This window comes from Jejubacter calystegiae (assembly GCF_005671395.1).
GTDB classification, from domain to species: Bacteria; Pseudomonadota; Gammaproteobacteria; order Enterobacterales; family Enterobacteriaceae; genus Jejubacter; species Jejubacter calystegiae.
The window spans coordinates 2,864,088-3,090,131 of the sequence record NZ_CP040428.1; the positions used below are offsets into that span (position 1 = coordinate 2,864,088).

Sequence of the window (226,044 nt, forward strand, 5' to 3'; positions counted from 1 at the left end):
ATCATAGCGGAAGCATCCGGCATCACGTGTAGCAGGTGAATCCTGCCATCCTGTTGCGCCAGAAATTCGGCGTGGCGAATGGCCTTATCTGATAAATCCATTTCAAAGACATCAACTGGCATCAGGATCGTCTGGTACATAAAGCAACCTCCATTTAATGATAAGATTTTCCTTAATAAAACACGGGTTTTTAGGTTTTTAGTGGGGCAGTAATAAGAAGTGTGACGCAGGCTGGAGTGGGAGAGTGGAAACTGTGAAGGTTTTCACAGGTCGTTAAACAGAAAGAGGATGCCAGGCATCCTCCAGAACGCGGTTCAGCGATGATACTCCCCGGCGGACTCGGGCTGGTATTGCAGCTCCAGCACTTCCAGATGGGTTTCGATGCCGCCCGGCAGCGCCCAGCGAATATGGTCTCCAACCCGCAGCCCAAGCAGTGCGGCACCCACCGGCGCCAGTACCGAAAGCTGGCTGGCGGTATCGGTCAGGTTAGCCGGATAGACCAGGGTACGCAGGTGCTCTTCACCGCTGTTCAGATTGCGGAATTTCACCCGGCTATTCATGGTAACGACATCGGCCGGTATCTCCTCCGGCTTACACATTTGCGCGCGATCGAGTTCGGCATTGAGCGCTTCGGCGACCGGGAGTTCGGCGAACGCGGGCTGTTCCAGCAGCCGATCAATACGTTCCGCGTCGAGTTCGTTAATGATAATTGCAGGTCGGGACATCACAGACTCCATGTTAATCATCCGGCCCTTTGCCGGATATGAGAGACCCCAAAAGAAAACCCTCACCATCGGAGTGATGAGGGTTGACCTGATGATAATAGCGGTGCCCGTTGTGCGAGTACAGTGAACTGCTTCACACTCGGTGCTGTAGGGCTACAGAATCATGCTGCCCAGCGCTGCCAGCAGGAAGGCAATGCTGCCCAGCAGGGTTTCCATAACGGTCCAGGTTTTAAGAGTGGTCTTCTCGTCCATTTCCAGGAAGCGGCCAACCAACCAGAAGCCGGAGTCGTTCACGTGGGAAAGTACGGTAGCACCGCCCGCGATAGCGATAACGATAAAGCACAGATCGAACTCGCTCAGGCCGGTAGCGCTTTGCACCATTGGCGCCACCAGGGCCGCGGTGGTGGTCAGTGCGACCGTCGCAGAGCCCTGCGCCACGCGCAGTGCGGTAGAGATAACAAAGGCCGCCAGAATCACCGGCATGCCGGTATCGGAAAGCACGCCAGCCAGTGCGTCGCCAATGCCGCTGGCGCGCAGTACGCCGCCAAACATACCGCCAGCGCCGGTGACCAGAATGATGCCGCAGATGGGACCAAGGGCGCCGTCACACACTTTTTCAAGATGCTGGCGGCTGTGATCGCGGCTGAAAACCAGCAGGGCGAAGAAGGTGGTGATTAGCAGCGCTACCGGGGTTTTGCCCAGCATACGCAGGAAGTTGACCAGGGTGCTGTCGGCATCGACCCAGCCCAGAACGATGGCGGTACTCAGACCGGTATCGAGGAAAATCAGAACCAGCGGCAGCAGCAGGATCGCCATCACGGTGCCGAAAGAGGGCGGTCGATGGTTAGGATCTGCTTCTACTTCGCCCAGGAAGGAAGTGGGAAGCTTGATGTCGAACTTTTTACCGGCGTACAGGCCATACAGGTAGGCGCCGAGATACCAGGTGGGGATGGCAATCACCAGGCCAACCAGCACCAGCAGACCGATGTTAGCGCCCAGCAGTTCGGAAGCGGCAACCGGGCCCGGATGCGGCGGCACCAGGGCGTGCATTACCGCAAAGGCCCCCGCAGCAGGAAGTGCATATTTCAGGGTGGAGCCGCCAAACTGTTTGGCGACGCTGAAGATAATCGGCAGCATCACGACCAGACCGGCGTCGAAGAAGATCGGGAAGCCGAACATTAGCGAGGCGACGCCCAGCGCCAGCGGCGCACGGTGAGAGCCGAATTTATTGATGAGGGTGTCCGCCAGCACTTTCGCGCCGCCGGAGATTTCAAGCATGCGTCCTATCATCGCGCCCAGACCCACCAGCAATGCAACGCCTGCCAGGGTGCTGCCAAAACCGCTTAGCAGCGTGGGGACGATCTTATCGAATGGGACTTTGGTGACCAGCGCAACGATGATACTGACCAGCGTCAGTGCCAGGAAGGCGTGCACCTTAAAGCGCATAATCAGCACCAGCAGCAGGGCAACCGCGCCAGCGGCAATGCCCAACAGCGTTCCGGCACCATAAGCGTATGTCATTTCCGTCATTGTCTGGTTCCTCTACTTATCAATCCAGGGAAGAGGGCGAGCCGCTCTTTCTGATACCGGTAACATGATACTGGTAACATTCACCAGGCTGTTATAGGAATTGACCACGTTATTTACATTTTGAGATGAGGTTCAAACATTGGAAACAAACTCCCCATCCGGGGGATTGACTCAGCGTAGTTACCAGGGAGCCGTTACGTAAAGGTACAGAAGGGAAAAAACGGGATGGCGTGCGTGCTAATTGATTGAATTTCATGATATACATCACAAAAAAATGTTTGTTCAATGCGCGATTTTCTAAAAAATGAGGTTCGTATCATTATCTGTGGTTTCCGGCAGCGTTGCTGCCGGGGGAAATGAAGGGCTGTGGTTTACTGGCGACGAGCCAGCGGCTGTAACAGCTCACATAATATGGCGCTACGCTGTCGGGGCGTTAGCCATAGCCAGGCCGGAAAACGCCGGGGGAGCGGCTGACGAAGAAACATCGTCTGCATTTCCTGGAGCCATGAGTCGGTTTTGCTCATATTCCATTCCTCTTGCTGGTTTACTTAGCCAGAGTGTGGCGTGGTAAACACGGAACAAAAACGGATGGAATGCTTTTTATTCTTCAGGTTTTATAGGGCCCTGACCCGGCTATGACTCAGAAACCGACGGCATCCAGACGGAAGGTTTTTGCGCAGTTACCCGGATGCGCTCCCGGAGCAAAGCTCTGTGAGCTCAGGGCCTGGTTGATGGCTTCCGCCTTCAGGCCGATCTGCATTTCGGTCAGATAAGCCGGATTTCCGTGACAGGTCAGCTTCACCGCTTTCACGCTCTCTTTACCCCAGCTACGCGCCAGCGCTTCGTTAAATGCCTTGCGGCTGACGATCTTTCCGTAATGACCGGCCAGGAAACGTCCGAAGGCGCTGTCGCGCACCTCCTGATTCAGGCGCACCATGGTGCCGAAATAAGCATTGGGATTAAATCCAAAGCAGGCGCCGTGCTTGGCGAATTCATAGCGTTCCAGACAGGAACTGCCGCCAGCGCCGGGCATCACTTCGCCCAGCTTCTGCGCCATGGTGTCGCTCAGGTCAACCCCTGGGGCGGCGCATTTCCGTGAAGCGCGAGCTTCTGGCATATTGGGAATCGGGCGGGTGGCGCAACCGTAACGCATCCAGCGCCGCTCATCCACGCCGCGTGCCGCGATGGAACGCGGCAGACCGGGCCATAGCCCATGTACCGTCAGCATCTGTGCGCCGTTTTCCGGGGAGTCCTGCTCCCGGCATTCGGCGGGAAGTTTGCGATTGCGTTCATGCATGCTCTGACAAAAGCCGCTCTGCCAGGAGAGCGCCAGCACGTAGCGGTCGAAGTCGTCATACTGCGTTGCCTTCAATGGTTCGGCATGGGCATAACCGCTGGCAAGCGTGCCAGTCAGCAGCGCGTAAGCTATCCAGTTTTTCATGTGATTTCCGATGGTTCGCGTTATATCCGCGTTATTTAACCACAAAAAGGGGACCCGCAGGTCCCCTTCGCGTGTGAGTGTGCCCGCGTCAGCTGGCAGGCATCAATACTTCAGTGGCGATAATCACTACCAGCAGGCCGACCAGTACTGGCACCGAGGTGCGTTTAACCACTTCGAACGGCGAGATCTTCGCCATGCCTGCTACCGCGACGACCACGCCGGAAACCGGAGAGATGGTCCGCCCGAGGTTAGAGGCCTGCAGCATCGGAATCACCAGGTACCCCGGATTCACGCCCGACTGAGCGGCCAGTTTAGGGATCAGCTCTGCGAAAGCATAAAAAGGGGCATTACCGGAACCCGTGGTCATCGCCGCCAGCATGGTCAGAATCACCAGTACCAGCATCAGGACGATACTGGCGGAACCAAAGGAGGTTGCGATAGAGATCAGGCTCTGGATAAAACCGATGGCGCTTAGCCCCTGGGCAAAGACCCCGGCGGCGACCAGCAGCATGACCACGGTCGCGAAAGCGTCCGCCATACCGCGCCAGGCAACCTCCAGCCCTTCAAATACGCTGCGGGTATTAAAGCTGCGCAGGAATTCGATGATGGCCGTTAGCAGAATACACATCACCAGCAGCGTAATAATATGCAGCTGCGGGCCCCATTTCCCGTCGAAAATCAGTACCGCAATGACCGGGGAGAAGGGTAGGATGGCGTAAAAAGCAGGAACTTTGGTCTGGATTTCGCTGACGTCCAACATTTCGGTGTTGATATGCTCTTTTTTATCCAGCCAGCGCTGCCAGAAATAGTGTGCGATGCCCATGCAGACAATGGCGGCGATGGAGATCGGCAGAGTGGTTTTAAAGGCGAAATCGACCAGCGGCATATCGGCAACCCTGGCGGCCAGAACTACATCGCCAGAGGTGGGGGACAGAATAATCGCTGCCGGTGAGGCGCAGATAGCGGCGGCTGCGCCGCGGCTGATGCCGACGTTGACCATGACCGGAAACAGGGTTGCCATCAGTAGCACCCCCAGCCCGGTGGCGGAGGAGACCGCCAGTGACATCAGGCAGGCAAGGAAGTAAGCCACCACCATCAGCAGATGGGGCGAGTTGATGTACTGTAACGGGCGGGAAGCCAGCTTTACCACCATATCGTTAGCGCCGATATGAGTCATATAGGCCGCAAAACCGCACAGCATCATGATCATCATACCGAGATCGCCACCGCGGCTCATCAGCAGGACTTTGACATATTCCAGAATATCCGTGGCGCTGTAGCCGGTGCTTTGGGTACCGGCAGGCAGAACCGGATGGCCCATAATGGCGCTGGCGATTAGCAGTATCAGGCCACCGAGCAGCAATACGCCAGTGGCGGAATAACCTTTTATGATGTACCAGGCCACGCCGATAATAACCGCGGCTCCAAATAACAGCTCAAATATCGTTAACATAATTTTCCCAGCGGGCCGGTATTAATCCGGCGTGACATATTAGCGGTGAAAACAAATACCTATGGCAGGCGCTGAGACAAGCTTCAGGCCTGATAGTCAATGTTCTGGGGCTGAATGACGCACGCACACGGCGAGCGCAAGTCTAAAGATAGCCATTTTGACGGTAGCTGGGGGAAATACAAAATAAATTCCTGGCATTTTTCACACAGAGTGAGCCAACGCAATAACTGGCGGAGAGAATGTAAAAAAACTGTGAGTTATTGCTTAATAATCAGTCAGTTTGTGGGTAAAGAAAAGCCAGGTGATGCCAGGCTTATAGTCGCCTGAGCCATCCGGGGAAGGCGATTCTGTTTATGAAGTGAATGAATATCGCCTGTTTTTCTGAGCATTTCCCCAGAGATTATTAGGATATGTCCTGAGTAGCGGGTCTTTTCATAGACGCTATGGCGGCCTGGCAAATAAAATAATGGATAGCCCTGGTGACAGGCATTTAGCTTTCATTCAGCTAGACTTGCTTATCATGTCACCGATCTCTGAATGTGGTAGATGAAAACGTGAAATCATTACGCAACTATTTTATTTTTTTTATTGCGGCAGTGGGCCCATTATTCATTAGCGCAACGGCACTGGCACAGGACGGCGGCAAAGGGTGGTTTGACACCTTTACCGATAATGTCTCCCAGACCTGGCATGAGCCTGAGCACTATGACCTCTATATTCCTGCCATTACCTGGCACGCGCGTTTTGCTTACGACAAGGACAAGACCGATGAGTACAACGAACGTCCGTGGGGGGCAGGGATCGGGCAATCCCGCTGGGATGAAAAAGGCAACTGGCACGGTCTTTACGTCATGGCCTTTAAGGATTCCTATAATAAATGGGAGCCGATCGCCGGTTACGGCTGGGAAGCCACCTGGCGTCCGCTGGCGGACGATAACTTCCACCTTGGGCTCGGCTATACGGCGGGCGTAACGGCGCGCGATAACTGGAAGTACATTCCTATTCCGCTGGTATTGCCGCTGGCGTCCATCGGTTATGGTCCTGCGACTTTCCAGATGACCTACATTCCTGGCACCTATAACAACGGTAACGTCTACTTCGCCTGGTTCCGCTTTCAGTTTTGAGTAAAAACGAGGTAATGGCAGTGAGGGGGTTACCTCGTTTAAAAACAAGCAATAAGGGTGGCTGTACTAAAAAGTTAGCGACTTTTATCACTTTTTATCAAAGTTCGACTGGACAAAAGCCACCACAATTGATGTACTGGTACCCGACACGGTATTTGTGTCGTTTTTTCATGTAAAGGTAATTTTGATGTCTAAGATTAAAGGTAACGTTAAGTGGTTTAATGAATCCAAAGGATTCGGTTTCATTACTCCGGAAGATGGCAGCAAAGACGTGTTTGTACACTTCTCCGCTATCCAGAGCAACGGTTTCAAAACTCTGGCTGAAGGTCAGCGCGTAGAGTTCGAAATCACTGACGGTGCCAAAGGCCCTTCTGCCGCTAACGTAATCGCTCTGTAAGTTAGCAGTCAGACAGAATTGTAAAACCCGCCCTAAAGGCGGGTTTTTTTTATGCCTTTTTGCTACCAGCTAATCAGATAGCCGTAAAGAAACCAGCATACAATGGCAATACTGGCACCCACGGCAACCAGGCCGTTTAGCCGCGCTTTCATCGCTGTATTCCCTCAGGCATGGGATGAAGCGGCAGAAAACAGCCAGAAGGCAATGGCCGTCATCAGAAAAGAGCCCAGTAGATTAACCAGCACGTTCAGGGCTGCCCAACCCAGACGCCCTTCCTGTAGCAGAAATACCACTTCGGACGAAAAGGTTGAAAAAGTGGTCAGACCGCCACAAAAGCCGGTTGTAATCAGCAGCTTCCACATGGGATCGATCTGGGTCATACGGCTGAACCAGGCCAGCCCTGCACCAATAATAAAAGCTCCCACCAGGTTGGCTGTCAGGGTACCGACAGGAATGGCGCTATGCACCGGATTCAACCGCATGCTCAGCATCCAGCGCAGCAGGCTGCCGATTCCCCCGCCGATAAATACGGCTAATGACATCTGTAACACACACACTTCCCGTAAATATGACTAAAGTAGTGAGAGTGTAGCGCCGTCAGGGGGCTAACGGGAAGTTTGCAATACAAAAACCGGGGGAGCGATGAAGGTAGCGGTTGGTCAATTTGCGGTAACACCAGACGTTGAAGCGAATCTGGCGGCCTGCTGTGGCTGGATGGCGCAGGCTGATGCACAGCAGGTGGATCTTCTGGTGTTGCCAGAGGCGGTACTGGCCCGTAGCGACAGCGATAGCAGTCTGGCGGTAAAGGCGGCGCAGCCGCTGGAAGGGCCCTTTGTTAGCGGGCTACTGGCGGCAGGGCGGGGCTCATCGCTGACTACGGTACTGACCCTGCATGTGCCGACCGGGAACGGGCGTGCCGCGAATACGCTGGTGGCGCTGCGTAACGGTGAGATTGTGGCAAGCTACCAGAAACTCCATCTTTACGATGCCTTTAAGATACAGGAATCTCTGCAGGTGGATGCCGGTCATAGCGTGGCGCCGCTCATTGAGGTGGCGGGCATGAAGGTGGGACTGCTGACCTGCTACGATTTACGCTTTCCCGAACTGGCGATGAGTCTGGCGCTGGCCGGAGCACAGGTGCTGGCGCTACCGGCGGCCTGGGTGCGCGGTGGCCATAAAGAGCGTCACTGGGAACTTTTGCTGGCTGCACGAGCGCTGGATACCACCTGTTATGTGGCGGCGGCAGATGAGTGTGGTGCCCGCAATATTGGGCTGAGTCGGGTCGTGGACCCGTTAGGGGTGACGCTGGCAGGTCTTGGCGAGCAGCCGGGCATGGTGTGCGCCAGCCTGAGCCAGGAACGGCTGGCGGAAGTGCGTGCCAGCCTGCCGGTCCTGGCTAACCGCCGCTTTGCTGCCCCCCGGTTGGTATAATTTTCGTCGTCTGGCTTGATTCACCCTGTTACAGATTGCTATTGTGTCGCGGCGAATAATGACCGTTAATAACCTCAGGTTTTTTTCGGTTAGTTTTGAATTAAGAAGGTAACTATGGGCGAGATTAGCATTACCAAGCTGCTGGTGGTCGGTGTACTGATCGTATTACTGTTTGGTACTAAGAAGTTACGCACCCTGGGCGGCGATCTCGGAGCGGCCATTAAGGGATTTAAGAAGGCCATGAATGACGATGAGAAGCCCGCTGCGAACAACGAAGCGTCGGCAGAGCGACTCTCTCATAAAGAGTAATTTCCGGGTCTTATACCGATAAAAAAACCGGCCATGCGGGCCGGTTTTTTATTATCAGGCAAAAAAGGTGTAACTAAAGGTTACAGCCGTTATTTCACCTCTTCGCCTTTGGCCTGCAGGTCGGCGTGATAAGAAGAGCGCACGAAGGGGCCACAGGCCGCGTGGGTGAAGCCCATGGCCAGCGCTTCCGCTTTCATCTCTTCAAATTCGTCCGGGCTGACGTAGCGCTGCACCGGTAAGTGGTGGCGGCTCGGCTGCAGATACTGGCCCAGAGTCAGCATGGTGACCCCATGACTGCGCAGGTCGCGCATGACCTGGATAATCTCTTCGTTGGTTTCCCCCAGCCCGACCATCAGACCAGACTTGGTTGGCAGCTCCGGATGTGCCTCTTTAAAGCGCTCCAGCAGGCGCAGTGACCACGAGTAGTCGGCGCCCGGGCGAACCTGACGGTACAGACGCGGCACGTTCTCCAGGTTGTGGTTGAAGACGTCCGGCGGGGTGGCGTTCAGAATATCCAGCGCCCGATCCATACGACCGCGGAAGTCAGGAACCAGGGTTTCGATCTTGATGCTGGGGGTCTTTTCGCGGATGGCGCTGATGCAGTCGGCGAAGTGCTGGGCACCGCCGTCGCGCAGATCGTCGCGATCCACCGAAGTGATGACCACATAGCGCAGCCCCATATCTGAAATGGTCTGAGCCAGTTTACGGGGTTCGTCGGCTTCGGGCGCGACCGGACGGCCATGGGCGACGTCACAGAATGGGCAGCGGCGGGTACAGATAGCCCCCAGGATCATAAAGGTGGCCGTACCGTGGTTGAAACACTCCGCCAGATTAGGGCATGAGGCTTCTTCACAGACGGAGTGCAGGCCGTTTTTGCGCATCGCCGCTTTAATACCCTGGATACGGGAGGAGTCGGCAGGCAGGCGGATCTTCATCCATTCCGGCTTTCTCAGCAGCTCCTGACGCTCGGTTGCTACGGTTTTCACCGGAATCAGGGCCATTTTATCGGCGTCGCGGTATTTGACTCCGCGCTCCATCACAATGGGTTTACTCATAGCGTGCGTATTCCAGTCCAGCAGTGGGTGATGGGACAAAAAGCTTCAAATTCAAGATGTAGACGTATTTATCAACTATTTTTGAATTTGTTTACCGGAGTATATCATTTATGAAACCTGGAAAGCAGTCGTGCCCCGCCGGAAAGCGCCAAAAAGATGTAAAAAATTTGTTATTTTGTGCGTTCTGACGGCGCCGGAATTAGTTCGCTAACCAGCGGTGCGGCGCGTTATCCAGTAGCTTCATCATATTCTCTACCAGCCGCGGCGCCAGTTGCAATGGGGTGGCATCAGGCACCCATTGTGAAACCTGCGTCATCTCCATACCCGCATAGCCGCAGGGATTGATGCGTTGGAAAGGGGAGAGATCCATAGCGACATTGAGCGCCAGGCCGTGGAATGAACAGCCCTTGCGGATACGCAGACCCAGCGAGCAGATTTTACGCTGTTCCACATAGACCCCTGGCGCATCAGGACGGGCGTAGGCCTCAATACCCAGCTCAGCCAGAGTGATCACCACCGTCTGTTCCAGCACGGTGACCAGCTCGCGGACGCCCAGCTTGCGGCGCCGCAGGTTTAGCAGCACATAGACTACCTGTTGACCCGGTCCGTGATAGGTGACCTGACCGCCACGGTCGCTCTGTACCACCGGGATATCGCCGGGCGCCAGAATATGCTCGGCCTTACCTGCCTGGCCCTGCGTAAAGACCGGGGGATGTTCAACCAGCCAGATCTCGTCCGGATTCTGTTCGTCGCGGGTATCGGTGAATTCGTGCATCGCCTGAGAAACGGGTTCCCAGGGCTGTAGCCCAAGCTGGCGTATCAGTATGGTATCGGTATCTTGAGACAAAACAGCGTCTCCGGCTGATCAACGGTGCAGGGAGTATATCACAGCGGGAAAGCGGGGGAGGATGACCCGGCCCGGAGGAGCCGGGAAGCAGAATTACAGTACCATGCGAACGATTTCGATGTTGCCCAGCTCTTCGTACAGGGTCTCTACCTGATCGATATGCGTTGCGGTAATGGTGATGGAGACCGAGTGATAATTCCCTTTCGAACTGGGTTTTACCTGCGGGGTATAGTCGCCCGGGGCGTGGCGTTGCACCACCTCTACCACCTGATCAACCAGCTCCGGTTTCGCCAGACCCATCACTTTGTAGGTGAAAGGGCAGGGGAATTCAAGTAGCTCGTTCAGTTTGGTTTTCATGGTTGCTCCAGCATAACAAAAGAATCACTCCCGCCAGGGGCGGGAGTGGTTGATACAGATAATATGGGGCCGTTCGCGGCAATATCAAGGGGCCGACGTTTAGCCGAACCAGCGATGGAACATCAGCTTAATATAGTCGATGATGCGGCTGAAGAAGTTGCCTTCGTCGATCTCTTTCAGCACCACCAGCGGGCGTTGCTCAATGGTTTTACCGTCCAGCTGGAAGTTGATGGTACCTACCACCTGGTTTTTATGCAGCGGAGCATTCAGCTCACCGCTGTTAAGCACATAGCTGGCCTTCAGATCTTTCATACGGCCGCGCGGAATGGTGAGATAGACATCTTTATCCACCCCGAGGGAGGCGCGATCGCTGTTACCGAACCAGGCGGGTTCAGAGGCGAACTCTTTACCGGCGCGCAGCGGGTTCACGGTTTCGAAGAAGCGGAAGCCCCAGGTCAGCAGCTTCTTGCTTTCGGACTCGCGTCCCTTAAAGGTACGACCGCCCATGACGGCTGAGATCAGGCGCATCTGGCCTTCGGTAGCGGAAGCGACCAGGTTGTAGCCTGCCTTGCTGGTGTGGCCTGTTTTGATGCCATCGACGTTGAGGTTTTTGTCCCACAGCAGGCCATTGCGGTTCATCTGGCGAATGCCGTTAAAGGTGAACTCTTTCTCTTTGTAGATGGAGTACTCATTAGGGACGTCACGAATCAGCGCCTGGCCTATTTTCGCCATATCGCGGGCCGAGCTGTACTGACCCTCAGCGTCCAGACCGTGCACGGTTTCAAAGTGGGTATTCTTCAGACCCAGCGCGCCCGCATAGTTATTCATCAGACTGACAAAGGCGTCCTGGCTACCGGCCACATAATCGGCCATCGCGACGCAGGCGTCGTTACCGGACTGCAGGTTGATACCGCGAATCAGCTGGGAAACCGGCACTTCCATCCCCGGTTTCAGGAACATCAGCGAAGAGCCCTTAAATACCGGATTGCCGGTGGCCCAGGCGTCTTTGCCAATGGTGACCTGATCGGACTCTTTAAATTTACCGGCCTTCATGGCCTGACCGATAACATAGCTGGTCATCATTTTGGTCAGACTGGCGGGATCCCGGCGGGCGTCGGCGTTGTGCTCGGCCAGAACTTTACCGGAATTGTAATCAATCAGGACCCAGGATTCGGCATCGATCTGCGGCGCCCCCGGAATCATGGTCTTGATATTGATATCTTCGGCCTGAGCAGCGGAAATGGTGGTCAGCGCAACGGTGGCGGCAATCGCCAGGCGCCGGGTAAAGCGAGTCGATAGAGATCTGGTCATGGTCTGAACTGGCAACATCCGTGATGGAATGAAAAAGTGGTTTACTATAACAAATGCCCTGGGGAGAGACACCCGACTTTGCGCAGGATTTATTACCGGTGTTTACATAAATTGACGCAAAATCGGATATCTGATGCCGTTACTGGGCGCTGGTCACAAAACTCTGGGGCTGTCCGGCGCTCAGCAGGCGCTGCTGAATCTCTACCGCTTCGCCACGGGTGGCGAATGGTCCTAACTGAATGCGCCATACTGGACCGTTCTGGGCCACGCGCCCCGGTACCGAATACTGCTGGCTGAGCTGCTGCTGCCACTGATTAGCGCGTGCGCCGTCGCTGACAGCCCCGACCTGGACCACATAGCTTCCGCTGGTTGAAGATGCGCCCTGGATTGAACCCGGCGCAGTTACCGGCGCGTTATGTTCCCCGGTGGCGGTCTGATAGTCGGGAGTGGCGGGCTGCTGTGCGCCCTGAGCGGCAGGTTGCGCAGTGTCTGGCTGCTGCTGGTCGACACCTGCAGGTTGAGCCATATTTTGCTGCTGCGGGGCCTGTCCGTTCACTTCGTTCTGCTGAGCGGCTGGCTGCGCGCCGCCGCCATTGCCGCTCAGGTCCGGACGGGCCGGCAGGGCATAGGTCTGGCGAGCGATAGTGGTACAGGCCGTACCCGGGCCGGAGAGCGTCCCGTCCTGGGCCACAATAATAGGATCGACGCGAACTTTGGTGTTGTTCGAGGTGTTCAGGCGGTCCGCCGCGGCCTGGGACAGCGTGATAATCCGCTCGTTGCTGTACGGGCCGCGATCGTTAATACGTACCACAATCATCCGCCCGTTAGCGAGGTTAGTGATACGCGCGTAGCCCGGAACTGGCAGCGTCGGATGCGCTGCGGTCAGCTGTCCCGTGTCCCAGGTTTCGCCGGTGGCGGTCGTACGGGCGCCGCTGTTATCAATGGCTGCAAGGCCGGTCTGACTGAACTGGGAAGGATCCTGAACGATACGGTACTGCTTACCGTCGCGTTGATAATCCTGATTCGCCGTTGGGCTTAGCGCTTCCGGGCGCGGATCCGCGCCGGTAATTTCAACATTCGGTCCGTTGCACACCGCCGGTTGAGGGGCGGTATTGGCCTGCTGGCTGTTGTTGTTATCGGTGCTACATGCTGCCAGTAATCCTGCGGCAACGCAGACTCCAATCCACTGTTTACGCATCCTCATACCCCTTACACACTCTTCGATAGCATTTTTCTGTGAGTATGGATCGACATAATAATGCCGAATCCAGCCATCAGGACGATCAGGGCCGACCCTCCGTAACTGACCAGCGGTAACGGCACCCCAACGACGGGTAAGATACCACTCACCATCCCGATATTCACAAAGACGTAGACAAATAAAATCAGCATCAGCCCCCCGGCGATGACCCGGCCAAAGGTGGTCTGCGCGTGGGCGGCAATCCACAGCCCGCGCATAATCAACAGCAGATAGAGTGTGAGCAGAATCAGCACGCCGACCATGCCCAGCTCTTCGGCCAGCACCGCGAAGATAAAGTCGGTGTGGCGTTCGGGCAGGAATTCCAGCTGCGACTGGGTACCATGCATCCACCCTTTACCGCGCAGGCCGCCGGAGCCGATGGCAATCTTGGACTGAATAATATGATAGCCCGCCCCCAGCGGATCGCTTTCTGGATCGAGTAGCATCATCACGCGCTGTCGCTGGTAGTCGTGCATCAGGAAGAACCAGAGTATCGGGATAAAAGCCGCCAGCAGCAGGATAGCAATACCGATCAGTCGCCAGCTTAGCCCGGCCAGGAACAGCACGAACAGGCCAGAAGAGGCCACCAGAATGGAGGTACCCAGGTCAGGCTGAGCCGCCACCAGCAGGGTCGGCATAAAGATCAGCACCAGGGCGATACCGGTATTTTTCAGCGATGGCGGGCAGACATCGCGGTTGATAAAGCGCGCCACCATCAAGGGGACGGCAATCTTGGCCAGTTCCGAGGGCTGAAAGCGTATGATACCCAGGTCCAGCCAGCGCTGAGCCCCTTTAGAGATAGCACCAAAGGCGTCCACCGCCACCAGCAGGATGATAGTGATGATATAAAACCATGGCGCCCAGCCTTCGTAGACGCGCGGCGGCACCTGGGCCATCACGATCATTACGGTCAGGCCGATAAGAATCTGACCGATTTTGCGTTCGGTCATGCCGGGATCCTGGCCGCTGGCGCTCCAGATAATCAGGGCGCTGTAGAACAGCAGGGCCAGCACCGTCAGCAAAAAGGTGGGGTCGATATGGATTTTGTCCCACAGCGACCGCTTATTGGGGTTATCGGTCATGTTAGTGATCCTCCGCCGCCGTGACCGCCGGGTTTGCCACGGGCAGGTCGGTGTTGTTGTCCCCCAACATGATATGGTCGAGGATTTGTCGCATGATAGTACCCACCGCCGGACCGGCGCCGCCGTTTTCCAGAATCATGGCCACGGCCACCCGAGGTTTATCGTAGGGGGCGAAGGCGGTCATCAGCTTATGGTCGCGCAGTCGTTCGGCTATTTTGTGGGCGTTATAGGTTTCATTTGCCTTCAGGCCAAAGACCTGGGCAGTACCTGATTTGGCGGCTATTTTATAAGGCGCGCTCTGGAAATATTTGTGCGCGGTTCCGTTCGGGCGGTTAGCCACGCCGTACATACCGTCTTTGGCTATCTCCCAGAAACCGGAATGAATATCGCCCACCGGCGGCTCGTGCGGCTGCTGCCAGGGTTCCTTACGACCGTTGATCGTTGTGGACATCAGGAAGTGGGGCACTTTCACGATACCGTCGTTAATCAGGATCATCAGCGCTTTGTTCATCTGTACGGGCGTGGCGGTCCAGTAGCCCTGGCCGATACCTACGGGAATGGTGTCTCCCTGATACCAGGGCTTCTTGTAGCGCTTCATTTTCCATTCTCGGGTCGGCATATTGCCGGTACGTTCTTCTTTGATGTCGATACCGGTCGAGTGGCCGTAGCCAAATCGACTCATCCAGGAGGAGAGTCTGTCGATCCCCATATCATAGGCGACCTGGTAGAAGTAAGTATCCGCTGACTCCTCCAGGGCCTTGGTGACATTCAGATGGCCGTGGCCCCATTTTTTCCAGTCACGATAGCGTTTTTCCGAGCCAGGCAGTTGCCACCAGCCTGGGTCGAACAGGCTGGTATGACGTGTAATGACCCCAGCGCTGAGCGCCGAAACGGCGACATAGGGTTTTACCGTCGAGGCCGGCGGGTAGATCCCCTGGGTGGCACGGTTCACCAGTGGCGTGTTCTGATCCTGTAACAGCCCGGAATACTCTTTGCTGGAAATCCCGTTGACGAACATATTGGCGTCGTAGCTGGGGGTAGAAATCAGCGCCAGAATACCGCCACTGCGCGGGTCGGTAACCACTACCGCCGCGCGGCTTCCTGCCAGAAGCGTTTCGATATACTGCTGGAGTTTAAGGTCGATAGTGAGCTGAATATCGTGACCGGCCAGCGGCGGGACTTCTTTAAGCTGGCGAATCACCCGACCGCGGTTGTTAACTTCAACCTCTTCGTAGCCGGTCTGACCGTGCAGTACATCTTCGTAGGAACGCTCAATACCCAGCTTGCCGATATCATGGGTGTTGGCGTAATTAGCAAGCTTGCCCTCTTTTTCAAGGCGGGCCACGTCCCGGTCATTAATTTTCGACACATAGCCGATAACGTGGGTGAGCGCTGAACCATAAGGATAGTAGCGTCGCTTATAGCCTTTAACCTCAACGCCGGGGAAACGATACTGATTGACCGAAAAACGCGCCACCTGAACTTCGTCCAGGTTGATCTTCAGCGGTATTGAAGTGAAACGGTGTGAACGCAGACGTTCTTTCTTAAATGCAGCAATATCTTCATCAGTCAGATCGACGATGGGACGCAGGGCGTCCAGCGTCGCCTGCACATTGTCTACTTTTTCCGGCATCATCTCCAGTTGGTAGATGGTGCGGTTTACCGCCAGCGGAATGCCGTTACGGTCATAAATCACGCCGCGGGTGGGGGGAATGGGGACCAGCTTGATTCGGTTCTCGTTGGAGCGAGTCTGATAGACGTTAAAGCCACGGATCTGCAGATTATAGAGGTTGGCGATAAGGACGCCGGTCAGCAGCAGAATACCCAAAAAGGCGATAAGCGCCCGGCGCACGAAAAGCGCGGACTCGGCCGAGTAGTCACGAAAAGAGTTCTTCTGTAATTTCATCCGCTGCGTAATCTGCCTGGTAAACCTTTACTCTCGGTGATAGGGGTGGTTGGCGGTAATGCTCCACGCGCGATACAGGCTCTCGGCCACCAGTACCCGCACCAGAGGGTGGGGTAGGGTCAGGGGCGAGAGCGACCAGCTTTGTTCCGCTGCGGCCTTGCAGGCCGGGGCCAGACCTTCGGGGCCGCCGATCAGCAGGCTGACGTCGCGGCCATCCTGTTTCCAGCGTTCCAGTTCCCGGGCAAGTTTCGGCGTATCCCATGGCTTACCGGGAATATCGAGCGTGACGATACGATTCCCCTTACCGATGCTTTCGAGCATCAGTTCGCCTTCTTTATCCAGAATACGACGAATATCCGCGTTCTTTCCGCGCTTACCCGCCGGGATCTCCAGCAGCTCAAACGGTAAATCTTTAGGAAAGCGGCGCAGATATTCGTTAAAACCGGTTTGTACCCAATCGGGCATTTTGGTGCCAACGGCGACCAGTTGTAACTTCACTCGTCAGCTCCAGAGCTTTTCAAGCTCGTACAGGCGGCGGCTCTCTTCCTGCATAACGTGGACGATCACATCGCCCAGGTCGACCACCACCCAGTCAGCGGCATTTTCACCTTCAACGCCAAGCGGCATCAGTCCGGCTTCGCGAGAGGCCTGAACGACGTGATCGGCAATGGAGACCACGTGACGGTTGGAAGTACCGGTACAGATGATCATGCAGTCGGTGATACTGGATTTTCCCTGGACATCCAGAGCAATAATATCCTGGCCTTTAAGATCGTCGATTTTGTCGATAACAAAATCCTGAAGTACTTTACCCTGCAAGTTTTTCCCCTTGAGTCAGCCGCAATCAACCCCGTCGTTTATCGTGCGCCGGGCGCGACGAATGCCTGCGTGGGCTATCATCCCATCGGCAGCGGGTGATTGCATCGCCATTTTTGTAAAACAATATCAAAGACGCCGCGATGGGCGCAGTATGGCTGCGGAGAATAACAGCCTGAGAGGCGGTGTCAATGGCCCCAGGCCGTTAGCGGTAGAGTCCCGCCTGGTTGATGTAGTCCAGCACCGGTGCGGGGATAAACGTTTCGCAGTCGCGACGCGCGGCCAGGTGCTGGCGAATCTCGGTGGCGGAGATGTCCCATAGCGGCGTATCGGCCATAAAAATGCGGCCTGCGGGAAGCTGGTGCAGTTCGTCGACACTGTGGGTCAGATGGCGGTTAAGCCAGGACTGGTGGTCGGCGTTCGGCATCTCCGGCGCATAGCCCGGGCGGCGGCACACCAGCAGATGGCACAGGTTCATCAGTGATTCATAACGATGCCAGCCGGGGAGCCCGAGCAGGGAATCCTGACCGATAATAAAGGCCAGCGGCCGCTGAGGGCCCAGTTCGTCTCTTAATGCTTCCAGCGTTTCCACGGTCCAGGACGGCGTTGTGCGCTGTAGCTCGCGTTCATCAAGCCGGAACAGCGGGCGGTTGCGGATGGCGAGTTGCACCATATCGCGGCGTTGAGCGCTGCTTGCCTCGGGCTGAGGACGATGGGGCGGCACATTATTGGGCATAATGATGACCTGCTTTAGCCCGACTATCCCGGCAAGCGCCTCTACCGGTCGCAGATGACCGTAGTGGATAGGGTCGAAAGTACCGCCATATACCGCATACAAATCAGTCATGGATAAAAAGATCCGGCAACCGGTTATGACAAAGCAGCAGGGAAAGGCTTTCCAGCTCGGCCCATACGGACTGACCGAAATCCTGTTTGATGGTGAGCTCTATCTGGTTCAGCAGACGTACGGCCTGCCACAGCTGTTCCGCGCTGAGGCGATTAAGCGCCTCGCTAATCAGCGGCCGACGATTCTGCCAGACCCGCTGTTGATCGAATAGCGTACGCAGCGGGGTTTGGGCTGACTGACGTTTCAGGTTGACCAGTTGCAGCAGTTCGCGCTGTATCGAGCGCACCAGAATTACCGGCTCGATCGCCTCCAGTCGTAGCTGCTGCAAAATATGCAGCGCCCGGGTGCTTTTTCCCGCCAGCAGGGCATCCACCCAGTGAAAGGGGGTAAAGTGGGCGGCATCGTTGACGGCCTGTTCTATACGGGGAAGCGTCAGTTTTCCGTCCGGCCACAGCAGCGACAGGCGCTCCAACGCCTGATTCAGCGCCAGCAGGTTGCCTTCATAGCAGTAACACAGTAACTGGATAGCCGCTTCATCAGGGCTAAGATTCATCTGCCGGGCCCGGCTGGCGACCCAGCGCGGTAGCTGGGCCTGTTCTGGGGTCTGGCAGTTGACCTGCACTGCGTTTTTGCTCAGGGCGTTATACCAGGCGGCATTTTCCTGAGCGCGGGTCAGGCGGTTGCCGCGCACAATCAGCAGCAAATCGTCATGTAACAGCCCTGTCAGCTTTTCCAGATGTCCGGCGATGGCGGCATTGGGGCCGTTGTCCGGAAGCTGTAACAGCAGGGTCTGGCGGCTGGCGAACAGGCTCAGTTCCTGACTTAGCGCAAATAGCGCCTGCCAGTCGGTAGAGGCATCGATTGCCACGCTGTGATGTTCGGTAAAGTCATGCTCCACGGCGACATGGCGCACCGCGTCCTGACTCTCCTGAAGCAGTAAGGGGTCGTTTCCCAGTAGCAGATAAGCCGCGCGCAGCCCTTCGTTGAGCTGCGCGCGGAGCTGTTCCGGCCAGAGTTTTAACATCAGTTACCGGCAGGAATCAGGGTGCTGGAGACGCGTTCGCCGTTGCTGCTGTTCTCTGTGGCGTCAGCGGCTTCATCGGGTTTGGCAGTCTCCTGGGCCTCTTCGGTTCGTTGTACGTCGGCGACGTGTACCGAAACCAGCTTACGTACCAGCTGTTCCGCGGCACGATCGTACATCTCTTTGATAATCATCTCTTGTTCGGCATCCTTGGCCAGTGCGGCCTGCGGGTTGTCGAAGAAGGAGCGATAGACCTTGGTACTGATCGGGTAGATATCGTGACCCGGGATCAGCACGTGGGCACTTACCGTCATAATCATCTGGTATTCCGCGGTACGCCCGTCCTGGAAGACGGATGCGGTATCCTGACCGATGCTGGCGCCGCCCAGTCGCAGCGACGGGACATCCTGACGCAGCGGGTCCTTATCAACGATCTCAACGCCGTTCAGGCGCAACTGGTTGCGCACCGCACGGGTCAGCGGTCCGTATGGATCGCTGGAATCGAGGATCAGGGTGTGTAGCTGATGCGGCACCTGGGTGGTGCTGCGCAGATGAAAACCACACCCGGCGGTGACCAGCACCGCCAGACTGACTAACAGAGTGAACAGATAGCGCACGCTTCCTCCTGCTGTGCTTAGCCAACCACCAGGTTCAGCAATTTGCCCGGTATGTAAATGACTTTGCGAATGGTGACGCCGGTAAGATACTTGGCCACCAGATGCTCCTGCCCCGCACGTTCACGCACCTGATCTTCGGTGGCGTCTGCCGGAACGGTAATTTTACCGCGAACTTTGCCGTTAACCTGCACCACGACCAGGCGAGTGTCTTCGACCATCGCTTTCTCATCAGCCTGCGGCCAGGGAGCGTTGTCGATATCGCCTTCGCCGCCAAGCTGTTGCCACAGAGTGAAGCAGACATGTGGGGTGAACGGATAGAGCATCCGCACCACGGCGATCAGCGCTTCGTGCATCAGTGCGCGATCCTGATCTTCTTGCTGCGGCGCTTTTGCCAGTTTGTTCATCAGCTCCATAATCGCTGCAATAGCGGTATTGAAGGTCTGACGGCGGCCGATATCGTCGGTCACTTTGGCGATGGTTTTGTGCAGATCGCGGCGCAGCGCCTTCTGATCTTCGTTCAGGGTTTCGACGTTAAGCGCCGGAGCAGCGCCTTTCTGCGCGTGCTCCCAGGCCAGTTTCCAGACGCGCTTCAGGAAGCGGTTAGCCCCTTCAACGCCGGATTCCTGCCATTCGAGGGTCATTTCCGCCGGGGCCGCGAACATCATAAACAGGCGCACGGTATCTGCGCCGTAGCGCTCTACCATGACCTGCGGGTCGATGCCGTTGTTCTTGGACTTGGACATCTTGCTCATACCGGCGTAGACCAGTTCATGGCCTTCAGCATCGGTGGCTTTAACAATACGCCCTTTTTCGTCGCGCTCGACAATGGCATCAACCGGCGAAACCCAGATACGCTCGCCGTTGTTGCCGGTGTACCAGAAGGCGTCTGCCAGCACCATGCCCTGACACAGCAGCTGTTTCGCAGGTTCGTTAGAGTTCACCATGCCTGCATCGCGCATCAGCTTGTGGAAGAAGCGGAAGTAGAGCAAGTGCATAATGGCGTGTTCGATACCGCCGACATAGATGTCGACCGGCAGCCAGTAGTTGGCGGCCTCGGAGTCCAGCATACCTTTGTCGTACTGCGGGCAGGTATAGCGCGCATAGTACCAGGAGGACTCCATAAAGGTGTCGAAGGTATCTGTTTCACGCAGCGCAGGCTGACCCTCAACGGTGGTCTTCGCCCAGTTGGGATCGGCTTTGATGGGGCTGGTGATGCCGTCCATGACCACATCTTCCGGCAGTACAACCGGCAGTTGTTCGTCCGGCGTCGGCATAACGGTGCCATCTTCCAGAGTGACCATTGGGATCGGCGCACCCCAGTAACGCTGGCGCGAAACGCCCCAGTCGCGCAGGCGGTAATTAACCTTACGCTCGCCCACGCCTTTCGCGGCCAGGGCATCGGCAATGGCGTTAAACCCGGCTTCGAAGGAGAGACCGTCAAACTCGCCTGAGTTGAACAGCACCCCTTTCTCGGTCATCGCCGCGGCGCTCAGATCCGGCGCGTTGCCATCCTTATCGAGAATCACCGCTTTGATTGGCAGGTTATATTTGGTGGCGAATTCCCAGTCGCGCTGATCGTGGCCGGGAACCGCCATTACGGCGCCGGTGCCGTATTCCATCAGCACGAAGTTGGCAACCCACACCGGGACTGACTCACCGGTCAGCGGGTGGATGGCGTTAAAGCCAGTGGCGACGCCTTTCTTCTCCATGGTCGCCATTTCGGCTTCCGCCACTTTGGTGTTGCGGCATTCGTCGATAAAGGCGTTCAGATCCGGGTTGTTCAGCGCAGCCTGGGCCGCCAGCGGATGGCCCGCAGCTACCGCCAGGTAAGTGGCGCCCATAAAGGTGTCGGGGCGCGTGGTATAGACCGTCAGTTTCTGGTCGCTGTTCTCTACGTCAAAGGTGATCTCCACCCCTTCGGAACGACCGATCCAGTTGCGCTGCATGGTTTTAACGGTGTCCGGCCAGTGATCCAGCGTGTCCAGGTCGTTGAGCAGCTCTTCGGCGTAGTCGGTGATTTTAATGAACCACTGAGGAATCTCTTTGCGCTCGACTTTGGTGTCGCAGCGCCAGCAGCAGCCGTCGATGACCTGCTCGTTGGCCAGAACGGTTTGATCGTTCGGGCACCAGTTCACTGCGGAGGTTTTCTTGTACACCAGCCCTTTTTTATAGAGTTCGGTGAAGAATTTCTGCTCCCAGCGATAATATTCCGGCTTACAGGTCGCCAGTTCGCGGCTCCAGTCATAGCCAAAGCCCAGCATTTTCAGCTGGTTCTTCATGTAATCGATGTTGTCGTAGGTCCAGGGGGCCGGCGCGGTATTGTTTTTGACCGCGGCGCCTTCGGCAGGCAGACCAAATGCGTCCCAGCCAATAGGCTGCAGGACATTTTTGCCCAACATACGCTGATAGCGGGCGATAACGTCACCGATGGTGTAGTTACGGACATGGCCCATATGTAGTCGACCAGAAGGATAGGGAAGCATCGACAGGCAGTAATACTTCTCTTTGCTCTCGTCTTCTTTTACTTCAAAGGTGCGCTTCTCTTGCCAGAGGCGCTGGACATTTGACTCTATCTCTTCCGGGCGATATTGCTCTTGCATGGCAGCCTGTAATCCTGTGATGAATACACCGCTACATAAGGTAGCGTTAACTAAAGTTTTTGGGCAGGCGATAGCATAGCCTATCGCAAAGCGCTACAACAGTACTTAAGCGCCAGACGGCGGCAAATCCCGCAGTTCTCCGCTCCCTTACCGTAATTTACACGACCCGTGGTCTGGATAACACAGCACGGCGGAATTAGCGTCTATTATCAGGCAGTAGCTATAGTTAAGCGTAAGGGGCCGGGATGCCTGCGGCTCCATGATGTTACCGATTTTCGGAGGGAATGCGATGAACAAGGTGGCTCAGTACTACCGTGAACTGCTCTCCACGCTCAGCGAACGACTGCGTAACGGCGAGAGGGATATCGATGCGTTGGTTAGGGATGCGCATAAAAAAATTACCGAAGCGGGGGAACTGACCCGTAACGAAATCGATGAGATAACGCGTGCGGTACGCCGCGATCTGGAAGAGTTTGCCCTGAGCTATCAGGAGAGCCAGCAGGAAGAAGAGGAAAGCGTCTTCGCCCGGGTGATTAAAGAGAGCCTGTGGCAGGAGCTGGCGGATATCACCGATAAAACTCAACTGGAGTGGCGCGAAGTGTTTAAGGATCTGAGCCACCACGGCGTGTATCACAGCGGAGAGGTGGTCGGGTTAGGAAATCTGGTGTGCGAGAAATGCCATCACCGGCTGGCGTTTTATACACCGGAGGTGCTGCCGGTATGTCCGAAGTGCGGCCATAACCAGTTCCAGCGCCAGCCGTTTGAGCCGTAAGCGTGTTTCAGACGTAAAAAAGCCGACGGGTGAGGTCGGCTTTTTTAGCCCATCAGTGCAGAATCTTATCCAGAAAATCCCGGGCGCGTGGTGATTTGGGATTATCGAAGAAGGCATCCTTCGGCGCGTCTTCCACGATCTTTCCTTCATCCATAAAGATGACCCGATTCGCCACCTTACGGGCGAAGCCCATTTCGTGAGTGACCACCATCATGGTCATGCCTTCCTGGGCCAGCTCGACCATGACATCCAGCACTTCGTTGATCATCTCCGGATCCAGCGCCGATGTTGGTTCGTCGAACAGCATAGCGACAGGATCCATACACAGCGCCCGGGCGATAGCCACACGCTGCTGCTGGCCGCCGGAAAGCTGGGCCGGATATTTACTGGCATGCGCGGTGAGTCCTACCCGTTCCAGCAATTTTTCGCCTTTCTGGCGGGCTTCCGCTTTACCGCGTTTCAGGACTTTGACCTGGGCCAGGGTCAGGTTTTCAATAATGGTCAGATGGGGAAACAGCTCGAAATGCTGAAACACCATGCCCACATGCGCGCGCAACTGCGCCAGATTGGTGCGCTTGCTGTTGACCTGGGTGCCGTTAACCTCAATCTCGCCTTTCTGTACCGGTTCCAGGCCGTTGACGGTCTTAATCAGCGTGGATTTTCCGGAGCCGGAGGGGCCGCAGACCACCACCACCTCGCCCTTTTGAACGATCGTGGAGCAGTCGGTCAGAACCTGAAAGTGGCCATACCATTTAGAAACATTTTTCAGGGAAATCATGAAACGGTCCTTTTTTTCAGCCAGCTGACCAGCAGCGAGGCGCTAAGGCTAATAATAAAGTAGACACCGCCGGCGAACAGAATCATCTCCACCTGAGTACCGTCGCGTTCGCCGATGGTGGTGGCGGTGCGGAAGAAGTCCGCCAGGCTCAGGACATAAACCAGCGAGGTATCCTGGAACAGAACGATGCCCTGGGTCAGCAGCAGCGGCACCATGGCCCGAAAGGCCTGAGGCAGAATGATCAGTTGCATCGACTGCCAGTGAGTCATACCCAGCGCCAGCGCGGCATGGGACTGGCCGCGAGAGACGCTCTGGATCCCGGCGCGAATAATCTCCGAATAGTAGGCGGCTTCGAACAGAGAAAAGGCCACCATGGCGGAGATCAGTCGGATATCGGTCTGCGGAGAGAGCCCCAACACCCGCTGCAGGAAGCCGGGGACGATCAGATAGAACCAGAGCAGCACCATCACCAGCGGAATCGAACGGAAGACGTTAACGTAGCTACTGGCAAACCAGCTCAGGGGTTTAAAACTCGACAGACGCATGACCGCCAGCAGGGTGCCCCAGATGATACCGACAATAATGGCTATCACGGTGATCTTCAGAGTGATGACCATCCCGTTGAGCAGCCATGGCAGGGAGGGGCCAATAGAGCTCCAGTCAAATTCATACATGGCTTATTTCCCTCCCATATTGCCAGGCAAGCGCACTTTGCGCTCCAGCAGATGCATCACCAGCATAATCACGGCGTTGATCAGCACATAGGCAAGGGTGATGGCGGTAAACGACTCCCAGGCGTGGGCCGAATAGTCCAGCAGCTTACCGGCCTGAGACGCCATATCGGCCAGACCAATGGTCGAGGCGATAGCGGAATTTTTCACCAGGTTCATCATTTCCGAGGTCATGGGCGGAACAATGACCCGGTAGGCGTTGGGCAGAAGAACGTGGCGGTAGGCCTGGGGCAGCGTGAGCCCCATGGCCAGCGCGGCGTTTTTTTGTCCCCGAGGCAGGGACTGGATTGCGGCACGCACCTGTTCGCAGACGCGGGCGGCGGTAAACAGCCCCAGGCAGAGTACTGAGGAGATAAAAAACTGCTTGTCGGGATCTAGATCGGCCTTAAACCACATCCCGAGGTCCGGCGGCAGCAGTTCCGGCACCACCAGATACCAGGTAAAAAACTGTACGATAAGCGGGACGTTACGGAACAGTTCTACATAGCAGGTGCCGATGCCCGACAGCAGTCGGCTGGGCAGAGTACGTAGAATGCCGAAGAAAGATCCGACCAGGAAGGCGATAATCCACGAACAAATCGAAAGGGCCACGGTGACCTGGAAACCGCTCCAGATCCAGCCCAGATAGGTGGTGTTGCCGAACGGGGCGGACTGTAGAAAGATCCCCCAGTTCCAGTCTATAGACATAGTTAACTCCGAAGAAAGGGGGCAGCAGCGCTACCCCTAAGATTGATGAGAAGCCTGTTGTTTTCTCCCCGCCCGGGGAACGTCCGGGCGGGGCCTGTCTGTCCGGCTTCTGTCCTCGTCAATCATTGGGCGACGCAGCGCCGCCCTTATTATTCCCGCGATGCATGGGTTTTTTTAATCGAGAGCCTTGTCGTTGGGTGATTTAAACAGGGCCTGCATATCTTCGGAGAGATCGAAGTTCAGGTTAAGATTCTTGGGAGGAATAGGGTTTTTAAACCATTTGTCGAACCATTTCGCGGCCTCACCGGAAGTCTGTGCCTGAGCGATGGTATCGTCAACCAGCTGTTTAAATTCGGGATCTTCTTTACGCATCATGCAGCCGTAAGCTTCTTTTGACTGCGGGGTGCCGACAATTTCCCAGCTATCTGGTTTTTTGGCTTTCGCCCGCTCTCCGGCCAGTAGCGCGTCATCCATCATAAAGGCGTAAGCACGACCGCTTTCCAGCGTGCGGAAGGAGTCGCCGTGGTCTTTGGCGCTGATAATGCGCATATCCATCTTTTTGTCGTCGTTCAGCTTGTGTAACAGCACTTCCGAAGTGGTTCCCGATGTCACGACCACGCTTTTATCTTTCAGGTCGGCAAAATCTTTAATATCGCTGCCTTTTTTGGTTAATAACCGGGTGCCGACGATAAAGATGGTATCCGAGAAGGCGGCCTGCTTCTGGCGCTCCAGATTATTGGTCGTGGAGCCGCATTCGAAATCGTAGGTGCCGTTTTGCAGCAGCGGTATCCGGTTCTGAGAGGTAATGGGAATCAGTTTGACCTGCAGGTCTGGCTTATTCAGCTTCTTTTTAATCGCTTCCACAATGGCGTTGGAGTAGTCCTGAGAGTAACCCACCACCTTTTGCTGGCCGTCGTAGTAAGAGAAGGGAACGGAGGATTCCCGATGTCCCACCACGATAACGCCGTTCTTGTCGATTTTCGCCAGAGTGGCGCTTTCCGGGGCGGCCTGAGCCACCGAGGTTAACCCGGCACCCATTCCCACGATTATCATTGCTGCGGTCAGCTTACGTAATTGCATATCAACTCCTTTATCGGCTCGCCGGAATACTCGTTGTAAAGCATTGGCGTGAATACCAGTCGGTTGTGTGCTGTTTTTTTGGTTTTGTTGTGCGTGCTGCAAAATCAGGCGATTACTTTCTCGCCACTGCTTGTCAGTCTGGCCTAATGTAAAAAATTTGCTATCAAATCGTTTGGATTTTGCGAGATGCGCCGCACCATTCCGGGGCGATAAACCTGGGGTTGCACACGACAGGTGCCTGTGGCGGTGCAACAGAACATCAGGCGCATCAGTCCAGGAGGATGCCCGGGCCAGACAACGTTATCTGTTGCAACTGCTGTGCCAGAAGTGATGGATTCCCCCTCCGGGCGGAGGGGGAAAGGGATTAGCGGTGTTTACGAGCCAGAACGCAGGCCAGAGCGCCAGCTAACAGCGTCAGGATCCAGACCGGCCAGCCGCCGAAGCGGGCGTAAGGTGTAATGCCGCGGGTCGGAGTCACCTGAGTGGTCAGCACCTTGCGGGTAAACTGCGGGATCATTGACTGCACGTCGCCGTTGGGGGCAATCACCGCGGTAATTCCGTTATTGGTGCTGCGCAGCAGCGGGCGCGCCAGTTCCAGCGCGCGCATCCGCGCCATCTGGAAGTGCTGCCAGGGGCCGATGGAATGGCCAAACCAGGCATCGTTCGAAATGGTCAGCAGATAGTCGGTATCCGGGCGGAAGTTATCCCGGACCTGCTGGCCCAGAATGATTTCGTAGCAGATGGCCGCCGTCAGTTTCATGCCATGGGCGCTAAGCTGCGGCTGGTGGTAAGGGCCGCGGCTGAATGAAGACATCGGCAGGTCGAAGAAGGGAGCCAGCGGGCGCAGAATCGACTCCAGCGGAACGAATTCGCCAAAAGGAACAAGGTGGTTCTTGTTATAGCGATTGGTGCTGTCGTAACGGTAGGGGTTGTCGGCCCCCATGGTGATGATGGTGTTGTAGGTGTCGTAGCGATTCTGGCTGTTAAGCCGGGCATCGACGATACCGGTAATCAGCGAACTGTCATGCTGGCGCAGCAGGCCGTCCAGCTCTTTCAGGAAGCGCTGCTGGTTAATTTCCAGATCGGGCACTGCCGATTCGGGCCAGATTATCAACTGCGATTTACCCAGATGCGGACGGGTCTGTTCGAGGTAAATACGCAGGGTGTTCAGCAACTGATCTTCATTCCACTTCATGGACTGCGGAATATTGCCCTGCACCAGGCTTACGGTCAGGCGGCGATCGTTTTGCGGCTGATCCCACTGGATGTAACGCAGCGGCCAGGGCAGCGCCAGTAACAGCAGGGCTATTAACGCCGGACGCCACTGGCGCTGCGCGATGGCGTAAGCAACCAGGCCGGCAATGGCCATTAGCAGGAAGTTAATGGCTTCTACGCCCAGTATTGGGGCAACGCCTTTTAGCGGCCCGTCTATCTGGCTGTAGCCGAATTGCAGCCACGGGAAGCCGGTTAGCACCCAGCCGCGCAGGAATTCGGTGACCTGCCAGAGAGCCGGTGCGGCGATGGCCACGCGCCACCAGCTGATCTTTGGCCACAGGCGATTCAGTAACCCGGCGAACAGGCCGGTATAAAGCGAGAGATATGCCGCCAGCAGAACCACCAGCAGAACGTTAATCGGCCCGGGCATGCCGCCGAACTGCGCGATGCTAACGTAGACCCAGTTAATACCGGTGCCGAACAGCCCCAGCCCCCAGCAAAAGCCGATGGCGGCGCTCTGTAGCGGGCGGCGATTAAAGGTGAGCCCCTGAAGTGCCGCCAGAGAGAGCAGGGCGGCGGGCCAGAAATCATAAGGAGAAAAGGCCAGCGTGCCGCTGGCCCCGAAAATCAGCGCCAGCAGCAGGCGTATGCGCTGGCGTTGCAACAGTGAGCTTAGCTCCATGCGATTACTCTTCTACTTTCGGCTCGGGGGAATCGTCCGGGATCCTGACGTGTACCTGAATAATCCGGCGGCTGTCCGCCATGGCGACTTTAAACTGATAACCATCAATTTCAATGGTTTCGCCACGGGCCGGAAGATGGCCAAAGGCCTGCATCACCAGACCGCCAATGGTATCGACCTCTTCATCGCTGAAGTGCGTACCGAAGGTTTCGTTAAAGTCTTCAATCGGCGCCAGGGCGCGTACCGTCCAGGTGTGGCGGCTGAGCTGACGGAAATCGATATCCTCTTCCTCGTCATACTCGTCTTCGATCTCGCCGACGATCAGCTCCAGAATGTCTTCAATGGTTACCAGGCCGGAAACACCGCCAAATTCATCGATAACGATGGCCATATGATAGCGCTGCTGGCGAAACTCCTTGAGCATGCGGTCAACCCGCTTGCTTTCCGGCACGACCACCGCCGGACGCAACACTTTCTCCATGCTAAATGGCTCGGCGTCGCTGCGCATAAAGGGCAGCAGATCCTTAGCCATCAGTATCCCTTCAATGTGATCCTTATCTTCGCTGATCACCGGGAAGCGGGAGTGGGCGGATTCGATAATGACATCGAGGCATTCGTCCAGGCTCTGGTTACGCTTCAGGGTAATCATCTGTGAACGGGGAATCATGATGTCGCGGACCCGCTGGTCGGCGATATCCATCACCCCTTCGAGCATATCGCGAGTATCCTGGTCGATAAGCTCATTCTGTTCGGAATCACGGATTAGCGTGAGTAATTCATCGCGGTTTTTGGGCTCGCCGTGGAACAGCTGGCTCAGAATCAGAGAGAAGAAGCCCTTTTTACCGGATGTGTCACTACTGTGTGAATTGTCGTCGCTCATGGCGTATGGATTGGTTTCTCGTGTTGGTTAATGAGTTGCCGCATCGGTGACGCGGCATCATGGGTATCGCTATTCTTTCTCGGAAATGTACGGATCGCCGTAGCCGAGGGCAAGCATTATCTCTGTCTCCAGAGACTCCATCTCTTCGGCTTCATCATCTTCGATATGGTCGTAACCCAGCAGGTGCAGGCTACCGTGCACCACCATATGGGCCCAGTGGGCCTCCTGGGTCACCGTCTGCTCCTGTGCTTCGCGTTCGACAACCTGGCGACAAATAACCAGATCGCCCAGCAGCGGCAGCTCAATGCCGGGCGGCGCCTCGAAGGGGAATGAGAGCACGTTGGTCGATTTATCCTTACCGCGGTACGTCAGATTCAGCTCGTGGCTTTCCGCTTCGTCTACCAGCCTGACCGTAACTTCGGCTTCCGCCTGGGCGGGCAGGATGGCGGCATCAAGCCAGCGCTGGATCTGTTCTTCCGTGGGCAGTCCGGCGGTATCCTCACAGGCGATCTGGAGATCGAGAATGACCTGACTCATGAATTCTCCTGGGGACCGTGGGCTTCCTGAGCTTCGCGTTTGCGCTCGGCAGCGAGGGCGGCTTTACGCTTTTGTTCGGCTTCGTCCCAGGCCTCATAGGCATTGACGATACGGGCAACCACCGGGTGGCGAACCACATCTTCGCTGTGGAGGAAGTTGAAGCTTAACTCGTTGACGTCCGACAGTACCTCAACGGCATGGCGCAGGCCCGATTTGGCGTTACGCGGCAGGTCTATCTGGGTGACGTCACCGGTAATGACAGCTTTAGAGTTAAAGCCGATGCGGGTCAGGAACATTTTCATCTGTTCGATGGTGGTGTTCTGGCTCTCGTCAAGGATGATAAAGGCATCGTTCAGCGTACGTCCGCGCATATAGGCGAGGGGAGCAACTTCAATCACGTTACGCTCGATAAGCTTTTCGACCTTCTCGAAGCCCAGCATTTCAAACAGGGCGTCGTACAGCGGGCGCAGATAAGGGTCCACCTTCTGGCTTAGATCGCCAGGCAGGAAGCCCAACTTTTCGCCTGCTTCTACCGCCGGGCGGGTCAGCAAAATACGACGGATCTCCTGGCGCTCCAGAGCATCCACTGCGGCTGCAACCGCCAGATAGGTTTTACCTGTACCGGCCGGGCCGATACCGAAGGTAATGTCATGATCCAGAATATTGGCGATGTACTGCGCCTGGTTAGGGGTTCGCGGTTTAATCACGCCGCGTTTGGTCTTGATATTAACCGCCTTACCGTACTCCGGCACGCTTTCTGCGGCCTGTTCAAGTACCCGGAATTCTTTAATCGCAAGATGGATCTGTTCCGGATCGATATCCTGAATCTGGCCGCGCATGGGGGCCGTATCTACGTACAGATGGCGCAGAATGTCGGCGGCGGCATTGACGCACAGGGCGCGTCCGGTCAGTTTGAAGTGACTGTCGCGGCGGTTGATCTCAATGCCCAGCCGACGCTCCAGCTGTTTAATATTGTCATCAAAGGGGCCACACAGGCTCAGCAGACGGGCGTTGTCCGCCGGCTCCAGCGTGATTTCACGTGTTTCGATATTCAAGATTTTCCTCTTACGGAGCACAGGGCCGGTTAGGGTAAATAAATGCCTGACGTCAGGCTATACCGGAATTATTCACGGCGTAAACCCATGGCGCAAGCACCGAAAATGATATTTGGGTGACGGCTTCAGAATGCAAGGGGTGGTAGTGAGAATGCTGCCGAAGCGTGCAATAGCGCTCCGGCAGCGAAGGGGATTATGGCTGGTAAGTACCCACGCCGAGTTCATCCTCTTTACGGGTACGGGCAATTACCGATTCCGGCGACTCGACCACTCGCAGTCCCATCTCCTCTTCGGTACGTACTACTTTACCGCGCAGGGAGTTAGGGAAGACATCGGTGATTTCCACGTCGACGAATTTGCCGATCATATCCGGGCTGCCTTCAAAGTTAACCACGCGGTTATTTTCGGTGCGTCCTGACAGCTCCATGATGTTCTTGCGGGAAGTCCCCTCCACCAGAATACGCTGTACTGTGCCGAGCATACGGCGACTCCAGGCCATGGCCTGCTGGTTAATACGCTCCTGCAGAATATAGAGACGCTGTTTTTTCTCTTCTTCCGGTACGTCATCCACCATATCGGCGGCCGGTGTGCCCGGACGGGCAGAGAAGATAAAGCTAAAGCTCATGTCGAAGTTGACGTCGGCAATCAGCTTCATGGTCTGTTCGAAGTCCTGGTCGGTTTCGCCCGGGAAACCGACGATAAAGTCGGAACTGATCTGAATATCCGGTCGCGCGGCGCGCAGCTTGCGGATAATCGCCTTATATTCCAGCGCGGTGTGGGTACGGCCCATCATGTTCAGCACCCGGTCAGCGCCGCTCTGCACCGGCAGATGCAGGAAGCTCACCAGCTCCGGCGTGTCGCGGTACACCTCGATAATGTCATCGGTGAACTCAATCGGGTGGCTGGTGGTAAAGCGGATGCGATCGATACCGTCGATGGCCGCCACCAGGCGCAGCAGTTCGGCGAAGGAACATACGCCATCGTCGAACGTGGGGCCCCGGTATGCGTTCACGTTCTGGCCGAGCAGGTTCACTTCACGTACGCCCTGAGCCGCCAACTGGGCAATTTCGAACAGGATGTCGTCGCACGGGCGGCTGACTTCTTCGCCACGGGTATAAGGCACCACGCAGTAGGTGCAGTACTTGTTGCAGCCTTCCATAATGGAAACGAAGGCGGTCGGCCCTTCGGCGCGCGGCTCCGGCAGGCGGTCGAATTTCTCGATCTCCGGGAAGCTAACATCTACCACCGGGCTACGATCGCCGGCAACCCGGTTGATCATTTCCGGCAGGCGGTGCAGCGTCTGCGGCCCGAAGATAATGTCCACATAGTGGGCGCGACCGCGAATGTGCTCACCTTCCTGTGAGGCCACGCAGCCGCCGACGCCGATAATCAGCTCGGGATTCTTTTCCTTTAATGTTTTCCAGCGACCTAACTGATGGAAAACCTTCTCCTGTGCTTTTTCGCGGATCGAACAGGTATTCAGCAGCAGAACATCCGCCTCTTCCGCCACGTCGGTTAACGTAAAGCCGTGGGTGGAGTTCAGCAGGGAGGCCATCTTAGATGAATCGTACTCGTTCATCTGACAGCCCCAGGTTTTGATATGCAGTTTTTTTGTCATTGGCTTGCCATATTGCTTCAGTTAATGCCGGAAATGCAGGGCGCGTATTGTAATGCTTTGACGCCTTCGTGACCAGTGGAGCGAGCCTGCCGCGCGCCACCCAAAAATCAGGTAGACTTGAGGGATTCGTGGTTTAAGGATATATGACGATGACAATTCAACCAACTGAAGTCGCCGTTGTTGGCGGAGGCATGGTGGGCGCCGCGGTTGCGCTGGGCCTGGCGCAGCGCGGATTTTCCGTCACGCTGATCGAGCATGAAGCGCCAGCGCCATTTGAGGCAGGCAGTGCGCCCGATGTGCGGATTTCGGCGATTAGCTGCGCTTCGGTGCGGTTGCTGAAATCGCTGGGCGTCTGGCGTGCGGTACAGGCGATGCGTTGTCACCCCTGGCGGCGGCTGGAAACCTGGGAGTGGGAGAGCGCCCATGTGACCTTTGATGCCGCGGAGCTGAAGCTGTCGGAACTGGGCTATATGGTGGAAAACCGGGTGTTGCAGCTGGCGCTGTGGCAGGCGTTGCAGGTCCATTCCGGGGTACAGATTATCTGCCCCGGGCGGCTGAGCAGTATGACGCGCGAGCAGGGCCAGACCCGACTTTGCTTTGATGACGGTCAGCAGATGACCGCACAACTGGTGATAGGTGCCGACGGCGCCCATTCCCGGGTTCGGGAATGGAGCGGTATTGGCGTACAGGGTTGGCAGTATCCCCAGTCCTGTATGCTGATTACCGCCCGTTGCGAGCAGGCGCCGGGGGATTGCACCTGGCAGCATTTTACCCCCAATGGCCCGCACGCTTTCCTGCCGTTGTTTGATGACTGGGCATCGCTGGTGTGGTACGACTCACCGTCACAGATTCGCCAGTTGCAGGCGATGACGATGCCGCAGCTTGCCCTGGAGATCCATCAGGCTTTCCCGTCCCGGCTCGGCGAAGTGACGCCGCAGGCCAGCGGTAGCTTCCCGCTGGTGCGCCGCCATGCGCTCCGATACGTTCAACCTGGCGTGGCGCTGGTAGGGGATGCGGCCCATACCATTCATCCGCTGGCAGGGCAGGGGGTAAACCTGGGCTATCGCGATGCTGAAGCCTTGCTGGAGGTGCTGGGCAATGCCCGCGAGCGCGGCGAGGCGTGGAGCGACTACGATGTGCTAAAACGCTACCAGAACCGCAGGCGTCTGGATAACCTGGCGATGCAGAGCGGTATGGATCTGTTCTACGCCGGATTCAGCAACAATCTTGGGCCGCTACGCGTCATACGTAATCTGGGATTGATGGCGGCGGATCGCGCCGGAGCGGCTAAGCGGCAGGCGCTGAAATACGCCCTGGGTCTGTAAAACGAGAAAACCCGCGCTGGCGGGTTTTTGGGTTATGGGAATTGCAGATATGAAAAAGCCCGCTTGCGCGGGCTTCTCATTTTATTGGCTGGGGTGCAGGGATTCGAACCCCGGAATGCTGGAATCAGAATCCAGTGCCTTACCGCTTGGCGACACCCCAATAGTGTCTTTGCTTAACTGATTGTTGGTGCCTGATGCTGAACTCAGATCCACTGCTTACAGCCTGGCGACACCCCAATAGTGTCTTTCTAAAATTTGGCTGGGGTACGAGGATTCGAACCTCGGAATGCTGGAATCAGAATCCAGTGCCTTACCGCTTGGCGATACCCCAATAGTCTTTTCTGTTACCGCGCGCTGCGATTAAATCTGCCGGGCGGTACTCTAAAAATATGGTGGCTACGACGGGATTCGAACCTGTGACCCCATCATTATGAGTGATGTGCTCTAACCAACTGAGCTACGTAGCCATAGATTTTAGCGCAGACCAACTTAAAAGAAAGTTGGCTGGGGTGCAGGGATTCGAACCCCGGAATGCTGGAATCAGAATCCAGTGCCTTACCGCTTGGCGACACCCCAATAGTGTCTTGTCTTCAGATAACCGCAAAACAACTGCGTTTATCATAAAAAATGGCTGGGGTACCTGGATTCGAACCAGGGAATGCCGGTATCAAAAACCGGTGCCTTACCGCTTGGCGATACCCCACCTGACAACGCCACGAAAATAAATGGTGCGGGAGGCGAGACTTGAACTCGCACACCTTGCGGCGCCAGAACCTAAATCTGGTGCGTCTACCAATTTCGCCACTCCCGCAAAATTATGGTGGCTACGACGGGATTCGAACCTGTGACCCCATCATTATGAGTGATGTGCTCTAACCAACTGAGCTACGTAGCCATCTTTTCGCGTTACCTTATCGGCGTTGCGGGGCGCATTATGCGTATTGGGCCCCGTAGCGTCAACACCTTTTTTGTCGAAAAGTGGCTCTGGCGTTCCGTTTGACTGGCTTATGAACAGCTTGCTTTAATAATCGGCAAAAACAGGCTATTTCTCCACTTATCCCGATGATGTTAAGGGTAATCTGCCCGTAAAAGGCGGTCAAAAAAGCGGGCGCTGGTGGCCCGCTTTTTGCAGTTTTACTTCAGGCGATTACTTGTAGGCGTCCTGATGAACCCCTACGGCACGGCCAGAAGGATCGTTCATCGACTTAAAGGTTTCGTCCCACTCAATGGCTTTGGCCGAAGAGCAGGCCACCGAGGGGCCTCCAGGCACGCATTCGGCGGCGCTGGGCAGCGGGAACAGCTCTTCGAAGATCTCCCGGTACAGATAGCCTTCTTTAGAGCCAGGCGTGTTATACGGGAAGCGGAAGTGGGCGGTCTCCATCTGCTGATCGGTAATCTGCTGAGCCGCCACCTCTTTCAGGCTGTCGATCCAGCTGTAGCCCACGCCGTCTGAGAACTGCTCTTTCTGGCGCCATGCGACGCTCGCCGGCAGGTAGGATTCGAAGCATTCACGCAGAATATGCTTTTCCATTTTGCCGTTGCCGCACATTTTATCGCGAGGGTTAAGGCGCATCGCCACATCCAGGAACTTCTTGTCCAGGAAAGGTACGCGTGCCTCAACGCCCCAGGCGGACATCGCCTTGTTGGCGCGGGCGCAGTCGAACATATGCAGCGCCAGCAGTTTACGCACTGTCTCTTCGTGGAATTCACGCTCGTTCGGCGCCTTGTGGAAGTAAAGGTAACCGCCAAACACTTCGTCGGAACCCTCTCCGGACAGTACCATTTTAATGCCCATCGCTTTGATCTTACGCGACATCAGATACATCGGGGTAGAGGCGCGAATGGTGGTCACATCGTAAGTTTCGATGTGGTAGATAACATCACGGATCGCATCCAGCCCTTCCTGCACCGTAAAGTGGATTTCGTGGTGTACGGTGCCCAGGTGGTTAGCGACCTCCTGAGCGGCTTTCAGATCCGGAGAGCCTTCCAGGCCAACTGCGAAGGAGTGAAGCTGGGGCCACCAGGCTTCGCTGCGCTCCTGATCTTCCACCCGGCGTGCGGCGAACTTCTTGGTGACGGCGGAAATAATTGAGGAGTCGAGACCGCCGGAAAGCAGCACGCCGTAGGGGACATCCGACATCAGGTGGCTTTTCACCGCCTCTTCCAGCGCCTGACGAAGGGCGTTCTTATCGGTTGCGTTGTCTTTAACCGCGTCGAACTCGAACCAGTCGCGCTGGTAGTAGCGGCGGATCTCGCCGTCTTTGCTCCACAGATAGCTGCCCGCCGGGAACTCTTTAATCGTGCGGCACACCGGTACCAGCGCTTTCATTTCAGAAGCGACATACAGGTTACCGTGTTCATCATGCCCCATATAAAGAGGGATGATGCCGATATGGTCGCGGCCAATCAGATAGGCGTCCTGCTCGCTGTCATACAGGGCAAAGGCGAACATTCCCTGTAGATCGTCAAGAAATGCCGGACCTTTTTCCTGATACAGGGCAAGAATGACTTCGCAGTCAGAGCCAGTCTGGAATGCGTAGCGATCGCCGTATTCGGCGCGCAGGGCCTGGTGGTTGTAGATTTCACCGTTAACCGCCAGCGCATGGGTTTGATTTTCGTTATATAAAGGCTGGGCACCGGCGTTAACGTCGACAATGGAGAGGCGTTCATGGGCGAGAATAGCGCGGTCACTGGCATAAACGCCGGACCAGTCGGGGCCACGATGGCGCATCAGGCGCGACATCTCCAGCGCCTTTTTACGCAGCTCACCCGCGTCAGTTTTAATATCCAGAATACCAAAAATCGAACACATAACCTTCTCCGTCACAGATGCTGTTGTGCTAAAGCGAGCAGCGGTTGCGTTGTTTTATTACCGCTGTTACTGCCTGTCATGGTAAGGACAATGCCCCAGAATACGGTGTCCTGGCAAGCGAATTACCGGTCAGATATTGAAAAAATCAATGGTCCTTGCCGAATAGTAAAAAATGGCTATCTTTTACACGCGATTATTAACGAATCGGCAATTTTTATGCTTTTTTATTGAATGGAAGGACGCGCCGGTTAAGGCGCGTTGCCGATCAGATAACGTCGATCTCTGCGACGGAGGGGTAAATCCAGGTGGGGCGGAACGGCATATCGTCAATATCGTTCAACGCTGAAACGCCGGACAGCACCAGAATGGTCTGCAACCCCGCCTGAAAACCGGCAAGAATGTCGGTGCGCAGATTGTCACCGACGATCACCGTATCTTCGGAGTGGGCCTGCATTTTGTTCAGGGCGGCGCGGATAATCCACGGACTGGGTTTACCGACATAAAAAGGTTTACGCCCGGAGATCTTCTCAATACCAGCGCACAGCGCGCCGCAGGCCGGCACCATACCGTGGCCGTGGGTATCCGGGTTGGTAGCGATAAAGCGCGCGCCGTTCGCTACAAACCAGGCCGCCTTATGCATCATATCCCAGTTGTAGGAGCGGGTTTCGCCGACGATAACGAAGTCGGGGTTGATATCAGTAATGGTAAAACCCGCTTTATACAGCTCGTGAATCAAAGCGCCTTCGCCCACCACATAGGCCTTTTTCCCCTCCTGGCGGCGCAGGAAATCTGCGGTGGCCATGGCGGAGGTATAGAACAGGCTATCCGGCACATCAACGCCCGCAGAGGCAAAACGGTTAGCGAGATCCTGACCGGTCTGGGACGGATAGTTAGTGAGCAGCACCACCGGAATCTCTTTTTCCAGCAGTCCGGACAGAAACTGCGCGGCGCCTGGAACGGCGACGTTATCGTGCATCAGCACGCCGTCGATATCGCAAATTACATTTTTTATCGTCATAGTCAGTCGGATGATTTACGGAAGATGGCCTGGGCCTGAATCGCTATGGTAACCAGCGGCGGCGTTATCCGGAAGTAAAATCCCGCGCCGCCGTCATGGTCCGGGGTTACTCTTCCAGCAGTCGCTGCAGGAGTGCTCCGTTAAGCATAGCGCGCTTTACCAGAGCGAAGGCGCCGATGGCTGAACGGTCATCAAGATGGGAGCGGACGACCGGCAGATTGCGGCGAAAGGCTTCCAGCACCTGAGTATTGACGCAGCGGTCAATGGCAGGCAGCAGGATTTTCTCCGCCTCCATCACTTCGCCGGCGATCACGACCTTTTGGGGATTAAACAGATTAATGGCAATGGCGATAGCCTTGCCCAGATGGCGTCCAACCTGCTCCAGCACCTCGCTGGCCAGCGGGTCGCCGCGGTTGGCGGCCCGGCAAATATCCTGGATTCGGCAGTTGTCCGGGTCCAGTCGGCTCTGGTAGCCCTGGGAAAGCAACTGCCGTACCCGTTGCTCGATGGCTGCGTTAGCGGCAATGGTTTCCAGGCAGCCGAAGTTGCCACAGTGGCAGCGTTCGCCCAGCGGATCGACCTGAATATGGCCAATTTCACCGACATTGCCGTTGCGGCCAATAAAGATCTGTCCGCCGGAAAGAATACCGGCCCCGGTACCGCGATGGACGCGCACCAGAATAGAGTCTTCGCAGTCCCGGGTGGCGCCGAAGTAGTGCTCCGCCAGCGCCAGGCTGCGAATGTCATGCCCCACGAAGCAGGCAAAGCCGAAGCGCTGTTCCAGTTTTTCCACCAACGGCCAGTCATCGACCTCGATATGGGGCATATAGCGCACCACGCCGCTTTCAGGATCCACCAGGCCAGGCAGAATCACAGAGATCGCAATCAGTTCGCGAATCTTGCGCTGACAGTGGCTAATAAAATCTTCAATAGCCGCCAGCAGGGCGATTTCAAGCGCATCCTGACGTCGTTCCGGCAGTGGATAATGACGTTCTTCCAGCGCCCTGGCGCTGAGATCGAAAAGCGTCAGGGTTGCGTCGTAACGGCCAAGACGCACGCCGATGGCTTGAAAGCCGCGGGTCTCGGTAACGATGGAGATAGCCCGGCGTCCGCCGGTGGATGCCTGCTGATCGACCTCTTTAATTAAACCGCGCTCGATCAGCTGGCGGGTGATTTTGGTGACGCTGGCGGGGGCAAGCTGGCTTAGCTCGGCGATCTGGATGCGCGATATCGGCCCCTGTTGATCGATCAGACGGTAAACCGCCGCTCCGTTAAGCTGTTTGACCAGATCAACATTACCTATTTGCGCTTGTCCGCCAGTCGTCATACCCGTTTATCCGATTGAGACCTCGTCTCCGTTAACGATGGTCTTGATAATTTTAAAGTCGCGGCTGAACGCGGTCAGGTTTGCTACCTTGCCCGCTTCCAGTGTGCCCAGACGGTCCGCCACGCCCATGGCCCTGGCGGGGTAGAGCGTTGCCATACGCAGGGCTTCATCCAGCGCGATGTTGACATGCTCCACCAGATTACGCACCCCTTCGATCATAGTCAGCGCCGAGCCGCTCAGGGTTCCGTTCTCATCCACGCACAGTTCATTCCGGTAGTATATTGTTTTACCAGCAAAAATGAACTGGTCAATATCGGAACCTGCCGCTGCGGTGGCATCGGTCACCAGGCACAGCTTTTCGCCTTTCAGTTTTTTCGCGGTGCGAACGTTGGCGTAACTGACGTGCAGCCCGTCAGCGATAACCCCGCAGTACAGATCCGGATCGTCGAAAATAGCGCCGGTCAGGCCCGGTTCGCGACCGGTAATATAAGGCATGGCGTTATACAGGTGAGTTGCGAAGCTGATGCCCGCGCGGAAGCCGCGCTTCGCTTCCTGCCAGGTGGCGTTAGAGTGGCCAGCGGAAACGCGGATACCGGCATCCACCAGTTGGCGAATCACGGCCGGATCGACCTCTTCCGGGGCGAGGGTGATTTTGGTAATGACGTCGGCATTCTGGCACAGGAAGTTCACCAGGCTGGGATCCGGCTTGCGAATATACTCAGGGTTGTGGGTCCCTTTCTTCACCAGACTCAACCACGGACCTTCCAGATGCAGCCCCAACGCCTGGTTCTGATGCTTGTCGAGGTATTCACGCATCACGTTAACCGCATGCATCATTAACTCATCGCTGGAGGTGATAAGCGTCGGCAGGAAGCTGGTACAGCCGGAGCGCTCGTTGGCCTTCTGCATGATTTCCAGGGTTTCCACGCTTACCGCGTCGGCGGTGTCGTTAAACATGACGCCGCCGCAGCCGTTTAGCTGAACGTCAATAAATCCCGGGGCGATAATGGCACCACCCATATTGCGCGTGGCGATATCCTGCGGCAGCTCTGCCTGCGGACAGATGCGGTCAATGAAACCGTCCGCGATGATAATCGCATGGTCGTCCAGAACGTCGTGACCGGTAAAGATACGGCCATGGGTTAGTGCATACATAGTTACCCCCGGAATAGATATGACTTAAAGACCTTTAATACTTTCAGCTTCCAGCTCGTTGAAGTACTTCAGCGTTTTGACCTTCAGCTCCATGGTAGAAGGCTCGTCGCAGACGATAACCGCTTTCGGATGCAATTGCAGGCAGCTGATGGTCCACATATGGTTTACGTTGCCTTCGACTGCAGCCTGCAGCGCTTGCGCCTTGACGTGGCCCAGCACCAGGATCATCACCTCTTCAGCGTCCAGTAGGGTACCTACGCCAACGGTCAGAGCGTATTTCGGAACCTGATTGACATCGCCGCCAAAGAAGCGGGAGTTGGCGACCCGGGTATCATGGGTCAGAGTTTTGATACGGGTGCGGGAAGCCAGCGAAGAGGCCGGTTCGTTAAAGGCGATATGGCCGTCGTTACCCACGCCGCCCATAAACAGATGGATTTTGCCGTAGGCACGGATTTTCTCTTCGTAATTGCGGCACTCTTCATCAACGTCTGGCGCATTACCGTCCAGCAGGTTGATATTTTCCGCCGGGATATCGACGTGGTCAAAGAAATTACGGTGCATGAAGCTATGGTAGCTTTCCGGATGCTCTTTCGGCAGGCCGACGTACTCGTCCATATTGAAGGTAACGACGTGTTTGAAGCTAACTTCACCTGCGTTATAAAGTTCCACCAGCGCCTTGTAGGCTTCCAGCGGCGTGCCGCCAGTCGGCAGACCCAGAACGAAAGGGCGGTCTGCGGTAGGCTTAAAGGCGTTAATACGGTTTACAATATGGCGGGCTGCCCATTTACCGACCTGTTGAGCCGTTGTCAGGGGAATCAGTCTCATCATTCACCTCTATAAAAGTTAAGTTAAACGTGCTGGCCGGATTGCCGCTTATACTGAAGTAAAGATTAACCCAGATTTGCCGCACGGCGGCATTTATCCGTCCTGATATTTTTCATAATAAAATAAGTTTTATAAGATAGCCATAGAGATGCCAGGCAAGATACGAAATTTGGTGATTGAATTCACAAAAAGCAGGGTTTTAATTTGCGAAGCGAATTAATTTTCCACACACTCTGCTGTGATATGACATTTGCCGTATGGATTAGCCCGTAGCCCGGGCCGATCGCACTATAAAAAGAGTTACGAGGCTTCACTCGGGGTCTTCTAGGGGGAATAAAGTGAGTATTCTAGGCTACTTACAGCGCGTAGGGCGCGCTTTGATGGTGCCGGTGGCCACGCTGCCCGCCGCCGCCATCCTTATGGGTGTCGGTTACTGGATCGATCCGGTCGGCTGGGGGGGCGATAATGCGCTCGCTGCCTTCTTTATCAAGTCCGGTGCCGCCATTATAGATAACATGTCTGTGCTGTTCGCCATCGGTGTTGCATACGGCATGTCCAAAGATAAAGACGGTGCAGCGGCGCTGACCGGCTTTGTCGGTTTTCTGGTTTTGACCACGCTCTGTTCACCTGCCGCGGTCTCCATGATCCAGAGCATCCCGGAAGCGGAAGTTCCTGCCGCCTTCGCGAAAATTAATAACCAGTTCGTGGGTATCCTGGTGGGTATCATCTCGGCTGAGCTGTATAACCGCTTCAGCGGCGTGGAGTTGCCGAAAGCGCTGTCGTTCTTTAGCGGTCGCCGTTTGGTGCCGATTCTGACCTCCTTCGTGATGATTGCTGTCGCCTTCGTACTGATGTACGTCTGGCCGGTGATCTTTGGCGGCCTGGTGGAGTTCGGCGAATATATCCAGAAAATGGGTTCCATTGGCGCCGGGGTTTACGCTTTCTTTAACCGTCTGCTGATCCCGGTAGGCCTGCACCATGCGCTGAACTCGGTATTCTGGTTCGATGTCGCGGGTATCAACGATATTCCTAACTTCCTGGGCGGCGCTCAGTCTATCGAGGCGGGTAAAGCGGTTGTGGGTATCACCGGTCGCTATCAGGCGGGCTTCTTCCCGATCATGATGTTCGGTCTGCCTGGTGCGGCGCTGGCGATTTACCAGTGCGCACGCCCCGAAAACAAAGCGAAGGTGATGGGTATCATGATGGCGGGGGCGTTCGCCGCCTTCTTCACCGGTATCACCGAGCCGCTGGAGTTCTCCTTCATGTTCGTTGCGCCGGTACTGTACGTGATTCACGCCGCACTGACCGGTATCTCTGTTTTCATCGCCGCCAGCATGCACTGGATTGCCGGTTTCGGTTTCAGCGCCGGTCTGGTGGATATGGTGCTCTCTTCGCGTAACCCGCTGGCCACGCAGTGGTACATGCTGATTCCGCAGGGCCTGGTGTTCTTCGTTATTTACTATCTGGTGTTCCGCTTCACCATCACCAAATTTAACCTGATGACGCCGGGGCGCGAGCTGGCCGTGGCCGGTAGCGAAGCCGATGGTCAGGACACCAATGTCAGCGGCGGTGAGAAGCAGGACGTCGCCGAACTGGCTCGTCAGTACATCGCAGCGGTAGGGGGTTCCGATAACCTGACCGGTATCGATGCCTGTATCACTCGCCTGCGTTTGTCGGTGAAAGATTCTGCGGTGGTGGATGACGCACTGGCTAAGCGCCTTGGCGCCAGCGGCGTGATTCGCCTGAACAAGACCAGCGTACAGATCATCGTTGGCTTTGTAGCTGAGAAGATCGCCAACGCCATGAAGACCACGGGACCGGTTGCAGCCTCACAGTCTGACGCAGCTCAGTCGGCGCCTGCCGCACAGGCCAGGCCTCAGGCGGTGCGCAACGACCTGCCGACGCTGTTGACCCTGGTGGCGCCGGTTAGCGGCGAACTGGTGGCGCTGGACGAGGTGCCGGACGAAGCCTTCGCCAGCAAAGCGGTAGGCGACGGCGTAGCGATTAAGCCCAGCGATAAGACGGTCGTGGCTCCGGCGGCAGGCACCGTGGTGAAAATCTTTAATACCAACCACGCTTTCTGCCTGGAGACCGATGACGGCGCTGAGATTGTGGTGCACATGGGTATCGATACCGTGGCGCTGGCAGGTAAAGGCTTTAAGCGTCTGGTAGAAGAGGGGGCCTCTGTTGCTGCCGGTCAGCCGGTGCTGGAGATGGATCTCGACTTCCTGAACGCCAATGCGCGCTCGATGATTAGCCCGGTGGTCTGCAGCAACATCGACGACTACAGCGGTCTGGTGGTGAAAGCGACCGGTACTCTGGTGGCTGGCGAAACCCCGCTGTACGAGATTAAAGCGAAGAAATAACGTCTGTCGGACGATATCTCTGAGAGCGGCCGGGTGAGAACCCGGCCGTTTTTTTATTCCCGCGCCAAAGCTGTGCGAATTTCTGTAACTAAGGGTTGTGTCCGGCGACGGCTTGTAAGATCATTCCACGTTAACCGAGTTAAAAACGCTTTGAGGTATTAAGAGATGAGTGAGGCTGAAGCCCGCCCAACTAACTTTATTCGCCAGATTATTGATGAGGATCTGGCCAGCGGCAAACACACCACCATTTGCACGCGTTTCCCTCCTGAGCCGAACGGCTATCTGCATATCGGCCATGCGAAATCCATCTGCCTGAACTTCGGCATCGCTCAGGATTACCAGGGCACCTGCAATCTGCGCTTCGACGACACTAACCCGGTTAAAGAAGATATCGAGTATGTGGACTCCATTAAGCAGGATGTCGAGTGGCTGGGCTTTCACTGGGCGGGTGACGTGCGTTACTCCTCTGACTATTTCGACCAGCTGTACCACTACGCCATCGAACTGATCAACAAAGGCCTGGCTTTCGTTGATGAACTGACGCCGGAGCAGATTCGTGAATACCGCGGCACTCTGACCGAGCCGGGCAAGAACAGCCCGTATCGCGATCGCAGCGTGGAAGAGAACCTGGCGCTGTTTGAAAAGATGCGTGCCGGTGAATTCGCCGAGGGCACCGCCTGCCTGCGTGCGAAGATCGATATGGCATCGCCGTTTATGGTGATGCGCGATCCGGTGCTGTACCGCATTAAATTTGCCGATCATCACCAGACCGGCAATAAGTGGTGCATCTACCCGATGTATGATTTCACCCACTGCATTTCCGATGCGCTGGAAGGGATCACCCATTCGCTGTGTACCCTGGAATTCCAGGATAACCGCCGCCTGTATGACTGGGTGCTGGACAATATCACCATTCCGGCTCATCCGCGTCAGTACGAGTTTTCGCGCCTGAATCTGGAATACGCCATTATGTCCAAGCGTAAACTCAATCTGCTGGTGACCGAGAAGATAGTGGAAGGCTGGAACGATCCGCGTATGCCGACCATTTCCGGTCTGCGTCGCCGTGGCTACACTGCGGCCTCTATCCGCGAATTCTGCAAACGTATCGGCGTGACCAAGCAGGACAACACCGTTGAGATGGCGTCGCTGGAAGCCTGCATTCGCGAAGATCTGAATGAGAATGCGCCGCGTGCGATGGCGGTTATCGATCCGGTTAAGCTTATCATCACCAACTACCCGCAGGGGCAGAGCGAGATGGTGACCATGCCGAATCATCCGAACCGTCCGGAGATGGGTAACCGCGAGGTGCCTTTCAGCGGTGAAATCTGGATCGATCGCGCTGACTTCCGTGAAGAAGCGAACAAGCAGTATAAGCGTCTGGTGCTGGGCAAAGAGGTACGTCTGCGTAACGCCTATGTGATCAAAGCCGAAGAGGTGGAAAAAGACGCCGATGGCAATATCACCGCGATTCGCTGTAGCTACGATGCTGATACCCTGAGCAAAGATCCGGCCGATGGCCGCAAGGTGAAAGGGGTGATTCACTGGGTCAGCGCTGCTCACGCATTGCCCATTGAAATCCGCCTCTATGACCGTCTGTTCAGCGTGGCGAACCCGGGCTCGGCGGAAGATTTCCTTTCTACCGTTAACCCAGAATCGCTGGTGGTGAAGCAGGGCTACGGAGAGCAGAGCCTGAAGGCGGCACAGCCGGAAAACGCGTACCAGTTCGAACGTGAAGGCTACTTCTGTCTTGATGGGCTGACCAGCAGCGCCGATAAGCCGGTATTTAACCGCACCGTTGGACTGCGTGATACCTGGGCGAAAATGGGCGGCTAATATTGCGCGCCTGAATCGCCATAAGTAAAACCCCGGCCTCTGCGCCGGGGTTTTATTCTCTATACAAAAAACCGGAGAGCGATCTCCGGTTTTTTTTGGCTGTGGCGTAGACTCGCTTACTTCTTGCTGGCCTCATGGGCGCCATCGTCTTCCCGACAGTCTCCTTCAGCGCAGTGGCCGTACAGGTAGAGGCTGTGGTTGGTCAGGCGGATATTGTGCCGGGTGGCGATCTCGCGCTGACGAGTTTCAATAGAATCATCGCTGAATTCAATCACCTTGCCGCAATCCAGGCAGATAAGGTGATCGTGATGATGCTGCTGCGTCAGCTCAAAAACAGACTTTCCGCCTTCGAAGTTGTGACGGGTGACAATGCCTGCATCGTCGAACTGGTTCAGCACGCGGTAAACCGTGGCCAGACCAATCTCTTCACCCATATCGATCAGTCGCTTGTACAAGTCTTCCGCACTGACATGGTGATTTTCAGGCTCCTGTAACACTTCCAGGATTTTTAACCGGGGAAGCGTGACTTTCAGGCCGGCCTTCTTTAATGCGGTATTGTTGTCAGTCATGCGGAATATGTCCTGTTGCTTAATGACTTAGCTCCTCTGGAGCACTGCATAGAATTCATGAAAAAGATGAATGCGTCTCATTATAGAACCGTGAAGGGTAAATGAAAACCGCGTTCAACCTGCAAAAATGTGAATAAAAAAGTGGGAAAAATTATGCCAGATACGGCACCGATGCCCAATTTACCGGGCTTATTGTACAACTTAGTGGGGCAAAGTTAAGGAAATGTATCAATTATTACTATCGGTTATATCTATTAATGCGGCGCAGATCGCGCCGCAACAACTTATCATCAGGCGTTGATGATTTCATCAAGATGCAGCTCTTCAGAGATCTGCTTAACCCATTTCTCAACGCGCTCGTTGGTCAGCTCCGGCTGACGGTCTTCATCAATAGCCAGACCCAGGAAGTGGTCATCATCGGCCAGCCCTTTCGACGCTTCGAAGTGGTAACTTTCGGTCGGCCAGTGACCCACGATGGTGGCGCCGTTCGGTTCGATAATATCGCGAATGGTACCCAGCGCGTCGCAGAAGTATTCCGCATAGTCTTCCTGATCGCCGCAGCCAAACAGCGCAACCAGCTTACCGTTGAAGTCTACCTCTTCCAGCGTGGGGAAGAAGTCGTCCCAGTCACACTGTGCTTCACCGTAGTACCAGGTCGGGATACCAAGCAGCAGAATATCGAAGCCTTCCAGGTCTTCTTTGCTGCTTTTAGCAATATCATGCACCTCAGCAACTTCTTTACCGAGCTGTTTCTGAATCATTTTTGCGATATTTTCGGTATTGCCGGTGTCGCTGCCGAAAAAAATGCCTACGATTGCCATGAGTAAAGTAACCTCTTGAATCTAAAAAAGTATGGTGGCTGCGTAATGCCCACGGATAGGGCAATCATAGCAGAAGCCCTTCGAGTGCGGAAACCGCTATTCGCCGCAGGGTGCACAGTATGCAACATACCTGACGGCGTAAGGGGCGGTCTTAGCCCCGGAGCTGGGCGAGCTGGCTCAGCAGAATCTCTTCGATAAGCTCGCTGCGGCTGATGTTACGCGCATCGGCGAGCTCATTGAGCGCATCCACCGCCTCGGCATTGAGTTTGAGCTCAACGCGCTTCAGGCCGCGGACTTTGTCACGTTTGAGCTGATTGCGCTTGTTGATGCGCAGTTGCTCGTCACGCGACAGCGGATTGGTTTTGGGTCGACCCGGGCGGCGCTCGTTCGCAAAGAGATCGAGCGTCGTGCGGTCCGTTTGTTCTTTTGCCATGATTTGCTGCTGCTGGACAGGGAAAAGGCTACGGGAGCGGATTTTTACAGCGCGCCATCATACATTAGTGCCATCCGGTGCGCCAACGCCTGGAGCGTATCTGGCGACCGGACGATGGGTTTTTAATCAGAAGTAAGGAAGCGATCAATGGCCCGCAGTACCGCCTGGGGTTTTTCCGCGTGGACCCAGTGTCCGGCACCGGCGATGACGTGCGCGCGGGCCTGGGGGAACTGTGCGGCAATCTCCGCCTGTGAGGAAGCCTGAATATAAGGTGAATCGCCGCCGCGGATAAACAGCGCCGGGTGCGGCCAGGGGGGCGTGGGCTCCCAACCGGTGATATTGTCGTACTGATCCCAGAGCACCGGCACATTGAAGCGCCACTCGCCGCTGGCGAAGGATTTCAGCAGGAACTGGATAATGCCTTCTTCCTCGATGTGTTCGCGCATTATCGCCGCGGCATCGTGGCGGCGGGTAACGCCACTGTCGGTCACTGCGCGCACAGCGGCGAAGATGGCATCATGGCGGCGCACCGGGTAGGCCACCGGTGCAATATCAATCATCACCAGTTGTTCGATGCGCTCCGGAGCCAGGGCGCTCAGCGCCATCGACACTTTACCGCCCATGGAGTGGCCGATCAGCGTCACTTTATCAAGCTGACAGTCGTCCAGAGTATCCAGCACGTCCTGCGCCATTTCCCTGTACGTCATGCTATCGCTTCGCGGGGAGAGACCGTGATTGCGCAGATCGAGCTGCAGCACCGTGCGATCTTGCACCAGAGAGCGTCCCAGCACCCCAAGATTGTCCAGGCTGCCGAACAGGCCGTGAATCAGGACGACGGGCGCATGGTCGTCCCTGGATTGTGCAGTTTGCAGGCGGGTATTGAGTTTCATCGCAAAGTTCTTTTTTTGAGTTCGTCTGGTTAGGGTATCATGTTCGGCATTCTGCCGTGCGGTGGCAATTTCCGGTTAATTCCGACTTTTGCCGCTATCCTGGTTTGACGCTATCCGCTGTTGAGATTTGTCTTTATAATCCCAACGACTTGTATTCAGAAAGATATTGCACTGGATTAAGATGAAAACGATTGAAGTTGATGACGAGCTGTATCGCTATATTGCCAGCCACACCCTGCACATTGGCGAGAGCGCGTCCGACATTTTGCGGCGTATGTTGAAAGTTTCCGCCGCCCTGCCTGCACAGACCACTTCAGCAAAACCCCAGGCGCCTGTGGCCAGCGTCAGCGCGGAGCCGAAACCGATGGTGAAAGGCACCCGCGAGCGCGTACGCGCGGTGCGTGAACTGCTGCTCTCTGATGAGTATGCCGAGCAGAAGAAGGCCGTTAATCGTTTTATGCTGGTACTCTCCACGCTCTATTCTCTGGATGCCGCCGCCTTTGTCGAAGCGACAGAATCCCTGCACGGTCGCACCCGTGTTTACTTCGCGACTGATGAGCGCACCCTGCTTAAGAGCGGCAACCAGACCAAGCCGAAAGCGGTTCCCGGCACGCCGTACTGGGTGATTACCAATACCAATACAGGCCGCAAATGCAGCATGATTGAACATATTATGCAGAGCATGCAGTTCCCCGCGGAGCTGATCGAGAAAGTTTGCGGCACCATCTAACTCTGATGTCAGAAGGATCAGGACAATGGCTAACCATGAACGCGCAGGGCAACCTGCACAGCAGAGCGATCTGATTAATGTCGCGCAGTTGACGGCGCAGTACTACGTGCTGAAGCCGGAAACGGGCAATCCTGAACATGCGGTTAAATTTGGCACTTCCGGCCACCGCGGCAGCGCTGCCCGTCACAGTTTCAACGAGCCGCACATTCTGGCCATTGCCCAGGCGATAGCGGAAAACCGTGCCGCTAACGGCATTACCGGCCCCTGCTATGTGGGCAAAGATACTCATGCGCTCTCTGAACCGGCGTTTATCTCGGTTCTGGAAGTGCTGAGCGCCAACGGCGTCGAGGTCATTGTTCAGCAGGATAACGGCTTTACGCCGACGCCTGCGGTGTCTAACGCCATTCTGGAGCACAATAAGAAGGCGGGCTCTCAGGCGGACGGCATTGTGATCACGCCGTCTCACAACCCGCCGGAAGATGGCGGTATCAAGTATAATCCGCCCAACGGCGGCCCGGCCGATACCAACGTCACGAAGGTTATCGAAGATCGCGCCAACCAGCTTCTGGCTGAAGGGTTAAAGTCCGTGAAGCGCCAGTCTCTTGACCAGGCCTGGGCCAGCGGTCAGGTGCGCGAGCTGGATCTGGTACAGCCGTTTATCGAAGGTCTGGCGACCATCGTAGATATGGATGCCATCCGTAAAGCAGGCCTGAAGCTGGGCGTCGATCCTCTGGGCGGCTCTGGTATTGAATACTGGAAGCGCATCGCCGAACACTATCAACTTGATCTCACCATCGTGAACGATCAGGTGGATCAGACCTTCCGCTTTATGCACCTTGATAAAGACGGCGCTATCCGTATGGACTGCTCTTCGGAGTGCGCCATGGCGGGGCTGCTGGCGCTTCGCGATAAGTTCGACCTGGCTTTCGCCAACGATCCCGACTATGACCGTCACGGCATTGTCACGCCGGTCGGCCTGATGAATCCTAACCACTATCTGGCCGTGGCCATCAACTACCTGTTCCGCCACCGTCCGCAGTGGGGCAACGAAGTGGCCGTTGGTAAGACGCTGGTTTCCTCGGCGATGATCGACCGGGTGGTCGACGACCTGGGTCGCAAGCTGGTGGAAGTGCCAGTCGGTTTTAAGTGGTTCGTGGACGGTCTGCACGACGGCAGTTTCGGCTTTGGTGGTGAAGAGAGCGCCGGGGCATCGTTCCTGCGCTTCGATGGCACGCCGTGGTCCACCGATAAAGACGGTATCATCATGTGTCTGCTGGCGGCGGAAATTACCGCCGTCACCGGTAAAAACCCGCAGCAGCACTATGACGAACTGGCGGCTCGCTTCGGCGCCCCGAGCTATAACCGTATACAGGCTTCGGCCACCTCAGCACAGAAAGCGGCGCTGTCGAAGTTGTCTCCGGAAATGGTGAGCGCCAGTACCCTGGCGGGTGACCCTATTACCGCGCGTTTAACCGCGGCGCCGGGTAACGGAGCCTCCATCGGTGGTCTGAAAGTGATGACCGATAACGGCTGGTTTGCCGCTCGCCCGTCCGGTACCGAGGATGCCTACAAGATTTACTGTGAAAGCTTCCAGGGCGCGGAGCATCGTCAGCAGATTGAAAAAGAGGCTGTAGAGATCGTCAGCCAGGTGCTGAAAGACGCTAAATAATCGCTGTCTGTCTCACAAAAAATCCATCTGCCTGGCAGGTGGATTTTTTTTGTCCGCAAATCGCTCAAAAGGTACCGTCAGTTCCATCCCGGAGTGGTATTTTCTGGGGCCAGGAATAATCCCAAGGCGTTTTCTCAAGGAGAGATAAGATGCTGAACTTACGTAGCCCCGCCCCCCAACGTATTGTGGTGCTTGGTGGGGGAACCGCTGGCTGGTTCGCGGCCATTGCCCTGCGCAGGCTGTTTAGCCCGAAGGTGGACATTCAGGTCATTGAATCCTCTTCGATCGGCATTGTCGGCGTGGGGGAAGGCGGATTACTTAATTTCATCAACGCCCTGCAACGCTACCAGATTGATATCGATGAGTTCGTTCGCGAAACCGGTGCTGCATGGAAGTGGGGATTCAGCTATGAAGGCTGGCGAACCGGCGGCGAAGACGACCGCTTTTATCACCTGTTCGCCTCCCAGGAGACGCCGGTTTCACGCTGGAGCGAGCGCGGTTTCTATCCCTGCCTTTCGGCCATGATCGGTCAGAACATCCCGCTGGAAAGCTATCTGGCGGCCAGCCCGCTGATTAAAGCCAATACGCCCCAGGACCAGGCTAGTGCGCTACTGAAAGCCAACGGTGGGGATATTGTTCCTTCCTTCCACTTCGACAGCTACAAACTGGCGACCTACCTGAAAAAGGTGGCGCTGTCGCGTGGGGTGATGCATCTGGATACGGTGGTGGAAGAGGTGGTTTTCGACCAGCAGGGCCATGCCCGTATGCTGCGCTGCGCCGATAATCGCACTATCGACGTTGATTTCCTGATCGACGCCAGCGGCCTGTCGCGCAAGGTGTTGGGCAAGAGCATGGGCGGCAAGTGGCACTCGTTCAGCGACTACCTGCTGATGGATTCCGCCATTCCCTTTTATATGCCGCATCCCCATGAAAACCCGATGCTGGTGACCCGGGCTATCACCATGGATGCAGGCTGGATGTGGCAGATCCCGCTGATCGACAGGGTGGGGGCTGGCTATGTCTTTAGCAGCAAGCATATCTCCGAACAGCAGGCAATTGCCGAGATCGAACAGCGGCTGGGCTATGCCATCACGCCCCATAAAACTCTGCGTTTCGATCCCGGCTGCTTTGAAGAGGTGTGGGTCGGCAACGTCATGGCATTGGGTCTGTCCAGCGGTTTTGTCGAGCCGCTGGAAGCCACTTCTATTGGTCAGATGCTGGAGCAGTTGTACAGCTTTGAGCGGGTACTGGTGCACAGCCAGGGGATTATTTCTGATAAAACGATCCGCGAATTTAACCAGGCTAACTTCCAGTCCTGGCTGGGGATTCGCGACTTCCTGCGGATGCACTACGACAACACCCGTCGCGACACGCCGCTGTGGCAGGCGGTATCTGAGTCGCCTTATCCGGAAAGCTATCGCGCGCTGCGTGAGTGCTGGCAGGAGCGCACGCCGCGCCTGCTGGATGTGGAAAGCTACGCCATCAACGGCTGGCGCGGTATTTTCCACGCCATCAACTGGATGTTTGTGGCGGCGCCGCTGGGGGTGGTGCCGTCACGGGCAGGACAGATGGATCTGCTGGCGCTACCGGCAGAAAAACGTCAGCAGGCGCTGAATTTTGCCGCCGAACGGCATCAGGAGATAAACCGGTAACCGATACCGGTTTCGGTCAGCAGATGGCGCGGGCGCGCCGGGTCCTGCTCCAGCTTCTGGCGCAGGTGCCCCATATAGATGCGCAGATAGTGGCTGTGTTCCACGGCGTTAGGGCCCCACACCTGATTAAGCAACTGGCGCTGGGTGAGTACCTTGCCTTCGTTATTCAGCAATGTCGCCAGCAGCCGGAATTCGATGGGGGTCAGGTGAATCTCCGCATCGCCGCGGGTGATACGCCTGGCAGCCAGATCGACGCGGATATCGGCAAACTGCCAGACCGGTGCGGGCTGCTCGCCACCGCAGCGGCGTAGCGCCACCCGCAGGCGCGCCTGAAGCTCGCCAATGCCGAAGGGCTTGCACAGATAGTCGTCGGCCCCGGCGTCCAGCGCCGCGATCTTGTCCTGCTCGTCGCTGCGCGCCGACAGTACAATAATGGGCATGGCGCTCCACTGGCGGACTTCGCGAATAAAATCGACTCCGTCGCCGTCCGGCAGGCCGAGGTCCAGAATCACCAATTCCGGCTTACGGGTAGCGGCCTCGATCAGACCGCGCTGCAGCGTCTCTGCTTCATGAACCCGTATCCCTTCATCTTCCAGCGCGCTGCGCAGAAAGCGGCGAATGGCTTTTTCATCTTCCACAACCAGCAGATTAATCACAGTGCCTCACTCAGTTCATCCAGCGTCGGCGCGGGCTCCTGGGGCAACTCTAAGTGAAAACTGGCGCCTCCCTGAGGGCGGTTTTCCGCATAGATGGTGCCGTCATGGACGCTGACAATCGCCTGGCAGATAGCCAGGCCCAGCCCCACGCCAGGAATGGCCGACTCTTTGGTTCCTCTGGCGAATTTATCAAAAATCGCCTGTTCCTGCCCGTGGGGAATCCCGGGCCCGTTGTCCCGGACCTCCAGCGTCAGGGTATCCGGATGACGGGTGGCGTGAATACCGATCTGCGCATCGGGGCCTGCGTATTTGGTCGCATTTTCCAGCAGGTTAATCAGTACCCGTTCGAACAGCGGGCCATCCACGTGGATCAAACTGAGGGGGTCTGCCAGTTCGACATCGATATGCCGACAGCCAATAGCCAGTTGCGACATCTGCAGCGCGCTACCCACCACCTCTTCCAGAGTCAGCCATTCTCTCTTCAGATTAAAGCCGCCGGACTGAATACGCGCCATATCCAGCAGATTATTGACCAGACGGGTGGTGTTCAGCACCTGCTGACGAATTTCGCTGGCCTGAGGGGCATGTTTTGAGCCTTCGCTGGCCAGGTCCAGGGTCAGAATTTCCGCCTGGCCGAACAGCACGGTCAGCGGCGTACGCAGATCGTGGGAAAGCGCGGCCAGCAGCGAATTGCGGACCTGTTCACGTTCGGAAGCCAGTCGCGCCTGGGCTTCTCTGGCGCTCAATGCCAGACGCTCCAGCGCGTTAGTCACCAACAGCGTGAAGGTTTCCAGCAGCCGCTGCTGTTCCGGAATCATCAACTGGCGCGGGCTGGCGGGTTCGATGATAAGCACGCCCAGGCTGATGCCTGCCGCCCGTAGAGGCAGAATCTGGTAGGGAACGCCGGGAAGCGTGTCGGTCCCGGCACCGGCCGGTTGCCCCTTTTCGAAACTCCAGCGGGCGATGGCTTCGTCCCAGTGGCTAATGCCATCACCGCCGTGGCGCGGCTGGAGTCGCCCCTGATCATCCGGGGTGAGTAACTGGCTACGGGCGGCAAAGCTGCTGCTGAGAAAATGGGCGCTGGTGGCGGCGATCTCTCCCGGGGTACGGGTCATCGCCAGCGCTTTGGAAATCTCATACAGATGGCGGGTACGCTGCTCGCGGTAGCGGGCCACCCGAGCCTGGTAGCGCACGCCCGCGGTCAGATTACCAATCACCAGCCCCACGCTTAGCATGACCGCAAAGGTTAACAGGTACTGAACGTCGGAGACCGCCAGCGTTCCCTGAGGGGCGATAAAAAAGAGATCGAAACTCAGAACGTTGATAAAGGTGGCCAGCACCGAAGGCCAGCGTCCGTAAAACAGCGCTACCACCACCACACCCAGCAGATAGAGCATGACCAGGTTTGCGGCATCGAAACCGGCAAGCCAGTGGCTGGCGACCAGGGTAATCAACGCGCACAGGGCAACGGCCACCAGACAGCCGCGGAGCTGTGCCCGCCATTTTTCCGCAAAGCCGCGCGGATCCGGCGAGCGGGGGAGAGCGGCTCGGGGGGACTCTTCCAGCGCCACCACCACCAGGTCGAGATCCGGTGCGCGCATAGCCAAACGATCGGCAAAGCTACGCCGCAGCCAGGCGGGGCGGCGGTGAGCGTTGCGGCGGCCAATCAGGATCTTGCCCAGATTATGCTGACGGGCATAGCGTACTACCGCTTTTTCCTCTTCCGGATCGGAAAGGGTCGCGGTTTCCGCGCCCAGCTCCTGGGCCAGGCGCAATGCCCGCAGAATGGCGCGTCGCTGGTGTTCCGGCAGGCGATGCAGATGTGGCGTCTCGACATAGACCGCGTGCCAGGCGCTGCCGAGTTTGGCTGCCAGGCGTGCGGCGGTGCGCACCAGCTTTTCATTGCCGTCGCTGCTGCCGATACACAGCAGAATGGCGTCGCGGGTGTGCCACACCTTCTCCTGGCCCTGACGGTCGCGCCAGGCGCGCATCTGTTCATCTACCCGGTCAGCGGTACGGCGCAGCGCCAGCTCGCGCAGGGCGATCAGGTTCCCCTTACGGAAGAAGTTTTCAATGGCCCGTTCGGCCTGATCGGCGATATAAACCTTGCCTTCCCGCAGGCGCTGGCGCAGATCGTCCGGCGGCAGATCCACCAGGACCACCTCGTCGGCACCGTCGAAGATCGGATCCGGCACGGTCTCCCGTACCCGGATGCTGGTAACGCCGCTGACCACGTCATTCAGGCTTTCCAGGTGCTGTACGTTAACGGTGGTAAATACATCGATCCCGGCTTCGAGCAGCTCTTCCACATCCTGCCAGCGTCGGGGATGACGCGAGCCGGGAGCGTTACTGTGGGCCAGTTCATCCATCAGAATCAGGGCCGGAGCCCGGGCCAGCGCGGCGTCGAGATCGAACTCCCACAGGGTGCGATCCCGATGGTGAATGCGCCTGGGGGGCAAAACCGGTAGCCCTTCCACCAGGGCGGCGGTCTCTTTACGGCCGTGGGTTTCCACTACCCCCACCAGAATATCCAGCCCTTCGTCGCGAAGGCGGCGGGCTGCCTGAAGCATCGACCAGGTTTTGCCCACCCCGGCGCAGGCGCCAAAGAAGATTTTCAGCCGACCGCGACGCCCGGGCTGCGCCTGTTGCAGCAGCCTGTCGGGATCGGGGCGTCCGGGTTCCTCTGTCATTACTTACTCCTGAGTGCGTCCAGCGCCAGATTAAGCTTCAGTATATTGACCACCGGCAGACCGGGGAAGCCGGGAAGCGGTGTTTCGGTGTTCGCCGCCACCAGACGGCTGAGTTGCTCAGCCTTCAGGCCACGTTCTCTGGCGACGCGCGGAATCTGCCACGCTACGGCGGCGGGGCTCAGCTGTCCGTCCAGGCCACTCCCGGACGCGGTGAGCAGTTCCACCGGCACCTGACGGCTGGACTCCGGGTTAGCGGCCCGTAGCGCCGCGATGCGTTCTGCAAACTGTTTATCCAGTTCGGGATTCCCCGGCGCCAGATTGCTGCCGCCTGAAGCCATGGGATCGCTGCTGCCCGCAGAGGGGCGCCCCTGAAAGTAGCGGGCCTGATGGAATGGCTGACCGATAAGCGCTGAACCGCGCACCTCGCCATCCCGGGTTATCAGCGATCCGCCCGCCTGGGCGGGAAACCACCACTGACCGAGCAGCGTGGTCGCCAGCGGATAGAGCCCGCCGGTTACGATGGTCAGTAACAGCAGTGTCATTATAGCGGGACGTAAAATAGCCATGTGAGAGTCCTCTTAAAGCAGGGGGGTGAGCAGCAGGTCGATAAGCTTGATACCGATAAAGGGCGCGATCAGTCCGCCCAGACCGTAGAGCCAAAGATTGCGGCGCAGCATGGCCGCGGCGCTCAGCGGCCGGTAGCTCACCCCCTTCAACGCCAGCGGGATCAGAAAGATGATGATCAACGCATTGAAGATCACCGCGCTCAGGATCGCCGAGGCGGGGGAGTGCAGGTGCATCACATTCAGGGCGCTCAGTTGCGGATAAGTGACGGTAAAGGCCGCCGGGATGATGGCGAAATATTTTGCCACGTCATTGGCGATACTAAAGGTGGTCAGGGATCCCCGGGTCATCAGCATCTGTTTGCCGATATGCACCACCTCGATAAGCTTGGTGGGGTTCGAGTCAAGATCCACCATATTACCGGCCTCTTTGGCCGCCTGGGTGCCGGAGTTCATTGCCACGGCCACATCGGCCTGGGCCAGCGCGGGGGCATCGTTGGTACCGTCTCCGGTCATGGCGACCAGTCGACCTTCGGCCTGATACTGGCGAATCAGCGCCAGTTTCGCTTCCGGCGTGGCTTCGGCCAGGAAGTCATCGACACCGGCTTCAGCTGCGATGGCGGCGGCAGTCAGGCTGTTATCACCGGTGATCATCACGGTTTTGATGCCCATCTGCCTCAGCCGGGCGAAGCGCTCTTTAATACCGCCCTTGACGATATCTTTCAGGGCAATCACCCCCAGAACCTGGTTGCCTTCGGCCACCAGCAGCGGCGTACTGCCCAGACGCGCCACCTGTTCAACCAGGCTGTCCACAGCTCCCGGAAACTGGCCGCCGTTGGCTTCAATATGGCGGCGAATCGCATCCACCGAGCCTTTACGAATCAGGCGATTGTGCAGGTTGATGCCGCTCATACGGGTGCTGGCGGTAAAGGGCACGAAGGTGGCCTGCAGGCTCTGCAGGTCGCGCTCGCGCAGATTGAAGCGCTGTTTGGCCAGCACCACAATGCTGCGCCCTTCCGGCGTTTCGTCCGCCAGCGAGGCAAGCTGGGCGGCATCGGCCAGGACCCGCTCTTCCACGCCAGGCGCTGGCAGAAATTCGCTGGCCTGGCGGTTACCCAGGGTGATGGTGCCGGTTTTATCCAATAGCAGCACATCGACATCCCCGGCGGCTTCTACTGCACGGCCGCTGGTGGCGATGACATTGGCGCCCAGCATCCGGCTCATCCCGGCAACCCCAATGGCCGACAGCAGGCCGCCAATAGTGGTGGGGATCAGGCAAACCAGCAGCGCCACCAGCACGGTAACGCTGACCGCGGTGCCGCCATAGAGTGAGAAGGGCCACAGAGTGGCGGTCGCCAGCAGGAAAATAATGGTCAGCGCCACCAGCAGAATGGTGAGTGCGATTTCGTTAGGGGTTTTACGACGCTGGGCGCCTTCCACCATGGCGATCATCCGGTCGAGAAAGGTTTCGCCCGGATTAACGCTACACTGAATCACCAGCCAGTCCGACAGAATGCGGGTTCCGCCGGTGACCGAGGCGAAATCGCCGCCGGATTCGCGGATCACCGGTGCCGATTCGCCGGTAATGGCGCTTTCATCCACCGAGGCGCCACCGGCTATCGCTTCGCCATCGCAGGGAATGATATCTCCGGCTTCCACCAGTACCACATCGCCCTTACGCAGATCGGCCGAGGGGATATGATCGATAGCGGCATCGCGCCGGGGCGCCTGTAGCCGTTTTGCAAAGGCGGTTTTTTTTACGCCGCGCAGGGCGCTGGCCTGAGCTTTACTGCGTCCTTCCGCCAGCGCTTCGGCCATATTGGCGAACAGCACGGTAAACCACAGCCACAGGCTGATAGCGCCGGTGAAGATCGCATCGCCGGGCAGGCGTCCGGCTGCCATGGCGACGGCCAGTAGGGTGGTCAGCAGACTTCCCACCCAGACCACAAACATCACCGGGTTGCGCCACTGCAGGGCCGGATTCAGTTTAACCAGGGCCTCTTTGATGGCCTGGCGGGTTAGCGCCGGTTCCAGCAGCGCCAGTTGTTTACGACTCATAGCTGTTTCTCCGGAAGGTCGTGCAGTAGAGCAAGATGTTCAGCCACTGGCCCAAGGGCGAGGGCGGGAATAAAGGTCAGGGCGCCTACCAGCAGGACAGTGCCGATAAGCAAGCCAATAAACAGGGGGCCGTGAGTGGGCAGGGTCCCCGGTGAGGCAGGCTGAGCCTGCTTGCGGGCCAGCGAGCCCGCAATTGCCAGCACCGGCGCGATAACGGCGAAGCGCCCCAGCAGCATGCAGAGCGCCAGCAGCAGGTTCCAGAACGGCGTATTGGCGCTCAAACCCGCGAAGGCGCTACCGTTATTGTTTGAGGCCGAAGACAGGGCGTAGAGCACTTCGCTGAAGCCGTGAGGGCCGGGATTCAGCATGGCGCTGCGACCGGCATCGGTCATCATGGCCAGGGCGCTGCCCGCCAGCACCAGGGCCGGGGTGACCAGAATTGCCAGCGCAGTCATTTTCATCTCCGGGACATCGATTTTCTTGCCCAGATATTCCGGGGTGCGGCCAATCATTAATCCGGCGATAAAAACCGCCAGCAGCACAAACAGCAGCATACCGTACAGGCCAGAACCGACGCCGCCGAACACCACTTCACCAATCTGCATCAGCCACATGGGGATCATGCCGCCCAGGGCGGTAAAGGAGTCGTGCATGGCGTTGACCGCACCGCAGGAGGCGGCGGTAGTGACGGTGGCGAACAGGCTGCTGGCCAGGATGCCGAAGCGACTCTCTTTGCCTTCCATATTCAGGCTACTGTCGGCGCCCAGCGCCAGCAGATGCGGGTTACCCTGAACTTCGCTCCACATCACCAGAGCGGCGCACAGTGCGAAGATAAGTGTCATCGCCCACAGCAACGTGCGCCCCTGGCGGCGATCGTTGCACTGTTCGCCAAAGGCGAAACAGAGCGCGGCGGGTATCAGGAAAATGGCCAGCATCTGAATGGCGTTGGTCAGCGCCGTGGGGTTCTCGAAAGGATGGGCCGAGTTGGCGTTAAAGAAGCCGCCGCCGTTGGTGCCCAGCATTTTAATGGCTTCCTGAGAGGCGACGGGCCCCATCGGCAGCATCTGTTTCAGGCCTTCCAGGGTGGTTATGGGCTGCGAAGCGGAAAAATTTTGCGGGACGCCCTGTTGAATAAAGACCAGCGCAATGATCAGCGCGATGGGCAACAGGACCCACAGCGTCACGCGAACCAGATCGCGCCAGGCGTTGCCAGGCGCACTGGCGTTACGTCGGGTCAGTCCACGAATGAGCGCGAAAGCCACCGCGATGCCGGTCGCAGCCGACAGGAAGTTCTGTACCGCAAGGCCCGCCATCTGGCTAAAGGCGCTCAGGCTGATTTCCCCCGCATAGGCTTGCCAGTTGGTATTGGTGACAAAACTGACGGCGGTGTTCAGGGCCAGATCCCAGCTCAGACCCGCCAGATGCTGCGGATTCAGGGGCAGCGAGCCCTGAGCGAGCAGGATGGCGAACAGCAGTCCCAGCCCGAGTCCGTTAAACAGCAGGAGCGCCAGCAGGTAACGGCGCCAGTCCATTTCGCGGTCAGTATCGCCCAGTAGCCGCCAGAGTGGGCGCTCAATGGCTCCCAGTACCGGCAGCGGCTCCCCGTCAATCAGCCGGGCCAGCAGCAGGCCCAATGGTCGTGCCAGAGCGAACAGCACCACCAGAAAGCCAACTATCAGTAACAATCCGGAGGCGGCCATCAGAATGCCTCCGCGTTAATCAGGGCGTAAAACAGGTAGCCCAGCAGTAACAGAACCAGCATCACGCCGGCAATAACACCCAGACTCATCTTCCACCTCCCGTGGCTTTTTATGGTGTGCCGTGAGAGTAGGAGTTACGCCGCAAAGAAGGTGCAAAAATCGGGGCGGGGCGTGTAAAAAAACTATAAAAACAGGCGGGTGCGGATTTACTTATATTTAGTATTATTTTAACTATTCTGTAACTAAATTACCGTTTTGAGCGGCATAAGCGGCAAAACAGCACGATTATCTGGTCGGATGAGTAGTAAATTTTCAGCCGGCGCGGTATTATTTTCCTCAGTTACCATTTCGTTTTTATACGGGCGCTCCGCCCGGCCAGCTAATTGAGGAGGGAAAATGGCGCTGTATAAACGTTATCCCGTGTGGAAAATTCTGTTGCGACGTACCCTGGCGGTGCTTGTTGGATTGCTGGCGCTGCCTGCAATGCTGTTGTGGAAAGATCGCGCCCGCTTCTATAGCTGGCTGCATCGCTACTGGTCGAAGACCAGCGACAAGCCGGTATGGATGGAGCAGGCGGAACTGGCTGCCCACGATTTTTATTAATCATTAACGTCAGCCGGTGGCGGTATGGGCGTACGGGTTTTATCATCAATGTGTTTCTTATGTTGAGCTTAACCGCCGCGGTAGCGGCAACTCACGCCACGGGCGACCGGTTGCTTTGCGTAACGCGCTGGCCAGCGCAGGTGCCACAACGGCGGTAGAGACCTCGCCACATCCCTGAGGCGGGCGATCGCTTTCCAGAATAACCACCTCAATCTCCGGCATTTCGTGTAGTTGCAGCAGTCCGTAATCATCAAAATTGCTTTCTACCACGCCGCCCTGTTCAAAGTGCAGATGGCTGTACCAGGCGCCGGTCAGCGCAAAGCCGATTCCCCCCTCAATATTGCAGCGGATCAGGTTGGGATTAATGACTTTTCCGCAGTCGATACCGCACACCGCTCGCGTGACCTGGTAGTCGCTGCCGTTAACCGCAATTTCCAGCGCCAGTGCCACATAGCTGACGAAAGCCTCGTCGCGCGCCACCCAGATATTAACCGCCAGACCGCGATAGTGGTTGTCCGGCAGCGGCGTCGACCAGTTAGCTGCGTCTGCCGTGGCTTTCAGGACGCGTTGCATCTCTGGCGCCTCATGCAACAGGTTGTAGCGATACTGATATTCATCAATGCCCGCTTTATCACTCAGTTCGCTGATAAAACTTTCCAGGCAGAACAGGCTGGCGACACTGCCAACGCCGCGCAAAAAACTCAGTGAGATGGGCTGTGGTACCAGGGTATTTTCCACCCGCAGCTCGGGAATGGAGTAGCGAGTGTTGTACAGGCACTCCACCATGGTTTCATCCCAGCCGCCGAGCTCTTCCACCCGGTGCTGATGCAGCTGGGCGAACAGGCCGTGCCCCACGCAGTGGGCGCGTAGCGCCTGGGGGTAGCCATCCGGCTTCAGGACCGCCTGGTAGTGAGCCAGTTCGCCGGGGCGGTAATAGCCGTGGCGAATATCGATAGCCCGGGGATAGATCACCTTTACCGGTTTTCCGGTCGCCTTCGAGGCCGTCGCTGCATGCATCACGGCATCGGGCAGATATTTCCGTCCGTAGCTGCCGCCGAGTAGGGTATTATTCAGCGTGACATCTTCCGGTTTCAGACCAAACATTTTTGCCAGCACGATACGCGTCAGATCCTGTCCCTGAAACGGCCCCCATACCGTGATCCGATCCGATTCAACCAGGCAGGTACCGTTACAGGGCTCCAGGGTGGCATGGGTGACATATTCGGTTTGATAGCGCGCCTCGTGGTAGCATGCGCTCGCTCTGGCCGCAGCAATAGCGCCAGGCGCATCGCCGCGGTCAGTGGCGATAATCGGTTGATTACGGTTCAGCGCCCGCTGGTTATCCTCATTCAGGGTCTGGCTGGAAAAGTTGTCTTTTTCGCTGTAGATCCACGCCACATCCAGCTTTTCTGCCGCTTTTTTCGCCTGCCAGAAGCTTTTCGCCACCACCAGTACGGTGTTGGGGGAGAGGTCCGGATCCCGTTTTACCATATTCATGGTCGACCAGTGACGGCTGATTATCAGATCCACCACGCCGGGCATGGCGCGAATCTCAGTTTCGTTGCGCAGGGCGCCTACTTTGCCGTTGAGCGAAGGGCCCATCCAGGGCACGGCTGTTAGCATCTCCGGGAGCGCGATGTCGATACCGAAGAGTGCCGATCCGTCCACTTTTTCTGGCGTATCGACTCGGGAAAGGGCGGTACCGATCATACCGGTCTGCTGCTCTTCACTGCGGTTTTTCAAATGAGGTCGGGGATTTAGCGTCAGTTCCCGGGTCAGTGGAATCAGTTGCCCGTAAGTGACCCGACGCCGGTGCGCGTCGTCCAGCACCTCAGCCTTATGGGTACGCAGCGTGGCGGCATCGACCTGCCAGTAACGCGCCGCAGCGCGAATAAACAGATCGCGAGCCTGGGCGCCAGCCAGTCGGGTACGCTCCCAGAACTGGGTCATAGAGGTTGATGCGGCGACAAACTGCTGAGGAAAAGGCTCTCCGCCGGAAGATTGCCGGTAGGCGTCACGGCCGGTGACGAAGCGGACGCTAACCTGCTCCCAGTCGGCATCCATTTCAGCGGCGACCACGCTGGCAAGACCGGTATAGATGCCCTGGCCGACCTCACACTGAGAGACGCCGATAACGACCTGATTATCGGGGCTAACCCAGATCCAGTCGTTGATTTCGTTCAGTTCAGGCGGCGTGGCAGCCTGAGAAACCACGGCGGCCCGGGCGCCGATGCCAATGGGCAGCAGTAGCGACAGGGTACCGGCGGCGCCGTATTTCAGCAGTTCGCGACGGGTAAGGGCCATCTTATACCTCCGGTTCCTGAGTCAGACGCTTAACCGCAGCGCGAATGCGGTGATAGGTGGCACAGCGGCACAGGTTGCTAATCTGGCGGATGAGCTGCTGTTCTGTTGGTCGCGGTTTCTGGGCCAGAGCGGCGCTGACGGCCATAATCATGCCAGACTGGCAGTAACCGCACTGCGGAACGTCTTCGTCAATCCACGCCTGCTGCACCGGATGACGGCGTTCCGCCCCCAGTCCTTCGATGGTGACCACGTGGCAGCCTTCCACCAGGCGTAACGGATAGCAGCACGATCGTACCGCCTTGCCATCTACCTGCACGGTACAGGCTCCGCAGGCGCCAATACCGCAGCCGAACTTGCTGCCGGTAAGCCGGAAATGTTCCCGAATCACCCATAACAGCGGTGTATCGGTTTCACCCTGGAAGTTAACGGCGTTTCCATTCAGAATAAATTTCATGCTGACCTCACTGATGATCCCTGGCCCGTTGTGTTCTGCGCCACAGCCATCCGCCGGTAATCAGGATGACCAGTACGACGATGCCCCCTGTCAGCCAGGGGAGCGCACGCAGCAGCAGCGGTTTTTCTCCGCCTTCACGCTGTTGGGCAACAAAGGCGGCGCTGACCGGTTGCGCCTGGTCGCCCTGGCCGAAGCGGGTGCGGACGTAGTTGGTTAAATCGGCGATCTGCTGGTCATTCAGCTTGTGACCAAAAGCAGGCATAACGCTTTCCGCCTGACCGTTCTGGCGTCGGGTGCCTTCCAGAATGGTCATCACCAGATTATCCGGTCGGTTGGCGCCGCTGGTGGTGTTATGGCGCAGCGTCGGGAAGCGACCCTCCATGGATCCTGCACCGTCATCGCGGTGGCAGATGGCGCAGGCGCTCCTCCACAGCGTTTCACCAGCCCGGCTGCTTGCGCTAAGGGGGGCATCGGCGTTACCGGCGTAGCGCCAGGCGGCTTGCCGGTCCCGGGCATCGTGTTGGGCCGGGATCAGGCGCAGATAGCTCACCATCGCCCGCAGGTCGTCGTCATTAAGCCAGCGCAGGCTGTAGCTGACGGCTTCCGCCATTCCTCCGGAGGCGCTGCCTTTGCCGGGGGCGTGGCCGTGGCGCAGGTAGTTCATAAGTTCGTCGTCGCGCCAGTCGCCGATGCCGCTGATGGGGTCCGCCGTGATATTGGGCGCGTGCCAGCCGGCCACGCTGGCGCCGGAGAAGCGATGGTCGCTGACTTCACCCTGTAGCGCGTCACGCGGTGAATGACAGGCGGAGCAGTGGCCCAGCACTTCGACCAGGTAATAGCCGCGCTTTTGTTCTGGCGTGACGACAGGGGCGATGGGGACAGGGACTTTCAGGTAGCGCTGATTCCATATCCACATCACGCCACGCCAGTTGAAGGGAAAGTCCAGCCGGGTTTCGGGGGCAGAGTGCTCTATCGGCGCAACGCCGTAACGAAAGTAGATCCACAGCGCATGGAGGTCGGATTCAGACATCCCGCTATAAGCGCTGTATGGCATGGCGGGCCAGAGCAGGGCGCCGTCCCGACGGCGGCCTTCGGTGAGCGCCTGACGGAATTCAGCTTCGCTCCATGCGCCAATGCCGTAGCGTATGGAAGGCGTGATATTGGTAGAGAAGATGGCGCCCATCGGTGTTGCTATCGCCAGCCCGCCGCTGTATGGGGCTGCGCCGGGTTCACTGCCCCGGTGGCATCCGGCACAGTCGGCGGCTTTTGCCAGGTATTCGCCGTGTATCAGCGCTTGCTTATCTTCACGGGAAAGCTCTGCCCGGACAGATAGCGTGACGGCGAGCAGGAGCAGGCAGGTCAGCAACTTAGCCTTTCTTCTCATCGCTGGTCTCCGCAGTACGGAACTCCTCGGGTACGGCCTGGCCGTAGATAAGCGTCAGTGCATTGCCTTTGATGGCGCCGAGCACCCGATAGAAGGTGTCGAGATCGTCCGCCGGAATCTCTGCCAGCAGCTGCTGGCGTACGCGTTCGGCTTCCCTGTCGAGTCGGGCCAGAACAGCGCGGCCGTCTGATGTCAAACAGACGCCTTTTTCCCGGCGATCCTTGCCGCCGCTACTGCGAACGATCAGCTGATTCTGTTCCAGAAACTTCAGAGCCCGGGAGATGGTGGAGACTTCGCTATTCAGATGACCGACGATGGCTTTCAAATTGCAGCCGTCGCCCAGTTCTTCAATGGCACTCAGCGCCAGCCAGTGCGGTCGGTTGATATGGGTAAAGGGGAGTGCACGCTCAATGGCGGTACGCCACAGGCGGGTGGTGACATCCAGATGAATCCCCAGCGGGAAGGCCCTTGCCTGCTGCTGCTTTGCCATAACGCCTCTCATCGACTTAATAATTTGTTTGCACATGCAAACAAATTTATCGACGCCGGACAAGATAAAGGTTGCGATTTTGTGAACGTAATGGCAAAAGCGGGTTAACGAAAGGCCTGCCATGGGCTGGCTACACTTAACGGTATCCTCACCTGGGAGAAGGGATGGATCACATCATGTTAATCGGCGTGGATGACGAGTCATATGACGTTCGGCTACCCGGGCTGCATTTTATTTGCCTGAGCCCGGATCGGTTACAGCAACAGGCAGACTCCCTGTGCGGTTTTATCAGCGCCAGCACAGCGGAGGCAGAGCAGATCGCTGCTCAGATTCCCTGGCTTCCGGCGGTAGCCCAGACGGCGGTGGGGGAGCACTTTTGCCGACGAGTGCTGGCGTTATCAGAGCTGAATCAACTGCGCGCCGCCGGGATTAGCAGCGGCGCATTGACCGTATTCCACAGTCGCTACAAGTTATTATTACTGGCGCATTCCCAGCCGCTGTATCGTGAAATCGGCCCCTTTGTGGCCGGATTCAGCCGCTGGCGCGATCCACAGGCGTTTTTTGTGGAGTATCGCAAGCGACTCATGGCGCTACTGGCCCAACCTGCGAGCCGGGGCGATCACACCAATGCCCTGATGCATATGCAGGGCTATTTTAGGGGAAAGTTAGACGCGACGCAGCGTCAGGCGCTGACGCAACAGATTCTGGATTATCGGGAAGGGAGAAGCTCGCTTGCCGAGCCTGTGGCGCTCATTCAACAGTATCTGGCGCTTTCCCCGGATGAGTATCTGGCGCAGCAGCGTTATCTGCAGCCGCTGCCCCCGGCGCTGGCTCAGTTGAGTGGAGGGCGGCCATGACGACCCGGCTGGTCTGGTTTCGCCGCGACTTGCGTATTCACGATCATCCGGCGCTAAAGGCGGCCTGCCGCGGGGATGGCGCACGCGTTATTGCGCTCTATCTTGCGACGCCGCAACAGTGGGAGCAGCATTCCATGGCACCACGCCAGGCCTGGTTTATCCGCCAGCATGTCGCGGCGTTAGGGCGTTCACTGGCGGAACTCGGTATTCCGCTCCAGGTTGCCGTGGTGCCGGACTACCGCGCCAGCGTTGACTGGATTGATGCGTTCTGTCAGCGGCACCGGGTGACGGAGCTGTTCTATCACTACCAGTACGAACTGGATGAGCGACGGCGTGATGCGGCACTGGAGCGGGCGCTGGATGGCAAAGTGACGTGTCAGGGTTTTGATGACGGCGTACTGCTGGCGCCTGGCAGCGTCACCACCGGGAGCGGTACGTCATATCAGGTCTTTACCCCATTTAGTCGGGCGGTGATTCGTCGTCTGAGCCAGGCGCTGCCCGAATGCGTGGCGCCGCCATCGGCCTGCGGTACGCCGTTGAGGGCGCCGGATATCCCGGATTTTGACTATCCCGAACAGACGGTATCGGAGGCGGACTTTCCCGTTGGAGAGGTGGCTGCACAGGCGCGGCTGGCGGCGTTTTGCCATCAGACTGCGGCAGAATATGATGCGCAGCGCGACTTTCCGGCGCGACCGGGCACCAGTCGTCTTTCGCCCTGGCTTGCCGTGGGGGCGCTGTCGCCACGTCAGTGTCTGGTGCAGCTCCTTGAAAACCACCCCGATGCGCTGACAGGGGGCCCGGGCGCCGTCTGGCTCAAAGAACTCATCTGGCGGGATTTTTATCGCCAGGTGATGGTGGCGCGCCCGGAGATGAGTCGCTACCAGCCGCTGATTCCCTGGACGGCGGCGATTGACTGGCGTGACGATCCGCAGGGATTCCAGGCCTGGTGTGAAGGGAGAACCGGCTTTCCGATTGTGGATGCCGCGATGCGCCAGCTCAACGCCACAGGCTGGATGCATAACCGCCTGCGTATGATTGCGGCAAGTTTTCTGATAAAGGATTTGCGTATCGACTGGCGCCAGGGAGAACGCTATTTTATGTCTCAGTTGATCGACGGCGACCTGGCCTCTAATAATGGCGGATGGCAGTGGGCGGCCTCTACGGGATGCGATGCTCAGCCGTGGTTTCGTATTTTTAATCCTACGACCCAGGGGCAGAAGTTTGATCGCGGCGGCGCATTTGTTCGCCACTGGCTACCGGCGCTCGACGCCGTGCCCGGCAGCGCGCTGCATGCGCCCTGGGAATGGGCGGATAAGCAAGGAATGGTACTGGATTATCCCCGCCCGCTCGTTGATCATAAGCAGGCGCGCGAGACGACCCTCGCTGCGTATCAGGCAGCCCGCAACAAGGAGTCATCACGATGAAAAATTTTGAACTGGAAACGCTGATTAATGAGAAGCTGAACAGCGCTGCCTTCAGCGACTATGCGCCGAATGGTCTGCAGGTCGAAGGGCGCGACGAGGTGAAAAAAGTGATCACCGGCGTTACCGCCAGCCAGGCGTTGCTTGATGAAGCCGTGCGCCAGCAGGCGGACGCGGTGATCGTACACCACGGCTACTTCTGGAAAAATGAAAACCCGGTGATTCGCGGCATGAAGCGTAACCGGCTGAAAACCCTGCTGGCTAACGATATCAACCTTTATGGCTGGCACCTGCCGCTGGACGCACACCCGGAGCTGGGTAACAACGTGCAGCTTGCGGCGCTGTTGGGCATTGAGGTGAAAGGTGAAATCGAACCTCTGGTGCCGTGGGGGGAGCTGAATATGACCGTTCCCGGGCTGGAGCTGGCCTCCTGGCTGGAAGCCAGACTTGGCCGTAAGCCGCTGTGGTGCGGTGATACCGGGCCGGAAAAAATTCAGCGCGTGGCCTGGTGCACCGGCGGCGGTCAGGGCTTTATTGATGCCGCTGCCCGCTTTGGTGTGGATGCGTTTATTACCGGCGAAGTATCCGAACAGACCATCCATTCTGCCCGTGAACAGGGGCTGCACTTCTATGCGGCTGGCCACCACGCCACCGAACGCGGCGGCGTGCGAGCGCTGGGTGACTGGCTGTCGGCCAATACCGACCTCGACGTGACTTTCGTCGATATTCCTAACCCTGCCTGAGTTCTGCAAGAGAGGGAAATGTGCAAAGAGCGCGCTGTTATCTGTTAGGGGAGTGTGCAGCGGTTCTGGAACTGGAGCCGCCGGTCTCCCTGGAAAGTCAAAAGCGAATCTGGGGCCTGGCGCAGCGCCTGGCGACGATGCCGGAGGTGACTGAAGCCATCCCTGGCATGAATAACATCACCGTTATCCTGCGCGATCCCCAGACTATGGTGCTGGATGCTCTCGAACGTTTACAGCGCTGGTGGGAAGAGAGCGAAGCGCTGGAGCCCACGCCGAATCGAATAGAGATTCCGGTTATCTATGGCGGCGAATTTGGGCCGGATCTCCCCTGGGTCGCCAGCCAGGCAGGCCTGACGGAGTCTCAGACCGTGGAGATGCACGCCTCGGTGGATTATGTGGTCTGGTTTCTGGGCTTTCAGCCAGGGTTCCCCTATCTGGGGGGGCTGTCGGAGGCGCTGGCGGTACCGCGTCGGGCCGACCCCCGACTGGAGGTGCCCGCCGGTTCAGTAGGCATTGGCGGCGGCCATACCGGTATCTATCCACTGGCAACGCCGGGGGGCTGGCAGCTGATTGGCCGGACCTCCCTGAGGCTGTTTGATCCTAAGCGCGAGTCGCCAGCGCTGCTGAGCCCTGGTGACTACGTGCGCTTTGTGCCACAGAAGGAGGGCGTGTGCTAAAGATTATTCGTGCCGGGATGCAGACCACGGTGCAGGATACCGGGCGTTTCGGTTACCGGCTGGCCGGGGTTAGCCGCAGCGGAGCGCTGGATACGCCATCGCTGATTATCGCCAATGCGCTGGTGGGCAATTCCCGTGATGCAGCTGGTCTGGAGGTCACGCTCGGCAATTGCGTGATTGAGTTTCGCGGCGCCGGCTGGTTTGCGTTAACCGGCGCTGACTGCGACGCCGTACTGGATGGCCACCCGGTCTGGACCGGTTGGCGGCTGCCGTACCATAACGGCCAGCGTCTGGAGCTGAAATTGCCGCGCCATGGCATGCGTAGCTATCTGGCGGTGGCGGGGGGGCTGAAAGTGCCCGAGGTGATGGGGTCGCACAGTACCGATCTGAAAGGAGGCTTCGGTGGTTTTAAGGGGCGCCAGCTGGCGGATGGCGATGCGATTGCCATTGGCGATGCGCGCCATGAATTCCATGACTCTGCCGGGGTAAAGCAACTGCTGTGGGGCAACCGAATTCGGGCGCTGCCTGGGCCTGAGTACCATGAGTTCAGCGAACAGTCCCGTGATGATTTCTGGCGTCTGCCCTGGCATTTGAGCCCACAGAGCAACCGCATGGGCTATCGCCTCCAGGGACAGGTACTGGCGCGAACCGAACAGCGGGAGCTGCTATCGCACGGATTGCTACCTGGCGTGATCCAGGTTCCGCATAATGGGCAACCGATCGTACTGATGAACGACGCTCAGACCACGGGGGGCTATCCGCGTATCGCTGCGATCATTGAAGCCGATCTGTACCACCTGGCGCAGATCCGTCTGGGGGAACCCATCCATTTTGTACAGTGTACGCTGGAAGAGGCGCTGAAAGCGCGCCATGACCAGCGGCTTTATCTGGATCAACTCGCATGGCGCCTGCAGCAGGAGGCAGACGCGCAGTAGCGGGGCAGGGAGTTTGTTATGCCTGAAGGGCCGGAGATCCGTCGTGCGGCGGATAGGCTGGAACATGCCGTTCTTGGCGAACCGCTGACGGAAGTCTGGTTCGCCTTTCCTCACCTTAAGCCGTTTGAATCTGTTCTGACCGGTCAGCGCATCGAGCGTATCGAAACGCGCGGTAAGGCGATGCTGACCCATTTTTCCAACCTACTGACGCTCTATTCGCACAACCAGCTCTATGGCGTCTGGCGGGTAGCCGAAGCGGGAGCTCTCCCGCAGGAGAGTAAACGCAGTCTGCGGGTACGGTTGGCAACGAGCAGACGGGCAATACTGCTGTACAGCGCTTCGGATATCGAGATCCTCGATGAGGCGGGGCTGGCGCGTCACCCGTTCTTATTACGGGTCGGGCCGGACGTGCTGGATATGACGTTGACCCTGGAGCAGGTGAAGGCCAGGCTGCTGTCAAAGCCGTTTTGCCGCCGTCAGTTGAGCGGGCTGCTGCTGGATCAGGCGTTTCTGGCTGGTCTGGGAAACTATCTGCGGGTCGAGATTCTGTGGCAGGTGCGGCTGGCTCCGCAGCACCGCCCGGTCGATCTCACGGATAGCCAGTTGACCGAACTGGCTCAGGCCTGTCTGGCGATACCGCGCCTGTCGTACCAGACCCGGGGACGGGAGGATGAAAATCGACACCACGGCGCCACCTTCCGGTTTCGGGTGTTTCACCGCGACGGTGAGCCCTGTGAACGCTGCGGCAACCTGATTGAGCGCGGAATGCTCTCATCGCGGCCTTTTTACTGGTGTCCACACTGTCAGCGCTGAACGTCAGCCATAAAAAAACGCCGGGGGCGCTTTTCTACTGTATTTGATAGCGTACCGGCTTCCTGAGCTTTTTGATAAGACCGCTCTCTGTTGCCCGTTTTAACCAGTCATTGATCTGCGATTTATGCAGCCCGGTGTGTTCCACCAGATAATCAACCGTTACAGGGGTTGCGGCAAGCCGGTACAGTTCGGTTATGAACAACTGGTAGAAATCAATCTGCTGCGATAATGGCTTCTCGTCGGTCTGTTCATGGCGGCTTTCCGCCATCCCGCCAGCGAAGATTTCAGGCTGTTCGTGCAGGGAAAAGAGATCGACCTGTCTTTCTTCTTTCTTACCGGTTGGGGTATTTTCGAACAGGCTGGACAGCATCAGACGCTGGATATCTGATTCACACCAGTGACCTCCCTGAGCAACAAGCTCTGTATTGGCGGTAGTATCATCAGAGGTGGGTTTTACCCATAAGGGGACCCAGCCTTTTTTCAGATTCTCTTGCGCGCCGTTTAGCGTGCCCCCTTTTTTACCGGCGTGAATCACCAAAGAACTGTCCGCCAGGCAGTAGATATATTTATTGCGAGCCATGGCGTTACCGGCATTAAATCCATCTTCGGGATAAAAAGGCGATATCAGAACCAGATTGCCGCTCATCAACCCGTTGCGCCATTTCACACTGGTCGCTGCTTTTAACAGGCCGTCGGACAGCACCCCAACCACAATCCCCCCCTGATGCATCGCCCCCGACATTGCCGATTCATCAACGCCGCGGGCCCCCCCTGACACGATAGCGGTATCTTCGGCTGCGGCTTTGGTGCCCACTAGTTCGGCAAAAGAGAGATCGGCAATACTGGCATTTCGGGAACCGATCACCGCCAGCCCTCCGGCGTTTAACAGAGCCTTATTGCCACATCCAAACAGTACCGGCGGCGAGTCTGTTTTGAGCCGCTGTTTTAAGCGCCCGGGATATTCAGGATCGGAACGGGTGACAATCCAAAGACCGGCCCTTTGCCATTTTTCTACAGCCAGTGCCAGGCTGTGTCCCCGGCTCAATAATCGCAATATTCGATCCGCACCGATCCGGGGATCGTGCCAACTGGTGAGCAATGCTTTTGGTTCAGAGAGCAGTAAATCGGCGGGCGTCGTCGACTTTTCTTTCAACCACAAGGCAAACCGGCCCCACTCGGTATTCGAAAGCGGGCGGGTATCTTCACTACCTGACGTAGAAAAATAGCTGGTCAGTAGTAATGTCGCCTGGGCTGTGGGGGATAAATTCATGCGTTTTTCACCGAAAATGAGCAAGGGCAGTGGGATACACAACGCCGCTGCCTGCCTGTTGCAATAACGCTGAGATAACGACGAGCGTCCAGCCGGAATCGATAATATCATCGATCAGTAAAACAGGTGTTTCAGGTAAGTTCTGGCTAACCGCAAAGGCGCCATCCAGATTTCTGCATTGATGGAAGCGATTTTGCTGGTTTTTCTGCGGCTGATTGTCTTTGATTTTGCTGATAGCATCAACAAAAGGGAGTCCTAAACGGGCGGCCAGTCGCCGGGCAAAATCAGGTACCAGGTCCGGATACTGACGTGATGGTACGCAGCACACCCACTGTGGGGCGGGATTGGGCAGCCAGCGCTGTTGGATCATTTCAGCCATCGCTTCTACCAGCTCCTCACCAAAGTATCTGGCGCGTTTATGCTGTGCGACGATTCGCCCCCAGCCGGCATCCCCCCAGCGGGATAATACCCTGCCTTCCTGAGCCCGTAATGATTGCGGTAAGTTACCTTTAAAACCATATTCCACAAAGGCTCCGGCAGCAACCTGGGCTTTGGGCTCTATGACCATTTCAGCACGCTTTAAAAATGTGCCAGCCTGATGAACCAGGTTGGATTCAATAGACTGATTGATAACGGGTTTCCCCATACAGCTTGAACATTTTCCGCAAGGCGTTGGATTCGGGTCGTCCAGGGCATGGCGTAGAAAGGCCATTTTGCAGTTCGCATCGGTCAGGTAGTTTTGCACTTCCGCCCACTCCACAGCCCGTTGCTGGATGAGATGCCTGATACGGGCATGATCCATTTGATAATGTACCGGCGTCCTTACCCAGCGACGGTGGTCCTTGAGAACGGGGGCAGGGTTCTCTACGCTTAACAGCTTCAGCACCTTTTCGATCTGACTAAAACTCAGGTTAGTTTGTGCTTCAATTTCGCGGAGGGTCAGTCCGTCACTCTCTTCCAGTGCATGAAGAATATCATTCACCTGCTCCTGTGATGGAAACGCAGACTCTCTGAAAAACTCATGGATATCCCGATCTTCCACACCCGACATCAAAATACCGATCGCACGATCGATACCTCGCCCCGCACGTCCCACCTGTTGGTAGTATGCGATGATAGAGCCGGGCGCCTGGTAGTGAATGACAAAACTTAAGTCCGGTTTGTCATAGCCCATGCCCAAAGCCGTGGTTGCGACTAAAACCTTTATCTGATTGTTGAGCAGCAACCCTTCAAGATGCTGGCGATAAATACTGCTATTTTCGAAGCCTGCGGCCTCAATGCTGCCATGATAGGCACGGGCATTAATCCCCCGACTATTTAACCAGTCAGCAACCTGCTCCGTATCACGGACCGTTAATGTGTAGACAATACCTGTCCCGGGGAGAGCCGGAATCACCTGGGCCAGCCATGCCAGACGTGATGCCTGATCGGGAAGTATCAGTGTCTGTAGTGCAAGGCTTTCGCGAGACAGCGAGCCCCGTTGGATAGCGATATCACCGAGTTGCGTTTTGATATCATCCAGCACTCTGTTGTTGGCGGTCGCCGTTGTCCCGAGCACTGGAGTCCCCGGTGGCATCTGGCGCAGGATGCTGACAATTCGCCGGTAATCAGGGCGGAAATCATGTCCCCAGTCGGAAATGCAGTGGGCTTCGTCGATGACCATCAGCGCGATGCGGTCAGCGATAGGGTGTAATACCGTTTCAATAAAGGTGTCGTTCGCCAGACGTTCAGGGGAAATCAGCAGACAGTCGATTTGATTATCCCGCATACGTTGGGTTACGGCCTGCCAGTCTGCGGTATTCGCGGAGTTCATCGTCTCCGCTACAATGCCCAGACGGGCCGCGGATTCGATCTGGTTGCGCATTAGCGCCAGTAGGGGAGAGATAATAATCGTGGGGCCGAGTCCCCTGTCACGAAAGATTTTGGTACTAATAAAATACACCGAACTTTTCCCCCAGCCGGTGCGTTGCACCACCAATAGCTTGTGATTCCGGTTGACTAAGGCATCGATCGCCTCCCACTGACCATCACGAAATTGGGCATTTGGGTCTGCCAGTGCGGTCTGAAGTAGTTGCTGCGCCTGATTTTTGTCCATGATCGCTCCCTGATATACCGATGCGTTCGCACTCCTGTTGCACATATGGGTTATCTAAAAACGGTGGTTTAGCAGCAGGCACCTTCGCTTAAAAAGGAATAACCCGCAATATGTCATGGCGTCGAGATGTCTGTTTTGCGAACCGGATCGAGGGTGTCTGGATGTGGGGATATCGGGGTTAATAAAAACGGAGAGGCCCTTCGGCGCTCTCCATTAATTTCTGGTGTCCGGACGTCAGATTATCGCTTGATGTCGGATTTAAAGTCGCGGCTCTGGTAGCCGGTGTACAGCTGGCGAGGACGAGCGATTTTGATGCCGTCGTCGTGCATCTCGCTCCAGTGCGCGATCCAGCCGATGGTACGTGCCATGGCGAAGATAACGGTGAACATGGAAGAAGGGATGCCCATCGCCTTCAGGATGATACCGGAGTAGAAGTCGACGTTGGGGTACAGCTTACGCTCGATGAAGTAGGGGTCGTTCAGCGCAATGTGCTCCAGCTCCATGGCGACTTCCAGCAGGTCGTCCTTCATGCCCAGTTCGTTGAGCACTTCGTGGCAGGTTTCACGCATCACGGTGGCGCGTGGGTCGTAGTTTTTATATACCCGGTGACCAAAGCCCATCAGACGGAAGGAGTCGTTTTTGTCCTTGGCGCGGCGTACGAATTCCGGAATGTGCTCTTTGGAGTTGATCTCTTCCAGCATCTTCAGACAGGCTTCGTTGGCGCCGCCGTGCGCCGGTCCCCACAGCGAGGCGATACCCGCCGCGATACAGGCAAAGGGGTTCGCGCCGGAAGAGCCTGCGGTACGCACCGTCGAGGTCGAGGCGTTCTGCTCGTGATCCGCATGCAGGATCAGGATCCTGTCCATGGCGCGCTCCAGTACCGGATTCACCTTGTACTCTTCACAGGGAGTGGAGAACATCATGTGGAGGAAGTTGCCGGCGTAGGAGAGGTCATTACGGGGATAAACAAAGGGTTGGCCGATGGAGTACTTGTAACACATCGCGGCCATGGTCGGCATTTTAGATAGTAGTCGGAACGCGGCGATTTCACGATGGCGCGGAATATTTACGTCCATGGCATCGTGATAGAAGGCCGCCAGCGCTCCGGTGACGCCGCACATCACCGCCATTGGGTGAGAGTCACGGCGGAAGCCGTGGAACAGACGGGTGATCTGCTCGTGAATCATAGTGTGACGGGTGACGATGGTTTTAAACTCGTCATACTCTGCCTGGGTCGGTTTTTCGCCGTAAAGCAGGATGTAGCACACTTCCAGGTAGTTGGATTCGGTCGCCAGTTGGTCGATCGGGTAGCCGCGATGCAGAAGAATGCCTTCATCGCCGTCGATAAAAGTGATTTTGGATTCGCAGGATGCGGTGGAGGTAAAGCCGGGATCAAAAGTGAATACACCTTTGGAACCAATGGTACGGACGTCAATAACATCCTGACCGAGCGTGCCTTGTAGCACGTCCAGCTCAACAGCTTCACCATTATAGGTGAGGGTAGCTTTCTTATCAGCCATTTGCGGTCTCCTTAGCGCCTTATTTTGACAGAACTGCCGGCGTCTGATTTCGGTTTCATACAGCTATTTTACATGTTGCCAGTTTGTTGTGTGGTGCGCAGCTCTGTATCGGTGGAGGAAACCAGGGGACAGAGCACCAGGAGGCTAGCGGGCAACCATAGGGTACAGATGAAACTACAATAAATCAGTGTGTTAGCAATTCATATACTTAATACCTGGTACCACTAATACCGGGCCAGATGACTTCGGTCAATAGCGAACACTGTTACATAACTTGTATGCGTGTGAAAGAGTGGCTCCATAACTTTTACGAATTATACGGCCTTTCTCACACATGGATGTAACAATATTGTTTAATATTTGTCAAATTAGATGATGTGAATTTAAGTTATTGTTAAAATCGTGATGCAGATCACTGTTCGGGGCAAAACGTGCCAAAGATTATGTGTGTTAATTGTAATGATAATGTGAACGGCCTATACTGCCGCCAGGTCTCCGGAACACTCTGCTATCCCGAGCCACCCAGCGTAGTAACCCGTCGATTTAACATCTGGACGCAGTTGTTTTGCATGACGCAGAGTTATAGAAAATGAGCGCTGTCTGACCCGCCTGCAGAAATCCGGAGGATAGGAAACAATAAGAACAGCATGTGGGCAAAACCGTGAAAAAACAAAGACCTGTTAATCTGGATCTGACTACGATCCGGTTTCCCGTAACGGCTATAGCCTCCATCCTCCACCGCGTTTCCGGCGTGATCACCTTTGTGGCCGTCGGTATCCTGCTCTGGTTGTTGGGGTTGTCGCTATCCTCGCCCGAAGGCTTCCTGGTTGCCTCCTCAATCATGGATAGCTTCATCGTCAAGTTCATTATGTGGGGCATCCTCACCGCACTGGCTTACCACGTTGTCGTTGGTATCCGCCACATGCTGATGGATTTTGGCTGGCTGGAAGAGACCCTGGAAGCGGGCGTTAGCTCCGCGCGAGTCTCCTTCATCATCACCGTCGTGCTTTCAATTCTTGCAGGAGTCCTCGTATGGTAAGCAACGCTTCCGCATTGGGTCGCAATGGGGTACATGACTTTTTGCTGGTACGTGCTACCGCCATCGTAATCGCCCTTTACATCATCTACATGATCGGTTTCTTCGCCACCAGCGGTGAGCTGACCTGGGAATCCTGGACCGCCTTCTTCGGCAGCGGATTCACCAAAGTCTTTACTCTTCTGGCGCTGTTCTCGGTATTGATCCATGCCTGGATTGGCATGTGGCAGGTACTGACCGACTACGTTAAACCCGTGGCACTGCGTCTGGTGCTGCAGCTGGCCATCGTTGTGGCGCTGCTGGTTTACGTCATTTATGGATTCGTTGTGGTGTGGGGTGTGTGATGAAATTGCCAGTCAGAGAGTTTGATGCTGTTGTTATTGGCGCAGGCGGCGCAGGTATGCGCGCGGCGCTACAGATTTCGCAAAGCGGGCAGACCTGCGCCCTGCTGTCGAAAGTGTTTCCTACCCGTTCCCATACTGTTTCCGCCCAGGGGGGCATCACCGTCGCCCTTGGTAACTCCCATGAAGATAACTGGGAGTGGCACATGTACGACACGGTAAAAGGCTCCGACTATATCGGTGACCAGGACGCCATTGAATATATGTGTAAGACCGGCCCGGAAGCGATTCTGGAGCTCGAACATATGGGACTGCCGTTTTCACGCCTGGATGATGGACGCATCTACCAGCGCCCGTTCGGCGGCCAGTCGAAAGACTTCGGCGGTGAGCAGGCGGCCCGTACCGCGGCGGCCGCTGACCGTACCGGCCATGCGTTGCTGCATACCCTGTATCAGCAGAACCTGAAGAATCACACCACCATCTTCTCCGAATGGTATGCCCTGGATCTGGTCAAGAACCAGGACGGTGCTGTCGTAGGCTGTACCGCTCTGTGCCTGGAAACCGGCGAAGTGGTTTACTTTAAAGCCCGCGCCACCGTACTGGCTACCGGCGGCGCAGGTCGTATCTATCAGTCCACCACCAACGCGCATATCAATACGGGCGACGGCGTGGGCATGGCTATCCGCGCCGGGGTACCGGTTCAGGATATGGAAATGTGGCAGTTCCACCCAACGGGCATTGCCGGCGCCGGTGTTCTGGTGACCGAAGGCTGCCGCGGCGAAGGCGGCTACCTGCTGAACAAGCACGGCGAACGCTTTATGGAGCGTTACGCACCCAATGCGAAAGACCTGGCGGGTCGTGACGTGGTGGCGCGCTCCATCATGATCGAAATCCGCGAAGGTCGCGGCTGCGATGGTCCGTGGGGCCCGCACGCCAAACTGAAACTCGACCACCTGGGTAAAGAGGTTCTTGAATCCCGCCTGCCGGGTATCCTGGAGCTGTCCCGTACCTTCGCCCACGTTGACCCTGTTAAAGAGCCGATTCCGGTTATCCCAACCTGCCACTACATGATGGGCGGTATTCCGACCAAAGTCACCGGCCAGGCGTTGACGGTGAACGAGAAGGGCGAAGACGTGGTGATTCCTGGTCTGTTCGCCGTAGGTGAAATTGCCTGCGTATCGGTCCACGGTGCTAACCGCCTGGGCGGTAACTCGCTGCTTGACCTGGTGGTCTTCGGTCGTGCTGCGGGCGTGCATCTGCACGAATCCATTGAAGAGCAGGGCGCCCTGCGCGACGCCAGCGACTCCGACGTGGAAGGTTCGCTGGAACGTCTTAACCGCTGGAACAGCACCCGCAGCGGTGAGGATCCGGTTCAGATCCGTAAGGCGCTGCAGGCCTGCATGCAGCATAACTTCTCGGTGTTCCGCGAAGGGGATGCGATGGCTAAAGGGCTGGCCGAGCTTAAAGAGATTCGCGAGCGTCTGAAAAATGCCCGTCTGGATGATACCTCCAGCGAATTTAACACCCAGCGCATGGAGTGCCTGGAGCTGGATAACCTGATGGAAACGGCTTACGCCACCGCACATTCGGCCAACTTCCGTACCGAGAGCCGCGGCGCCCATAGCCGCTTCGACTATCCGGATCGCGATGATGAAAACTGGCTGTGTCACTCCTTGTACCAGCCGCAGAATGAGACCATGACGCGCCGTAAGGTCAACATGGAACCCAAACTGCGTCCGGCATTCCCGCCGAAAATACGTACCTATTAATCGCGGAGGCAAGGTGATGAAACTCGAATTTTCTATCTATCGTTACAACCCGGACGTTGACGATGCGCCGCGTATGCAGGAGTTCACTCTTGAGGCGGAAGAAGGGCGCGACATGATGCTGCTGGATGCGCTAATTCAGCTGAAAGAGAAGGATCCGACCCTGTCATTCCGTCGTTCCTGCCGTGAAGGGGTCTGCGGCTCCGATGGCGTGAACATGAATGGTAAGAATGGTCTGGCCTGTATCACGCCAATTTCGGCGCTGGGCAATGGAAAACAGAAAATTGTGATCCGACCGCTACCTGGATTGCCGGTTATTCGGGATCTGGTGGTAGACATGGGGCAGTTCTACGCTCAATATGAGAAGATTAAGCCTTACTTGTTGAATAATGGAACAAATCCACCTGCCAGAGAGCATTTACAGAGCCCCGATCAGCGTGAAAAACTGGATGGGTTGTATGAGTGCATTTTGTGCGCCTGCTGCTCGACCTCCTGTCCGTCTTTCTGGTGGAATCCGGACAAATTTATCGGCCCGGCAGGCCTGTTGGCCGCGTATCGCTTCCTGATCGACAGCCGCGATACGGAAACCGATAACCGTCTGGAAGGACTGAGCGATGCTTTCAGCGTATTCCGCTGTCACAGCATTATGAACTGCGTCAGCGTATGTCCTAAGGGACTGAACCCGACGCGTGCCATTGGCCATATTAAGTCCATGTTGTTACAGCGCAGCGCTTGACGGTTTCTACCGGGGGCTAGTGCCCCCGGTAGTTCAGGAAGCCTTTAAAAACTGCCACGTAGACAGTTTTTAAAGGTTCCTTCGCGAGCCAGGTTTCAAGCTCGCAGAGAGGGATCGCGGGTCACGCGTGTGAGAGCGCGCGTAGTAGTTATCCACGGCGAAATAAGCAAAATATTGCTTAAGGGATCACGATGCAGAAAGGCGCGATGAAGCCCTGGCTGGACTCCTCCTGGCTGGCGGGCGCAAATCAGTCCTACATAGAGCAACTCTATGAAGACTACTTAACCGATCCTGACTCAGTGGACGTCGCATGGCGTACCATGTTCCAGCAGCTTCCCGGCAGCGGAACCAAACCGGATCAATTTCATTCAAAAACACGTGATTATTTCCGTCGTCTGGCGAAGGATGCCTCACGTTATACCTCCTCCACCTCGATTACCGATCCCGATACCGGCGCCAGGCAGGTCAAGGTTCTCCAGCTGATCAACGCATACCGTTTCCGCGGCCATCAGCAGGCGAACCTTGACCCGCTCGGCCTGTGGAAACAGGACAAGGTGCCGGATCTGGACCCCGCTTTCCACAACCTCACGGACGCCGATTTCCAGGAAAGCTTTAACGTAGGCTCCTTTGCCATCGGCAAAGAGACCATGAAGCTTGGCGATCTGATAGAAGCCCTGCAGCAGACCTACTGCGGCTCTATCGGCGCTGAGTATATGCATATCACCAACACCGAAGAGAAGCGCTGGATTCAGCAGCGTATCGAGTCGGTGGTCGGGCAGCCGAACTTTAGCGAAGAAGAGAAGAAACTTTTCCTGAGCGAACTGACTGCCGCCGAAGGCCTTGAGCGCTACCTCGGCGCCAAATTCCCGGGAGCCAAGCGCTTCTCGCTGGAAGGGGGCGATGCCCTGGTGCCGATGCTGAAGGATATGATTCGTCACGCAGGCAAGAGCGGCACCCGTGAAGTGGTGCTGGGCATGGCGCACCGCGGTCGTCTGAACGTGCTGGTCAACGTGCTGGGTAAAAAGCCCCAGGATCTGTTCGATGAGTTTGCCGGCAAGCATAAAGAGCATCTCGGCACCGGTGACGTGAAGTACCATATGGGCTTCTCTTCCGACGTCGAGACCGAAGGCGGCCTGGTTCACCTGGCGCTGGCCTTTAACCCCTCGCACCTGGAGATCGTCAGCCCGGTGGTGATTGGTTCGGTTCGTGCGCGTCTGGATCGTCTGGACCAGCCTGGCATCAATCAGGTACTGCCGATCACCATCCACGGCGACGCGGCCGTGACCGGTCAGGGCGTGGTTCAGGAGACCCTGAACATGTCCAAGGCTCGCGGTTATGAAGTGGGCGGCACGGTACGCATTGTGATTAACAACCAGGTGGGCTTTACCACCTCGAATCCTGAAGATGCGCGCTCCACCCCGTACTGCACCGACATCGGTAAGATGGTTCAGGCGCCGATTTTCCACGTCAATGCTGACGATCCGGAAGCGGTCGCCTTCGTGACGCGTCTGGCGCTGGATTTCCGTAACACCTTTAAGCGTGACGTCTTTATCGATCTGGTCTGCTATCGCCGCCACGGCCATAACGAAGCCGATGAGCCGAGCGCGACTCAGCCGCTGATGTATCAAAAGATCAAAAAGCACCCGACGCCGCGTAAGATCTACGCCGATCGTCTGGAGCAGCAGAAGATCGCCACCCTGGAAGATGCCACCGAAATGGTCAACGTTTACCGCGATAAGCTGGATGCTGGCGAATGCGTGGTGGACGAGTGGCGTCCGATGAATATGCACTCCTTCACCTGGTCCCCGTATCTGAACCATGAGTGGGACGAAAACTACCCGAGCAAAGTAGAGATGAAGCGTTTGCAGGAGCTGGCTAAGCGCATCAGCAGCGTGCCGGACACCATCGCGATGCAGTCGCGGGTAGCGAAAATCTACAACGACCGTCAGTCCATGGCCAACGGCGATAAGCCGTTCGACTGGGGCGCCGCGGAAAACCTGGCCTACGCCACCCTGGTGGATGAAGGCATTCCGGTACGTATCTCCGGTGAAGATTCCGGTCGCGGGACCTTCTTCCACCGTCATGCGGTCATTCACAATCAGACTAACGGCTCCACCTGGACCCCGCTGGCCCACGTTCACAACGGCCAGGGTGACTTCAAAGTGTGGGATTCGGTGCTGTCGGAAGAGGCGGTTCTGGCCTTTGAATATGGCTATGCCACCGCAGAGCCCCGCACCCTGACTATCTGGGAAGCCCAGTTCGGCGACTTCGCCAACGGCGCCCAGGTGGTGATCGACCAGTTCATCAGCTCCGGCGAGCAGAAATGGGGCCGGATGTGTGGCCTGGTGATGCTGCTGCCTCACGGCTATGAAGGTCAGGGGCCGGAACACTCCTCCGCTCGCCTGGAGCGCTATCTGCAGCTCTGCGCCGAGCAGAACATGCAGGTCTGCGTGCCTTCCACTCCGGCTCAGGTCTACCACATGCTGCGTCGTCAGGCGCTGCGCGGTATGCGCCGCCCGCTGGTGGTGATGTCGCCCAAGTCTCTGCTGCGTCATCCGCTGGCGATTTCGAGCCTGGATGAGCTGGCCAACGGCACCTTCCAGCCGGCTATCGGTGAAATTGACGAGCTGGATCCGAAGGCCGTTAAGCGCGTTGTCTTCTGTTCCGGGAAGGTCTATTACGACCTGCTGGAACAGCGCCGCAAGAACGATCAGAAAGATGTTGCCATCGTGCGCATCGAACAGCTCTATCCGTTCCCGCACCAGGTGGTGCAGGAAGTACTGAAGCCGTTCGCCCACGTACGCGATTTTGTCTGGTGTCAGGAAGAGCCGCTTAACCAGGGCGCCTGGTACTGTAGCCAACACCACTTCCGTGAAGCGATTCCGTCACAGGCCACGCTGCGTTATGCAGGTCGCCCCGCATCGGCATCGCCTGCGGTTGGATATATGTCAGTTCACCAGAAACAACAACAGGATCTGGTCAACGACGCGCTGAACGTCGATTAATTCAAAGGATAAATAATGAGTAGCGTAGATATTCTTGTTCCCGATCTTCCTGAGTCTGTTGCCGACGCCACCGTGGCGACCTGGCACAAGCAGCCGGGGGACAGCGTCCAGCGTGATGAAGTGCTGGTAGAAATTGAAACCGACAAAGTCGTGCTGGAAGTGCCTGCCGTTTCCGACGGGGTGCTGGAAGCCATCCTGGAAGAAGAGGGGGCGACCGTCACCTCTCGTCAGGCGCTGGGACGCCTGCGTGAAGGCGACAGCGGCGGTAAAGAGAGCAACGCCAAAGCGGACACCAAAGAGTCCACCCCGGCTCAGCGTCACTCTGCCTCTCTGGAAGAGCAGAGCAACGATGCGCTCAGCCCGGCGGTTCGCCGTCTGCTGTCGGAGCACAGCCTGGATGCCGCAGCCATTAAAGGGAGCGGTGTTGGCGGTCGTCTGACCAAAGAAGATGTCGAGAAGCACCTGGCCCAGCAGTCCGGCGGCAGCAAAGCGGCCGCAGAACAGCCGGCCGCACAGCCGCAGCTGGGTAACCGCTCCGAGAAGCGCGTGCCGATGACTCGCCTGCGTAAGCGCGTGGCCGAACGTCTGCTGGAAGCCAAAAACTCCACCGCGATGCTGACCACCTTCAACGAAGTGAACATGAAGCCGATCATGACCCTGCGTAAGCAGTACGGCGAAGTCTTCGAGAAGCGTCACGGCGTGCGTCTGGGCTTTATGTCCTTCTATATTAAGGCAGTAGTGGAAGCGCTGAAGCGTTACCCGGAAGTGAATGCTTCCATCGACGGCGAAGACGTGGTTTACCACAACTACTTTGACGTCAGCATCGCTGTTTCCACTCCGCGTGGTCTGGTGACGCCGGTGCTGAAAGATGTCGATCTGCTGGGCATGGCCGATATCGAAAAACGCATTAAAGAGCTGGCGGTGAAAGGGCGTGACGGCAAGCTGACCGTGGACGAACTGACCGGTGGTAACTTCACCATCACCAATGGTGGGGTATTCGGCTCCCTGATGTCCACGCCGATCATCAACCCGCCTCAGAGCGCGATTCTGGGCATGCATGCCATTAAAGAACGCCCGATGGCGGTCAACGGCCAGGTCGAAATCCTGCCGATGATGTATCTGGCGCTCTCCTACGATCACCGTCAGATCGATGGCCGTGAATCCGTAGGCTTCCTGGTCGCAATTAAAGAGATGCTGGAAGATCCGACGCGTCTGCTGCTGGACGTATAAGGGCAAGACGCCCGCCGTAACAGGCCGCCCCGCGAACGGGGCGGTATTCAGTACTCCGAGCGCTAATGCTCCTTAGCCTTAATGGATAGAACACATGAACTTACACGAATATCAGGCGAAACAGCTGTTTGCCCGGTATGGCTTGCCGGCTCCGGTGGGTTATGCCTGTACCACTCCGCGCGAAGCGGAAGAGGCGGCGTCCAAAATTGGTGCCGGTCCGTGGGTCGTTAAATGTCAGGTACACGCCGGCGGTCGCGGTAAAGCGGGCGGCGTAAAAGTGGTTAACAGCAAAGAAGATATTCGCAATTTTGCCGAGCAGTGGCTGGGCAAAAATCTGGTCACCTACCAGACCGATGCTAACGGCCAGCCGGTTAACCAGATCCTGGTTGAAGGCGCGACCGATATCGATAAAGAGCTGTACCTGGGCGCCGTTGTCGATCGCAGCAGCCGTCGCGTGGTCTTTATGGCCTCTACCGAAGGCGGTGTGGAGATCGAAAAAGTGGCGGAAGAGACGCCGCACCTGATCCATAAAGTGGCGCTGGATCCGTTAACCGGTCCGATGCCTTACCAGGGCCGCGAACTGGCTTTTAAACTGGGTCTGGAAGGCAAGCAGGTTCAGCAGTTCAGCAAGATCTTCATGGGCCTGGCGACGCTGTTCCTGGAGCGCGATCTGGCGCTGGTTGAGATCAACCCGCTGGTGATCACCACCCAGGGCGATCTGATCTGCCTTGATGGCAAACTGGGCGTTGACAGCAATGCGCTGTTCCGCCAGCCGGAACTGCGTGAAATGCATGACCCGAGCCAGGAAGACGAGCGTGAAGCGCGTGCGGCTCAGTGGGAGCTGAACTACGTGGCGCTGGATGGCAACATCGGCTGCATGGTAAACGGCGCCGGTCTGGCGATGGGCACCATGGACATCGTGAAACTGCACGGCGGTCAGCCGGCTAACTTCCTCGATGTCGGCGGCGGCGCGACCAAAGAGCGCGTTACCGAAGCCTTTAAGATCATCCTGTCTGACGACAATGTGAAGGCCGTTCTGGTGAACATCTTCGGCGGTATCGTCCGTTGCGATCTGATCGCCGACGGCATCATCGGCGCCGTTGCCGAAGTGGGCGTGAGCGTACCGGTTGTAGTACGTCTGGAAGGCAACAATGCCGACCTGGGCGCCCAGAAGCTGGCCGAAAGCGGTCTGAACATCATTGCAGCAACCAGTCTTACCGATGCGGCGCAGCAGGTTGTCGCTGCTGTGGAGGGGAAATAATGTCCATTTTGATCGATAAAAACACCAAAGTGATCTGCCAGGGCTTCACCGGCAGTCAGGGTACCTTCCACTCCGAACAGGCGATCGCATACGGTACTCAGATGGTCGGCGGCGTAACGCCGGGCAAAGGCGGCACCACCCATCTGGGCCTGCCGGTGTTTAACACTGTGCGTGAGGCGGTAGAGCAGACTGGCGCCACCGCGTCCGTTATCTATGTTCCGGCTCCGTTCTGCAAAGATTCCATCCTGGAAGCCATTGATGCAGGTATTAAACTGATTATCACCATCACCGAAGGTATTCCGACTCTGGATATGCTGACCGTGAAGGTAAAACTGGACGAAGCTGGCGTACGGATGATTGGTCCGAACTGCCCTGGCGTTATCACGCCGGGCGAGTGCAAGATCGGTATCCAGCCGGGCCACATCCATCAGCCGGGTAAAGTGGGCATCGTTTCCCGCTCCGGTACCCTGACCTATGAAGCGGTTAAGCAGACCACCGACTACGGCTTCGGTCAGTCTACCTGCGTCGGTATCGGCGGCGATCCGATTCCGGGCTCCAGCTTTATCGATATTCTCAAAATGTTCCAGGACGATCCGCAGACCGAAGCGATTGTGATGATCGGTGAGATCGGCGGCAGCGCGGAAGAAGAAGCCGCTGCTTACATCAAAGAGAACGTCACTAAACCGGTTGTGGCCTACATTGCTGGCGTTACCGCGCCAAAAGGCAAGCGCATGGGCCATGCGGGCGCGATCATCGCCGGTGGTAAAGGTACCGCTGACGAGAAATTCGCCGCGCTGGAAGCCGCAGGCGTGAAGACTGTTCGTAGCCTGGCAGATATCGGCGAAGCGCTGAAAACCGTACTACCGCAGTAATTTATTCTACTAATAAGATAAAATTCGACATGGTTGGCCACCTCTGGGTGGCCTTTTTTATGGCTGCTGACCGGTAAGATCGCAACAGGGGAGGGGACAAAGCCGAGTTTTGCTAATGGCTTGTTATTGAAAATGAAGCCAAAAGGTATGCTTATTGTTATAAATAAACATCAGGAGAAGTAAAAAGAAAAATTACTGTGATAGTCGTTATAATTTTCATGATTATCCACGAATAAGTGAATCCGCAATTCAGGTTAAATAAACCCATTCCGTGCGCTCTACAGATATTTCCAGAAACCGAAACGCAGTATCGAAGAAACATAAATTTAACACTCATTTTACCGCATGGATTAAAAATGTGTTTTGCGTTAACAGTGGTGAAATAATTTGCGCTAAATCAATACACAAGGCGTTGCAAAGGAGTAAAAAAACGTCGTATTTGCGCCAGATCAAACTGGCTCTTATCGGTTAAATTCGCTATATATTGATCACCGTCGAGAAATGCAAATTTCTACCAGCAAAAACCTATTTATCGTAAGGTTTTTGCGGCGTAATATATTGCGGATCTATTTGGTATTTTTTTTAACGTATTTGTAAACTTTCTCCTGGCGCTTATCCTTTTCACTATGGATGACGCCTTGGGTTAGGGAGCGAATGTATTTCCATTGGGGCATGCGTTGTGGCGTACCGGCTATCCGGTGTGCTGCGTTCGGAGTCTTCATGCGAAGAGCAAGGAGTCAAGATGTTTGATATAGTCGAACTGTCGCGCTTACAGTTTGCCTTGACCGCGATGTACCACTTCCTGTTTGTGCCGCTGACGCTGGGTATGGCGTTCCTGTTGGCCATCATGGAAACGGTCTACGTGCTGACCGGCAAACAAATCTATAAAGATATGACCAAGTTCTGGGGCAAGTTATTCGGGATTAACTTCGCTCTGGGGGTTGCAACCGGTCTGACCATGGAGTTCCAGTTCGGAACCAACTGGTCCTACTACTCTCACTATGTGGGCGACATCTTTGGCGCTCCGCTGGCAATCGAAGGTCTGATGGCCTTCTTCCTTGAGTCCACTTTTGTGGGGCTGTTCTTCTTTGGCTGGGATCGGCTGGGCAAGGTGCAGCACATGGCGGTCACCTGGCTGGTTGCGCTGGGCTCCAACCTTTCCGCTCTCTGGATCCTGGTCGCCAACGGCTGGATGCAGAACCCCATCGCCTCTGACTTCAACTTCGAAACCATGCGCATGGAGATGGTCAGCTTCTCCGAGCTGGTGCTGAACCCGGTTGCACAGGTGAAATTCGTTCACACCGTTGCATCTGGCTATGTCACTGGCGCCATGTTCGTCCTGGCTATCAGCGCCTGGTACATGCTGAAAGGGCGCGATTTCGCTTTTGCTAAACGCTCCTTCGCCATTGCCGCCAGCTTCGGTATGGCTGCGGTGCTGTCGGTTATCGTGCTGGGTGATGAATCTGGTTACGAAATGGGCGACGTGCAGAAGACTAAACTGGCTGCTATTGAAGCCGAATGGGAAACTCAACCTGCGCCAGCGGCCTTCACACTGTTCGGCATCCCCGATCAGGAAAAGCAGGAAAACCGCTTCCAGATTCAGATTCCTTACGCGCTGGGCCTGATTGCTACTCGCTCCGTGGATAAGCAGGTCACTGGCCTGAAAGATCTGATGGAGCAGCATGAAGGACGTATCCGTAACGGGATGACTGCCTACAAGCTGCTGGAAGAGCTGCGTGCCGGCTCTACCGACCAGGGCGTGCGCGATCGCTTTAACGCCGTGAAAAACGATCTGGGCTACGGCCTGCTGCTGAAACGCTATACCGAAAACGTCAGTGACGCGACGGAAGAGCAGATTCAGATGGCGACCAAAGACTCTATTCCCAGCGTACTGCCGCTCTACTTCGCCTTCCGTATCATGGTGGCCTGTGGCTTCCTGCTGCTGATAATCATTGCCGCCTCGTTCTGGACGGTACTGCGTAACCGCGTGGGCGAGAAAAAATGGGTACTGCGTGCCGCGTTTTATGGTCTGCCGCTGCCCTGGATAGCGGTAGAAGCCGGCTGGTTTGTCGCGGAATACGGTCGTCAACCCTGGGCGATAGGTGAGGTACTGCCGACGGCGGTGGCCCACTCAACCCTGAGCGCGGGCGACCTGATCTTCTCCATGGTGCTGATCTGCGGCCTCTATACGCTGTTCCTGGTGGCTGAACTGTTCCTGATGTTCAAATTTGCGCGTCTTGGGCCGAGCAGCCTGAAAACCGGACGCTATCACTTTGAACAGTCCAGCGCTGCCTCTCAGCCGGCACGATAAGACAGGAGTCGAGAAATGATCGATTATGAAGTATTACGTTTTATCTGGTGGCTGCTGATCGGCATTCTGCTGATTGGTTTTGCGGTCACCGATGGATTCGACATGGGGGTCGGCATGCTGACCCGTTTCCTGGGGCGTAGCGATACCGAGCGCCGCGTGATGATTAACAGCATCGCGCCGCACTGGGATGGTAACCAGGTATGGCTGATCACCGCCGGGGGGGCGCTGTTCGCCGCCTGGCCGATGGTTTATGCCGCAGCCTTCTCCGGGTTCTATGTCGCGATGATTCTGGTTCTGGCCTCTCTGTTCTTCCGTCCGGTCGGTTTTGACTACCGTTCTAAGATTGAAGACAACGGCTGGCGCAACATGTGGGACTGGGGCATCTTTATCGGTAGCTTTGTGCCGCCGCTGGTGATTGGCGTGGCCTTCGGTAACCTGCTGCAGGGCGTGCCTTTCAGCGTGGATGAATACCTGCGTCTGACTTACACCGGTAACTTCTTCCAGTTGCTGAATCCGTTTGGTCTGTTAGCTGGCGTTATCAGCGTGGCAATGATCCTGACTCAGGGGGCGACCTACCTGCAGATGCGTACCACCGGTGAGCTGCACCTGCGCGCCCGTACGACTGCGCAGGTAACCGCGCTGGTGATGATGGTCTGCTTCATCCTGGCAGGCGTGTGGGTGGTCTATGGTATCGACGGTTACGTGGTGAACTCGACCATCGATACCCATGCGGCTTCTAACCCGCTGACCAAAGAAGTGGCTCGCGAAGCCGGCGCCTGGCTGGTGAACTTCCAGAATATGCCTGCGCTGTGGGCTATCCCGGCGCTGGGCGTGGTGCTGCCGCTGTTGACCGTGCTGTGCTCGCGCATGGAGAAAGGGGCCTGGGCCTTCCTGTTCTCTTCTCTGACGCTGGCCTGTGTAATTCTGACCGCGGGTATCGCCATGTTCCCGTTCATTATGCCGTCCAGCATTATGATGAACGCCAGCCTGACAATGTGGGATGCCACTTCCAGCCAGCTGACGCTGAACCTGATGACCTATGTTGCTATCGTGTTTGTCCCGATTATTCTGCTGTACACCAGCTGGTGTTACTGGAAGATGTTCGGCCGCATCACCAAAGAGCATATTGAAAGCAACAGCAACTCTCTGTACTGAGTAAGGAGTTAAGCATGTGGTATTTTGCATGGATTCTGGGGACGCTGCTGGCCTGTGCCTTTGGGATCGTCACCGCACTGGCCATTGAGCAGGCCGAGTCTTCAAAAGACGTTAAAGAAAAATCGTGATTGAGTCAGCCGTTACCCGACTTTACGCGATAATGGACAGGGGCCCGTTACGGGCCCTTTCCCTGCTTCTGGCGCTGGTTCTGGCAGGCTGTATTTTCTGGGATCCTTCCCGGTTTGCCGCGAAGACCAGTGCGCTTTCCATCTGGCACGGCTTTGGGCTTATGTGGGCCGTCTGTGCTGGTGTGATCCATGGAGTAGGGTTTCGTCCGAAAAAGGCGCTCTGGAAGGGCGTTTTTTGTCCAATAATCGCACTTCCCGTGCTGTTAATCGGCATTGCGTTTTTCTTTTCGTGAAGCGGCCTCAGGCCGCATTTATGGGCTGTAACCAGCCCATAAATATATTTACGCTTCCCAGGCTTCCCCCCATTCCCAACCCTGTTCCGCTTGCGTATAGTAGCTACGTTTATTGGCATTACCGGGATGTAAAGTGAACGTTGAGCTATTTCGATGGCCGGTTCGTGTCTATTACGAAGACACCGATGCCGGTGGCATGGTTTACCATGCCAGTTACGTTGCCTTTTATGAACGAGCGCGTACCGAGATGTTGCGCCACCACCACTTTAGTCAGCAGGTGCTGTTGGAAGAGCAGGTGGCTTTTGTTGTGCGCAGAATGAACCTGGAGTACCTGGCTCCCGCCCGACTGGACGATATGCTGGAGATTCAGACCCACATCGTTTCCATGCGCGGCACATCGCTCGTATTCTCACAGAAAATTGTTAACGCCGACGGCAAAACCCTGAATGAAGCTGAGGTCCTGATCGTTTGCGTTGATCCAACCACTATGAAGCCCCGAGCGCTTCCCAAGTCTATCGTCGCGGAGTTTAAGCAGTGACTGACATGAATATCATCGACTTGTTTCTGAAAGCAAGTCTGCTGGTCAAACTCATCATGTTGATTTTGATTGGTTTTTCCATTGCCTCCTGGGCAATCATTATCCAGCGCACCCGTATCCTGAATTCGGCGGCGCGTGAAGCTGAAGCCTTTGAAGACAAATTCTGGTCCGGTATTGAGCTTTCACGGCTCTATCAGGAAAGCCAGGGGCGCCGTGACAATCTTGCGGGCTCCGAACAGATTTTTTATTCCGGCTTTAAAGAGTTCGCTCGTCTGCATCGCGCCAACAGCCACGCGCCAGAAGCGGTCGTGGAAGGGGCGTCGCGCGCCATGCGTATCTCCATGAACCGTGAACTGGAAAATCTGGAAACCCATATTCCGTTCCTTGGCACCGTAGGCTCTATCAGCCCATATATCGGTCTGTTTGGTACCGTATGGGGGATTATGCATGCCTTTATCGCCCTGGGGGCCGTGAAGCAGGCCACCCTGCAGATGGTGGCGCCGGGTATCGCCGAAGCGCTGATCGCGACCGCGATCGGTTTGTTCGCCGCGATCCCGGCCGTGATGGCGTACAACCGTCTCAACCAGCGGGTGAACAAGCTGGAACTGAATTATGACAACTTTATGGAGGAGTTCACCGCCATCCTGCACCGTCAGGCTTTCAGTACCAGCGAAAGCAGCAAGGGGTAAACCATGGCCAGAATACGTGGACGGCGTCGGCGCGAGCTGAAGTCTGAAATCAATATCGTTCCACTTCTGGATGTATTGCTGGTGCTGTTACTGATCTTTATGGCAACGGCGCCGATCATCACCCAGAGCGTTGAGGTGGATCTGCCGGATGCGACCGACTCGAAAACAGTCAGCACCCAGGACGAACCGCCGGTGATCGTCGAGGTGGCGGGCGTCGGGCAATACAGCATTGTCGTAGGTAAAGATCGTATGGATCAGCTGCCTTCAGAGCAGGTGGCGGCGGAAGCGCAGCGTCGTCTGCAGGAAAACCCGAAGACGGTCTTCCTGATTGGCGGCGCCAAAGAGGTGCCTTACGACGAAGTGATTAAGGCCTTGAATCTGCTGCATCAGGCAGGTGTTAAGTCCGTCGGGTTAATGACCCAGCCTATCTGATGAGCGGCTGTCTTAACCGAACAGTTTTGGGGAACCTGGAGTGTCAAAGGCAAGCGAAGAAAATGCGAAGCTGAAGCGGGCGATTATCGTTTCAGTGGTGCTGCATATTCTGCTGATTGCGCTGCTGATCTGGAGTTCATTCGATGAACATATCGATGAGTCCGCAGGCGGCGGCGGAGGGGCTATCGATGCCGTGATGGTCGATCCCGGTGCCGTGGTACAGCAGTACAATCGTGAACAGCAGCAGCAGGCAAGCGCCCGCCGCGCTCGCGAGCAGCGTGAAAAGCAGGCTCAGCAGCAGGCGGAAGAGCTGCGCCAAAAGCAGGCCGCTGAACAGGCGCGTCTGAAACAGCTGGAGAAAGAGCGGCTGGAGGCGCAGGAAAAGGCCCGCGAGCAGCAGAAAGAGACTGAGGAAGCGGCGAAGCGCGCTGAACAGCAAAAACAGCAGGCCGAAGAGGCCGCCGCCGCTGCAAAGGCGAAAGCCGAGGCAGAAGCGAAGGCGGCTGCGGCTAAAGCGAAGAAACAGGCTGAAGAAGAAGCTGCAAAAGCGGCTGCGGCCCAGAAAAAGGCGCAGGAAGAGGCGGCGAAGAAAGCCCAGCAGGAAGCCGAACGTAAGGCCGAGCAGGAAGCAGCGAAGAAAGCCGCCGCCGAAAAAGCCGCGGCTGAAAAAGCCGCTGCCGCGAAGAAGGCCGCAGCGGAAAAAGCGAAGGCCGCCGCCGAGAAGAAAGCCGCTGCTGAAAAAGCCGCGTCGGCGCAGGGCGTGGACGATCTACTGGGCGATTTGAGCTCGAGTAAGAATGCGCCGAAAACCGGCGGCGGCGCGCAGGGAAATAATGCTGCGCCGGCCGGGCAGGGGAATAATAAGCATAACGGCGCATCGGGCGCGGAGATCAACAGCTATGCAGCGCAGATCAAGTCAGCGATCGAGAGCAAGTTTTACGATGCCTCTTCGTATGCCGGCAAGACCTGTACGCTGCGCGTGAAGCTGGCGCCAGACGGGCTGTTACTGGATGTGCAGTCCGAGGGGGGCGATCCTGCGTTGTGCCGTGCAGCCGTAGCGGCGGCGCGTCAGGCGCATATGCCTAAGCCACCCAGTCAGGCCGTTTATGAGGTATTTAAAAACGCGCCGCTGGACTTTAAGCCCTGAGGACAGCGCAAGCGGATATCATCCTGCATAATTCAGGTGGCGACAGATGCGCATCCCCGGGGCAGGGCTTCGGGGATGCGCCAGATCCGACATCAGCAGAACGCTGTCGTCGGTCGTCGCCTTCTGATAAAGCGCAGGATTTGAGCGTTATCACTACACCGGTTTGTTAACCTTCTGCTAAATTATCGTGGGTTTCTGGCCCGGATAAGGGAGATAAGATGAAGCAGGCATTACGAGTCGCATTAAGTTTTCTGATGCTGTGGGCAGCCGTCCTGCACGCGGAAGTTCGAATTGAGATCACCCAGGGGGTGGACTCCGCGCGTCCTATCGGCGTTGCGCCATTTAAGTGGGCCGGCCAGGGCGCCGCGCCGGAAGACATCGGCGAGATCGTGGCAGCGGATCTACGTAACAGCGGTAAATTTAATCCGCTGGAGCGCGCGCGTCTGCCGCAGCAGCCGGGCTCTGCTCAGGAAGTTCAGCCTCAGGCCTGGTCCGCGCTGGGTATTGATGCCGTGGTGGTCGGGCAGGTTACACCGAATCCGGATGGCGGCTACACCGTTGCGTATCAGTTGGTAGATACCGGCGGCTCCCCGGGCACGGTACTGGCTCAGAACTCATATAAGGTGAATAAGCAGTGGCTGCGTTATGCGGCGCACACCGCCAGCGATGAGGTCTTTGAAAAGCTCACCGGCATTAAAGGGGCGTTCCGCACCCGTATCGCTTACGTGGTACAGACCAACGGCGGTCAGTTCCCTTACGAACTGCGGGTCTCCGACTATGACGGCTATAACCAGTTTGTGGTGCATCGCTCCGCTCAGCCGCTGATGTCGCCGGCCTGGTCGCCGGATGGCAGCAAGCTGGCCTATGTGACCTTCGAAAGCGGTCGCTCTGCGCTGGTGGTGCAGACGCTGTCTAACGGCAACGTGCGTCAGATAGCGTCCTTCCCGCGTCATAACGGGGCTCCGGCCTTCTCGCCGGATGGCAGTAAGCTGGCCTTTGCGCTCTCTAAAACGGGGAGTCTGCAGCTGTACGTGATGGACCTGGCTTCTGGCCAGATGCGTCAGGTGACTAATGGTCGCAGCAACAACACCGAGCCGACATGGTTCCCGGACAGCCAGAACCTGGCCTTTACCTCCGATCAGGCGGGTCGCCCTCAGGTGTATAAAATGAATATTAACGGCGGCGCGGCGCAGCGTCTGACCTGGGAAGGTGCCCAGAATCAGGATGCGGACGTCAGCGGCGACGGTAAATCTATGGTTATGGTCAGCTCCAACAACGGCAAGCAGAACATCGCCAAACAGGATCTGGCGACGGGGGGCGTACAAACGCTGAGCTCCACGTTCCTGGATGAGACGCCAAGTCTGGCACCGAACGGCACAATGGTTATCTATAGCTCTTCCCAGGGGATGGGCTCCGTGCTGAACCTGGTTTCAACAGACGGGCGTTTCAAAGCGCGTCTACCGGCTACTGATGGGCAGGTCAAATCTCCTGCCTGGTCGCCGTATCTCTGATAACAATTGTGATGAGTTAAGGATAAGAAAATGCAACTGAACAAAGTGCTGAAAGGGCTGATGCTGGCGCTGCCTGTGATGGCGATTGCTGCCTGTAGCTCCAATAAGAGCGCCGACAACGATCAGAGCGGTGCTGGCGGCATGATGGGCGCAGGCAGCGGAATGACCGGCGCCAACGGCGGCAACGGCAACATGTCTGCCGACGAGCAGGCGCGTCTGCAGATGCAGCAGCTGCAGCAGAACAACATCGTTTACTTCGGCTACGACAGCTTTGACGTTAACTCTGAGTTCCAGCAGATGCTGGACGCCCATGCGACCTTCCTGCGTAACAACCCCTCTTACAAAGTGACCATCGAAGGTCATGCGGACGAGCGTGGTACGCCGGAATATAACATCGCCCTGGGCGAGCGCCGCGCGAACGCGGTGAAAATGTACCTGCAGGGTAAAGGCGTGTCTGCCGACCAGATAGCCATTGTCTCCTACGGTAAAGAGAAACCCGCAGTACTGGGTCACGACGAAGCGGCTTACGCTAAAAACCGTCGTGCGGTACTGGTCTACTAAGAGAACGGCATGAGCAGTAACTTCAGACAATCTCTGATGGCTCTGTCGTTGCTGGTTGGCGTAGCGGCCCCTCTGGGGGCCGCTCATGCCCAGGCGTCAATCAGTAACGTCGGTTCCGGCTCGGTCGAAGACCGGGTCACCCAACTCGAGCGCATCAGCAATGCGCACAGCCAGCTATTAACTCAACTCCAGCAGCAGGCTGCCGATAACCAGACGGATATCGCTCAGCTGCGCGGTCAGATCCAGGAAAACCAGTACCAGCTCAACCAGGTTGTCGAACGCCAGAAGCAGATTCTGCTGCAGATAGAGAGCCTGAACGGTGGTAATGCCGGACAGCAGCAGGGAAACGCAGGGGCTCAAAGCGATGCGCCAGCGCAGGGCGCAGCAGCGGGTGCGGCTTCCCAGGAGACCGGTAATGCGGGAAAGGCGGTTCAGGGCGGTGATGCCAACAGCGACTATAATGCCGCCTTTGCGCTGGTACAGGCAAAGCGTAGCGATGAGGCGGTTGCGGCATTCCAGAACTTTGTGAAAAAGTACCCTGACTCCACCTATCAGCCCAACGCTAACTACTGGCTGGGTCAGCTCTACTACAACAAGGGACAGAAGGACAGCGCGGTACACTACTTCGCTCTGGTGGTGAAGAGCTATCCTAAGTCTCCTAAAGCGCCTGATGCGTTTTACAAAGTAGGGACTATCATGCAGGAGAAAGGCGACAAGGATAAAGCGAAGGCCGTTTATCAGCAGGTTATCAGCAAGTATCCGGGCACCAGCGCCGCTACCCAGGCGCAAAAGAAACTTTCCGCGCTCTGATGGGCGCGGCATAGCCTGAATATGCTGGTTTTCTGCGCGTGGCGTGTGAATCCTGAGCGGTCAGACGTTGGTTGCCAAAATTAAGGTTGCGTCAGCGTCTTAAATCAGTAATATATGCCGCCGTTGCCGGGGTTAAGTGATTAACCCGTAGTGACGAAAAGTGGGTCGTTAGCTCAGTTGGTAGAGCAGTTGACTTTTAATCAATTGGTCGCAGGTTCGAGCCCTGCACGACCCACCACTTTAAAATCTGGTAGCAGTACGCAGTGGGTGATTAGCTCAGCCGGGAGAGCACCTCCCTTACAAGGAGGGGGTCGGCGGTTCGATCCCGTCATCACCCACCACTTCGGGTCGTTAGCTCAGTTGGTAGAGCAGTTGACTTTTAATCAATTGGTCGCAGGTTCGAGCCCTGCACGACCCACCATTTCGAAGATGCGTAATACCCCTTGCGGGTCGTTAGCTCAGTTGGTAGAGCAGTTGACTTTTAATCAATTGGTCGCAGGTTCGAGCCCTGCACGACCCACCACTTCGAAAAATGCGTACCCCCCTTTGCGGGTCGTTAGCTCAGTTGGTAGAGCAGTTGACTTTTAATCAATTGGTCGCAGGTTCGAGCCCTGCACGACCCACCAATATATCTTTCCGGGACGCCTGAGGGCATCCGGGGAAGTGGAAAAGCCGCACCCTGGTCATCAGGGTGCGGCTTTTTTTCGTCTTGCTGTTTCCGTGTGAGCCTGGTGTCTGCCTGGGCATTAGACTCACGGCTATCTTCCTGTCTTCCCTTTTCGCCGTTCGGTTATGCCGGAATCCATCTGGCCACGCTATGAAAACGCCTGAGATTGCCTCCAGGGGGCCGTGTGGCCTTCCCATATACCAGAAGGTAGAAGGCATTACTCCGCGCAGCGTTTATCAGGTCATGAGCTTATCGTGAGGATACCGATCCGCGCCAGAAGGGAATGTCCCCGCCAGGTTAGCTTATCACCCGTATCATTACTTCCTGGAATTTCTTTAAAACGCTCATTTTTATTTTTTTTATAAATAGCCGCAAAGTCTTCAGATGACCAAAAAGGGAGTCTGGCCGTTGTTAGTTTTTTCAACAAGGAGAGCTATTTTGGAGAATAAAAATGAAAAAGGGAGCGCTGAAAGAAGCCAGCTACCGGGCCAGGAACCGTTATACAAATATCTTGGTGACGGGAGGTTCCTGTTTAGATCTCAGAAAAAATATTGCTATCTGAAAAAGCTTAACGCTTTAGGCTGGACATGGGTCATGGACAGGGCTGATGGCAAAGGGATTGCGATGTGTAATGCCAGCACGCTTGAAAAGATTGCCGGTACGCTTGCCATACTCGGCCTGTTACCTGCGCCGTTATATAGCGCTGAACAGGCTCAGGCGGCAAATGACGCGATGGCGGGCTCTGGCGCCCTTGTCGCGGAGCGAAATCCGGGAGGACCCCAGCTCTCATGGGCCGGAGCGGGAGCGATGACACTGAGCGGTGCGGCCGAACTGGCTTTGACAGCGGGAATTCGCAGCGCAGTTGCCGAATTAGCCAGTGCGCTGGCTGGAGGCGTGGTATTAACCTCTATTTTTTATTCGCCGCCAGTAGGCGAAGGGAGCGACCGGGTGCCGGGGCGGGATTACGATGCCATGCTCTCCATGAGTGGCCACAACTTTTCTGAGAGTGGGATTCAATTCGAAGAGGGGGCAACCAGCGTGGAGCTGCCTGTTCGCGCTGCGCTCAGCTATGAAGAGGGCCAGCTGAGCCTGAAACTCATCAAAACGGGGGAAGGGATACCCGGCACAGTACCGGTACTCACTCCCGTGCGCGATGAAGCGACCGGGCTGGATATCATTACATTGCCGGCTGTCGGGGCAACGCCGCCCAGGACGATATTAATTAATCCTGTTCCTGCGCCATCGGGAACAACCCATACCGGAAATACCGGCCCGTTGCCGGTAACGCCGGTACATACCGGCAGTGAGATTAAGGTCCTGAAACCCGTGGTTATATTGCCATCTCCGTGGCCATATCCTCAACGCTGGTTTGACTTTGTTTACTGGCGACTGGATGCGAAAGGGACCGGGATAGAGCCGGTATATGTCGTTATCAGTAATATCTACGGGGAAACGGATACGGTCGGTAAATATAGCGGACGGGAGTATAATTCTAAAAAATGCGGTGGCCCGATTCTGGATCTTGACTGGAGGAGCGCCCGTATTGACCGGAAAGGGGTGGACAAGGTGAAGCTGCATACCGGACGATTTGCTGAGTCGGATGCGAACAAGGTGATGATTGCCCGTCTGGAGAAAATTTTGCAAGGTGAGCTACAGCCCACCGATACGGATAAACGATTTTATACCCATGAAATCAGGGAGCTGGAGCGTTATCGCAACCTTGGCATAAAAGACGGTACAGTTCCCAAAAATTTTCAAGAACAAAAAGCTATATGGAACAATACGCATTCCGCTACTCTGGAAGACTATAAAATAGATGAGCGAAATAAGCCTTTATACTCTTCTGATGCTATAAAAGCGGCAGAGGAACAAGCAAAAAGGGAAGAGCTATGATTGATTTTAAGGCTATGATTGAGAAAGAAAGAGTTTACGATGTGGTGTCCTTCTTTGCTGGCTGTACAAAAGGGATTGGTTATCCGCAGTTGGATAATTTTTTTGTTCGTTACCGATTTAATGTTGTTAGCAATGGTGAACTATCGAAAGTCTTTGACGAAATGCTCAGAGATGGGGTTGTCAATTTTGGAAATAAAATGCTGGTAATAAAAGGTCCCAACTGGAAAGAACCTAAATTCGTGACCGAGAAAAAATACGGAATCAGCTAATATTACACTTTCAAAGCCAATCGGAAGGTTGGCTTTGCTTACCTTATTTTATTAATTCTGGTACATATCAGGCGATTTGCTGAGTCGGATGCGAACAAAGTGATGATTGCCCGTCTGGAGAAAATTTTGCAAGGTGAGCTACAGCCCACCGATACGGATAAACGATTTTATACCCATGAAATCAGAGAGCTGGAGCGTTACAGGAATCTTGGAATCAAGGATGGTGTTCTTCCAGAAAATCGAGCTGAAGTATGGAATAACACTCATACGGCGACACTGGAAGATTATCAGTTGAGCTCTGATGAAAAGCTTTTGTATACGCCTGAAGCTTTGATTTTTCAGGAATAGATATTGAGGTATGTCAATGATTGATTTTGATGCAATGGTTAAGAATGAAGATATGGCGGATGTTATTTTGTTTTTGGTCAGCCGGAGAGAAGATGGCATGTCCTATCCGTCAATCGACCGATTTTTTGGCAGACATAAGGCCGATGAAAAATATAGATCTTATAACATCAAGCTAATTCATGAGACAAAAAAGTTGGAGGATAATGGTAGTGTTCTTGGTGGGAAAAGCTATAAAAAAGGTCCCAACTGGAAAGAACCTAAATTTGTAACTGAGAAAAATACGGAATCAGCTAATATCACACTTGCAAAGCCAACCGGAAAGTTGGCTTTGCTTACCTTATTTTATTAATTCTGGTACATACCGAACGATTTGCTGAGTCGGATGTGAATAAGGTGATGATTACGCGTCTGGAGAAAATTTTGCAAGGAGAGCTAACAGATAAACGATTTTATATCCATAAAATCAGAGGGCTGTAGCGTTATCGGGCGCCAGGGATCCTGATGGAGTATCACCTGATGTTGATGGTACTACGTGGAATAATACTCATACAGCAGCACTGGAAGACTACAAATTAAGTAGCGAGCGCTCTCTGCTATACAGGTTAGAAGCATTAAAATCTGGCGGTGAATAAATTCAGAGATTATATATGATTGATTTTAAACCTATGTTTGAAAATGAACAAATCCGGGATATCATTTTATTTTTATCGGGACGAAAAGGGAACGGGATATCTCACCCTCAATTAGATGGATATTGTACTATGTATGGTACTCAACGGATATCAAACATTGAGTTGATTTCATTAGTGAAAAACATGCGAGAAAAAGGTGATATATCATCTAATGGAAAAGGTGGTTATAAAAAAGGCCCCAACTGGAAAGAGCCCAAATTCGTGACTGAGAAAAAATACGGTATCCGTTAATGCCCTGTAAGCAAAGCGACCCCAATGATAGCTTTGCTTGCCCTTCCACAAGGCAGGTTTTGCAGCGCACTGAAGCACCGGCCCCTACTTATGGGTAAAATAACAGACGACAACGCGGAAACGATCGGCTATCTTGTTTAGCATATAAAACGATTAGCGGCTTCTTATGGGCATCGGAGCGCGTAAAGGCCATATTTGTTAAGTTGACGAAACGAGATTAGCGATGAGCGTGATGTTCGATCCCCAGACGGCCATCTATCCCTTCCCGCCCAAGCCGGCGCCGTTAAACCCTGAGCAGAAGCGGCACTACCGAGAGCATATCAAAACGCTGCTGAAAGCGCGCGATGCCGTTATGGTGGCGCATTACTATACTGACCCTGAAATACAGGCCCTTGCCGAAGAAACCGGCGGTTGCGTGGCGGATTCGCTGGAAATGGCGCGCTTCGGCGCCAGCCATCCCGCCTCCACGCTGCTGGTTGCCGGGGTGCGTTTTATGGGCGAAACCGCGAAGATCCTCAGCCCCGAAAAGCGGGTATTGATGCCGACGCTCGACGCGGAATGTTCGCTGGATCTCGGCTGCCCCGATGACGCCTTTAACGCATTTTGCGATAAGCACCCGGATCGCACCGTGGTGGTCTATGCCAATACCTCGGCAGCCGTTAAGGCCCGTGCCGACTGGGTGGTGACTTCCAGCATTGCCGTGGAGCTGATTGAGCATCTCGATGCCATGGGCGAAAAGATCCTGTGGGCGCCGGATCGTCATCTGGGGCGTTACGTACAGAAGCAAACCGGTGCCGACGTACTGTGCTGGGACGGCGCCTGTATCGTGCATGACGAATTCAAAACCCAGGGATTGCTGCGCATGAAGGCGCTTTATCCGGATGCTGCCGTGTTGGTGCATCCTGAATCGCCCCAGAGCGTGGTGGATATCGCCGATGCGGTTGGTTCCACCAGTCAGTTGATTGCCGCCGCTCGTCGCCTGCCACAGCGCCAGATGATTGTCGCCACCGATCGCGGTATTTTCTACAAAATGCAGCAGGCCTGCCCGGATAAAGAGCTGATGGAAGCGCCGACCGCCGGGGAAGGAGCCACCTGTCGCAGCTGTGCACACTGTCCCTGGATGGCGATGAACGGCCTTGAGGCCATCGCTCGCGGTCTGGAACAGGGCGGCGCGCAGCATGAGATCGATGTGGCTCCGGCGCTGCGTGAACGGGCGCTGCTACCGCTCAATCGCATGCTCGATTTTGCGGCGACGCTGCGCCAGTCTGTAAAGGCATAATAGTGTGGCGCCGGAGGGCGAATGGATATCTTCAGTACCCCAAATGTTGTTTAGATGCAACATCGTTTTATAATATCCCTCTTTTCATAGAGGGATGCCCACCATGCCAAAGCTCTTCTCCTACATCCGCTGGAGTAGTTCCAGACAGTCAGAGGGGACCACACTCGCCCGCCAGACAGCCGCAGCTAAAGCTTTTGCGGTTGAACATGATCTTGAGTATGACGAAATCAGGGATGAAGGCGTTTCCGCCTTCCGTGGGAAGAACTCAAAGCGGGGGGCGCTGGCCGACTTCATCGCCGCCGTTGAGGCTGGCGCTATTCCGTCTGATTCTTGGTTGTACGTGGAAAACCTCGATCGCCTGAGCCGTGATGAAGCGATGAGATCTAACGATCTTCTGCGGCGCTTATTATCTCTGGGTATGACGGTTGTCACTGGGCAGGATAAACGGATTCATACGCCAGAGAGCGAAAAGGATGTGATGGCTATGATCTTCTCCATCCTCGCTTTTGAACGAGCCAACGAGGAATCAAGGACAAAGCAAAAGCGGACGGTGGGTAATGCTCTGGCGTTGGTTGAACGTCATAAACAAGGGAGGCCCGTTAACATTAAAGCCGTGGGTAGCGCGCCGTGGTGGATTGATGCATCTGGTCCCCAGTATGAAGCCGTCAAGCCTCACCCTGTCCATTGGGTAGCAGCAAAGAAGGCGGTAGAGCTTTTTTTACGGGGGTGGGGAGCTTATCGGGTTGTAACATATTTAAACCAACATTTGGAACTGTACCCGGCACCTAGGGGCAACAAAGGCCCGAGGCAACGAGTAAGATCTTTCTGGACTATTCCCACTGTAAAACGGTTGCGACTGAGTAGGGCACTAATCGGGGAAAAGGTGATGACCCTTAGTGGTAGCTCCTACACCCTCCAGAACTACTATCCCCCACTGTGTACAGAACAAGAATTTGCTCGGCTCAACGACATACGGGAAAACAACCGTATCAAGATTGGCAGTGAGAGGAAAACCACAACATTTCTTTCTGGACTGGGTGGCCTGCTGCGTTGCGGTCATTGCGACACTCCTATGACGTACTATACCAAAGAGGGACGGATCAGATATGTCTGTGCTGGTGGACAGCAATACGTGTCAACCTGCCGGGCGTGGTCTGTTCAGGGGAGGTTGCTTGAGGCATGTGTTATCCGTGCTGTCTGGGTAGCAAACACTCTCGATATAGCCGCTAATGGGAGCGATTTAGAGAGCCTCCAGCCATTGATTGACCAGCGTAGGGAAGAGGCAGAGAACCTCAATAAACAGATAGAGAATTTGACTACAGCGATCCAGATGGGAACTGGCCCTATTGCCAGTCTTGTAATGGCGCTACAGCGGGCTGAGAGCGAGAAAAATTCTTTACTCCTGGAACTGGATAAGCTGTCCCAACAGGAGGCCATACGAAACAGTGACGATGATATAACAAATCAGTTATTAGCGGTGGCGCGGAAATTAACACCAGAGGTATTAACTGACGTTACGCACCCACACAGGCATGAAGTCAGGGAACTGGTCAGAAGGTTGTTTGGTAAAGTTATAGTAACTAAGCGTGATGATAAATCCCTGTCTATCCGGGTTATATTTCCCTCTGGTGTAAACTACCTCTGTGAAGGGGTCATGAAGTTAAACAATGGAAAAAAAGAAAAATCCTACGTTGAATATTTAACCCAGCAAGATGGCATAACACCGCTGGACACATTTATGAATCGGGTCCGTAGCAGTTTTTGGGAGATGCTAACCGATGAGATTGCCGGTGATTTTGATTTTCAGCTACCATCACCAAAACCTTACGATTCTCTGGAGAGCACGCGCACCATGATAGAAGCTATGGGGCATAAGCCCCTTAATGGGAAGGATTTTTTCGGTGAACGATGAACTGGCGGAGCTTTCGGAATCGAGAGGCATCCTGATGTCTGGAATGTATGAAAATTCATCTGTATAGTTAGCCCACAACACCAACAGGCGAGGGTAATGGGATGGATACCGTAGAAGAACTTAACAACACATATTTTTATGCGGGAAAGTCGAATCTTTCCGCCAGCGCGTTACTTTTCATGATCTTCTGTGAAAAAACAGTAGAGCAATTCGGATTAGGTGTTGCCGATTTTGGTGCTGTCGTTGCGATTGTTTCCGGAAGGAATGACTTAGATACACGAACTAAGCCCAAGGATGCTTTAAAAGGTACATCCCATGCATCTAAAGCGGCTCGTAATGTATTTGGAAAAGTTAAGTTTCCTTTTGGTGTCAGGCTTCCAACCTGGATTGGTGGTTATACACCTTGGACAGCAAGAAGGGTGATGGTGCGTAATATTGGCACCTTTGTAGGTCGCACTATTCCGCTTGTTGGCGTTGTTATTCTTTCCGCAGACGTGATAGAAATAACATATAAAACCGTCCGGGATTATAACGCAATCGCGCGGGGGAATGATAAGATATGGTAGATGGTATAGAAAACCGGATTTATGAACTTGTCCGGCCTTATGCGGGGGTATACGTCTTTAAAAGAAAAGAGGTAGAACTTACCCCCGATACTGACTTTGATACGGATTTAAGTATGGATGTCAGTGAAGCAGAAGATATGATGGATGAGTTTTTTAAAAGCTTCGATGTCGATCGGGGCAACTTCAACATTAACACCTATTACCCAGATACACCTTTTTCCTGGAATCCGTTTAAGAAGATAGAGCCGATTCCTGTCCCGGACTTCACTATCAGGATGCTCATAGAATCCGCTAAAGCTGGAAAGTGGTTATATGATTGAGGGGCATTTGCCCCTCTTCTTTTAGGCGGTAGGGCGCTCGTTCCAGGCGTCTGTATACTGGATATTCCCGTCAACATACTTCCAGGTGATCTTTTCATAGCGCATCGCTACACTTTCCATATGGCCTGTTCCCGGACAGTTTCGGGTGTCATGCATCATGGGTGTAACAGATATAACCTTCACGCCCTCTAACAGGATATTGAAGTACTCCACTTCCTGACCAGCATCATTAATGTGATACCATTTGATTTCGGCTGATTTTAGTGTTTGTCCGGTAGCAACTGCTTTATAAAGGTAAGGGCTGGACGAGTCGATTTCCTTTTCAAACTGGAAGGGGGCGTGCTGGCGTGTTCCGGTCAGCTTGCCGGTGTTGTTGTCGGTTGGGATGCTCAGGTTATGATGTAACCCTCTAATCTCAATACTTCCTTCACGATCCGCAACATCAGAGGAACCTCTAATAGTGGCTCCCCCATCATCGGTTAGCCATAGGTGAACAGGAACGGCCATTCTTTCAATCCTCATGTTGTTATTATTACCCACAGTTATTTTATGATTATTTGACTGGTTGGTAAATATACAAAAATCTGATTATCTTTCATTCTCTGATGTGTCGAACGTCTTGCTGTAAGGGCAAGACTGCGAGCGTGTGACGTAGGTGAATGTGTAGATAATGTTGCTGTACACACATAGCCGCTTCCCTCCCTGTAACTCCTGCTCATCCGGATTGCTCATCGTAATTCGCCCCGCCCAGCATGCTGGAGAAATCAGTAACATCATAAAAATACAGGAAATAATCTTCATCTCTTGCACTCCACAGCCTCAGATATTCAGACCATAAACAACCGTTTTCAAACTATCTACTAAAGCAACTAATCACTTTCTTGATCAGTTTTAATGATCAATAATCCAATAATTGATCGACAAAATCGATCAAGCGGTATCATGGTTCATTTTGGGTGTTTTTTAATCTTAATCTGAGGGTTAGTAAGGTAATGGAACTTACAAAAGATAATAATATCATTAAAATCAACAATATATATTTCTATGTGTTCGTGGCTACACCGCTGGCGCTTCTTGTTGCTGACTTTTTGAATTTTGGTTACAAGGCCTCACTTGTGGCATTTTATGTTGCTGCATTTACGTGTGCGGTTCTTGATGGAAGAGAGCTGAAGAAATCTTTCCAGGACTATATTGGTGACGCATTAGCGATCCTCATCTTCCCGCCAGTGCATACGTTTATCCGGGCAAAGGCTGTTGGAATGAATCGGTGGGGATGGTTTGCTGTTCATAGCGCCATTGTTGTTGCCGTATTTCTTATCACGGAGATAACAGATTATAATCAAAGCATTAGGCAATCAGCCTGTGAGGTGGTGACTGAGGTATACAAGGATGAAAAGTCGGATGTGCAGTGCATCAAGGTTACGGATCTGAAGAAGGTGTCTGAGAAGTACTACCGGGCCAATGCAATGCTGACCAACGGTGTCGATATGCCCATCACCATAGAGGATCGTGGCGACAGTATCTATGTGACGCTAACGCCGCTGAGTCACCTGCTGGATTAGCAAAAGACCGGGGGAGTAATCCCCCAACTCCCCAGTGTAATGAAAATCTTTCATACCCGCAGTGTTTTAACCTTCCCCAGCAAATATCACCGGCGCACGGGCAGAGCGGTCTAACGTACAGTCCCGAAAGGGCAAGTGCCCTGTCGATCTTTTGAAAATATCAGGTAGCCATCATCAGTAGCATGCCGTCTCGTTTGGGTATACCCAAGATAGACTATGAAACATAAGTCTCAATAGGGTTTAAAAAGACTTTATTGACTACAAAAATTGGTAATGTATCATATGGATATTAAATTAACACTTTATTGAGACTTTATCATGAACGTTCGTATCTACTGTCGGGCATCGACTGAAGGGCAACACGCAGACAGGGCACTGGCAACACTGCGAACCTTTGCAGGTAGCAAGAAGTGGAATATTGCCGGTGAGTATATTGAGAACGCCAGCGGAGCCAAACTTGACCGCCCGGAACTTATGCAGTTGCTGAATGAAGCAGAGTCCGGCGATCTTCTGCTGGTGGAGGCTATCGACCGTCTGAGCCGTCTGGAACATCAGGAATGGGCAGAACTAAAGAAAGTCCTGGACGAGAAGAATCTGGTAATTGTCTCAATGGATTTGCCAACCAGTTGGCAGATGGTCGAAATGGTTGGCAGCGATCTCACCAGCGGCATCCTGCGGGCAGTCAATGCGATGCTTATTGATATACTTGCCACAATGGCACGGCAGGACTATGAGACTCGTCGCAAGCGGCAGGCTCAGGGGATTGAAAGAGCAAAGGCGGCGGGAGCATATACCGGGAAGGAAAAAGATATGCAGGCACGGGAAGCCGTGAAGGAGATGCTGGAGCAGAATGTAAAACCGGCGCTGATTATGAAGGCGGCAGGGATCAGCCGCGCCACCTTCTACAGGATCAAAAAGGAACTGGCTGGCTAACACTGCGCCTGCACTAACCATTCCTGAGACTCCGCTGCGGCGGAGTTTTTTTGTGTTATTAACCTGAGAAAATCGTACGTGAAGATCTCTGACAATATTGGCTGTGATTAAGTTTTGTTCACTTGAAGGTGATAAAAGGGCATTAAATAAAAAATCAATCAGAAAGAGGGAAGGAAAATGCCCGTTAAGCGCCCTGTATGGCTCTGTACGCCATTTTTATATCACCATCAATACCAATGCATGCTTGGCATGAAAATTGCTTAAATGGCGTTACAGGAAAGATTTAGGTGTTGGGATACTTATGCCTGAGTTTTGACGTTGAGAAAAGGCGGTCACCCTGACCCGTCGAGAATTTTCCCCGCTCCTTGGCGAGGTATGAGATCCGCCAGACTGGTTCTTCCAGCGTCTCAGGTTCCCCACGTAGAATAATATACTCCCCACCAGGGAACTCCACCAGCGAAGGCTTGCCGCCTGTCAGATCACACCAGACCTCTGTAATGGCACCACCAAGCCCGCAATTCGCAGTCCCAATACTTCTGACTTGCCGGTGCGGCAGGGCAATCCAGCAATGATAGTGAACCTGCTTTGCCTTCTCTTTTTCACGCACCCAGCCGTAAGCAAACTCTCGGATTGGTGAGGTTATACTCTCAGGGCGGCGATGCTTCGACTTGAGACGCTCCCGCAGTTTCTTGAATAGCTGGCGTATCCATTCGTTGCCAGTCTCAACGGCGGTGCCGGATGGCAGGCGAAGATCGAAGCGGGCGACAAAGACACGGCTGTACGTGCGCTGCATTGCATCAAGTTCTTCCATCATCGGCGTCAGGATATCCAGCCGAACACGGGATTTGTCAGTTGAGTTTATAGGATAGGCGTGGTCGCCGTACAGAAAGCTATCAGCAATGGCTTCATAACGGCCATGAGCATGGTATGCATAGCTACTAACAGTAGTTGTATTGGTTAACAGAACACCTCCAGTAATTCATTAAAAGAGATAGACGATGGGCAGGATAGGTATTACCTAAATCCACCGCCAATCCTGCACTATGAGCACAGGCAGACGCCGCTAAATACAAGGGGTTTAGAAGGAGTTATGGCTGATGGATTTTTTCGAACGAAGTTTACGGGTATAAAAACCCTACGATAGTATTTCATGGCAATGCTAATTATGTCAAGCATCAGTCCCGGTAAGCAGTTCCCGGAGACGCTCCCGCATAGCAACTTGCTCCGCTGCTGCCTGCTCTTCAGCGCGTCGTTGAGCATCTTTGGCGGCATCCGCCATCAGGTCATCAATCGCCTGCTCCATATCGGCAAGCATCACTTCCTTGTATTCAAGTTCTACGCGCTGGCGAAGGTCTTCCTGCTCCGATTCCATCAGAGTATGCGGCTTGAATAGTTTGATGTTGATATGGGCACCGTTCGGGGTGAACCGGACAGCATTTGGGGCAGCGCCGTCGAACCGCCAGCCATCAAGAATTTTCTCCTGCATAATCTGCATCGCTACCGGCGGCGGGCCACTGAATTCCTGGCTCGCATTGCACGCGTTATGCCGGGCGATAGCCTGGTTAATCCGGCGCTGTAGTTCGGCGTCGTCAGGCTGAAACTTTGCGGCAATGGCATCAATATGCGCCTGCACCGCCGCATCGATTTTTCTATTTTTTGTATTATTTTTCATTTTATTACCTCATCTTCATTCATGTTCAACATAGGGTCGGTTGCACGCGGTGCAGTAGTTTTTATTGTGGCCGGAGCGGACAGCATACCAGCGTGCTACCGCCGACTTATCCGTGTACCAATCGACCAGTCCTCTGTCTGCCAGCCTGCGTAATGCCCGATATGTAGTTGGCAGCGGAATATTCGTTACCGCTGAGAGATCGCCAGCGCTTAGTGCTGTTGGCGTTTCGGTCAGGTAATGGAGTAGGCGTTGGTAGCTGGTTGCATGATACATATTTGCAGAGGTGAGCCGTGTTGTTAGCTTCTCATGCTGTGCTGGAGATGGGGGGGTAAATGGTCGTAGATACTGCAATAAACCTCCTTTTTAATCTATTGATATTAAATAACATTATATCACAAATGATAATAATTATCAACTTTAAAGCGATAGCAGTGCGATGTTTTGAAAGGTAGAGCGCTTGTCATGGGTAAGATACACTCCAGCCAATACGGCATCATGAGGGAAATTAAGATTGGACATCTATCAAATTTTCGGTACCCAAAATATTCTGGTGCATATACCGCTCGGCGCGGGCGGTTACGACCTTTCGTGGATTGAGGCGGCAGGCACCCTGGCCGGTTTACTCTGTATCTGGCTGGCCAGTCTGGAGAAGATTATCAATTACCCCTTCGGGCTGATTAATGTCACGCTGTTTGCGATTATTTTTTTCCAGATCCAGCTCTATGCCAGTCTGCTACTACAGCTGTTCTTCTTTGCCGCCAATATTTACGGCTGGTATGCCTGGTCACGTAGTAGTGACGGGCAACGGCCTGAATTACGCATTCGCTGGCTGCCCTTGCCTAAGGCGTTACTGTTACTTGCCGTATGTGTGGTGGCCATTATCATGATGACGTTATGGATCGATCCGGTCTTTGCGGCGCTAACCCGGGCAGCGCTGGCGGTACTGGGAATTTTCGGTCTGCAGACGACCATGCCGGAACTTTCTCCCGATGCCTTCCCGTTCTGGGATGCCTCTATGATGGTGTTGTCGATTGTGGCGATGATTCTGATGACCCGCAAATATGTGGAAAACTGGCTGCTGTGGAGTGCGGTGAATGTGATTAGCGTGGTGATTTTCGCGATACAGGGCGTATGGGCCATGGCGCTGGAGTACCTGATCCTGACCTTTATCGCCCTGAACGGCACCCGACTGTGGATGCGCAGCGCGCGTGAGCATTCGCCACACGCGCTATCGTAGACTAGTGATGGTGGTGATGGTGGTGCGCCGTTTTTTCGTTTAGATCGCACTCAGAGCCGTGGCAGGGCTGGTATTCCATCTGTACCGTGGCGTGCTCAATCTGATACTCATGGGCCAGGAAGTGGAGAATGCGATGCAGCAGCGCATCGTGGTCGTGCGGTGGAATCACCTGTACGTGCAGGGTCATCAGCGGCTTCTCACCGACCAGCCAGATATGTACGTGGTGGACGTTGCGCACTTCGGGAATAGTGCGTGACAGGTCGCGCTTCAGCGCCGCGATATCCAGCGTTACCGGCGCGCCTTCCATCAGTTCATTCATACTCTCTTTCAGCAGCCGCCAGGCGCTGCGCAGTACCAGGCAGGAGACCAGCACCGACAGAATAGGGTCGATGGGCGTCCAGCCGGTCCACAATATCACCAGCGCGGCGGCGATAGCGCCAACGGAGCCTAACAGATCTCCCAAAACATGCAGCGCTGCGGCTCGCACATTCATATTGCGCTCTTCGCCTCCTCCGTGCAGCACCCAGAATGAGAACAGGTTAGCGAGCAATCCGGCAAAGGCGATAATCAGCATGGTTTTGCCCGCCACCGGCTGGGGGTTCTGGAAACGGACGATAGCTTCCCAGACGATAAAAATGGTAATGACCACCAGAGCGATGGCATTCACAAAGGCGGCGAGGGTGGTCAGACGTAGCCATCCGAAGGTATGTCGCCCGCTTGCCGGGCGGCGGGCGAAATGAACCGCCAGTAACGCCACCAGCAGCGCTGCGGCATCGGTGAGCATATGCCCGGCATCAGCCAGCAGCGCCAGCGAACCGGAGATCAGACCGCCAATCACTTCGGCGACCATAAACAGCGCAGTGATGCTAAAAGCTATCAGCAGGCGCCGGGCGTTAGCGTCCTGAGGGCTGGCGGTTTGGGTATGAGAGTGAGCCATGGTTTTCACAGAAAATTCTGACAGGGTAACGCTATTATTGACTGTGGCAGAGGGATTTTAAAAGCATTATTGCGTCAGTTGTTATTGAGTTAAAAACAGGGGCACTCTGGTGCTGCCCCGCGAATATGATTGATTAGCCTTGTTCGTGGGGGCAGGGAGGCTGACCTTCTCCGCCGCACTTATGGCTTAAATGGAGTTCAGAGTCCGGGTTAGCGCTGGCGCCGGTTACCGGGTTGTGATGAGCGCTGCCTGCCAGTGCCGCGCCGCTACAGAGTGCGAGCACCATACCAAAAATAAGAGGGAGCGTTTTCTGCATTATCGTACTCCTGTCATCGAGTGGTTGAGCTATCCGCAGATACCAGAATATCCTGCGCCAATAATAGCGCATAATTCTTTATTTTCTTGGTGATTTAGCATTAACATATGAAAGTGTAGCTTTGTTTAACTCTCTGGCGATGTTTTTTTCTGTTTTTTTTATTCATTGATGAAATGATAAACCGTGCGTGTAAAACCCGGTTTACACCTTAGCCACGACGCGATAGATTGAAGGCATTGCAATAGCGCAAATTATCACGCTCCACTGGAATCAGCATGTATCAGAACGACGACTTACGAATCAAAGAGATCAATGAGCTTCTCCCTCCGGTTGCACTGTTAGAAAAATTTCCTGCCACTGCCAACGCCGCCAGTACGGTATCTGCTTCGCGTCAGGCTATCCATCAGATCCTGCACGGCCAGGACGATCGTCTGCTGGTGGTGATTGGGCCCTGCTCCATTCACGATCCAGCCGCTGCCAAAGAGTACGCCCAACGCCTGCTGGCGCTGCGCAACGAACTGTGCGGCGAGCTTGAGGTGGTGATGCGGGTCTATTTTGAAAAGCCGCGTACCACCGTGGGCTGGAAAGGGTTGATCAACGATCCCGGTATGGATAACAGCTTCCGCATCAACGACGGTCTGCGGATTGCGCGCCAGCTGCTGCTGGAGATCAACGACAGCGGTCTGCCGACAGCCGGTGAGTTTCTGGACATGATTACGCCGCAGTATCTGGCGGATCTGATGAGCTGGGGCGCCATTGGCGCACGCACCACCGAATCTCAGGTTCACCGCGAGCTGGCCTCAGGCCTTTCCTGCCCGGTGGGCTTTAAGAACGGTACTGACGGTACGATTAAAGTGGCTATCGACGCCATTAACGCCGCCAGCGCGCCGCACTGCTTCCTGTCGGTCACCAAGTGGGGACACTCCGCTATCGTTAACACCAGCGGTAACGATGACTGCCATATTATTCTGCGCGGCGGCAAAGAGCCGAACTACAGCGCGCAGCACGTGGCGGAAGTGAAGCAGGGGCTGGAAAAATCTGGCCTGGAAGCGCGGGTGATGATCGATTTCAGCCACGCTAACTCCTGCAAGCAGTTCCAGAAGCAGATGGAAGTGGGGGCCGATGTCTGTTCCCAGATAGCTCACGGCGAAGATGCTATTGTCGGCGTGATGGTAGAAAGCCATCTGGTGGAAGGCAACCAGAGCCTGGAAAGCGGCGAGCCGCTGACTTACGGTAAGAGCGTGACCGATGCCTGCATTGGCTGGGACGATACCGACGCGCTGCTGCGCCAGCTGGCTGCGGCGGTGAAGGCGCGTCGCGGTTAATGCGACTGCAATAAAAAAAGCGTGGTTCACACCACGCTTTTTTGTGCCCGGGGTTCTGGAATTACTTCGCTTTACCCTGGTTGGCAACGGCCGCGGCTTTCGCTGCGATCTCATCCGCATCGCCCAGATAGTAGCGCTTGAGCGGCTTGAAGTTTTCGTCGAACTCGTACACCAGCGGTACGCCGGTCGGGATGTTCAGTTCCAGAATCTCATCTTCGCTCAGCTTATCCAGATACTTCACCAGCGCGCGCAGTGAGTTACCGTGGGCGGCAATGATAATACGCTCACCGCTCTTCAGGCGCGGCAGAATAGTCTCTTCCCAGTAGGGAACCACGCGGTCGATGGTCAGCGCCAGGCTTTCGGTCAGCGGCAGCTCCTTTTCGCTCAGCTTCGCGTAGCGCGGGTCGTGGCCCGGATAGCGCTCGTCGTCTTTGGTCAGCTCCGGCGGGGTGACCGCAAAGCCGCGACGCCACTGCTTAACCTGATCGTCGCCGTACTTTTCGGCGGTTTCCGCTTTGTTCAGACCCTGCAGGGCGCCATAGTGACGCTCGTTCAGCTTCCAGGATTTCTCTACCGGCAGCCAGTCCTGATCCAACTGGTCCAGAATGCTCCACAGCGTGTGGATGGCACGTTTCAGCACGGAGGTATACGCAAAGTCGAAGCTGTAGCCTTCTTTCTTCAGCAGTTCACCGGCGGCTTTGGCCTCGCCTTTGCCTTTCTCGGACAGATCCACGTCGTACCATCCGGTAAAGCGGTTTTCCTGGTTCCACTGACTTTCACCGTGACGAACCAGAACCAGCTTAGTAACAGCCATAGTTTTACTCCTCATAAACCCGATCGATGCAGATTAATTGATAACGATTCTCATTATATTGCCACAGGGGCAATAACAGCAATGCCTGACCTTTAACATAGCGAAACCCGGCCGTGAATGTAAGGCAGATGTGACGGAGGCGTTGTTTTTTTAGCGGAACTGGCGCAAAACCAGGCGGAAATGCCCCCCCAGAGGAGGGCATACAGAAATCAGCAGGGGGTGAACTGATAGACGGTCAGACTGCGATAAGTCTGGCCAGGGCGCAGTATCACATCCGGTTGCGGCCATTCCGGATGGTTGGGGCTGTCCGGCAGGAATTCGCTCTCCAGCGCTACGCCCTGGTAGTTGGCGTACTCGCCCTGTTCGCGGGCAGGGGTTCCGGCCAGGAAGTTGCCGGAATAGAGCTGGAGCGCCGGCGCGCTGGTGTAGACCGTCATCTGCAGCTTACCGTCGGAAGACCAGAGATGCGCTGCGGGCTGAGCCTCATCTCCACGGGCATTCAGCAGGAAGGCGTGATCGTAGCCGCCCACTTTTTGCTGACAGTCATCGTTCAGAAAGTCCTGGCCGATAGCCTTACGGCTGCGGAAATCGAAGCCGGTATCGGTCACTGCGCGCAGCGCTTGGTCCGGAATACCGGCCGCATTGACCGGCAGGTACTGGTCGGCCAGCAGTTGCAGCTCGTGGCGGCGAATATCGTTCTGTTCACCGTCAAGATTGAAGTAGGCGTGGTTGGTCAGGTTCACCGGACAGGGCTTATCCACCTCGGCGCGATAGGTGATCTCCAGTCGGTTATCCTCGGTCAGTTGATAGAGCACGGTGGCGCACAGCTTGCCGGGGAAACCCTGGTCACCGTCCGGCGATGTCAGGCTGTAGAGCACCTCCTGCTCGTTCTGGCGATCGATCATCCAGCGCTGTTTGTCGAACCCCTGTGGCCCGCCATGGAGCTGGTGCTCGCCCTGACTGGGAGTCAGACTGACTTCGTTGCCGTCAAGCCAAAAGCGGCTGTTGGCGATGCGGTTGGCGTAGCGACCGATGCTGGCGCCCAGAAAGGCGCTCTGTTGTAGATAATCTTCCGGGCTGGCGCAGCCCAGCAGGGTTTCACGTACGCTGCCATCCGGCATCGGCACCCGGCAGGAGAGCAGGGTTGCGCCCCAGTCAGTGATGGTCACCACCATACCGGCCGCGTTGCGCAGAGTCGAAATACGCCAGGGTTGGCCATCCGGCGCCAGTTGTGGAGTCTCTTTTAGCATAATCCCGCTCCTTCCGAGGCTTTGCAGACATAGAACGTCTCTTTGATACCGGTGCGGGCGTGGTAGCTATCGGCCACCGCCTGCTGTACTTCAGAGACCAGCTCTTCCGGGACCAGCGCCACTACGCAGCCGCCGAAGCCGCCGCCGGTCATACGCACGCCGCCACGTTCGCCGATGGTCTGTTTAACTATCTCTACCAGGGTATCGATCTGCGGCACGGTGATTTCAAAGTCGTCACGCATCGAGTCATGGGATTCGGCCATCAGTTCGCCCATGCGCTTAAGATCGCCGCGCGCCAGAGCGTCGGCTGCTTCAACGGTGCGGGCGTTTTCGGTCAGGACGTGACGTACGCGTTTGGCAACCAGCGGATCCAGCTCGTTGGCCACTGCATTAAACTGCTCCAGAGAGACATCGCGCAGCGCCTTCTGCTGGAAGAAGCGGGCGCCGGTTTCGCACTGTTCGCGACGGGTGTTGTATTCGCTGCCGACCAGGGTGCGCTTAAAGTTACTGTTGATAATCACTACCGCCACGCCCTGGGGCATCGGCACCGCTTTGCTGCCAAGAGAGCGGCAGTCGATCAGCAATGCATGGTCTTTCTTGCCCAGTGCCGAGATCAGTTGATCCATAATGCCGCAGTTGCAGCCGACAAACTGGTTTTCCGCCTCCTGGCCGTTCAGCGCCAGCTGGGCGCCATCCAGAGCCAGATGGTACAACTGCTGGAACACCTTGCCGACCGCCACTTCCAGCGATGCGGAAGAGCTCAGACCCGCGCCCTGGGGAACGTTGCCGCTAATCACCAGATCGGCGCCGCCAAAGCTGGCGTCGCGCTGCTGCAGATGTTTCACTACGCCGCGCACGTAGTTAGACCACTGCTGGCTGTCGTGAGCGAGAATAGGGGCATCCAGCGAAAACTCATCGCGCTGGTTATTGTAATCGGCGGCAATCACCCGCACCATGCGATCGTCACGCGGCGCGCAACTGATCACCGTCTGGTAATCGATGGCGCAGGGCAGTACGAAGCCGTCATTGTAGTCAGTATGTTCGCCAATCAGGTTGACGCGACCCGGAGCCTGGATGATATGGGTGGCAGGGTAGCCAAACTGTTCGGTAAACAGGGTACGGGTTTTTTCTTTCAGGTCCATTATTGTTCTCCGGATTCGCGGAAATGCACATCGCTGACCGCACGCAGTTTTTCTGCGGCCTGTTCGGCGGTTAAATCACGCTGGGTTTCCGCCAGCATCTCGTAGCCCACCATAAACTTACGCACCGTAGCGGAGCGCAGCAGGGGCGGATAAAAATGGGCGTGTAGCTGCCAGTGGGCATTCTCCTCGCCGTTAAAGGGGGCGCCGTGCCAGCCCATAGAGTAGGGGAACGAGCACTGGAACAGGTTATCGTAGCGGCTGGTCAGTTTTTTCAGCGCCAGTGCCAGATCCTGGCTTTGGGCCTGCGTAAGGTCGGTAATGCGCCGGACCGGTGCCTTTGGCAGCAGCAGGGTTTCGAACGGCCAGGCCGCCCACCAGGGCACGACCGCCAGCCAGTGTTCGGTTTCGACTACCGTTCGTTTGCCGTCCGCCAGTTCGCGCCGGGCGTAGTCAAGAAGCATCGGCGAGCCGTGTTCGGCATAGTAAGCGCGCTGGTTTTCGTCTTCGCGGGCCGCCTCGTTAGGCAGGAAGCTGTTGGCCCATACCTGACCATGGGGGTGCGGGTTAGAGCAGCCCATGGCTGCGCCTTTATTTTCAAATACCTGCACCCAGGGATAGTGCTGACCCAGTTCGGCGGTTTGCGCCTGCCAGGTTTTCACCACCTCCTCCAGCGCCGCCAGTGGCAGTTCGGGGAGGGTTTTACTGTGATCCGGTGAAAAGCAGATCACCCGGCTGGTGCCCCGGGCGCTCTGCAGGCGCATCAGCGGGTCGCTATCCGCCGGTGCCTCGGGGGTGTCGGTCATCAGTGCCGCAAAGTCGTTAGTGAAAACGTAAGTCCCGGTGTAGTCCGGATTTTTGTCCCCGGTGACCCGCGTGTTACCCGGGCACAGGTAACAGTCGGGATCGTGCTGCGGCAGCGTCTGTTTGGCGGGGGTCTCCTGCGCCCCTTGCCAGGGACGCTTAGCGCGATGGGGAGAAACCAGGATCCACTGCCCCGTCAGGGGGTTGTAGCGGCGATGTGGATGATCGACCGGGTTAAATTGCGGCATGATGATGATGTCCTTAGTCCGGGTAGCCCTGAGGATGGCGTGACTGCCAGCGCCAGGTGTCCTGCGCCATTTCGTCCAGAGAGCGAGTGACGCGCCAGTTGAGTTCTTTATCGGCTTTGGTGGCATCGGCCCAGTAGGCGGGCAGATCGCCGTCGCGGCGCGGTGCGAAGTGATAGTTCACCGGTTTTCCGCAGGCCTTACTGAAGGCATTGACCACATCCAGTACGCTGCTGCCGACGCCAGCGCCGAGGTTATAGATATGAACCCCCGCTTTGCCTGCCAGTTTTTCCATGGCGGCCACGTGGCCATCGGCCAGATCCATTACGTGGATATAGTCGCGTACGCCGGTGCCGTCTTCGGTGGGGTAGTCATTACCGAAGATCGACAGAGATTCGCGGCGCCCGACCGCCACCTGGGCGATATACGGCATCAGGTTGTTGGGGATCCCCTGAGGATCTTCGCCCATATCGCCTGACGGATGGGCACCGACCGGATTGAAGTAGCGCAGCAGGGCGATACTCATATCGGGAACGGCTTTCTGCACGTCGGTCAGGATCTGTTCGACCATCAGCTTGCTGCGGCCGTAGGGGCTTGCCGGATGGCCGGTGGGGAAGCTTTCCACATAAGGGATCTTTGGCTGATCGCCATAGACGGTGGCAGAGGAGCTGAAAATGAAGTTGGTGACGCCTGCGGCTTTCATGGCGCTGACCAGTTTCAGGGTGCCGGTAACGTTATTGTCGTAGTATTCCAGCGGTTTCTGGACCGATTCACCCACCGCCTTCAGGCCTGCGAAGTGAATAACGGCTTCAATGCCGTGGTCGTGGAAAACCGTGGTCAGTAACGCTTCATCGCGGATGTCGCCGTCGATAAACAGCGGCGTTTTCCCGCCAAGGCGCTCGATGACCGGCAGTACGCTGCGCTTGCTGTTGCAGAGGTTATCAAGAATCACCACATCGTGACCCTGCAGCAGCAGTTGTACGCAGGTATGGCTGCCAATGTAACCGCTACCACCTGTTACCAGAACTTTCATTTTTTGCTCCATTAGGCTTGGGTTATGAACTAACCATAGCATACCAGAAGGGGCAAAAGTGTGATATGGGCTAAATTAGTGGAATCGTTTACACAGCGATAAGCCTGTCGATGACCGGAAAAAAAGCATTATAAATCAATATCGGAACAGGGCTATTACGGCAAGTCTTAAATATTGGGAGCAGGGCGGAGGAGGCTTCCCCTCCGCAGCGGTTACAGTGCGTCCTGCTGGTAGCGGTAACCGTCGCCGTCGGGCACAAAGCTCAGGCGATGGGTGATACAGGCTGGCGCATCTTCGGCATGGTGCGAGACGAACAGTAACTGGGTTTCCCCTTCGCCGATCAGAATATCCACAAAGCGGCGCACCAGTTGGCGGTTAAGGGGATCCAGCCCCTGTAGCGGCTCATCCAGAATCAGCAGCGTTGGGTGTTTCACCAGGGCTCTGGCGATCAGCACCAGTCGCTGCTGGCCCCAGGAGAGGCTATGGAATGGGGCATTGGCCATGTCGTTATCCATACCCAGCAGGGCCAGCCACTCGCGGGCCAGTTTGTGCTGGCGGTCCGATGCGGCCTGGTAGAGACCGATGGAGTCATACCAGCCGGAAAGCACCACGGTCAGTACCGAAGCGCTGACCCGATACTCCAGGTGCAGGCTGCTGCTGACGTAGCCGATATGCTGTTTGATATCCCAGATAGTTTCACCGCTGCCGCGTCGGCGGCCAAACAGCGTCAGATCGTTGCTGTAGCCCTGGGGATGATCGCCGGTAATCAGGCTGAGCAGCGTCGATTTCCCGGCGCCGTTCGGGCCGATTATCTGCCAGTGCTCGCGCGGGTTCACTGTCCAGTCCAGGTGGTTAATAATCGGGCGATCGTTATATGAAACCACCCCATCGCGCAGGATAATCCGTGGCGCATCGCCGGGGAGCGCCGGGTGTTCTGTAGGATCATCTTTTTCCGGTAGTTGGGTGTCGCTTATTTTTTCGCTCCAGGCCAGCTGGGCGATAAGCGCCCGCTCCAGCAACTGCGCCCGGGGGCCAACGTCATTCAGGGTACAGTCGGCCAGCACGCCAGCGTGCTCTACGAACGGGGGAATATCGTCGAAACGGTTGAGGATTAGCACCAGGGTGTAGCCATGGCCATTAAGCTCCGCCAGCAAATCCGCCAGCTGCTGGCGTGATGCAACATCCAGGCCGTCGAACGGTTCATCGAACACCAGAAGATCCGGCTGAGCCATCAGCGCCCGGCACAGCAGAGTCTTACGGGTTTCGCCGGTGGAAAGATATTTAAAGCGCCTGTCCAGCAGATGGTCAATGCCGAAGCGGCTGGCCAGCTCCCGGGCGCGGGCATCGTCGTGAATCTCGTCCTGGATAATCTCCAGGGCGGTGCGACCGGTATCTTCTTCACCCGGCCCCAGCAGGTCGGTGTTATTGCGCTGCCACTCATCGCTGACCAGCTTTTGTAGCTGTTCGAAAGAAAGACGTACGGTGCGGGTGAAATCCGACTGGTAGTGGCCTGAAAGAAGGGGCTGCTCGCCAGAAAGCGCTCTGGCGAGGGAGGATTTGCCGCTACCGTTAGTGCCGACGAAAGCCCAGCTTTCGCCAGCATGCAGGCGGAGATCGGTAATAGACAGAGTCCGGGTGTCGCTAAGGTGAAACGTGCCTTGCGAAATTTGCAACAAAGACATCTTATATCCCATTTCTTGCAGTAATTAACGACAGGGATACGTGTTGTGGCGCTTAAAGTCAATGTTTGAGTGGAGAGCAGGCGCCGGAATGTTTCTGATACCATATTTCATGAAGCGACGACCCATTCATGGCGATCGCTATTCTACTGAAGTTTGGTCTGAAAAAGTCTGGCCTTTATCCCGTCTCCTCCTCTATACCCACTCTAAATATAAGGTCATAATAATATACCCCTGACAGGGACGACAATATATCAACAAACATCGACAACAACGGGAAACACTATGACACCACAACAAGAAGAAACTGCGGTAAACCCGCTTAAACCAGAACGGGCCGGAATTAAAGGATACCTGGCTTTTTTTCTGACGATTATTTTCTTTTCTGGCATTTTTTCCGCCAGCGATGGCTGGTGGCGCGTTTTTGATTTTACCGTGCTTAATGGTTCATTTGGCCATATCGACAACGGGATCGGCCAGGGGAGCGTGACCTTTCGCGGTTCCGGTGGTGCTGGCGCAAAAGACGGCTTTCTTTTCGCGCTGGAACTGGCGCCGTCTGTCATTCTTTCACTGGGGATCATTTCTGTCACCGATGGCCTGGGAGGGCTGCGTGCTGCGCAACAGCTTATGACCCCCATACTCCATCCTTTGCTTGGCATTCCGGGCATTTGCTCGCTGGCGCTGATTGCAAACCTGCAAAATACGGATGCAGCCGCGGGGATGACGAAAGAGCTGGCCCAGGAGGGGGAAATTACGGAACGGGATAAGGTGATTTTCGCGGCTTACCAGACCAGCGGCAGCGCCATCATTACCAACTATTTCTCTTCAGGTGCGGCAGTCTTTGCTTATCTGGGGACTTCCGTCATCGTACCGTTAGCGGTGATTCTGGTGTTTAAATTTATTGGCGCCAATTTGTTGCGTATATGGATCAATTTCGAAGAACGTCGCCAGCCGGTACAGGGGGAGCCTTCATGACGACCCAGACCCGAAAAAATATTATGGATATGTTTATTGAAGGCGCACGTCGCGGCTTCACGATTGCCACTACCAACCTGTTACCCAATGTCGTGATGGCGTTTGTCATTATTCAGGCGTTAAAAATTACCGGTTTGCTTGACTGGGTGGGACAGGTCTGTCAGCCCATTATGGCGTTCTGGGGGCTTCCCGGCGTTGCGGCGACGGTACTGCTGGCCTCCCTGATGAGTATGGGAGGGGCTGTGGGCGTATCCGCAAGTCTGGTCGTTGCCGGTACGCTGAGTGGTCACGATGTGACAGTCCTGCTGCCTGCCATTTATCTGATGGGCAATCCAGTACAGAACGTTGGCCGCTGTCTGGGGACCGCCGAAGTGAATGCAAGATATTATCCGCACATTATCACGGTCTGCGTCATCAATGCGCTGCTGTCGATGTGGGTTATGCAACTTATTGTTTAGTAAGGAATGATTATGCCTGATCTCTCCACGGCAAATTTTATGCTATTGCAGGGGGCGCATCTGTTTGCCCCAGAAGACCGGGGTATTTGTGATGTTTTACTCGCTGGTGGCAGGATTTTATCCATTGATACGGATATCCCCGCTGGCATTGTGCCTGACTGCACGGTCATTCCCCTCCACGGGCAGATCCTGTGTCCGGGATTTATCGATCAGCATGTTCATCTGATTGGCGGAGGGGGGGAAGCCGGGCCGACAACGCGCACGCCGGAAGTTTCCCTGAGTCGTTTGACGGAAGCCGGGATCACGACGGTCGTCGGCCTGCTTGGCACTGACTCCGTGACCCGCCATCCGGAGTCTCTGTTGGCAAAAACCCGCGCGTTAAATGAAGAGGGTATTACCGCCTGGATGTTAACGGGAGCGTATCATGTTCCGTCACCGACCATTACCGGTTCGGTGGAAAAAGATGTGACGTTAATCGATCGTGTTATTGGGGTGAAATGCGCGGTTTCTGACCATCGTTCAGCGGCGGCAAGCGATGAGCTGTTAGCCAGTATGGCGGCTGAAGCTCGTGTTGGGGGATTACTGGGGGGGAAAGCCGGAGTCAGTGTCTTCCATATGGGAAACAGCAAAAAGGGGCTTAAGCCGCTTTACCACGTTCTGGAAAATAGCGATGTGCCCATTGGCAAGCTGCTTCCCACCCACGTTAATCGCAATGAAGCTCTGTTCGAACAGGCGCTGGAGTTTGCGCTTAAAGGGGGGACTATTGATATCACCAGCGGAATTCCCGGCCCGGTAACGCCTGCAGATGGCATTATTCGCGCCGTTAAAGCGAATATACCGCTGTCCCGCGTTACGCTTAGCTCCGACGGTAATGGCAGTCAGCCGATCTTTGATGCCGGGGGGAATCTGACGGGAATCGGCGTCGCGGGATTTGAAAGTCTGCTCAATACCCTGCGTGAGCTGGTTATTGAGCGTGGACTCTCTCTGGCGGATGCGCTACGTCCTCTGACGACCAGCGTGGCGGGTTTCCTCGGCCTTGTGGGAAAAGGGGAAGTCGCCGTCGGCAATGATGCCGATCTGCTGGTGTTGACGCCGGAGCTACGGATTGATCAGGTTTACGCCCGGGGTAAACGTATGGTCATCCACGGTAAAGCCTGCGTGAAAGGGACTTTTGAGGCTGTATAAGCCGTTGCCCGCCCCATTCGGGGGTGGGCAATACTTTCTGTAGAGGCGTCAGCACAGCGTAGCGATGATCACCTTATCGGCGTTAAAAAATGCTGTTACCTCTTCCCCTTCCTGAAGCTGCTCTTGCGCCACCCGGGCGTTGGGCAGGGTGGCGCACAGCGTCTGTCCGCCAGGCAGGGTGATAAGCGCTTCGGTCTGCTGGGGGCCCTGTTCCATACTGCTCAGGATGCCGGTCAGGCAGTTGTCGGCAGAGGCTGCCTCCTGTGGCTCTCGCGTGACTTCAATCCATGGCGCTTTAATCAGCACCAGCACCTCTTTACCGGTCTCCAGCCCCAGTCGTTCTCCGCTGCGGTGAGTGATCGCGGCGTTAATACGGGTCTTACCATCGGCCAGCAGAATAGCGACATGCTGCTGAATCTGTTGATGGTCGCGGTGTAGCACGGTGCCGAATAGCTGGTTACGGGCGCTGGTTTGCAGTGAAAAGCGTGAAATGGCGGCCAGCAGGCTGTCCAGCGGCAGGGCATCGTCACGCAGTACGTCGAAGGCTTTCTGCTGAATCTGAGCCAGCAGATCGTAAAGCTGCAACAGGCGCTTACCCCGGGAAGTCAGTAGCGCGCCGCCGCCGCCGCGTCCGCCGGTCGCCCGCTCAACCAGCAGTTCGTCGCTAAGCTGATTCATCTCATTAATGGCATCCCAGGCGCTTTTGTAACTGATACCGGCGAGTTTCGCCCCCTGGCTTATCGAACCGGTGTTATCGATCTGCTTCAGTAACGCAATGCGCCGCGGGTCGGCGAACAGCCGTTGCTGGAGTTTCAGCGTTAACAGAATTTCAGCCTGCATAACCTTGTATCCCGATGGGTAAAAGACCATTGTCGCCGATTGGCTTCGGTGGGGCAATTGGCACAAAAGGCAATACCTTTTCTATAAATACCGTTAGAATGGCCACTCACGATATGCTGGAGGCAACCATGTTTGAATTGATTAAAAGCCTGGCGTTCGCTGTTATCATGGTGCCCGTGGTGATGGCTGTCATTCTGGGTCTGATCTACGGTCTTGGAGAAGTGTTTAACATCCTTTCCGCCGTGGGTCACCGCGACGGCCCTTCAAAGCAGAAAAACGCCTGATTTCTCCCAATGCCCGGTTCTTCCGGGCATTATCTTATTCTCGCTCAAGTAAAGTTCAAAAGTGCCGATATCCCCTCTTTGAAAAGCATAGCGCTGTCGCTATATTGACTCCTACATAGCGAAACAGTGGAGAATAACATGGCAATTTCATGGGTACGCCTGGCGCTGGGCGCGGCATTAACCATCGGTGTGGCGGGCCAAAGCGTGGCCGCCGAAAAAATCACGGTCTTTGCGGCAGCGTCTCTGACTAACGCCCTGCAGGATATCGCAGCGCAATATCAGAAAGAGAAGAAGGTGGCGGTCGTGGCCTCTTTCGCCTCCTCCTCGACCCTGGCGCGCCAGATTGAAGCGGGGGCGCCTGCGGACCTCTTTATTTCCGCCGACCAGAAATGGATGGACTACGCGGTAGAGAAAGGCACAATTGATACTGCGACCCGTAGCACGCTGCTGAGTAACAGTCTGGTGGTGGTGGCGCCAAAGGCAAGCGATCGGGCGCCGTTTACGGTGAATGATAAGACCGACTGGGTTAAGCTGCTGGACGGCGGTCGTCTGGCGACCGGCAACCCGGATCACGTGCCGGCAGGCATCTATGCTAAAGAGGCGCTGACCCATCTGGGCGCCTGGCAGGCCCTTGAGCCGAAACTGGCTCCGGCGGAAGACGTGCGTGGCGCGCTGGCGCTGGTAGAGCGCCGTGAAGCGCCGTTGGGTATCGTCTATGGCTCCGATGCCGTCGCCAGCAAAGGGGTTAAGGTGGTGGCGACTTTCCCGGAAGAGAGCCATAAAAAGGTCGAGTACCCGATGGCGGACGTAAAGGGACATAAAAACGCCAGCGTTGAAGGCTTCCGCGAATACCTGAAGGGGCCCGAGGCGTCGGCAATCTTTAAACGTTATGGATTTACAACCCGTTCATGATTTTAAGCGATCCCGAATGGCAGGCGCTGCTATTAAGCCTGCGAGTCTCTTTTCTGGCGGTGTTATTCAGCCTCCCGTTCGGGATTCTGTTCGCCTGGATTCTGGTGCGTTGCCGCTTCCCGGGCAAGGCGCTGCTCGATGGCATCATTCACCTGCCGCTGGTATTGCCGCCGGTGGTGGTCGGCTATCTGCTGCTGGTGGTAATGGGGCGTCACGGTCCGGTGGGCAGCATCCTCTGGGAATGGTTCGGCATCAGCTTTGCCTTTAGCTGGCGCGGCGCGGCGCTGGCTGCGGCGGTGATGTCGTTTCCGCTAATGGTGCGGGCGATCCGGCTGGCGCTGGAAGGGGTGGATATGCGCCTCGAACAGGCGGCGCGTACCCTGGGGGCCGGGCGCTGGCGGGTGTTCTGCACCATTACCCTGCCTTTGACCCTGCCGGGGATTATCGTCGGTACCGTTCTGGCTTTCGCCCGTTCGCTGGGAGAGTTCGGCGCTACCATCACTTTTGTTTCCAATATTCCGGGGGAAACCCGAACCCTGCCATCTGCCATGTACACCCTGATTCAGACCCCGGGAGGGGAGGGTGCCGCTGCGCGTCTGTGCATCATCGCTATTGTGCTGGCGCTGGTTTCGCTACTGGTTTCTGAGTGGCTGGCGCGCCGTAGTCGGCAGCGGATGGGAGGATAGCCATGCTGGAACTCGATTTCGTACAAACCCTTGGCAGCCACCGGTTACAGGTGAATGAAAGCCTGCCCGGCGCGGGGATTACCGCCATATTCGGCGTGTCCGGCGCCGGTAAAACCTCTCTGATTAACGCGATAAGCGGCCTGACCCGCCCCCAGCTGGGGCGCATTGTGCTGAATGGTCGGGTACTGAGCGACTGTGATAACGGCATTTTCCTGGCGCCGGAAAAGCGGCGTATCGGCTATGTCTTTCAGGATGCCCGCCTGTTTCCTCACTACAGGGTGCGGGGCAACCTGCGCTACGGCATGGCGAAAAGCATGGCCGGGCAGTTCGATAAGCTGGTAGCGCTACTGGGCATTGAGCCGTTGCTTGAACGCTTTCCCTGGTCGCTGTCCGGCGGTGAAAAGCAGCGGGTCGCTATTGGTCGGGCGCTGCTGACAGCGCCGGAGCTGCTGCTGCTGGATGAGCCGCTGGCTTCGCTGGATATCCCACGCAAGCGCGAGCTGCTGCCTTATTTGCAGCGTCTGGCTCAGGAAATCCACATTCCGATGCTCTACGTCAGCCACTCGCTGGAAGAGATTCTGCATCTGGCCGATAAAGTGCTGGTGCTGGATAACGGCGAGGTCAGGGCCTTTGGCTCCCTGGAAGAGGTATGGAGCAGCCCGGTCATGCATCCCTGGCTACCCAGGGAGCAGCAGAGCAGCGTGCTGAACGTGAAGGTGCTGGAACACCATGCGCACTACGCCATGACCGCCCTGGCGCTGGGCGATCGCCTGCTATGGGTGAATCGCCTGGAGTTGCCCCCGGGCAGCCCGCTGCGTATTCGCATTAACGCGCAGGACGTTTCGCTGACGCTCCGGCACCCGGAAGGCAGCAGCATTCGCAACATTCTGGCCGCGCGGGTGGAGGAGTGCTACGAAGAAGAAGGTCAGGTGGAAGTGATGCTGAGCGTGGGCGCCCACCGTCTGTGGGCGCGTATCAGCCCCTGGGCCAGGGACGAACTGGATGTCCAGCCGGGGCAGTGGCTCCACGCTCAGATCAAGAGCGTTTCGATTACAGCAGGTAGCGGCGGATAGCGTCGGCGATGCTGTTCTCTTCATTGGTGCCGATGGTGATATCGGCACGCGCCTTAATGGCGTCATCGGCATTGCCCATGGCGAAGCCGATGCCGGCAGGCTCCAGCATACTTAAATCGTTATAGTTATCGCCGAAGGCCACCACCTGGTCCATGGTCATTCCCTGGGACTCCACCCACTGCGCCAGACGTTTGCCTTTACTGTTGCCTGCCTGGGCCACGTCGACCTGATCGTGCCATGACCATTCGCAGGCAAGATTCAGCTCGCCTTCCAGTAGCGCGGTAGTTTCCTGCAACCGGGAAATACTTTCGCCAGTCAGGGCGAATTTCCAGATAGCTTGCGCAGAGCGGGCGGCATCGCGCAGCGAATCAACCTGGCGGAAGGTGGGGCGCTGATCTTCCGGTAGCGACAGGGCCCAGTTGCGGGTGCGTTCCACGTGGCCGGTGGGCGTTTCATACAGCATCTCATCATCCACGTACATCAGGCCATGGATCTGCTGAGATTCCAGCAGATCGAGGGTGGCCAGCGCCTGGCTGGCGCTGAGCGGATCGGCGGCCAGTACCCGCTTAGCCGGATAATCATACAGATAGGTGCCGTTACAGCAGATGGCCGGGGTAGTCAGTTCCAGCGCCCGATAAAAGGGGTGAATGGCAACGTGGTGACGGCCAGTGACGATCAGCACCTGATAGCCCGCCTGCCGGGCCTGCTGTAGCGCTTCCAGCGAAGCGGGAAGAATGGTTTTCTGCGGCGTCAGCAGGGTGCCATCAAGATCGAGCGCGATAATTCGCCTGGTCATAGGAATTCCATGTGTTCGGGAAGCAGAAGCCGCCAGTATGACATACCCGGGTGCCGCTGTGTTATATGGCGCACAGGCGGAAAAACACTCAGAGAGGCGAGTGATAGCAGCACCCCGCATCAGGATATGCTAATTTGTTGATTTGCTATCGCGTAATCCCTGTAGAAGGTGCTCGTTATGAAACAAACTGTCTATATCGCCAGCCCTGAAAGCCATCAGATTCACGTCTGGCGTCTGGAGGATGGCGGCAGTCTGAAGCTGTTGCAGGTGGTGGATGCGCCAGGGCAGGTTCAGCCCATGGTGGTCAGCCCGGATAAAGGCTGGCTCTATGTTGGGGTACGCCCGGAGTTTCGGGTTGTTGCCTACCGGATTGCGCCGGACGACGGCACTCTGAGCGAAGCCGGGGAAGCGCCGCTTCCGGGCAGCCCGACCCATCTGTCCACCGATCATGAAGGGCGCTTCCTGTTCTGCGCCTCTTACAATGCGGGCTGTGTCAGCGTCACTCCCCTGAAAGACGGCCACCCTCAGCCGGTTATCGATAAAGTCGAAGGGCTGGATGGCTGTCATTCCGCCAATATCTCACCGGATAACCGCACCCTGTGGGTTCCGACACTGAAGCAGGATCGCATCTGCCTGTTTACCCTGAGCGATGACGGCTACCTGGCACCTCAGGAGCCTGCGGAGGTGATGACCGTGGAAGGGGCCGGGCCGCGCCATATGGCGTTCCACCCTAACCGTCAGTACGCCTATTGCGTGAACGAACTGAATGGCACCGTGGATGTCTGGGAATTGCGCGATCCGAACGGTGAGATCGAGTGCGTGCAGACTCTGGATATGATGCCGCCGGACTTTGCCGACACCCGCTGGGCCGCGGATATCCATATTACCCCGGACGGCCGTCATCTCTACGCCTGCGACCGTACTGCCAGCATTATCACGGTCTTTAGCGTATCGGAAGATGGCAGTGTGCTGTCGGTAGAAGGCTACCAGCCTACTGAAACCCAGCCGCGCGGCTTTAATATCGACCACAGCGGTAAATATGTGATTGCGGCAGGACAGCAGTCGCACCATATCGCCGTTTACCAGATCGAAGGCGAGCAGGGGCTGCTGAAAGAGCAGAGCCGTTATGCGGTAGGTCAGGGACCGATGTGGGTCACGATTAACGCGTTTTAAAAAGTGGCGTTGTACGGTCTGCATAGCAGGCCGTACGGTTGTGCTATGAGAGAATATAAGCCCTGAGCGTTGTTGTTATTAAATTGAGGAAGTCATGAGCTACGACGAAATTGTAATAACACAATCAATCTGGCCTGCAATATTTTATCATGTGATATCTGTTGCGATTTTTTTTCTGCTGTTTGGTGGGAAAATCCTGGTAATGAAAAAGAAAAATAGATCGTTATTTATATTTTACAGCTTATTAGTTGTTTTTATAGCTTCAATCCAGTTCAGTTTATTTACCCATGGCACTCAATTTGCGAAAAGCTTTCTGCATATCGATCTCAATATCGATGCATATGACTCTGTTGGATATGGAGCGCTTTTTTATGCATTGACCTATCTGTTCGCCATGCCTCGGAATATTTTTGTAAAATATATTTAGTCATTCTAAATGCAGAGGTGCCACTGCTGTTTTAGCGATGGATCGCTTGGGATGCAATCGCTATGGTTGATTCAAATATGCCGGGTCGCACTGAGTTATTATTACAAATGAATTAAGTGGATGTTGGTGTTTCTAAGGCATTGCTTAAGTAGTGAGGTTATTAATTCATTATCAGAATAGCCAGTAGTTAAAACGTTCCAATACTGGATTGGTTGGTAATGTTAAGTTGTGACATTCATCACGAAATCATCTGTGCTTATTTAAAATTTTGCAATAAGTGTTGTAAGGTATTTGGCCATGCATCATAGAGCGTTTTTTAAGTTTCTGGGTGAAACGGGGTTGGAGTATTCTGAGACGTTTGTTTCCTGAGTGAGATTCTTTTTTATGTTTTGTTCTTAATGCAAAGATAGATGGCCAGAAGTTACACCCGTTATCATTGAAGATGTTTGATTTTTCGATAAAAGTGGAACGTGTTAAAGGATTATTGGGAGCGGGTATGGTCACTATCTGTATTGATGGTAAGGGAGAAGTACAAGGATTTTCTGACTGGAAATTATGGCCGGGTAATGAAAGCGGGGAGATTATGCTCACTTGCCATTTCCCCAGTGGAAAAAAATATTCGCGACCCATCTCCGAGTGTCAGATAACGCCAACCAGAATATTGCATAAGGTGCTTCTTGAAAGGAAAGGGAGTTCGGTAATATCTGCGGCTGAACGAGTTGTTATTTACGGAGAAAAATACGCCGTTGTATATTACACTGGAAATAATAAGCCCTATATTATGAAATCAGATGAGCTCGATTTTCAGTCGAGCTCAATGTTTACCCAGGAGGCAGTATTCAGTTATTTTATTCGTATAGCTAAAGAGCGTATTTCTTATGCCAGAGGTAGCAATAAAGCTATTGCTGAAAATGTCCTGCGTCAGATGGAGAAGATCATCCCTCACCCTGATACAGCGTTGTATTCTTATTGTTCAGGGAAAAATAAAGAGCGAGACGCAATAAACAGTTTCATTTTCCCATTTGGCCTCAATGAAAGTCAGTTACTGGCTGTCGAACGCGCATTTTCTTCACAATTTTCGATCATCGAAGGTCCGCCTGGAACAGGTAAAACACAAACTATACTCAATATTATTGCCAATATCCTTATCCAGAATAAAACAGTAGCGATTTTGTCCAATAACAATACAGCGGTAAGCAATGTTTATGAAAAGATGGACAAGCAGGGACTGGGATATCTTATTGCTCGATTGGGAAGTACTGAAAACAAACAAAACTTTTTTTCCTCTCCAGTCCCCCTTCCTGAAAAACAATTGTCACACTCCCTGCCAATCAGTGCTATTGAAGATATATTTCAAAAAGTAAAAATACATCTTAATGCTATCAATCAAATAGCTGCGCTGAATGCGGATATTGATGAGTTGACGATAGAGTATAAATACCTTCAGCAATGGTATAATGAACACAACACTGAAGAGAGTTCAGTTACAAATCATTATCGCTTCTCTTCCCGTAAAACAGTAGATCTACTGGCCTATATGCATTATCTCTCCGAACGGCGGATTGGTCTTAAAAATAGGCTTGATTTGCTGCTAAATTTCAGAATATTGCGAGTCAGGCCGTTAAAAGATCAGGATCAAAGGTCGGCGCTTTTTACTTCTCTCCAGTTGTTTTATTATGAGGAAGCGATCAAAGAAAAAAATGATGTGCTTGCAGAATATAATAAGATATTGATGTCCTCTGATTTTGATGCATTGTTGAAGAAGCTTCAATTATTCTCTATGCATTTCCTGAAGAATCATCTTCAAGAGAATATCTCTGAATCAACATTATTCGATGCTGACTCATACAGAAAAAAATTTGATGATTTTATAAAACGGTTCCCGATTATCGGTAGCAGTACCCATTCGATTGTCAATTCTATTGGGGAAGGCGCGCTCCTTGATTATGTGATCATTGATGAAGCATCGCAGCAAGATATTGTTCCCGGAATTTTGGGATTGGGGTGCGCCCGTAACGTGATTGTTGTGGGAGATCGAAAGCAACTTCCGCATGTTCCAACTGAGCTTCCGGTTAAATCGCCGAAAGAATACTATGATTGTGTTGAATACAGTCTTCTTGACTCTCTATGCATGTTATTCAAGAAAACGGCTCCGGTTACTCTTTTGAAAGAACATTATCGCTGTCATCCTAAAATCATCCAGTTCTGTAATAAGCAGTTTTATAATGGTGAACTGATTCCAATGACGACAGATACAGGAGAAAGTTCGTTATCTTTGGTCGTCACAGCGAAAGGAAACCATACCCGACATTTTTCAAATCTCCGGGAGCTTGAATCCATTGAAGGCCATTACTGGGATGAAAAGAGTAGCAGGGGATATATTGCCCCTTATAATGCACAGGTCAACCTGGCTGAAACAGTGTTACCTGCCGATTTTGTGAAATCTACCGTACATAAGTTTCAGGGGCGAGAATGTGATGAAATTGTGTTCTCTACGGTACTTGACAAAAAACGCAGCAGTCAGTTAAGCAGAAACATTAATTTTGTCGATGACCCCCATTTGATTAATGTTGCGGTATCCAGAGCCAAAAATAAATTTACGCTTGTGACTGGTGATAGCGTCTTTGAAAAACATGGCAAGCATATAGCGGCACTGATTCGTTACATCAGATACTACGCTGAGGATGAAGAGATTTTCGAAAGCCCGGTTATTTCTGCGTTTGATTTACTGTACCGTGAGTATGACAAATCACTGGAGCGATTGAATGCCCGGTTGAATCCGGATGATTCACGTTTTAAATCAGAGCAAATTACAGCCAGATTGTTACGAGATCTCCTTTCACAGGATGCTTACCAGAGTGTAATGTTCCATTCACAGATAGCACTGAAGCAACTGGTATCTGTAGATCATGGCGATTTTACAGTTCGTGAATTGTCTTTTATACGTAACCGGGCCAGCTGCGATTTTGTTCTTTATTACAAGGTCGGGAAAACACCTCTGGCTGTTATTGAGGTGGATGGAGGATATCATCTACAGGGGAGTCAGATTGAACGGGATGAGCTTAAAAACAACATACTGGCAAAATGTGGTTTACCTTTGCTCAGGCTGCGCACCATTGACAGTAATATAGAAGGGAAACTGGCTGAATTTCTGACGTGGGTATTAGGCCAAAAAACAAGTGTGCAAATATAAAAAGAGCGATTTTTCGAATTAGCCAGCCAGGCTCATTAAGAAAAAGAAAGGCGCCATATCCGGCGCCTCTGTTATTTTAGCGATTACTCGCTACCTTCACCGCTGTTCTGGTATTCCCACAGTCGGTTAAAGTTAGGATCGTTCAGATCGCGTTTGATATTACCGTCGTCGTCTTTACCCTCACCGGCGTTACCGGCATAGGCGCGGCCAGATTCGGCGGCGTCGCCCCAAGGCTGGTCGCGGTTAAAGCCGGCGTTGATGGTGCTGTTGCGGATAACGACCTGACCGTTGGCCTTGCCGCCCAGGTCCCATGAACGACCCAGTTGTGCCACACCCTCACCATCGGCGGTGAGGCGGCTGTTTTCCACCAGGAACCCGTAGTACATATTGGCCTGAGTTGCCGGTGCGAACACCCACCCCTGTTTCTGGGTACGAGAGTTCACCAGCCGGAAGTCGGTTTTATCGAACACGACCGCGCCGCGGCCCGCCACCATATCGACATCCCCTTCAATATAGCTATTGGTGACCAGAGTGCGGGTCAGGCGGTTATCCATCATTCGGTTGTTCAGGTCGCTGTTGGTGACCAGCAGGGTATTCTGACGACCGAGAATATTGACGTGGTCGATCTGTACTTTATCGCCATCGCTGCGCAGCGCTACCGCCCGGTGATCGCCTTCGCCTACGGCATCACCCAGGGTGTTCTGAATGGTCAGGTTTTTCAGCTGCAGGCCGTTGTTCTGCGACCAGAACACGGCGGAACACATAATGCCGACGTTGCCTTCGCGGCGGTTCTGGCAGTTGTCGAACATATACCAGGCCGGTTTGCCGGGCATATATTTACCGCCGGGGTTGACCGCGTGGCGCCAGGTGATGGCATCAATCTCGGAATCCAGGGACATACCAATCTTCACATCAGCGGGATTATTGCCGGTGCCGTAAAGGGTCAGGCTACCGGAGCCCGCCGGAATATAGACGGTGCCGCTATATTCGCCGGGCTGGATGGCAATGTACTGACGGCGGCTGGAATGTTTCGCCATCGCGGCATCCACCGCGGCCTGAATGCTGGTATGGGTCACCCCTTCACCGTTCGCCTGGCCAACCACGAAGTCAGGGGACTGAGGGATGGCGATACTGGACGGAGACCAGGGGGCTGAATCCGGTGATATATCAGAGAAGTAGCGCTGCTGGGTAAAGTTCTTTGCTTCCCCGGCGGAAAGAATGGGGCGCGCCTGGCTGCCCGGCGCTTCCTGGTTGGAGCTGGTGCCGGAAGAACTACAGGCGCTCAGCGTTACGCCAACGGCCAGCGCCAGCGCCAGGCGGGATAGCGAAAAGGTTTTCAAGGGTTGCTCCTTGCTTACAGGTGACGAATAACTTTCCTGCCTGGTGTCGGTCCGCAACTACGGGGGAGGGCAGGATTCATTATCAGAAACCTGCCTTTTTATACTAACTTGAGCGAAACGGGAAGCCGATTTTAGCGCTGTCCCCTGGAATGGCGCTAAATGTACCGGGCGGTCAGGCTTGCCTGGCCCAGAGAATGGAAGTGAACGTTAAAGCCCACCATGGCGCCGCTGGCGTTTTCATCCACCTCGATGGCCGGGACATCCAGCGCGTGAACGGTAAAAATGTAGCGGTGGCTTTCACCCGCAGGCGGTGCCGCGCCGCCGTAGCCCGCAGTGCCAAAGTCGGTGCGGGTCTGAATCGCGCCCTGGGGCAGCGTGGCCGAACCAGACCCGACGCCGCGCGGCAGCTCGCGGACATCGGCTGGCAGATTGGCCACCACCCAGTGCCACCAGCCGGAACCGGTAGGCGCATCGGGGTCAAAACAGGTTACTACAAAGCTTTTAGTGCCGTCCGGTACCTCATCCCACGCAAGATGGGGAGAGAGATTCTCGCCGCTGTAGCCCATGCCGTTGAAGACGTGGCGTTCCGGCAGCTTTGCGCCGTCGTTAATATCCTCACTCGTGAGTTCCATGTGGGCTCCTTGTTACAATCAGAGTTTTAATAACTTTAGTAGCTCTTGTGCGGCAGCGACTGAAGAGGCCGGGTTCTGCCCGGTCACCAGATGGCCGTCAGCGATGGCGAAAGCCCCCCAGTCGTCGGTGCGTTCAAACAGGCCGCCTGCCTGTTTTAACGCATCTTCCACCAGAAAGGGAACCACCTGGCTCAGGCCGACCGCCTCTTCTTCGCTGTTGGTGAAACCGGTGACGCGCTTACCTTCCACCAGCGGCGAGCCGTCGGGCTTACGCGCCCTGTACAGCACGCCGGGGGCGTGGCAAACGGCTGCGACCGGTTTGCCCGCCGCCCAGAACTGCTCAATCAGGGCGAGAGAGTCGGGATCCTGGGCCAGGTCCCAGAGCGGGCCGTGGCCACCGGGATAAAATACGGCATCATAGTCCTGCGGGCGAATAGCATTCAGCTTGCGGGTACCTGCCAGGGCGGCTTTGGCCTCCTGATCGGCCCGGAAGCGACGGGTATCTTCGGTTTGGGAATCCGGCTCGTCGCTTTTGGGATCGAGCGGCGGCTGACCGCCTGCGGGAGAGGCCAGGGTAATCGCCAGTCCGGCGTCAAGAAAGACATAGAAGGGGGCGGCAAACTCTTCCAGCCAGAAGCCGGTCTTTTTGCCGGTATCCCCCAGTTTATCGTGCGAGGTTAGCACCATAAGTATTTTCATTGTGTCCTCCCGGTTGATGACGACTGCCTGAAGTGTAGTGCATCCGCCGGGAGTGAGTGCCTTAGCGCTGGAAAAGCGCTGGCTGACGCAGCGCCGCGGCTATCGCGTCTGTCAGGCGGGTAAGCTGCTCCGGGGTGATGACATAGGGGGGCATCAGGTAGATCAGGCGTCCGAAGGGGCGGATCCAGACGCCGGATTCCACAAAGAAGCGCTGTAGCGCCGCCATATTGGCCGGGGAGTGGGTCTCTACCACGCCAATGGCGCCAAGCACCCGCACGTCTGCCACTTCCGGCTCATCGCATAGCGGCAGCAGGGCCTGACGCAACTGCGTCTCGATAGCCGCCACCTGACTCTGCCAGTCGCCCTGTTCCAGCAGCGCCAGGCTTTCACAGGCTACCGCACAGGCCAGCGGATTGCCCATAAAGGTGGGGCCGTGCATAAAGCAGCCTGCCTCTCCGTTGCTGATGGTTTCCGCCACGTGACGGGTGGTCAGGGTGGCGGAAAGCGTCATGGTGCCGCCGGTCAACGCTTTGCCCAGGCACAGAATATCGGCGCTGATATCGGCATGTTCGCAGGCAAACAGCTTACCGGTACGCCCGAAGCCGGTGGCGATTTCGTCGGCAATCAGCAGTATTCCTTCGCGGTCGCACAGGCGGCGAATCTGACGCAGCAGTTCGGGGTGCCACATCCGCATGCCGCCTGCGCCCTGGACTACCGGCTCCAGAATGACGGCGGCAATCTCATGGCGATGGGCGGCCATCAGGCGGGCGAATGCCGCCAGATCGCGCTCGTCCCATTCGCCGTCGAAGCGGCTCTGGGGCGCCGGGGCAAACAGATTTTCCGGCAGATAGCCGCGCCACAGGCTGTGCATCGAATTATCCGGGTCGCAGACCGACATCGCCCCAAAAGTGTCGCCATGGTAGCCGTTACGCAGGGTGAGGAAGCGTTGACGCGACTCGCCCTTCGCCTGCCAGTACTGAAGCGCCATTTTCATCGCCACTTCCACCGCCATCGAACCGGAATCCGCCAGGAAAACGCACTCCAGCGCGTCGGGCGTCATCGCCACCAGGCGGCGGCACAGATCCACCGCCGCCGGGTGGGTAATGCCGCCAAACATCACGTGGGACATCTGCGCCATCTGGCGCTCAAGGGCGGCATTGAGCCGCGGGTGATTGTAGCCGTGAATCGCGGCCCACCAGGAGGACATGCCATCCACCAGCCGTTCGCCGCTGGCAAGCTCCAGCTCGCAACCCCGGGCGGCGACAACGGGCCAGGTGGGCAGCGGCTGGCTCATGGAGGTGTAGGGGTGCCAGATATGCTGGCGGTCGAATTCGAGATCGGCAGGGGTCATAAGCAAACTTGTAAACCAATTTAAAAAGATTTAGGTTTACAAGGATAACCAAAAACCGAAATAAACAACACCCCCATTGGAGAGGCTCATGACTCATCCCGCTCGCTGGACAATGGAGCAGGTTAACGCCCTGTTCGATAAACCCTTTCTGGATCTGCTGTTCGAAGCGCAGCAGGTACATCGCCAGCATTTCGACCCGCGTCAGGTGCAGGTGAGCACGCTGTTGTCGATTAAGACCGGCGCCTGCCCCGAAGACTGTAAATACTGCCCCCAGAGCGCGCGCTACAAAACCGGGCTGGAGGCGGAAAAGCTGATGGAGGTCGAACAGGTACTGACCTCTGCCCGCCAGGCGCGGGATGCCGGATCCACCCGTTTCTGCATGGGGGCGGCGTGGAAAAACCCTAACGATCGCGATATGCCATACCTTGAGCAGATGGTTCAGGGGGTGAAGGCGCTGGGTATGGAAACCTGCATGACGCTGGGAACCCTCAGCGACGAACAGGCCCAGCGGCTGGCGGGCTCCGGTCTGGATTATTACAACCACAACCTGGACACCTCGCCGGAGTTCTACGGCAATATCATCACGACCCGCAGCTATCAGGAGCGGCTGGACACCCTTGATCGGGTACGAGACGCCGGGATCAAAGTGTGTTCTGGCGGTATTGTCGGCCTGGGGGAAACGGTGAAAGACAGAGCCGGTCTGCTGTTACAGTTGGCGAATCTACCCACGCCCCCGGAAAGCGTGCCGATCAACATGCTGGTGAAGGTGAAGGGGACGCCGCTGGCGGAAAACGACGATGTCTGCCCTTTCGATTTTATTCGTACCATCGCCGTGGCGCGCATCATGATGCCGCGTTCTTACGTGCGTTTGTCTGCCGGTCGCGAACAGATGAACGAACAGACTCAGGCTATGTGTTTTATGGCCGGGGCCAACTCGATTTTCTATGGCTGCAAGCTGCTCACCACTCCTAATCCGGAAGAGGATAAAGATCTGCTGCTGTTCCGCAAATTGGGGCTGAATCCGCAGTCGCACGGCGTGGAAGCGGGTGATAACGAACAGCAGGAGCAGTTGACCCGCCAGATCGAACGCGCTGACGCCAGCGCTCCCTGGTACGACGCGGCTGCGCTATGAGCTGGTCGCAGCGCATCGATGCCGCGCTTGATGAACGACGCGCCGCTGATAGCTTCCGGGTTCGGCAGTCGCTGAGCGGCGGCAATGGTCGGCTGTTGCAGATGGGAGAGCGCCAGTGGCGCAACTTTTCCAGTAACGACTATCTGGGGCTGAGCCGCCATCCGGAAATCATTGCCGCCTGGCAGGATGGCGCGGCGCGCTACGGCGTGGGGAGCGGTGGTTCCGGCCACGTTACCGGCTACAGCGAAGCCCACGAAACCCTGGAGCGGGAACTGGCCGACTGGCTGGGCTATCCGCGCGCGTTGCTGTTTATCTCTGGTTTTGCCGCTAATCAGGCGGTGATAAGCGCGCTGGCCCGCAGGGAGGATCGGCTGGTGGCGGATCGATTGAGCCACGCCTCGCTGCTGGAAGCGGCGAGCCTGAGCCCGGCGCAGCTACGGCGCTTTCCCCATAACGATATGGCGGCGTTAAGCCGTCTGCTGGCCGCTCCCTGCGCCGGTCAGCAACTGGCGATCACCGAAGGGATCTTCAGTATGGACGGTGACCGCGCGCCGCTGGCGGAGGTTCACGCTATCACCCAGGCCAGCGGTAGCTGGCTGATGGTGGACGATGCCCACGGCACTGGCGTTATCGGGGAGCAGGGGCGCGGCAGCTGTCATCAGGCCGGGATTCAGCCCGAACTGCTGGTAGTGACCTTCGGCAAGGCCTTTGGCGTAAGCGGTGCGGCGGTGCTGTGCAGCGAGTCGGTTGCCGATTATCTGCTGCAGTTCGCCCGTCATCTGATTTACAGCACCGCCATGCCGCCCGCCCAGGCCCAGGCGTTATCGGCGTCGCTTGCGATAATCCGATCGCCGCAGGGAGACACGCTGCGTCGGCACTTGCAGCGTCTGACTGCCCGCTTTCGGGCCGGAGCGGCAGGGTTGCCGTTTCAGCTCGCGGCATCGGAAACGGCCATCCAGCCGCTGATTGTCGGCGATAACGGTCGCGCATTGCGACTGGCTCAGCGCCTGCGTGAACGCGGATTCTGGTGCTGCGCGATTCGTCCACCAACGGTGCCTGTCGGGACTGCGCGGCTGCGGCTGACCCTGAGCGCGGCCCATCAGGAACAGGATATCGATGCGTTACTGGAGGCGCTGAATGACTGCCGTGAATAAACAGGCCGTGGCCGGCGCCTTCGGGCGGGCGGCCGCCACCTACGACCGATTTGCCGAACTGCAGCGTCTTAGTGGTCATCGGCTGATGCAGGAAGCCGGAGAGCGGACCCCGGACCGGGTGCTTGATGCCGGTTGCGGTACCGGTTTTTTCAGTCACCTCTGGCGCCAGCGCGGCAGTCAGGTGATTGCCCTGGACCTGGCTCCGGCCATGCTGACCCGGGTGCGGGCCTGCGAGGCGGCTCACCATTGCGTGCAGGGTGATATCGAGGCGTTACCGCTGGCGACTGATAGCGTCGAACTTGCGTGGAGCAGCCTGGCGGTGCAGTGGTGCAGCTCCCTCTCCCGCGGCCTGTCGGAGCTGAAGCGGGTGACACGTCCCGGAGGTCGGGTGCTGTTCAGCACTCTGTGCGACGGCTCGCTGCCGGAGCTGCATCAGGCGTGGCGGGCGGTGGATAGCCAGCGCCACGCCAATCGCTTCCTGACCGCCGGGCAGATTGCGCGTGCGGCTGACGCGCCCGGTATGCGCTGGTTCTGCGAGACGGTCAGGCTGCATTTTGCCGATCCGCTCAGCGCCATGCGTTCGCTTAAGGGCATTGGTGCCACCCATCTGCACGACGGCCGTACCGCCCGAACCCTGACCCGTAGCCAGCTTAAGGCGCTGACCCTGGCCTGGCCGCAGCATGAGGGACAATTTCCTCTGAGTTATCAACTGTTTTATGGAGTGATCGAGAAGTGATTAAGCGCTGGTTTGTAACCGGAACCGATACCGAAGTGGGAAAAACTGTCGCCAGCTGCGCGCTGTTACAGGCCGCCGCCCGGGCGGGCTGGCGCACGGCGGGCTATAAACCGGTGGCGTCCGGAAGCCGGATGACCAGTGAGGGGGTACGTAATGGCGATGCTCTGGCCCTGCAGCGTCACAGTACCCTGACGCTGGACTATGCCCAGGTGAATCCGCTGGCGTTTCTGGAGCCGACCTCGCCGCATATCGTAAGCTCAGAAGAGGGCAGGCCTATTGAATTCAGCCAGCTTTCCGCCGGGCTGCGTGTTCTGGAGCAGCAGGCCGACTGGGTACTGGTGGAAGGTGCCGGGGGCTGGTTTACGCCACTGTCTGAACGCCGCTATTTTTCCGACTGGGTCGTGGAAGAGCAACTGCCGGTCATTCTGGTGGTGGGGATTAAGCTTGGCTGCATCAACCATGCGCTGCTGACCGCCGCCGCGGTGCAGAGCGCCGGGCTGCGGCTGGCGGGCTGGGTCGCCAATAATGTTCAGCAACCCGGCCGCCGCCATGCGGAATACCTTGCCACGCTGCGCGAGCGGTTGCCCGCGCCGATGCTTGGCGAGATCCCCTGGCTTACGGATCCTGCCGTACCTGGCGACCGGTGGCTCGATCTGACCCTGCTTGACGCCTAAGGCGCCATCCAGCCCAGTAGTCGTTCATCCAGTTGACCTGGCCTGCCCTGGGCCAGGTTACGGCCGCGATGCAGTAGACAGAAACGATCCGCCACTTTGCGGATGAACGACAGGCTGCACTCGGCCATCAGAATCGTCATTCCAAACTCCTGAACCAGCCGTTTCACCAGCAGCGCCATCTCTTCCAGCGGCGTTTGCGGGTGTGCGCTCAGAGGCTCATCCAGAATCAGCAGCCGTGGAGCAGTGACCAGCGCCAGAGCTAACGACAGCTGCTGTTGCAGCACACCAGGCAGCGCGCTGGCGCGCAGATGTCGGATGGCATAAAGCGCCGGAAACAGGGTGTCGATCAGCGGCGGAATGGCGCGGGGAGCGGTATTCACCGCTCTGTGCGCGATATGCAGATTCTCCTCGACCGAAAGCTGAGTAAACAGCCGCCGACCCTGGGGCAGGTAGCCAATGCCCAGTGCCGCCCTGCGTGCGACCGACATATTACGCAAATCCTCCGGCGGACCACCGGGGGCATGCCAGAGCAGGGTGCCGCTCTGTACCGGCAGGTGGCCGGTGATACAGTTGGCCAGGGTGGTTTTACCCGCGCCCGGCTCGCCTAACAGACAGGTGCACTCTCCCGGCGCCAGCTCCAGATCCACATTCCATAATACGTGGCGCTCACCGTAAAACTGATTCACTGCGCGTACACTCAACATGGCTCACTCCTCCGCCTGGGTTATCGGCCACCGCGTGCGCGGCTATCAGGAACCATTGCAAATCGCTTGCCAGCTATTTCAATGAGCGGAAAGAGCAGACACCCGCTAAAAAAACGGATAAGACGCTGCAATGCAGAGTTTTACTCTGCTGGCTGGGGCGTCAGCCTGCACTTCACCGGTGCCGGGGGGCTCGCCCTTTTGGTGCAGAAAGGGGACTTTATGGTGCCAGACTGGAATGTGCCTCGGACGGTTTAAGAGAGAAAAAAAAGCGCAAAACTTTTTTTTGCGGCCTGACACACACAAATCAGGGCTTTTGGACAGACGGCATGGTCTGTGGGCCTGGAGCAGTTATCCACTATTCCTGTGGATAACCTTGTGCATTAGAGTTAGAAAACCTGCGGTAAGCAAGAAAAGACGCGGTCCGCGCCTGAATTGGTGTCAAAGCCGCCTTTATTTAAAAATTAATTTATTTCAACGAGTTAAATAAAATCAATCCTTGTCATAAAACTGCCATCTCAGGAAATAAAACTTTCATCGCCTTGCTTGACAAATGTTAAAACTTACCCGCTCTCTGGGGATAACCGAAATCGCCAGGTTAAATCATCCGATGCGGCGGCCAAACGGCAGATTTTTACCGGTGAATCGGTGTGAAGAGGGGTGATGAATGGTAGGTTACTGTGTTTTCATCCAGCTATTGTGATTGGCAAAAGCCGCCATGGCGAGTAAAATTACTCTCCGGCTTGCACACTTCTTCACCACCAGGTAGCCCGCCATGAGCAAAGCGTTAAAACTCCACTCCGCCTTCCAACCTTCCGGCGACCAGCCTGATGCCATTAAACGCCTCTGCGAGGGGCTGGATGACGGGCTGGCGCACCAGACTCTGCTGGGGGTAACCGGCTCGGGGAAAACCTTCACTATTGCCAACGTCATCGCGAATTTGCAGCGCCCCACCATGGTGCTGGCGCCGAACAAAACCCTGGCGGCGCAGCTGTATGGCGAAATGAAGGAGTTCTTCCCGGAAAACGCGGTGGAGTATTTCGTCTCTTATTACGATTACTATCAGCCCGAAGCTTACGTGCCCAGCTCCGATACCTTTATTGAAAAAGATGCCTCTGTGAACGAGCACATCGAGCAGATGCGACTGTCGGCCACCAAAGCGCTGCTGGAGCGGCGCGATGTGGTGGTGGTGGCATCGGTATCCGCTATCTATGGTCTGGGCGATCCCGACCTCTACCTGAAGATGATGCTGCATCTGACCGTCGGGATGCTGGTGGATCAGCGTTCGATTCTGCGGCGTCTGGCGGAGCTGCAATACACCCGTAACGATCAGGCGTTCCAGCGCGGCACCTTCCGGGTGCGCGGCGAGGTTATCGATATCTTCCCGGCGGAATCCGACGAGATAGCGCTGCGGGTGGAGCTGTTCGATGACGAAGTGGAGCGGCTGTCGCTGTTCGATCCGCTGACCGGCCACGTGGAGTCCACGGTGCAGCGCTACACCATCTACCCCAAAACCCACTATGTGACGCCGCGCGAGCGCATCATCCAGGCGATGGAAGAGATCAAAGTCGAACTGGCCGATCGCCGCAAAGTGCTACTGGCTAACGATAAACTGCTGGAAGAGCAGCGCCTGAGCCAGCGTACTCAGTTCGATCTGGAGATGATGAACGAGCTGGGCTACTGCTCGGGCATCGAAAACTACTCACGCTATCTTTCCGGGCGCGGCCCGGGCGAGCCGCCGCCGACCCTGTTCGACTATCTGCCCGCAGACGGACTGCTGGTGGTGGATGAATCCCACGTGACCATTCCCCAGATTGGCGGCATGTTTCGCGGCGACCGGGCGCGTAAAGAGACCCTGGTAGAGTACGGTTTTCGGCTGCCGTCGGCGCTGGATAACCGCCCGCTGAAGTTTGAAGAGTTCGAGGCGCTGGCGCCCCAGACCATCTACGTTTCCGCGACGCCGGGCAATTACGAGATGGAAAAATCCGGCGGCGATGTGATCGATCAGGTGGTGCGGCCTACCGGCCTGCTGGATCCGATGATCGAGGTCCGACCGGTAGCGACTCAGGTGGACGATCTGCTGTCGGAGATCCGTCAACGTGCCGCACGCAACGAACGGGTGCTGGTGACCACCCTGACCAAACGCATGGCGGAAGACCTGACCGAATATCTGGAAGAGCACGGGGAGCGGGTACGCTATCTGCATTCGGATATCGATACCGTGGAGCGGATGGAGATTATTCGCGACCTGCGACTGGGCGAATTCGATGTGCTGGTGGGGATCAACCTGCTGCGAGAGGGGCTGGATATGCCGGAAGTCTCGCTGGTGGCGATTCTTGATGCCGATAAAGAGGGCTTCCTGCGTTCAGAACGCTCCCTGATTCAGACCATTGGCCGCGCTGCGCGTAACGTTAACGGCCAGGCGATTCTGTACGGCGATAAGATTACTCCTTCCATGGCGAAGGCGATTGGCGAAACCGAACGCCGTCGCGAGAAGCAGCAGCGCTATAACGAAGAGCACGGCATTGTGCCCCAGGGGCTTAACAAGAAGGTGGTGGATATTCTGGCGCTGGGCCAGGGGCTGGCGCGCACCAAAGCGAAGGGACGCGGTCGCGGTCGGGCGGCCGCAGCGCCGGAAGCGGCAGAGATGACGCCGAAGGCGCTGCAGCAGAAGATTCAGCAACTGGAAGAGCAGATGATGCAGCACGCCCGGGATCTGGAGTTCGAAGAGGCGGCGGCGTTGCGCGACCAGATTCACCAGCTGCGCGAACTGTTTATCGCCGCTTCTTGATCAGCCCAGCGCCTGGAGCGCTTTTTCCAGCGCCAGGCGCAGCAGGTGGCGATCGTGGCGGTAGGGGATGTCGCTGGCCTCCAGCGGCTCCTCAATGATAGTCCGGTCGCCGCAGCCCTGGGTGCTGACGCCGGGGCGCGCCACCACCGCATCTACAAAGTGTTTCCCCACGTGGCGCTCCATGAGCGCCAGCCGTTGACCCAGATCCAGATCGGCGGCGGGACTGTGTTCCGCGCCCAGGTTATCGATAAACACCACCGGTGCCGGGGTTCGGCGCAGAGCCTGGGCCATATCTTCAAGCAGCAGAATGGGCATCAGGCTGGTATAGAAGCTGCCGGGCCCCATAATGATCAGATCGGCGTCGGCAATGGCCTGCAGGGCTTCGCGGGTGGTCTGGCCCTTTGGCGATAGCATCAAATCCGCCGGAGGCGCGCTGAGCTGGTCGATATCCACCTCGCCATATACCAGATTACCATCGCTGTCGGTAGCGGCCAGATCCAGCGGCTGTTCGGACATGGGGATCAGAAAAGCATCGACCTTGAGCAGGTTGCGAATCAGGTTAATGGCTTCCAGCGGCCGCACGCTCAGGTGATCCAGCGCCTTTAACATCAAATTTCCGAGATTATGGCCCGAAAGCTCGCCATTACCGCCAAAACGATACTCAAACATCGCCGATGCCACGCTGGGCTCGGTAATTAACTGGTTCAGGCAGTTGCGCGTATCACCCCAGGCGATACCGCCTTCGGAGCGGCGGATACGGCCTGTGGAGCCGCCGTTATCGGTGGTGGTAACAATGCCGGTAAGGCGCGAGCCCAGAGAGGAGAGGGCAGACATCACGCGCCCCAGCCCGTGACCACCGCCCAGGGCGACCACCCGGTCAAGATCGGCAAAAGTGCGACTACGCATAGCGATTCCTTCAGGATAACTTTCCGCCCTTAAGGTAGCGCAAAGTGGTGGAAAAGACGAATTGCGGTTACTCTTGCCTCCTGAGTCGATGAATGCCGTTGCAAACTCTTCAGCGTTTGTCGGTAGTGCAATTTCGGGTACCATCAGGAATCCTCAGAATATTGCGTAATCCGGAAAATGCATTTTTGGTTTAATTCAGTCGTTCTCATTTACAGGAAATCATTGACCCGGCGATGATGAAATATATTAGAAAGAGCCTTGCGTTAAGCTCTGTCACTACAAAGAAAATGGCGACTGATGATCCGCAGCGACTTGAGTTATTAAAAGATCGATTAAAAAGCCGATTCGGCGTGCCTGTCGGCATACATATAACAGGTATTCCCTTAGCTATCAGCATGATACTTGCCATTTTTTGCTACGCCATGCCACAGGTTTCTGTCTGGATGATGCTGTTTCGCTGGCTGGGGTTACCGGAACATAAGGTATTAATGGGAGTGTTCTTTGCCGCAGTGGTTTATTGTGTGATTATTATGACCACTATGTTACTGACTTCACGTGGTTCTTTAACGGGATATAAATTACATCTTGTGGTTATTGTGTTGACAGGAATGATAGCCAGTGTTTATTTTGTCTCTTCCTGGTTTTCATTTTTATTCGGCTCTGTTGATAATTACACGCCGCAGATACCATCTGTTTTAGGGCTGATATTCTTCGGTCTGAATATTATGTGGATGAATTCGTGTCAATAGCCCTGATCTTACATAACCGGGCATGGCGTAAGCAACTGAAAATAGAGGCACGGCATAGGGCAGGGATTAGGCGTTCGGATTATCACGGTGGGTGAATGACTAACTCAACCTTAATAAAGCAATAAAATGAGCCACTCCATTTTAAGGAGTGGCTCATTTTTAAAGTGAAGCAACAGGAACTTTAGCAACTATTTTCCTGACTCTACTGATGACGCTTTTGTGACACAATGGTGAGTGAATATCCCATGGAAAGAAGATAATGAAATCACCATCTTTCAACGTCATTTGATTCAGATCAAGATCGGGACGATCGTAAAAATAATTATCATCCTCTGGTTTTTCCATATTAGGTTTTATATCCCCAAGGCAACCAAATTCAGCCAGCTCATTTCCAGAGATCACGAATTGAACATCAATAAAGTCTTTATGTGTTTCAGGAGTACGTTTCTCAGGCAGATCAGTATTCGCTGTAAATGTCTTAAAAATAACGCCATTTACTTCTTTCTGTCCATCAGGATGCACTGAAAAATCTAAATCCTTAATCGCGCTGAGAACTTCATAGATGGCAACTGGCAGCTCAATCTGAGATTTACTTAATTGTTCGATATTTCCTGTAATCATGGTCACTACCGTTTCGCCAGTTCTTGTACTTCTGCCCAGACGCCATCATCCGCCGGAATACCGTTTGCGCTGAAATTAGTACGGTTAGCCAGCTCCATTTCACCAGGGTAGTACACATCACGCTGGCCTTCGGCTGGAGTCGAGGTTTTCACATACTCAGCGACACTCGCGGCCATATTTTCACTGAATTCTTTACCGCCAAAATGTTTAGGATCAAACACCATAAATACCTGACTCGCACCGGTACAACTACCTTCCTGGATTTTATCGATCTCGTTAGTCGGCACACCGGCAGTCAGGAATGCCGCCATGGCATCGAGCAGTACTGCCATGCCAGAGCCTTTCCAGTAGCCGGTTGGCAGGATACGCATAGACTCTTCAATCGGACCAGGTTCATCCGTCAGGTTACCCTCTTTATCAAAACCACCAGGGAACGGCAATTTTTCACCTTTGAGACGGGTTACTTGCAGCTTGCCGTAAGCGTACTGAGACATTGCCATATCAAGAACCAGGGCACCTTTTTTCATCGGTACAGCCATGACATAAGGGTTATTACCTAGACGTGGGTTTTTAGCTCCCCATGCTGGCATACAGGATTCTGTATTCGTCCAGCAAATCGCGGCATAACCTTTCTCAGCGGCTTTCCAGCCGTAGGTACCGCCACGCATCCAGTGGGTGGTATTGCGCATACCAACGATCGCGATACCAAATTCACTGGCGAGCTGCATTGCTCTTTCCACTGCAAACAGTGAATTGGTAATGCCGATGCCGCGCTGACCATCGTAAATCTCCATGCTGCCAAGGGTTTTGACCTGCTTAGGCTCAGCGTTAATATCCACCCAGCCTTTTTTAACGTAATCCACAAAACGGGCAACACGGTTCAGACCATGAGAGAAAATACCATCGCAGCTCGCTTCGGTATGAATTTGAGCACAAATGTCAGCTTGCTTTTCGCTTAAACCAGCATTCATAAATGCTTGTTTAACGGTGTGCTTCATCTCGTCAAATTTAACTAATGCCATAACGTATCCTTTATATATTAAGAATTAACTCTGTGATGCTTTTGATAAAGAAGTATCCTCACGAGAAACTTTGTTGTTTCCCCACAGGTATTCATAGTCCCAGCCGGTAAGTAATTCGACTATTTCTTTTGTCTCTGGTGTTACATTTTTTTTGCTGCCATTGTTTTTTAGCCGACTAATTTCATCGACAAGGACCGCATGATTTTTCTGCGTGAGTCTGAACTTCAATGAGCAGAGAATACCGAAGGTAAGGAATGCAACAGAACCAACGCCGAACACCATTACAATACCATGAATTGTTTCAGGACCTTGTGACATGCTTTTTGCGACGAACCCATAATACTGAAGAATAACACCGACCAGGAAGAGAGCAAGGGCCTGCACAGCTTTACGCACAAATGTCATTACGCCTGCGAAAATACCTTCCCGGCGTTTGCCTGTAAGCATTTCATCGATATCCGGAATAAAGCTATAAATATTCCAGCAGACATAATAAGTACCTGAACGACCGATTCCCATCAGCAGCGCTGCGACATAGACCAGCCAGGAACTATACGGCAGGGCGAAAAAATGAATGGCCAGGAACAATGCCACGCTCAGCAACATAAAGCTTTGCGCAATTTTATATGACTTGCCATTACCAAATTTAATACAGAGGGTAATAAATAAAGCTACACATAAAAATTGCACTATCGTCATAAACGTTAAGGCATTTGAAGCATTAACCGGCGTCTCGCCCAGGACAAAGATTATGTAATACGCAAGTATCGCTCCGAGGACGTCAAGCGCCACATATGCGCCCAGGTACATGCCAACGTGTTGTCTGAACGTTCTTAACTGGAACGTAGATATCAGGGAACGGAACAGATGCTTCATATCCTGGGAGAAGTCCTTTCTCGGTGAATCAGGGTCAAAGGCTATAGGCCGCTCCCATGTAAAGAGATACAGGCAGAGAATAACCACTGCAAAAAGCACCCCAAAGATAACCCCCATATAGAGGAATGAAGAGGGGTTACTATCCCCAAGAAAGTTGATGATCCGTCCTGGTAACCAGGCCGCAAGAATGCCAGCTCCGGTTGAGAAGAACATCCTTATCCCAGTCAGTTTCGAGCGTTCTTTGAAGTCATTAGTCATTTCTGCGGCTAACGTTTCATAGGGAACAATAACTAAGGTATATGCGACATAGAACAGGATGTAAGTTGATAGGTAATAGAAGAAGCCCATTCCGTTTATCCACATGATAATATAAGTAAACATTACAAGTGGCCCGCCAAACAGAAAGAAGAATCCCCTACGACCATATTTCTGGCCAATCCTGGTTCGATAAAAATTATCGGTGACATAACCCATTAACGGGTCAAAAAATGCATCCAGGAGACGCGCGATAGCAATAATAGCTCCTGCCTGTGCCGGGCTTAATCCGGCATAGGTGGTATAAAAGAACATTAACCAAAGGCCAAGTACAGCGAAACTGCCACCGCCAAAAAAATCACCGCCGCCATAAGCCAGCATATTTTTTAGCTTTATAGGCTTATCCATGTCACGATTTATCATTTTATACCCTTAAGACTGTCAATCATTTAGGTTGGTTAAAATCTACGCCGATGAATACTACCATACAAGTTTAACTATAAAAAAACATGTCCTACTTCACATAAATATTTACATAGGTTGTTAACCAATAGAATATTAAGCATAGATTGAAATATTAAAAAACACCCATATTTCAATTGGTTAATATATTATTACGCTGTACTTGTTAGTTAGTTCGTTGACGAACGTAAACTGTCGATATTGGTGTCTGAATCATTCAGAAATACTTTGCCTAAAGCTCCACTTATGGCACAGGGCCGCTGTTGCAGCCCTGACAACCTTAGGCTTCAATCGATTCAGAGATCTCTAGCGCATCATCGACTTCAATGCCAAAATAACGGACTGTACTTTCCAGTTTCTTGTAGCCCAACAGAAGTTGGATCTGAACAAAGGGAAGAGATCAGCTACCATATGCCACATCAGATACTTTGAGTTTGACCAGATCACAGCCCCGAAGCTTACTGTCCAGGGCCATATTGAATGGAGCTAAATCGCGCGTTTTACCTTCCAGTTCAAGTCGGATTCGGATACCCCAGATATGAGATATCTGAAGTGGTCTTTTTTGGCCTATGATACGGTCTTTGTTCCACGGTGACGTGTTCATACTCAAATCTCCTGCAATGTGGGAGATTTGAGTATGGTTGTCCCTTATGAGCGATAAGCGGAAGTTCACCTTTTTAGTACCTGAACCCTACATCGCAATAAATAAAAAATGTAGGGTTCGTTTTGCAGGGATGCTTACACTTACACTGTCATGTAAGTGAAATTAGACAGGCATTCTTTCTCGTAACACCGTGATAAATTCGTGTAGCCCCGGCAAATTATGACGGTTACGGGGATAATAAAGATACATAGCTGGCTCTACAGGTGACCAGTCAGGCAAGACAACTCTTAATTCACCATTTTTAATATACTTTTCAACCCTTTTTTCCGGACAGTAGGTGATCCCTACATCGCCAAGAGCAAGGTCTATGCCCGTGATGGTGTCACCAACACATACCTGTCCCGGGACATCAATTTCACGGTAGTCGCTATCTTTTCTGAATTCCCATTTATAGATAGTTCCTGCACCCGTACGAATTTGAATACAAGAGTGCGCCATAAGGTCTTCCGGAATAAATGGAGACTGATGGTGGTAAAGATATCGTGGTGACGCTACGGCAACCCATCGTAATTCCTGACCTAATTTTACCGCGATAAAATCTTCAGGTACGGTTCCACCATAGCGAATCCCCGCATCGAACCCCTCTGAAATGATATCTACCATGCGATCATCAACAGTGATATCAATCTGCATATCCGGGTAGCGTTTTAAAAATGCGGGAAGATGAGGACCAATAATCAGTCTTGCGCCGTCATGGAGGACATTGAGTCGAAGGCGTCCGACAGGTTTTTCTCTGGATGCATTAATTTCGTCTAAGGCTTCAATGATTTCTTCAAAACCAACGTTCAGACGGGCCGACAGCTTCGCACCAGCCTCTGTGGGCGAAACGGTTCGACTGGTTCGGTTAAGTAGCCTTACACCGAGTCTTCCTTCAAGGTTTCTGACGGCGTGACTCAAGGCAGATGTGGTTATCCCTAGTTCAACAGCGGCCTGAGTAAAGCTTCGCAACCTCTCTACAGCCCGGAAAGCATTAAGGTCTGCAAGATCGCTACGGGATAAACGGGCTACCGGTCGTACAGGCATAGTGACACCTCAAATCGTTGAACATGACTCACGAATACATCTCGTGATATTCAATAATATGCCATGGGGTCGGGTTTTGTTGAATTCAATTTAGTGGATTGCTTTCCAGTGTTGAGTTGAATTCAACAAAGCATCCTGGTTAATTCATCAGAAAAGCCTGCATTTGCGATTAAAATCGTTTCCTACAAGATCTGGGGCCTTTGCTGGCCTCAGGTCATCATTGTGCCGCAGTTCTTTCAGGTTGATTTATGCATAATTCCGAAACGCTGAATAATGAAGATATCTTCGACAAAGATAATCTGGTGAAGCCACCGATAAGCTTGTTTGCGGCTATCCTGACGTTAGCGCTGGGCGGCCTTTTTATTGGTACAGGTGAGTTTGCCACAATGAGTTTGCTTCCCTCTCTGGCAAACGCAACCCAGGTTTCTATCCCCATCGCGGGACAATATATTAGCTCATACGCCGTTGGTGTTGTGATTGGGGCACCGGTGATGGCAGTTATTGGAGCAAGATGGCCGAGAAAATGGCTGCTTTATTGTCTGCTGTTTATCGCTTTATTGGGCTACGCGTTTAGCGCTCTTGCATGGAGCTACCCTTCACTAATGGTAGCGCGTTTCATCTCAGGCCTGCCTCATGGAGCATGGTACGGTGTCGCCGGGCTGGCTGCATCTGTGATGGTACCCGAATCGAGGCGTACTCAATATATCGGCTATGTGATGTTAGGTCTTGCTGCTGCCAATGTGGCAGGCGTTCCTGCAATGACATGGCTTGGACAACAAATGGGCTGGCGGGTGGCTTTCTCGTTCGTAGCAGTCGGTGTCACGATCACCGCATGTATGCTCTATTTCTTCATACCTTCAACCTCGCCTGACCATAATGCTTCACCCTTGAGAGAATTGAGTGCCCTGGCAAAGCCTCAGGTCTGGTTTACGCTGGCCGTAGCCACTGTCGGTTTTGGCGGAATGTTTGCTGTTTATAGTTATATCACGCCAACTTTGACTCAGGTCTCTCGCTTTTCTCTATCAGAGGTTCCTGCGGTGCTAGTCTTGTGGGGAATGGGTATGGTCTGTGGAAATATAATTGGCGGCTGGATGGCAGACAAATCACTTATCCCGGCCATCTTTATCATGCTCTTCTGGAACATTGGCTGCCTGGGGTTATTTGCTCTCGTCGCACAATGGAAATGGGCTGTCCTGATTGCATTATTCCTGCTGGGAAACGGTTTTGCCCTGGTTCCTGCTCTCCAGAGTCGCCTAATGAACGTCGCCAGCGATGCTCAGACACTGGCTGCCTCGCTCAATCACAGCGCCTTTAACCTATCTAATGCCATCGGTGCTTCATTAGGTGGTATGGCAATCGCTGCTGGGGCTGGTTGGGCGACCACGGGTTGGGTTGGCGCTGCTCTGGCATCTGGAGGATTAGTTTTCATGGTTTTATCCGTAATTGCATCTAAAAGGAGTCAGCATGCCTGACAATATAATTATCCGCGACAACGTAGCAGTTATCACCGGGGCCGCTCATGGGCTTGGCGCTGCAATGGCAAGACGTTTTGCTTCCGAAGGAATGCAACTGAGCTTATTCGACAGAGATGAGCAGGCACTTTTGTCTTTATCTGAATCACTTGCGGTCAAAACTTGCAGCACAGTTGGCGATGTGGCCAGCAATGAAGACCTGCAAACGTTTTATAACAACACGAAGACTGAATTTGGCAATGTGTCATTACTGGTGAACAATGCCGCAGTGAATACCGGAGCCGGTCCCTGGGATGAGCCAGAACGCTGGCTGAAACACTTACAGATTAACCTGCTTTCTGCCATCACTCTTCAGCATTTATTTGTTCCGGATATGCTCTCTCATCATACCCCTGCTGCTGTGGTAAATCTGGGTTCGAAAGAAGGCATCACCACACCACCCGGTAATGCTGCCTACAGTGCCGGGAAAGCCGCTATTAAAGTACTTACGGAACAGTTAGCGCATGAGCTTCGTCAGATTGCAGCCGATCGCGTAACGGCCCATCTTCTCATTCCAGGCTACACCTGGACCCCGATGAATTTTCCGGGGATGGATGAGAAGAACGATATTCAGCCAGAAGCCGCATGGACTGCAGCTCAGGTAGTTGACTACTTCATAACTGGCTTCACCCGTGGGGATTTTTATATCCTGTGCCCTGATAATGAAGTCACACCTGAGATGGATGCTAAACGAATAGCATGGGCAAACCAGGACATTATAGAGAATCGTCCGGCACTTTCCCGCTGGCACCCGGACTGGAAAGAACAGTTTGATACGTGGATGAAAAAGTAACGTTGATAAGACAACGGGGTAATTATCATCTCTTGTGATTGTAATCTGTAATGTCCGCTACTGGCACAAAGCAGCCATTGCACATAGCGTAAAAATAAAGCAGGCAAAGGCGTAGTGATTTCGTGAGTTTTTGTTCGGGCTATACCTGATCTGTAGAGGGATAGGTATAGCAACCTGGGGCAATGGTATGAACGGCATAGCCGGTAGCTCGCCTGGGAAGAACGCTCTCTGCACACGCCAAACGCCGGTGGCACTTTGCGTTGACCGGGCGCTGCAGGAGATAATGATGTATATCAAAGCAAAAGCGCGATTTTGACGTATCCTGTCGTCAACGTATTGAATATTAACGCTATATATAAAGATACATAACGAAAGATGCGGTTGGCGAAAAGCAAAAATTACCGCTACTATCGCCTCTGTAACGACACAACTAAACACTCAAGCCTTTGCCGCCTAAGTCAGACTACGATACGGCGCTCAGGCCGTGGCTCCGGGCCACCAGGGTGCAGGAAGAAATGACTGCATCTCCCGATATCTGGAAAGGTGTACATGGTCACTCAACTTACCGACGCGTTTGAGCGTAAATTTTACTATCTGCGCCTCTCAATTACCGATGTCTGCAACTTCCGCTGCACTTACTGCCTGCCGGACGGATATCGCCCCCATGGCGTCACCAATAAGGGCTTTCTGAGCCTCGACGAGATTCGCCGCGTCACCCGCGCTTTTGCCGCGCTGGGCACCGAAAAAGTACGCCTGACCGGCGGCGAGCCGACCCTGCGCCGTGACTTTACCGATATTGTGGCCGCCGTTGCCGAAAACCCGGCGGTTCGCCAGATTGCGGTGACCACCAACGGTTATCGCATGGCGCGCGACGTTCGCGCCTGGCGCGATGCGGGACTGACCGCCATCAACGTCAGCCTGGACAGTCTGGATGCCCGTCAGTTTCACGCCATTACCGGCCAGGATAAGTTCGACCAGGTGATGGCTGGTATCGATGCCGCCTTCGACGCGGGCTTTGAGCGGGTGAAGGTCAACACCGTACTGATGCGAGACGTCAACCACCACCAGCTCGACACCTTCCTGGACTGGATTCAGTCGCGGCCGATCCAACTGCGCTTTATTGAGCTGATGGAAACCGGCGAAGGGGGCGAACTGTTCCGCAAGCATCATATCTCCGGCGCGGTACTGCGTGACGAACTGCTAAGGCGCGGCTGGATCCACCAGATCCGCAGCCGTAGCGACGGTCCTGCCCAGGTCTTCTGCCATCCCGACTATGCCGGTCAGATAGGCCTTATCATGCCCTACGAGAAGGACTTTTGCGCCAGCTGCAACCGGCTGCGCGTATCGTCCATCGGAAATCTGCATCTGTGTCTGTTCGGCGATGGCGGCATTGCGCTACGCGATCTGCTGGCCGACGATGACCATCAGGACGAGCTGCGCTCGCGTATCGAACGCGCGTTGACCCATAAAAAGCAGACCCACTTCCTGCATGACGGCCATACCGGCATTACCCAGAATCTTTCGTATATCGGCGGCTGAGCCGCGGACAGCCTGACGGGGCGGGCTAACAGCTCCGCAATCAAGGAGAATAACAATGAGTAAGGTAAGCGCAGAATTTATTGCGGCGCGCATCGCCGTATTAACTATTTCCAGCCGACGCGGCGAAGATGATGATACCTCCGGCCACTACCTGCGCGATGCAGCTCTGGAGGCTGGCCATCAGGTGGTGGCGAAAGCGATAGTTAAAGAGAACCGCTATGCCATTCGCGCCCAGGTGTCCGCCTGGATTGCCGACGAGAACGTCCAGGTGGTACTGATTAACGGCGGTACCGGTTTTACCGAGGGCGATCAGGCGCCGGAAGCGCTGCTGCCGCTGTTTGACCGTGAAGTCACCGGTTTTGGCGAGCTGTTCCGGATGCTCTCTTTTGAAGAGATCGGCACCGCCACGTTACAGTCGCGTGCGATTGCCGGTATCGCTAACCGAACGCTTATCTTCGCGATGCCGGGTTCGACCAAAGCCTGCCACACAGCCTGGGAGAAAATTATCGCAGCCCAGCTTGATGCCCGTAACCGCCCCTGTAATTTCCATCCGCATTTGAAGAGCTAACGATGTCGCAACTGACCCATATTAATCAGTCCGGCGAAGCGCACATGGTGGACGTCTCCGCGAAGGCGGAAACTACCCGCGAAGCGCGCGCCGAAGCCTTTGTCACCATGCGCCCGGAAACCCTGGCGATGATTGTCGACGGACAGCACCATAAGGGTGATGTGTTCGCCACCGCACGTATCGCCGGGATCCAGGCCGCCAAGCGCACCTGGGAGCTGATCCCGCTGTGCCATCCGCTGCTGTTAAGCAAAGTGGAAGTGTCCCTGAACGCTGAACCAGAGCACAGCCGGGTGCGTATCGAGGCCATGTGCCGCCTGAGCGGTAAAACCGGCGTAGAGATGGAGGCTCTGACCGCCGCGTCGGTGGCGGCGCTGACTATCTACGATATGTGTAAAGCGGTGCAGAAAGATATGGTGATTGGCCCGGTGCGTCTGCTGGCCAAGAGCGGTGGCAAATCCGGTGATTTCAGGGTGGAACAACATGATTAATGTGCTCTTTTTTGCCCAGGTGCGCGAACTGGTGGGCTGCGACAGCCTGAGCCTGGAAGGAGAGTTTAGCGACGTGGAATCCCTGCGTCGCGCCCTTGTCGAACGTGGCGACCGCTGGGCGCTGGCTTTGGCGCCCGGTAAACTGCTCTGCGCGGTCAATCAGACCCTGGTGCCCGTCACCCATTCGCTGCGCGACGGCGACGAAGTCGCCTTCTTCCCACCGGTTACGGGGGGCTAAAACGATGCAGGATACCCGAATTCGCGTAGGCCGTGACGGCTTTAACGTTGGTGAAGAATACCAGTGGCTGGCCGCCTGCGACGCCGATGGCGCGGTGGTGACTTTTACCGGTAAGGTGCGCAACCATAATCTGGGAGACAGCGTCAGCGCGCTGACCCTGGAGCACTACCCCGGAATGACCGAAAAGGCGCTGGCGGAAATCGTGGTTGAAGCGCGCGAACGCTGGCCGCTTCAGCGCGTGACGGTAATTCACCGCATCGGCGAACTGTGGCCCGGCGACGAGATAGTCTTTGTCGGCGTGACCGGCGCTCACCGCAGCCAGGCCTTCGAAGCGGCCGAATTTATTATGGATTACCTGAAAACCCGGGCGCCGTTCTGGAAACGGGAAGCCACGCCGGAAGGGGAGCGCTGGGTCGAAGCCAAAGAGAGCGATAAGTCCGCCGCCGGACGTTGGTGATCCTCCCCCTTGCGAATGTGTTAATCTTAAGATCCCAGGGGTAATTTTGTGAGGAACCATCATGGACCGATATCCACGTTCTGATTCAACCGTCGTTCAACAGGGCAGCCGCCTGCAAACCTATATGGCGCAGGTCTATGGCTGGATGACCTGTGGCCTGCTGCTGACCGGCTTTGTCGCCTGGTATGCCGCTAACACGCCGGAACTGATGATGTATATCTTTTCCGGCAAGTTTATCTTCTTCGGGCTGATTATCGCCCAACTGGCGCTGGTGTTTGTGCTTTCCGGACTGGTGCATAAGCTCAGCCCTGGGGTCGCCACCGGGCTGTTTATGCTCTATTCGGCGCTCACCGGGCTGACCTTCTCCAGTATCTTCCTGGCCTACACCTGGTCGTCCATCGCCAGCACTTTTGTGGTGACCGGCGGTATGTTCGGCGCCATGAGCCTCTACGGCTACACCACTCAGCGCGATCTCAGCAAATGGGGCAGCCTGCTGTTTATGGGGCTGATTGGCCTGATTCTGGCATCGCTGGTGAATCTGTGGCTTAAAAGCACGCCGCTGATGTGGGCGATTACCTATATCGGGGTGCTGATCTTCGTAGGGCTGACGGCCTATGATACCCAGAAGCTGAAGAATCTTGGCGAGCAGATAGATACCCAGGATAAGGCCCAGATGCGCAGATACTCCATTCTGGGGGCGCTGACCCTCTATCTGGACTTCATCAACCTGTTCCTGATGCTGCTGCGTATTTTCGGCAACCGCCGTTAAGCGCTTACCGCGCCGGGCTTTCAGGCCTGGCGCGGCCCTCCATCCACAGATAGCCCAGGGTGGCCAGCAGCAGTGGAATAAAGAAGTAGAGCAACCGCCAGGTGAGCAGGGCGGCGAGCAGCGTTCCCTGATTCACGTGACTGCCAGCCAGCAGCGCAATAAACACCCCCTCCAGCACGCCAATTCCCGCCGGAATATGAACGATCACCCCGGCAATGCTGCTGACCAGTAACACCCCCAGCACCAGCAGATAAGCGGGCCTGTCGCCCATCAGTACCCAGATAATCGCCGCCATGGTCATCCAGTTGGCGCTGGAGAGCAGTAATTGCGCCAGTGCGAATTTTCCGTCAGGCAGCGCCAGCGTAAGGCCGCGCAGGGTAAAGCGCCGCCGTTTCAGGCGGGCGCAGCACCACAGCCAGCCCGTCACCAGCGCCAGCAGCAGCGCCCCCAGCAACTGGAGCGTTCGCGGCGTAATGTACCAGTGGGCGGGCAGGGGGACCGCCCCCAGGCTGAACAGCAGGCCGCCCAGCAGCAGATAGCCGAGCCAGTTGGTGGTCAGGCTGAGCGAAAAGATAGCGGCGATGGTGCTACCGCTCAGTCCAGGGCGGGAATAGAGGCGGTAGCGCATGGCGATGCCGCCGACCCAGGTGCTTAGCGTCAGGTTAAAGGCGTAGCAGATTGCGGCGATCGAGATCACTTTTCCTGCACCCAGAGAGTGACCGCACCAGGCCCGGGCCAGCAGATCGTAACCGCCATACAGCAGATAACTGAACGCCGCCAGTCCGGCGGCGAACAGCAGCGTGGAAGGGGGGAGTTGCAAAAACGCCCGCCACACTTCCGGCCAGTCGACCTGACGCGCCCAGAAGACAATCAGCGTCAGCACCCCCAGCACAAACAGCCAGTTCAGCAAGCGCGTAACGCGGCGCCAGTGCGGATGGGTGGCGGCCATCAGGGTTTAACCTCCGGGCGGTCACTCTGGGTAGACTGCCCGTTATTTTGAGGTTTGACCCGGGTCACGCGCGGCAGATGAGCCGGCAGCCAGCCCACCATGGCGGGGAAGTGGCGCAGGAAGTGGAAGGCCAGCACGCTGAAGGCCAGATTCCACCAACTGCGGCGCGGCAGCATGTTCTCATCCACCCGCTTGCTCTGGTGTTCGATAAGGGCGTCCAGATTATCGCGCAGCTCCTGATTAAAGTCGCTGTCGTGGATCATCAGATTGGCCTCCAGGTTAAGCGACAGGCTGAGCGGATCCAGGTTACTGGAGCCGACGGTGGCCCAGCGTTGGTCCATCACGGCCACTTTGCCGTGCAGGGCGCGGGTCTGATATTCGAAGATTTGGACCCCGGCCTTGAGCAGGTAGCGATACAACAGGCGCGACCCCACCTGGACGATGGGCATATCGGGCTGTCCCTGAACCAACAACCGCACCTGCACGCCGCGCCGGGCCGCGTTACGCATGGCGTGTAGCAGACGGTAGCCGGGAAAGAAGTAAGCATTGGCGATAGTGACATCGCGCCGGGCGCCCGCCAGCATTTTCAGATAGTAGCGTTCGATATCGTCGCGGTGCTGGCCGTTGTCGCGCCAGATAAATAGCGCCTGCGCCTCGCCGGCGTGGGGTTCGTGAGAAGGACCGTGGCCGCGCCAGCCGTAAAAGGGGCGCTCCGGTTCCGGCAGAGTGCTTTCCACATAGCTGCGGATATCCTCCACCACCGGGCCGGTGACCATCACGGCATAGTCTTGTTTGGCGTCAGTGCCGTAGCTGGCCATATGCTCGTCGCTAAAGTTAAGGCCGCCGACGAAGGCGACTCGCTCATCCACGACTACGGTTTTACGATGCATGCGGCGGAACAGATTGGTTCGCATGCCGAACAGCCTGGGGCGCGGATCGTAATAGCGGACGATGACTCCGGCGGCTACCAGTTCGTCAATAAAGTGTGCGGAGAGTTCCGGGGTGCCGTAGCCGTCCAGCAGGCATTCGACGCGAACGCCGCGTCTGGCGGCCGCCAGCAGGGTATGGCGCAGTCGCCAGCCTACGCTGTCCTCGAACCAGATAAAGGTTTCCAGCAGCACCTGAGTGCGGGCAGAGGCGATAGCGTCGAACACCGCCGGGAAGAACGCCTCGCCGTTTTCCAGTAACTGAATATGGTTGCCCTGGCGCCAGCGGTTTTTCACAGGTGAATCTCCACGGCCAGAGGGGCGTGATCGGAGAGATGACGCCAGTCGCGTAGCGTCAGCGCCCAGGGGGTGCTGGCAGAGGCATATTTAACGTAGATACGGTCCAGGCGCAGCAGGGGGAAGCGTACCGGGAAGGTGCGCGCCGGGCGTCCTCTGGCGCGGGTAAAGACCTCGTCCAGCCCGGCCAGCTCCCGCAGCGGCCGGTTGGCTTTCTGGCGCCAGTCGTTAAAGTCACCGGCCACCACTATCGGCTGATCGGCAGGCAGGTCGTTGACCAGGCTCGCCAGTTGCCGCAGCTGGATGGCGCGATGGCTGTCGTGCAGCCCCAGGTGCACACAAATAATATGGATATGCCGACCGCTTTCCGGTAGCAGAATGCGGCAGCGTAGCAGGCCGCGCTTTTCGTGGCCGGGGATGGAGACATCGTGATTTTCAAACTGCTCAATGGGAAAGCGGGAAAGAATGGCGTTGCCGTGGTGCCCTTCGGGGTAGACGGCGTTGCGGCCGTAGGCGTAGTCGCGCCACATGGTATCGGCCAGAAATTCATAGTGGGGCGCATCCGGCCAGCCGGCCACCCTTAAGGCGTGGATCTCATGCTCCCCCAGCACTTCCTGCAGGCAGACGATGTCCGCCGAGACGCTGCGAACCGCCTCGCGCAGCTCTGGCAGGATAAAACGCCGGTTCAGGGCGGTGAACCCTTTGTGGGTGTTGATGGTCAGCACCCGCAGCGAAAAATGCGCCGTTTTGTCGGTCATGAGCCTCCCACAAATGCCTCTCCGTAGACGATAAAGTGTAGTCTTTGTCACAAAAAGTTGGCGGGATACGGAATTTTCCTTAAAGTACTGTACTCTGAAAGAACAGAAAAAAAGACTAAATGGAGACGAGCCATGAAGTGGCAACAACGTATTCGTGTGGCAACTGGCATGAGTTGCCTGCAGATTATGCTGCATTTACTGGTAGTCGCATTACTGGTTATGGGCTGGTTGAGCAATACGATGGTGCGCGTCGGGCTGGGGCTCTGCACACTGTACGCGGTCACGCTGATGCTGATGTTAGTGTTCCAGCGCCATGCGGAAGGCTGGCGCCGGGAGTTTGCCGATCTGCTGGAAGAACTGACCACCGCCTGGTACTTCGGGGCTGCGCTGATCGCCATCTGGCTGCTTTCCCGGGTGGTGCATAACAATTTTCTGCTGGCCGTTGCCGGACTGGCGCTGCTGGCTGGCCCGGCTCTGGTCTCACTGCTGATTAAAGACCGCCGCCGCTCAGGCGATCTTCCTGCGAAACATAGCGTACGCCGCTAATCCTGTTGTGGCCGCTATCACCAGTAGCGGCCATAAGCTCTGCCAGATGATGTGGAAGCTGGCATCCTTCAAATAGATCTGCTTGGTGATTTCGGTAAAGTGACGGATGGGGTTTACCCAGGTCAGGTTCTGTAACCAGACCGGCATATTCTCGACCGGAGAGACATACCCCGATAGCAGAATCGCCGGCATCATAAAGACAAAGACCCCGATAAACGCCTGCTGCTGGGTGGCGCACAGCGACGAAATCAACAGCCCGAACCCCACCAGCGACAGCCCGTACACCACCATGGTGAAGTAGAACAGCAGCAGCGAACCGGCAAAGGGTATCTGGTAAACCAAAATACCGGCCAGCAGCACGATAGTGGCCTGGAAAGTAGCGACGATAAGCGCAGGAATCGCTTTACCGACAAAAATCTGCCAGGTGGTAAGCGGCGAAACCAGCAACTGGTCGAGGGTGCCCTGTTCGCGTTCGCGCGCCACGGAAAGCGAAGTCACAATCATAATCCCGACGGTGGTGATCATCGCCACCAGCGACGGCACCACGAACCAGTCATAGTCCAGGTTGGGGTTGTACCAGTTACGCACCACCAGCTCGCTGTTGCCGCTGCGCTCCTGGCCCTGAGTCAGCTCATTCTGATAATCCATAACAATCTGCTGCAGATAGCGGGCCGCTATCTGAGCGCTGTTGGAATTTCGCCCGTCGAGAATCAGTTGAAGCTGGGTGGGCTTGCCCTGATCGAGATCCCGGGAAAAGCTTGCCGGAAAGCGGGCCACCAGCAGGGCCTTCTGAGTATCGATAGTGGGCTGGACTTGCTGAGGACCGTGCAGTCGCAGGACGTGGCTGAAGGCGTTAGCCCGGGCAAAGCGCTGGGTCAGCTCCACCGAATGCCTGCCGTTGTCTTCGCTGTAGATGGCGATGGTGGCGTTGGTCACTTCCAGGGTTGCCGCCAGCGGGAACAGCACCACCTGAATAATCACCGGTAGCACCAGAATGGCGCGGGTCTGAGGCTCTCGCAGCAGCGACTGTAGCTCTTTGCGAATCAGTGTCCATAAACGATGTAGCATCAGAGGCTTCCTTAATCGAGACGGCGTTTGGTGTTAAGCCAGGTCAGGCCGATAAACATCACCGCCGAGCCAATCAAAAACAGCAGATTAATCAGCAGCACGATGGGGATATTGCCCGCCAGAAACAGGCTCTGTAGGGTACTGACGAAGTAGCGTGCCGGAATAATCCAGGTCACCGCCCGGATGGCGGCAGGCATACTGTCTATCTGGAAAATAAAGCCGGATAGCATCACCGATGGCAGAAACGCCGCGTTTAACGCCACCTGGGCGGCGTTAAATTGATTACGGGTCAGGGTGGAGATCAAAAGCCCCATTCCCAGGGTACTGAGCAGGAACAGGCTGGTGATAATAAACAACAGCAGCAGGGAACCGCGGTAGGGCACGCCCAGCACAAAGACCGTCATCAGCATACAGATAAGCATCGCCAGCATGCCCAGAAAATAGTAGGGGATAAGCTTGCACAGCAGCAGTTCGCTGCGGGTCACTTCTGTGGAGAGCAGTGCCTCCATGGTGCCGCGCTCCCACTCCCTGGCCACCACCAGCGAGGTCAGAATAGCGCCGATCACCGTCATGATAATGGTGATAGCGCCGGGGATAATAAAATGGCGGCTGATGGCGGCCGGGTTAAACCAGTAGCGGCTCTGAACGTCGATCAGCGGCTGCAGATTTTCACCCCGGGCAAGTGCCCGCTGCTGCTGCCAGATTTGCCAGCTTCCCTGAACGTAGCCCTGCACAAAGTTGGCGGTGTTAGGTTCGCTGCCGTCGGTAATCACCTGGACAGGCGCGCTGTCGCCGGGGCTTGCCAGCCGCTCGGCGAAATTCACCGGCAATACCACCAGCCCGCGAATCCGCCCGCTCTGCATCATTTCGATCAACTGCTGGCGATTATTGCTGACGGTAGCGTCAATAAAGGGCGAGGCGCTCAGGGTGCGGGTAAAGTCCACCGCCTCTTCGCTGCGCTGTTCCAGCAGCACGCCGACCCGCAACTGGCTGGAGTCCAGATTAATGCCGTAACCGAAGATAAACAGCAGCAGCAGGGGAATGACCACCGCAATCAACCAGCTACTGGGATCGCGCAGAATCTGGCGGGTCTCTTTCAGGCACAGGGCGCGTACCCGCCGGGCGGAGAAGAGTCGACTATTGGCCATGGCTGTGCTCCTTGTCCCACTGGTGAATCAGGGCGATAAAGGCCTGTTCCATGGTGGGATCCGGGTGTTCGGCGTCTGCGGCCTGCTGCTTCAGGGCATCCGGCGTACCGCTGGCGATGATCTTGCCGTGGTACACCAGACCGATGCGGTCGCAGTATTCCGCCTCGTCCATAAAGTGGGTGGTGACCATCACGGTCACGCCGCGTTCGACCATACTGTTGATATGCAGCCAGAATTCTCGGCGGGTGAGAGGATCCACCCCGGAGGTAGGTTCATCCAGAAACAGGATATCCGGCTCGTGCATCAGCGAGCAGGCCAGCGCCAGCCGCTGCTTGAAACCCAGCGGCAGGGCATCGGTATTGTGGCGGGCGATGGGCGTCAGGTTAAACGCCTGGCTCATCCGTTCAATGCTTTCACGCTGGCGTCGTCCCTTAAGGCCATAGATGCCGGAGAAAAAGTGCAGGTTCTGGTTGACCGTCAGGTTGCCGTACAGTGAAAACTTCTGGGCCATGTAGCCCAGATGCTGGCGTGCCTGGCCGGAGTCGGTCTTAAGATCCATATTCAGCACCAGCGCCTGACCGGAGGTGGGCACCAGCAGGCCGCACATCATCTTGAAGGTGGTGGATTTGCCTGCGCCGTTAGGGCCGAGCAGCCCGAAGATCTCGCCGCGCGTCACTTTGAAGTCAACATGGTCGGTGGCCGCGAAGTCGCCGAATTTTTTGGTGAGCTGGCGCGCTTCGATCACCGTTTCACCAGGGGCGCCTTCCACATCGTGCAGAATGGCGCCCAGCGGCGACTCGGCGGCCGTCGCGCCGCCCAGCAGATCGATAAAGGCATCCTCAAAGCGCGGCGCGGTCTGTGCAATATGGTCTGGCGGCAGCGCCAGAGCCTGGGCCAGGACCAGGACATCGGCCTGGGCCCCCTGGTTCAGAATTACCCGCACTGATTTTCCCTGGATAACGCCGTCGCTGACCGTCGGCTGCCGTAGCGCACGCTGCAGCAGCTGGCGATTGTTCAGGTCGGGGCTGGTCATCAGCCAGCTGCGTCCGGTCATCTGGCGGGTCAACGTTTTCGGTTCGCCCTGCCAGAGCATCTCTCCCTCGTTCATCAGCAGAATAGTGCGGCACTGCTCGGCTTCGTCCAGGTAGGAGGTGCTCCACAGAATCAGCATGCCTTCGTCGGAAAGCGTGTGCACCATCTGCCACAGCTCGCGGCGCGAAATAGGGTCGACCCCAACGCCGGGTTCATCCAGCAGCAGCACCTGGGGTTGGCCCACCAGGGTGCAGGCCAGCCCGAGCTTCTGTTTCATCCCGCCGGAAAGTTTGCCCGCCAGGCGCCCGGTGAAGGGGGCCAGGGCGGTAAAGGCCAGCAGTTTTTCGAAGGTCTGATGGCGCTGTTCGCCGGTGACGCTACGCAGGTCGGCGTAGAGATTCAGGTTCTCCTGGACCGTTAAGTCCTCGTAGAGGCCGAATTTCTGCGGCATATAGCCCATCAGCGCGTGGAGATCTCCGGAATCCTTAATGGGATCCAGCCCGGCCACCCAAACAGCGCCTTCGCTGGGCTGTAGTAACCCCGCCAGCATGCGCATCAGCGTGGTTTTACCGGCGCCGTCCGGCCCTACCAGGCCAATGACGCCGCCAGCGCTGAGCGTCACCGTCAGGCTGGCGACCGCTGGCTTTTCCATATCAGGGAAGCGTTTGACCACGCCCTTCAGTTCAATGGTACGCTCAGCGTGGCTCATCGGTGCTTGCCTTCGCGTCGCTAAAGCGCAGGGTGACCGGCATTCCCTGGCGCAGGGTATCGTCCGGATCGGTCACGATAATGCGCAGGCGGTAGACCAGATCGGTCCGCAGATCCGGGGTCTCTACGCTCTTGGGGGTGAATTCGGCGGTCGGTGACACAAAGCCAATCTGGCCGTGCCAGGGCTTATTCGGGCGGCCGTCGGTGTAAATCAGCACTTTACGACCCGGTTGGACCTGATTGAGGTTGGGCTCGTCCACATAAGCGCGGATCCAGACCGGGCGGGTCAGAGACAGCGTCAGAACGCTGCTACCGGCGCTGAGCATGGTACCGGGCTCAACGGAACGGGTCAGCAGGGTGCCGTCCGAAGGGGCGATAAGTGTGGCGTCCTGAAGATCCAGCCTGGCCTGAGCCAGCGCGGCCTGGGCCTGTTCCAGACTGGCTTTGGCTTCGGCAATTTCCTGGGGCCGGTTTCCGGCCTGGTACTGGGCCAGTTTATCGCGGGCCGCTTTCAGGTTCGCCGCGGCCTGATCCCGGGATGAACGGGCGTCAGACAGCGCGTCGGCCGAAACGGCGCGGCTGTTCCACAGCCCCAACTGGCGCTGATAAAACTTATCCGCATACTCCCAGGAGGCGTGAGCCTGGCGTTCAGCGGCGGCGGCCTGGGCTATCTCTTCACTGCGGTAGCCGGCCATCATCAGGTCATATTTGGCCTGGGCTGTGGCAACATTGGCCTGAGACTGCTGCAGGGCATTATGCAAAGGCGCCTGGTCCAGCTCGCCCAGCACGTCGCCGCGCTTAATGGTATCTCCTTCATCCACGTTAAGGCTTGCCAGACGACCGCCAACCCGGAAGCTCATATTAACCGTGCGGATATCCACGTTACCGTACAGCGTTAGCGGCTGATTGTGCTGGCTGCGATACCACCACCAGCCGCCGAGCGCGGCGGCCAGTAGTGCCACAATGATTAACACCACCAGGACAGGCTTGCTACTTTTCATTTTCGTCGGCTCCTTGCTGGACGGAAAGTCCCTGTAGAATGAAATCGATATGCTGGGTCACCACCCGGATAATCAGCTTAACCCCTGCCGCATCGAAGCGCTGCCACCCGGCGCGCAGCAGAATGGTTTCGCGCCCCAGCCGAAAGGCGAGTATCTCCCCCAGTAGGGCATGGGTGTGGAGAATGGTTTCGGTATCCTCCGGGTCGCGCCCGCAGTAGCTGGCGATAAGTCGGGTCAGAAGCTGATGCATCGGCGCGGTCACCCGTTCGTGAATCAACTGGTAAGCCTCGGTCGGCGCCAGTTGCTCGCGGGAGATGAACTTGCTGATATTCAGCGTTTCGTCGGCGGTGAGCAGGGCGATAAGATGACGGCTGGCTTCAACGATAAGCTGGCGCACGGCTTTCCGATCGTCTCCGCTTGCCAGCAGCTTTTCGGCGGCAGCGGCATGCTGCTGGAAATTATTATCAATGAAATCGGCAATCCAGCGAGCGCAGGCCAGGTAAAGCGCCTCTTTTGATCCGAAGTAATAGGTAATGGCGGCGATATTCTGTTGCGCCTGAGCGGCGATATCCCGGGTGGTGGCATGCAGACCGTATTCGCCGAACTGGGCGATGGCAGCCTGAATCAGCTGCTGCTTTGCCTGTTCACCTCTGGCGGTAGGGGGGCTGGCGTCGTTGCTCATCGGGAGAATTCCTGAAAACTTAATCAATCGATTGATTAAGAGTAAGCAGGTTTTGCCAGCGTGTCCAGAAACGTCAATTTGTTCTGTCAATGTTTCCACACGGGAGAATTTATGCGCCATGTCGCAAAAACTGATACACTCCGCCCCCTGTAATGGCGCCGTAGTTTGTGCCTTTGAGTAACCGGCCGGTTCCCGGCTTGCACACTCCCCCTGGAAACTACACCGGTTGCCCGGTCAGGGCGGGTCTGGAGTAGTTATGTCTTTTGATTCTCTTGGGCTGAGCCCCGATATTTTGCGCGCCGTTGCCGAACAGGGCTATCGCGAACCCACCCCTATTCAGCGCCAGGCCATTCCCGTGGTGCTCAGCGGTCGCGATCTGATGGCCAGCGCCCAGACGGGCACCGGTAAAACCGCAGGCTTTACGCTGCCGCTGCTGGAGCTGCTGACTCAGCGCGAGCCGCACAGCAAAGGGCGTCGCCCGGTGCGCGCCCTGATCCTGACCCCCACCCGTGAACTGGCCGCGCAGATCGGCGAAAACGTACGCGACTACAGCAAATACCTCAACATCCGTTCGCTGGTGGTGTTCGGCGGCGTAAGCATCAACCCGCAGATGATGAAGCTGCGCGGCGGTGTTGACGTGCTGGTGGCGACTCCCGGGCGCCTGCTCGATCTGGAACATCAGAACGCCGTGAATCTGGACCAGGTGGAAATCCTGGTGCTGGACGAAGCCGATCGCATGCTGGATATGGGCTTTATCCACGATATCCGTCGGGTACTGGCGAAGCTGCCGCCACGCCGTCAGAATCTGCTGTTTTCCGCCACCTTCTCTGACGAAATTAAGGGGCTGGCGGAAAAACTGCTGCACAACCCGGAAGAGGTGGAGGTAGCGCGCCGCAACACCGCTTCAGAGCAGGTGACCCAGCATGTTCACTTTGTGGATAAGAAACGCAAGCGCGAGCTGCTGTCACTGATGATTGGCAAAGGCGACTGGCGCCAGGTGCTGGTCTTTACCCGCACCAAGCACGGCGCTAACCATCTGGCGGAACAGTTGAATAAAGACGGTATCACCGCCGCCGCTATTCACGGTAACAAGAGCCAGGGAGCGCGTACCCGGGCGCTGGCCAACTTTAAGTCCGGTGATATTCGGGTGCTGGTGGCGACCGATATCGCCGCCCGCGGTCTGGATATTGAAGAGCTGCCGCACGTGGTCAACTATGAGCTGCCTAACGTGCCGGAAGATTACGTGCACCGTATTGGCCGTACCGGTCGTGCTGCCGCCACCGGTGAAGCGCTGTCACTGGTCTGCGTGGATGAGCATAAACTGCTGCGTGATATCGAACGCCTGCTGAAGCGCGAAATTCCGCGTATTGCCGAGCCGGGCTTTGAGCCGGATCCCTCCATTAAGGCGGAGCCGATTCAGAACGGCCGCCAGGGACGTAGCGGCGGTGGTCGCGGCGGTAATGGTGGTGGTCGCGGTAATGGCGGCGGAAATGGCGGCGGACGCGGCCAGAGCCAGGGGCAGCCGCGTAAGCGCGCCGAAAGCGGCCAGGCGGCTAAGCCTGCCGGTGAACGTTCCGGTCGTCGACGTCGTCGCGGCGGTCAGGGCGGCGGCGAAGGTAACCGCTAAGGTCTTTCTGTACCCCATGCCTTAAACATGGGAGAATAGTGGCTGTTTGTACAGTAGATACGGTTCTCCCATGGCATTGTCCGCGGCGCATAAGGCGCAAATCAGCGCCTGGTACAAGGCGCTTTCTCAGCAAATTCCGGACTTTATTCCTCGCGCTCCTCAGCGCCAGATGATCGCCGAAGTGGCGAAAACCCTGGCGGATGAAGAGGGGCGCCATCTCGCCATTGAAGCGCCGACCGGCGTCGGCAAGACGCTCTCTTACCTGATTCCCGGCATCGCTCTGGCCCGGGCCGAACAGAAAACCCTGGTGATCAGCACCGCCAACGTGGCGCTGCAGGATCAGATCTTCAGTAAAGATCTGCCGTTGCTTGCCAAAATCATCCCCGGTTTAAAATTTACCGCTGCCTTCGGGCGCGGGCGCTACGTCTGTCCCCGCAATCTCGCCATGCTGGCCAGTGACGAACAGCAGCAGCAGGGCGACCTGCTGGCGATGCTTGATGACGCCCTGACCGCCACCAGCAAAGAAGAACGCAAGCTGTGCATCGATCTGAAGCAGACCCTGGATAGCTACAGCTGGGACGGGGTGCGTGACCACAGCAAGAAAAACATTGCCGATGACCTGTGGCGGCGGCTGAGTACCGACAAAGTCGGCTGTCTGGGCACTAACTGTCAGTGGTATCGCGAATGCCCATTTTTCGTGGCGCGCCGTGAGATCGTTGAAGCCGAAGTGGTGGTGGCGAATCACGCCCTGGTGATGGCGGCGCTGGAAAATGAGAGCGTGCTACCGCCCGCGAAACATTTGCTGCTGGTGCTGGATGAAGGCCATCACCTGCCGGATGTGGCGCGCGACGCCCTGGAAACCAGCGCTGAAATCACCCCCGGCTGGCTGCGGTTACAGCTGGATCTGTTCAGTAAGTTGATTGCCACCAGTCTTGAACAGTTCCGCCCGAAAAGCATTCCGCCGCTTGCCACTCCGGAGCGCCTGAACAACCATTGCGAAGAGCTGGACGAACTGGCCACGACGCTGGCGGGGATCTTTGGTCTGTACCTGCCAGGCGAAAATGAAGGCCTGTACCGTTTCGCCATGGGCGAACTACCGGAAGAGATGCTGCCGATGGTACAGCGCATGGCGAAGCTTTCCGACGCGCTGCGCGGCCTGGCGGAAGCCTTTCTGAATGACCTTAGCGAACGTACCGGCCAGCACGATATCGTGCGGCTGCATCGACTGCTCCTGCAGATGAATCGCGCTCTGGGGCACTTCGAGGCCCAGAGTAAGCTGTGGAAACTGGCGGCCATGGCCAACAGTTCGAACGCGCCGGTGTGCAAGTGGATAGCCCGGGAAGTGCGCGAAGGGCAGCCGAAGCTGCTGCTGCATTGCGCGGCCATTCGGGTTAGCGATCAACTGGAAAAGCTGCTGTGGCGCAGCGTTCCCCATGTGGTGGTCACCTCGGCGACCCTGCGTTCGCTGAACAGCTTCATTCGTCTCCAGGAGCTGAGCGGCCTTAAGGAAAAGGCCGGGGACCGCTTTGTGGCGCTGGATTCGCCGTTCGATCACGTGCATCAGGGGCGGCTGGTGATTCCGCAAATGCGTTATGCGCCGCTGATGGAGCATGAGCGGCTGCATATTGCCGAGATGGCGGGCTTCTTTCGCGGCGAACTGGAAAAGGGCGAGCACCGGGGCATGCTGGTACTGTTCGCGAGTCTGAGGGCGATGACCGCTTTCCTGGAGTGCGTTCCCGATCTGCGCCTGCAACTGCTGGTACAGGGGGATCTGCCGCGTTACCGGCTGGTGGAGCTGCATCGCCAGCGGGTTACGGAAGGCCAGACCAGCGTGCTGGTGGGGCTACAATCGTTCGCCGAGGGGCTGGATTTAAAAGGCGAGCTGCTAAGCCAGGTGCATATTCATAAGATAGCTTTTCCGCCGGTAGACAGCCCGGTGGTGGAAACCGAAGGGGAGTGGCTGAAGGCCCACAAGCGCTATCCGTTCGAGGTACAGAGTCTGCCCAGCGCCTCCTTTAACCTGATCCAGCAGGTCGGCAGGCTGATTCGCAGCCACGCCTGCTGGGGCGAAGTGGTGATTTACGATAAGCGCCTGCTGACGAAAAGCTACGGCCAGCGGCTGCTGGCGGCGCTGCCGGTTTTCCCGGTGCTTCAGCCACCTGCGCCAGAGATTGACAGCAAGCTGCTGGAAAAACCGGCGGTTACCGGAGCCCGGGGGCGAAAGAGTCGCTCAGGTCGGAGCGGGCGCGTTAAACTGAATAACAAGACCCAAAAGAGGAGCTAGCTGGTGGATTACCGCAAAATAATTAAAGAGATTGGGCGCGGTAAAAATCACGCCCGGGATCTCGACTTCGATACCGCGCGCGGCCTGTACAGCCATATGCTGGATGGCAAGGTGCCTGAACTGGAGCTGGGCGGCATCCTGATTGCGCTGCGTATTAAAGGTGAAGGTGAGGCGGAACTGCGCGGTTTTTATGATGCGGTGCGCCAGCGAACCCTGACGCTGACCCCGCCTGCAGGCAGACCGATGCCGGTGGTGATTCCGACTTATAACGGCGCCCGCCGTCAGGCGAACCTGACGCCGCTGCTGGCGCTGCTGCTTAGCCGGATGGGTTTCCCGGTGGTGGTGCACGGCGTGAGTGAAGATCCGACCCGGGTTATCTCGGCCACTATCTTTGAGCTGCTGGGTATTGCGCCCACGCTGCATGCCGGTCAGGCCCAGGCGAAGCTGGAATCCAGCGAACCGCTATTTATGCCAGTGGATGCCCTGTGCCCGCCGCTGGCCGGGCAGCTCGAGCTGCGCTGGCGACTGGGAGTGCGTAGCAGCGCCCATACCCTGGCGAAGCTCATCTCACCGTTTGGCGAAGATCGGGCGCTGCGCCTGTCCAGCGTTTCGCATCCGGAGTATGTCACCCGGGTGGCGCAGTTCTTTAACCAGACCGGCGGACGGGCACTGCTGATGCACGGCACGGAAGGCGAAGTGTACGCGAATCCGCAGCGTTGCCCGCAAATCAGCCTGGTGGCGGAGCAGGATGTGCAGGTGCTGTGCGAACGTCAGGATGAGGCGCAGCAGGATATCGCGCTGCCTGGCGATAAAGACGCGGAAGTCACCGCCCGCTGGATTCAGCGCTGCGTGGCGGGCGAAGAGCCGGTACCGGCCTCTATTAAGCAGCAGCTGGCCTGCTGTCTGGTGGCGAGCGGCGAGCAGGATGATATGGCTGCGGCGCTGGCGCAGGTGAATCGGCTGTTTGGGTAAACGGGCTTTGTTTCAGGGGAAAAGCGGCGGAATATGGCGATGCGGTGGGCTGTTCCGTTCACTTTACGTGACTGCTTTTCTGTTGATTCACAACCGGTGAGCAGGGGGGAACTCCCTTTCCCTTCCTGGTGTACGTTCCGGGGAGAAAACCGGCAGAATATAATGGCGCGGGGGCTGTTCCGTTCACTTTTCGCAACTGCTTATCTGTTGATTCACAGCCGGTGAACGGGCCAGGGAGGCTCAGGCGCCACCCCCCTGGCGACCCGGGCTCCCCGGCGGTAAAAAACGTCGCTTACGCGGTTCCCTCCGCTTATCACTTCGGGCTTTTCGGACCGGGCGAGAGTCGCCATCCCTGGCGACCTCGCCCTGTCGCGACATCCCTGTCGCTCCTCCGGCCCTCCGTGAACGCTTCGGCGTTTTTTAAGCCGGGACATAACACCCTCGTCGCTTCAGTTGGATTGCTCAAATGCGTCCAGCACACTCTTTTTTGTCAGTCAGGACAGAAGGTCAAAGCGATGACATTCTCCGGCCTGAAAATCGCCGCAGCGTTCACGGCCGCCAGGGTCAGCCAGACAGGGAAGTCTGGCTGAGGGCATACGGCACAGGGATAATGAGATGGACGCTCCAGATTTTACGGTATCAGTGTACCAGACTGGATCGTTGTATAACGTCCTGACAAATGAGGAGCGTCCATCATGCAAGTATCAACTCTCGGTATTGACCTGGCAAAAAGTGTTTTCCAGCTTCACGGCGTTGATCACAACGGGAATACCGTTTTGCGTAAGCGTCTGTCACGTGCCCGGTTTGTTCAGTTTGTTATCAACCTGCCGCCCTGCCTTATCGGGATGGAGGCGTGTTCATCCAGCCATCACTTCGGGCGGCTGTTCAGGGAGCACGGTCATCAGGTGAAACTGATTCCGCCTCAGTATGTAAAACCCTACGTCAAAACGAACAAGACAGATGCGGCAGATGCAGAAGCCATCTGCGAGGCTGTCACCCGGCCAAACATGCGTTTCGTTGAAATAAAAACGGTAGAGCAGCAGGCGGTACTGACACTGCATATCGAACGGAGTCTGCTTATCCGGGAGCGAACCGCCGTGATTAACAGCCTGCGGGCGATGCTGGCTGAATTTGGGTTTGTCATTCCGGGGGGGCGTCGGCAGGTTCATCAGTGCGCGTCCGATATCCTGGGTGATGATGAAAACGGGCTTTCACCTCTGGTCCGGTCCAGCGCCGCCCGCCAGCTGGCGCATATCCGGGAGCTGGACAACCAGCTGTCGCAGGTGGAAAAAGAGCTCACGGCATGGTTCAGAAGCCGCCCGGATTGTCAGCGTGTGGCGCAGGTGCCGGGCGTGGGTCTGCTGACAGCCACTTATGTTGTGGCCTCTGTCGGAAACGCACAGCAGTTCGGCTCGGCAAAACAGTTTGCCGCCTGGGTGGGGCTGACTCCCCGGGAGCATTCCAGCGGAGGTCACCAGAAACTGGGGCACATCAGCAAACGGGGGGACAGCTATTTTCGCTTCCTTCTGGTTCACGGGGCGAGAGCGGTGGCAGCCTGGATTCAGCGAACCGGTCAGGGAACCCCATGGCTGCTGGCGCTGATGCAGCGCAAACCTCACAACGTGGCAGTCACCGCACAGGCCAATAAAACCACCCGGATACTGTGGGCGATGCTGAGGCGCGGAACAGAATACCACCCCGCAACGCCAGCCTGATACAGGCTCAGGCTGACGCTACGGGTTACAGTAAACAGAGTCACACGTTACCGGAAGTGCGGGTGTAATCAGTAAGATGGCAAAACAGGTAAGACCGCAGGTGAGAGAAGCCGTGACGGCACAGGGGCGGAAAAGCCCGTAGTGGATGTCTGGTACTCACCTGGCGGTTACTCATCATGGTCAGGGGAAAATCCCTGGAATAAAGACCGAATATATGGCTGCAGCTACCACTTTGTCATTTTTACTGAAAAAACATTTGCGATCCGGGAGCGTCCATATATGTGCCGTTATACCCGACCCGTCCGGCGGACGGGAAAAGCGGAGGGAACCCGAAGGGCGATTTTTACGCCGGAAAGCCAGGTTGTCAGGAGGCGGCGTTTGAGCCTCCTGACCCGTTCACCGGTTCCGAAACCGACATAAGAGAAATCACCTTAAAGTGAACGGAATCTTCGCCAGCGCGACATATTTCCCCTGAAGACAGCATCATTACGAAAATATTGCCACCTTCATGAAACAACTCAGAATTATTGCGAGACAGTTTCAGCAATAAAATATTCAGTCCACCACTGTAATTTATTACAGGTTAAAATACCGACAGCGATTTTTTATTCAAGGGAGCCAGGAACGCAGCAAGAAACGTCTAATTATACAGACGCGACCCGCCAGTGCGACAACACTGACAGGCCGCTAACCACAACCAACTACAGGAGAGTTGATTATGGCTGATACCCATCATAAGCCACGCTCCGCTATTTCCAAAACACAACGCAACCTGACCGTCGGATATATCAGCACGCGTCACGAAAATCGCGCCACCGGCATGACAACATACTACAGCCGCCACCCCAGTCTGCATCTGAAAGGCAACTGGCTGGGTGAAGCCGGATTTGAAACCGGCAGTCCGGTGAAGGTTCACATCGAGTCGGGCAGGACAATTATTTGCTTCGGTTAAGCGCGATATCCGTCAACGGAATCTTTTCCAGCGCTACATATTCATCCGAAAACAAACCAAAAAAAAGCCCGCCAGTGGCCGGCGGGCAAGGGATAACATCAGGGTTTCCGTCATATTTCGGGTTGCCTCTTTGTTGGCTGCCTTCACTCACCCCAGTCACATAGTTATCTATGCTCCTGGGGATTCGCTCAGTTGCCGCCGCGATGCAACCCGAACTATTTAGGGATCAGAACAAGGGGCCGGGAGAGGGATCCCGGCTGAGGGTTACTTGTAGATCACCGCGGTGCCGTGCAGCAGATTTTCGCCGGAGGCAGAGGTGATTTTATAGGCGCTGGCGCCCTGGGCATCGGCTTTGGCAGCCAGCTGATCTTCCAGCTGGGTCAGGGTGTAGGCGCCAGAGGCGGAAACAACGCCGATCTTCTGGCCGTGCTGGTCATTATCGGTGACCGGCTGGGCGGCGAAGGCGCCGAAGGACAGGGTAGATAGCACAATTGCAGCAACAGTATATTTAATGTTTTTCATGGTCATATCTCGCAGGTTATTCTGTAAAAAATCTTTCGTTCCGTTTATGTGATCATTATCACGGTATTTTTACAGAGATAAAACCTGGAAGAATTGATGGTGTTGTTCTAAAAAATTGACCATTCATTAATATATTGATTTTTAAATGCTATTTTGTGGTTTTGTCTACTGCGTCACCAAAAACGCCATCAAGAGTATGGAAAAGGCACATTTGGTCACACCGGATTCGCCAGAGGCCAGGTAGCGATAGCGCCCCGCCCGCAGAAGGCCGGGGACGCTGCCAGACGCGCCGGTAGCGGCGCTTATTTATAGATGGTGGCGGTACCATGCATCTGATTATTGCCGCCAGCCGAGGTGATAACGTAGCCCGTCGCTCCCTCTTCACGGGCCTTTTCGGCAAGTTTGTCTTCCAGATCGCCAAGGTGGGTGGCACCGCTGGCTGAAACCGTGCCGGCGGGGCGGAGCTGGCTGGTTTCCGGGTTGGTGAGCGGCGTTGCCGCAAAGCTTGCGGGAACACAGACAATGAAGGTGACAACGGCAGAAAAGAGCGACAGTTTTTTCATGATCACATCCTCACGACAGGTCTCAATGGCGGTTAAAAATTAACCACCGCGAAGTAAAGTGTAGTCCGCCGTAGACTGTGATATGGCGCAAAAAATGGCTTTTCACTGGTCGACATTTACTGACAAAAGTTGACCCATGAAAATTGACTAACGCTATGATTTTGCAGGTCTTGCATCGGGACGTACCAAATCGAAACGCTGCTCATCGCTAATGCTGTAGTAAGCGCTCGGCCCTCCGGCGCGCAGTACCGGCTGGGCTTTTGCAGTCTGATAAATTCCCTGCTCCAGCAACCGCCTGTCGATATGAACGGCCACCACTTCGCCCAGCACCAGCCAGGTGTCCGTGGGCTCGCCGTCGGCGGAGGTTAACTGCCAGTGCTGAGACAGGCGACACTCAAAATTCACCGGGCTTTCCGCCACTCGCGGCGCTTTGACCTGCTTTCCTGCCAGCGGCGTCAGCCCGGCCCGGACGAATTCGTCCTCACCGTGCGGCAGCGTGGCGGAGGTTTCATTCATCTGTTCCGCCAAAGGGCGGGTAGTCAGATTCCAGACAAACTCGCCGGTTTCCAGAATATTGCGCAGGCTGTCTTTATAGCCGCTACTGGCGAAGCCGATAATCGGTGGACGGTAGTTAAAGCAGTTAAAAAAGCTGTAGGGGGCAAGGTTGCGCTGTCCTTTGCTGTCCTGAGTGGCTATCCAGCCGATAGGCCGCGGGCCGATAATCGCGTTGAGAGGATCGTGGGGCAGGCCATGGCCCGCTGCTGGCTCGTAATAGTAGTAGTCGTCAGACATTGGTTTTCCCGTTAATGGCGATTTTTATTCCCTGATAGTGTATCGCAACGGCGCCGGTATTATTTACCTGTGAGCCGACAACGGGTATCTTACGCGCCCACACAGGAGAATGCTCATGACCAGCCAGCCCGCCAGGCGCTCCGGGTTACACCCGCGTAATCGTCACCAGTCCCGCTATGATTTTCCCGCGCTCATTGCGGCCTGCCCGGCGCTGGAGGCCTTTGTCCGTACCAGCCCCCGCGGCGAACCGACCATCGATTTCGCCGACCCTCTGGCGGTCAGGGCGCTGAATCAGGCGCTGTTGGCCAGCTTCTATCAGATAATCCACTGGGACATTCCGCAAGGTTTTCTGTGCCCGCCGGTGCCGGGGCGCGCCGACTATCTGCACCATCTGGCGGATCTACTGGCAGAGGATAACCAGGGAACGGTCCCGACTCAGGCCGATATTCTGGATATCGGAACTGGTGCCAACTGCATTTATCCGTTGATTGGCCAGTATGAGTACGGCTGGCGCTTTACCGGCAGCGAGGTTAACCCGGACGCGTTGCGCAGCGCCGCCGCTATCGTGGCTGCGAATCCGGGCCTGAACCGCCGCATCCGGCTACGCCGTCAGAAGCAGGACGACGCCATTTTTCGGGGGATTATCCACGCGAATGAGCGCTACGCGGCGACAATGTGTAACCCACCGTTTCATGATTCGGCTGCCTCAGCCCAGGCGGGCAGCGAACGCAAGCGACGCAATCTGGGGCTGAGCGAGCAAGGAAACGCCCTGAACTTTGGCGGCCAGCCGAAAGAGCTGTGGTGCGAAGGCGGCGAAGTGCGTTTTATTCAGCAGATGATTGATGAGAGTAGGGCGTTTGCCCGCCAGGTGGGATGGTTCACCACTCTGGTATCACGCGGCGAGCACCTGCCGGAAATTTACCGGGCGCTTCAAGGTGCCGGTGCGGTTCGGGTCGTGAAGAAGAACATGGCCCAGGGCCAGAAGCAGAGCCGTTTTATCGGCTGGAGCTTTAGCGAGAAGCGGCCCCGCTAAGGGGGCCGTTATTGGCGGTCAGGAGACGTGCTGCAGGAACTCCTGCAGCCGCTGACCGGGTGGGTTTTCAATCAGTTCACGCGGGTTGCCGTCGGCGGCTATCCGCCCCTTATCGATAAAGATCAGCCGTGAGGCGACCTGTCTGGCAAAGCCTATTTCATGGGTGACAATCACCATGGTCATCCCTTCTTCGGCCAGATCCTGCATCACCTTCAGCACCTCGTGGCGTAGCTCCGGATCCAGCGCCGAAGTGGGCTCATCAAACAGCATCATTTTGGGTTTCACCGCCAGCGCTCTGGCGATGGCGACCCGTTGCTGCTGGCCGCCCGAAAGTTCGGAAGGATAGTGAGCGGCGCGGTCCGCCAGTCCGACTTTATCCAGCAGCGCTTTGGCCTGCTTTTCGGCATCGGCCTTGCGGGTGCCGCGTACCCGAACCGGACCAAACATCACATTCTCCAGCGCCGTCATTTGGGGGAACAGGTAGAACTGCTGGAATACCATGCCCGCCTCCTGGCGAATCAGGCGTTCGTCCACTTTCGGGTCATTGACCTTCATACCATCGACGATCAGGTCGCCAGAGGTGACCTCCTCCAGCTTGTTAATACAGCGCAGCAGGGTCGACTTACCGGAGCCTGAAGGGCCGATTATTACCACTACTTCGCCCTGCTGAATGTGCAGATCGATATTGTGCAGCACCTGAGTTGGCCCAAAGTGCTTGGAAACGTTATTAAACTCAATCACAGGATCTTCATCCTTCTTTCGAGGCGACGCAGAACAAAGCTCAGCACCAGGGTGATAATCAGATAGATAACCGCGACGGCGCTCCAGATTTCCAGCGCCCGGAAGTTACCGGCGATAATCTCCTGCCCCTGGCGGGTCAGCTCCGCTACGCCTATCACGATAAACAGCGAGGTATCTTTGATGCTGATAATCCACTGGTTACCCAGCGGCGGCAGCATGCGGCGCAGGGCCAGCGGCAGAATCACGTAGCGAATGGTATCGCGGCGTGAAAGGCCCAGCGCCAGGCCCGCTTCGCGAAATCCTTTATGGATAGAGAGCACGGCGCCGCGGGTAATTTCAGCAATATAGGCGCCCGAGTTAATCATGATGGTGACTACTGCGGCGGTGAAGGGATCGATACGCAGATCGGAAAAGGCCATCGGCAGGGCAAAGTAGATAAACATGACCTGCACCACGATGGGGGTGCCGCGAATCAGTTCAATAAATGCCAGGGCCAGATGATTCAGGATCCAGCCGCCAAAGCTGCGGGCGAAACCGGCGATAAGACCGATAACCAGCCCGCCCAGCAGGCCGAGTACCGAGATCCAAAGCGTCATTTTTGCGCCTTCCAGCAGCAGCGGTATCGCAGGCCAGATGGCGCTCCAGTCAAACTCCATGATGATTTCCTGTCGCAAACAAAGCAGAAGTGGGCGGGGGGCGAGCTCCCCCCTCGCTGTGAGGATTATTCCGGATCTTTGCCGAACCACTTTTTATAGATTTGGTCGTAAGTACCGTTTTCACGCAGGGTTTTCAGCGCGCCGTTGACTTTGTCGCGCAGTTCGCTGCCTTTCGGGAAGGCGATGCCATACTGTTGGGCTTCCAGCGAATTGCCCACCGCTTTGAACTTGCCCTGACCGGCGGTCTTAATAAAGTAGAGGATGTTTGGCGTGTCGTGCAGCACCGCGTCGGCGCGCCTGGTGCCCAGCTCCATATAGGCATTGTCGATGTTCGGGAACTGGCGCAGATCTTTGGTCTTAATGTTTTGCTTCGCGTAATCCACCGAACCCGTACCGCTCTTCACGGCCAGCACCTTACCGTCGAGATCTTTAACGCTCTTCACCTCGTCGTTATTAGCCCTGACCATTACCAACAGACCGCTCTTGTAGTAGCCGTCGGAGAAGTCGATGGCGCGTTTGCGCTCGTCGGTAATAGTGATACCCGCCAGCGCGAGATCGACATTACGGGTTTGCAGCGCCGGAATAATGCCGCTGAAATCCATGGGCTTCAGGGTGTAGTCCAGTTTGAGCTCTTTGGCGATGGCGGCCCAGAGGTCAATATCAAAACCGACATACTGATTTCCCTGCTTAAACTCAAAGGGAACAAAGGCGGTATCGGTCGCCACGATCAATTTTTTTTCTGCAGCCGTAGTCGAAACGGCGAAAGCGAGAGTGAGTGCAGCCAAAGAACACTTCAAAACAGACTTCATAGCTCTTCCTTTTGGTATGCCCGGTGAACGCACCGGGTCGGACTAAACGCAGTATGAAAAATTCATGCCATGATATCTAACTGACTGAATTCATTGATTGTTAAAAGTGAGCCCTGCACTAGCGTGCAGACAATAATCGGATATTGCACCGGAGTGGGGCGCGCTTGCTCATCCGGTTAGCACTACTCTATTTAGCGTAAAATCCACAGGAGGAACAATCGCCTGATAACAATTGTGTGAGGTGTTTATTGCAATAATTTAACTTTTGCAGGAAGAAAGAAGGGGGGGATGCACTCTGATAGTGCGCCCCCTTAGGGAGGAGGCGCGACAGGGGGACTTATTCGAGGTTGGCTTCGATGAACCACAGGAATTTATCCAGATCGCGGGAAGCCGCGGTAAAGATATCTGCAGTGTCTTCATCTTTGGCTTCGCTAATGGCTTTACGTACGTCGTTAGCGACGATGGCATAGCGGTCAGCCAGCTCTTTCAGGTGTTCCTGAACGGTATGAATATCGAGCGGGTAGCTTTTCAGCGGCGTGTTGCTGTTGATCACCTGGGCAGTGCCCAGTGCAACGCCGCCTAACTGCACGGCACGTTCGGCCATGGTATCCATATGCTCGTTCAGCGCATCACGGAAACCATCCAGCATTTCGTGTACGGCAATGAAGTTAGCACCGCGCATATTCCAGTGAGCCTGTTTGGTGATGAGCGCCAGATCGATGAACTGGACAACCTGGCGGTTCAGCAACTCAATGGTCTCTTTTTTCTCACCATCAGCCACATCATTGCGGGTGTAAAGCAGCTCAGAAGATTTTGTTTTCACCAGTTTAGCGGTACTCATGATTTCATGTCCTCTTGATGTTTATGTCCCAAAAAACTTCGGGAATAAGTATAGCACCGCTTTTTTACTCTGCTGGTTGCGATATTGCCTATTAGTTAAATAGTAATGATGAAATTGTCTTTATTAAATTGTTAATAATCAAAGTGTTGTATTAAAAAGCCAGCATTTCTTGCGAAATACTGGCAGAAAAAGCGTAACGACGTATTGTTATTATTTTGTGAAATTTAAGCCGCTTAATTAATATCAATACTCTCGACTTTCGGCTCGCGTTTTAGCGTCAGTGTGGAGCCCACAGAGGCCAGAACGATCGACAGCAGGCCCAACAACTGGATGGCGCTCAGGCGCTCCCCCAGGAACAGCATTCCGGAGAGCGCAGCCATACCCGGCTCCATGCTCATCAGGGTACCGAAAGTACGGGTAGGCAGACGGGTCAGCGCCACCATCTCCAGCGAGTAGGGGAGTGCGGTGGAAAGTACGGCAATGGCCAGTCCCAGCGGCAGCAGCGACCACTGCCATAATGCAGGGCCCGCCTGCCAGGCGCCGACAGGAATGAAAACCAGTGCTGCAATCACTGAGCCCATCGCCACGGTGGCCGGACCGTGGCCGTCGCCAGCGCGCTGACCGGTCAGGATATAGACGGCCCAGCAGGCGCCCGCCAGCAGCGCCCAGGCGGCGCCTGCTGGATCAATACCCGAAATCCCGTCACCCAGCGGCAGCAGCATCCACAGGCCGCCGATGGCAAGCAGCACCCACAGGAAATCAACGGGGCGGCGGGATGAGAAAAGCGCCACTGCCAGCGGCCCGGTAAATTCCAGGGCTACGGCGATCCCCAGCGGGATACTGTGCAGAGAGAGGTAAAAGAAGTAGTTCATTCCCCCCAGAGCCAGCCCGTAAAGCAGCAGCGGGATGCGCTGTTCGGGCTGAAAGCGCAGACGCCAGGGTTTAAATACCACCACCAGAATCAGGGTGCCCAGCGCCAGGCGCAGCGCGGTGACGCCGGGGGCGCCGACCAGGGGGAACAGGGATTTGGCGAGAGAAGCGCCGCTCTGAATAGAGGTCATGGCGATGAGCAGCAGCACCACGGGCACCCAGGCGGGCGATTTACGGGACAACGTTGGCATCCTGCATCCTGTCAGTTTTTGTCAATGAATCGTTAATAAAGGAAAATCTGGCTCAGTGTAATGGAAGAGTTGTTTCTGGTTTAGCATCCGTTGAAAAAAAAGTTTCTGCCGATCGTTATGATTCGCGGCATCAGAAGTTCCCTACGAACGATGATTTTAGGATTAATCTGAATGGAAGCCTGCGGGAATGAGGACCATAATAGCATTCCGCCTGCAAAATTACGTGTCTTATGAAAGGGATAGTCAGTTCTGGAAACGTTCTGTTACATGAAATGGCGCCTTAGACAACGCAAATCCCGCAGAGTTTCTTAAAGTAGTTTGATATATTTATAACTTAGGACTTACTTGAAGCACATTTGAGGTGGTTATGAAAAAAATTGCATGTCTTTCAGCTCTGGCCTGTGTTCTGGCCGTTTCCGCCGGTTCTGCAGTGGCCGGTACCGCAACTGTTTCTGGTGGCTACGCGCAGAGTGATTTCCAGGGCGTTGCCAGCAAAGCTAACGGTTTCAACCTGAAGTACCGTTATGAGTTCGACAACAGCCCGCTGGGCGTTATCGGCTCCTTCACCTACACCGAGCACGATCGTACCGGTCGCGGTGGTGACTATCAGAAAGGCCAGTACTATGGTCTGACTGCGGGTCCGGCTTACCGTCTGGCTGACTGGGTTAGCATCTACGGCGTAATCGGTGTGGGCTATGGTAAATTCCAGACCACCCAGTACCCGGATCACGGCGACATGAGCGACGCAGGCTTCTCCTACGGTGCGGGTCTGCAGTTCAACCCGATCGAAAACGTTGCTCTGGACTTCTCTTACGAGCAGAGCCGTATTCGTAGCGTTGACGTTGGCACCTGGATCGCTGGTGTTGGTTACCGCTTCTAATCCTTCCCTCTTACAGGGAAAGAGAAAAATCCGCCTTCACGGCGGATTTTTTTTGCCTGCAGTTTGAGTATAGCCGGGATTAATTCGTCCGAAAGCGAAGGCCGACGCGGCATGGCAGTTCGCAAAAACAGGATTAAGAGGATGAAAGGCGACGCTGGCTGGTTGCCGGTCAGGGGAGGTATGGGAAAGGGAGGTTAGCGTTGCTCGTTGTTCGAACGCGACGCCTTACCGTTCACCATATCGCACAGCATGTTCAGCAGCATCAGCCGCACCCGAAAGGGAGAGTGGGTAAACACCAGCATACACCTCTTAAATTCATTCATCGGCTCCTCCTTCTTCACTCGTTGCCGCGCTTCCTTTGCGACCGTCTGTATTCTATACAGATATAGCACAAGCTATATTGTATAGCTATTGCTATTGAGTTAATTTTTTGTGGTTACGCGATGCTGGTTTACAATAAGGGCCGTTAAATTTCATATGCAGCACCCGGGAGAAGTTGAATGAGCCGTCGCGCAGGTAAGCCAGAAAGCCCCAGAGAAGGAAAGCTGGTTGATGTGGAAGCCCACGTTGAAGGTTTTCGTCAGGTACGCGAGGCCCACCGCCGGGAGTTGATCGATGATTACGTTGAGCTGATTGACGATCTGATCCGCGAAGTGGGAGAGGCGCGTCAGGTGGATATGGCGGCGCGTCTGGGGGTCTCACAGCCAACGGTGGCGAAAATGCTCAAGCGCCTGGCCTCGGTGGGATTGATCGAGCAGATCCCCTGGCGCGGCGTGTTTCTGACCGCAGAAGGGGCGAAGCTGGCAGAGGAGAGCCGGGAACGTCATCAGATAGTGGAAAACTTTCTGCTGGCGCTGGGGGTGAGCCCGGATACCGCCCGCCGCGATGCGGAAGGGATGGAGCACCACGTTAGCGAAGAGACGCTGGAACTATTCCGCCGCTTTAGCGAGACGCGTCAGGAATAACCGTCGTCCCCATAATAAAAAAGGCCGCTTGTGCGGCCTTTTTTGCTGTCATAACGGCTATCAGTTAAGACGTACCGGCATACCGGAACGGTTCTCAACGGCTTGCTGCACCACGCTCTGATCGACGTCGGCCTGGTCGGTCACTTCACGCAGTTTCTTAGTCAACACAATCGGCACCTCTTCTTTACCGGCCATCTGGGCCTCGGTGGTAGAGAGCGGATTATGCACTTCGATATAGCGGCTGCCGTCCGGCTCGGTCGTGGTTTTTACCGGCTCATCGATAAACTGCACGCGGGTGCCGACCGGCACGTTCTCGAACAGGAACTTAATGTCGTCGTTACGCAGACGCACGCAACCGTGGCTTACCCGCAGCCCGATACCGAAGTTAGCATTGGTGCCGTGGATGGCGTACAGGCGGCCGATATACAGGGCATACAGACCCATCGGGTTATCCGGACCCGCCGGGAATACGGCAGGTAGATATTCACCGCGAGCCTTATATTCGGCGTGCATCTTGGCGGTCGGGGTCCAGGTGGGGTTCGCGCGCTTGCGCTCTACCTTGGTGGTCCAGTTAATCGGCGTATCTTTACCCAGCTCGCCGATCCCAATCGGCAGAACCACGACGGTACCGCTGTCTTTCGGGTAGTAGTAAAGACGCATTTCGGCACTGTTGATGATGATGCCCTTACGCGGCGCATCCGGCAGGATGAGCTGCTGAGGAATGGTCAGCACGGTACCGGCTTTTGGCAGATAGGGATCCACGCCGTGGTTGGCTTCCATCATGTTGGACAGCCCCATCTGGTACTGTGCCGCAAAGTATTCCAGAGGCTGCTTGTTACCCTCCGGAACGGTGACAACCTGATTCTGGCCGACGAGACGGCTCCCCTCAGGGGGCAGCGGATAGGTTACCGCAGAGGCAGTTTTACAAAAACCGACAAGGGTAAATGCTGCCAGTAAAAGCGTACGTAATTTCATAGTTAAGTCGCGCAGTTGTTATCGGTGCCACAGAGGCTATTGGTTAAGATACGGTGAAAGTGCCGCCAGCGCATTATAGGAGCATTGGGGCTTTGAGGAAATTCGGATGTGGATGAAATCACATTTTTCACCTGAATTTGTGTATTAGTGTAGGTTATTTTGTCACGGATTTGGATCCGGGCGATCCCTGAACGCACTTATGGCATAATGTCGTGTTTATCACACTTTCAACCTGGGGAAGATTCTTGTTAGTTTCCAGTAATGTCACCATGCAGTTCGGCAGTAAGCCGCTGTTCGAAAACATCTCCGTTAAGTTTGGCGGCGGTAATCGCTACGGTCTGATCGGCGCCAACGGTAGCGGAAAATCAACTTTTATGAAGATCCTGGGGGGCGATCTGCAGCCGAGCGGCGGCAATGTCTCTCACGATCCCGATGAGCGCATCGGTAAGCTGCGTCAGGATCAGTTCGCCTTCGAACAGTACACGGTGCTGGATACGGTCATCATGGGGCATACGGAACTGTGGGAAGTTAAGCAGGAGCGCGACCGCATCTATGCTCTGCCGGAAATGAGCGAAGAAGAAGGCTATAAGGTTGCCGATCTGGAAGTGAAATACGGCGAAATGGACGGTTATTCCGCCGAAGCGCGAGCCGGTGAACTGCTGCTGGGCGTGGGCATTCCCCAGGAGCAGCACTACGGGCCGATGAGCGAGGTGGCGCCTGGCTGGAAACTGCGCGTGCTGCTGGCTCAGGCGCTGTTCTCCAACCCGGATATCCTGCTGCTCGACGAACCGACCAACAACCTGGATATCGACACCATTCGCTGGCTGGAGCAGGTGCTTAACGAGCGCGACAGCACCATGATTATTATTTCCCACGACCGCCACTTCCTGAACATGGTCTGCACCCATATGGCGGATCTCGACTACGGCTCGCTGCGGGTGTATCCTGGCAACTACGATGAGTATATGACCGCGGCGACCCAGGCGCGCGAACGCCTGTTGTCGGATAACGCTAAGAAGAAGGCGCAGATCGCCGAACTTCAGTCATTCGTCAGTCGCTTTAGCGCCAACGCTTCCAAATCGCGTCAGGCCACCTCCCGCGCCCGTCAGATAGACAAAATCAAGCTGGAAGAGGTGAAAGCCTCCAGTCGCCAGAACCCGTTCATCCGCTTTGAGCAGGATAAAAAACTGTTCCGTAATGCGCTGGAAGTGAAGGATCTCAGCAAGGGGTTCGATAACGGCCCGCTGTTCAGCGGCTTCGGCACGCTGATGGAAGTGGGCGAGAAGCTTGCGGTGCTGGGCACCAACGGCGTGGGTAAATCGACCCTGCTGAAAACCCTGGTGGGCGAACTGACGCCAGACAATGGTACGGTGAAGTGGTCCGAAAACGCGCGCATTGGCTACTACGCTCAGGATCACGCCGCGGACTTTGACTGCGATCTGAATGTTTTCGACTGGATGAGCCAGTGGAAACAGGAAGGGGATGACGAGCAGGCTGTGCGTAGCGTGCTGGGTCGTCTGCTGTTCAGCCAGGATGATATCCGCAAACCGGTGAAGGTGCTATCCGGGGGTGAGAAAGGACGGATGCTGTTCGGCAAGTTGATGATGGAGCGCCCCAATATCCTGGTGATGGATGAACCTACCAACCACCTGGATATGGAGTCCATCGAGTCGCTGAACAGCGCGCTGGAGCTTTATGAAGGAACGCTGGTCTTTGTCTCCCACGACCGTGAGTTCGTAAGCTCTCTGGCGACCCGCATCGTGGAAATCACGCCTCAGGGCGTGGTCGACTTCGGCGGTGGTTACGAAGAGTATCTGCGCAGTAAAGGTATCGAATAACGGTACTGTGCGTTCCCTCTCCCCGGGCGGGAGAGGGAACGACAGCGCCTTTATTTAAGCGCCCAGCAATTTCCCTCCACGCCGTCGATAGTCAGACGACGCGTTTCGCCTTCCGGTAATGTTATGTGCAGTTCAGACCAGGCCGGGCGCCAGTCGCCGCGAACGTTAAACTTCAGGTTGATGGAATCGGCGTTACAGGTCATCTCCCAACTGAGCCACAGCGCGTTGCCCTCTTTATAACCCCAACTTTCGCCATCATCTTCGAACAGCTCGCCCTGAGAGTGCCCGACCCCTTTCAGCGGAAACAGCCGCAGCTCACGCTTGTCGTCGGCCCGGGCATCGCTATGGGCCAGACGCTGGCTTAACGGTACTCCGGCCCCTGCGCGAACCAGCATGGGCTGATGCTCCAGCGGGGCGGGCAGGGTGATTTGCTGACCGCCCGCGTACCAGACGCCGCTTGCGAAGTCATACCAGCCGCGACCGTTATCCGGCAGCCACAGGGTGCGTTCGCGCTGACCTGCCTCTACGACGCTGGCTATCAGCAGATCGCGGCCCAGCATAAATTCGTCGCACTCCTGCCAGGTTTGAGGATCCTGCTCATGATCGAGGAACGTGGGGCGCAGCATCGGCTCGTCGTCGGCGTGGGCCTGCCACAGCAGCGTGTACAGATAAGGCATCAGGCGATAGCGCAGCTCAACGGCGGCGCGCACCGCCGGGGTGACCGCCGGATACATCCAGGGTTCGTTGACGGTACCGTCATCGTTCCAGGAGTGGATGGTAAAACGCGGATGCATCACGCCGTTTTGCACCCAGCGTACGAACAGCTCGGCATCGGGTTTATCGCCGGAGAAACCGCCGACGTCATGGCCCAGGTTATATAACCCGGAAAGGCTCATGCCCAGACCCATGCGGATGTTATAGCGCAGCGTCTGCCAGCTGGTGCGGTTATCGCCGCTCCAGGTCTGAACGTAGCGCTGCATACCTGCGCAGCCGGAGCGGGAGATCAGATACGGGCGCAGCTCTGGCGCAAAGCGCTGCTGTGCCTCCATTGAGGCGCGCATCATCAGTAGCGGCATCACCGGGCGGATATGCTTAATGGCGACAGGCTGGCCGAAACCGTGACAGCGCGCTTCGCCGTCCCACACTTCGAATTCGTTATTGTCGTTCCAGGTCGCGTCGATTCCCATCTCCAGCAACTGCGTGGTGACTCCTTCCTGCCACCAGGCAATGGTGGCCGGGTTGGTAAAGTCCAGGTTGGAGCCTTCGTCGTCCCAGAAGCTGGAACGTTCCGGGGCATCGCTTTGCGAATCCTGAATAAACAGCCCCTGGCGGGCCACCTCCTGATAGCGGGGATGGTCCTGTAACAGACAGGGCTTAATATTGGCGGCAAGCCGCAGGCCGGCATCGTGAAACGCCTGGCTCATGACTTTCGGCTCAGGCACCTTGTCATAGTTCCAGTTAAAGACGTAGCGCTTGCCGTTAATCGAGGTATAGCCGGATGAAAGCTGGAAGGAGTCGCACGGAATGGCGTGTTCCTGACACAGGCGAATAAAGTTCATTAGCTGATTCTGGGCATCCGGCGCGTCGGTATAGTGCATCGTTGAGCCGCTATACCCCAGGCTCCAGCGTGGGCCAAACAGCGTTTTGCCGGTCAGGCGCACAAAGGTTTTGGTGACATCCAGAACCCGGTCGCCCACAAACAGGTAATAATCGATATCGCCGGACTCCGCCTGCCAGCGGCGGTAAGGGGCATGATAGTTATCCAGCTCGTTGCCCAGATCGAACCAGCTACTGCTCAGGTTATCGTAAAACAGCCCGAAGCTGACCTCATCGCGGCGGGTGATGGTAAAGGGGATATGCTTGTAGAGCGGATCGGTACTGGCGGCGTTATAGCCCATGGCGTCCAGATTACGCATTTCATAGCGTTTGCCGTTACGGGCCAGCGGCCCCGCCTTTTCGCCCAACCCGTAATAGCGATCGTCCTTAAAGCGGCGCTGATAGTGGGCGACGCCGTCGCCGTGCGCGTTAAGCAGATAGGCGCTGGTGGGGCGATCGCTGGCAAGGAAAAGCCACTGACCGCTGGCGTCGCGATAGTACCACTCCAGCCACAGCGGCTGGTGAACGGTGACCCGCAGTCGCCCGGTGGCGATCTCCAGTACGTCGTCGCGTTCAGTCAGCGTATAGCCCGGCAGGGTGAAGCCGCTGATATCGTCCCGGGAGCGTCCTTCCCAGGGAACATCCCGATCCGGCGCGATGCTCCAGGTGCGATCCAGCGCCCAGTTGCCGCCGCGCTGTATCGATACGCGAAACAGCCCCTGCTCCAGCACGTGCAGCGTTAGCCGGTGCCGGTTTTCCACGCTCAGGGTAATGCGGCTATCGTCACAATGGGTCAGGCTCCAGTGTTTCAGGGTTTTCATCAGTAATACCTCATCAGATGCGACGCCCGCGGCGTTCGGCAATAAAAGCGATCAGGAAACAGGCGCCGATCAGGTCGAACAGCCCCATGGCGATAAACAGCGGATTAAAGCCGATGGTGTCGGCGGTAACGCCGATAATCAGCGAAAATGCAAAGCTGGCGATCCAGGCGGCGGAGCCGCGCATCCCGTTAACGGTGGCCATCTGGCCTTTGTCGAAGGACTCCACCACCAGCGCGCTCAGCATGCAGGAGATAATCTGATGGCCGAAACCGCCGATGGAGATCAGCACAATGGTGACGTACGGATCGCGAGTGAAGGCCACCACCGCCAGCGAGATCATTAAAAAGGCGCCGGTGACCGAACTTGCCACCACCGAATTGACCCGGGTCAAACCGAACCAGCGGGTATACAGACGGGTGATATAGCCGCTGGCCACGCTGCCCAGATCGGCGGCCAGGAACGGCAGCCAGGCGAACATGGCGATCTGTTTCAGATCCATACCGTGCTCCCGGGCAAGGTAGAGCGGCACCCAGAAGCTCATTACCGCCCAGGCGGGCTCCGCCATAAAAGCGGGAATGGCGATGCCGTAAAAGCGCCGATTTTTTGCCACCACTTTCAGGGTGGTGAAAAAAGGCTGGGTAACCGCAGGGGCTTCGTTATCCTGGCGGATAAATGCCAGCTCCTCTTTGCCGAGGCGCGGATGCTGTTCCGGGTTGTGATAGAACAGCCACCACAGCACCACCCACAGCAATGCCAGAACACCGGTAAACATAAAGGCGCCCTGCCAGCCGAACGAGGCGTGAGCGAAATAGATAATTGGCGGCGCCAGCATAGCGCCTACCGAAAAGCCGACACCGGCCCAGCCAGCGGCGATGGGGCGTTCCTGTTTGGGGAACCATTCGCCGATGGTCTTGGCGTTGGCGGGAGTCGCCGCGGCTTCGGCGCCGCCCATCACGAAACGCAGAAAGGCCAGATGCAACCAACTGCTCGCACCAGCGTGGAACAGGCAGGCCAGCGCCCAGATAGCGGCGCAGATCAGGAAGCCGATCTTCAGACCGATCACGTCAATCAGCCAGCCGCACAGGGGCTGAAACAGGGTGTAAGCCAGCTGGAATGCGCCGACAATCCAGGAGTACTGTTCGGTGGTGATCCCCAGGCTGCTCTTCAGTTCTGGCGCCAGAATACCCAGTGAATTACGGGTAATGTAGTTGACGGTGACGCCCAGCAGAAACAGAACCAGCACCCACCAGCGTAAATTTTTGATTGTCCGCCGTACGTTACTCGCCGTGACGGTTGAGTTAACTCCCTGACTCATTACGTTCTCCGCATTATTGGTTTTGATAAACCGCCTGCATCCCCGTCATAACGGGGAAAGACAGCAGGGAAACTGTTGAATAAAGGGGGAATTACCGGAAATAAGGCCCCCGGCGTGCCCATAACCGGAGACTAAAGGAGCCGGTGAGGAGGTCGTAGCGAAAATTGTGAAAAGATTCTCATAAAATAGTGATTCGTACTGGCATGCTGTGCTGGTTGCCCGCTTTTGTGACTAGTATGGCGGGTGAAAATTTTTTCATTTCACATTTGGGCATGGATCACAGAATGACAAAAAGGCTCAAAATCACCGAGATCGCGGCACTCACCGGGCTGTCGATCAGCACCGTTTCCCGGGTGCTGGCGGGCAAGGCCAACACCAGCGAACAGGCCCGGGAGCAGGTACGCCAGTGTGCCGAACGACTGGGAGTGATGGAAGGTATGGCGGCGGGGCGCCTGCTGCTCAATGAGCTGGTGGTGTTTGCGCCGCAGCGGGCCTTCGATGAGCGTTCCGATATTTTCTACTACCGGGTGATTCAGAGCATCAGTCGGGCGCTGGCGCCGCACGATGTCCGGCTGCGCTATTGCGCGCTGGAAGAGCAGGACAGCGACGCCAATCTGTTCCTGAACCGTATTAATGAGCCGCGCACCGAAGCGGCGATGCTGCTGGGTATTGACGATCCGCACATCCACGAACTGGCTGTCGATGTGGGGAAGCCCTGCTTACTGATTAACTGCCGTACCCGGGATATGCGGCTACCGGCAGTGGCGCCTGACCACCGAGCCACCGGGGAGTGCGCCGCCCGCTATCTGTTTTCGATGGGGCACCGTTCGGTGCTGAATCTGCTGTGTTTGCGCCGCTACACCATGGAGCTGCGGCTGGCGGGGATACTTGACGCCTGGCGCGGTGCGAACCTGGCCTTCGATGAGGCGAATCACCTGCTGGTGGCCGACAGTTTTGCCGCCAGCGAAAGCGAGGCATTAATCAGCGAATGGCTGGCGCGCACGCCGCGCGAAGCGCTGCCGACAGCGATTCTGGCGGGAGGAGACTTTATGGCCGCAGGCGTGGTGCGGGCCCTGACCCGAGCCGGGCTGAAGGTACCCCAGGATATGTCGGTGATGAGCATTGACGGCGCCAATCTGTCGGCGATGGGCGATACGCCGCTGACGGCGCTGCAGGTTCCCCGGGATGAATTGGGGGAAGAGGCGGTGCATATGCTACAGCAGCGTCTGATTCGACCGCAGGCGCCGGTCAGCACGCTGTTACTGCATGGCAAGCTGGTGGTGTACGATTCGGTACGGCGCATCCGTGGGGGCAGGGCGCCCCACGGCGTGCGGGCGGCAGGGCTTTATGACTGAGATGCGCCGCAAACTTCGCAGTGCGGATCCTGCGCCAGCTTCATTTCCCGGAACTGGCCGCGCATGGCATCGTACATCAGGATCTTACCGGTGATCGGCGTGCCGTAACCGGCGAGCAGCTTAATGGCCTCCATGGCCTGGAGCGTGCCGATAACCCCCACCAGCGGCGCCATCACTCCCGCTTCGACGCAGGTAAGGGCCTCTGAGCCGAACAGCCGGCTCAGACAGCGATAGCAGGGTTCGCCAGGCTGCCAGGTGAAGACCGAAATCTGCCCCTCCATTCGGATGGCGGCGCCGGAAACCAGCGGAATTTGAGTGGCAAAGCCGCAGCGGTTGAGCTGATTGCGTATCTCCACGTTATCGGTACAGTCCAGAACCAGACTGTGGCGTGCCACCAGCGCCTGTAGTTCAGGCTCTTCCAGCAGCGCATCGACAGTTTCAATCTGGATATGTGGGTTGATATCGCGCAGCGCGGCGGCGGCGGAAGTCACCTTAGGCTGACCGATGGAGGCATCGCGGTGCAGCGTCTGGCGCTGCAGGTTGGAGAGCGCCACGGTATCGAAGTCGAGCAGCGTGAGCTGCCCGACGCCCGCGGCTGCCAGATACTGGCTGGCGGCGCAGCCCAGCCCGCCGAGGCCGACGATCAACACGCGAGCGGACTTCAGGCGCTCCTGGCCGTCGAAGTCAAAACCGCGCAGTACAATCTGGCGGTTGTAGCGCATCATCTCTGCGTCGGAGAGCTCAACGGACATCTCAGCCTCCGAACAGGTGATTAAACGGCTGAACCTCGACCAGCTCGCCCGGCGCTACGTTGCCGCGTTCACGCTCCAGAATTATGAAGCAGTTTCCCTGGCTGAACGAACTGAAGATATGGGAGCCCTGATGGCCGGTGCTGGTCACTTCCGGCAGGCCGTCTGCGCCGGTGCCCAGCACGCCGCGCTGGAAGTCGAGGCGCCCCGGGCTTTTCTTAAGCGCCTGCGCTGCCCGCACCTTCAGGCGCGGCGGCAGGGCTGGCGTATGCTGCCCGCAGAGCTTCGCCAGCAGCGGTATCACCAGTTGATAAAAGGTCACCGCGGCAGAAACCGGGTTGCCCGGCAGGCCGCAGAACCAGCTGTTACGCAGACGACCGAAGGCGAACGGTTTTCCGGGCTTAATGGCCAGCTTCCAGAAGCCTATTTCGCCCAGTTCATCGAGGATCTGTTTGGTGTAGTCGGCTTCCCCCACGGAGACTCCCCCTGAACTGAGGGTGACGTCGGCCCGGGAATCCGCTTCCAGGAAGGTGGCGCGTAGCGCTTCGGGGGAGTCGCGGACGATACCTAAGTTGATGACCTCGCAGCCCAGTTGTTCCAGCATCAGATGCACCGTCAGACGGTTGCTGTCATAGATCTGGCCGGGCTGGAGCGGCGTGCCGGGCAGTTGCAGCTCATCACCGGTCGAGAACAGCGCCACCCGCAGGCGGCGTAGCACCGGAACCTCGCCAATGCCCAGCGAAGCCAGCATCGGCAGTTCGGCGGCGCTCAGACGTACACCGGCTTCAATAGCCGTGGCTCCCTGACGGATATCTTCGCCGCAGCGGCGAATATTCTGGCCCGCTTTCACCGGGGCGGTAAACAACACCCCGTCGTCATGAGTTTCCGCCTGCTCCTGCATGATCACCGCTTCGCACTGCGCAGGCACCGGCGCGCCGGTCATAATACGCACGCAGGTCCCGGTCGGCCATTCGCCCTGGAGCGGCTGACCCGCGAAGATTTTACCGGCCACCGGCAGCGCTTTGCCGCTTGCCAGGTCCGCCAGTCGTACACCGTAGCCGTCCATCGCCGAATTATCGAAACCTGGCACATCAATGGGAGAGGCGATCGCCTGGGCGGTAACGCGGCCAAAGGCCTGTTGCAGCGGCAGTGTTTCTACTTCGGTGACGGGCGTCAGGCGGTCGAGCATCTGCTGGAGGGCATCATCCAGAGGAATCAGTCCGGCGGTAAAATCCATGAATAGCTCCTGGGCGGGAAAATCTGATAAAAGCGTATTATGGCAGAGAAAAGCCCACGGCTAAACGCCTGCTTTCGGGGTAGCCCCGGTGTCCTGGTCTTTACAACACATTTACATCTTTCTATATTCAGAAATCGTATTAACCGGCGCTAAAAAACAATGATATCAATACAAAAGCGCCGCATATTCCTTCTCTAATTGAGTGATGTTGTTATGGGAAAAGCGGTAATCGCCATTCACGGCGGCGCGGGAGCCCTCTCCCGGCTGCAAATGAGCGCGGAGCAGGAGCAGCGCTATATTCAGGCTTTGTCGGATATTGTCGATGCCGGGCAGCAGATGCTGGCGGCGGGGGAAAGCGCCCTGGACGCGGTCTGCGAAGCGGTACGGCTGCTGGAAGAGTGCCCGTTGTTTAACGCCGGGATAGGTTCGGTTTATACCCGGGACGAAACTCACGAGCTCGATGCCTGTGTGATGGATGGCGTCACGTTGAATGCCGGAGCGGTGGCTGGCGTCAGCCATCTGCGCAATCCGGTGCTGGCGGCGCGTCTGGTCATGGAGCAAAGCCCACACGTGCTGCTGGTGGGCGAAGGGGCGGAACGCTTCGTTCAGCAGCAGGGTATGGAACTGGTGACGCCGACGCTGTTCGATACACCGGAACGCCTGGCGCAGCTACACAACGCCAGAAACGCCATTCTGCTGGATCACGATGCGCCGGCCAGTCCGGATACCAAATTCGGCACTGTCGGGGCTGTGGCGCTCGATCTCGACGGTAATCTGGCGGCGGCCACTTCTACCGGCGGCATGACCAATAAGCTGCCGGGGCGGGTGGGGGATTCACCGCTGGTGGGGGCGGGCTGTTATGCCAATAACGCCAATGTGGCGGTTTCCTGCACCGGCAATGGCGAACTCTTTATCCGTACCCTGGCGGCTTATGATATCGCCGCGCTGATGGAGTACCGGGGGCTTAGTCTGCAGCAGGCCACCGAGCGGGTGATTATGGAAAAACTCCCGGCTCTGGGCGGCAGCGGCGGCGCGATAGCCGTTGATAATCAGGGGAATGTGGCGCTGCCGTTTAACTGCGAAGGCATGTACCGGGCCTGGGCTTTTGTGGGTGACTCGCCCAGCGTGGGCATTTATTAAAAGTAAAGGACAAAGGGGGGCGGATGCCTCATAGCCATGAACTGTCAGCCGAACAGGTGCTGTCAGTACAGGATCTGAATGTGGGTTTTCGTCACGAAGGGCAACAGACCCGCGTGGTGCGTGACCTTTCTTTCAGCCTGGCCAGAGGAGAGACCCTGGCCATTGTTGGCGAATCCGGCTCCGGTAAGTCGGTGACCGCGCTGGCGCTGATGCGACTGCTCTCTGCCCAAAGCGCGTCGATAAAGAGCGGCCCGCTGCTGCTGCGACGCCGTAACCGCCAGGTGGTCGATCTGCGGGAGCTGAGCGATGCCCGGATGCGCGGCGTGCGCGGCGCCGATGTGGCGATGATCTTCCAGGAGCCGATGACCTCCCTGAATCCGGTCTTTACCATTGGGGAGCAGATCGCCGAATCCATCCGCCTGCATCAGGGCATGAGCCATAAAGAGGCGCTGAACGATGCCAAACGGATGCTGGACCTGGTACGCATCCCCGATGCAAAGGCGATGTTACGCCGCTATCCGCATCAGCTTTCCGGCGGTATGCGCCAGCGGGTGATGATTGCCATGGCGCTCTCCTGCCGCCCGGCGGTGCTGATTGCCGACGAACCCACCACCGCGCTTGATGTCACCATCCAGGCGCAGATCCTGCAACTGATTAAGGTCCTGCAGCGTGAAATGGCGATGGGGGTGATCTTTATCACTCACGATATGGGCGTGGTGGCTGATATTGCTGACCGGGTACTGGTGATGTACCGCGGTGAAGCTGTGGAAAGCGGTGATGTTCGCCAGATATTCAGCGCGCCGCAGCATCCTTATACGCAATCGCTGCTGGCGGCGGTGCCGCGGCTGGGAGCAATGAACGGCAGCACGCTGCCGCGTAAATTCCCGCTTACTGACCCGAATAATCCCGATGCGCCGCTGGACGAGCGCGAGCAGGATACGGTGGTGCCGGGGGCGGCGCCGATATTGCAGGTGCGTGACCTGGTGACCCGCTTTGTGCTGCGCGGCGGTATTTTTAACCGGGTGCAGCGCGTGGTGCACGCGGTGGAGAAAGTCAGCTTCGATCTGCTGCCCGGCGAAACTCTGGGGCTGGTGGGGGAGTCGGGCTGCGGTAAGTCTACCACCGGGCGTTCGCTGCTGCGGTTGGTGGAAAGCCAGAGCGGTGCCATCACCTTTGAAGGTCAGCGCATCGACGGCATGAGCTCCCGGGAGATGCGCGCCCTGCGGCGCGATATTCAGGTGATATTTCAGGATCCCTACGCCTCTCTCGATCCCCGCAATACCGTGGGCGATGCCATCATGGAGCCCATGCGGCTGCATGGCGCTTCCCGGCAGGAAGCCAGCGCGCGCACCGCCTGGCTTCTGGAGCGGGTAGGGTTGAGCCCTGAACACGCGGTTCGCTATCCCCATGAATTTTCCGGCGGTCAGCGCCAGCGTATCTGTATTGCCAGGGCGCTGGCGCTGAATCCAAAGGTGGTGATCGCCGATGAGGCAGTATCGGCGCTGGATGTTTCGATCCGCGCCCAGATAGTCAACCTGATGCTCAGTCTGCAACGCGAACTGGGCATCGCCTTTTTATTCATCTCCCACGATATGGCGGTGGTGGAACGTATCTGCCATCGGGTGGCGGTGATGTACCTGGGCCAGATTGTCGAGATCGGACCCAGGCAAGCGGTGTTCGAGAATCCGCAGCATCCGTACACCCGGCGTCTGATGGCGGCGGTTCCGGTCGCCGACCCCAGTTATCAGCGCCCCCAGGGCATTTTGCTGTCCGATGAAATCGCGAGCGCCGCCCGCCGTCCGGGCGATGAGCCCGAGGTGGTTCCGATGGTGGAGGTGGGCCCCGGCCACTATGTCGCCCGCACCCGGGCCGAAGAGACAACACACAACCACGATAACAGGCCGGCGCAGTAACCGGTGCAAGACAGGGTAATGACAGGAGAAGACGATAATGAAAAGACAAAACGCAGGACGCCTGATGGCTGCTTTGCTGGCCCTGGCGGCCGCCGCCCCGGCTCTGGCCGCCAAAGATGTGGTGGTCGCCGTTGGATCAAACTTCACCACGCTGGATCCGTATGACGCCAACGATACGCTGTCCCAGGCGGTGGCGAAATCCTTCTATCAGGGGCTGTTCGGCCTGGATAAGGAGATGAAGGTACAGAAGGTGCTGGCGAAGGACTACAGCGTTTCGGCAGACGGCAAGGTGTATACCATCCAGTTGCGTGACGGCGTGAAGTTCCAGGACGGCAGCGACTTCAATGCCCAGGCGGTGAAGGTGAATCTCGATCGCGCCAGTAATCCGGACAACCATCTGAAGCGCTATAACCTGTACCGCAATATCGCCAGTACTGAGGTGGTGGATCCGCTGACGGTAAAAATTACCCTTAAACAGCCGTTCTCGGCATTTATCAATATTCTGGCCCACCCGGCAACGGCGATGATCTCGCCAGAGGCTTTGAAGAAGTACGGCAAAGACATTGGCTTTCATCCTGTGGGAACCGGCCCGTATCAGCTTGATACCTGGAATCAGACCGATTTTGTGAAGGTGAAGAAGTTCCCGGACTACTGGCAGAAAGGGTTGCCGAAGCTCGATACCATTACCTGGCGTCCGGTGGTGGATAACAATACCCGGGCCGCCATGCTGCAGACCGGCGAGGCGAATCTGGCTTTCCCGATCCCCTTCGAGCAGGCGGCACGCCTGAAAACGAATCCGAAGCTGGAACTGGTGACCACGCCTTCCATCATGCAGCGCTACATCAGCATGAACGTCACCCAGAAGCCATTCGATAATCTGAAAGTGCGTCAGGCCATTAACTATGCCATCAACCGCCAGGCGCTGGTGAAGGTGGCGTTTTCCGGCTATGCCGAGCCTGCGACCGGCGTGGTGCCGCCGGCTATTGCTTATTCCCAGGCTTATCAGCCCTGGCCATACGATCCGGCGAAAGCGCGTGAGTTACTGAAAGAGGCGGGCTATCCCAACGGTTTTACCACCACGCTCTGGTCGTCACACAACCACAGCACCGCCCGTAAGGTGCTGCAGTTTACCCAACAGCAGTTGGCCCAGGTGGGGATTAAGGTGAAGGTCACGGCGATGGATGCCGGTCAGCGCGCCGCCCAGGTGGAAGGAAAGGGCCAGAAAGAGAGCGGGGTGCGGATGTTCTACACCGGCTGGAGCGCCTCTACCGGCGAGGCGGACTGGGCGCTTTCACCGCTGTTCGCCAGCCGCAACTGGCCGCCGACCCTGTTTAATACCGCCTTCTACAGCAACCCGCAGGTGGATAAAGACCTGGATCAGGCGCTGCAGACCTCTGACGATGCTCAGAAGGGCAAGCTGTATAAGGATGCCCAGGACACTATCTGGAAAGAGTCCCCCTGGGTACCGCTGGTGGTGGAAAAGCTGGTATCGGCGCATGATAAGACGCTGACCGGTTTCTATGTGATGCCGGATACCGGCTTCAGCTTCGAAAACGCCGACCTTAACTAGTCCGGAGCGCGCCGCCCGTTCAGGGCGGCCGACTCCCGTGGAATACGCATTTATCCATGCTGAATTACATCATTAAACGCCTGCTGGGGCTGATTCCCACGCTGCTGATTGTGGCGGTACTGGTGTTCCTGTTCGTCCATATGCTGCCGGGGGACCCGGCGCGGCTGATTGCCGGGCCGGAAGCGGATGCCGAAGTGGTGGCGCTGGTTCGCAGCCAGTTGGGGCTGGATCTGCCGCTGTGGCAGCAGTTTCTTACCTGGATTGGTAACGTGCTGTGCGGTGATTTTGGTATCTCGATGGCGTCGCATCGTCCGGTATCGGAAGAGATAGCCAGCCGCTTTCTGCCCACTCTGTGGCTGACCCTGAGCAGTATGGTCTGGGCTACGCTGTTTGGGCTGTTTGCCGGTGTGGTTTCCGCCGTGTGGCGAAATCGCTGGCCGGACCGGCTGAGCATGACCCTGGCGGTTTCCGGCATCTCGTTTCCCGCCTTTGCGCTGGGGATGCTGCTGATGCAGATCTTTTCGGTGGAGCTGGGCTGGCTGCCGACGGTGGGAGCCGATAGCTGGCGTCACTATATTCTGCCGTCGATTACCCTGGGGGCGGCGGTGGCGGCGGTGATGGCGCGCTTTACCCGGGCCTCCTTCGTGGAAGTGCTGCAGGAAGATTATATGCGCACCGCCCGGGCCAAAGGGGTGAGCGAACGGCTGGTGGTCATCAAGCACGGTCTGCGTAACGCCATGATTCCGGTGGTGACCATGATGGGGTTGCAGTTCGGTTTTCTGCTGGGCGGCTCGATTGTGGTGGAAAAGGTCTTTAACTGGCCGGGGCTGGGACGCCTGCTGGTGGATTCAGTGGAGATGCGCGACTACCCGGTGATTCAGGCCGAGGTACTGCTGTTTTCGCTGGAATTCATTCTAATCAATCTGGTGGTGGATGTCCTCTACGCTGCCATTAACCCAACCATCAGGTACCGATAAGGATGCGACTGATTAACTGGCGCCGTCAGGCGATCATCAATGCCATGCCGGTACTGCGCGAGCCGCCGGTACGGACCCCCATGGCGCAGTTCTGGCGCCGCTTTTCCCGCCAGCCGGTGGCGCTTATCGCTGGCATCGTGGTGCTGCTGCTGTTGGCCGTAGCGCTGCTGGCGCCCTGGATAGCGCCGTTCGATGCGGAAAACTATTTTGATTACGACCGGCTCAATGAAGGCCCGTCGGCGATGCACTGGTTCGGCGTGGACTCGCTGGGGCGGGATATCTATAGCCGGGTGCTGGTTGGCGCTCGTATCTCGCTGACGGCCGGGCTGTTTTCGGTGCTGATTGGCGGCGCGGTGGGGACGCTATTTGGCCTGATGGCAGGTTATTACGAAGGCTGGTGGGACCGGCTGATTATGCGCGTCTGCGATGTATTGTTCGCTTTTCCGGGGATCCTGCTGGCGATTGCGGTGGTAGCGGTTATGGGAAGCGGCATGGCGAATGTGGTGATCGCGGTGGCCATTTTCAGCGTTCCCGCCTTTGCCCGACTGGTGCGCGGTAATACCCTGGTGCTGAAACATCAGACTTTTATCGAGGCGGCGCGCAGTATCGGCGCACCGGACTGGGTGATTCTGCTGCGTCATATTCTGCCCGGCACGTTTTCTTCCATTGTGGTCTTTTTCACCATGCGCATTGGCACGGCGATTATCTCTGCCGCCAGCCTGTCGTTTCTGGGGCTGGGGGCGCAGCCGCCCACGCCGGAATGGGGAGCGATGCTGAACGAGGCCCAGTCGGATATGGTGATGTCGCCTCATGTGGCGCTGTTTCCGAGTCTGGCGATTTTTGTGACCGTGCTGGCGTTTAATCTGCTGGGAGACGGGCTGCGCGACGCGCTGGATCCGAAGATTAAGGAATAAAAAAAGCCGGTCGTCTGACCGGCTTCTGGCAGGTAGCCCGGTGGTTTACACCCGGCTGCCCCACAGATCGTACTCGTCGGCGTGTTCTACCTTCACCCGCACCACATCGCCGGGCTTCACGCTGCGTTCGCCGTTCAGCCACACCACGCCGTCGATCTCCGGCGCATCCGCCATGCTTCGACCGGTAGCGCCTTCTTTATCCACCTCGTCGATCATCACGATAATTTCGCGGCCCACTTTTTCCTGCAGTCGCTCGGCGGAGATCTGCTGCTGCAACTGCATAAAGCGGTGCCAGCGCTCTTCCTTCACCTCTTCTGGCACCTGATCCGGCAGACTGTTAGCGCCAGCGCCTTCTACCGGACTGTATTTAAAGCAGCCTACGCGATCCAGACGCGCTTCCTTCAGGAAATCAAGCAGCATCTGGAAGTCCTCCTCGGTTTCACCCGGGAAGCCGACGATAAAGGTGGAGCGCAGGGTCAGATCCGGGCAGATCTCACGCCAGCGGCGGATACGCTCAAGGGTACGCTCTACCGCGCCCGGGCGCTTCATCAGCTTCAGAATGCGCGGGCTGGCGTGCTGCAGCGGAATGTCCAGATAGGGCAGCAGCTTGCCTTCGGCCATCAGCGGAATCACCTCATCGACGTGAGGATAGGGGTAGACATAGTGCAGGCGGGTCCAGACCCCGAGCTTCGCAAGCTGCTCGCACAGGCTGACCATGCTGGTTTTGACCGGCTGTCCGTTCCAGAAACCGGTGCGGTGCTTCACGTCCACGCCGTAGGCCGAGGTGTCCTGAGAGATTACCAGCAGCTCTTTGACCCCCGATTCCACCAGACGCTGGGCTTCGGCCAGTACCTCGCCGATGGCCCGGCTTTCCAGATCGCCGCGCATGGAAGGGATAATGCAGAAGGTGCAGCGATGGTTGCAGCCTTCGGAAATCTTCAGATAGGCGTAATGACGCGGCGTCAGTTTGACGCCCTGTTCCGGCACCAGGCTCAGGTACGGGTTGTGCTGCGGTTTGGGCACGTAACGATGAACGTGCTCCAGCACCTGCTCATAACTGTGAGGACCGGTGATCTCCAGCACTTTGGGATGCACTTCGCGGATCTGATCCTCTTTGGCGCCCAGACAGCCGGTAACGATCACCTTACCGTTCTCGTTCAGCGCTTCGCCAATGGCTTCCAGCGACTCCTGTACCGCGCTGTCGATAAAGCCGCAGGTGTTCACGATCACCAGATCGGCATTGTCATAGCTGGGCACCACGTCATAGCCTTCGGTACGCAGCTCGGTCAGGATACGTTCTGAATCCACCAGGTTCTTCGGGCAGCCGAGAGAGACAAAACCGATTTTCGGCGCCGGGTTCACATTGCTCATAAGCTCAAAAATTCATCGTTTATGGAATTATCAGGGCTGGGATTTTACAGGGTTCCTGTCCGTAAGGGTACTGCAAACCGGGGAAAGGGGCGGCTTTGGGGTAGCTGGCCTGCCAGGCGTCGTCGGCCCCCCGGATAATGTATGCTGGCAGCCGCCTGATAATCCGGAACCAGCGATAACGCTGCTGACCCGCACGCCTCAACCGGCGCCACATCATCCGGCTTAAGAATATGTAAATTCAGTCCCTTTTGCGCCACGGCTGTCTAACCTTTACGGGGAGCGAAAATCAAGGAGACCGCCATGGCATTTTTTTCCCCCCGCGCGCTGATTGCCGGACTGACGTTAATCACCGCAGGTAGTACCCTGGCTGCCACGACCCAGGTTGAGGTGCTGCAAAGTAAGCTTGATCACCCCTGGTCGCTGGCCTTTCTGCCAGAAAACCAGGGCATTCTGATAACCCTGAAGGACGGCCAGCTAAAACGTTGGCAGCCTGGTGCAGGGCTTTCCGATCCTATCAACGGCGTTCCCGACGTCTGGGCCAATGGCCAGGGGGGATTGCTGGATGTGGCCCTGGCGCCGGATTTCGCGACCAGTCGCCGGGTGTGGCTGAGTTTCGCTGAAGGTGACGGAAACGGTAAGGCGGGCACTGCGGTGGGATACGGCAAACTGAATCCGTCCATGACCCGGATTGAGGATTTCCGGGTGGTACTGCGCCAGCAGCCGAAGCTTTCCACCGGCAACCACTTTGGCGGCAGCATGGCTTTTGATGATAAGGGCTACCTGTACGTGGCGCTGGGGGAAAATAACCAGCGCAATACCGCTCAGGATCTGACTAAGTTGCAAGGTAAAGTGGTACGCCTGACGGCGGAAGGGACTGTACCGGAAGATAATCCGTACGTGGGGCGCAAAGACGCGCGACCGGAGATCTGGTCATATGGCATCCGCAATCCTCAGGGGCTGGCCCTGAATCCCTGGAGTCATCAGATCTGGCTGCATGAACACGGTCCGCGCGGCGGCGATGAAATCAATATTCCCCATCCGGGCGCTAACTATGGCTGGCCGATAGCGACCTGGGGCATCGATTATGGCGGCGAGGCTTATCCGGAAACCCGGGGCGGTGAAGTTCCGGGTATGGAAAAGCCCGTCTGGCACTGGAAAGTCTCCCCGGCCATTAGCGGCATGGCGTTTTATAACAGCGATAAGTTCCCACAGTGGCACCAGAAGTTGTTTATCGGTGCGTTGAAAGAGAAGGCGCTGATCGCCCTGACCGTGGATGGCGATACGGTAAAAGATGAACAGCGCCTGCTGACTGAGCGTAACCAGCGGATCCGCAATGTGAAGCTGGGGCCCGACGGCTATCTGTATGTGCTGACCGACGAATCGGACGGCCAGTTGTTAAAGGTCAGTCCGACGCAGGATTAACTGAGGGGCAGCATCACCGTTTTGCGAAACGCGGGGCGTTCGCTCAGTTGCTGATACCAGCGCTGCAGCTCAGGGCGCGGCGCCCAGTCAATCTCCAGATTAAACAGTCCGTAAGTAAGGGGGCCGAGGGCGATATCACCGGGCCCGAAGGCTTCCCCACCCAGCCAGCGGCTTTGCGCCAGGGCGCTATCAAGAATCGCGAACGCCGCTTCACAGGCCTGTTTACCGCGCTCAATCACGGCCGGATCGCGCTGCTCCGGGGCGGTACGAATCAGGCTGATATATACATCCCGGAAAGGGCCTGCCAGGGTGGCAATGGCCCAGTCCATCCATTTTTCCCCCCGGGCCCGCAGGGCCGGTGACGAAGGCCACAGACCGCCTGCGCCGTACTGAGCGGCCAGATAGCGCACGATGGTGTTAGATTCCCAGAGCGTCAGGTCGGCGGACTCGTCGCGCAGGCAGGGAACCAGGCCGTTAGGGTTCATGGCCAGGTAGTCGGGATCGTGGTTCAGGCCGTACTGGCCCCCGGCGGGGATGGAATGATAGCTTAGTTCCAGTTCCTCCAGACACCACAATACCTTTTTCACATTGGTGGAATTTTCTCTGCCCCAGACTGTGATCATCAAAGCTCCCGTTAACATAGCGAATGGCGGTTATTAGTATGCTCTGCCACCGGTGAGTGCGCCAGAGCTCATAAAAAATTACTGCAGCTAAGGCATGACCGGGCGATATCGAATAAACTTAAAAAACTTTACCAACCCGCTGTTTCTTTAAGATGATTTGTGGGGTTTACTCTCGGTTTCTCCCGGGCCGCCCGGCCTGCGGGGAGTTTGATCGAATGGATTTCCGGGGCTTATATGACGAGTAGAACGTTTTCTGTGTTGCGCGGATTAGCAGCAGGCGCCACGCTGCTGCTGGTTGTCTCCCCTGTTGTGCAGGCTGAACAGGCGCCGGGCGCGCCGCAAGTGGATGCCAAAGCCTGGATCCTGATGGATTACGACAGCGGCAAAGTACTGGCAGAGGGGAATGCGGATGAAAAGCTGGACCCAGCCAGTCTGACCAAGATAATGACCAGCTATGTGGTCGGCCAGGCCCTGAAGGCCGGTAAAATACGTCTTGATGATAAAGTGACCATCGGTAAGGACGCATGGGCGACCGGCAATCCGGCGCTGCGCGGCTCTTCGGTGATGTTCCTGAAGCCCGGGCTTCAGGTGTCGGTGGAAGATCTTAATAAAGGGATCATTATCCAGTCAGGCAATGACGCCTGTATCGCCCTGGCGGACTATGTGGCGGGCAGTCAGGATGCTTTTATCGGCCTGATGAATAGCTATGCCCAGCGCATGAAGCTGACCAATACCACCTTTAAAACCGTCCACGGTCTGGATGCGCCGGGGCAGTTCAGTACTGCCCGGGATATGGCGCTGCTGACTCAGGCGCTGATTCGCGACGTGCCGGATGAATACGCCATTAACAAAGAGAAAGAGTTCACCTTTAACAATATCCGCCAGCCGAACCGTAACCGGCTGCTGTGGAGCACCAGCCTGAACGTGGATGGCGTAAAGACCGGCACCACTGCCGGGGCGGGCTTTAATCTGGTCTCCTCCGCCACTCAGGGCGATATGCGCCTGATTTCCGTGGTGCTGGGCGCCAAAACTGACGGTATCCGCTTTCGGGAATCCCAGAAGCTGCTGACCTGGGGCTTCCGCTTCTTTGAAACGGTCACCCCCATTAAGCCGGATACCCCCTTTGTGACGCAGCGGGTCTGGTTTGGCGATACCAAAGAGGCGAAGCTGGGGGCGGGCGACAGCGGCTCTATTACCATTCCCAAGGGGCAACTGAAAAACCTGAAGGCCAGCTACACCCTGAATGATAAACAGCTGACCGCGCCTCTGAAGAAAGGTCAGGTGGTGGGCACCATCGATTTCCAGCTTAATGGAAAATCCATTGAACAGCGCCCGCTGGTGGTGATGGAGCCGGTGGAAGAGGGCGGATTCTTCCGACGCATCCTCGACTTCGTGCTGATGAAGGTGAATCAGTGGACCGGCGGCTGGTTTGAGCGCTTCTTCTCCTGACGGCCTTAACGAATAAGGGCCGTAGTGCCCTTATTCGTGACTGAGCATAACGCCCAGGCTGCGGGCCTGTTCTACCAGCGCCTCTGGCGGTGGCGAGTTGCTTACCAGCATATCGAATGCCGATAGCGGCCCCATGCAGGCCGGACGGACCTTGCCGAATTTACTCTCATCCACCACCAGTACCCGCCGTTGGGCCATCTCCAGCGCCCACTGCTTCACCGGCAGCTCTTCAAGATTAAAACAGGTCACCCCGGTCTGGGGATGAATACCCGCCGCCGATAAGAAGGCGATATCGGGGCACAGGTTGCCGAGAATCTCGCGAAAGTTCAGCGGCCGGAAAATGGCATTGCCGGGCTGAAATTCACCGCCGCACAGAATTACCCGACACCCGGGCTTTTCGCTCAGGGCCAAAAAAGTATTCAGCGAATAGCAGATGCCGGTAAAGGGCAGGTCATGGGGCAGCGCTTCGATGATAAACGGAGTCGTGGTGCCGCAGTCAAAAAACAGCGTCTGGTGCGCCTGAACCAGCGTCGTCGCCAGCCGGGCCGCCTGACGTTTCTGGCGGACGTGGCGCCCCTTCTGATCGCTTAGCAGATAGTGGCTGGCTGCCGTGCTGCCAGGCGCCAGTACCACATAGCCGCCGAGTAGCACCACGGGCTGGTGTTCGTCGTGAAGGTCGCGACGCACCGTCATTTCCGACACCCCCAGCAGCGCGGCGGCCTCTTTCAGGCGCAGTTTATCGCTGCGTTTTAGCGCCTGAACCAGGCGATCAATACGCGCTTCCCGGCGTGTTTCCATAGTTTCTCCGCGGCATAAAAAGAAAACCCCTCCCGCAGAGGGAGGGGAGATTCCTGACTATCTTAACGGCGCGGGGGCGGCGAGTCACGCACTCGGGTGGGTCGTTCCCCGTACGGCGATAAATGCCATCTGGCGGTGTCCGCCAGCTATCAGAAAATCGGCAATTTCGGCACTGACCATCAGGTTATCGCTGGTGACGCTGGAGACCGAATCGCTGTCGTTACCGCGGCTAAGCAGGAGTACAGGCAGGCCCGTCTGCTGGAGATCAGCACCAGAACTTCAACCCGATGACGTAGAATTCCTTCCATCAACGGAACTGTCTCGTCGTCCTGCAACATTGAGAACAACAGGATCCGGTAGCCAATCTTATCGAGCTCTTTTGACAGTTCATCCAGAACGGCAGAGAAGATGCCGATTCTCGGCATCTCGCTGTTTAAGGTGCCCGGCGCGTTTTTTATTATCGCGCTCTTCTACCTGACGGGGTTAGTCTGACCAAAAAGCAGAAGGGGAGACCCCCTTCTGCGACTGATGACAAACCTGGGCCGAACGCGTTCGGCCAGAATTACCAGAAAAATAAACAAGGAAAATCAATTCATTGATTTTCGGCTGATAACCACAAAGAGGGAAAAACCACGTTTTTTCCCTCTTTGTCATCAACCTGAGAAGGGGAGACCCCCTTCTGCGGGCAGGCCGACTAGTTACGCACCCATCCTTTACGAATCGGCATGGCGAAACAGTAGCGATAGAGCTGAGAGATGCGCTGGTACAGCACGGAGCCCCACTGGTTCCAGATAAGCTGGGCGATCAGGCAGCCGCACAGGCTGGTGAACAGGGCACCCACCATATCCATCGGCCAGTGAACCCCCAGGTAGACCCGGGACCAGGCGATGGCGACGGCCGCCGCCATCAGCAGAGCGCCGGACCACAGGCGGTGCCAGAACAGGAAGGCCAGCGCGAAGGTAAAGCTGGTGGTACCGTGATCGCTCGGGAAGGAGTTGTCCGGCGCGTGATAGAGGAAATTATGGCCCAGACCGATTGCGAACGGGCGGGCATGGGGGAACAGATGCCCCATACACCAGGAGATGGCCAGGCTGGCCACCAGCGCGATAGCGGTTTTGAGAACCATCTGGCGCTGGGCAGAGACTTCGTGCTTACGCCCCCACAGCCAGAGGATCACGACCAGCGCGGGCATCACGAGGATCAGATCGCGCGCAATATACTGGGCGCTGTCCAGCATCCATCCGGCGCTGTTGGGGGTGGCGTTAATCAGTAAAAACCAGCTTCGGTTGAGCTCTTCTAACATCTTAAACAGATTCCTTTTTTCGTAATCGGGTCACGGCCCACCAGACCGTGACCTGGGTCAACCAGACCCACCATCCAGCCCACAAATTGTGGGAAAAAAAGTGCGCGCCGCGCATGACCTGGCCGTAGCCCATGGTCAATCCCAGCGCAATGCCTCCCAGAAAGCAGCCCCAGGCCAGTCGGGGGCGCTCGCGGTAAAACAGAAAAAACAGCCCCATTACCATAAAGCCGCTTGAAGCGTGCCCGCCGGGAAAACAGTGCCCGGAACCGCTGTTAAGCGGCGCCGGGTCAAACAGCGGGTAGCCCACGGCCTGACCGCCATAATCCACCAGATCCCAGGGACAGCTGTGATAGCTGGTGGCTTTCAGGATCCCCACGCTTAATGCGCCCAGACCCATTAGCAGCGCGACCATTGTCGCCCGCGGCCGACGGCGAAAAATGCCCCACAGCAGCAGGACCACGGCGGCGACGATAATGACATCCTTTAACAACTGATGGTTGAAAAGCGCCAGCCAGCGATTGTCTCGCCAGGGAAAGCGGCGGCTCGCCGCATCGTACCAGTAACCGGTCAGCAGGCGATCCAGTGCTTCGCTGCGCGACAGCCAGAAAAAAATAGCGCCGCAGAACGTGAGCCCCAGAGCCTGGTAAAGGTAGAAGCTACGCGGCAGGGCGTAAAGCAGGTTTTTCTTATTTATCAGGGTATCGGCGGTGTCGCACTGAGTTCGGGTGAACAACATAAGCCTGTCCACAGCAATCGGGAGTGGCGTCAGAATAGTGGGGCTGGATGAAGAAAACCTTAAACGAAAAGGGATATCTGTACCGGTAAAGATTTTGCTTTGCCGAAAACCGGAATTTCATTACACTCTGCGCGTCTTTTTCTTCTCTGGTTGTTTTTTATGCAAACCCTGGCTGCAAAACCCCTTGGACGCGGCGCGCTGCTGTTTCCGCTCTGCCTGGTGCTCTACGAATTTTCTACCTATATCGCTAACGACATGATCCAGCCGGGAATGCTGGCGGTGGTTGAGCAATATCAGGCGGGAAGCGAGTGGGTGCCGACCTCGATGACCGCCTATCTGGCGGGCGGTATGCTGCTGCAGTGGCTGCTGGGGCCGCTTTCCGATCGGGTCGGCCGTCGTCCGGTTATGCTGGCTGGCGTGCTGTGGTTTATCCTGACCTGCCTGGGAACGCTGCTGGCGCAGAATATTGAACAGTTTACTTTCCTGCGTTTCCTGCAGGGGGTGAGCCTGTGCTTTATCGGCGCAGTGGGCTATGCGGCGGTGCAGGAATCCTTTGAAGAGTCGGTCTGTATTAAAATAACCGCCCTGATGGCTAATGTGGCGTTGATTGCTCCGCTGTTGGGGCCGCTGGTGGGGGCCGCCTGGATTCATGTCGCGCCATGGCAGATGATGTTTGTTCTGTTCGCGTTGCTGGCTGCGGTGGCGTTGGCCGGGCTGTGGCGCGCGATGCCGGAAACCGCCACCCGTATTGGCGAACCGCTTTCCCTTCCGCGCCTGGGGCGCGACTACCGCGAAGTGCTGCGTAATGGCCGTTTTGTCGCCGGGGCGCTGGCTACCGGCTTCGCGGCGCTGCCGCTGCTAACGTGGATAGCCCAGTCGCCGGTGATGCTGATACAGGGCGAGAATATGAGCAGCTATCAGTACGGACTGTTACAGGTTCCGGTATTCGGCGGTTTGATCATCGGCAACCTGACCCTGGCGCGCCTGACGGCTCACCATAGCGTGCGGCGTCTTATCCTGGCGGGCGTCATACCGATTGTGGGCGGGCTGGCGCTGGCTGCGGTGGCGACTCAGGTGGCGGCGCACGCCTGGCTGTGGATGATAGCCGGGCTTAGCCTGTACGCTTTCGGCATCGGTTTATCCAATGCCGGTCTGGTGCGCCTGACGCTGTTCGCCAGTGAGATGAGCAAGGGCACCGTAGCGGCGGCTATGGGGATGATGCAGATGCTGATCTTCACCTTCGGCATTGAAGTAAGTAAACACGCCTGGCTGAGCGGCGGTAATGGGCTGTTTAACCTGGTGAACCTGACGAGCGGCCTGCTGTGGCTGGGGTTGGTGATGTTGTTCCTGCGCGACCGCAGCGCCGGTGCGGCGCTGCAGCCCTGAGCGGCAACCTCAGTCGAACGGCGGCGTGCGGTTAAGGGCTCGTTCGATAATCTCCAGAACCCCTTCCTGGTTATTGTCTGGCGCCCGGTGGGGCGTCAGTGCCTGTACCACGGCGGGGGCATTGGCCATCGCGAAACCGAAATCTGCCTGCTGCAGCATTTCGGTATCGTTGCCGCCATCGCCAAAGGCCAGCACCTTACCGCTGTCGATGTTCCAGTGACGGCGTAGCAGATCCAGTCCGTTTGCCTTGTGTAGTCCGGGAATAATCAGATCGATGGATCCATGGCCGCTGGTGACCGGGGTGATGATATCACCCAGGGTATCGCGCAGCCGCGCCATGGTGTGCGCCAGGGAGGCATCCGGCAGGTTAAGGGCGAATTTAAAGAAGGTATCGCGACTTTCGATACCGGCGAAATCATCGACCTGCTCCAGTCGTGGATAGTAGTGCGCCGCGGCCTGTTTTACTTCGTCGCGATAGTGGGACAGCGTCCAGGCGCAGCGCTTGCCGCAGACGACGATCTCCACATCCGGTAGCTGGATCAGCTCGGCAATGGCGCGGCGCAACTGTTCATAGCTGAAGGCGCCGTTAAACAGATCCCGATCGCCGCACAGCACCCAGGCGCCGTTTTCGGCCACAAAACCAATCTCGTGGGCAATCTCAGGAAAAAAGCTGCGTAGCTGCCAGTATTGATTGCCGCTGGCGACCGCGAAGCGAATTCCCTGGTGTTTCATACGCTGATATAGCGCCATAAACCGCGGGCGGTTATAGCATTTGGCATCATCAAGAAAGGTGCCGTCCATATCAACGGCGATCAGTTTGATTGTCACGGGACCTCCGCGATTCAGAATCAGGCCAGCCGGGTACCGTTGGGCACTGGCAGGGTGAATTCGGCCAGTACCACCGAACCGTCGGCATCGTGGGCGCCGGTGACCAGCACTTCGGATTTTACGCCAGCGATACGGCGCGGGGCAAAGTTGCAGACGCACAGAACCTGACGGCCGGGCAGCGATTCTAACGGATAGTGTTGGGTTATCTGGGCGCTCGAACGCTTGACGCCCAGATCGCCAAGGTCGATATCCATGACCCAGGCGGGCTTATGCGCTTTCACGTTGGGTTCGGCATGAATAATTGTACCCACCCGCAGTTCTACCCGTTCAAAGTCCTGCCACTCAATGGTGTCCATGCTGTCTCCTGTTATGGCTGTTGTGTTGAAGCTTTGGGTTTCGCCACTGCCCGGGCAAGCGTTGCCGCAATCACCACCAGCGCCAGCACCAGCAGCATGGCGCTACGCAGACCGTAGTGCTGCCCCAAAAAGCCAAGTAGCGGCGGCCCGACCAGAAAGGCGATGTAGCCGGTGGTTGCTACCACGCTGACGCGGGTTGCGGCATCCGGGCCAGTGTCGCTGGCGGCTGAGATAGCGAGCGGAAAACCCAGCGAGGCGCCCAGTCCCCAGAATAGCACCGACAGTCCGGCGATGAAGGGGCTGTCGACAAAGATAACGAGCCCGATGCCCAGCGCGCCCAGTATGGCGCTGGCGCGCACCACCGACACCCGGTCGAAGCGATCGATAAACCAGCCGCCGCAGCAGCGTCCCAGTGCCATCCCCAGGGTGAATCCGGCGTAGATCAGGGAGCCGGAGGTGGGGCTAAAACCGTGTTCATCCACCATCAACAGCGGCAGCCAGTCGTTGGCAGAGCCCTCTGCGAAGGCCATAGCCAGGACGATAACGCCTATCAGCATCAGGGTGCTGTCTTTCCAGAACGGGCGGTGAGGGGCGGTAGTGGACTGCTCAGCGCCTTCGGCAGGCTGCTGGCCGGTGCCGTCGGGAATAGCGCCGATGGCGATAATAATCGGGATAATGGCGATAAGCCCCGCCAGCAGCAGGTGGTGGTCGGCGCGCAGGCTCAGGCCGGTCAGGGCCATACCGGCAACGGCGCCTGCCAGGGTTCCCAGACTGTAGAAACCGTGCATCATTGGCAGTACCGTCTTATTCATCAGACGTTCCACCACGGCGCCTTCTACGTTAACTGCCACTTCGGCGCTGCCCAGTCCGCCGCCCAGCAGGGCCAATCCGGCGGCGAACAGCCAGGGCGAGGCCAGCCACAGCGCCAGACTCATCAGCAGCATCCCGCCCACCACCAGCGCCATACCGACCCGGATAACCTGACGGGCGCCGAAGCGCTTAACCAGCCAGCCGGAACACAGAATGCCGCTCATAGAGCCGACGGAGATACCGAACAGCACCATCCCCATTTCCGAGATGGTAACGCCGAGCGTATCGCGAATATCCGGGGTTCGGGTGGCCCAGGAGGCCATAAGCAGACCGGGAAGAAAGAACAACGCAAACAGAGCCCAACAGCGCTGACGCAGGGCCTTGCGGGAGGAGACAGCCGTCATGAGTATCCAGAGTAAGAAAATAAGAGAGACACTAGCAACTCTCTATCCTTTTGTACATCAACGGCTTTTGATTCGGTGAAGCATGGTCGACGGGAAGATAAAGATGGCACAAAATGTCAAATGAATCCTGCTAATTAATAGCGGGACGTCACTTTAGGGCTTAAAAGCGCGGGGGAGCGGAGCGAAAAGTCGCCAGGATAAGGATGAAAATGTGGGCTATCTGTCGTGAAGATAATAAAAAACCCATCAATCTTGAACCGAAATCGGCGGGATTGATGGGCTCCTCAAATTGGGGACATCAAAGAAAAGCAGTGGCACTTAATATGACTGGCGCCGCCCCAAAAAGTTCACGGGTTTTGCAAAAAACTTAACTTTTTCTTTATCGGACTAGAAACTGAGCCCCGGCCAGATGATCACAATCAGGGTACCGGCCAGCGTCAGCAGGACGTTGGCAATGGCATAGGTACCGGCGTAGCCCAGCGCCGGAATGTTGCTGCGCGACACGTCGCTAATAATCTCCATCGCCGGTGCGCTGGTTCTGGCCCCCATAATGGCGCCAAACAGCAGCGCCCGGTTCATACGCAATACCCAGGCGCCGAACAGAAAGCAGATTGCTACTGGCAGCAGGCTGACCAGCAGACCGGCCACCAGCATCTGCCAGCCCACATCGCCCAGGCTGTGGTTGATGCCGCTACCGGCACTCAGCCCCACCCCGGCCATAAAGACCATCAGACCAAACTCTTTCACCATATTCAGCGCCCCCTGAGGGATGTAGCCGAAGGTCGGGTGATTGGCGCGCAGGAAGCCGAGCATTATACCGGCAAACAGCAGCCCGGCGGCGTTACCGATACCGAAGCTGAAGGTGCTGAACTGGAAACTGATCATCCCGATCATCAGGCCGATAATAAAGAAAGAGCAGAAGGCCAGCAGATCGGTAACCTGGCTGTGAATCGAGACGAAGCCGATACGGTCGGCCACGGTTTTTACCCGGCGGGCATCGCCGCTGACCTGGAGGACGTCACCTTTATTCAGCAGGATATTGTCGTCGATAGGCATCTCGATCTGGCTACGGATCACGCGGTTCAGGAAGCAGCCCTGATCGGTCAGCTTAAGCTGGCCCAGGCGACGCCCCACGGCATTATGGTTTTTAACCACAATCTCCTCAGTGACGATGCGCATATCCAGCAGATCGCGATCGAATACCTCTTTCCCGTTGCGGAAGCTGGGGTCGAGGCGGGCGTGGGCATCGGGATAGCCCACCAGGGCGATTTCATCGCCGGGCTGCAGTACGGCATCACCGTCCGGCGTGGCCAGAATACCGTTGCGGCGAATTCGTTCGATATAGCAACCGGTCTGGCGATAGATACCCAGCTCGCGCAAATTCTTGCCATCAGCCCAGGCCACCAGTTCCGGCCCCACCCGGTAAGCGCGAATCACCGGCAGAAAAACCTTGCGGGTGGTATCGGTATCCAGCCCGCGTTCGCGGGCTATCTGCTGGGCGCTGGTTTGCAGATCCTGGTGCTGCAGGCGCGGCATATAGCGGGCGGCCAGAATCAGGCTGACCAGACCAATCAGGTAGGTCAGGGCGTAGCCCAGGCTCAGTTGGTCAAGGGCGGTAGCCAGTTCGCCGTCGCTGATCCCCGCATGGCGCAGGGTATCCCCGGCGCCCACCAGGACAGGGGTGGAGGTCATGGAGCCCGCCAGCATACCGGAGGTCAGGCCAATGCCCCAACCGAACGCCTTACCCAGCAGGATAGCGATAATCAGCGCGCTGCCCACCATCACCAGCGCCAGCATCAGGTAGTTTTTACCGTCGCGAAAGAAAATAGAAAAAAAGTTGGGACCGGCTTCCACGCCAACGCAAAAAATGAACAGCATAAAGCCCAAATTCAGCGCGTCTGTGTTGATCGAAAAGTGCTGTTGACCCAGTAATAAAGAGACGACTAAAACACCAATGGAATTACCCAGTTGAATTGAACCCAGCCGTAATTTACCGAGACACAGGCCTAAAGCCAGTACCACAAATAATAACAGGACGTAATTCCCGTTTAACAAATCTGCGACGTTTATATTCACGTAGGCTAACTTCTTGTTTACCAGTAAGCTATTGAATGGAGTGGTTTTTTAAGTTAATGTCCCCCTTCGGAGACATTGGGCTGATAGCGGAACGATCGCATCAAATAATAACTGCCCGCGCCGTAAAGAGCCGTTGCTAGTTTAATCTTAATAAGAATCAACGGCCAGCACGAACAGTGAGAAATTGTACAGATCTTTTCGGACCGAGGGAGCGTCACAGGGTGTTGTCGGCGCGCAGGCTTATTTCTGGCCCGCGCGTGAGGTTTGGCGAACAGATTCAAGAGGATTCGGATGATGCGCCAGGATCGGTGGGCGGGGATGGTTTGCGCCTTTGTACTCTTTATTGCTGTTTTCGTGTACCAGAAAATCGGTCTGGCTGCGGCGACCTGCGTTCGCGATGAGCCGGAGCCGGAGCTACTGTTGTTCATCCTGCCGGGCTTTATCGCTGGTTTTATCTCGCTGCGCGGCGATCTGATCAGACCGCTGGCTGGCGTGGTGCTGGCCTTGCCGTTCTGCTTCCTTATTATGCATCTGTGGCTGATACCCCAGCGCTCCCCCGTACAGGAGGCCGCCTGGCTGTTTAGTGGCGCTTTCTGGTGCGCGATTGGCGTGCTGAGTGCGTTATGCGTGCGTTCTCTGCGCCATCGTCAGCGCCGCTATCGACGCTGGCGTCACTGATTACGCTATATTCCGGTAAACCGTCATCCTGCCGCCAGGCTATACTGGCGGGCCGTTGCCGTGGAGAAGCACCGATGAGAACGCTGAACGACCTGCCCAAACCCATCATCCTGCTGGAACTGCTTGGCATGATCCTGCTGGGTCTGGCCTGGCTGTCGATTAATGGTCATGTGGCGCTACCGGCGCCGCTAAACGGCACCGTTGCCGCCGTGGTGATGGTCTGTGGTGGTATCGCGTTAATGCTTCCCGCGGCCTTTATGTTGTTATGGGGAGTGGCCCACAATGTGGCGCCGTTGCTGCTCAAGCAGCGACCTCAGCAACCGACCCCCTCAAGCAAGGAAAAACGAGATGACGCCGACCATTGATTTGATCCGCTCCCACCGTTCCATTCGCCACTTTACCGACCAGAGCGTCAGCGATGAGCAGCGTGAAGCCATTATCGCCAGTGCGCAGGCGGCTTCCAGTTCCAGTTTTTTGCAATGTTCTTCGATCATTCGTATCACCGATCCGGCAGTGCGCGAGCAACTGGTAACCCTGAGCGGCGGTCAGAAGCACGTCGCCCAGGCGCCGGAATTTTGGGTATTCTGCGCCGACTTTAACCGCCACCTGCAGATCTGCCCTGAAGCGCAGCTGGGCCTGGCCGAACAGCTTCTGCTGGGCGTAGTGGATACCGCGATGATGGGGCAAAATGCCATGCTGGCTGCGGAGTCCCTGGGGATGGGCGGCGTTTACATCGGCGGAATTCGCAACAGCATTGAGGCAGTGACCGAACTGTTGGCACTGCCTGAGCATGTCCTGCCGCTGTTTGGCCTGTGCCTGGGCTGGCCGGCGGATAATCCGGATATTAAACCGCGCTTGCCGGCGTCCCTGGTGGTGCACGAGAATCGCTATCAGCCGATGGATCAGCAGACGCTGGCGCACTACGATGAAACGCTGGCGCAGTACTATCTGTCACGGGGCAGCAATAACCGGCGCGATACCTGGAGCGATCACATCCGTCGTACCATTATTAAAGAGAGTCGTCCGTTTATCCTGGCTTATCTGCATAAGCAGGGCTGGGCGCTCCGTTAACCAGCCCGCTTTGGGCTGATGCTTTTTGACCATTAGTGAGGTGAAGGGTGAATATCGCCATTTTATCCAGGGATGGTGCGCTCTGGTCCTGTCGGCGTCTGCGGGAGGCGGCCCAGCGTCGCGGGCACCGGGTTGAGGTTATCGATCCGCTCTCCTGCTATATGAGCATTAATCCACGAGCCTCTTCGGTGCATTATAAAGGACGGCGCCTGCCGCATTATGATGCGGTGATTCCGCGTATCGGTTCGGCCATTACCTTCTACGGCACCGCCGTGCTGCGCCAGTTTGAAATGCTGGGCAGCTATCCCCTGAATGAGTCGGTAGCGATTACCCGGGCCAGGGACAAGCTACGTTCATTGCAGCTACTGGCGCGCCGGGGAATCGATCTGCCGGTGACCGGTTTTGCCCATTCGCCGGATGATACCCACGATTTGATCGAGATGGTCGGCGGTGCGCCGCTGGTGGTCAAGCTGGTGGAGGGCACTCAGGGCATTGGCGTGGTACTGGCAGAAACCCGTCAGGCAGCGGAAAGCGTGATCGATGCTTTCCGCGGTCTGAACGCCCATATCCTGGTGCAGGAGTACATCAAAGAAGCCAGGGGCAGGGATATCCGCTGTCTGGTGGTGGGCGACCAGGTGGTGGCTGCCATTGAACGCCAGGCGAAGGAGGGCGATTTTCGTTCCAACCTGCATCGAGGAGGCGTGGCGCGGCGGGTGGAGATCACCCCGCAGGAGCGTGATGTCGCGCTGGGGGCGGCCACAACGCTGGGCCTGGATGTGGCCGGTGTGGATATTCTGCGCGCCGACCGTGGGCCGCTGGTGATGGAGGTAAATGCCTCTCCGGGGCTGGAGGGAATCGAGAAGGTGAGCGGGGTGGATATCGCTTCATTGATGATCGGCTGGATCGAACGCCATGCCCGCCCTGGCTTTTCCCTGAAAACCGGCGGCTAGCGCGATTTTCGGCCCATACTCATGGTATCAGCGCTGCTTTTTGCGTAAGCTATGCGCGTTTACAGGTCATCAAAAGAGGTATCACCGTTTATGGATTCACTCGTTGTCCCTTCACTGGACACACTGCGCCGCTGGCTGGATGAGTTGGGGGTAAATTTCTTCGAGTGTGATACCTGCCAGGCGCTGCATTTGCCGCATATGCAAAACTTTAACGGTATCTTCGATGCCAAGATCGATCTGGTGGATGATGTGATACTGTTTTCCGCGCTGGCCGAAGTCAAACCCTCTGCGTTGCTGGCGCTGGCTTCCGATCTCTCTGCGATTAACGCGGGCTCTTTGACGGTGAAAGCCTTTCTTGACGTGCAGGACGACAATCTGCCGAAGCTGGTGGTCTGTCAGACGCTGTCTACCGGAGCGGGAGTGAACCGTGCGCAGTTCGCCTGGTTTATGCAGCAGAGCGAACAGCAGATCTCCATGGTGATTCTGGAGGCGGGCGCCCATCATCTGCTCTACAGCGGTGAAGAGGAAGAACAACTGCTAAACCTGCCACAGACTCCTCTGCTGCACTGACTCTCCCTGCGTGGCCATCCTGGCCGCGCAGCGCTTTTCCGACTATTACCTGAGATTTAGCTAATTGAATGGCATGTCCTGATATGGCTGAATGCCTGTAAATCTGCCATGATAAATTCTGGCGCCGCTTCTGGTCGCAGCGCGTTGATGCTACAGGGAAATGTGAAGTTGGATATGTCGGGCAAGCATCGTTCATCTCATGCCACACTCAATGCTCCCACGCTGGTTCTGGTGGCGGGCACGGCCATTATTGCTGTCCGCTGCCTGGATCTGCTGATGTTGTTCGGCGTACTGGGGCCGCGGGGAATACTGGATTTTCTGTATCGCAGTGCCCAGACATGGAATCTGACTGCGGTATTTCTTGGCAGCCTGCTGCTACTGTTTATTGAGCTACGCTGCGCCTTTGCCATTATGCGCGGGCGAAACTGGGGACGTTGGGGTTATCTGTTCACCCGGCTGGTAGCGCTCGGCTACCTGTGGGCCGCTTCCCTGGGATGGGGGTATCCGGAACTGTTTAGCATTGTCGGCGGGTCGCCGGGTGAGATCCTTAATGCGCTGCTGATTCAGAAACTGCCCGATCTGCTGGTGCTGTTCCTGATCTTTGTTCCTGCGAAAAGTCGGCGCTATTTTCGGCTGGGTCAGCGGTAGAACGGTGGTACAATCAGCCGCCGTTTTTTCTCAGGGTTTTGTTATGCAATGCGCACTCTATGACGCCGGTCGTTGTCGCTCCTGTACGTGGGTAGAACAGCCGATAGCCGGGCAGCTTTCCACGAAAATGACCGATCTTCGCCAGCTCCTGACGGGGATGGCGGTGGATGAGTGGCGCGAACCGGTCAGTGGGCCGGAGGCGGGGTTTCGCAACAAAGCCAAGATGGTGGTTAGCGGCAGCGTAGAGCGCCCGATATTCGGTACCGCGCCACGGGACGGCCAGGCCCAGGATCTGACTGATTGCCCCCTCTATCCCGCCAGCTTCCCGCCTGTGTTCAATGCGCTTAAGCCTTTTATCGCCCGGGCCGGATTAACGCCCTATAACGTGGCGCGCCGTCGCGGCGAGCTGAAGTATATTCTGCTGACCGAAAGCCAGCAGGATGGGGCAATGATGCTGCGTTTCGTGCTGCGCTCTGAAGCCAAACTGGCGCAGCTGCGGGCGGCGCTCCCAGCGCTTCAGGCGCAGCTGCCTCAGCTGCGGGTGATTTCCGTGAATATCCAGCCGGTGCATATGGCGATTATGGAGGGGGAGCAGGAGATCTTTCTGACCGACCAGCAGGCGCTGGCGGAGAATTTTAACGGTGTTCCGCTGTGGATTCGCCCCCAGAGCTTCTTCCAGACCAACCCCAGTGTCGCCTCCCAACTTTATGCCTGTGCCAGGGAGTGGGTGCGCGAGCTACCCGTGAACCATATGTGGGATCTGTTCTGCGGCGTGGGTGGTTTTGGTTTGCACTGCGCCACGCCACAGATGACCCTGACCGGGATCGAAATCGCGCCAGAGGCGATTGCCTGCGCTCGCCAGTCCGCCCGGGCGCTGGGCCTGACCCGTCACTATTTTCAGGCGCTGGACTCTACGAATTTCGCTACGGCTCAGGCCTCCATACCGGAGCTGGTGCTGGTTAACCCGCCGCGCCGCGGCATTGGCGAAGCCTTATGCGACTATCTTGGCAGAATGGCGCCGGACTGGATTATCTACTCCAGCTGCAATGCCGCTACTATGGCGAAGGATATACGCTGCCTGAGTGGTTACCGTATCCGTCGGGTTCAACTGTTCGATATGTTTCCTCATACCGCTCACTATGAAGTGCTGACGTTACTGGAAAAAGAGAACTGAGAAAGGGAAGGGCGGCGGAGCCATGTCCGCCGCTGAAAGGGGGCTTTAGCCTGCGGGGAACCACTTATCGCTAATCTTCTGATAAGTGCCGTTGGCCTTAATGGCTGCCAGGGCGTCATTCAGTTTGTTCAACAGCGCTGTATTGCCGGGGCGTACTGCAATACCAAGGCCGGTGCCGAAGTATTGGGGATCGGTCACTTTCCCGGTCGCCGGACCCAGTTGCGGGTTCTTCTTCAGCCACTCATTTACGACCGCGGTATCGCCAAATACCCCATCCAGGCGGCCATTTTTCAGGTCGATAATGGCATTCTGGTAGCTGTCATAGGCTACGGTTTTCACTTCCGGGTGCTTGTCCTGCAGATACTTCTGGTGGGTGGTGCCGTTTTCCATTCCGATACGCTTGCCTTTCAGTTGTTCAAAGCTCTGGTACTGATCCTTTTTGGCAATCACCAGTGCGGAGTTAGCGTAGTAGGGGTTAGTAAAGGTCACCTGCTTGCTCCGCTCCGGCGTAATGTCCATACCGGAAATAACGGCGTCATATTTGCGGAATTTCAGCGACGGGATCAGGCTGTCGAAGGCCTGGTTGGTAAAGGTGCATTCGCTCTTCATCTGCTGGCATAAAGCCTTCGCCAGATCGATATCGAAACCAACAATCTGGTTACTGGAATTCAGGGATTCAAATGGCGGATAGGTGGCGGAAGAGGCGAAGCGGATTGGATCTGCGCTCCATGCGCTGAATGCGGTTGCGGCAAGGGCTGCGGCCAGAAGTAACTTTTTCATATCAAGCTCCCGTCTTATTAATCTTGTTCTCCAGGCCTGACTTTCGGCCTGTGGATTACCCTGCCATAAAGTGAATGGATATTCAATAAAAATGAATTAATATTAAATAATAAAAAAGGCGAATTGGCAGCCGTTTTCGCGCTAACTGGCGGTGACTGAGACTGCGATGCTTCTGTTTAACTGGTGTAGTGCCAGCTCTACGGTCTCTACTTTTGATGAGTGTTCCACATCCAGGAGCCTGTCTATTTGAGTTCCCGTTTTTCCCAGCTTGCGGGCCAGATCGGCTTTTCGGGTACCGGTCTCGATCATCGCGTTGTGCAGTGCGGCTTTCATTGCCGCCAGCACGGGCAGTGAGACAATATATTCACCTGCCTGGGGGGCACTACCCTGGGGGACGGGCCTGCGCTCCTCGATTTCAATGGCGACTGCCGTCACCAGGCCATAAACGGACTCCAGTAAGGCTTCTTCAATAGAGTCACCCACGGAGTTCATTAAAGGCAGATCCCGACATGAGGCTATCCAACTATTTGTCTCTGCGTCATGAGTGAGTTTTACCGGGTAGTTATACATAGTGCTTCCTTTAATCTCTCATCTTTCAGGACTCAAAGTCCTAAATCCTTCATGATTTTCTTGCGTAGTGGTTCCGGCATCTCTTTGGAACCATGGTCGGGGAAAACCGATCTTCTGCCGTTCAAATTGATCTTCTGGTGGCTTCCTCCCCCTGGCGCTTTAGCGAACTCTGCACCCTGTTGCAGTAGCCAACGTTTAAATTCGCTGTATTTCATCGCGCCATCCATGGGCTATATGTGGGTTGATTTTTATGCAGTGTAACGCCCCGGATGATAAAAACAACATTTATGTTTTATTTATCATCATTTTTGTGGCTTTTTGCGATAAAAAAACCGGCCACAGAAGCGTGGCCGGTCTGGACTCTCAGGACAGAAGGGAGGTTAACTACGCCGCTCAAACGCCAGCGCGCGGCGTTCTATCAGGCGCATCAGCAGTGTCAGAATGCCGTTGACCACCAGGTAAATCAGCCCCGCGGCGCCGAATACCATCACGTCATAGCTGCGCCCATAGAGCAGTTGACCGTGGCCCATCACTTCCATCAGCGTGATGGTATAGGCCAGTGATGTGCTCTTAAACACCAGCACCACCTCGTTGGAATAGGAGGAGAGGGCGCGTTTGAAAGCGTAGGGTAGCAGAATCGCCAGGGTATCCTTACGGCTCATGCCTAATGCCCCACAGGACTGCCACTGTCCTTCCGGAATAGCGCGAATCGCGCCGTGAAACAGTTGGGTGGTGTAAGCAGCGCTGTTGAGCGATAGCGCAATTAGCGCGCACAGCCAGGGCTCGGAAAGCAGATGCCACAGCCACGGGATTTCCTGCAGCCCGGGAAACTGACCTGGCCCGTAGTAGATCAGGAAGATCTGCACCAGCAGCGGCGTTCCGGTAAACAGCGTAATAAACACCCGCACCAGTTGCGACAGCAGCGGGGTTTTCAGCGTCAGGATCACGGTAAACAGCAGCGACAGTACCAGCGCCACGGCGATAGAGGCGACGGTCAGCGTCAGGCTGGTATGCAGCCCCTTCAGGAGTTCCGGTAAGTACTCAAGCATCAGCCGGGCCTCCGTTCAAAACGCGTCGCCCGCTGGTCGATAGCCTTGAGGATGTACTGACTCACCAGGGTAATCACCAGATAAATGGCGGCTGCCACGATGTACCAGGTAAAGGGCTCCTGAGTTCGGGTGGCGATGCTTTTGGTTTGCAGCATCAGATCGTTGACGCTAATCAGCGACACCAGGGCCGTATCCTTTAGCAGCACCAGCCACTGATTGCCCAGTCCGGGCAGGGCGTGGCGCCACATCTGAGGCATCACCAGGCGGAAGAAGATAGCGCCTTTGCTCATGCCCAACGCCATGCCGGATTCCCGCTGGCCTTCCGGCACCGCTTTCAGGGCGCCGCGCAGCGTCTGGGAAGCGTAAGCGGCGTAGAGCAGCGACAGGGCGATAACCCCACACAGGAACGGACTGACGTCGAAGTTTTCAATCTCCATCTGCACCGGGATCTGGATAAAGCCCAGATTGAGCGTGAAACCGTCCGACAGCATCAGCAACAGCTGGGAGGAGCCGAAGTAGATAAACAGCACCACCAGGATCTCCGGCAGGCCACGCAGAATGGTGACCAGGCCAGAACCTATCCAGGCGATGGGACGCCACTTAACCGATTCCCAGACGGCGAATACCATCGCCAGTGCCAGGCCGATAATCAGGGCGCAAACGGCAAGGCCGACGGTCATCCCGGCGGCGCTTGCAAGTGGAAGGAAGTCGTTCATTAAGCCGATTACTTCTGGAACCATTTATTGTAGATGGCCTCGTAGGTGCCATTCTGCTTCACCTTCTCCAGCGCGCTGTTAAACTGCTGCTGTAGTTCGGTATTACCTTTACGCACCGCGATGCCAAGCCCGGTACCGAAGTAGGCTTTATCGGTGACTTTATCGCCCACCGCGGCCAGCTTCGGATTGGCCTTCAGCCATTCGGTGACGACCGCAGTGTCGCCAAATACGGCGTCAATACGTCCGTTCTGCAGATCCAGTCTGGCATTCTGGTAGCTGTCGTAGGGAACAGTGGTGATTTCCGGATGTTTATCGTTGATAAACTTCTGGTGGGTGGTGCCGTTCTGAACCCCAACCTTCTTGCCTTTAAGCTGATCAATGCTGGTGTATTTACCCTGTACGCCGATAAACAGCGCCGAGTTATCGTAGTAAGGGTTGCTGAACAGCACCTGCTTCTGGCGCTCTGGCGTAATGTCCATACCGGCCATTACCGCTTCTACCCGCTTGAATTTCAGGCTGGGGATCAGGCTGTCGAACGACTGGTTGCTGAAGGTGCAGGTGGCGTCCATCTCTTTACACAGTGCATTGGCGAGATCGACATCAAAACCGACGATTTTATTGCTGGCGTCCATGGACTCAAACGGAGGATAAGAGGCCTCCGTGGCGAAGCGGATAGTCTGCGCCGCCGTGGCGGAGACGCTGAGGCTGGCGAATAGCGCGGCAAGAAGGACTTTTTTCATTTTAGTATTCCTAATCATCTTCAGTGTGAAAGATAGGATCTGAAAGCATCGGTCTGCGGGTTGCTGAAGCAGCCCGCATCGCCCTGCTCGACAATATGACCATTTTCCATATAGACCACGCGGCTGGCGGTTTTGCGCGCCACTTCCACTTCGTGCGTCACGATCACCTGAGTGATGTTGGTCTGCGCCAGTTCGCGAATGATGCTGACAATCTGGGCGGTAATTTCCGGGTCCAGCGCCGCGGTCGGTTCGTCGAACAACAGCACTTCGGGTTCCATCATTAGCGCTCTGGCGATGGCCACGCGCTGCTGCTGCCCTCCGGAAAGGTGCAGCGGGTAGCGATCGGCATAGGGAGTCAGTCTCAGACGCTCCAGCAGTTTACCGGCGCGTTCGCGGGCCTGGTCTTTACTCAGCCCCTGCACCCGGCAGGGCGCTTCGATCAGGTTCTGCATCACCGTCAGATGCGGCCACAGGTTGTACTGCTGGAAAACCATACCGACGTGCTGACGCAGCGCGCGAATGGTTTTGTCGCCCGGGGCGCGGCTGAAGTCGAACTGGTTACCGGCGATGGCAAGCGTGCCGGAACGCGGCATCTCCAGCAGGTTAAGCACGCGCAGCAGAGAACTCTTTCCCGCGCCGCTCGGGCCGAGCAGCACTAACGTCTCCCCTTGCGGGCAGTCGAGCGTAATATCGAACAGCGCCTGGTGGGCGCCGTAAAAGCAGTTAATGCCGTTTAGTTGAATACTCATGCGCAGCAGTCGAATAGCAATTGAGGCCGCAAATAGTAACGTTGGCAGAATAGTTATGCAATATTTGTGCGTTAAAATCGCAAAAACGGGCCGGATATGGCTTAAACATAGCACAAAATATCGGAGCGGGCTGAAGGTAAGAATAAATACGGGCAAACAGGTTAATTGCCTGATTTTTCTTGTGGTTTTTACCTTTCAGCCCGTAGGAAATGGCGAATTAACGGTGCTCCAGCACCTGGCTCAGGGTGCCGGTAGGGGCGTTGCTGTTTTCGCTGGTGTAACGAATATCGTCCACTGCCCAGCACTGGCCTTCGCGCACCATCAGGATTTCATCCTGCCACTGCCGGTCGCCTTTGGTCAGATTGACGCGCAGCGGCATATTGCGGGCATCGGTATTCAGAATGCGGGAGGCGCTGGCGACATCGGCGCTGTCGATACCCTTAGCATTGCTGGAGAACAGGTCACCGCTGGCAGACTGGGTGCTGCGGCTCTTCGCCTGAAGCTGCTGCCACAGGGAATCGCTCAGATAAGGGCGCAGGCCCGTCAGATCGGTCGCACTCTGGCCCGGATGCGCGATACGGTAGTCGTAAAACTGCTGTGCGACGCTGTCAGGGCCACCATTGATGCAGGGACCGTTGCGGGTACCGATATCCTTGTAGGCCGGTGTGACAGTAGTACAGGCGCTAAGCAGTAGCGCGCACGGCGCAATGAGAGTCAGAACTGAGCTACGCATTATGATTTCCTTATATTTCTCAGGAGAGCTACATTACAGTTGGTAATAATGGGCTTTAGCATAGCGTATTACGGGCTAAAATGCGCCAGCAGGCAAGGGCTAAGGCATTGATCGCCAAACACAGAGGAGTCACCATATGCAGTTTTCCACCACTCCCACCCTGGAAGGGCAGGCTATTGTTGAGTATTGCGGCGTGGTTACCGGGGAAGCCATCCTGGGCGCTAACGTGTTCCGCGACTTTTTCGCCGGGATTCGCGATATCGTCGGCGGCCGTTCCGGTGCCTATGAAAAAGAGCTACGCAAGGCGCGCGAAATAGCGTTTAAAGAGCTGGAAGAGCAGGCGCAGTCGCTGGGGGCCGATGCGGTGGTTGGTATCGATATCGACTATGAAACCGTGGGTAAAGACAGCAGCATGCTAATGGTCAGCGTCAGCGGCACGGCGGTGAAGACCCGGCGATGAGGCGTATTTTTTGGCTGGCGCTGGTTCTGCTGCTGGCAGGCTGCGCCAGCGATGAAGGGATTGTCGATCGCAGCGAATATCAGGTGGATACCCGCTATCCGGCGCTGAACGCCTGGCCGCGGGTGCGGGTACTGGTCATTCACTACACCGCCGGAGATTTTGAGCGCTCCCTGACCACGCTACGTGGCAGGGACGTCAGCGCCCACTATCTGATTGCGCGCCAGCCCGAGAAACATCACGGTAAGCCGCTGGTCTATCAACTGGTGCCGGAAGAGAAGCTCGCCTGGCATGCCGGGCAGAGCTACTGGCGCGGTGCCACCCGCATTAATGATACCTCCGTCGGCATCGAGCTGGAAAACCACGGCTGGCATCGTACCGCTACCGGCCGCCATTTCGAGCCGTTCGACCAGGCGCAGATCGCTACGCTGATTCCGCTGGCCCGGGATATTATTCAACGTCACGGCATCACGCCGGAAAATGTGGTGGCCCATTCCGATGTGGCACCCCAGCGTAAGGACGATCCGGGGCCGCTGTTCCCGTGGCGTGAACTGGCGCAGGCGGGCATTGGTGCCTGGCCGGACGCCGATCGGGTCACTTTCTATCTGGGGGGCCGCCATCCGACCCAGCCGGTGAATCAGACGGCGTTGCTTAATCTGCTCGCGCGTTACGGTTACGAAGTGGGGAACGATATGACCCAGGCTCAGAAGCGGCGGGTGATTATGGCGTTTCAGATGCACTTCCGCCCCGAACGCTACGACGGCCACGCCGATGCCGAAACCCAGGCCATTGCCGAAGCGTTGCTGGAGAAATACGGGATGGGATATTCCCACTAAACGTCAGGGACGATGCAGCTTACCGTGGTCCCGCAGCCAGGCCGCGGTACGCTCTATACCTTCATCCAGCGTGATGATGGGCTTATAGCCCAGCTCATCCCTGGCGCGTTGGGTATCCAGCGTGAAGTCGAAATTCAGTTTGGCGACGCCGTAGTGGGTCAGGGAAGGTTCGGCCTCTTTATGACCAAAGCGCTCCATGCTACGCGCCACCATATCCAGCATCAGCCAGGGAACGGAGCGAATTTTGCAGCGCAGCCCCAGCTCATCAATCAGTTTCTGTACCGTCATATGCAGCGGGCGCGGCTCCAGATTGGTGATGTTCCAGGCGCGGCCCGAAGGCAGGCGATCGTTTTCGGGCTGGCTGACCAGCCACATGGCATGCACCGCATTTTCCTGATAGGTCATATCCACCAGCGCTTCGCCACCGCGCGGCAGGAGTACGCAGCCGTAGTGGCGCACCATCTGAATCAGACGCGGGAAGAAGACCGTATCATGGGGGCCGAACAGGCTTTGGGGGCGCAGGATAGCGAAGCGGGTCTGGGGATTGGCTCTGGCCAGTCGCTGAATCACCTCTTCGCCTTCCGCCTTGCTGCGCGCCAGATCGTTGGCGTAGCGGCGTGGGCGATACTCTTCCATAATATCGCGATGGTGGTGGTAGTCGAAGTAGAGCGACGGCGAGGAGATATGGACGAAAGTACGAACGCCCCATGCCACCGCCCATTCACCCAGACGGCGGGTGGCACGCACGTTAGCCAGATCGAACTCCTGAGGCGATCCCCAGGGGGAGATGAAATCGGAGCAGTGCCATAGCACGTCAATGCCGGCCAGCATCGCTTTGGCCTGAGAGGAAACCAGCTCGGTCATATCCGCATGGATAAATTCCGCGCCCATCTTCTGCAGCAGTTTGCCCATGGCGGCATTATGGCCAGTGGCCGTCACGCTGACGCCGCGCTGGCGTAAATATTCGACCGCGTTACGCCCCAGTCCGCTGGTGGCGCCCGTGACCAGTACTTTCATGTCAATTCACTGTCGCGTTGGCTGTTATCGCGGGCATTCTTTCGTGATTCCTCTCGGGTTGCAATGGCAAAGCGCCAATATTCAGCGTTCTCTCGGACGATCGCTCAGGCTCTGTTCAGCCAGATGGGTAATACGTCGCGCCATGCCGCGAAAAATAAACAGATGCGCCGGAATCATCGCCAGCCAGTAGAGCAGGCCCGGCGTACCGTGGGGATGCCAGAAAGCACGGACATCCAGGGTGCGATATTCCCCGATATCGCGCAGAGTGAAGCTCAGCCGCCCCAGCCCCGGCGCCTTCATACCGAACAGCAGCGTCAGCTCCTTTTCTGGCTCGACGACAATCACCCGCCAGCTATCCACCTTATCGCCCGGGCGTAACCAGTGGCGCTCCGGGCGGCCTTTATCCAGGCGGTGACCCACCAGTAGATCCAGGGCGCCTCGGGTCTGCCACAGAATATTGGCGAAGAAATAGCGCTGCTGGCCGCCAATGCCGTTGACCACATCCCATAAGGCGCTCAGGGGAGCGGGGGTTTTGACGGTATGGCCTGCCTGCTTGGGATAGTAGCCATATTCCGGGCGCCAGCGGGCGAAAGCTTGAGGGGCGTGGCCCCAGCCAGGGGAGTCGACCAGCTTTTTCTCCTCCTCCAGGGTCTGACGTACCGCCTCATCGAAGCCGATAAGCGGTTGGGGAATCAGTGCCCGCAGCGCGCGATCGTCCGCCAGCAGATCGTGGCGCAGCCCCTGGATCAGCGCCCGGGCGATAGACGGCGGTACTGAAGTGATCATACTCAGGAACCAGACCGAGACCCAGCGGGTGGGAAAGGGGATCGGAATCAGCGGTCGGTGGCAGCCGCTGATGGCCATAAATCGCTCGAACTGTTGCTGATAGCTCATGACCTCGGGGCCTGCGGCCTCGAACAGGCGGTGTTCCTTTGCCGGGTGCTCCAGAAAGCCCTGCAGATAGACCAGTAAATTTTCCAGCGCGATGGGCGTGGTGCGGGATCGTACCCAGCGCGGCGGCGTCAGTACCGGCAGGTTGTAGATCATATCGCGCATCACTTCAAAGGCGGCGGAACCAGCGCCGATAATAATCCCGGCGCGCAGTTCGGTGACCGGCACTTCCGATTCGCGCAGAATATCGGCGGTTACCTGCCGGGCCCGCAGGTGGGAGGAGCTGAGATCGCCATCGGGGGCCTGTAGCGAACTAAGATAGATGACCTGGCGCACCGACTGGCCGCGTAGCGCATCGCGCAGATTCAGGGCCGCCCGGCGCTCGCGGGCGATAAAATCCGAACCGTCGCCCATGCTGTGCACCAGATAGTAGATCGTTTCTACGCCATCCAGCAGCCCGTGCAGCGTTTCCGGACGCAGTAAATCTACCGCCCGGCATTCAACACCAGACCAGGGCTGTTTTTCCAGCCAGTCCAGACGGCGCGCGGCAGCGATAACCGGGTAACCGATCTGCGCCAGTCTGGGGACCAGGCGCTGGCCGATATAGCCGCTGGCGCCGAGTATCAGGATCTTACCTGGGCTATTCATCTCCTTACTTTCCTTAGCCTCGCAGGAAGGCGCGCCAGTGGCTGACGACGGTTTCCAGTTGCTGGCGGCTGACGTCAATATGCGTCACCAGACGGGTAACCGGCGCGGCGTTAATAAGTACGTCGCGGCGAGCCATAAATTCGCCCAGCTGCGGCGCGGTGCCTTCCGGCAGCCGGACGAACAGCATATTGGTGTCCTGGCGGGTCACGTCGGCGCCAGTTTCGCGCAGGGCTTCGGCCAGCCAGGCGGCATTGGCGTGGTCGTCCGCCAGTCGTGCCACATTATTCTGCAATGCCCACAGGCCGCCTGCGGCCAGGATTCCGGCCTGACGCAGTCCGCCGCCGGCCATCTTACGCCAGCGCAGAGCGCGCTTGATAAAGTCGCGATTGCCCAGCAGCAGCGAGCCCACCGGCGCCCCCAGCCCTTTGGACAGGCAGAGGGTGAAGCTGTCGCAGTAGCGCGCCACTTCATCCAGTTCACAGCCGTACTCCACTATGGCGTTAAACAGTCGGGCGCCGTCCATATGCAGCCCCAGGCCGCGCTCGCGGGTAAACTGCCAGGCATCGCGCAGGTACGCCTGCGGCAGCACTTTACCGTTGTGAGTATTTTCCAGACTGAGCAGCCGGGTGCGGGCAAAGTGAACGTCATCAGCCTTGATGACCGAGGCGACTTTGTCCAGCGGTAGGGTGCCGTCGCGGGCGGCGTCGATGGGCTGGGGCTGAATGCTGCCCAGCACCGCGGCGCCGCCCGCCTCGAAAAGGTAGTTGTGGGCCTGCTGGCCCACAATATATTCATCGCCACGCTGACAGTGACTGAGCAGCGCTACCAGGTTGGCCTGGGTGCCGGAAGGCAGGAACAGGGCGGCCTCTTTACCGGCCAGGCGCGCCGCGTATTCCTGCAACTGATTCACGGTGGGATCGTCGCCGTAGACATCGTCTCCGACGGCGGCGTTCATCATCTGTTCCAGCATGGCGCGCCCCGGGCGCGTTACGGTATCACTGCGTAGGTCAATCATGGCGACTCCTTGCTCGGTATTACTGAAGGTAATAGGTTGTTTTACCTGAACCAGTTGGTTTTCGCCAGTTCGACCACCTCATCGCCGCGGCCGCTGATGATGGCGCGTAGCATGTACAGACTGAAGCCCTTCGCCTGTTCTAGTTTGATCTGGGGCGGAATCGCCAGCTCCTCTTTGGCGACGGTAACGTCCACCAGTACCGGCCCGTCGGTATTAAATGCCTTCTCCAGTGCGGCATCCAGCTCGCTGGCTTTTTCCACCCGAATACCGGTAATACCGCAGGCCTCGGCGATACGGGCAAAGTTGGTGCTGCTGAGTTCGGTTCCATCGGTCAGATAGCCTCCGGCCTTCATCTCCATTGCTACAAAGCCCAGCACGCTGTTGTTGAATACCACGATCTTGATCGGTAGCTTCATCTGGACCACCGACAGGAAATCGCCCATCAGCATGCTAAAACCGCCGTCTCCGCACATCGCCACTACCTGACGTTCCGGCGCCGTCGCCTTTGCGCCCAGCGCCTGAGGCATGGCGTTAGCCATTGAGCCATGGTTAAAGGAGCCCAGCAGGCGACGTTTTCCGTTCATTTCCAGATAGCGGGCTGCCCAGACGGTGGGGGTGCCGACATCGCAGGTGAAGATGGCGTCCTGGCGGGCCAACTGGCTGATTCGCTGGGCCAGATACTGGGGATGAATCGCCTTATCGCTGGGTTTGGCAAGGTCATCCAGCCCCTTACGGGCCTCTTTATAGTCTGCCAGCGCTTTGTCGAGGAACGACCGATCCTGCTTATCTTCCAGCAGTGGCAGCAGGGACTGCAATGTGGATTGCACATCGCCCACCAGCGCCATGTCCACTTTGCTGTGGGCGCCGATACTGGCCGGGTTGATATCTATCTGAATGATTCGCGCATTGCTGGGGTAGAAGGCGCGATAGGGGAACCGGGTGCCGAGCAGAATCAGGGTATCGGCATTCATCATGGTGTGAAAGCCGGAAGAGAAGCCGATAAGACCGGTCATCCCCACGTCATAGGGGTTATCGTACTCCACGTGCTCTTTGCCGCGCAGGGCGTGGACGATGGGCGATTTCAGCTTACCGGCGAACTCCAGCAATTCACTGTGCGCTCCGGCGCAGCCGCTACCGCACATCAATGCGATATTACTGGCGCCGTTCAGCACTTCGGCCAGTTTTTCCAGCTCCGATTTGCGCGGCACCACCTGGGGCAGCGGGGCGGGATACCAGTGTGTACTGGCCCCTTCCGGCGCGGGTTGCAGCGCGACGTCTCCGGGCAGAACCACAACCGCCACG

The 226,044-nt window shown here is 56.3% G+C and carries 223 protein-coding genes, 12 tRNA genes, 1 pseudogene and 1 riboswitch (2 of these 237 running past the window's edge); of the genes and pseudogenes, 110 read left to right on the forward strand and 126 right to left on the reverse strand.

Features of this window, described 5'->3' with window-relative positions:
* The 6 genes from uspG to dcuC form a co-directional block, all read right to left on the reverse strand.
* A protein-coding gene (gene uspG / locus FEM41_RS13035) for a universal stress protein UspG (protein ID WP_138096384.1) crosses the window boundary here: on the reverse strand, window positions 1–140 show its beginning. The gene continues 289 nt to the left of window position 1, outside the view; the window shows 140 of its 429 coding nt (coding positions 1–140); the start codon lies at window positions 138–140; its stop codon lies beyond the left edge, outside the window.
* A gap of 174 nt (window positions 141–314) precedes the next feature.
* On the reverse strand, window positions 315–725 hold the full coding sequence (rnk, locus tag FEM41_RS13040; protein WP_138096385.1) for a nucleoside diphosphate kinase regulator: 411 nt from the start codon (window positions 723–725) through the stop codon (window positions 315–317).
* 153 nt (window positions 726–878) lie between these two features.
* Entirely contained in the window at window positions 879–2,255 is a 1,377-nt protein-coding gene (locus FEM41_RS13045) for a GntP family permease (protein ID WP_138096386.1), read from the reverse strand.
* 371 nt (window positions 2,256–2,626) lie between these two features.
* Entirely contained in the window at window positions 2,627–2,779 is a 153-nt protein-coding gene (locus tag FEM41_RS24540) for a hypothetical protein (protein WP_168198798.1), read from the reverse strand.
* A gap of 116 nt (window positions 2,780–2,895) precedes the next feature.
* Complete coding sequence (rna, locus tag FEM41_RS13050) at window positions 2,896–3,696, reverse strand: ribonuclease I (RefSeq protein ID WP_138096387.1); 801 nt, start codon at window positions 3,694–3,696, stop codon at window positions 2,896–2,898.
* A gap of 88 nt (window positions 3,697–3,784) precedes the next feature.
* A complete protein-coding gene (gene dcuC, locus FEM41_RS13055; protein WP_138096388.1) occupies window positions 3,785–5,149 on the reverse strand; it encodes an anaerobic C4-dicarboxylate transporter DcuC in 1,365 nt (454 codons plus the stop codon).
* A gap of 587 nt (window positions 5,150–5,736) precedes the next feature.
* Here dcuC and pagP point away from each other — a divergent pair.
* Both pagP and cspE read left to right on the forward strand, forming a co-directional pair.
* Complete coding sequence (gene pagP / locus FEM41_RS13060) at window positions 5,737–6,273, forward strand: lipid IV(A) palmitoyltransferase PagP (protein ID WP_338324518.1); 537 nt, start codon at window positions 5,737–5,739, stop codon at window positions 6,271–6,273.
* Between the two features lie 187 nt (window positions 6,274–6,460).
* Window positions 6,461–6,670 carry a transcription antiterminator/RNA stability regulator CspE gene (gene cspE / locus FEM41_RS13065; protein WP_038627478.1) on the forward strand — a complete coding sequence of 70 codons (210 nt, stop codon included), beginning with the start codon at window positions 6,461–6,463 and terminating at the stop codon, window positions 6,668–6,670.
* A 164-nt stretch (window positions 6,671–6,834) separates the two neighbouring features.
* Here cspE and crcB read toward each other — a convergent pair whose 3' ends face one another.
* Window positions 6,835–7,221, reverse strand: coding sequence for a fluoride efflux transporter CrcB (gene crcB, locus FEM41_RS13070; RefSeq protein WP_138096390.1), 387 nt, complete (start codon window positions 7,219–7,221; stop codon window positions 6,835–6,837).
* Window positions 7,222–7,312: 91 nt separating this feature from the next.
* Between crcB and FEM41_RS13075 the strand changes: the two genes are divergently transcribed.
* Both FEM41_RS13075 and tatE read left to right on the forward strand, forming a co-directional pair.
* Complete coding sequence (locus FEM41_RS13075) at window positions 7,313–8,101, forward strand: deaminated glutathione amidase (protein ID WP_138096391.1); 789 nt, start codon at window positions 7,313–7,315, stop codon at window positions 8,099–8,101.
* A 114-nt stretch (window positions 8,102–8,215) separates the two neighbouring features.
* Window positions 8,216–8,410 carry a twin-arginine translocase subunit TatE gene (gene tatE, locus FEM41_RS13080; RefSeq protein WP_138096392.1) on the forward strand — a complete coding sequence of 65 codons (195 nt, stop codon included), beginning with the start codon at window positions 8,216–8,218 and terminating at the stop codon, window positions 8,408–8,410.
* Window positions 8,411–8,499: 89 nt separating this feature from the next.
* Here tatE and lipA read toward each other — a convergent pair whose 3' ends face one another.
* The 13 genes from lipA to leuS all read right to left on the reverse strand — a co-directional run bounded on the left by lipA (window position 8,500) and on the right by leuS (window position 22,109).
* Window positions 8,500–9,465 (reverse strand): lipoyl synthase, encoded by a 966-nt coding sequence (lipA, locus tag FEM41_RS13085; RefSeq protein WP_138096393.1) that lies wholly within the window; start codon window positions 9,463–9,465, stop codon window positions 8,500–8,502.
* Window positions 9,466–9,664: 199 nt separating this feature from the next.
* Window positions 9,665–10,312 carry a lipoyl(octanoyl) transferase LipB gene (gene lipB, locus FEM41_RS13090; RefSeq protein ID WP_421804285.1) on the reverse strand — a complete coding sequence of 216 codons (648 nt, stop codon included), beginning with the start codon at window positions 10,310–10,312 and terminating at the stop codon, window positions 9,665–9,667.
* Window positions 10,313–10,405: 93 nt separating this feature from the next.
* Window positions 10,406–10,669 (reverse strand): DUF493 family protein YbeD, encoded by a 264-nt coding sequence (gene ybeD, locus FEM41_RS13095; RefSeq protein WP_138096394.1) that lies wholly within the window; start codon window positions 10,667–10,669, stop codon window positions 10,406–10,408.
* A gap of 99 nt (window positions 10,670–10,768) precedes the next feature.
* Complete coding sequence (dacA, locus tag FEM41_RS13100; protein WP_138096395.1) at window positions 10,769–11,980, reverse strand: D-alanyl-D-alanine carboxypeptidase DacA; 1,212 nt, start codon at window positions 11,978–11,980, stop codon at window positions 10,769–10,771.
* Between the two features lie 139 nt (window positions 11,981–12,119).
* A complete protein-coding gene (gene rlpA, locus FEM41_RS13105) occupies window positions 12,120–13,178 on the reverse strand; it encodes an endolytic peptidoglycan transglycosylase RlpA (RefSeq protein WP_138096396.1) in 1,059 nt (352 codons plus the stop codon).
* 11 nt (window positions 13,179–13,189) lie between these two features.
* On the reverse strand, window positions 13,190–14,302 hold the full coding sequence (gene mrdB / locus FEM41_RS13110; RefSeq protein WP_138096397.1) for a peptidoglycan glycosyltransferase MrdB: 1,113 nt from the start codon (window positions 14,300–14,302) through the stop codon (window positions 13,190–13,192).
* 1 nt (window position 14,303) lies between these two features.
* On the reverse strand, window positions 14,304–16,208 hold the full coding sequence (gene mrdA / locus FEM41_RS13115; RefSeq protein ID WP_138096398.1) for a peptidoglycan DD-transpeptidase MrdA: 1,905 nt from the start codon (window positions 16,206–16,208) through the stop codon (window positions 14,304–14,306).
* Between the two features lie 27 nt (window positions 16,209–16,235).
* Window positions 16,236–16,706, reverse strand: a complete 471-nt coding sequence (gene rlmH, locus FEM41_RS13120; protein ID WP_138096399.1) for a 23S rRNA (pseudouridine(1915)-N(3))-methyltransferase RlmH — start codon at window positions 16,704–16,706, stop codon at window positions 16,236–16,238.
* Window positions 16,707–16,709: 3 nt separating this feature from the next.
* Window positions 16,710–17,027: a ribosome silencing factor gene (gene rsfS / locus FEM41_RS13125; protein ID WP_138096400.1), complete on the reverse strand. Its 318-nt coding sequence runs from the start codon at window positions 17,025–17,027 to the stop codon at window positions 16,710–16,712.
* Between the two features lie 202 nt (window positions 17,028–17,229).
* Window positions 17,230–17,871, reverse strand: coding sequence for a nicotinate-nucleotide adenylyltransferase (gene nadD, locus FEM41_RS13130; RefSeq protein ID WP_138096401.1), 642 nt, complete (start codon window positions 17,869–17,871; stop codon window positions 17,230–17,232).
* Window positions 17,864–18,895, reverse strand: a complete 1,032-nt coding sequence (holA, locus tag FEM41_RS13135; RefSeq protein ID WP_138096402.1) for a DNA polymerase III subunit delta — start codon at window positions 18,893–18,895, stop codon at window positions 17,864–17,866. Before holA ends, nadD begins: the two co-directional genes overlap by 8 nt.
* Window positions 18,895–19,509, reverse strand: a complete 615-nt coding sequence (gene lptE, locus FEM41_RS13140; RefSeq protein WP_138096403.1) for an LPS assembly lipoprotein LptE — start codon at window positions 19,507–19,509, stop codon at window positions 18,895–18,897. The genes holA and lptE overlap by 1 nt, the downstream gene beginning before the upstream one ends.
* Window positions 19,510–19,526: 17 nt before the next feature.
* The gene (gene leuS / locus FEM41_RS13145) at window positions 19,527–22,109 is read right to left on the reverse strand and encodes a leucine--tRNA ligase (protein ID WP_138096404.1); all 2,583 of its coding nucleotides are present in this window, start codon (window positions 22,107–22,109) and stop codon (window positions 19,527–19,529) included.
* Window positions 22,110–22,398: 289 nt separating this feature from the next.
* Here leuS and FEM41_RS13150 point away from each other — a divergent pair, with 289 nt between their 5' ends.
* A complete protein-coding gene (locus FEM41_RS13150) occupies window positions 22,399–22,881 on the forward strand; it encodes a zinc ribbon-containing protein (RefSeq protein ID WP_138099194.1) in 483 nt (160 codons plus the stop codon).
* Window positions 22,882–22,933: 52 nt separating this feature from the next.
* On the opposite strand, the gene FEM41_RS13155 is transcribed toward FEM41_RS13150, so the two are convergent.
* The 9 genes from FEM41_RS13155 to miaB all read right to left on the reverse strand — a co-directional run bounded on the left by FEM41_RS13155 (window position 22,934) and on the right by miaB (window position 32,144).
* Window positions 22,934–23,659 (reverse strand): amino acid ABC transporter ATP-binding protein, encoded by a 726-nt coding sequence (locus FEM41_RS13155; RefSeq protein WP_138096405.1) that lies wholly within the window; start codon window positions 23,657–23,659, stop codon window positions 22,934–22,936.
* Complete coding sequence (gene gltK / locus FEM41_RS13160; protein ID WP_138096406.1) at window positions 23,656–24,333, reverse strand: glutamate/aspartate ABC transporter permease GltK; 678 nt, start codon at window positions 24,331–24,333, stop codon at window positions 23,656–23,658. Before gltK ends, FEM41_RS13155 begins: the two co-directional genes overlap by 4 nt.
* Window positions 24,334–24,336: 3 nt before the next feature.
* Entirely contained in the window at window positions 24,337–25,077 is a 741-nt protein-coding gene (locus FEM41_RS13165) for an amino acid ABC transporter permease (protein WP_138096407.1), read from the reverse strand.
* A gap of 174 nt (window positions 25,078–25,251) precedes the next feature.
* Window positions 25,252–26,157: an amino acid ABC transporter substrate-binding protein gene (locus FEM41_RS13170; protein WP_138096408.1), complete on the reverse strand. Its 906-nt coding sequence runs from the start codon at window positions 26,155–26,157 to the stop codon at window positions 25,252–25,254.
* A gap of 364 nt (window positions 26,158–26,521) precedes the next feature.
* Window positions 26,522–28,054, reverse strand: a complete 1,533-nt coding sequence (gene lnt, locus FEM41_RS13175; protein WP_138096409.1) for an apolipoprotein N-acyltransferase — start codon at window positions 28,052–28,054, stop codon at window positions 26,522–26,524.
* Window positions 28,055–28,058: 4 nt separating this feature from the next.
* On the reverse strand, window positions 28,059–28,934 hold the full coding sequence (gene corC / locus FEM41_RS13180; protein ID WP_138096410.1) for a CNNM family magnesium/cobalt transport protein CorC: 876 nt from the start codon (window positions 28,932–28,934) through the stop codon (window positions 28,059–28,061).
* A gap of 69 nt (window positions 28,935–29,003) precedes the next feature.
* Window positions 29,004–29,471 (reverse strand): rRNA maturation RNase YbeY, encoded by a 468-nt coding sequence (gene ybeY, locus FEM41_RS13185; protein ID WP_138096411.1) that lies wholly within the window; start codon window positions 29,469–29,471, stop codon window positions 29,004–29,006.
* Entirely contained in the window at window positions 29,468–30,526 is a 1,059-nt protein-coding gene (locus FEM41_RS13190; protein WP_138096412.1) for a PhoH family protein, read from the reverse strand. Before FEM41_RS13190 ends, ybeY begins: the two co-directional genes overlap by 4 nt.
* Window positions 30,527–30,719: 193 nt before the next feature.
* A complete protein-coding gene (gene miaB / locus FEM41_RS13195; RefSeq protein ID WP_138096413.1) occupies window positions 30,720–32,144 on the reverse strand; it encodes a tRNA (N6-isopentenyl adenosine(37)-C2)-methylthiotransferase MiaB in 1,425 nt (474 codons plus the stop codon).
* Between the two features lie 149 nt (window positions 32,145–32,293).
* Between miaB and ubiF the strand changes: the two genes are divergently transcribed.
* Window positions 32,294–33,469, forward strand: coding sequence for a 3-demethoxyubiquinol 3-hydroxylase (gene ubiF, locus FEM41_RS13200; RefSeq protein WP_138096414.1), 1,176 nt, complete (start codon window positions 32,294–32,296; stop codon window positions 33,467–33,469).
* A gap of 85 nt (window positions 33,470–33,554) precedes the next feature.
* Here ubiF and FEM41_RS13205 read toward each other — a convergent pair.
* From FEM41_RS13205 to nagB, 12 genes are all read right to left on the reverse strand, one after another.
* Window positions 33,555–33,629, reverse strand: a tRNA-Gln gene (locus FEM41_RS13205).
* Between the two features lie 96 nt (window positions 33,630–33,725).
* Window positions 33,726–33,800, reverse strand: a tRNA-Gln gene (locus FEM41_RS13210).
* Window positions 33,801–33,859: 59 nt separating this feature from the next.
* Window positions 33,860–33,936: transfer RNA gene (locus tag FEM41_RS13215), tRNA-Met, on the reverse strand.
* A gap of 34 nt (window positions 33,937–33,970) precedes the next feature.
* Window positions 33,971–34,045: transfer RNA gene (locus FEM41_RS13220), tRNA-Gln, on the reverse strand.
* A 52-nt stretch (window positions 34,046–34,097) separates the two neighbouring features.
* A tRNA-Gln gene (locus FEM41_RS13225) sits at window positions 34,098–34,172 on the reverse strand.
* Window positions 34,173–34,195: 23 nt separating this feature from the next.
* Window positions 34,196–34,280, reverse strand: a tRNA-Leu gene (locus FEM41_RS13230).
* A 7-nt stretch (window positions 34,281–34,287) separates the two neighbouring features.
* Window positions 34,288–34,364: transfer RNA gene (locus FEM41_RS13235), tRNA-Met, on the reverse strand.
* Window positions 34,365–34,616: 252 nt separating this feature from the next.
* Complete coding sequence (gene asnB, locus FEM41_RS13240) at window positions 34,617–36,281, reverse strand: asparagine synthase B (protein ID WP_138096415.1); 1,665 nt, start codon at window positions 36,279–36,281, stop codon at window positions 34,617–34,619.
* A gap of 265 nt (window positions 36,282–36,546) precedes the next feature.
* Complete coding sequence (locus FEM41_RS13245; protein ID WP_138096416.1) at window positions 36,547–37,299, reverse strand: HAD-IIA family hydrolase; 753 nt, start codon at window positions 37,297–37,299, stop codon at window positions 36,547–36,549.
* A gap of 106 nt (window positions 37,300–37,405) precedes the next feature.
* Complete coding sequence (gene nagC / locus FEM41_RS13250) at window positions 37,406–38,626, reverse strand: DNA-binding transcriptional regulator NagC (RefSeq protein WP_138096417.1); 1,221 nt, start codon at window positions 38,624–38,626, stop codon at window positions 37,406–37,408.
* Window positions 38,627–38,632: 6 nt separating this feature from the next.
* Window positions 38,633–39,781, reverse strand: a complete 1,149-nt coding sequence (gene nagA, locus FEM41_RS13255; RefSeq protein ID WP_138096418.1) for an N-acetylglucosamine-6-phosphate deacetylase — start codon at window positions 39,779–39,781, stop codon at window positions 38,633–38,635.
* A 24-nt stretch (window positions 39,782–39,805) separates the two neighbouring features.
* Window positions 39,806–40,606 carry a glucosamine-6-phosphate deaminase gene (nagB, locus tag FEM41_RS13260; protein ID WP_138099195.1) on the reverse strand — a complete coding sequence of 267 codons (801 nt, stop codon included), beginning with the start codon at window positions 40,604–40,606 and terminating at the stop codon, window positions 39,806–39,808.
* A gap of 338 nt (window positions 40,607–40,944) precedes the next feature.
* Here nagB and nagE point away from each other — a divergent pair, with 338 nt between their 5' ends.
* Together nagE and glnS are read left to right on the forward strand one after the other, a co-directional pair.
* Complete coding sequence (gene nagE, locus FEM41_RS13265) at window positions 40,945–42,972, forward strand: N-acetylglucosamine-specific PTS transporter subunit IIBC (protein WP_138096419.1); 2,028 nt, start codon at window positions 40,945–40,947, stop codon at window positions 42,970–42,972.
* Between the two features lie 165 nt (window positions 42,973–43,137).
* Entirely contained in the window at window positions 43,138–44,805 is a 1,668-nt protein-coding gene (gene glnS, locus FEM41_RS13270; protein WP_138096420.1) for a glutamine--tRNA ligase, read from the forward strand.
* Window positions 44,806–44,921: 116 nt separating this feature from the next.
* Here the strand turns inward: glnS and fur are convergent, their stop codons facing one another.
* The 4 genes from fur to ybfF all read right to left on the reverse strand — a co-directional run bounded on the left by fur (window position 44,922) and on the right by ybfF (window position 47,518).
* The gene (gene fur, locus FEM41_RS13275) at window positions 44,922–45,374 is read right to left on the reverse strand and encodes a ferric iron uptake transcriptional regulator (RefSeq protein WP_138096421.1); all 453 of its coding nucleotides are present in this window, start codon (window positions 45,372–45,374) and stop codon (window positions 44,922–44,924) included.
* Window positions 45,375–45,664: 290 nt separating this feature from the next.
* A complete protein-coding gene (gene fldA / locus FEM41_RS13280; protein ID WP_138096422.1) occupies window positions 45,665–46,195 on the reverse strand; it encodes a flavodoxin FldA in 531 nt (176 codons plus the stop codon).
* Between the two features lie 151 nt (window positions 46,196–46,346).
* Window positions 46,347–46,628: a LexA regulated protein gene (ybfE, locus tag FEM41_RS13285; RefSeq protein WP_138096423.1), complete on the reverse strand. Its 282-nt coding sequence runs from the start codon at window positions 46,626–46,628 to the stop codon at window positions 46,347–46,349.
* Between the two features lie 122 nt (window positions 46,629–46,750).
* Window positions 46,751–47,518, reverse strand: a complete 768-nt coding sequence (ybfF, locus tag FEM41_RS13290; protein WP_138096424.1) for an esterase — start codon at window positions 47,516–47,518, stop codon at window positions 46,751–46,753.
* A 181-nt stretch (window positions 47,519–47,699) separates the two neighbouring features.
* On the opposite strand from ybfF, the gene seqA reads away from it, so the two are divergent.
* The 3 genes from seqA (at window position 47,700) to FEM41_RS13305 (ending at window position 51,569) form a co-directional block, all read left to right on the forward strand.
* On the forward strand, window positions 47,700–48,248 hold the full coding sequence (gene seqA / locus FEM41_RS13295) for a replication initiation negative regulator SeqA (RefSeq protein WP_138096425.1): 549 nt from the start codon (window positions 47,700–47,702) through the stop codon (window positions 48,246–48,248).
* A 25-nt stretch (window positions 48,249–48,273) separates the two neighbouring features.
* On the forward strand, window positions 48,274–49,917 hold the full coding sequence (gene pgm / locus FEM41_RS13300) for a phosphoglucomutase (alpha-D-glucose-1,6-bisphosphate-dependent) (RefSeq protein ID WP_138096426.1): 1,644 nt from the start codon (window positions 48,274–48,276) through the stop codon (window positions 49,915–49,917).
* Window positions 49,918–50,066: 149 nt separating this feature from the next.
* Window positions 50,067–51,569, forward strand: coding sequence for a tryptophan halogenase family protein (locus FEM41_RS13305; protein ID WP_138096427.1), 1,503 nt, complete (start codon window positions 50,067–50,069; stop codon window positions 51,567–51,569).
* On the opposite strand, the gene kdpE is transcribed toward FEM41_RS13305, so the two are convergent.
* The 6 genes from kdpE to kdpF are packed head-to-tail and all read right to left on the reverse strand — an operon-like array spanning window position 51,551 to window position 59,325.
* Window positions 51,551–52,225, reverse strand: a complete 675-nt coding sequence (gene kdpE, locus FEM41_RS13310) for a two-component system response regulator KdpE (RefSeq protein ID WP_138096428.1) — start codon at window positions 52,223–52,225, stop codon at window positions 51,551–51,553. The genes FEM41_RS13305 and kdpE overlap by 19 nt on opposite strands.
* The gene (gene kdpD / locus FEM41_RS13315) at window positions 52,222–54,915 is read right to left on the reverse strand and encodes a two-component system sensor histidine kinase KdpD (RefSeq protein WP_138096429.1); all 2,694 of its coding nucleotides are present in this window, start codon (window positions 54,913–54,915) and stop codon (window positions 52,222–52,224) included. Before kdpD ends, kdpE begins: the two co-directional genes overlap by 4 nt.
* A complete protein-coding gene (gene kdpC, locus FEM41_RS13320) occupies window positions 54,915–55,481 on the reverse strand; it encodes a potassium-transporting ATPase subunit KdpC (RefSeq protein ID WP_138096430.1) in 567 nt (188 codons plus the stop codon). Before kdpC ends, kdpD begins: the two co-directional genes overlap by 1 nt.
* 12 nt (window positions 55,482–55,493) lie before the next feature.
* Window positions 55,494–57,536 (reverse strand): potassium-transporting ATPase subunit KdpB, encoded by a 2,043-nt coding sequence (kdpB, locus tag FEM41_RS13325; RefSeq protein ID WP_138096431.1) that lies wholly within the window; start codon window positions 57,534–57,536, stop codon window positions 55,494–55,496.
* Window positions 57,533–59,236: a potassium-transporting ATPase subunit KdpA gene (kdpA, locus tag FEM41_RS13330; RefSeq protein WP_138096432.1), complete on the reverse strand. Its 1,704-nt coding sequence runs from the start codon at window positions 59,234–59,236 to the stop codon at window positions 57,533–57,535. Before kdpA ends, kdpB begins: the two co-directional genes overlap by 4 nt.
* Window positions 59,236–59,325, reverse strand: a complete 90-nt coding sequence (kdpF, locus tag FEM41_RS13335; protein WP_138096433.1) for a K(+)-transporting ATPase subunit F — start codon at window positions 59,323–59,325, stop codon at window positions 59,236–59,238. Before kdpF ends, kdpA begins: the two co-directional genes overlap by 1 nt.
* Window positions 59,326–59,632: 307 nt before the next feature.
* Here kdpF and FEM41_RS13340 point away from each other — a divergent pair, with 307 nt between their 5' ends.
* Window positions 59,633–59,839, forward strand: a complete 207-nt coding sequence (locus FEM41_RS13340) for a DUF2517 family protein (RefSeq protein WP_138096434.1) — start codon at window positions 59,633–59,635, stop codon at window positions 59,837–59,839.
* A gap of 57 nt (window positions 59,840–59,896) precedes the next feature.
* Here the strand turns inward: FEM41_RS13340 and FEM41_RS13345 are convergent, their stop codons facing one another.
* From FEM41_RS13345 to FEM41_RS13360, 4 genes are read right to left on the reverse strand one after another with little or no spacing between them, the layout of a single operon-like run.
* Window positions 59,897–62,143 (reverse strand): xanthine dehydrogenase family protein molybdopterin-binding subunit, encoded by a 2,247-nt coding sequence (locus tag FEM41_RS13345; protein ID WP_138096435.1) that lies wholly within the window; start codon window positions 62,141–62,143, stop codon window positions 59,897–59,899.
* 1 nt (window position 62,144) lies between these two features.
* The gene (locus tag FEM41_RS13350; protein WP_138096436.1) at window positions 62,145–62,597 is read right to left on the reverse strand and encodes a (2Fe-2S)-binding protein; all 453 of its coding nucleotides are present in this window, start codon (window positions 62,595–62,597) and stop codon (window positions 62,145–62,147) included.
* Window positions 62,598–62,604: 7 nt separating this feature from the next.
* The gene (locus FEM41_RS13355) at window positions 62,605–63,981 is read right to left on the reverse strand and encodes a c-type cytochrome (protein ID WP_241666495.1); all 1,377 of its coding nucleotides are present in this window, start codon (window positions 63,979–63,981) and stop codon (window positions 62,605–62,607) included.
* Entirely contained in the window at window positions 63,965–64,471 is a 507-nt protein-coding gene (locus FEM41_RS13360; RefSeq protein WP_168198799.1) for a MarR family winged helix-turn-helix transcriptional regulator, read from the reverse strand. The genes FEM41_RS13355 and FEM41_RS13360 overlap by 17 nt, the downstream gene beginning before the upstream one ends.
* A gap of 164 nt (window positions 64,472–64,635) precedes the next feature.
* Between FEM41_RS13360 and FEM41_RS13365 the strand changes: the two genes are divergently transcribed.
* From FEM41_RS13365 to nei, 6 genes are read left to right on the forward strand one after another with little or no spacing between them, the layout of a single operon-like run.
* Window positions 64,636–65,328 (forward strand): YbgA family protein, encoded by a 693-nt coding sequence (locus FEM41_RS13365; protein ID WP_138096438.1) that lies wholly within the window; start codon window positions 64,636–64,638, stop codon window positions 65,326–65,328.
* Entirely contained in the window at window positions 65,325–66,752 is a 1,428-nt protein-coding gene (phrB, locus tag FEM41_RS13370; RefSeq protein ID WP_138096439.1) for a deoxyribodipyrimidine photo-lyase, read from the forward strand. Before FEM41_RS13365 ends, phrB begins: the two co-directional genes overlap by 4 nt.
* The gene (locus tag FEM41_RS13375; protein ID WP_138096440.1) at window positions 66,749–67,492 is read left to right on the forward strand and encodes a type 2 GTP cyclohydrolase I; all 744 of its coding nucleotides are present in this window, start codon (window positions 66,749–66,751) and stop codon (window positions 67,490–67,492) included. Before phrB ends, FEM41_RS13375 begins: the two co-directional genes overlap by 4 nt.
* Before the next feature lie 20 nt (window positions 67,493–67,512).
* Window positions 67,513–68,169 (forward strand): 5-oxoprolinase subunit PxpB, encoded by a 657-nt coding sequence (gene pxpB / locus FEM41_RS13380; protein WP_138096441.1) that lies wholly within the window; start codon window positions 67,513–67,515, stop codon window positions 68,167–68,169.
* Complete coding sequence (gene pxpC, locus FEM41_RS13385) at window positions 68,163–69,104, forward strand: 5-oxoprolinase subunit PxpC (RefSeq protein WP_138096442.1); 942 nt, start codon at window positions 68,163–68,165, stop codon at window positions 69,102–69,104. The genes pxpB and pxpC overlap by 7 nt, the downstream gene beginning before the upstream one ends.
* Before the next feature lie 18 nt (window positions 69,105–69,122).
* Entirely contained in the window at window positions 69,123–69,917 is a 795-nt protein-coding gene (gene nei, locus FEM41_RS13390) for an endonuclease VIII (protein ID WP_138096443.1), read from the forward strand.
* A gap of 34 nt (window positions 69,918–69,951) precedes the next feature.
* Here the strand turns inward: nei and FEM41_RS13395 are convergent, their stop codons facing one another.
* The 3 genes from FEM41_RS13395 to FEM41_RS13405 form a co-directional block, all read right to left on the reverse strand.
* On the reverse strand, window positions 69,952–71,187 hold the full coding sequence (locus tag FEM41_RS13395) for a DNA-processing protein DprA (RefSeq protein WP_138096444.1): 1,236 nt from the start codon (window positions 71,185–71,187) through the stop codon (window positions 69,952–69,954).
* 7 nt (window positions 71,188–71,194) lie between these two features.
* A complete protein-coding gene (locus FEM41_RS13400; RefSeq protein ID WP_138096445.1) occupies window positions 71,195–73,282 on the reverse strand; it encodes a RecQ family ATP-dependent DNA helicase in 2,088 nt (695 codons plus the stop codon).
* Window positions 73,283–73,521: 239 nt separating this feature from the next.
* On the reverse strand, window positions 73,522–74,802 hold the full coding sequence (locus FEM41_RS13405) for a citrate synthase (protein ID WP_138096446.1): 1,281 nt from the start codon (window positions 74,800–74,802) through the stop codon (window positions 73,522–73,524).
* 649 nt (window positions 74,803–75,451) lie between these two features.
* On the opposite strand from FEM41_RS13405, the gene sdhC reads away from it, so the two are divergent.
* The 33 genes from sdhC to FEM41_RS13575 all read left to right on the forward strand — a co-directional run bounded on the left by sdhC (window position 75,452) and on the right by FEM41_RS13575 (window position 102,801).
* Complete coding sequence (gene sdhC / locus FEM41_RS13410) at window positions 75,452–75,841, forward strand: succinate dehydrogenase cytochrome b556 subunit (RefSeq protein ID WP_138096447.1); 390 nt, start codon at window positions 75,452–75,454, stop codon at window positions 75,839–75,841.
* Window positions 75,835–76,182: a succinate dehydrogenase membrane anchor subunit gene (gene sdhD, locus FEM41_RS13415; RefSeq protein ID WP_138096448.1), complete on the forward strand. Its 348-nt coding sequence runs from the start codon at window positions 75,835–75,837 to the stop codon at window positions 76,180–76,182. The genes sdhC and sdhD overlap by 7 nt, the downstream gene beginning before the upstream one ends.
* Window positions 76,182–77,948 carry a succinate dehydrogenase flavoprotein subunit gene (gene sdhA / locus FEM41_RS13420; protein ID WP_138096449.1) on the forward strand — a complete coding sequence of 589 codons (1,767 nt, stop codon included), beginning with the start codon at window positions 76,182–76,184 and terminating at the stop codon, window positions 77,946–77,948. The genes sdhD and sdhA overlap by 1 nt, the downstream gene beginning before the upstream one ends.
* A 16-nt stretch (window positions 77,949–77,964) precedes the next feature.
* Window positions 77,965–78,681 carry a succinate dehydrogenase iron-sulfur subunit gene (locus FEM41_RS13425; RefSeq protein WP_138096450.1) on the forward strand — a complete coding sequence of 239 codons (717 nt, stop codon included), beginning with the start codon at window positions 77,965–77,967 and terminating at the stop codon, window positions 78,679–78,681.
* A 191-nt stretch (window positions 78,682–78,872) separates the two neighbouring features.
* Entirely contained in the window at window positions 78,873–81,686 is a 2,814-nt protein-coding gene (gene sucA / locus FEM41_RS13430) for a 2-oxoglutarate dehydrogenase E1 component (protein ID WP_138096451.1), read from the forward strand.
* A gap of 15 nt (window positions 81,687–81,701) precedes the next feature.
* Window positions 81,702–82,916, forward strand: coding sequence for a 2-oxoglutarate dehydrogenase complex dihydrolipoyllysine-residue succinyltransferase (odhB, locus tag FEM41_RS13435; protein ID WP_138096452.1), 1,215 nt, complete (start codon window positions 81,702–81,704; stop codon window positions 82,914–82,916).
* A 94-nt stretch (window positions 82,917–83,010) separates the two neighbouring features.
* Window positions 83,011–84,177, forward strand: coding sequence for an ADP-forming succinate--CoA ligase subunit beta (sucC, locus tag FEM41_RS13440; protein WP_138096453.1), 1,167 nt, complete (start codon window positions 83,011–83,013; stop codon window positions 84,175–84,177).
* On the forward strand, window positions 84,177–85,049 hold the full coding sequence (gene sucD / locus FEM41_RS13445; RefSeq protein ID WP_138096454.1) for a succinate--CoA ligase subunit alpha: 873 nt from the start codon (window positions 84,177–84,179) through the stop codon (window positions 85,047–85,049). Before sucC ends, sucD begins: the two co-directional genes overlap by 1 nt.
* A 742-nt stretch (window positions 85,050–85,791) precedes the next feature.
* Window positions 85,792–87,360: a cytochrome ubiquinol oxidase subunit I gene (gene cydA / locus FEM41_RS13450; protein ID WP_138096455.1), complete on the forward strand. Its 1,569-nt coding sequence runs from the start codon at window positions 85,792–85,794 to the stop codon at window positions 87,358–87,360.
* 15 nt (window positions 87,361–87,375) lie between these two features.
* Window positions 87,376–88,515 carry a cytochrome d ubiquinol oxidase subunit II gene (cydB, locus tag FEM41_RS13455; RefSeq protein ID WP_138096456.1) on the forward strand — a complete coding sequence of 380 codons (1,140 nt, stop codon included), beginning with the start codon at window positions 87,376–87,378 and terminating at the stop codon, window positions 88,513–88,515.
* A 14-nt stretch (window positions 88,516–88,529) separates the two neighbouring features.
* The gene (gene cydX / locus FEM41_RS13460; RefSeq protein WP_138096457.1) at window positions 88,530–88,643 is read left to right on the forward strand and encodes a cytochrome bd-I oxidase subunit CydX; all 114 of its coding nucleotides are present in this window, start codon (window positions 88,530–88,532) and stop codon (window positions 88,641–88,643) included.
* Between the two features lie 32 nt (window positions 88,644–88,675).
* Window positions 88,676–88,936, forward strand: a complete 261-nt coding sequence (ybgE, locus tag FEM41_RS13465) for a cyd operon protein YbgE (protein WP_241666642.1) — start codon at window positions 88,676–88,678, stop codon at window positions 88,934–88,936.
* 133 nt (window positions 88,937–89,069) lie between these two features.
* On the forward strand, window positions 89,070–89,474 hold the full coding sequence (ybgC, locus tag FEM41_RS13470) for a tol-pal system-associated acyl-CoA thioesterase (protein ID WP_138096458.1): 405 nt from the start codon (window positions 89,070–89,072) through the stop codon (window positions 89,472–89,474).
* Complete coding sequence (gene tolQ / locus FEM41_RS13475; RefSeq protein ID WP_138096459.1) at window positions 89,471–90,163, forward strand: Tol-Pal system protein TolQ; 693 nt, start codon at window positions 89,471–89,473, stop codon at window positions 90,161–90,163. Before ybgC ends, tolQ begins: the two co-directional genes overlap by 4 nt.
* 3 nt (window positions 90,164–90,166) lie before the next feature.
* Complete coding sequence (gene tolR, locus FEM41_RS13480; protein WP_138096460.1) at window positions 90,167–90,595, forward strand: colicin uptake protein TolR; 429 nt, start codon at window positions 90,167–90,169, stop codon at window positions 90,593–90,595.
* A 40-nt stretch (window positions 90,596–90,635) separates the two neighbouring features.
* On the forward strand, window positions 90,636–91,742 hold the full coding sequence (gene tolA, locus FEM41_RS13485; protein WP_138096461.1) for a cell envelope integrity protein TolA: 1,107 nt from the start codon (window positions 90,636–90,638) through the stop codon (window positions 91,740–91,742).
* Between the two features lie 218 nt (window positions 91,743–91,960).
* The gene (gene tolB, locus FEM41_RS13490; RefSeq protein WP_138096462.1) at window positions 91,961–93,253 is read left to right on the forward strand and encodes a Tol-Pal system beta propeller repeat protein TolB; all 1,293 of its coding nucleotides are present in this window, start codon (window positions 91,961–91,963) and stop codon (window positions 93,251–93,253) included.
* Window positions 93,254–93,283: 30 nt separating this feature from the next.
* Window positions 93,284–93,814 carry a peptidoglycan-associated lipoprotein Pal gene (gene pal / locus FEM41_RS13495; RefSeq protein ID WP_138096463.1) on the forward strand — a complete coding sequence of 177 codons (531 nt, stop codon included), beginning with the start codon at window positions 93,284–93,286 and terminating at the stop codon, window positions 93,812–93,814.
* A gap of 9 nt (window positions 93,815–93,823) precedes the next feature.
* Window positions 93,824–94,624, forward strand: a complete 801-nt coding sequence (gene cpoB / locus FEM41_RS13500; protein WP_138096464.1) for a cell division protein CpoB — start codon at window positions 93,824–93,826, stop codon at window positions 94,622–94,624.
* 162 nt (window positions 94,625–94,786) lie between these two features.
* Window positions 94,787–94,862: transfer RNA gene (locus FEM41_RS13505), tRNA-Lys, on the forward strand.
* 27 nt (window positions 94,863–94,889) lie between these two features.
* A tRNA-Val gene (locus FEM41_RS13510) sits at window positions 94,890–94,965 on the forward strand.
* 4 nt (window positions 94,966–94,969) lie between these two features.
* Window positions 94,970–95,045, forward strand: a tRNA-Lys gene (locus FEM41_RS13515).
* Window positions 95,046–95,071: 26 nt separating this feature from the next.
* Window positions 95,072–95,147, forward strand: a tRNA-Lys gene (locus tag FEM41_RS13520).
* A 27-nt stretch (window positions 95,148–95,174) separates the two neighbouring features.
* Window positions 95,175–95,250, forward strand: a tRNA-Lys gene (locus FEM41_RS13525).
* A gap of 479 nt (window positions 95,251–95,729) precedes the next feature.
* Complete coding sequence (locus FEM41_RS24905; RefSeq protein ID WP_241666496.1) at window positions 95,730–97,184, forward strand: S-type pyocin domain-containing protein; 1,455 nt, start codon at window positions 95,730–95,732, stop codon at window positions 97,182–97,184.
* Window positions 97,181–97,453, forward strand: coding sequence for a hypothetical protein (locus tag FEM41_RS13535; RefSeq protein WP_138096465.1), 273 nt, complete (start codon window positions 97,181–97,183; stop codon window positions 97,451–97,453). Before FEM41_RS24905 ends, FEM41_RS13535 begins: the two co-directional genes overlap by 4 nt.
* Window positions 97,454–97,555: 102 nt before the next feature.
* Window positions 97,556–97,801 carry a pyocin gene (locus FEM41_RS13540; RefSeq protein WP_241666643.1) on the forward strand — a complete coding sequence of 82 codons (246 nt, stop codon included), beginning with the start codon at window positions 97,556–97,558 and terminating at the stop codon, window positions 97,799–97,801.
* Window positions 97,802–97,811: 10 nt separating this feature from the next.
* Window positions 97,812–98,150: a hypothetical protein gene (locus tag FEM41_RS13545; protein ID WP_241666497.1), complete on the forward strand. Its 339-nt coding sequence runs from the start codon at window positions 97,812–97,814 to the stop codon at window positions 98,148–98,150.
* Window positions 98,151–98,448: 298 nt separating this feature from the next.
* Window positions 98,449–98,724, forward strand: a complete 276-nt coding sequence (locus FEM41_RS13555; protein ID WP_138096467.1) for a hypothetical protein — start codon at window positions 98,449–98,451, stop codon at window positions 98,722–98,724.
* Window positions 98,725–98,947: 223 nt separating this feature from the next.
* Window positions 98,948–100,003 (forward strand): quinolinate synthase NadA, encoded by a 1,056-nt coding sequence (nadA, locus tag FEM41_RS13560; protein WP_138096468.1) that lies wholly within the window; start codon window positions 98,948–98,950, stop codon window positions 100,001–100,003.
* Window positions 100,004–100,106: 103 nt separating this feature from the next.
* On the forward strand, window positions 100,107–101,915 hold the full coding sequence (locus tag FEM41_RS13565) for a recombinase family protein (RefSeq protein WP_168198800.1): 1,809 nt from the start codon (window positions 100,107–100,109) through the stop codon (window positions 101,913–101,915).
* A gap of 101 nt (window positions 101,916–102,016) precedes the next feature.
* A complete protein-coding gene (locus tag FEM41_RS13570; protein WP_138096470.1) occupies window positions 102,017–102,481 on the forward strand; it encodes an STM2901 family protein in 465 nt (154 codons plus the stop codon).
* Window positions 102,475–102,801 (forward strand): DUF1493 family protein, encoded by a 327-nt coding sequence (locus FEM41_RS13575; protein WP_138096471.1) that lies wholly within the window; start codon window positions 102,475–102,477, stop codon window positions 102,799–102,801. Before FEM41_RS13570 ends, FEM41_RS13575 begins: the two co-directional genes overlap by 7 nt.
* A gap of 21 nt (window positions 102,802–102,822) precedes the next feature.
* Here the strand turns inward: FEM41_RS13575 and FEM41_RS13580 are convergent, their stop codons facing one another.
* Window positions 102,823–103,308 carry an Hcp family type VI secretion system effector gene (locus FEM41_RS13580; protein WP_138096472.1) on the reverse strand — a complete coding sequence of 162 codons (486 nt, stop codon included), beginning with the start codon at window positions 103,306–103,308 and terminating at the stop codon, window positions 102,823–102,825.
* A gap of 485 nt (window positions 103,309–103,793) precedes the next feature.
* Between FEM41_RS13580 and FEM41_RS13590 the strand changes: the two genes are divergently transcribed.
* Together FEM41_RS13590 and FEM41_RS13595 are read left to right on the forward strand one after the other, a co-directional pair.
* Window positions 103,794–104,363 carry a hypothetical protein gene (locus FEM41_RS13590; RefSeq protein ID WP_138096474.1) on the forward strand — a complete coding sequence of 190 codons (570 nt, stop codon included), beginning with the start codon at window positions 103,794–103,796 and terminating at the stop codon, window positions 104,361–104,363.
* 318 nt (window positions 104,364–104,681) lie between these two features.
* Window positions 104,682–105,296 (forward strand): recombinase family protein, encoded by a 615-nt coding sequence (locus FEM41_RS13595; RefSeq protein ID WP_138096475.1) that lies wholly within the window; start codon window positions 104,682–104,684, stop codon window positions 105,294–105,296.
* Window positions 105,297–105,579: 283 nt separating this feature from the next.
* On the opposite strand, the gene FEM41_RS13600 is transcribed toward FEM41_RS13595, so the two are convergent.
* The 3 genes from FEM41_RS13600 to FEM41_RS25180 all read right to left on the reverse strand — a co-directional run bounded on the left by FEM41_RS13600 (window position 105,580) and on the right by FEM41_RS25180 (window position 107,241).
* Window positions 105,580–106,110: a YagK/YfjJ domain-containing protein gene (locus FEM41_RS13600; protein WP_338324496.1), complete on the reverse strand. Its 531-nt coding sequence runs from the start codon at window positions 106,108–106,110 to the stop codon at window positions 105,580–105,582.
* A 354-nt stretch (window positions 106,111–106,464) separates the two neighbouring features.
* The gene (locus FEM41_RS13605) at window positions 106,465–106,968 is read right to left on the reverse strand and encodes a hypothetical protein (protein WP_138096477.1); all 504 of its coding nucleotides are present in this window, start codon (window positions 106,966–106,968) and stop codon (window positions 106,465–106,467) included.
* 15 nt (window positions 106,969–106,983) lie between these two features.
* Entirely contained in the window at window positions 106,984–107,241 is a 258-nt protein-coding gene (locus FEM41_RS25180) for a helix-turn-helix domain-containing protein (RefSeq protein WP_421805444.1), read from the reverse strand.
* A gap of 253 nt (window positions 107,242–107,494) precedes the next feature.
* Between FEM41_RS25180 and pnuC the strand changes: the two genes are divergently transcribed.
* Window positions 107,495–108,205, forward strand: coding sequence for a nicotinamide riboside transporter PnuC (gene pnuC / locus FEM41_RS13615; RefSeq protein WP_138099199.1), 711 nt, complete (start codon window positions 107,495–107,497; stop codon window positions 108,203–108,205).
* A gap of 1 nt (window position 108,206) precedes the next feature.
* Here pnuC and zitB read toward each other — a convergent pair whose 3' ends face one another.
* On the reverse strand, window positions 108,207–109,142 hold the full coding sequence (zitB, locus tag FEM41_RS13620; protein ID WP_138099200.1) for a CDF family zinc transporter ZitB: 936 nt from the start codon (window positions 109,140–109,142) through the stop codon (window positions 108,207–108,209).
* Window positions 109,143–109,275: 133 nt separating this feature from the next.
* Window positions 109,276–109,458: a hypothetical protein gene (locus FEM41_RS13625; protein ID WP_138096479.1), complete on the reverse strand. Its 183-nt coding sequence runs from the start codon at window positions 109,456–109,458 to the stop codon at window positions 109,276–109,278.
* A gap of 275 nt (window positions 109,459–109,733) precedes the next feature.
* On the opposite strand from FEM41_RS13625, the gene aroG reads away from it, so the two are divergent.
* A complete protein-coding gene (gene aroG, locus FEM41_RS13630; RefSeq protein WP_138096480.1) occupies window positions 109,734–110,783 on the forward strand; it encodes a 3-deoxy-7-phosphoheptulonate synthase AroG in 1,050 nt (349 codons plus the stop codon).
* Between the two features lie 61 nt (window positions 110,784–110,844).
* Here aroG and gpmA read toward each other — a convergent pair whose 3' ends face one another.
* The 6 genes from gpmA to modF form a co-directional block, all read right to left on the reverse strand.
* Window positions 110,845–111,597, reverse strand: coding sequence for a 2,3-diphosphoglycerate-dependent phosphoglycerate mutase (gene gpmA / locus FEM41_RS13635; protein WP_138096481.1), 753 nt, complete (start codon window positions 111,595–111,597; stop codon window positions 110,845–110,847).
* A gap of 209 nt (window positions 111,598–111,806) precedes the next feature.
* Window positions 111,807–112,847, reverse strand: coding sequence for a galactose-1-epimerase (galM, locus tag FEM41_RS13640; RefSeq protein ID WP_138096482.1), 1,041 nt, complete (start codon window positions 112,845–112,847; stop codon window positions 111,807–111,809).
* Window positions 112,841–113,989, reverse strand: coding sequence for a galactokinase (gene galK / locus FEM41_RS13645; protein ID WP_138096483.1), 1,149 nt, complete (start codon window positions 113,987–113,989; stop codon window positions 112,841–112,843). The genes galM and galK overlap by 7 nt, the downstream gene beginning before the upstream one ends.
* On the reverse strand, window positions 113,989–115,038 hold the full coding sequence (gene galT, locus FEM41_RS13650; RefSeq protein ID WP_138096484.1) for a galactose-1-phosphate uridylyltransferase: 1,050 nt from the start codon (window positions 115,036–115,038) through the stop codon (window positions 113,989–113,991). Before galT ends, galK begins: the two co-directional genes overlap by 1 nt.
* Window positions 115,039–115,051: 13 nt before the next feature.
* Complete coding sequence (galE, locus tag FEM41_RS13655; RefSeq protein WP_138096485.1) at window positions 115,052–116,068, reverse strand: UDP-glucose 4-epimerase GalE; 1,017 nt, start codon at window positions 116,066–116,068, stop codon at window positions 115,052–115,054.
* Window positions 116,069–116,280: 212 nt separating this feature from the next.
* Window positions 116,281–117,750, reverse strand: a complete 1,470-nt coding sequence (gene modF / locus FEM41_RS13660) for a molybdate ABC transporter ATP-binding protein ModF (RefSeq protein ID WP_138096486.1) — start codon at window positions 117,748–117,750, stop codon at window positions 116,281–116,283.
* Window positions 117,751–118,032: 282 nt separating this feature from the next.
* On the opposite strand from modF, the gene FEM41_RS13665 reads away from it, so the two are divergent.
* From FEM41_RS13665 to iadA, 3 genes are read left to right on the forward strand one after another with little or no spacing between them, the layout of a single operon-like run.
* Window positions 118,033–118,722 (forward strand): nucleoside recognition domain-containing protein, encoded by a 690-nt coding sequence (locus FEM41_RS13665; RefSeq protein WP_138096487.1) that lies wholly within the window; start codon window positions 118,033–118,035, stop codon window positions 118,720–118,722.
* Window positions 118,719–119,180, forward strand: coding sequence for a YjiG family protein (locus tag FEM41_RS13670; protein ID WP_138096488.1), 462 nt, complete (start codon window positions 118,719–118,721; stop codon window positions 119,178–119,180). The genes FEM41_RS13665 and FEM41_RS13670 overlap by 4 nt, the downstream gene beginning before the upstream one ends.
* Before the next feature lie 12 nt (window positions 119,181–119,192).
* Window positions 119,193–120,365 (forward strand): beta-aspartyl-peptidase, encoded by a 1,173-nt coding sequence (iadA, locus tag FEM41_RS13675; RefSeq protein ID WP_138096489.1) that lies wholly within the window; start codon window positions 119,193–119,195, stop codon window positions 120,363–120,365.
* Between the two features lie 48 nt (window positions 120,366–120,413).
* On the opposite strand, the gene modE is transcribed toward iadA, so the two are convergent.
* Window positions 120,414–121,205, reverse strand: coding sequence for a molybdenum-dependent transcriptional regulator (gene modE / locus FEM41_RS13680; protein ID WP_138096490.1), 792 nt, complete (start codon window positions 121,203–121,205; stop codon window positions 120,414–120,416).
* A 128-nt stretch (window positions 121,206–121,333) separates the two neighbouring features.
* On the opposite strand from modE, the gene FEM41_RS13685 reads away from it, so the two are divergent.
* From FEM41_RS13685 to modC, 4 genes are all read left to right on the forward strand, one after another.
* Window positions 121,334–121,489: an AcrZ family multidrug efflux pump-associated protein gene (locus FEM41_RS13685; RefSeq protein ID WP_138096491.1), complete on the forward strand. Its 156-nt coding sequence runs from the start codon at window positions 121,334–121,336 to the stop codon at window positions 121,487–121,489.
* Window positions 121,490–121,627: 138 nt separating this feature from the next.
* A complete protein-coding gene (modA, locus tag FEM41_RS13690; protein ID WP_138096492.1) occupies window positions 121,628–122,401 on the forward strand; it encodes a molybdate ABC transporter substrate-binding protein in 774 nt (257 codons plus the stop codon).
* The gene (gene modB / locus FEM41_RS13695; protein ID WP_138096493.1) at window positions 122,398–123,087 is read left to right on the forward strand and encodes a molybdate ABC transporter permease subunit; all 690 of its coding nucleotides are present in this window, start codon (window positions 122,398–122,400) and stop codon (window positions 123,085–123,087) included. Before modA ends, modB begins: the two co-directional genes overlap by 4 nt.
* A gap of 2 nt (window positions 123,088–123,089) precedes the next feature.
* Entirely contained in the window at window positions 123,090–124,160 is a 1,071-nt protein-coding gene (gene modC, locus FEM41_RS13700) for a molybdenum ABC transporter ATP-binding protein ModC (protein WP_138096494.1), read from the forward strand.
* Here the strand turns inward: modC and FEM41_RS13705 are convergent.
* Window positions 124,138–124,956: a pyridoxal phosphatase gene (locus FEM41_RS13705; RefSeq protein WP_138096495.1), complete on the reverse strand. Its 819-nt coding sequence runs from the start codon at window positions 124,954–124,956 to the stop codon at window positions 124,138–124,140. The two genes, modC and FEM41_RS13705, sit on opposite strands and share 23 nt — an antisense overlap.
* 177 nt (window positions 124,957–125,133) lie before the next feature.
* On the opposite strand from FEM41_RS13705, the gene pgl reads away from it, so the two are divergent.
* The 3 genes from pgl to FEM41_RS13720 all read left to right on the forward strand — a co-directional run bounded on the left by pgl (window position 125,134) and on the right by FEM41_RS13720 (window position 129,749).
* Window positions 125,134–126,129, forward strand: a complete 996-nt coding sequence (pgl, locus tag FEM41_RS13710; RefSeq protein ID WP_138096496.1) for a 6-phosphogluconolactonase — start codon at window positions 125,134–125,136, stop codon at window positions 126,127–126,129.
* A gap of 94 nt (window positions 126,130–126,223) precedes the next feature.
* The gene (locus FEM41_RS13715; protein WP_138096497.1) at window positions 126,224–126,556 is read left to right on the forward strand and encodes a hypothetical protein; all 333 of its coding nucleotides are present in this window, start codon (window positions 126,224–126,226) and stop codon (window positions 126,554–126,556) included.
* 496 nt (window positions 126,557–127,052) lie between these two features.
* Window positions 127,053–129,749: an AAA domain-containing protein gene (locus tag FEM41_RS13720; RefSeq protein WP_138099201.1), complete on the forward strand. Its 2,697-nt coding sequence runs from the start codon at window positions 127,053–127,055 to the stop codon at window positions 129,747–129,749.
* Window positions 129,750–129,832: 83 nt separating this feature from the next.
* On the opposite strand, the gene FEM41_RS13725 is transcribed toward FEM41_RS13720, so the two are convergent.
* The 4 genes from FEM41_RS13725 to bioA form a co-directional block, all read right to left on the reverse strand.
* On the reverse strand, window positions 129,833–131,089 hold the full coding sequence (locus FEM41_RS13725) for a putative acyl-CoA thioester hydrolase (protein WP_138096498.1): 1,257 nt from the start codon (window positions 131,087–131,089) through the stop codon (window positions 129,833–129,835).
* Window positions 131,090–131,244: 155 nt separating this feature from the next.
* On the reverse strand, window positions 131,245–131,721 hold the full coding sequence (locus FEM41_RS13730) for a kinase inhibitor (protein WP_138096499.1): 477 nt from the start codon (window positions 131,719–131,721) through the stop codon (window positions 131,245–131,247).
* An 18-nt stretch (window positions 131,722–131,739) separates the two neighbouring features.
* A complete protein-coding gene (locus tag FEM41_RS13735; protein ID WP_138096500.1) occupies window positions 131,740–132,420 on the reverse strand; it encodes a type 1 glutamine amidotransferase domain-containing protein in 681 nt (226 codons plus the stop codon).
* 61 nt (window positions 132,421–132,481) lie between these two features.
* A complete protein-coding gene (gene bioA, locus FEM41_RS13740; protein WP_138096501.1) occupies window positions 132,482–133,771 on the reverse strand; it encodes an adenosylmethionine--8-amino-7-oxononanoate transaminase in 1,290 nt (429 codons plus the stop codon).
* Between the two features lie 88 nt (window positions 133,772–133,859).
* On the opposite strand from bioA, the gene bioB reads away from it, so the two are divergent.
* From bioB to bioD, 4 genes are read left to right on the forward strand one after another with little or no spacing between them, the layout of a single operon-like run.
* Window positions 133,860–134,903 carry a biotin synthase BioB gene (bioB, locus tag FEM41_RS13745; protein WP_138096502.1) on the forward strand — a complete coding sequence of 348 codons (1,044 nt, stop codon included), beginning with the start codon at window positions 133,860–133,862 and terminating at the stop codon, window positions 134,901–134,903.
* Window positions 134,900–136,057: an 8-amino-7-oxononanoate synthase gene (gene bioF / locus FEM41_RS13750; protein WP_138096503.1), complete on the forward strand. Its 1,158-nt coding sequence runs from the start codon at window positions 134,900–134,902 to the stop codon at window positions 136,055–136,057. The genes bioB and bioF overlap by 4 nt, the downstream gene beginning before the upstream one ends.
* Entirely contained in the window at window positions 136,041–136,793 is a 753-nt protein-coding gene (bioC, locus tag FEM41_RS13755) for a malonyl-ACP O-methyltransferase BioC (RefSeq protein ID WP_138096504.1), read from the forward strand. Before bioF ends, bioC begins: the two co-directional genes overlap by 17 nt.
* Entirely contained in the window at window positions 136,790–137,467 is a 678-nt protein-coding gene (gene bioD, locus FEM41_RS13760) for a dethiobiotin synthase (protein WP_196240462.1), read from the forward strand. Before bioC ends, bioD begins: the two co-directional genes overlap by 4 nt.
* Here the strand turns inward: bioD and FEM41_RS13765 are convergent.
* Entirely contained in the window at window positions 137,464–138,171 is a 708-nt protein-coding gene (locus FEM41_RS13765) for an ABC transporter ATP-binding protein (RefSeq protein ID WP_138096505.1), read from the reverse strand. The genes bioD and FEM41_RS13765 overlap by 4 nt on opposite strands.
* Before the next feature lie 772 nt (window positions 138,172–138,943).
* On the opposite strand from FEM41_RS13765, the gene uvrB reads away from it, so the two are divergent.
* Window positions 138,944–140,959, forward strand: coding sequence for an excinuclease ABC subunit UvrB (gene uvrB, locus FEM41_RS13770; RefSeq protein WP_138096506.1), 2,016 nt, complete (start codon window positions 138,944–138,946; stop codon window positions 140,957–140,959).
* Here the strand turns inward: uvrB and yvcK are convergent, their stop codons facing one another.
* Window positions 140,960–141,865 carry a uridine diphosphate-N-acetylglucosamine-binding protein YvcK gene (yvcK, locus tag FEM41_RS13775; protein ID WP_138096507.1) on the reverse strand — a complete coding sequence of 302 codons (906 nt, stop codon included), beginning with the start codon at window positions 141,863–141,865 and terminating at the stop codon, window positions 140,960–140,962.
* A gap of 233 nt (window positions 141,866–142,098) precedes the next feature.
* Here yvcK and FEM41_RS13780 point away from each other — a divergent pair, with 233 nt between their 5' ends.
* Complete coding sequence (locus tag FEM41_RS13780; RefSeq protein WP_241666498.1) at window positions 142,099–142,614, forward strand: hypothetical protein; 516 nt, start codon at window positions 142,099–142,101, stop codon at window positions 142,612–142,614.
* A 159-nt stretch (window positions 142,615–142,773) separates the two neighbouring features.
* Here the strand turns inward: FEM41_RS13780 and FEM41_RS13785 are convergent, their stop codons facing one another.
* From FEM41_RS13785 to FEM41_RS13805, 5 genes and pseudogenes are all read right to left on the reverse strand, one after another.
* Window positions 142,774–143,235 (reverse strand): NanQ anomerase/TabA/YiaL family protein, encoded by a 462-nt coding sequence (locus FEM41_RS13785; RefSeq protein WP_138096508.1) that lies wholly within the window; start codon window positions 143,233–143,235, stop codon window positions 142,774–142,776.
* Window positions 143,236–143,240: 5 nt separating this feature from the next.
* Window positions 143,241–144,257 (reverse strand): 3-dehydro-L-gulonate 2-dehydrogenase, encoded by a 1,017-nt coding sequence (yiaK, locus tag FEM41_RS13790; RefSeq protein WP_138096509.1) that lies wholly within the window; start codon window positions 144,255–144,257, stop codon window positions 143,241–143,243.
* Between the two features lie 24 nt (window positions 144,258–144,281).
* The gene (locus FEM41_RS13795; protein WP_138096510.1) at window positions 144,282–145,811 is read right to left on the reverse strand and encodes an MFS transporter; all 1,530 of its coding nucleotides are present in this window, start codon (window positions 145,809–145,811) and stop codon (window positions 144,282–144,284) included.
* A 319-nt stretch (window positions 145,812–146,130) separates the two neighbouring features.
* Window positions 146,131–146,454: pseudogene (locus FEM41_RS13800) on the reverse strand (hypothetical protein).
* Between the two features lie 162 nt (window positions 146,455–146,616).
* A complete protein-coding gene (locus tag FEM41_RS13805) occupies window positions 146,617–147,537 on the reverse strand; it encodes a LysR family transcriptional regulator (protein ID WP_138096511.1) in 921 nt (306 codons plus the stop codon).
* 248 nt (window positions 147,538–147,785) lie between these two features.
* On the opposite strand from FEM41_RS13805, the gene FEM41_RS13810 reads away from it, so the two are divergent.
* The 8 genes from FEM41_RS13810 to FEM41_RS13845 all read left to right on the forward strand — a co-directional run bounded on the left by FEM41_RS13810 (window position 147,786) and on the right by FEM41_RS13845 (window position 153,900).
* Window positions 147,786–149,009, forward strand: a complete 1,224-nt coding sequence (locus FEM41_RS13810) for an MFS transporter (protein ID WP_138096512.1) — start codon at window positions 147,786–147,788, stop codon at window positions 149,007–149,009.
* Window positions 149,002–149,841: an SDR family NAD(P)-dependent oxidoreductase gene (locus FEM41_RS13815; RefSeq protein ID WP_138096513.1), complete on the forward strand. Its 840-nt coding sequence runs from the start codon at window positions 149,002–149,004 to the stop codon at window positions 149,839–149,841. Before FEM41_RS13810 ends, FEM41_RS13815 begins: the two co-directional genes overlap by 8 nt.
* Window positions 149,842–150,264: 423 nt before the next feature.
* Window positions 150,265–150,403: riboswitch (molybdenum cofactor riboswitch) on the forward strand.
* Window positions 150,391–151,380 carry a GTP 3',8-cyclase MoaA gene (gene moaA, locus FEM41_RS13820; RefSeq protein WP_138096514.1) on the forward strand — a complete coding sequence of 330 codons (990 nt, stop codon included), beginning with the start codon at window positions 150,391–150,393 and terminating at the stop codon, window positions 151,378–151,380. It overlaps the preceding riboswitch by 13 nt.
* Before the next feature lie 55 nt (window positions 151,381–151,435).
* Entirely contained in the window at window positions 151,436–151,948 is a 513-nt protein-coding gene (moaB, locus tag FEM41_RS13825) for a molybdenum cofactor biosynthesis protein B (protein ID WP_138096515.1), read from the forward strand.
* Window positions 151,949–151,950: 2 nt separating this feature from the next.
* Complete coding sequence (gene moaC / locus FEM41_RS13830) at window positions 151,951–152,436, forward strand: cyclic pyranopterin monophosphate synthase MoaC (protein ID WP_138096516.1); 486 nt, start codon at window positions 151,951–151,953, stop codon at window positions 152,434–152,436.
* On the forward strand, window positions 152,429–152,674 hold the full coding sequence (gene moaD / locus FEM41_RS13835; RefSeq protein WP_138096517.1) for a molybdopterin synthase sulfur carrier subunit: 246 nt from the start codon (window positions 152,429–152,431) through the stop codon (window positions 152,672–152,674). Before moaC ends, moaD begins: the two co-directional genes overlap by 8 nt.
* A gap of 4 nt (window positions 152,675–152,678) precedes the next feature.
* Window positions 152,679–153,131: a molybdopterin synthase catalytic subunit MoaE gene (gene moaE / locus FEM41_RS13840; RefSeq protein ID WP_138096518.1), complete on the forward strand. Its 453-nt coding sequence runs from the start codon at window positions 152,679–152,681 to the stop codon at window positions 153,129–153,131.
* Between the two features lie 61 nt (window positions 153,132–153,192).
* Window positions 153,193–153,900: a Bax inhibitor-1/YccA family protein gene (locus FEM41_RS13845; RefSeq protein WP_138096519.1), complete on the forward strand. Its 708-nt coding sequence runs from the start codon at window positions 153,193–153,195 to the stop codon at window positions 153,898–153,900.
* A 4-nt stretch (window positions 153,901–153,904) separates the two neighbouring features.
* Here FEM41_RS13845 and FEM41_RS13850 read toward each other — a convergent pair whose 3' ends face one another.
* From FEM41_RS13850 to FEM41_RS13860, 3 genes are read right to left on the reverse strand one after another with little or no spacing between them, the layout of a single operon-like run.
* The gene (locus FEM41_RS13850; RefSeq protein WP_138096520.1) at window positions 153,905–154,849 is read right to left on the reverse strand and encodes a lysylphosphatidylglycerol synthase transmembrane domain-containing protein; all 945 of its coding nucleotides are present in this window, start codon (window positions 154,847–154,849) and stop codon (window positions 153,905–153,907) included.
* Window positions 154,849–156,072 (reverse strand): cardiolipin synthase ClsB, encoded by a 1,224-nt coding sequence (gene clsB, locus FEM41_RS13855; RefSeq protein ID WP_138096521.1) that lies wholly within the window; start codon window positions 156,070–156,072, stop codon window positions 154,849–154,851. Before clsB ends, FEM41_RS13850 begins: the two co-directional genes overlap by 1 nt.
* Entirely contained in the window at window positions 156,069–156,830 is a 762-nt protein-coding gene (locus FEM41_RS13860; protein WP_138096522.1) for an endonuclease/exonuclease/phosphatase family protein, read from the reverse strand. The genes clsB and FEM41_RS13860 overlap by 4 nt, the downstream gene beginning before the upstream one ends.
* Before the next feature lie 132 nt (window positions 156,831–156,962).
* On the opposite strand from FEM41_RS13860, the gene FEM41_RS13865 reads away from it, so the two are divergent.
* Complete coding sequence (locus FEM41_RS13865; protein ID WP_138096523.1) at window positions 156,963–157,376, forward strand: YbhQ family protein; 414 nt, start codon at window positions 156,963–156,965, stop codon at window positions 157,374–157,376.
* Here FEM41_RS13865 and FEM41_RS13870 read toward each other — a convergent pair.
* The 5 genes from FEM41_RS13870 to cecR are packed head-to-tail and all read right to left on the reverse strand — an operon-like array spanning window position 157,338 to window position 163,015.
* Window positions 157,338–158,444: an ABC transporter permease gene (locus tag FEM41_RS13870; protein WP_138096524.1), complete on the reverse strand. Its 1,107-nt coding sequence runs from the start codon at window positions 158,442–158,444 to the stop codon at window positions 157,338–157,340. The two genes, FEM41_RS13865 and FEM41_RS13870, sit on opposite strands and share 39 nt — an antisense overlap.
* Before the next feature lie 11 nt (window positions 158,445–158,455).
* The gene (locus FEM41_RS13875; RefSeq protein ID WP_138096525.1) at window positions 158,456–159,592 is read right to left on the reverse strand and encodes an ABC transporter permease; all 1,137 of its coding nucleotides are present in this window, start codon (window positions 159,590–159,592) and stop codon (window positions 158,456–158,458) included.
* Complete coding sequence (locus FEM41_RS13880) at window positions 159,582–161,333, reverse strand: ATP-binding cassette domain-containing protein (RefSeq protein ID WP_138096526.1); 1,752 nt, start codon at window positions 161,331–161,333, stop codon at window positions 159,582–159,584. Before FEM41_RS13880 ends, FEM41_RS13875 begins: the two co-directional genes overlap by 11 nt.
* Window positions 161,320–162,333, reverse strand: coding sequence for a secretion protein HlyD (hlyD, locus tag FEM41_RS13885; RefSeq protein WP_138096527.1), 1,014 nt, complete (start codon window positions 162,331–162,333; stop codon window positions 161,320–161,322). The genes FEM41_RS13880 and hlyD overlap by 14 nt, the downstream gene beginning before the upstream one ends.
* Window positions 162,323–163,015 carry a transcriptional regulator CecR gene (gene cecR, locus FEM41_RS13890; protein WP_138096528.1) on the reverse strand — a complete coding sequence of 231 codons (693 nt, stop codon included), beginning with the start codon at window positions 163,013–163,015 and terminating at the stop codon, window positions 162,323–162,325. The genes hlyD and cecR overlap by 11 nt, the downstream gene beginning before the upstream one ends.
* A gap of 256 nt (window positions 163,016–163,271) precedes the next feature.
* On the opposite strand from cecR, the gene rhlE reads away from it, so the two are divergent.
* From rhlE to FEM41_RS13915, 5 genes are all read left to right on the forward strand, one after another.
* Window positions 163,272–164,642: an ATP-dependent RNA helicase RhlE gene (gene rhlE, locus FEM41_RS13895; protein WP_138096529.1), complete on the forward strand. Its 1,371-nt coding sequence runs from the start codon at window positions 163,272–163,274 to the stop codon at window positions 164,640–164,642.
* A gap of 70 nt (window positions 164,643–164,712) precedes the next feature.
* Window positions 164,713–166,926 (forward strand): ATP-dependent DNA helicase DinG, encoded by a 2,214-nt coding sequence (gene dinG, locus FEM41_RS13900; protein WP_138096530.1) that lies wholly within the window; start codon window positions 164,713–164,715, stop codon window positions 166,924–166,926.
* A 3-nt stretch (window positions 166,927–166,929) separates the two neighbouring features.
* On the forward strand, window positions 166,930–167,898 hold the full coding sequence (gene ybiB, locus FEM41_RS13905; RefSeq protein ID WP_138096531.1) for a DNA-binding protein YbiB: 969 nt from the start codon (window positions 166,930–166,932) through the stop codon (window positions 167,896–167,898).
* A 695-nt stretch (window positions 167,899–168,593) separates the two neighbouring features.
* Complete coding sequence (locus FEM41_RS13910) at window positions 168,594–169,613, forward strand: IS110 family RNA-guided transposase (protein ID WP_138096109.1); 1,020 nt, start codon at window positions 168,594–168,596, stop codon at window positions 169,611–169,613.
* 718 nt (window positions 169,614–170,331) lie between these two features.
* Window positions 170,332–170,565 carry a SymE family type I addiction module toxin gene (locus FEM41_RS13915; RefSeq protein WP_138096532.1) on the forward strand — a complete coding sequence of 78 codons (234 nt, stop codon included), beginning with the start codon at window positions 170,332–170,334 and terminating at the stop codon, window positions 170,563–170,565.
* A 264-nt stretch (window positions 170,566–170,829) separates the two neighbouring features.
* Here FEM41_RS13915 and bhsA read toward each other — a convergent pair whose 3' ends face one another.
* From bhsA to FEM41_RS13930, 3 genes are all read right to left on the reverse strand, one after another.
* Entirely contained in the window at window positions 170,830–171,087 is a 258-nt protein-coding gene (bhsA, locus tag FEM41_RS13920; protein WP_138096533.1) for a multiple stress resistance protein BhsA, read from the reverse strand.
* Window positions 171,088–171,389: 302 nt separating this feature from the next.
* Window positions 171,390–171,650: a DUF1471 family periplasmic protein McbA gene (mcbA, locus tag FEM41_RS13925; protein WP_138096534.1), complete on the reverse strand. Its 261-nt coding sequence runs from the start codon at window positions 171,648–171,650 to the stop codon at window positions 171,390–171,392.
* A 153-nt stretch (window positions 171,651–171,803) separates the two neighbouring features.
* A complete protein-coding gene (locus FEM41_RS13930; RefSeq protein ID WP_138096535.1) occupies window positions 171,804–172,442 on the reverse strand; it encodes a flavin reductase family protein in 639 nt (212 codons plus the stop codon).
* A 115-nt stretch (window positions 172,443–172,557) separates the two neighbouring features.
* Here FEM41_RS13930 and rlmF point away from each other — a divergent pair, with 115 nt between their 5' ends.
* A complete protein-coding gene (gene rlmF, locus FEM41_RS13935; RefSeq protein WP_138096536.1) occupies window positions 172,558–173,475 on the forward strand; it encodes a 23S rRNA (adenine(1618)-N(6))-methyltransferase RlmF in 918 nt (305 codons plus the stop codon).
* Between the two features lie 18 nt (window positions 173,476–173,493).
* Here rlmF and glnQ read toward each other — a convergent pair whose 3' ends face one another.
* The 5 genes from glnQ to rhtA all read right to left on the reverse strand — a co-directional run bounded on the left by glnQ (window position 173,494) and on the right by rhtA (window position 177,643).
* Window positions 173,494–174,216: a glutamine ABC transporter ATP-binding protein GlnQ gene (gene glnQ / locus FEM41_RS13940; protein ID WP_138096537.1), complete on the reverse strand. Its 723-nt coding sequence runs from the start codon at window positions 174,214–174,216 to the stop codon at window positions 173,494–173,496.
* The gene (glnP, locus tag FEM41_RS13945) at window positions 174,213–174,872 is read right to left on the reverse strand and encodes a glutamine ABC transporter permease GlnP (protein ID WP_138096538.1); all 660 of its coding nucleotides are present in this window, start codon (window positions 174,870–174,872) and stop codon (window positions 174,213–174,215) included. Before glnP ends, glnQ begins: the two co-directional genes overlap by 4 nt.
* Before the next feature lie 65 nt (window positions 174,873–174,937).
* Window positions 174,938–175,681 (reverse strand): glutamine ABC transporter substrate-binding protein GlnH, encoded by a 744-nt coding sequence (glnH, locus tag FEM41_RS13950; protein ID WP_138096539.1) that lies wholly within the window; start codon window positions 175,679–175,681, stop codon window positions 174,938–174,940.
* A gap of 337 nt (window positions 175,682–176,018) precedes the next feature.
* The gene (dps, locus tag FEM41_RS13955; RefSeq protein ID WP_138096540.1) at window positions 176,019–176,522 is read right to left on the reverse strand and encodes a DNA starvation/stationary phase protection protein Dps; all 504 of its coding nucleotides are present in this window, start codon (window positions 176,520–176,522) and stop codon (window positions 176,019–176,021) included.
* Between the two features lie 233 nt (window positions 176,523–176,755).
* Window positions 176,756–177,643 carry a threonine/homoserine exporter RhtA gene (gene rhtA, locus FEM41_RS13960; RefSeq protein WP_138096541.1) on the reverse strand — a complete coding sequence of 296 codons (888 nt, stop codon included), beginning with the start codon at window positions 177,641–177,643 and terminating at the stop codon, window positions 176,756–176,758.
* 249 nt (window positions 177,644–177,892) lie between these two features.
* Between rhtA and FEM41_RS13965 the strand changes: the two genes are divergently transcribed.
* Both FEM41_RS13965 and ompX read left to right on the forward strand, forming a co-directional pair.
* Window positions 177,893–177,955, forward strand: coding sequence for a hypothetical protein (locus FEM41_RS13965; protein ID WP_138099203.1), 63 nt, complete (start codon window positions 177,893–177,895; stop codon window positions 177,953–177,955).
* A 55-nt stretch (window positions 177,956–178,010) separates the two neighbouring features.
* Window positions 178,011–178,523, forward strand: a complete 513-nt coding sequence (ompX, locus tag FEM41_RS13970) for an outer membrane protein OmpX (RefSeq protein WP_138096542.1) — start codon at window positions 178,011–178,013, stop codon at window positions 178,521–178,523.
* A gap of 194 nt (window positions 178,524–178,717) precedes the next feature.
* On the opposite strand, the gene mntS is transcribed toward ompX, so the two are convergent.
* A complete protein-coding gene (gene mntS / locus FEM41_RS13975; RefSeq protein ID WP_138096543.1) occupies window positions 178,718–178,846 on the reverse strand; it encodes a manganase accumulation protein MntS in 129 nt (42 codons plus the stop codon).
* A gap of 177 nt (window positions 178,847–179,023) precedes the next feature.
* Between mntS and mntR the strand changes: the two genes are divergently transcribed.
* On the forward strand, window positions 179,024–179,488 hold the full coding sequence (gene mntR, locus FEM41_RS13980; RefSeq protein ID WP_138096544.1) for a manganese-binding transcriptional regulator MntR: 465 nt from the start codon (window positions 179,024–179,026) through the stop codon (window positions 179,486–179,488).
* Between the two features lie 60 nt (window positions 179,489–179,548).
* On the opposite strand, the gene ldtB is transcribed toward mntR, so the two are convergent.
* The gene (gene ldtB / locus FEM41_RS13985) at window positions 179,549–180,463 is read right to left on the reverse strand and encodes a L,D-transpeptidase (RefSeq protein ID WP_138096545.1); all 915 of its coding nucleotides are present in this window, start codon (window positions 180,461–180,463) and stop codon (window positions 179,549–179,551) included.
* A 245-nt stretch (window positions 180,464–180,708) separates the two neighbouring features.
* On the opposite strand from ldtB, the gene FEM41_RS13990 reads away from it, so the two are divergent.
* Entirely contained in the window at window positions 180,709–182,301 is a 1,593-nt protein-coding gene (locus FEM41_RS13990; RefSeq protein ID WP_138096546.1) for an ABC-F family ATPase, read from the forward strand.
* 50 nt (window positions 182,302–182,351) lie between these two features.
* Here the strand turns inward: FEM41_RS13990 and FEM41_RS13995 are convergent, their stop codons facing one another.
* Window positions 182,352–184,718 (reverse strand): glycoside hydrolase family 31 protein, encoded by a 2,367-nt coding sequence (locus FEM41_RS13995; RefSeq protein WP_138096547.1) that lies wholly within the window; start codon window positions 184,716–184,718, stop codon window positions 182,352–182,354.
* A gap of 13 nt (window positions 184,719–184,731) precedes the next feature.
* Window positions 184,732–186,033 (reverse strand): MFS transporter, encoded by a 1,302-nt coding sequence (locus tag FEM41_RS14000; protein WP_138096548.1) that lies wholly within the window; start codon window positions 186,031–186,033, stop codon window positions 184,732–184,734.
* A gap of 284 nt (window positions 186,034–186,317) precedes the next feature.
* On the opposite strand from FEM41_RS14000, the gene FEM41_RS14005 reads away from it, so the two are divergent.
* Entirely contained in the window at window positions 186,318–187,388 is a 1,071-nt protein-coding gene (locus tag FEM41_RS14005; protein ID WP_138096549.1) for a LacI family DNA-binding transcriptional regulator, read from the forward strand.
* Here the strand turns inward: FEM41_RS14005 and moeB are convergent.
* Together moeB and moeA are read right to left on the reverse strand one after the other, a co-directional pair.
* The gene (gene moeB / locus FEM41_RS14010; protein WP_138096550.1) at window positions 187,379–188,140 is read right to left on the reverse strand and encodes a molybdopterin-synthase adenylyltransferase MoeB; all 762 of its coding nucleotides are present in this window, start codon (window positions 188,138–188,140) and stop codon (window positions 187,379–187,381) included. The genes FEM41_RS14005 and moeB overlap by 10 nt on opposite strands.
* A 1-nt stretch (window position 188,141) precedes the next feature.
* On the reverse strand, window positions 188,142–189,374 hold the full coding sequence (moeA, locus tag FEM41_RS14015; RefSeq protein ID WP_138096551.1) for a molybdopterin molybdotransferase MoeA: 1,233 nt from the start codon (window positions 189,372–189,374) through the stop codon (window positions 188,142–188,144).
* 213 nt (window positions 189,375–189,587) lie between these two features.
* Between moeA and iaaA the strand changes: the two genes are divergently transcribed.
* The 5 genes from iaaA to gsiD are packed head-to-tail and all read left to right on the forward strand — an operon-like array spanning window position 189,588 to window position 195,888.
* Window positions 189,588–190,514, forward strand: coding sequence for a beta-aspartyl-peptidase (gene iaaA / locus FEM41_RS14020; protein ID WP_138096552.1), 927 nt, complete (start codon window positions 189,588–189,590; stop codon window positions 190,512–190,514).
* Window positions 190,515–190,537: 23 nt separating this feature from the next.
* The gene (gene gsiA / locus FEM41_RS14025; RefSeq protein ID WP_138096553.1) at window positions 190,538–192,427 is read left to right on the forward strand and encodes a glutathione ABC transporter ATP-binding protein GsiA; all 1,890 of its coding nucleotides are present in this window, start codon (window positions 190,538–190,540) and stop codon (window positions 192,425–192,427) included.
* Window positions 192,428–192,464: 37 nt separating this feature from the next.
* Window positions 192,465–193,997, forward strand: a complete 1,533-nt coding sequence (gsiB, locus tag FEM41_RS14030) for a glutathione ABC transporter substrate-binding protein GsiB (protein WP_138096554.1) — start codon at window positions 192,465–192,467, stop codon at window positions 193,995–193,997.
* A 56-nt stretch (window positions 193,998–194,053) separates the two neighbouring features.
* Entirely contained in the window at window positions 194,054–194,974 is a 921-nt protein-coding gene (gene gsiC / locus FEM41_RS14035) for a glutathione ABC transporter permease GsiC (RefSeq protein ID WP_138096555.1), read from the forward strand.
* A gap of 2 nt (window positions 194,975–194,976) precedes the next feature.
* The gene (gene gsiD / locus FEM41_RS14040) at window positions 194,977–195,888 is read left to right on the forward strand and encodes a glutathione ABC transporter permease GsiD (RefSeq protein WP_138096556.1); all 912 of its coding nucleotides are present in this window, start codon (window positions 194,977–194,979) and stop codon (window positions 195,886–195,888) included.
* A gap of 45 nt (window positions 195,889–195,933) precedes the next feature.
* Here the strand turns inward: gsiD and rimO are convergent, their stop codons facing one another.
* Window positions 195,934–197,259 (reverse strand): 30S ribosomal protein S12 methylthiotransferase RimO, encoded by a 1,326-nt coding sequence (gene rimO / locus FEM41_RS14045; protein ID WP_138096557.1) that lies wholly within the window; start codon window positions 197,257–197,259, stop codon window positions 195,934–195,936.
* 300 nt (window positions 197,260–197,559) lie between these two features.
* Between rimO and FEM41_RS14050 the strand changes: the two genes are divergently transcribed.
* Window positions 197,560–198,681, forward strand: coding sequence for a PQQ-dependent sugar dehydrogenase (locus tag FEM41_RS14050; RefSeq protein WP_138096558.1), 1,122 nt, complete (start codon window positions 197,560–197,562; stop codon window positions 198,679–198,681).
* Here the strand turns inward: FEM41_RS14050 and FEM41_RS14055 are convergent.
* On the reverse strand, window positions 198,678–199,304 hold the full coding sequence (locus tag FEM41_RS14055) for a glutathione S-transferase family protein (protein ID WP_138096559.1): 627 nt from the start codon (window positions 199,302–199,304) through the stop codon (window positions 198,678–198,680). The two genes, FEM41_RS14050 and FEM41_RS14055, sit on opposite strands and share 4 nt — an antisense overlap.
* Window positions 199,305–199,538: 234 nt before the next feature.
* Between FEM41_RS14055 and dacC the strand changes: the two genes are divergently transcribed.
* Window positions 199,539–200,753 (forward strand): serine-type D-Ala-D-Ala carboxypeptidase, encoded by a 1,215-nt coding sequence (dacC, locus tag FEM41_RS14060; RefSeq protein ID WP_138096560.1) that lies wholly within the window; start codon window positions 199,539–199,541, stop codon window positions 200,751–200,753.
* A gap of 30 nt (window positions 200,754–200,783) precedes the next feature.
* Here dacC and deoR read toward each other — a convergent pair whose 3' ends face one another.
* The gene (gene deoR, locus FEM41_RS14065; RefSeq protein ID WP_138096561.1) at window positions 200,784–201,551 is read right to left on the reverse strand and encodes a DNA-binding transcriptional repressor DeoR; all 768 of its coding nucleotides are present in this window, start codon (window positions 201,549–201,551) and stop codon (window positions 200,784–200,786) included.
* A 96-nt stretch (window positions 201,552–201,647) separates the two neighbouring features.
* On the opposite strand from deoR, the gene FEM41_RS14070 reads away from it, so the two are divergent.
* The gene (locus FEM41_RS14070) at window positions 201,648–201,842 is read left to right on the forward strand and encodes a hypothetical protein (protein ID WP_138096562.1); all 195 of its coding nucleotides are present in this window, start codon (window positions 201,648–201,650) and stop codon (window positions 201,840–201,842) included.
* A 403-nt stretch (window positions 201,843–202,245) separates the two neighbouring features.
* Here the strand turns inward: FEM41_RS14070 and ybjG are convergent, their stop codons facing one another.
* Window positions 202,246–202,854 (reverse strand): undecaprenyl-diphosphate phosphatase, encoded by a 609-nt coding sequence (gene ybjG, locus FEM41_RS14075; protein ID WP_138096563.1) that lies wholly within the window; start codon window positions 202,852–202,854, stop codon window positions 202,246–202,248.
* 1 nt (window position 202,855) lies between these two features.
* Entirely contained in the window at window positions 202,856–203,590 is a 735-nt protein-coding gene (locus FEM41_RS14080; RefSeq protein WP_138096564.1) for a phosphatase PAP2 family protein, read from the reverse strand.
* A 159-nt stretch (window positions 203,591–203,749) separates the two neighbouring features.
* Here FEM41_RS14080 and FEM41_RS14085 point away from each other — a divergent pair, with 159 nt between their 5' ends.
* Window positions 203,750–204,976 (forward strand): MFS transporter, encoded by a 1,227-nt coding sequence (locus FEM41_RS14085; RefSeq protein ID WP_138096565.1) that lies wholly within the window; start codon window positions 203,750–203,752, stop codon window positions 204,974–204,976.
* 9 nt (window positions 204,977–204,985) lie between these two features.
* On the opposite strand, the gene FEM41_RS14090 is transcribed toward FEM41_RS14085, so the two are convergent.
* From FEM41_RS14090 to FEM41_RS14100, 3 genes are read right to left on the reverse strand one after another with little or no spacing between them, the layout of a single operon-like run.
* The gene (locus tag FEM41_RS14090) at window positions 204,986–205,804 is read right to left on the reverse strand and encodes a Cof-type HAD-IIB family hydrolase (protein WP_138096566.1); all 819 of its coding nucleotides are present in this window, start codon (window positions 205,802–205,804) and stop codon (window positions 204,986–204,988) included.
* Between the two features lie 20 nt (window positions 205,805–205,824).
* Window positions 205,825–206,160 (reverse strand): tRNA-binding protein, encoded by a 336-nt coding sequence (locus FEM41_RS14095; protein ID WP_138096567.1) that lies wholly within the window; start codon window positions 206,158–206,160, stop codon window positions 205,825–205,827.
* An 11-nt stretch (window positions 206,161–206,171) separates the two neighbouring features.
* Window positions 206,172–207,374: an MFS transporter gene (locus FEM41_RS14100; protein WP_138096568.1), complete on the reverse strand. Its 1,203-nt coding sequence runs from the start codon at window positions 207,372–207,374 to the stop codon at window positions 206,172–206,174.
* A 203-nt stretch (window positions 207,375–207,577) separates the two neighbouring features.
* On the opposite strand from FEM41_RS14100, the gene FEM41_RS24545 reads away from it, so the two are divergent.
* The gene (locus tag FEM41_RS24545) at window positions 207,578–207,745 is read left to right on the forward strand and encodes a hypothetical protein (protein WP_168198737.1); all 168 of its coding nucleotides are present in this window, start codon (window positions 207,578–207,580) and stop codon (window positions 207,743–207,745) included.
* Between the two features lie 16 nt (window positions 207,746–207,761).
* On the opposite strand, the gene FEM41_RS14105 is transcribed toward FEM41_RS24545, so the two are convergent.
* Window positions 207,762–209,450, reverse strand: a complete 1,689-nt coding sequence (locus FEM41_RS14105) for an aspartate:alanine antiporter (protein WP_138096569.1) — start codon at window positions 209,448–209,450, stop codon at window positions 207,762–207,764.
* 291 nt (window positions 209,451–209,741) lie between these two features.
* On the opposite strand from FEM41_RS14105, the gene ybjM reads away from it, so the two are divergent.
* The 7 genes from ybjM to rlmC all read left to right on the forward strand — a co-directional run bounded on the left by ybjM (window position 209,742) and on the right by rlmC (window position 214,541).
* On the forward strand, window positions 209,742–210,128 hold the full coding sequence (gene ybjM, locus FEM41_RS14110) for an inner membrane protein YbjM (protein WP_138096570.1): 387 nt from the start codon (window positions 209,742–209,744) through the stop codon (window positions 210,126–210,128).
* Window positions 210,074–210,493: a DUF1418 family protein gene (locus tag FEM41_RS14115; RefSeq protein WP_338324497.1), complete on the forward strand. Its 420-nt coding sequence runs from the start codon at window positions 210,074–210,076 to the stop codon at window positions 210,491–210,493. Before ybjM ends, FEM41_RS14115 begins: the two co-directional genes overlap by 55 nt.
* Window positions 210,477–211,199 carry an oxygen-insensitive NADPH nitroreductase gene (gene nfsA, locus FEM41_RS14120; RefSeq protein WP_138096571.1) on the forward strand — a complete coding sequence of 241 codons (723 nt, stop codon included), beginning with the start codon at window positions 210,477–210,479 and terminating at the stop codon, window positions 211,197–211,199. Before FEM41_RS14115 ends, nfsA begins: the two co-directional genes overlap by 17 nt.
* Before the next feature lie 47 nt (window positions 211,200–211,246).
* Window positions 211,247–212,149 carry a 30S ribosomal protein S6--L-glutamate ligase gene (gene rimK / locus FEM41_RS14125; RefSeq protein WP_138096572.1) on the forward strand — a complete coding sequence of 301 codons (903 nt, stop codon included), beginning with the start codon at window positions 211,247–211,249 and terminating at the stop codon, window positions 212,147–212,149.
* 90 nt (window positions 212,150–212,239) lie between these two features.
* Window positions 212,240–212,719 carry a type III secretion system chaperone family protein gene (locus FEM41_RS14130; protein WP_138096573.1) on the forward strand — a complete coding sequence of 160 codons (480 nt, stop codon included), beginning with the start codon at window positions 212,240–212,242 and terminating at the stop codon, window positions 212,717–212,719.
* A gap of 174 nt (window positions 212,720–212,893) precedes the next feature.
* Window positions 212,894–213,367: a YbjO family protein gene (locus tag FEM41_RS14135; protein WP_138099205.1), complete on the forward strand. Its 474-nt coding sequence runs from the start codon at window positions 212,894–212,896 to the stop codon at window positions 213,365–213,367.
* A gap of 43 nt (window positions 213,368–213,410) precedes the next feature.
* Window positions 213,411–214,541, forward strand: coding sequence for a 23S rRNA (uracil(747)-C(5))-methyltransferase RlmC (gene rlmC / locus FEM41_RS14140; RefSeq protein ID WP_138096574.1), 1,131 nt, complete (start codon window positions 213,411–213,413; stop codon window positions 214,539–214,541).
* Window positions 214,542–214,586: 45 nt separating this feature from the next.
* Here rlmC and artJ read toward each other — a convergent pair whose 3' ends face one another.
* The 8 genes from artJ to FEM41_RS14180 all read right to left on the reverse strand — a co-directional run bounded on the left by artJ (window position 214,587) and on the right by FEM41_RS14180 (window position 219,878).
* Window positions 214,587–215,321, reverse strand: a complete 735-nt coding sequence (gene artJ, locus FEM41_RS14145) for an ABC transporter substrate-binding protein ArtJ (RefSeq protein WP_138096575.1) — start codon at window positions 215,319–215,321, stop codon at window positions 214,587–214,589.
* 141 nt (window positions 215,322–215,462) lie between these two features.
* A complete protein-coding gene (locus FEM41_RS14150) occupies window positions 215,463–215,891 on the reverse strand; it encodes a type II toxin-antitoxin system HicB family antitoxin (protein WP_138096576.1) in 429 nt (142 codons plus the stop codon).
* A gap of 32 nt (window positions 215,892–215,923) precedes the next feature.
* On the reverse strand, window positions 215,924–216,106 hold the full coding sequence (locus FEM41_RS14155) for a type II toxin-antitoxin system HicA family toxin (protein WP_138096577.1): 183 nt from the start codon (window positions 216,104–216,106) through the stop codon (window positions 215,924–215,926).
* Between the two features lie 165 nt (window positions 216,107–216,271).
* Window positions 216,272–216,940 (reverse strand): arginine ABC transporter permease ArtM, encoded by a 669-nt coding sequence (artM, locus tag FEM41_RS14160; protein WP_138096578.1) that lies wholly within the window; start codon window positions 216,938–216,940, stop codon window positions 216,272–216,274.
* The gene (gene artQ / locus FEM41_RS14165) at window positions 216,940–217,656 is read right to left on the reverse strand and encodes an arginine ABC transporter permease ArtQ (protein ID WP_138096579.1); all 717 of its coding nucleotides are present in this window, start codon (window positions 217,654–217,656) and stop codon (window positions 216,940–216,942) included. Before artQ ends, artM begins: the two co-directional genes overlap by 1 nt.
* An 8-nt stretch (window positions 217,657–217,664) precedes the next feature.
* Entirely contained in the window at window positions 217,665–218,396 is a 732-nt protein-coding gene (artI, locus tag FEM41_RS14170; RefSeq protein ID WP_138096580.1) for an arginine ABC transporter substrate-binding protein ArtI, read from the reverse strand.
* A gap of 20 nt (window positions 218,397–218,416) precedes the next feature.
* The gene (gene artP / locus FEM41_RS14175; protein ID WP_138096581.1) at window positions 218,417–219,145 is read right to left on the reverse strand and encodes an arginine ABC transporter ATP-binding protein ArtP; all 729 of its coding nucleotides are present in this window, start codon (window positions 219,143–219,145) and stop codon (window positions 218,417–218,419) included.
* A gap of 217 nt (window positions 219,146–219,362) precedes the next feature.
* Window positions 219,363–219,878 carry a lipoprotein gene (locus FEM41_RS14180; protein ID WP_138096582.1) on the reverse strand — a complete coding sequence of 172 codons (516 nt, stop codon included), beginning with the start codon at window positions 219,876–219,878 and terminating at the stop codon, window positions 219,363–219,365.
* Window positions 219,879–220,014: 136 nt separating this feature from the next.
* On the opposite strand from FEM41_RS14180, the gene FEM41_RS14185 reads away from it, so the two are divergent.
* Both FEM41_RS14185 and FEM41_RS14190 read left to right on the forward strand, forming a co-directional pair.
* The gene (locus tag FEM41_RS14185; RefSeq protein ID WP_138096583.1) at window positions 220,015–220,338 is read left to right on the forward strand and encodes a heavy metal-binding domain-containing protein; all 324 of its coding nucleotides are present in this window, start codon (window positions 220,015–220,017) and stop codon (window positions 220,336–220,338) included.
* Window positions 220,335–221,171: an N-acetylmuramoyl-L-alanine amidase gene (locus tag FEM41_RS14190; protein ID WP_138096584.1), complete on the forward strand. Its 837-nt coding sequence runs from the start codon at window positions 220,335–220,337 to the stop codon at window positions 221,169–221,171. Before FEM41_RS14185 ends, FEM41_RS14190 begins: the two co-directional genes overlap by 4 nt.
* 3 nt (window positions 221,172–221,174) lie before the next feature.
* On the opposite strand, the gene FEM41_RS14195 is transcribed toward FEM41_RS14190, so the two are convergent.
* The 4 genes from FEM41_RS14195 to poxB form a co-directional block, all read right to left on the reverse strand.
* The gene (locus FEM41_RS14195; protein ID WP_138096585.1) at window positions 221,175–222,188 is read right to left on the reverse strand and encodes an NAD-dependent epimerase/dehydratase family protein; all 1,014 of its coding nucleotides are present in this window, start codon (window positions 222,186–222,188) and stop codon (window positions 221,175–221,177) included.
* An 81-nt stretch (window positions 222,189–222,269) separates the two neighbouring features.
* A complete protein-coding gene (locus FEM41_RS14200) occupies window positions 222,270–223,727 on the reverse strand; it encodes a DUF2867 domain-containing protein (RefSeq protein WP_138096586.1) in 1,458 nt (485 codons plus the stop codon).
* Window positions 223,728–223,740: 13 nt separating this feature from the next.
* Window positions 223,741–224,742 (reverse strand): low-specificity L-threonine aldolase, encoded by a 1,002-nt coding sequence (gene ltaE / locus FEM41_RS14205; RefSeq protein ID WP_138096587.1) that lies wholly within the window; start codon window positions 224,740–224,742, stop codon window positions 223,741–223,743.
* 41 nt (window positions 224,743–224,783) lie between these two features.
* A protein-coding gene (gene poxB, locus FEM41_RS14210) for a ubiquinone-dependent pyruvate dehydrogenase (RefSeq protein WP_138096588.1) crosses the window boundary here: on the reverse strand, window positions 224,784–226,044 show its 3' portion. The gene runs 458 nt beyond the window's last position; 1,261 of the gene's 1,719 nt are visible here — the last part of the coding sequence; the start codon falls outside the window, past its right edge — the gene reads right to left on this strand; it ends in the stop codon at window positions 224,784–224,786.

Coding starts and splice junctions, on each gene's coding strand:
- rnk (WP_138096385.1), bottom strand. CDS start 725: ATGTCCCGACCTGCAATTATCATTAACGAACTCGACGCGGAACGTATT.
- FEM41_RS13045 (WP_138096386.1), bottom strand. CDS start 2,255: ATGACGGAAATGACATACGCTTATGGTGCCGGAACGCTGTTGGGCATT.
- FEM41_RS24540 (WP_168198798.1), bottom strand. CDS start 2,779: ATGAGCAAAACCGACTCATGGCTCCAGGAAATGCAGACGATGTTTCTT.
- rna (WP_138096387.1), bottom strand. CDS start 3,696: ATGAAAAACTGGATAGCTTACGCGCTGCTGACTGGCACGCTTGCCAGC.
- dcuC (WP_138096388.1), bottom strand. CDS start 5,149: ATGTTAACGATATTTGAGCTGTTATTTGGAGCCGCGGTTATTATCGGC.
- cspE (WP_038627478.1), top strand. CDS start 6,461: ATGTCTAAGATTAAAGGTAACGTTAAGTGGTTTAATGAATCCAAAGGA.
- FEM41_RS13075 (WP_138096391.1), top strand. CDS start 7,313: ATGAAGGTAGCGGTTGGTCAATTTGCGGTAACACCAGACGTTGAAGCG.
- tatE (WP_138096392.1), top strand. CDS start 8,216: ATGGGCGAGATTAGCATTACCAAGCTGCTGGTGGTCGGTGTACTGATC.
- lipA (WP_138096393.1), bottom strand. CDS start 9,465: ATGAGTAAACCCATTGTGATGGAGCGCGGAGTCAAATACCGCGACGCC.
- ybeD (WP_138096394.1), bottom strand. CDS start 10,669: ATGAAAACCAAACTGAACGAGCTACTTGAATTCCCCTGCCCTTTCACC.
- dacA (WP_138096395.1), bottom strand. CDS start 11,980: ATGACCAGATCTCTATCGACTCGCTTTACCCGGCGCCTGGCGATTGCC.
- rlpA (WP_138096396.1), bottom strand. CDS start 13,178: ATGCGTAAACAGTGGATTGGAGTCTGCGTTGCCGCAGGATTACTGGCA.
- mrdB (WP_138096397.1), bottom strand. CDS start 14,302: ATGACCGATAACCCCAATAAGCGGTCGCTGTGGGACAAAATCCATATC.
- mrdA (WP_138096398.1), bottom strand. CDS start 16,208: ATGAAATTACAGAAGAACTCTTTTCGTGACTACTCGGCCGAGTCCGCG.
- nadD (WP_138096401.1), bottom strand. CDS start 17,871: ATGACTGATTTGTATGCGGTATATGGCGGTACTTTCGACCCTATCCAC.
- holA (WP_138096402.1), bottom strand. CDS start 18,895: ATGTTAAAACTCTGGCCGGAACAGCTCCGCGCGCAGCTCAACGAAGGG.
- leuS (WP_138096404.1), bottom strand. CDS start 22,109: ATGCAAGAGCAATATCGCCCGGAAGAGATAGAGTCAAATGTCCAGCGC.
- FEM41_RS13150 (WP_138099194.1), top strand. CDS start 22,399: ATGAACAAGGTGGCTCAGTACTACCGTGAACTGCTCTCCACGCTCAGC.
- FEM41_RS13155 (WP_138096405.1), bottom strand. CDS start 23,659: ATGATTTCCCTGAAAAATGTTTCTAAATGGTATGGCCACTTTCAGGTT.
- gltK (WP_138096406.1), bottom strand. CDS start 24,333: ATGTATGAATTTGACTGGAGCTCTATTGGCCCCTCCCTGCCATGGCTG.
- FEM41_RS13165 (WP_138096407.1), bottom strand. CDS start 25,077: ATGTCTATAGACTGGAACTGGGGGATCTTTCTACAGTCCGCCCCGTTC.
- FEM41_RS13170 (WP_138096408.1), bottom strand. CDS start 26,157: ATGCAATTACGTAAGCTGACCGCAGCAATGATAATCGTGGGAATGGGT.
- lnt (WP_138096409.1), bottom strand. CDS start 28,054: ATGGAGCTAAGCTCACTGTTGCAACGCCAGCGCATACGCCTGCTGCTG.
- corC (WP_138096410.1), bottom strand. CDS start 28,934: ATGAGCGACGACAATTCACACAGTAGTGACACATCCGGTAAAAAGGGC.
- ybeY (WP_138096411.1), bottom strand. CDS start 29,471: ATGAGTCAGGTCATTCTCGATCTCCAGATCGCCTGTGAGGATACCGCC.
- miaB (WP_138096413.1), bottom strand. CDS start 32,144: ATGACAAAAAAACTGCATATCAAAACCTGGGGCTGTCAGATGAACGAG.
- ubiF (WP_138096414.1), top strand. CDS start 32,294: ATGACAATTCAACCAACTGAAGTCGCCGTTGTTGGCGGAGGCATGGTG.
- asnB (WP_138096415.1), bottom strand. CDS start 36,281: ATGTGTTCGATTTTTGGTATTCTGGATATTAAAACTGACGCGGGTGAG.
- FEM41_RS13245 (WP_138096416.1), bottom strand. CDS start 37,299: ATGACGATAAAAAATGTAATTTGCGATATCGACGGCGTGCTGATGCAC.
- nagC (WP_138096417.1), bottom strand. CDS start 38,626: ATGACGACTGGCGGACAAGCGCAAATAGGTAATGTTGATCTGGTCAAA.
- nagA (WP_138096418.1), bottom strand. CDS start 39,781: ATGTATGCACTAACCCATGGCCGTATCTTTACCGGTCACGACGTTCTG.
- nagB (WP_138099195.1), bottom strand. CDS start 40,606: ATGAGACTGATTCCCCTGACAACGGCTCAACAGGTCGGTAAATGGGCA.
- glnS (WP_138096420.1), top strand. CDS start 43,138: ATGAGTGAGGCTGAAGCCCGCCCAACTAACTTTATTCGCCAGATTATT.
- fur (WP_138096421.1), bottom strand. CDS start 45,374: ATGACTGACAACAATACCGCATTAAAGAAGGCCGGCCTGAAAGTCACG.
- fldA (WP_138096422.1), bottom strand. CDS start 46,195: ATGGCAATCGTAGGCATTTTTTTCGGCAGCGACACCGGCAATACCGAA.
- ybfE (WP_138096423.1), bottom strand. CDS start 46,628: ATGGCAAAAGAACAAACGGACCGCACGACGCTCGATCTCTTTGCGAAC.
- ybfF (WP_138096424.1), bottom strand. CDS start 47,518: ATGAAACTCAATACCCGCCTGCAAACTGCACAATCCAGGGACGACCAT.
- seqA (WP_138096425.1), top strand. CDS start 47,700: ATGAAAACGATTGAAGTTGATGACGAGCTGTATCGCTATATTGCCAGC.
- pgm (WP_138096426.1), top strand. CDS start 48,274: ATGGCTAACCATGAACGCGCAGGGCAACCTGCACAGCAGAGCGATCTG.
- FEM41_RS13305 (WP_138096427.1), top strand. CDS start 50,067: ATGCTGAACTTACGTAGCCCCGCCCCCCAACGTATTGTGGTGCTTGGT.
- kdpD (WP_138096429.1), bottom strand. CDS start 54,915: ATGACAGAGGAACCCGGACGCCCCGATCCCGACAGGCTGCTGCAACAG.
- kdpC (WP_138096430.1), bottom strand. CDS start 55,481: ATGGCTATTTTACGTCCCGCTATAATGACACTGCTGTTACTGACCATC.
- kdpB (WP_138096431.1), bottom strand. CDS start 57,536: ATGAGTCGTAAACAACTGGCGCTGCTGGAACCGGCGCTAACCCGCCAG.
- kdpA (WP_138096432.1), bottom strand. CDS start 59,236: ATGGCCGCCTCCGGATTGTTACTGATAGTTGGCTTTCTGGTGGTGCTG.
- kdpF (WP_138096433.1), bottom strand. CDS start 59,325: ATGAGTCTGGGTGTTATTGCCGGCGTGATGCTGGTTCTGTTACTGCTG.
- FEM41_RS13340 (WP_138096434.1), top strand. CDS start 59,633: ATGGCGCTGTATAAACGTTATCCCGTGTGGAAAATTCTGTTGCGACGT.
- FEM41_RS13345 (WP_138096435.1), bottom strand. CDS start 62,143: ATGGCCCTTACCCGTCGCGAACTGCTGAAATACGGCGCCGCCGGTACC.
- FEM41_RS13350 (WP_138096436.1), bottom strand. CDS start 62,597: ATGAAATTTATTCTGAATGGAAACGCCGTTAACTTCCAGGGTGAAACC.
- FEM41_RS13355 (WP_241666495.1), bottom strand. CDS start 63,981: ATGAGAAGAAAGGCTAAGTTGCTGACCTGCCTGCTCCTGCTCGCCGTC.
- FEM41_RS13360 (WP_168198799.1), bottom strand. CDS start 64,471: ATGGCAAAGCAGCAGCAGGCAAGGGCCTTCCCGCTGGGGATTCATCTG.
- FEM41_RS13365 (WP_138096438.1), top strand. CDS start 64,636: ATGGATCACATCATGTTAATCGGCGTGGATGACGAGTCATATGACGTT.
- phrB (WP_138096439.1), top strand. CDS start 65,325: ATGACGACCCGGCTGGTCTGGTTTCGCCGCGACTTGCGTATTCACGAT.
- FEM41_RS13375 (WP_138096440.1), top strand. CDS start 66,749: ATGAAAAATTTTGAACTGGAAACGCTGATTAATGAGAAGCTGAACAGC.
- nei (WP_138096443.1), top strand. CDS start 69,123: ATGCCTGAAGGGCCGGAGATCCGTCGTGCGGCGGATAGGCTGGAACAT.
- FEM41_RS13395 (WP_138096444.1), bottom strand. CDS start 71,187: ATGAATTTATCCCCCACAGCCCAGGCGACATTACTACTGACCAGCTAT.
- FEM41_RS13400 (WP_138096445.1), bottom strand. CDS start 73,282: ATGGACAAAAATCAGGCGCAGCAACTACTTCAGACCGCACTGGCAGAC.
- FEM41_RS13405 (WP_138096446.1), bottom strand. CDS start 74,802: ATGGCTGATAAGAAAGCTACCCTCACCTATAATGGTGAAGCTGTTGAG.
- sdhD (WP_138096448.1), top strand. CDS start 75,835: ATGGTAAGCAACGCTTCCGCATTGGGTCGCAATGGGGTACATGACTTT.
- sdhA (WP_138096449.1), top strand. CDS start 76,182: ATGAAATTGCCAGTCAGAGAGTTTGATGCTGTTGTTATTGGCGCAGGC.
- FEM41_RS13425 (WP_138096450.1), top strand. CDS start 77,965: ATGAAACTCGAATTTTCTATCTATCGTTACAACCCGGACGTTGACGAT.
- sucA (WP_138096451.1), top strand. CDS start 78,873: ATGCAGAAAGGCGCGATGAAGCCCTGGCTGGACTCCTCCTGGCTGGCG.
- odhB (WP_138096452.1), top strand. CDS start 81,702: ATGAGTAGCGTAGATATTCTTGTTCCCGATCTTCCTGAGTCTGTTGCC.
- sucC (WP_138096453.1), top strand. CDS start 83,011: ATGAACTTACACGAATATCAGGCGAAACAGCTGTTTGCCCGGTATGGC.
- sucD (WP_138096454.1), top strand. CDS start 84,177: ATGTCCATTTTGATCGATAAAAACACCAAAGTGATCTGCCAGGGCTTC.
- cydA (WP_138096455.1), top strand. CDS start 85,792: ATGTTTGATATAGTCGAACTGTCGCGCTTACAGTTTGCCTTGACCGCG.
- cydB (WP_138096456.1), top strand. CDS start 87,376: ATGATCGATTATGAAGTATTACGTTTTATCTGGTGGCTGCTGATCGGC.
- cydX (WP_138096457.1), top strand. CDS start 88,530: ATGTGGTATTTTGCATGGATTCTGGGGACGCTGCTGGCCTGTGCCTTT.
- ybgE (WP_241666642.1), top strand. CDS start 88,676: ATGGACAGGGGCCCGTTACGGGCCCTTTCCCTGCTTCTGGCGCTGGTT.
- tolR (WP_138096460.1), top strand. CDS start 90,167: ATGGCCAGAATACGTGGACGGCGTCGGCGCGAGCTGAAGTCTGAAATC.
- tolB (WP_138096462.1), top strand. CDS start 91,961: ATGAAGCAGGCATTACGAGTCGCATTAAGTTTTCTGATGCTGTGGGCA.
- pal (WP_138096463.1), top strand. CDS start 93,284: ATGCAACTGAACAAAGTGCTGAAAGGGCTGATGCTGGCGCTGCCTGTG.
- cpoB (WP_138096464.1), top strand. CDS start 93,824: ATGAGCAGTAACTTCAGACAATCTCTGATGGCTCTGTCGTTGCTGGTT.
- FEM41_RS13535 (WP_138096465.1), top strand. CDS start 97,181: ATGATTGATTTTAAGGCTATGATTGAGAAAGAAAGAGTTTACGATGTG.
- FEM41_RS13540 (WP_241666643.1), top strand. CDS start 97,556: ATGATTGCCCGTCTGGAGAAAATTTTGCAAGGTGAGCTACAGCCCACC.
- FEM41_RS13545 (WP_241666497.1), top strand. CDS start 97,812: ATGTCAATGATTGATTTTGATGCAATGGTTAAGAATGAAGATATGGCG.
- FEM41_RS13555 (WP_138096467.1), top strand. CDS start 98,449: ATGATTGATTTTAAACCTATGTTTGAAAATGAACAAATCCGGGATATC.
- nadA (WP_138096468.1), top strand. CDS start 98,948: ATGAGCGTGATGTTCGATCCCCAGACGGCCATCTATCCCTTCCCGCCC.
- FEM41_RS13565 (WP_168198800.1), top strand. CDS start 100,107: ATGCCAAAGCTCTTCTCCTACATCCGCTGGAGTAGTTCCAGACAGTCA.
- FEM41_RS13570 (WP_138096470.1), top strand. CDS start 102,017: ATGGATACCGTAGAAGAACTTAACAACACATATTTTTATGCGGGAAAG.
- FEM41_RS13575 (WP_138096471.1), top strand. CDS start 102,475: ATGGTAGATGGTATAGAAAACCGGATTTATGAACTTGTCCGGCCTTAT.
- FEM41_RS13580 (WP_138096472.1), bottom strand. CDS start 103,308: ATGGCCGTTCCTGTTCACCTATGGCTAACCGATGATGGGGGAGCCACT.
- FEM41_RS13590 (WP_138096474.1), top strand. CDS start 103,794: ATGGAACTTACAAAAGATAATAATATCATTAAAATCAACAATATATAT.
- FEM41_RS13595 (WP_138096475.1), top strand. CDS start 104,682: ATGAACGTTCGTATCTACTGTCGGGCATCGACTGAAGGGCAACACGCA.
- FEM41_RS13600 (WP_338324496.1), bottom strand. CDS start 106,110: ATGATGGAAGAACTTGATGCAATGCAGCGCACGTACAGCCGTGTCTTT.
- FEM41_RS13605 (WP_138096477.1), bottom strand. CDS start 106,968: ATGAAAAATAATACAAAAAATAGAAAAATCGATGCGGCGGTGCAGGCG.
- FEM41_RS25180 (WP_421805444.1), bottom strand. CDS start 107,241: ATGTATCATGCAACCAGCTACCAACGCCTACTCCATTACCTGACCGAA.
- zitB (WP_138099200.1), bottom strand. CDS start 109,142: ATGGCTCACTCTCATACCCAAACCGCCAGCCCTCAGGACGCTAACGCC.
- FEM41_RS13625 (WP_138096479.1), bottom strand. CDS start 109,458: ATGCAGAAAACGCTCCCTCTTATTTTTGGTATGGTGCTCGCACTCTGT.
- aroG (WP_138096480.1), top strand. CDS start 109,734: ATGTATCAGAACGACGACTTACGAATCAAAGAGATCAATGAGCTTCTC.
- gpmA (WP_138096481.1), bottom strand. CDS start 111,597: ATGGCTGTTACTAAGCTGGTTCTGGTTCGTCACGGTGAAAGTCAGTGG.
- galM (WP_138096482.1), bottom strand. CDS start 112,847: ATGCTAAAAGAGACTCCACAACTGGCGCCGGATGGCCAACCCTGGCGT.
- galK (WP_138096483.1), bottom strand. CDS start 113,989: ATGGACCTGAAAGAAAAAACCCGTACCCTGTTTACCGAACAGTTTGGC.
- galT (WP_138096484.1), bottom strand. CDS start 115,038: ATGCCGCAATTTAACCCGGTCGATCATCCACATCGCCGCTACAACCCC.
- galE (WP_138096485.1), bottom strand. CDS start 116,068: ATGAAAGTTCTGGTAACAGGTGGTAGCGGTTACATTGGCAGCCATACC.
- modF (WP_138096486.1), bottom strand. CDS start 117,750: ATGTCTTTGTTGCAAATTTCGCAAGGCACGTTTCACCTTAGCGACACC.
- FEM41_RS13665 (WP_138096487.1), top strand. CDS start 118,033: ATGACACCACAACAAGAAGAAACTGCGGTAAACCCGCTTAAACCAGAA.
- FEM41_RS13670 (WP_138096488.1), top strand. CDS start 118,719: ATGACGACCCAGACCCGAAAAAATATTATGGATATGTTTATTGAAGGC.
- iadA (WP_138096489.1), top strand. CDS start 119,193: ATGCCTGATCTCTCCACGGCAAATTTTATGCTATTGCAGGGGGCGCAT.
- modE (WP_138096490.1), bottom strand. CDS start 121,205: ATGCAGGCTGAAATTCTGTTAACGCTGAAACTCCAGCAACGGCTGTTC.
- FEM41_RS13685 (WP_138096491.1), top strand. CDS start 121,334: ATGTTTGAATTGATTAAAAGCCTGGCGTTCGCTGTTATCATGGTGCCC.
- modA (WP_138096492.1), top strand. CDS start 121,628: ATGGCAATTTCATGGGTACGCCTGGCGCTGGGCGCGGCATTAACCATC.
- modB (WP_138096493.1), top strand. CDS start 122,398: ATGATTTTAAGCGATCCCGAATGGCAGGCGCTGCTATTAAGCCTGCGA.
- modC (WP_138096494.1), top strand. CDS start 123,090: ATGCTGGAACTCGATTTCGTACAAACCCTTGGCAGCCACCGGTTACAG.
- FEM41_RS13705 (WP_138096495.1), bottom strand. CDS start 124,956: ATGACCAGGCGAATTATCGCGCTCGATCTTGATGGCACCCTGCTGACG.
- pgl (WP_138096496.1), top strand. CDS start 125,134: ATGAAACAAACTGTCTATATCGCCAGCCCTGAAAGCCATCAGATTCAC.
- FEM41_RS13715 (WP_138096497.1), top strand. CDS start 126,224: ATGAGCTACGACGAAATTGTAATAACACAATCAATCTGGCCTGCAATA.
- FEM41_RS13720 (WP_138099201.1), top strand. CDS start 127,053: ATGGTCACTATCTGTATTGATGGTAAGGGAGAAGTACAAGGATTTTCT.
- FEM41_RS13730 (WP_138096499.1), bottom strand. CDS start 131,721: ATGGAACTCACGAGTGAGGATATTAACGACGGCGCAAAGCTGCCGGAA.
- FEM41_RS13735 (WP_138096500.1), bottom strand. CDS start 132,420: ATGAAAATACTTATGGTGCTAACCTCGCACGATAAACTGGGGGATACC.
- bioA (WP_138096501.1), bottom strand. CDS start 133,771: ATGACCCCTGCCGATCTCGAATTCGACCGCCAGCATATCTGGCACCCC.
- bioB (WP_138096502.1), top strand. CDS start 133,860: ATGACTCATCCCGCTCGCTGGACAATGGAGCAGGTTAACGCCCTGTTC.
- bioF (WP_138096503.1), top strand. CDS start 134,900: ATGAGCTGGTCGCAGCGCATCGATGCCGCGCTTGATGAACGACGCGCC.
- bioC (WP_138096504.1), top strand. CDS start 136,041: ATGACTGCCGTGAATAAACAGGCCGTGGCCGGCGCCTTCGGGCGGGCG.
- FEM41_RS13765 (WP_138096505.1), bottom strand. CDS start 138,171: ATGTTGAGTGTACGCGCAGTGAATCAGTTTTACGGTGAGCGCCACGTA.
- uvrB (WP_138096506.1), top strand. CDS start 138,944: ATGAGCAAAGCGTTAAAACTCCACTCCGCCTTCCAACCTTCCGGCGAC.
- yvcK (WP_138096507.1), bottom strand. CDS start 141,865: ATGCGTAGTCGCACTTTTGCCGATCTTGACCGGGTGGTCGCCCTGGGC.
- FEM41_RS13780 (WP_241666498.1), top strand. CDS start 142,099: ATGATGAAATATATTAGAAAGAGCCTTGCGTTAAGCTCTGTCACTACA.
- FEM41_RS13785 (WP_138096508.1), bottom strand. CDS start 143,235: ATGATTACAGGAAATATCGAACAATTAAGTAAATCTCAGATTGAGCTG.
- yiaK (WP_138096509.1), bottom strand. CDS start 144,257: ATGGCATTAGTTAAATTTGACGAGATGAAGCACACCGTTAAACAAGCA.
- FEM41_RS13795 (WP_138096510.1), bottom strand. CDS start 145,811: ATGATAAATCGTGACATGGATAAGCCTATAAAGCTAAAAAATATGCTG.
- FEM41_RS13805 (WP_138096511.1), bottom strand. CDS start 147,537: ATGCCTGTACGACCGGTAGCCCGTTTATCCCGTAGCGATCTTGCAGAC.
- FEM41_RS13810 (WP_138096512.1), top strand. CDS start 147,786: ATGCATAATTCCGAAACGCTGAATAATGAAGATATCTTCGACAAAGAT.
- FEM41_RS13815 (WP_138096513.1), top strand. CDS start 149,002: ATGCCTGACAATATAATTATCCGCGACAACGTAGCAGTTATCACCGGG.
- moaA (WP_138096514.1), top strand. CDS start 150,391: ATGGTCACTCAACTTACCGACGCGTTTGAGCGTAAATTTTACTATCTG.
- moaB (WP_138096515.1), top strand. CDS start 151,436: ATGAGTAAGGTAAGCGCAGAATTTATTGCGGCGCGCATCGCCGTATTA.
- moaC (WP_138096516.1), top strand. CDS start 151,951: ATGTCGCAACTGACCCATATTAATCAGTCCGGCGAAGCGCACATGGTG.
- moaD (WP_138096517.1), top strand. CDS start 152,429: ATGATTAATGTGCTCTTTTTTGCCCAGGTGCGCGAACTGGTGGGCTGC.
- moaE (WP_138096518.1), top strand. CDS start 152,679: ATGCAGGATACCCGAATTCGCGTAGGCCGTGACGGCTTTAACGTTGGT.
- FEM41_RS13845 (WP_138096519.1), top strand. CDS start 153,193: ATGGACCGATATCCACGTTCTGATTCAACCGTCGTTCAACAGGGCAGC.
- FEM41_RS13850 (WP_138096520.1), bottom strand. CDS start 154,849: ATGGCCGCCACCCATCCGCACTGGCGCCGCGTTACGCGCTTGCTGAAC.
- FEM41_RS13860 (WP_138096522.1), bottom strand. CDS start 156,830: ATGACCGACAAAACGGCGCATTTTTCGCTGCGGGTGCTGACCATCAAC.
- FEM41_RS13865 (WP_138096523.1), top strand. CDS start 156,963: ATGAAGTGGCAACAACGTATTCGTGTGGCAACTGGCATGAGTTGCCTG.
- FEM41_RS13870 (WP_138096524.1), bottom strand. CDS start 158,444: ATGCTACATCGTTTATGGACACTGATTCGCAAAGAGCTACAGTCGCTG.
- FEM41_RS13875 (WP_138096525.1), bottom strand. CDS start 159,592: ATGGCCAATAGTCGACTCTTCTCCGCCCGGCGGGTACGCGCCCTGTGC.
- FEM41_RS13880 (WP_138096526.1), bottom strand. CDS start 161,333: ATGAGCCACGCTGAGCGTACCATTGAACTGAAGGGCGTGGTCAAACGC.
- hlyD (WP_138096527.1), bottom strand. CDS start 162,333: ATGAAAAGTAGCAAGCCTGTCCTGGTGGTGTTAATCATTGTGGCACTA.
- cecR (WP_138096528.1), bottom strand. CDS start 163,015: ATGAGCAACGACGCCAGCCCCCCTACCGCCAGAGGTGAACAGGCAAAG.
- rhlE (WP_138096529.1), top strand. CDS start 163,272: ATGTCTTTTGATTCTCTTGGGCTGAGCCCCGATATTTTGCGCGCCGTT.
- dinG (WP_138096530.1), top strand. CDS start 164,713: ATGGCATTGTCCGCGGCGCATAAGGCGCAAATCAGCGCCTGGTACAAG.
- FEM41_RS13910 (WP_138096109.1), top strand. CDS start 168,594: ATGCAAGTATCAACTCTCGGTATTGACCTGGCAAAAAGTGTTTTCCAG.
- FEM41_RS13915 (WP_138096532.1), top strand. CDS start 170,332: ATGGCTGATACCCATCATAAGCCACGCTCCGCTATTTCCAAAACACAA.
- bhsA (WP_138096533.1), bottom strand. CDS start 171,087: ATGAAAAACATTAAATATACTGTTGCTGCAATTGTGCTATCTACCCTG.
- mcbA (WP_138096534.1), bottom strand. CDS start 171,650: ATGAAAAAACTGTCGCTCTTTTCTGCCGTTGTCACCTTCATTGTCTGT.
- FEM41_RS13930 (WP_138096535.1), bottom strand. CDS start 172,442: ATGTCTGACGACTACTACTATTACGAGCCAGCAGCGGGCCATGGCCTG.
- rlmF (WP_138096536.1), top strand. CDS start 172,558: ATGACCAGCCAGCCCGCCAGGCGCTCCGGGTTACACCCGCGTAATCGT.
- glnP (WP_138096538.1), bottom strand. CDS start 174,872: ATGGAGTTTGACTGGAGCGCCATCTGGCCTGCGATACCGCTGCTGCTG.
- glnH (WP_138096539.1), bottom strand. CDS start 175,681: ATGAAGTCTGTTTTGAAGTGTTCTTTGGCTGCACTCACTCTCGCTTTC.
- dps (WP_138096540.1), bottom strand. CDS start 176,522: ATGAGTACCGCTAAACTGGTGAAAACAAAATCTTCTGAGCTGCTTTAC.
- rhtA (WP_138096541.1), bottom strand. CDS start 177,643: ATGCCAACGTTGTCCCGTAAATCGCCCGCCTGGGTGCCCGTGGTGCTG.
- ompX (WP_138096542.1), top strand. CDS start 178,011: ATGAAAAAAATTGCATGTCTTTCAGCTCTGGCCTGTGTTCTGGCCGTT.
- mntS (WP_138096543.1), bottom strand. CDS start 178,846: ATGAATGAATTTAAGAGGTGTATGCTGGTGTTTACCCACTCTCCCTTT.
- mntR (WP_138096544.1), top strand. CDS start 179,024: ATGAGCCGTCGCGCAGGTAAGCCAGAAAGCCCCAGAGAAGGAAAGCTG.
- ldtB (WP_138096545.1), bottom strand. CDS start 180,463: ATGAAATTACGTACGCTTTTACTGGCAGCATTTACCCTTGTCGGTTTT.
- FEM41_RS13995 (WP_138096547.1), bottom strand. CDS start 184,718: ATGAAAACCCTGAAACACTGGAGCCTGACCCATTGTGACGATAGCCGC.
- FEM41_RS14000 (WP_138096548.1), bottom strand. CDS start 186,033: ATGAGTCAGGGAGTTAACTCAACCGTCACGGCGAGTAACGTACGGCGG.
- FEM41_RS14005 (WP_138096549.1), top strand. CDS start 186,318: ATGACAAAAAGGCTCAAAATCACCGAGATCGCGGCACTCACCGGGCTG.
- moeB (WP_138096550.1), bottom strand. CDS start 188,140: ATGTCCGTTGAGCTCTCCGACGCAGAGATGATGCGCTACAACCGCCAG.
- moeA (WP_138096551.1), bottom strand. CDS start 189,374: ATGGATTTTACCGCCGGACTGATTCCTCTGGATGATGCCCTCCAGCAG.
- iaaA (WP_138096552.1), top strand. CDS start 189,588: ATGGGAAAAGCGGTAATCGCCATTCACGGCGGCGCGGGAGCCCTCTCC.
- gsiA (WP_138096553.1), top strand. CDS start 190,538: ATGCCTCATAGCCATGAACTGTCAGCCGAACAGGTGCTGTCAGTACAG.
- gsiB (WP_138096554.1), top strand. CDS start 192,465: ATGAAAAGACAAAACGCAGGACGCCTGATGGCTGCTTTGCTGGCCCTG.
- gsiC (WP_138096555.1), top strand. CDS start 194,054: ATGCTGAATTACATCATTAAACGCCTGCTGGGGCTGATTCCCACGCTG.
- gsiD (WP_138096556.1), top strand. CDS start 194,977: ATGCGACTGATTAACTGGCGCCGTCAGGCGATCATCAATGCCATGCCG.
- rimO (WP_138096557.1), bottom strand. CDS start 197,259: ATGAGCAATGTGAACCCGGCGCCGAAAATCGGTTTTGTCTCTCTCGGC.
- FEM41_RS14050 (WP_138096558.1), top strand. CDS start 197,560: ATGGCATTTTTTTCCCCCCGCGCGCTGATTGCCGGACTGACGTTAATC.
- FEM41_RS14055 (WP_138096559.1), bottom strand. CDS start 199,304: ATGATCACAGTCTGGGGCAGAGAAAATTCCACCAATGTGAAAAAGGTA.
- dacC (WP_138096560.1), top strand. CDS start 199,539: ATGACGAGTAGAACGTTTTCTGTGTTGCGCGGATTAGCAGCAGGCGCC.
- deoR (WP_138096561.1), bottom strand. CDS start 201,551: ATGGAAACACGCCGGGAAGCGCGTATTGATCGCCTGGTTCAGGCGCTA.
- ybjG (WP_138096563.1), bottom strand. CDS start 202,854: ATGTTAGAAGAGCTCAACCGAAGCTGGTTTTTACTGATTAACGCCACC.
- FEM41_RS14080 (WP_138096564.1), bottom strand. CDS start 203,590: ATGTTGTTCACCCGAACTCAGTGCGACACCGCCGATACCCTGATAAAT.
- FEM41_RS14085 (WP_138096565.1), top strand. CDS start 203,750: ATGCAAACCCTGGCTGCAAAACCCCTTGGACGCGGCGCGCTGCTGTTT.
- FEM41_RS14095 (WP_138096567.1), bottom strand. CDS start 206,160: ATGGACACCATTGAGTGGCAGGACTTTGAACGGGTAGAACTGCGGGTG.
- FEM41_RS14100 (WP_138096568.1), bottom strand. CDS start 207,374: ATGACGGCTGTCTCCTCCCGCAAGGCCCTGCGTCAGCGCTGTTGGGCT.
- FEM41_RS24545 (WP_168198737.1), top strand. CDS start 207,578: ATGAAAATGTGGGCTATCTGTCGTGAAGATAATAAAAAACCCATCAAT.
- ybjM (WP_138096570.1), top strand. CDS start 209,742: ATGATGCGCCAGGATCGGTGGGCGGGGATGGTTTGCGCCTTTGTACTC.
- FEM41_RS14115 (WP_338324497.1), top strand. CDS start 210,074: ATGCGTGCGTTCTCTGCGCCATCGTCAGCGCCGCTATCGACGCTGGCG.
- nfsA (WP_138096571.1), top strand. CDS start 210,477: ATGACGCCGACCATTGATTTGATCCGCTCCCACCGTTCCATTCGCCAC.
- FEM41_RS14130 (WP_138096573.1), top strand. CDS start 212,240: ATGGATTCACTCGTTGTCCCTTCACTGGACACACTGCGCCGCTGGCTG.
- FEM41_RS14135 (WP_138099205.1), top strand. CDS start 212,894: ATGTCGGGCAAGCATCGTTCATCTCATGCCACACTCAATGCTCCCACG.
- rlmC (WP_138096574.1), top strand. CDS start 213,411: ATGCAATGCGCACTCTATGACGCCGGTCGTTGTCGCTCCTGTACGTGG.
- artJ (WP_138096575.1), bottom strand. CDS start 215,321: ATGAAAAAGTTACTTCTGGCCGCAGCCCTTGCCGCAACCGCATTCAGC.
- FEM41_RS14150 (WP_138096576.1), bottom strand. CDS start 215,891: ATGTATAACTACCCGGTAAAACTCACTCATGACGCAGAGACAAATAGT.
- FEM41_RS14155 (WP_138096577.1), bottom strand. CDS start 216,106: ATGAAATACAGCGAATTTAAACGTTGGCTACTGCAACAGGGTGCAGAG.
- artM (WP_138096578.1), bottom strand. CDS start 216,940: ATGCTTGAGTACTTACCGGAACTCCTGAAGGGGCTGCATACCAGCCTG.
- artQ (WP_138096579.1), bottom strand. CDS start 217,656: ATGAACGACTTCCTTCCACTTGCAAGCGCCGCCGGGATGACCGTCGGC.
- artI (WP_138096580.1), bottom strand. CDS start 218,396: ATGAAAAAAGTCCTTCTTGCCGCGCTATTCGCCAGCCTCAGCGTCTCC.
- artP (WP_138096581.1), bottom strand. CDS start 219,145: ATGAGTATTCAACTAAACGGCATTAACTGCTTTTACGGCGCCCACCAG.
- FEM41_RS14180 (WP_138096582.1), bottom strand. CDS start 219,878: ATGCGTAGCTCAGTTCTGACTCTCATTGCGCCGTGCGCGCTACTGCTT.
- FEM41_RS14185 (WP_138096583.1), top strand. CDS start 220,015: ATGCAGTTTTCCACCACTCCCACCCTGGAAGGGCAGGCTATTGTTGAG.
- FEM41_RS14190 (WP_138096584.1), top strand. CDS start 220,335: ATGAGGCGTATTTTTTGGCTGGCGCTGGTTCTGCTGCTGGCAGGCTGC.
- FEM41_RS14195 (WP_138096585.1), bottom strand. CDS start 222,188: ATGAAAGTACTGGTCACGGGCGCCACCAGCGGACTGGGGCGTAACGCG.
- FEM41_RS14200 (WP_138096586.1), bottom strand. CDS start 223,727: ATGAATAGCCCAGGTAAGATCCTGATACTCGGCGCCAGCGGCTATATC.
- ltaE (WP_138096587.1), bottom strand. CDS start 224,742: ATGATTGACCTACGCAGTGATACCGTAACGCGCCCGGGGCGCGCCATG.